Here is a 182,551-nt window from a genome sequence, read left to right as displayed (position 1 = left end):
GATCGGGAACATTCACCGCTTCCCGACACCGCAAAAGCTGGCCATGTACGCCGGAATCGCTCCGGTGATGCGCGCTTCTGGCAACAAGTTCGCCATGCGGAAGAATCACTTCGGCAATCGGGAGCTACACGACTTGTTCCACAAGCTGGCGATCAAGCAAATCACCGTGCCGAAGAACCGAAAGCAAGCCACGAATCCGCATCTTCATGCCTACTTCGAAAGCAAGATGCGGCAAGGAAAGACACGTCAGCAGGCTTATGTATGCGTGATGCGGAAGCTGGTGAACATCGTGTATTACCTGATGACCACGAAGCAAGCCTATGTGATGCCAGAAGAACCGCTACCACAAGCACAGTGAGCCGTAAAACAAACAATCCTATGGGAGTTTATGTTAAAATGGAGGGGTGAGCGAGACTCATCCCTTGTTTTATGGCCGTGAAAGGTATTATAGATAGAATGGTCATGGCGATGTAGTTAATCTCATGGATGCAACGGGTACGACGAAGCTTAATTCGTACCAGTATGACATCTTTGGAAATATTGTTAGTCAGCAGGAGAACCTGCCACAGCCGTTTAAGTATAGCGGTGAAATGATGGATGATAAGGTTGGGCTGCAATATTTAAGGGCTCGATGGTATGACCCGAGTATGGGGCGGTTTGTTGGGGAGGATACGTATGCTGGGCAAATCAGCAATCCTTTGAGTCAGAATAGGTTTTCTTATGTAAAGAATAATCCACTTATTTATACTGATCCTAGTGGTCATGATATACTTTCTTTAATTTCAGCACTAGAAGGTATTTTGGCAGGTTCTGCTGCTCTTAGTGCAACTCCAGTAAAAAGTAGTGGTTATACACCTGCACAAGCTGGGTATGACGCTATGCGTGCTAGCGTAATTGTTGGATTTAGTATGGTTTGGGGAAAAGTAAAAGCTGCTTTTAATAGCGATAGCAGTGAGGGTAAAAAAGAAGATAGCCATGAAGAAGAACGAACTCCAGAAGATGAAGGTAAACTTACAGATTCACAGGCAGCTTCGCTTAAAAGGGCTGCTGCGAATCTCCCCCATTTAGATGATAGACATTTAGAAGCATATGAAAGGGATCTGAATGGAGATCCCATACTCGATGAAGACGGTGAGCCATGGGATCACAAAACTGAGGTTGAGAATGCTGCTGCGGGATTAAGGAAAGCCGTACGTGGTCTGGAAGGTAGTTTAAATAATCCTAAATTAAATCCGGAAATAAGAAAGAAATTTGAAGAAGCGGTTAGTCAAGGAAAAGAGATACTTGATAGAGTCGATAAAATAAAGGAAAAGTACCCTCAAAAATAGTAAGGGAGTTGGATATTCAATGATTGATAGAGGACTAACTATCTCGGCAATTAGAAAAATTGAGGGGCTAACTTTCCATGTGAAAACAATTGAATCAGCTCCTTTATCAGAATGGTATCAAAGTATTCTTGATTTCTCACTAGAAAAACTTCCCGATGGTGATCTTGCAAGACTTATCAGACAAAAAAAACATCTTAACTTTGTACTCTGGGAGGCACTGATCAGAATCTCTAATAATCCTATTGTAGGTGAATTATATGATGGTGAAGTTATCAATTCTTTAAATAAAGTGACATCAGAATATTGGAATGATAATATCAGATTGCTCGATGATTTTTTGGTAACTCTTAGTAGAGCTTATATAGCAAGGAAAGAAAATTCATTCACTTTTAATGAAAAAATCGATGAAGAAGAGTATTATTCTATGTTGGATGTAACAATAAGTTATTTACAAGAAATACGAAATAGAAACTAACCGTCTACCGCCTTGCGACTATCGCTTGGCGGTTTTCTTTTTCTGCCGCTGTATCGCTAACAACATAATAACCGCTCAGAGAGTTATGAGAGGGATAATGATTGCTTAAATCTCCAATTTCATGTGAAGCATAGAATAGCAAATATAATGAAATCAGACGCTCTAAGATCACTTTTAAGCGTTTTTTTGTGTAAGCGGATAGTCCAAAGCTGTACATATCATGGCGACGATTCAAGCTGATGGTCATACTGAATCTGATTTCCAAGCAAAGCGTAACGAAATGGTACGTTCGTTAGTACGCAATATTCGCCACTACCAACAGGAAGTTAAAGGTATGGAAAGGGAACTAAAAAAGCTGGTAAAAACACTGGGCTCTCAGCTTGAAACCATGACAGGCATGGAATTCCTTACTGCATGTGCATTCATCAGTGAAATTGTGACATTAACCGCTTCACTACGGCTGATAGTGTTTGCTATGTATGCTGGGCATTGCTCCAATTGTTCGTGGAACAGGTGGCAAGTACGAAATGAAGAAGAATCTTTATGGGAATAGAATTTTGCATGATCTATTCTATAGGCTTGCAATAAAGCAGATTACCGTACCTAAGAACAGGAAAGAAGCCACGAATCCAGTTTTATACGCTTACTTTGAGAGCAAACAGAAACAAGGTAAGACCAAACATCAAGCCTATGTATGCGTCATGCGTAAATTGGCTAATGTCGTACAGTGGATGATGAGAATAAAGCAAGCGTATCTGATGCCAGCGCAGACAGAAGTTAATTGATGTAGTAAGATGGAATTATCTCACTATTATTGGAAGGGACGAACGTAATTGAAACTATTCTCATTTTGGGGGCTAGTTGTAGTGGCAGTTGCTTCGTTATTCATCTACCGCTATCTTAGAGGATTCAGGAACGCTGTTCTATGGGCTATCTATTATTTTAGACGATCCAGAAAATAGCCGTTCTTTCTTTTTATCCATTCAAGGTACCATAGATAAAACGGACACGGTGACGACGAAGCTTAGCATTGAGATGATGGATAATAAGATTGGGCTGCAATATTTAAGGGCTAGATGGTATGATCCGTCGATGTGAAGGTTTGTTGGAGAGGATAGTTACGAAGGGCAGATTGATAATCCGCTGAGTCAGAATAGGTTTACTTATGTTGAGAATAATCCATTGACGAATGTTGATCCTACGGGTAATTGGTGCGAATCAACAGTGAATGGAGTTAATTATTCACATTCAGGAGCTTGTGACTATGGTGGGGGCAGTGCCCAAACAAATACGCATTATGAGAGTGACTTAGCTCATTATGCAAAAGGTGTAGGCGAAAAAATATCCAAGACACTAAAAGAAATCTTAAATCCTACTCCAAGCACACCACAACCTGTAGGTGGTAAATCAGCAAATTTAGGTGCTATTTCCTTACCCCAATCTGGTAGTAGTATTAATTGGGGCGGTGTAGGAGAATCCCTAGGAAATCTTGGGAATGCTCTGGTATTTGGATTAAGATATTCTCCTTTTGTTCTGTTGTTGGGAATGGAAGGTGATACTCCGCAAGAAGGACCAGTAAAAGAAAAACAAGAGAAATTTAAGAAAAACTTAGAAGATATCGAGAATAATCCAGATGATTGGGAAGAAACTGCTGAAACAACTTCACCAACAACTGGTATGAGAAATAAAGGCGGTCAAAGTATTGAAAAGGAATTTACAAATAAGAATACTGGAGAAAAAATCTACGAGCATATTTTGAAGAAAAAAGATGGTAGTAATTATGAAGCACCTCATTACAGACCTTACCCAAAACAAAAGTAGGTGAAATATGATCAATCTAAATATTAAGCATGGACTGTTATTAGATTCTTTAGCTGATGATGGTGAAAGTATTGTTCAAATAGAACATTATTTTATTACTGAGAATGAAATAATAACTTTAGATGAATTAAAGCAGTTGATTATCGAATTAGTAACGCTTAAATACATGTTTATTGCTTATCCAGAGGAGGCAACTATGGACGATTTAGTCGCTTCATATGATGATAATTTTGATGGATTCTGGTTTGAACAAACAAAAGAAGGTCGTGCTTACTGGCAGAAAATTGTGCTATAAGCTAATGTACTCTCAACCGCCTTGCGACTATCGCTGGGCGTAGTAGGAAGAGGTGTATTTAAATGGATTTAATAATAGAAAACAGCTTTCCAGCAATCACTTCGGATCATCTTGATGCTGTAGAGAAACGGTATGGGATCAAACTACCTGAGGATTATAAACAATTCTTGTTAAAACAAAATGGGGGAAGTCCATCAATAAGTAAGTTCTCCACAAAAGATGGTAAGGTAACAAGCTTTTCAATGAATTTTTTGCCCTTAATTGATAAAGGGCCGAGCTTGGTTGCTAACTATTTAGTATTCAATAGGGACGGTAAACTCCCCTCAAATATAATCGCAATTGGTGAAGATCCTATTAAAAATTTGGTTTGTATTTCAGTAGACGGTAGTGATCGTGGTTCTATTTACTATTGGGACTTTTTACATGATGAAGAAATAAAACCATCATATAATTATTTGCTTCGAATTTCAGATAGTTTTACTGATTTCATCGAAGGACTTCAACCGGATTAAGTATTAAACTGACCGCCTTGCGACTATCGCTTGGCGGTTCATCTTTTTCTGCTGCTGTATCGATAGTTGGTATAGGCGGAACAACGGTTGGAACCCCATGCCCAAGCCACTCCCATGCGCAATCGAATGGGTCTATGTACGCACTTGCGTATTGTCTGGTTTTTCCTAATTTGTAGAGATGCGGGTTGACGAATAACCATAATCATCATATGGTAATTATAGGACAGAACTCGACAGATACGGACAACAAGGAGAACTCTCCCTATGATACATAAAAAACTCATCTTTGTTCTCTTGCTCATGCTCGTTCTAACAGGCTGCGCTTTGCAAACAGAGGATGTTGGGGCAAGTTTACAGGCAAAAAACGGTATTTTGGATGTGTCGCAACCGCAAAGCATAAATCAACTGGTGAAGGTAAACGGAGATTGGGAATTTTTCTGGAATCAGCTCATAACGCCCGAGGAATTTAAAAAGGGGAACCCGCCGTTAACGGGCTTTATCCGTCTTCCTGATAATTGGGATGCCTTCAAGGTGGATGGCAAGGAACTTCCTCGTACCGGGTATGCCACATTCAGGGTTACGCTTATATTGGACGACCCGGAAGAACTGAAGGGGCTATTGGTTCCGGTTATGTATTCCAATTATAAGCTCTGGGTAGACGGCAAGCTCTTGGCTGCCAGCGGCAAAGTGGGTACAGATCCCCTGAGCAGCGTTCCACAGAAGCTTTCGCAAGTCGTTTACTTCCAGCCTAAGTCCGATCAGATGCAAATGGTCCTTCAAATATCCAATTATCATAATTTTAAAGGTGGGATGTGGGAGCCTATCCTGTATGGGCCTTCTTCCGCGATTCAAGCCAGCCATGACCGCAATATGGTCTTTGAAGCTATTCTCTTGGGCGTATTGAGCATGGCAGGAATCTATCATGTGGGTCTCAGCTTTTATCGCAAAAAGGACATGTCTACTTTATACTTTGGGTTGTTTTGCCTCATTGTTGCATTGAGGGATCTCATGGTTGGGAACGTTTTCCTAACCAAGATTGCGCCTGACATTCCCTGGGAACCCGCCATGAAGCTAGAATACATATGTATGTATCTTACAGTTCCGATAATGGCAGCCTTTCTAAGTAAGCTGTTTCCAACCGAGATCTCATCTTATTTCGTTAAGATAAGCGTAAGCCTTTCTTCTCTCTATATCATATTTACCTTACTATTTAAGGCGAATGTGTATTTTCAGATTTTGTTGGTTTTCCAGATTTTCATGGTGCTGTCATTGGCCTATGCGCTAATAAGTTTAATCGTGGCAACCTTTCGTAAGAAAGAAGGGGGCCTGTTCGCCTTGATCGGCTTTTTGATATTAATAATCGCTGTGTTGTTTGATATTTTCGGCTTTGTTCTAAGTTATTCCGAATTTAACCTGAATTCGTTAGGTGTAACGGCTTTTACGATTTGTTTCTCGCTTGTATTGTCTAAGAAGCTGTCCACTGCCTTCCATACAACCGAAAATTTAGCCGCACAATTGGCTGAAATGAATGACAGCCTGGAAGCAAAAGTAGGGGAGCGGACCGCAGAACTGGCCCAAACTAATGGCATGCTGGAGGCGTTGAATGGGCAGCTTAGAGAATGGTCTATTACAGACGGACTGACAAATATTTATAATCGCAGACACCTGGATAACGAATTAATCCAACAGTTTGCCAAATGCCAAGCAGAGAAAGCACCTATTGCGCTGCTGCTGATCGATATCGATTATTTCAAGCTGTATAACGATACTTATGGTCATCAGCAAGGGGATCAATGCCTCCGAGAAGTAGCGCGGGCGCTGACTTCCACCTTACTTACGTCAAGGGGGCTTTTAGCCCGATATGGCGGAGAAGAATTCGGGGTGCTGCTGTTCGGGTCGCATGAGACGGATTTAGTTGCCATCGCGCAAGCTTTGTGCGACGCAGTAAAGCGATTGAATATTCCGCATACCGGTTCGAAAGCGGCTGACTGCGTAACCGTAAGTATTGGGGGGGATTCCGTTATCCCTGAACAAGGCATGAAGGCTGACGAACTAGTTGCTTTAGCCGATAAGCATTTGTACGAGGCGAAAACCAGAGGGCGGAATCAAGTTTATTGTGGTTGAATAGTAAACGATTCATGAGCAGGGTATATTCTTCTTCGGTGATGTTGAGATCCGGAGGGGCCCTGCTCTTTTTTTTCAACTTTCAAGTTTTTGAAGGTATGCTAGGGGATCGTTTCTAAATCTTCTCCGAAGTACACTTTCGTTAAGTCTTCCTGTTCAAATGCATCATCAACAAGTACTACATACTCTCCATTGCGAAGTATATATTCATCCCAACTGCGACGGCCTATCATACGCCGGTGGCGGGTCTTCGTCTGCCTGAAATTTTAGGCGTTTATCTCCTTGACGCAAAGGGGCGCGCACCTTCCATTTCATTCGTCGATAGGCAAGATACGAGGCTAAATCCAGAGGGAGGGATCAAGTTTACCATGGCTGATTGGTCATTTTGTAGACGACGAATCAGAAACTGGTTTTTTTGACATTTTATTCTGTAAATTGTTAGCTTGGAATACTAACAAATAAATATCTTTTCGAAAAAAATGCAAATATATTTCATTTTTCGTCAAAAAATACTGTACAATTTAATTTAGAGCGCTTACAATTTAAATATGCGAAATTATTTGTTATTTTTTAGTGCTAACAAAATTGAATGATTGGAGGTAGGAGTATTAAAAAAGTTAGAATGTGTGTTTATAAATCTAGTCCGTAATTTTTCATCCATCGACAAAAATCGATAGCAATTTATCAGAGGGGGATATGCAATGATAGCAAGGAAATGGAAAAAGGGATTTGCCACATGGCTCAGCGTACTTCTTGTGCTGACTTTAGTGCCATTTGGTCTTGTTCCCGCCAATGTTGCTCACGCAGCGGCAGCAAGCATTAATTATGACTTTGAAGATGGAACGGTTCAAGGATGGGGTCCTGCATGGGGCGGTGCGTCGAATCCGGTAGCGGTAAACGAGGATATGTCGGTAACAGGAAACACCTATTCATTGGCGATCCCGGTGGTCTTCAATGGAGGAAACTGGCAGGATGCTGTGGTTGGCATAAATGTAAACGGTTCCTCCGCGATCGATTTAAGCCAGTACAGCAAGCTTGATCTGGATGTATATGTTCCGACATCGTTAACAGGCAAGTTTGCCGTTGAGTTAGCGATGAATGATCCGAGTTGGGAAAAGTTTGCAGCGAATTACAATATTACAATCAACCAAAGCCCTGTCTACAAGCAGGTCAACGGCGTTGATTATCAAAAACTTCATGTAACGACAGATTTCTCGACCATTTCGGCCGCCAAGCTAGCTATATTCAAGCAGCTTGTTGTGAAGCTGGCGGGACAATCTGCTACTTTCACCGGCAATTTGTATATCGACAACATCAAGTTAACTTCCAAAAGCGACATCTCCTATGACTTTGAAGCCGGAGCGGTTCAAGGATGGGGACCTGCATGGGGCGGTGCGTCGAATCCGGTAGCGGTAAACGAGGATATGTCGGTAACAGGAAACACCTATTCATTGGCGGTTCCGGTGGACTTCAATGGAGGAAGCTGGCAGGAGGCCGCGGTTGGCATAAATGTAAACGGTTCCTCCGCCATCGATTTAAGCCAGTATAGCAAGCTTGATCTGGATGTATATGTTCCGACATCGTTAACAGGCAAGTTTGCCCTTCAGTTGGGGATGAACGATCCAAGTTGGCAACAATTTAAAGATAGCTATAATATTACAATCAACCAAAGCCCGGTCTACAAGCAGGTTAACGGCGTTGATTATCAGAAGCTTCATGTATCGACTGATTTCTCGGGCATTCCGACCGCCAAGCTAGCTACATTCAAGCAGCTTGTTGTGAAGCTGGCGGGACAATCCGCTACTTTCAGCGGCAATTTGTATATGGACAACATTACTTTGGCATCCAACGGTTCGAATACGGAACCGACTACGCCGAAACCTCCTTCGCAGAAGGAAGCGCCTGCAACCGATTATACCAAACCGGTACCTGGCAGTGATTATACTTATACATTCGATACGAACAACAACGGTTGGTTTGATGCATGGGGAGGCGCGTTTCAAACCAATTATCCTGTAAAATACAGCAATGATCTGACGGATGGCGCACTACAAGTTAATGTCGATTTTACAGGCGGAAACTTTGATGAAACGAACATCGGAACTTGGATATCCGGAGAAGCTAACTCGAAATTTGATTTATCGACTTATGAGAAAGTTGAATACGACGTCTTTTTACCAATCGAAATCAAAGCAAAATCTCCAAACGGCATTGCCAAGATCGGAACTGTATTGGATAAGAATTATTATGAATTTCAGGCTCACCGAGACTACAAGTTGTCGGAGCTGACACCTATTACGATAGGTGATAAGCAATATCTAAAGACACACGTAACAGCTCCACTGAATAGTACCAAACGCAATGACAGTGGTCAGCTCATTATCCGATTGGCCGGATACTTCATCACATATTCAGGCCCTATATATGTGGACAACGTACAACTGATTACCTATAAGACATTCCAATCCAATATCACTGCCCCAGCCGCCAACGATAAGGTGTCCGGCACCGTGAATCTGGAAGCGAACCTGCTAGTGCCTCCGGGTCAGCAGGTGGAATCTGCAATGATCGTAACACCGACAGGCAACGTGCCGCTGACGTTGACAAACGGCAAATATGTTGGTCAGTGGGACAGCACAGCAGTTCAAGACGGCTTTTACAAACTGACACTGCAAGCAGCCTCCAGTACTGGTGCAACAACCAGCCAGGAACTGGAAGTTCAAGTTAAAAACAGTGCGACGAATATCGCCTTTGTCAATCCAGAAGCATATTCAGTTATTTCAAGTGTATATGACGTTACGGCTGACATCGTGAACCCGGCCGGCATCCATTCAGCGACTCTTGAAGTGAATGGCACTAAATATCCAATGACATTATCGTCTGGCAACCGATACAGCGCTTCATTCGATACAACTTCGCTGGCTGATGGCGTCTATACACTTATCATTGACGTCAAGGACAACCAAGGCCAGTTAACGACCGAATTTATCGACGTTATTGTACACAATGGCACGAGCGATGCTCCTATGGTTACGCGAAACGGATCGGATTTTATGCTTGGACAGAAGAAATTTGATTTTGTCGGATATAATACTTACAATCTTCCGTTCTTCTATCCGAGTACGACTGGCAGCAACCAAAAAGTCGTCGAATTTACGACGGATGGCCGCAAACTAGAGAAAGTGATTCCTACAGGTACTAGCATCACTTTTGAACAACTTGTCAATATGAACTTTTCCGAAGCTCAAAAACTGGGCATGACAGTCGTAAGAACCTGGCTGTTCAACACGAATCTTTCTGACAAATATACTTTCTATAATGGAGATTACAGCACTTTTAACGAAGATCAGTTCAAACGTTTTGACTATATTTTAAACACGGCCAAACGTTATAATTTGAAGGTGATTCCAACACTTTCCAATTATTGGGGAGACTATGGCGGCATGCGCGCTATTGCCAAATCGCTCAATATTGACGTATTGAACTTCTACTCAAACGAGGCAGCTCAAACGATTTTCAAAAATTACATCGACTATGTAACGAACCGTACGAATACTGCGAATAATTTGAAGTACAAGGATGATCCGACGATCTTTGCTTGGGACATCATGAATGAACCGAGAATGGATCGAAGCGACGATAAGTCATCTGATCTGTCCCAATGGGACCCGACTGGCGAGAAGATGGGATCATGGCTTAACTCCATCGCTGGTTATATTAAATCCAAAGATAGCAACCATCTTGTGATCGCAGGCGCCGAAGGCCAGGGCTATCAAGGTTTTGCAGGGCTTACATCAGGCTTCGGCCAAAACCCTGTGCTGACGCAAATCCAGGACAATCTGGATAGCGTTTCATTTCACCCGTATCCGAATGAACATTGGGCAACCGTAAATGACATTATGTCTTACTTCAAAATGGACGACTTTGTTACGAACTTTGCGCAAGAAGCCAAGAAAAACAATCGTCCTGTCCTGTTACAGGAGTTCGGGCTGAGAGCGACAAATGCAATCCGTGATTTGACAGGCCATGAAGTAGAACCAAGCGATGCACATTATCAAGCGATCAAGGACGTATGGTACAAAATGATGCTTGCACAGTTCCGCAGAGCAGGCGGCAACGGCAGCAACATCTGGATGTTTCAGGCATTCCAGCAACAAGATACGGCATTCGCCGTGAGTGCTCTTATGGAAGATAAAATCGTTGATAAGGATTATCGGATTCTGAAAATCATGAAAGACGAGTCTAAACTTCTGGAAGCGATCAGCGGGAAGGTATTGTTTGCCGATACTGCAAACGATTCTCGACTCAGCTACATCAATGAAGCTGTGCATCTCGGCTATATGAGCGGAGTAGACAGCGATCATTTCAAACCGGCAGACACCATGTCCGCAATGGAATTTGCTGCGGTATTGAGTAATGCCAAGATCGGTGGCAGCATCACAGCAAATACCGGCAACCTCACTGCCAATACCGCGTTGAAAATGCTGGGAAGCGCGCTTGGCGTGGATGTCAGCGCCGTATCCAACACGCTTTATGATGCTAATAAACTGCTGACAAGAGCGGAAGCAGCCGAATTGGTTATCAGAATGGCTGACGTGGTGAATCCGGCAGGTCAAGGAAGCTACGACCGCGTGAACTTGGACAGCGTAAGTCTGAACAACGTGGTAACAAAAACGCTTGTGAAAGGAAGCGTCCTTACTGAAGTTTCTTATCCTGTAAAGGATGTTTCTGTAACCAATCAGCTTTCGATCGAATTCACTGCACAATCCGGTGCACAGGTGCAAGTATTTAATGACAACGTAAAACTATATGAGACCGTGGCGTCCGGAAGCCAGCAAACCATCAACATTTCATTGCCGAGTGGAGTTTACGCCGCCAATCAGTTGGCGCTCGTGGTGAAGAACACCCTTGGACAGTTCGAGAAAGTTTACTTGCCGACAGTTACGGTCAGCACTTCCAGTTCATCTTCAAGAAATGAATCGTCAACAACGATTAATGCTGCTCTTGGATCGAACAACAACAATGATACCAAGGTAATTGTAGACGAGGCTGCGTTAAAAACAGCTTCAAATGGTAGAGTCTTGATTACGGTAGATCAAGGGAAAAAGGAGATTCTTCTGCCAGTGAATGCGGCACAGATCGTAGGCGACAACAAGCTAACGATTCAACATCAGAATGTCTCCATTGACCTGCCAAAGCAAACGCTTGAAGCTCTGCGGAAATTGGCGGCTGGCAAGGGCATTACTGACGGAAATATCCAATTGTTGATAACCAGCGTCTCTGGGCAGGATCAAACCACGTTATTAGGCAAATCCAGCGAGAAGGCCCGTGCAGTGTTAACGGCCCCAGGTGAGGTTCTAGAGTTTACTTTGGCGATTGTGGGCAAAGACGGCTCACAGACAAAGCTGAGCCAATTTGACACCCCTGTTACTCTACGGTTTAAGGTAAAAGAGGGAGTCTCCAAAGACCTCTTGGGCGTGTACTATATTGCAGATGACGGAACGCTGGAATATGTGCCTAGCCGTTTCGAAGACGGATATCTTGTCGTTGAAGTCTCCCACTTCAGCAAGTATGCCGTTCTGGAGTATAAAAAGTCGTTCTCAGACGTTGCTTCTACTAGTTGGGCAGCGAATGCTATCCTCAAGATGGCGGCAAAGCATGTCATTGAAGGCGTATCAGACGATACCTTCGAACCAAACAGAAACGTAACACGCGCAGAGTTTGCCAGCATGATCGTTCGTGCACTTGAGATAAAAGCTAAATCCCAGCATGAATTCAAAGATGTTGCTGCAGGAGCCTGGTATGCATCTGCATTGTCCGCCGCATATGAATCCGGATTGATTCAAGGCTACGACAGTGACACTTTTGCTCCAAACGCAGCGATCAGCCGTGAAGAAATGGCAGTTATCCTCGTGCGAGCGTATGAGATGAAAACCGGTACGAAGCTGTCCTCGGACACTCCAGCAGAATATACCGATCAAGCATCCATCAGTCCATGGGCTATTCATCAAGTGAGTGCAGCATTCGCAAAAGGACTTCTTCAGGGTAGAGATCAAGGACTATTCGCTCCATCGAGCAACCTTTCCCGCGCTGAAGCGGCGCAAGCATTAACCAACATTCTAGAAAAATAAAGTAGATACCACCTACGGCCTTTCGCTTGCTCTAGCATGCGAAAAGGCTGTTTTTTCTAATAGAGGTTGCGAGTTGATGAACAGGCTAACAATCGAACAGCCCTTGGATGCAAATCTTGCATCCAAGGGTTGTTCGGTGTCTGCCTCCAAACCATCCGAAACGGAAGAGACGGTTGTTCCAACCAAACTGCCGGAGCCGAAAATCGGAGAAGTTATCGACAATGTTCACGTATTTTCTCTCAACAATGAATTTCTGAAATCAGTCCGTGGTGCTTTGCGATGTTAATAGCTTCTACCCTAGACCGGACATTTAATTTACTGAATATTTGAGTCAAATGGTATTCAACTGCTCTTTGGCTCATTAATAAGGTGGATGCTACTTCTTTGTTGCTCTTGCCTTTAATGACTTCTTGAAGGATTGCTTGTTCCTTTTCGTTGATAGATATTTCTTCCGCGGCAGTCCCTTCTCCTGAGAGCATGACTCGAATATCGGTTCTTCTTAGTTGCTTGAAAAGCAAGGTAGGAATGACGGTCTCCCCGTGATGCGCACATCGGATAGCGGTAATAAGTTGTTCCCTGGTAGATTTTTTGCTTAAAAAACCCGATATGCCTGATTCGACAAGAAGATTATAATATGGGCTTAAATCAAAGCCGGAATAAATGAGAATGGGGGTTTTATCATATAGGGCATGAACCTGACGAGTGGATTCGATCTCATGAATAATCGATTTTTTGACATCAATCAAAATGACATCAATCGTTCTTTTTCGCATATGTTCCAAAGTTTCCAGTATGGAAGATACTACCGTAACGCCCATGTCATCCTCTTGTTCAATTAAGGTTTTCAAACCCTCGCCAACTAATGAGTAGTCATCAACGATCATAATTTGAACCATGCTTATCTCCTCGCAACAGTTATTTTTCTACATACTTTGAAAAACGAAGCTGTGAAAGTCGAGCAGTCCTGTTCGAACAGGTCCATTTCTAATTTTTCAAGGAGAATGGCTGAATATGCTGAGATAACGATAAAAGAACCTATTTGTTTGTTATGAATACCCCCTTTAACCTATCTTTTATCATAATTAATCATCCCCTTCATCCAGAAATTGTCGATTACAATACGCAAATTTTGATACAAAACGTATCTATTTGTAGGTGGAGATGCTAATTATCTGACGCTGCAATGTAAGGAAAATTGCGTTACACTAGTAAATCCGCATGGCATAAATAGAATCTATGATAATTAGAAAAAAATGTCAATACAATTAACGATAATTTAGCGTGGAAATTTAACTATTATTTACCATGGAATTTATTGACACGTAATTCCTGATTATGCATAATATAAATAGCAATATTTTGATTGACTGATCGATCAATCTGAATATTTTGAAGGAGGTGAATTTGTTATGGGCCAAGAAGATCACAAATATGAGAAAAAACATGAAATTAATCATAGGAGCAGTAAATTGACAGAAATCACAGAAGATAATCAATCAAGCAAGTTGCTTGTTATCCAGCGTAATAAAATACTCGGTTCCGCCTTAAGCAATTTCGTCCACACAGGTTATTTAGGCACAAAAATATCTAGCATTGCAGCAGAAGCCGGAGTTAGTTATGGGTTGGTTCACCACTACTACGGTTCCAAGGCGCAGTTGTTTACGGCCACCGTTGAATCGGGATTTACTTATCTGCAGCAGGTGCGTTGCCTTGCTCTTTCAAGCAGCGATAATCCTGAAGATCAGCTTCGTGGCTGGGTATTTACGATCACCAATATTCTTGCCCAGACCGATATTTATCATCTCTACAATCGTTTGGTCATGCAATTATTAGGTTCTCCGGCGAGACATCCGCCCGAAAGTATTGAAGTGTTAAACCGCTATACACAGACTGAAGTTGAGACCTTGACTAACGTATTAATCCAAGCTGGCCGATCGCATACCGAAGCGCTCAAGATGAGTTGCATTGCCTTTAACACGCTGCTTGGCAGCCAGATGATAGGCGCTTGGCGTCCAGAGTACTTGGAAGTTTTATATGAAATAGGCTGCAACATTCTCAATATCTCCAAAGATCCGCGTCCCGCACCTCATGTTTTGCCACCGATTCCATGGCTTGCCGAAATTGAAAAGGATAACCGTTTCAGTAGTAACTAGCACGCTTTAGTTCAATAGGAAAGGGTGGTTTCCGTGTCCAGCGTCGCTTATAAAATTAACAATCTCGTTAAGTATTACCAGTCCAATAAATCGCCGGCTAATGATAACCTCAGCTTTACGATTAATCAAGGGCAAGTCTTTGGTCTGCTTGGACCGAACGGCGCAGGGAAGTCCACATTAGTTCGTCAACTGGCGGGTTTGATCAAACCATCAAGCGGAAGTATTGAGTTATTCAATATTGATCTGATTCAAAATGCCAAACAGGCCAGCAATTGGGTTGTTATGCAACCGCAAAGCGTATGGCTGCCGATGCAGACCAAGCCTCACGAGATTATTTCAACGACCGGACGATTGCGCGGACTTTCCTGGGCCAAAGCTCGCCAGGATGCTGATCGATTTATGGAGGATTTCAATCTAATTCCTCATGCAGATAAAAAAATACAATTTCTCTCAGGTGGCTTGCGAAGACTTGTCGCCATTGCCATTACGCTAATTGGAGACCGCCCGATCGTGATTCTGGATGAACCGACGAATGATCTCGATCCGGAAATCCGGCGTGTTGTGTGGAAACGTATCCGGGAAGCAGCCAATTCTGGAAGAACTGTTATTCTCGTTACGCATAATGTTGTAGAAGCAGAACAAACGCTCGATCAGGTAGCGATTATGCAAAATGGCCGAATCATTGTTCAAGGAACGCCATCTGAATTAAAAGCGGAGACAGATCAACAGATACGGCTGGAGCTGATATCTCGCTCCGATTCGGAGAAAAAGGTGGCAGATTTGCTGCACAAATGGCCAAATGTGCTGCATTCCAGCCAAAATCGCCATATTATCATGCTTCCGCAGGCTAAAGTAGAAGAAGCAATCACTTACCTGCTCCCTAATCTGAGTGCACTGGAAGACTTCAGGATTATTACGCCAAATCTAGAGGATATTTATTTTGAAATAAGCGGGAGGGAGAAAATTGGAAGCTAAAGCTTTGTCTTACACGGCGTCTGTATCTTCGGTCCAAACGAGGTTATCCTGGTTTCACCAATTCGGTTTATTGTTAAGGGTGCTGGTTACAGATATTCGTTCGGCGGCTCCATTCTTATTGTTAATGGGGATCGTACTCCCGCTGGGGTTATTCTGGATCATGAACAAGTATGTTGGCGTTGGCCCTGAATCCCATTGGCTGCTTGCCGGGAATATTGTCATGACGGTCAGTTTTGGAAGTGTGAGCTTCTCCATTCAACGAACGGCTCTGATGAAAATTGAAGGAGAGCTCGACTATTATGGCAGCTTATCTGTTCATAAAGGCGCATTTATGGCCGCCGTTTTTGTTGAATCTATTATTTTTGCGATACCTGCACTACTGAGCAGCTTAGTCATTGGATATGTGTTTCTTGGCGTACCTTTGGCTACGCTGCTCATCGTCGCACCGATCGCGATGCTCGCTGCCAGCAGTATGACGATAGTGGGAAATACGTTAGGAAGCCATGCGAAGCATATGGGGCATTTCGCCATATTTTCATACCTGCCTTATCTGGCTGTAACATTCCTCAGTCCTGTGCTTCTGCCATTGGAGCAATTGCCGGTGTTCTTGAAAATAACCTCCTACCTCCTCCCGACCGGGGAAGCAGCTCTTGTCTTGACGGAAGTCCTTAACAACACATTCGAAATGAAATTTTGGATATTTCTTGGGGCGTTGCTTCTCTGGTTATTCATTGCAATATTCATCGCTTCGCGCAAACTAGATTGGCGTTCAAATTAAATCAAGATAAGGAAGTGGATCTAATAAAAAAGGAGGATTTAATCAGAAAATTCGATAAGCAAGCCGGCATGTACGAAGAGAACCGGAAAAAAATGATTTTGTCGCATTGGAGGAGTCAATTACTTCAAGATGTTAAAGGGGATGTACTCGAGGTAGGGGTCGGTGCAGGAGCCAATTTCCCTTACTACGATCCGTCTCTAACGAGGATAAATGCTGTCGATTTTAGCCCGGAGATGCTTATAAGAGCCAAAAGGGCAGCCGAAGAGTTTGGGTTATGTGCTGCTTTTTTGCAAAGTGACATAGAGACGCTTGAATGTCATGAAAACTCGTTCGACACCATTGTCTCCACACTTTCCTTATGCAGTTATTCAAACCCGGAGCTAGTTCTACGCAAATTCCAAGGCTGGTGCCGAAAAGATGGTCGTATATTGCTCATGGAACATGGAATCGGCGCGAATCCGATCCTTGGCACTCTCCAAAAAATATCAAATCCGGTTGTAAGCAAATTTTCCGGATGCCGTATTGACAGAGACATGATGAAGATCATTGAACAATCAGGCATGATTGTTGAGCGAGCGGAGCATTACTTTTTCGGCACGATCCATTTGGTCTGGGCTAGACCTGGTGTGCCTAACTCGTAAGATCATCTCAGTATGAAGCATCCCTGTTCATAGCTCAACCAGCAGCTAAAGTCTGCCCTTTTTTGGGGCAGACTTTTTGGCGTGGGCGGAGCGCATCATGGAACTGACGGGGAAACGGTCAAGTACATAGGTGTGAATTGCGCCCTGAAAGCAGAACAGAGGAGGGGATGGATATAGGGCGGATACCACAAAAAATGATTCGGGTAACAGGAGTTTCAACAGCGCCTGGAGCCCTGTATCCGGTTTAGACAATGACCTGGCCGCAGGCTAGGTTGTTCTTAAGGCAGGCAAGAGATTCCGCACGCATCGTGTGGCGCGGGCATTTGGCAGGATGGACGTCGAAGATCCAGAAGTGCCACTGCGGTTTGGAGTATTGAAATACCGCCTCGACTGCGATGGATCGTCTTTTGGCATGGGTGAGCGGAACGTAGATGCGTTATGCGGCGGTATTTTCGGTTGTATGGACATTTCGCGGAACTACAGTGCGTTATGAGCAGGAAATGCTGGGTTTCAGGCATGTTTTCGCTCATTTAACGCACCACAGTTCCTCTTCAGGGGGAGAAAAGGGACGTTATCGTGGAATAAGGCACCGTAGTTCCATCGATATCGCTGTGCATGAGGAATTGGCGGTCCGGCAGTACCTCCTCGGCTTTCCTGCGAAGCTTACGGAGGCGAAATGTACCCGGAATCTTACTCTTACAGGGGAGTTCATGGATATGAATACCGGATTGAAGACAGGTTAGGGGAAAGAGAAGTGGAAGTTAGCACAAAGTAGAACAGAAGTGGGAATGGGTGTGGGGTGAAAAAGCGATAGCGGCCGCCTTTAAAGTCGTGTTCGCACCACCTTGTCCAATCAAGGAACACGACTTTAACAGCGGTTGGAACCCCATACTTAAGTTCCCTCCATTTGCGCAAACGTAACGCATAGCACAGTAAAGCAAAGGACCTAGCGGTGATTTTCTGCTAGGTTTTTCCTGCGTCTCTAATTGACATGCATACGCGGGCATTAGCCGAATAAAGTGGGTTCATCTGCGGAAACCTGCAAATAATATGCGGTCTTGTTCACTACAATTTTCGGTGAGAAAGGACGAAATCCTTGTTATTCTAAACATAGAACAAAGCATTATTTTGTTGAAATTAGAAATATTTACAAGAAATTAATAAAAGATTAAGGGAGAGAACTGAATGGGACAAATGCCTTTGCAACAAGGATTTGCAGGGAATCAACGGAATCTTGCGGTCGACGAATTTCATCCATTAAGCTTCGGTCAACGAGCGCTTTGGTTTATTTACCAGTTGTCTCCGGAGAGCTCGTCGTACAATATGCATTTCGCTGCGAGAACGACATCCGAAGTGAATACAGCTGCTTTACAGAGCGCATTTGCTGCGTTGATGGCCCGGCATCCCGCCCTTCGAACGACTTATGCCATTCAACATGGCACACCCATGCAAAAAGTTCACGAACGTATGCCGGTTCCTTTTGAACAAATTAATGCCGCTGATCAGGAGGAAGAGACGTTCAGACAAAGTCTGACTGATGAACTGCACGCTCCTTTCGATCTTGAAAAGGGTCCAGTATTCAGAGTCAAACTATTTAACCGACCCGGCGAGCAGGTTATCTTGGCAAATTTTCATCATATCGCGATTGACTTCTGGTCATTGGCCGTCATTCTGGATGAACTGTGCGTGCTCTATGCAGCAAAGGAGTTCGGAATGGACGCTGCTTTACCCCCTCTTACCGCAACATATATCGATTTCATTCAATGGCAAAATGAGCTGCTGTCCGGACCGCAAGCCAAACGCTCTTGGGATTATTGGCAAGTCCAATTAGGCGGAGAATTACCGAAATTAAATTTTCCTCCTGTAAGGTCGAAACGGAAAGATTTGGCCGCTACGTATAAATTTCAAATAAACCCGGCGCTGGGACGGGAATTAGAGATCCTTGGGAAAAAGCTGGGCATTACACTTAACACGATTTTGTTGAGTGCTTATCAAATCCTGCTCAGCCGTTATACAGGCCAACACGATGTCATTGTGGGAACCCCGGTCGCAGGAAGAAGCAGAAGCGATTTTCGAGGTGTAGTGGGCTATTTTGTCAATCCAATCGTTGTGCGTTCAGACCTCGGCAGCGATCCTGTTTGCAACCAATACCTAGGTCAGGTTTGGAACAAACTGTTAGCTTCCATCGAGCATCAAGACTATCCTTTTCCGCTTTTGGTTGAGAAGCTGCAACCTGAGCGTGACTCCAATCATTCTCCGATTATTCAATCGCTTTTTGTTTATCAGAGAGCTCCCAGACTTGAAGCGAATGAGCTAACTTCTTTTATTATAGGCGATCCTAATGCGCGACTGGCATGGGGAGGGCTTACGCTGGAGCCTCTGGATCTCCCGCAACTGGAAGGTCAATTTGATTTAACTTTACAAGTCGATGCCACCTCGCTACTCGCAGGCTTTCAATACAAAACGGATTTATTTGACGAAACAACGGTGGCGCGTATGGCCGAACATTATCTGAACTTGTTGAAAGGCATTGCGGTCCAGCCGGATCGGAAGCTCTCGGAATTGCCAATGCTCGGCGAACAAGAGCGCCGCCAACTGCTTGCCGAATGGAACGACACCGCCAAGGAGTACACAAGAGACGAGAAAATGCACCGGATATTCGAGGAGCAAGCGGAGCGAAATCCGGGTGCGCTGGCTGTGCTGTGGGGAGAGAAACGCTGGAGCTACATGGAGTTGAACGAACAGGCCAACCAATTGGCCCATTACTTGCGCAGCAAGGGAGTCAGCTCCGACACACGGGTCGCTATATGCATGGAACGATCCTGGGAAATGGTCGTAGGCCTGCTGGCGATACTGAAAGCGGGAGGCGCTTATGTGCCTCTTGATCCGGCATATCCTGCGGAACGGCTTGCTTATATTGTGGAGAATGCGGAAGCAACCGTTCTGCTGACGCAATCTGGATTAACGGCGCGATTGCAGTCATATGGAGGCCAACGTGTCTGCGTGGATCTAGAGACAACTGCGATTCGCGAGGAAAGCGTCCATAATCTGGAAGGGGCAGGCGAGCTTGCGTATATCATCTACACGTCGGGATCGACCGGAACGCCCAAAGGCGTGATGGTGCGCCATCAACCGGTGATTAATTTGATCGAGTGGGTCAACAAGACCTTCGAGGTCGGGGAAAGCGACCGCGTTCTCTGGACGACCTCGTACGGATTCGATTTATCGGTGTATGATCTCTTCGGCCTGTTGGCTGCGGGCGGCTCTATCCGCATCGCCAATGAAGATGAGGTGAGAGACCCGGAACGGCTGCTGGATGAGTTATGCAACGGCGGGATTACGTTCTGGGATTCGGCGCCGGCGGCTCTGCAGCAACTAGTGCCGTTCCTGGACGAACAGGCGGAAAGAACGATGCAAAGCCAGCTGAGGCTTGTCTTTCTGAGCGGAGACTGGATTCCGGTCAAACTTCCGGACGTGTTGAAGTCACATTTCCCGAAAGTTGAGGTTGTGGGTCTGGGCGGCGGAACGGAGGCGACGGTATGGTCCAACTTCTACCGGATCGGAGTGGTGGAACCGGAGCAGAATAGTATCCCTTACGGGAAGCCGATTCAGAACGCCAGGTACTACATTCTGGATTCGAATTTGAACCCGTGTCCGATCGGCGTTGCGGGAGATCTGTATATCGGAGGGGAATGCTTGGCAGAAGGATATGCGGGCTCGCCTGAATTGACATCCGATCGCTTTATAGCGGATCCATACGGAATCAGCAAAGGAGCAAGAATGTACCGGACGGGAGATAGCGCCCGATTCTGGGAAGATGGAAACATCGAGTTTCTGGGACGTGTGGATAACCAGGTAAAGGTTCGCGGGTTCCGTGTGGAATTGGGCGAGATAGAAGCCGTGCTCACTCAACATCCGGACGTCGAAGAAGCGTTGATTATAGCGAAAGACAAACCGGCTTTAGGTGACAGAGATCGATCCAAGGAACTTGTAGCGTACATCGTACCACAACCGGAGCAATCCATTCCTGTCGAAGAATTGCGCAGATATTTAAAGGAGAAGTTGCCCGAGTACATGGTACCGGCTTTATTCGTGGAACTGCCAAGGATGCCAGTGACAGCGAATGGAAAAATTGATCGCCGTGCGCTGCCTGAGCCGAATCGAAGCAGAAGAGAGGGAGATCTGGCGTATGTGGCACCTCGAACACCAATCGAAGAAACGTTGGTTGGGATCTGGAACGAGGTGCTCGATCTGGAGCAAATCGGTGTGTACGATAACTTTTTCGAATTTGGCGGTCATTCGCTGTTGTTGATTCAAGTGACTTCCAGGATCGCTGAGGCGTTTGACGTTGAATTGCCGTTAAAAACAATGTTTGATAACCCAACGATCGAACTTTTGTCGGTATCGATTGAGAATAAGATATTGGCAGAGATCCGGGAGATGGATGAGGTAGAAGTACAGGAACAATTGGAAGGAAGCAAATAGGAGGTGAACATTGATGAAAAACGACTTGGCGGCCCGATCAGTGGATCTTTCCCCAGCCCAAATAGCTTTGCTTGAAAGACGTCTACAAGGGAAACCAGGCAATAGCACGCTTTCTCGCAGGATTCCAAGAAGAACGGATCGAGCGGTTGCTCCCCTTTCCTTTGGACAAGAAAGGTTGTGGTTTGTCGATCAATTTAATCAAGAAAGTGCGGTTTACAATATGCCAGCAGCTATGCGCCTTGAGGGGAAACTGGACATAGCGGCTTTGGAAAAAAGCTTGCATGAAATCATCAGACGCCATGAAGTGCTGCGCACCTCTTTTCAAATGATCAACGGTCAGCTGTTGCAGATTGTACATGAAGAACTTGCGCCGGAGCTGGCGGTGATCGATTTGGAACACATGCATAGAGATGAAGCGGAAGAGGAAATAAGCAGGCAGGCTGCTGCGGGAGCACGCCATCTTTTTGATTTGAGTCATGGCTCTCTTGTTTGGTATCGGCTTCTGAAGTTGGCCAAGGATGAGCATGTGTTGTTGTTTAACGTGCACCATATCATTTTTGACGGCTGGTCAATGGGTGTTTTTTTTCAAGAAATGGATGTTCTGTATGAGGCTTTTCTACATGGAGAATCTTCGCCGCTGCCCGAGCTCCCTATTCAATTTGGTGATTTCGCCAGGTGGCAGAAGGAGACGCTTCAAGATGAGCGTCTTGATAAGCTGTTGGCGTATTGGAATGATCGGCTTAGTGGCGTGCCGACAGTGCTCGATTTGCCAACCGATCGCCCCCGAAAAGCGATTCAAAGCTTCAATGGAGCGATATGTACGTTTACTTGGCCCGATTCATTGCTTGAGCAGGTCGAAGCCTTCAGTCAGAGGAAAGGCGTTACGCTGTTCATTACGCTGATTTCGGTGTTCAAAACGCTCCTGCATCGATACACGGAACAGGAAGATATTGTCGTCGGCACGCCGGTGGCTGGCCGCACCCTGATTGAGATTGAACCCTTAATAGGCCACTTGCTCAACACATTGGCTTTGCATGTCAACCTATCGGGAGAGCTGAGTTTTCAGGAACTGCTGATCCAGGTGCGGGAGGCGATGTTGGGCGCCATGGCCCATCAAGAACTTCCTTTTGAGCGATTGGTGGAGGAATTGCAGCTGGAGCGGGACTTGAGCCGTCACCCACTTTTCCAAGTGATGTTTGTTCTGCAAAATGCTCCTTTGACCTTGAACCTGTCCGGGCTTGATGTGCGTTTGGAAGAATTAAGCAGCGGAAAGGCCAAATTCGATCTCAATGTGCAGTTCGCCGAGACGAGCGATGGTTTATTCAGCAGTTGGGAGTACAACACGGATTTATTCGATGAAGATACCATTGTGCGCATGGCCGAGCATTTCCGGAATTTGTTGGAGTGTGTTATTGCTCAGCCGGGGATGAAACTAGCGAAACTGCCGTTAATGACAGAACAAGAAAAGAAGTTGTTGTTGGAGGATTGGGCGCAAGGGCCATCAGTAGAAATTCCGGAAACGACTATTCATGAACTCATTGAAGCGCAGGCTGTGAAAACGCCGGATCATATTGCGGTGATCTTCGAAGAAGAAAAACTGACCTATAGGGAACTGAATGAGAGAGCGAATCAACTGGCCTGGTACTTGCGGCGTCAAGGTGTAGGCGCCAATTACCCGGTGGGGGTATTCATGGAACGTTCCCTGGAGATGATGGTTGCACTGCTCGGCATTATCAAATCTGGAGGGGCTTACGTTCCTATCGATCCGAATTATCCCGCAAAACGGATTGACGATATGCTGGAAGATTCGGGCGTATCGATTGTGCTTACACAGGAACACTTGCAGCTACGGTTGCCTCAAAAAATTTCGTCTTTGCACCTAGACGGTGATTGGCAGCTGTGGCTGACGGGAGAGACTGCGAATCCAGAGCTTTTGGCCGCACCTGAGGACATGATGTATATCATATACACTTCTGGTTCCACCGGTAAGCCTAAAGGCGTGATGAATACGCATCGGGGGGTATGCAATCGACTGCATTGGATGCAATCCGCTTACGAATTAACGGAAGAAGATCGTGTCATGCAAAAAACGCCGTTTAGCTTCGATGTATCGGTTTGGGAATTTTTCTGGCCTTTGATGAGCGGTGCATGCCTCGTAATTGCGAGGCCGGAGGGGCACAAGGATACCAGTTATTTGGCCAGATTGATTCAGGAGCAGCGGATTACGACCATGCATTTCGTTCCTTCCATGCTGCGCATCTTTCTGGAAAATCCGGAATCGGCGAATTGTCGAACACTCACCAGGGTGATATGCAGCGGAGAGGCTTTGCCACACGATATCATGACTACTGCTTTGCATCGCTTGAATGCGAACCTGTACAACTTATACGGCCCGACGGAAGCGGCCATCGATGTAAGCGCTTGGATCTGTAGGCCGGAAAAAGATGAAATCTCGGTACCTATAGGGAAACCAATCGCCAATACAGAGCTATATGTGCTGGATGCTAACATGGAGCCCGTTCCGGTTGGCATACCGGGAGAGCTGTACATAGGCGGCGTACAGGTGGCCAAAGGGTATTGGAACAAACCGGAGCTGACGGCAAAAAGCTTTGTGCCGCATCCGTTCCGTTCCGATCCAGAAGCCAGGTTGTATAAAACGGGAGATCTGGTGCGTTATCGCCGAGATGGAAATCTGGCGTATTTAAAACGGAAGGATCACCAAATCAAGCTTCGTGGATTCCGCATTGAACTGGGCGAAGTGGAGCACGCGCTGCTGCAGCATCCATCTATCAGTCAGGCAGTAGCCACTTTGCATGAGCACATTGCAGAAGACAAGCGTTTAGTGGCGTATATCGTCATGCAGCAGGAATCTTCCCCGACTATGGAAAGCTTAAGGCTCTATATGCAAGCATGTTTACCAGATTATATGGTGCCTTCCGTCTTCGTATGTGTGGATCAAATTCCTTTGACGCCGAATGGAAAAGTTGACCGTAATGCGCTGCCCAAGCCTGAATTCAGCAATCAGTTCACGTACGTGGCTCCTCAGACGCCTATTGAAAAAGTTTTGGCAGAAGTTTGGAGTCAAGTGTTAGGCATAGACAAAGTGGGCGTGCACGATCATTTTTTTGAGATCGGAGGCCATTCTTTGCTGGCATCGCAAATAACGGCGCGCATCGGTGAACATCTTCAAGTGGAGTTGCCTCTTATGCAATTTTTTAAAGCACCAACGATTACTGGCATTATAGCCTATTGGTCTCAGAATGCGCTTCATATGCAACGGTTGGAAAAAGTATGTGAAATGTACATGATATTATCCGGCATTTCCGAAGAGGAGGCGGCTGCATTGCTCATCGAACAGTCACAGTTATCGGAACGAGGGGGCGAGTGAGTATGTCTGACACCCTACTGAGCTTATCGGAAACAAAGCGGAACTTGCTTCAGCGGCTGCTGCAGACGGAAGGTGTGGAAGCATCAGATTTTGAAAAAATTCCGAAGCGAGATCATCCTGGCGGGGCTCCGCTCTCGTTCGGGCAAGAGCGATTATGGTTCATGAGCCAGCTAAATCCGGAGAGTCCGGTATACAACATGCCTGCCTCTGTGCGACTTGAGGGTACCTTGGATATCAAGGTTTTGGAAAACAGCTTATATGCTATCATCCGGCGTCATGATGTGCTTCGCACTACTTTTCAAATGATTAACGGCGAGATGCTGCAAGCCGTACATGACGAGCTCATGCCGGAACTGACAGTGATCGACTTGCAACATATGGCTGAACATGCACAGGAAGAGGAAGTAAGCAGGCAGGCGGCTGATGGAGCTCAGCATCGGTTTGAATTAAACTTGGGTCCTCTGGTCTGGATGAGGTTGTTACAGTTGGATTCGAAAAAGCATGTTCTGCTGTTCAATGTGCATCATATGGTTTTCGATGGTTGGTCGATGGGGATTTTCTTTCAGGAGCTGGCGGTGCTATATGAGGCGTTTATACATGGCAAACCTTCTCTGCTGCCTGAACTTTCGATTCAATACGGTGACTTTGCCCAGTGGCAAAAGGAACGGCTTCAAGGAGAACGTATGAACCAGCTGTTGTCTTATTGGAAGGAACAGTTAAGTGGAGTTTCTACGGTACTTGATTTGCCTACGGATCGGCCTCGGAAGCCCATTCAAAGCTTCAACGGAGCTGCTTGTTATTTCATATGGCCTAACTCGCTGCTGGAGCAGATTGAGGCATTCAGTCAGAGGGAAGGCGTAACGCTGTTCATGACCTTGATATCGGTATTAAAAACGCTGCTGTATCGCTACACGGAACAGGAAAATATTGTGGTCGGCACGCCGGTAGCAGGCCGCAGCCGGTTGGAGATGGAACCGCTGATCGGCCTTATGCTAAACACATTGGCGCTGCATGTAGAAGTTTCGGGAGATTTAAGTTATCGTGAGCTGCTGGCCCGGGTTCGCGAGGCGACACTTGGCGCATTTGCCCATCAGGAGCTGCCTTTTGAGAAATTAGTGGAGGAATTGCAGCCGGAGCGGGATTTCAGCCGCCATCCTCTGTTTCAAGTGATGCTTGTGCTGCAAAACGCACCTTTCAAGTTGGAATTATCGGGCGTAGACATGCGATTGGAAGAATTGAACAGCGGCACTGCCAAATTTGATCTCAATGTGCAGTTCACGGTAACAAATGAAGGATTATGCAGCAGCTGGGAATACAACACCGATCTATTTAATGAAGAAACGGTGCTGCGGATAGCTGACCACTTTTGGCATTTATTGGAAGAAGCTATTGCCGGGCCGGAACGGAAGCTGTCAGAATTTACGCTCTTGACGGTAGAGGAACGGCATCAAATGCTGACGGAGTGGAACGATACCGCAGCGGAGTACGCAAGCGAGCAGCACATTCACCGCTTGTTCGAGGAGCAAGCGGCCAAGCAGCCGGAGGCCCCCGCCGTGCTGTGGGGGACAGGCAGCTGGAGTTACCGGGAATTGAATGAGCAGGCTAACCGATTGGCCCGTTATTTGCGCCGTCATGGCGTCATCCCCGGCACCCGGGTCGCGATATGCATGGAGCGCTCGTGGGAGATGGTGGTCGGGCTGCTCGGCATTATGAAAGCGGGGGGCGTCTATGTGCCTCTGGATCCGACGCATCCTGAGGAGCGGCTCGCCTACATTACGGAGAATGCGGAGGCAGCGGTGCTGCTGACGCAGACGGCACTGACGGAGCGGTTGTCCGGTTACGGCGGGCAGCGGATCTGTATGGACCAAGTGCAAGCGGCGATTCGCGCGGAGCTTGCGGACAACCTGGAGGAAGCCGGCGAGCTGGCGTACATTATCTACACGTCAGGATCGACGGGAACACCCAAAGGCGTGATGGTTCGGCATCAGCCGGTCATCAATTTGATCGAGTGGGTTAACCGAACGTTCGAAATGGGGGCCAGTGACCGGGTGTTGTGGATCACCTCGTACGGATTCGATTTATCGGTGTACGATCTCTTCGGCCTGTTGGCGGCAGGGGGATCGATCCGGATTGCGAATGATGATGAGGTGAGAGACCCGGAGCGGCTGCTGCATTATGTATGCCACGACGGCATTACATTCTGGGATTCGGCGCCGGCGGCTTTGCAGCAAGTGGTGCCGTTCCTGGGCGGACAAGCGGAAATGGCGAAACGGAGCCAGCTCCGGCTCGTGTTTTTGAGCGGAGACTGGATTCCGGTAAAGTTGCCGGACGCGCTGCGCACGCATTTCCCCCAAGCGGAAGTGGTGGGCTTGGGAGGCGGAACAGAAGCGACGGTATGGTCGAACTTCTATCGGATCGGCGAGGTGGATCCGGAGCAGAAGAGCATCCCGTACGGGAAACCGATCCAGAATGCCCGGTACTATATTGCGGACCGGAATCTGAACCTCTGTCCGGTCGGGGTAGCCGGTGAGCTGTACATTGGCGGAGAATGCCTGGCAGAAGGCTATGCGGGCGCGCCGGAATTGACGGCCGAGCGATTTGTCGTAGACCTCTTCGGAGCAAGGGAAGGGGCCAAGATGTACCGGACGGGCGACAGAGCCCGGTTCATGGCAGACGGGAACATCGAGTTTCTGGGACGGGTGGATAATCAGGTGAAAGTTCGCGGGTTCCGTGTGGAATTGGGCGAGATCGAAGCCGTGCTCCATCAGCATCCGGATGTGGAAGAAGCGCTTGTTGCCGTCCACAATAAACCAGTATCCGGCGATAAGGAATTAGCCGTGTATATTGTGCCTGCAGCGGATCGCTCGATACCTATGGGAGAACTGCGCACTTTTCTGAAAGAACGGCTGCCTGAGTATATGATACCGGCTGCATTCGTGGAGCTCAAGGCGATGCCGGTGACCGCGAACGGGAAAATAGACCGCCGTGCGCTGCCCGAACCGGATAAGAGCAGGATGGGTGCCGACCATGAGTATGTAACGCCTCGAACTCCCAATGAGGAGGCGCTTGCCAAGGTCTGGAGCGAAGTGTTGAATCTGGAGAAGGTCGGCGTGCAGGATAATTTCTTCGAGTTAGGCGGAGACTCTATCCTTGCTATTCGCGTCATGGCCAAAGTCAAAGAGAAAGGCCTGAACTTTACACCGAAGGATCTATTCCAGCACCGAACAATCGCCGAATTGGCGAGGGTTGTTAAGAAGGATGCATGCGTAGAGGCGGAACAAGGCATTGTAACGGGAGCAGTGCCGTTAACGCCGATTCAGCGCTGGTTCTTTGAGCAAGAATTGGAGGAAGCGCATCATTTCAATCTCTCTATCGTTGTAGAAGCGAAAGAAGCTGTGAATTTGGAGCTTTTGGAGCAGGCGCTGCAGTGCGTCGTGCTTCATCACGATGCGCTGCGGTTGCGTTTCACTCCTTCTGGTGAGGGTTGGAAGCAAGAAAACAGAGGGAGTGTAGAGCCTATATCGATCGCGCACATCGATCTCTCTTCTTACCCGGAAAGCGAGCAATCCGCTGCATTTCATACTCTCGCCTGCGAACTGCAGGGAAGCCTGCATGTGACGGATGGCCCGCTGCTGCGGGTAGCGCATTTCTGTATGGGAGCCGACAGGCGAAGCCAATTGCTGATCGCCATCCATCATTTAGTGGCGGACGGAGTCTCCTTGCAAATCATTATGGAAGATTTGCAAACCGCATATGAGCAGCTGCGGCAAGGCGAAGAGGTCAGACTTCCAGCCAAAACGACATCCTTTAAACAATGGGCCGAGCAATTGGCGGATTATGCCCAGTCCGGGGCATTGAACAAGGAGCTCAGCTTCTGGAAGAATCAGGATTTAGCTCACAACGGCCACCTGCCTGTCGATGATCCCGGCGGCTTGAATAGGGCCGGGACGATGCAAACGGTGTCTGCAACTCTTCCAGTCAAAGAAACAACAGCTTTATTGCAAGATGTGCCTAGAGCGTATCACACTCAGCTGCGGGAAGTGCTGCTCGCCGCACTGGCAAGGGCCTTCGAGCAATGGCTCGGCAAACGTTCGCTGCTCGTCGATTTGGAAGGCCACGGGCGAGAGCCAATATTCGAGCAGATCGATGTATCCCGGACGGTAGGATGGTTTACGAGTCTCTATAGACTGCGCCTGGATTTGGGCAACGCCGAAAAACCCGGAGATGTGTTGAAAACGATGAAGGAACAAGTGCGCAAAGTACCGTATGGCGGACTCGGTTTCGGCTTGCTGCGATATCTGGGGGATCAGGAAGCAAGAGAATCGCTGCGAGCGCTTGAACAAGCGGATGTTGTATTCAATTATCTCGGCCAGTTCGACAATGTGTTGGCTGAGGTTAAATCATTCGAGCTGGTGGCTGAAAACAGCGATTCCGACCGCAGTTCTCGAGGGCTAAGGCCTTATCTGCTCGAGATTAATGCCAGGATTATGGAAGGACAACTGCGGATCGATTGGAATTACAGCGAAAGCATCCATCGCAGGTCGACGATTGAGCGTGTGGCAAATGACTTTATGGATGCGCTGAAATGGCTGATGGAACACTGTTTGTCATCCCATGCGGGCGGGTATACCCCATCGGATTTTGAAGGCGTTAATTTGAACCAGGAAGAGCTGGATAGGTTGCTTTTTAGGGCAACCCGAACCAGAGAAGGAGGACAATAATCATGGTGTCGACCGCAAAGGATTTGGAAAGAAACATCCAGGATATTTACCCGCTGTCTTTTACGCAAAAAGGGATTCTCTTTCATGCGCTATACGATGCTGCTTTCGAGGTGTACGTTGAACAAATGTCGTATCGTTTAATCGGCCAATTCGATTTATCGGCCTTTCAGCGCGCATGGCAGGAAGCTGTGAATCGGCATGATATATTGAGAACTTCTTTTTTCTGGGAAGAAACGTCGGAACCGATGCAAGTTGTTTATCGGAACGTTCAGCCCGATTGGGAGGAGCAAGATTGGAGGCATATGTCTCCGGAAGAACAAGATCAAGAGATTGAAGTATGTCTGGAAAGAGATCGGCGTAACGGCTTCCCATCGCTGCAGACTCCGCTCATGCGGTTCATCGTTATTCGACTTTCAGATCATGTCTATCATTTCACTTGGAGTTTCCATCATTTGTTGCTGGATGGCTGGTCTTCATCCTTGATCCTGCAAGAAATTTTCGCTTTTTATGAGTCATTCAGCCAAGGAACGGAGGTGTATCTTGATCGGCCCCGTAGGTATCGGGACTATATTATGTGGTTGAACGAGCAAGACCTGTCTCAGGCTGAAATCTACTGGAGGAAAAACCTTGCCGGTTTCACGGTTCCGACGGAACTCACTGTGGCAAAGGGGATTTCCCGGAACGGAGAGCGGCATGGCAGCTTCGGCGAGCATGTCAGGAAGTTGTCAGAGGATACGACCAAAGCGCTTCAAAAGCTGGTTCGTCATCATCAATTAACGCTAAACAACGTTGTGCAAGGGGCGTGGGCGCTGCTGTTGAGCCGATACAGCGGAGAGGAAGATGTGGTGTTCGGTGCGGTGCTATCCGGCCGTTCGGGGGATTTGCCCGGGATGGAGAGCATGGTGGGGCTCTTCATTAACACTTTGCCCATGCGAGTCAACATCCCTCAACAATCCGAAATGCTTACCTGGCTGAAAGACATTCAATCCTGCTATATGGAATTGCAGCAGTATGAATATAGTCCGCTTGTTGAGGTTCAGAAATGGAGCGAAGCGCCGAAGGATCAACCCTTGTTCGAAAGTGTGCTGGTCTATGAAAATTATCCGATGGATCCATTGCTGCAAGGAAGCCTGCGCGACTTGAAAGTCGAAGTGGCCCGTTTCTCCGAGCAGACGAATTACCCGCTCAATGTCATCGTGACCCCTGGCGCTGAATTACGTTTTCAAATACTCTATGATACTTCCCGCTTTGATCACGAAACGATATCCCAAATGATGGAGCATTTGTTGACCTTGCTGGGAGAAATGGCGGCTGGGGGCGAGCGCAAGATTTGCGATCTGCCGATTCTCACGGAGCGGGAGCGCAGGCAGCTGCTGGTGGAGTGGAATGATACGGCAACCGATTACCCGAGGGAGTCGGGCATTCATCCATTGTTTGAGGAGCAAGTGGCGCAAGGCCCCGACCGGGTAGCGATCGTGTTCAAGGAAGAGCAAATTACTTATCGGGAATTGAATGAGCGGGCCAATCGATTAGCCCATCGCCTGCGCCATCTTGGCGTACAGCCTGGACAAAAGGTGGGCTTAGGTTTGGAACGTTCACCAGACATGGTGGTAGGCATGCTCGCCGTGCTCAAAGCGGGTTGCGCTTATGTGCCTATGGATGCGAATGATCCGCAGGAACGGCTCCGGTATATGTTGGAGGATACGCAAGTTCAGGTGGTGGTGGTCAAGGAAGGCGCACTTGGCAAGTTTGGCGAGTTGGAAGTAGAACCGCTAGTTCTGGACTCCTTAATAGAAGAGGAGCGTATCGAGAACTTGCCGCATGCTTCCGCAGCCGGGCACTTGGCGTACATCATGTACACTTCTGGCTCTACCGGAAAGCCAAAGGGTGTGATGGTGACGCATCAAGGCGTAGTGCGTCTGGTCAAAGGAACAGACTACGTGCCATTTACGCAGGATGAGGTGTACCTGCAACTGGCTCCCGTAACTTTCGATGCGGCTACTTTTGAAATATGGGCTCCGCTGCTGAATGGCGGAAAAGTCGTCATATTTCCATCCAGGGAAGTATCGCTCGAGGAAATCGGAGATACCATTCGCTTGCATGGGGTTACTACGCTTTTTATGACAACCGGCCTTTTCCATCAAATGGTGGAGCATCATTTGGAAGGATTGCGTGGGATCCGCCATTTGTTGACCGGGGGTGAGGCCGTGTCGCAGTTGCATGCCAAAAAGGTACTGCAGCAATTGGACTGTCAGTTAATAGATGTTTACGGCCCAACCGAGAATACCACGTATTCAACTTGCTTTCCAATCCGGGATGAAAGCGAGATTCAGACGAATATTCCAATCGGCCGACCGTTAAAAAATAACACGGCTTATATTCTGGATCGCAACTTGCAACTGGTGCCTATCGGCGTGCCGGGCGAGCTGTATCTTGGCGGGGACGGCTTGGCACTCGGTTATTTGAACAGGCCAGAGCTTAGCGAAGAAACCTTCATCGATCATCCATTTGGCCCGGGCAAGCTATATAAAACGGGGGATCGGGTGCGATTCCGTTCGGACGGCAATATCGAGTTTCTGGGACGGATCGATCGGCTAGTGAAAATCCGGGGATATCGCATCGAATTAGGCGAGATCGAAGCGGCGCTGTTCCAATGTCCCGATGTAAGCGAAGCCATTGTGATCGAACAGCAGGATACGTCAGGAAGCAAGCGATTGGTCGCTTATGTGTCGCCGCAAGCGGACGGATCGATTCATCTCAGTCAATTGCGGACCAAGCTTAGAGAGAAACTACCCGACTATATGATACCGGCAGCTTTTGTGATACTGAAAGAAATGCCCTTGACGCCAAATGGGAAAATAGATCGACGAGCACTGCCTGAACCGGATAGAAACAGAATAGCTGTTGACAAGCCATTTTCTGCACCACGTACGCCTGTAGAAGAAACGTTGGCGCAGATTTGGGCTGAGGTGCTGAATCTGGAGCAGATTGGCGTGCATGACAACTTTTTTGAGTCGGGGGGAGACTCGATTCTCGCCATTCGGCTGATTGCCAAAGCCAAGCAAAAGGGGTTGAGCTTTACGCCCAAAGAGCTCTTTCACCATCTTACGATTGCGGAATTGGCCAAGGTTGCCAAGACGGATGTAATTGTTGAGGCGGAGCAAGGTTCTATTGAAGGAAATGTGCCGCTGACCCCGATTCAGATTTGGTTTTTCGAACAGGGCTTGGAGGATGCGCATCACTTCAATCTTTCGATGATCTTGGAGGTGAAGGAAGCGGTCGATCTGGACGTGTTGGAGCAGGCGCTGCAACGTGTGGTGAGGCAACATGATGTTCTTCGACTACGATTTACACCTTCGGGGGAAGGCTGGGAACAAGAGCATTTTAGTGGAACAGAGCAAGTATCGATCCATCAGATCGACCTTTCGGACTATTCGGAAAGCGAGCAGAGCGCAGCGTTTTATGAAATTATCGAGGAGTTGCAAGGGAGCCTGCATGTGGCAGATGGCCCTTTGCTGCGGGCTGCACATTTTCAATTGGGAGCAGATAAACGAAGCCGCTTTCTGATTGCCGTCCATCATTTAGTTGTTGATGGGATTTCATGGCAAATTTTACTGGAAGATTTACAGACCGCCTATTTGCAGCTGCGGCAAGGAGAGGAGATCCGTCTTCCGTCGAAAACGACTTCATTCAAGCAGTGGGCAGGGCAATTGGTGGAATTTGCTCACTCCGGTGACGTTAGGAATGAACTCAATTATTGGAAAAAACAGATCCTTGAAAAAGAAGATCGTCTGCCGGTTGATGGTCCGGACGGCTGCAATAAGGTCCAGAACGTGCGAAGCGTCTCAGTCGCTCTTAGCGAGGAAGAAACGCTGGATTTCATGCAGAAGGTGCCGAAAGCTTACCAGACCCAGACACAGGAAGTGCTGCTGAGCGCACTTTTGCTAGCCTTCGAGCGGTGGACGGGAAAACGTTCGGCTGTTATCGATGTGGAAGGCCACGGGCGGGAAGCGCTGTTCGAGCATTTGGATGTATCCCGGACGGTAGGATGGTTTACGTGCATCTATAGACTGCGGTTGGATATGGGAACAGCGGAAGGACTGGGTGACGTTCTCAAAAGCATCAAGGAACAGGTGAGGAAGGTGCCGAGAGGCGGAATCGGATTCGGTCTGCTGCGGTATTTGGCGGATGAAGACACAAGAAGAATGTTCCGGGATGTGGGACGCGCTGAAGTGCTGTTCAATTATTTGGGACAATTCGATCAGGTTCTGGATGGCGTCAGTTTGTTTGGGATTGCTCCGGAAAGCAGCGATTCCGAACGAAGCGCCAGGGGGGTGAGGCCTTATTTGCTTGAGATCAACGCCAGAGTTTTCGAGGGCCAACTGCGGGTGGACTGGAACTATAGTGAAGGCATCCATAATCGCTCCACGATTGAGCGTTTGGCAGGCGGCTTCATAGATGCGCTGAGAGCAATAGGGGAACATTGTTTATCGTCCGGGGCGGGAGGATATACGCCTTCCGATTTTCCTGAGGCGGCTCTGGATCAGAATGACCTCGACGCACTCATGAATGATCTGAAAGAATTCCAAGTATAGGAAAGAGAGGATCACACGGGATGTCTAAAAATATCGAGACGATTTATCCGCTTTCACCTGTGCAAGAAGGCATGTTGTTCCATAGCATGCTGGATGCCGAATCTGGCGTTTACAGCGTCCAGTTCACCTGTGTGTTTCATGGCGAAAAGTTTGACAGTTTCTGTTTTCAATCAGCATGGGAGACGGTGCTGGAACGACATCCTATTTTACGGACATTCGTATGGGAACGGCGTAAAAAATTGCTTCAGATCGTTAAGCAGTCCGTCGAGCTTCCTTGGGATCAGCGCGATTGGAGCCATTTGAGCCAAGATGATCAGGAGCTCCAGCTGGGCGCTTTTCTTGAGCAAGACCGATTCAAAGGCTTCCCTCTGACTAAAGCGCCGTTGATGCGCCTGACCTTAATCCGCATGTCGGAGGATTCGCATCAATTCATATGGAGCTTCCACCACTTGCTGCTTGACGGTTGGTCGTTATCTTTGATCATTAGGGAAATTTTCACTTATTATGAAGCTTTGCGCGAAAAGAAGCATATGGATGTGGAGCTGCCGCAGCCTTATCAGGATTATATTGCATGGCTGCAGCAGCAGGATATGTCGAAAGCGGAGCAATACTGGCGAGAGCACTTGCAAGGCTTCAGGGCGCCGACCTCATTTGGGGTGGATAAGCTGGAAAAAATGGCTGAGCGTGGTAAGGATGAATACCATGAACAACTGTTCAGACTTTCTGCTGAAAGCACGACGGCAATTCAGTCATTGGCACGAAATCATCAGCTTACGCTGAATACGCTGATTCAAGGCGCATGGGCCCTGCTGCTAAGCAAATACAGCGGTGAGGAAGATGTTGTTTTCGGAACTGTCGTTTCCGGGCGCTCCGGTAATTTGTATGGCGTAGAGTCTATGATAGGGTTGTTTATCAATACTTTGCCGATGCGTGTGAACGCTAGTGCAGCGGAGGAACTTCTGCCGTGGTTAAAGCGGCTTCAAGAGCAGCAAATTGAACTGCGTCAATATGAATACAGCGCTCTGGTGCAGATTCAAGGCTGGAGCGAAGTGCCGAGAGGACGACCGTTATTTGAAAGTGTTCTTGTCTTTGAGAACTATCCTGTAGACAATTCCACTGTGAAATCCAGCGAGGGCATTACGATCAGCGACGTTGTTTCCCATACATGGGTGAATTATCCGCTGAGCTTAATGATTGTGCCGGGAACTGAACTCATGTTCAAGGCATTGTACAACGGACGATTTGAAGATGACACGATTGCCCGAATGATGACTCATCTGCAAACGTTGCTGGAAGCGATGGCGGCCGAGCCGGAACGGAAGCTGTCGGAACTTACGCTCTTGACGGTGGAGGAACGGCATCAAATGCTTACGGAGTGGAACGATACCGCAGCGGAGTACGCAAGCGAGCAGCACATTCACCGCTTGTTCGAGGAGCAAGCGGCCAAGCAGCCGGAGGCCCCCGCCGTGCTGTGGGGGACAGGCAGCTGGAGTTACCGGGAATTGAATGAGCAGGCTAACCGATTGGCCCGTTATTTGCGCCGTCATGGCGTCATCCCCGGCACCCGGGTTGCGATATGCATGGAGCGCTCGTGGGAGATGGTGGTCGGGCTGATCGGCATTATGAAAGCGGGGGGCGCGTATGTGCCGCTGGATCCGACGCATCCGGAGGAGCGGCTCGCCTACATTGCGGAGAATGCGGAGGCAGCGGTGCTGCTGAAGCAGACGGCACTGACGGAGCGGTTGCCCGGTTACGGCGGGCAGCGGATCTGCATGGATCGCGAGCAAGCGGCGATTCGCGCGGAACGCACGGACAACCTGGAAGAAGCCAGCGAGCTTGCGTACATTATCTACACGTCAGGATCGACGGGAACACCCAAAGGCGTGATGGTGCGGCACCAACCGGTCATCAATTTAATCGAGTGGGTTAACCGAACGTTTGAAATGGGGGCTAGCGACCGGGTGTTGTGGATCACCTCGTACGGATTCGATTTATCGGTGTACGATCTCTTCGGCCTGTTGGCGGCGGGGGGATCGATCCGGATTGCGAATGATGATGAGGTGAGAGACCCGGAGCGGTTGCTGCATTATGTATGCCACGACGGCATCACATTCTGGGATTCGGCGCCGGCGGCTTTGCAGCAAGTGGTACCGTTCCTGGGCGGACAAGCGGAAATGGCGAAACGGAGCCAGCTCCGGCTCGTGTTTCTGAGCGGAGACTGGATTCCGGTAAAGTTGCCGGATGCGCTGCGCACGTATTTCCCCCAAGCGGAAGTGGTGGGCTTGGGAGGCGGAACGGAAGCGACGGTATGGTCGAACTTTTATCGGATTGGCGATGTGGATCCGGAGCAGAAGAGCATCCCGTACGGGAAACCAATCCAGAATGCCCGGTATTATATTGCGGACCGGAATCTGAACCTCTGTCCGGTCGGGGTAGCCGGTGAGCTGTACATTGGCGGAGAATGCCTGGCAGAAGGCTATGCGGGCGCGCCGGAATTGACGGCCGAGCGATTTGTCGTAGACCTCTTCGGAGCAAGGGAAGGGGCCAAGATGTACCGGACGGGCGACAGAGCCCGGTTCATGGCAGACGGGAACATCGAGTTTCTGGGGCGCGTGGATAATCAGGTGAAAGTTCGCGGGTTCCGTGTGGAATTGGGCGAAATCGAAGCCGTGCTCCATCAACATCCGGATGTGGAAGAAGCGCTTGTCATCGTAAGGGAAGATACATCTGGCGATCAACGAATTACCGCTTACGTCGTCCCCGATCTCAAAGAGAATGAAGACGAAGAGGCTCAGAAGCTGATCCGTCATGAGAAAGTTTCCGAGTGGGAGCAGGTATTTAATGAAATTTATGAGCAGTCAAGCTCCCCCGAGACGTCCGCTTTCAACATAGCAGGGTGGAACAGCAGCTATACGGATTCGCCGATTCCCGCAGAAGAGATGCGGGAGTGGGCAAACGAAACAGTCGAAAGAATCCTTTCGCTGAAACCGAAACGGGTGCTGGAGATCGGCTGTGGAACAGGTCTTCTGATGTTCCAGATTTCGCCGCATTGCAGCGAGTATGTAGGAACAGACTTCTCACAATCTGTCATCCACTATCTTCATGATCGGATAAAAGAAGAAAAGCGGGAGCAGATTCGTCTGACATGCCGGACGGCAGATGACTTCAGCGGAATCGAACAGGATGCATTCGATATGGTCATCATCAATTCCGTCGCGCAGTATTTTCCGAACATTTATTATCTCAAACGCGTTCTGGAGGGGGCGATGCGGGCGGTCAGACAGGGAGGAGCCGTTTTCGTGGGAGATGTCAGAATGCTTCCACTGCTGCGAACTTTCCATGCATCAATTGAATTATCCAAGTCGGAGGAGGCCTTCACGCTCGATCAACTACACAAACGTTTCAAAAAACGAACGGCTCAAGAGAAGGAATTGGTCGTTGATCCGTCATTTTTTAGCGCATTAAAGCGCGTTATACCGCAATTGTCCCACACACAGGTGCTGCTTAAGAAAGGCAAATATAAGAACGAGTTGACCAAATTCCGTTACGATGTTTTTCTCCATCGAGGATTATTCATGAAGGATCCGCCACATATGCCTTGCATCGAGTGGGGGAAAGAGCAGTTTGATCTGGCTCGCTTAACGCGTTTATTGCGCCAGTTAGCTCCGCAGAACTTGCTTGTGAAAGGCGTGCCTAACGCACGCGTCATTCATGACGTACAAGCGCTGGAGATGCTGGAGCAGCCATCGGATTGGCGGACCGTCAAAGATCTGAGAATAGGCATGGAATTATCACCAATGCTTGGCGTAGACCCGCAGCACTTTTGGGAGGCTTGCGAAGAAATCGGCTTTTCTGTGCAAATGACGTGGTCGGATGAATGCGGACCGGGTTGTTTTGACGCGGTGATCTGCCAGACGCAGACGGCGAATATGCCGGGTGGAATTATGTTGTATGAACCGTCTATCAAAGATCTGTCCGTGAAGGAGTGGAGCCACTATGCGAATAATCCGCTTCAGGAAAAAATGAACAGCCAGCTTCTTCCGCAGTTAACAAAGCTGTTAAAAAATAAATTGCCGGCCTATATGGTTCCCTCGGCGATTCTATTCTTGAATGCCATGCCGATGACGGCGAACGGCAAGATCGATCGCAAAGCCTTGCCTTCCGCAGAAATGATCGGCAGCGATACGGAAATGGCTTTTGTGCCTCCACGCGATGTTATCGAGCTGCAAATTGCGAAAATCTGGGAGGATGTTTTGGAAATAAGCCCGGTAGGCGTTACGGATAACTTCTTTGCAATCGGCGGACACTCGCTTATTGCCGTACGCATCATGGCACAATTGAAAGAGAAGTTCGGCCAGACTCTTCCTATGTCCACGCTTTTTGAGGGGACTACTGTGGAGCATTTAGCCGCCATCATTAGGCAAAATAAGGAGCAGATCCTGCATTCGCCTCTTGTTGCCATTCGTTCGGACGGCACCAAGCCGCCGTTGTTTATGATTCATCCGACAGGCGGCAATGTTCTCTGTTACGCTGACCTCTCGCGTCATATGGCAGAAGATCGACCCTTTTATGCCTTGCAGTCACCGGCCTTATACGGAGACTGGTCGCATTGCGAACGGATCGAAGCCATGGCGTCGCACTATGTTGACGCGATACGAACCGTGCAAGAAAAGGGGCCGTATCATGTAGGCGGATGGTCCTTCGGCGGAACCGTTGCTTTCGAAATTGCCAGGCAGTTAATGAATTCAGGCCAGGAAGTTGCCATGCTCGCGGTTATTGACACGCCGGCGCCAAGCTTCACACGACAAATTCCCGAGATGGGCAACGCGGAGTTTCTCAACATTATGATCCGCGAGATGGAACGGCTTTATGGCCGATCGGTGGAGTTGTCTTACGACCACCTTCAGACGCTTGAAGCGGATGAGCAATTGAAATATGTCCTAGAGCGGGTGCAAGGCATGAATTTCGCTTTACCTCATGCGGACATTGAACAAGTTCGCGATCTGCTCAACCTGTTCCGCATTCATCTGAATGCGATTCGCAAGTACGAGCCGAACTCTCGTTTCTCCGGCAAGCTGGCCTTGTTTCAATCCGAGCAGAAAGGACAGGAAGATGTGCTGAAGCAAATGATCGATGAGGAGGATGCAACGGCGGGATGGAGCGAGTTTTGCACCCAGGCGGTTGAATCGTACACGATTCCTGGCGATCACGTGACGATCATGACCGAACCGAATGTCGAAGTTTTGAGCGCAAAGTTGAATGAATGCCTGGAACAAGCATCGCTGAGTATGGTCTAGGCCCTAATAGTAAACGTGTAAGGATCACTGCCATTTAAATAAACCAATTCTGGAGGTTCATGCTATGAACTTGGAAATTGCCGATATGAATTTGACCACTTTTATCATCTATGCGCTGGGTGCGTTTCGCATCACTCACCTTATTATTTCAGATGTCATTACAGCGCCTCTGCGTTGGATGTTTCTGGAAGAAATTGAGGAGCCGGATGCTCTCGGCCGAATGAATAAGCTGACTATTCCGAAATTGCCACAGTGGCGGGCGTTTTTGGGTATGCTCTTCGCTTGTCCTTGGTGCATGAGCTTCTGGGTAAGCGTCCTGATGGTTGCAGGCTGGTACTGGATTCCACAGCTTACTTTTGGCATTGCATTGATTTTTGCCCTGTCCGCCGTCGCCGGAACACTGGAAACCGTCATTCGTTACTGGCAGGTTCACACCTACAGTCCAACTCAACAGCAGTTGCAAAAATTTGAAGATTTGAAGCAGCAGTTTTTTGAGAGCAAACCCAATAAATCGGCGTAACAAGTGCATTTGGCAGGAATTGCCGTACTCGGATCTTAAAGTAAAGTGGGGGATATGCATGCCGCTCTCTTTGGAAGAAAGAAGTGAAATAGCGACGGATCTGTATGCGATTGCGGTAAACTTGGACAACCTTTCCATTCAGATTTCGAGGCATGAGTTGGAAAATAAGATCAGGTTGCTGATTCAAGACATCTATGCTCTTTTTTTTCCGGATCGAGCCTCTATGCTTTCAAGGAATCAGACCGAATGGTTTGCCAAACAATTAGACGAGGTGGAGCAGAGAATCATTTCCGTTATTCATGCTGTGGTTTGCGGCATTTCTTCGGATACTTGCGACAAGTCAGGCGAATGCCTGCAGCATGCGGCCGAGCTGATGCGCAAAATGCCGGAAATCCGCTGGGCATTGAGCTGCGATGTCAAGGCGGCCTTTGAAGGAGATCCCGCAGCTAACAGCATGGAAGAGGTTGTTGTGGCCTATCCCGGGCTTCTGGCCGTAACCGTGTACCGTATTGCCCATCAAATGCATACACAGGGAGTTCCGCTTATTCCACGCAAGATGTCGGCGTATATCCATGAAAAAACAGGGATCGATATCCACCCTGGCGCTCAGATCGGCAAAGGATTCTTTATTGATCATGGGACGGGAGTCGTTATTGGCGAAACCTGCCAGATCAAAGATGATGTCAAGCTTTATCAGGGCGTGACCTTAGGGGCGCTTAGTGTGCCGATGAATGCCAAGAACCCAGGCGCGACGAAAACTAAACGGCATCCGACGATTGAAGATCATGTCACTATTTATGCTGGCGCTACGATTTTGGGTGGGGATACGGTGATCGGGAGCGGTTCAGTCATCGGCGGTAATGTCTGGTGTACCTCCAGCGTTCCTCCGGGCAGCAAAGTAATCCATCGCCCCGTTGTCGATCTGCAACACTCGAAAATGACGACCAGGTAATCATCGCGATCAGGAGGTTGATACAGTGAACAATTCACGAAAGAAATTGGATGGAGGAAATCATATGAAAACAAACGATGAGCGGGACATGATTGCAATTATCGGCATCGGATGCAGATTTGCTGGCGGTGTTACGAGCCCCGCGGGGTTCTGGGAGCTGCTTAAGAACGGTGTGGATGCGATTCAGGAAGTGCCTGGCGATCGCTGGGGCATGCATCATTTTGACAAGAATCGCTCGAAGCCGGGAAAAACATATGCACGGTGGGGCGGATTCCTGGATCGGGTGGATCAATTCGATGCTTCGTTTTTCGGCATCTCGCCACGCGAAGCGTCCATTCTCGATCCGCAGCAACGCCTGTTACTAGAAACCAGTTACGAAGCGATAGAGGATGCGGGGCTAGTCGCAGAGAAGCTAAGCGGCTCAAAGACAGGCGTGTTTATCGGGGGCTTTACCCTTGACTACATGAATTTGCAATTCGACAGTCAAAACAAGCAAAATATCGATTCGCATACGGCAACGGGTGTAACCATGACCCTCCTAGCTAATCGGTTATCCTACGTCTTCAATTTCAATGGCCCCTCTGTCGCCTTGGATACCGCCTGCTCCTCCTCTCTTGTTGCGGTGCATTTGGCCTGTCAAAGCCTGTGGAGCGGCGAATCGACGCTCGCGCTCGCTGGCGGCGTCAATGTGATGCTGACGCCGAGTATTGTGATCGCCGAATCCAAGGCGGGCATGCTTTCGCCAACAGGCCGATCGAAAACGTTCGATGCCAGCGCTGATGGATACGTGCGCGGTGAAGGCGCAGGTGTCGTTATTCTTAAGCCTTACCAGGAGGCGCTGGCAGACGGCGATCCCATCTATGCCCTTATTCGGGCAACAGCCTGCAATCAGGATGGAAGCAGTCCGGGCATTACGGTTCCGCGCGGAGAGATTCAGCAAAGCCTGTTGAAAGAAGTTTATGCGAAAGCGGGAATCGAACCGCATGAGATTCAGTATGTGGAAGCTCATGGAACCGGAACGCCGGTGGGAGACCCGATCGAAGCGAATGCAATCGGAGCGGTCGTTTCGCTGGGGCGCTCCGGAGATGATCCATGCTATATCGGTTCGGTAAAAACGAACATAGGCCATACGGAAGCGGCTGCAGGGGTAGCCGGTTTGATCAAGGCGGCGCTGTCGCTGAAATATGGGGAGATTCCCGCTCACCTCCATTTGAAAAACCCGAATCCGCATATTGAATTCGATCGCTTGAAATTGCGAGTTCCCTTAACGCATACGCAATGGCCAAAGACGAATGGACCGCGACTTGCCGGGGTAAACAGTTTCGGTTTCGGCGGAACCAACGCCCATGTCGTGTTGCAAGGAGCTCCGATCGTAGAGGATACCCCGATTCCTACTGTTCGGGAAGACCAGCTTTTCGAATCGGAAAATATGGAAAGAGCATGCCTCGTGCCGTTCTCGGCATCCAATGAGCGGGCTCTTGGCGAATTTGTACATCACTATCAGAATCACCTTGCGGAAGCAAGTGATTCGACGATTGTAGACATCGGTTATACGATGGGGCGCCATCGTTCCCACTACATGCACCGTTTAGCCATTGTAGCGACTTCAAGAACGCATTTGTTGGAACAAATGAGCGCTTTCGAGAACATTTCTTCCAGGCTGATGGCCGGACAGAAGCAATCTCATGATCAATCGTCGGGAATCGTCTTTGTATTTACCGGAATGGGTCCGCAATGGTGGGCAATGGGCCGTCAATTGTATCAGGAGGAGCCGCTTTTCCGCGCGCTTGCAGAGGAGATCGACGGTAAATTTATCGCTTGCGCAGGGTGGTCATTAGTTGCGGAGATGATGGCAAACGAGGCGGAATCGCGCATGGAGGAGACTGCAATCGCCCAACCGGCTAACTTTCTCCTTCAGGTCGGACTTGCCGCATTGTGGCGTTCGTGGGGCATCTGTCCAACAGCCATTGTCGGGCACAGCGCAGGGGAGGTAGCCGCCGCCTATGAAGCGGGTGCAATGAGCTTGGAAGATGCGGTTCGCGTTATTTACCACAGGAGTCGTTTGCAACAGAAAACGACAGGTCAGGGCAGGCTTGTGGCTATAGGTTTGCCGCTTCATGAAGTGCTCCCGATTCTGGAAACGTATTCGGATCGCGTCTCCCTGGCGGCAATCAACAGCCCGAATTCAGTCGCTTTGGCTGGAGAAACTGCGGTTCTTGAGGAAATTGAAGCCTATTACAAAGAGCTAGGGATATTCTGCCGTTTTGTACACGGCAATGTTCCGTATCACAGCCATTTTATGGAGCCTCAAAAAGAAGAACTTTTGCATGTTTTGCAAGATATTAAGCTGGAAAATGAGCGAATACCGTTGTATTCCACAGTAGCTGGCAAAAAAATCAAAGGCACTGAGCTTGACAACGAGTATTGGTGGAGGAATGTTCGTGATTCGGTTCATTTTGCCGGAGCTATGGAGCAATTAATCGAAGAGGGAAACAGCGTCTTTTTGGAAATCGGGCCGCATCCGGTTCTAGGCACCTCCATCAACGAATGCCTGATGCATGCGGACAAGCAAGGTTTCACTTTCTCTTCATTGCGCCGTAAAGAAGGTGAGCGTGCACATATGTTGAGCTCGCTCGGCATGCTGTATGCGCTTGGCTTCACTGTGGATTGGGAAACACTGTATCCGCAAGGACGACGGATCAAGTTCTCTTCTTATCCATGGCAGCGCGAGAGTTACTGGCATGAGACGGAACGATCTCGCAAGTCTCGTCTCGGCGAAGCGTCGCATCCCCTGCTAGGGCACTCGCTGCAGGCTGCGCACCCGATCTGGGAGTCGGAAATCGATGTTAAACAGCTTCCCTATTTGGACGACCATCGTATCCAAAACACAATTGTGTATCCTGGCGTAGCTTACGCGGAGATGATGATGGCTGCCTGCCAAGCTGAATTTGGCAGAGGAAATCAAGGCTTTGAAGTAACGGATCTTGAATTCCGCAAGGCGCTCTTTTTATATGAAGAGGAATCAACGAAGCTTCAGGTGCATCTGAGCCGAACGGACGGAAGATGCGGCGTTTATCGGGAATCCGGGGAGCAGGAATGGACGCTGCATGCAGCTTGCAAGGTACGCCCGCTGTATCAATTCCCGTCCAATGTTCCCAAGCTGGCAGATCTGCAAAGACGCTGCACGCAAGAGATCGATAAGGAGAGATGTTACCGTCAATTCCGCAATTTAGGTCTTGAATACGGCGCAACCTTTCAGGGTATCAAGCAGCTCTGGCAAGGAGACGGACAAGGATTGGCGTTGGTCGAAATTCCGGAGCAGCTTGATCCAGGTTTTGATCAGTATATTATGCACCCTGCTGTCCTTGATGTATGCTTCCAGGTTCTGGCTTCTGCTATGCCTTTCAGCGACGGGGAGAAATCGGTCTATATGCCAGTTGCTGCAAAACGCGGTCTAGTGAGGGGACGTATGACCAGAAACCTGTGGATTCACGCCCAGATCGAAGAGCAGACCGAAGATACCCTTCGGGGGGGAATTCGAATGTACGATTCCGAGGGAGCGCTGCTGATCGATATTCAGGGTTGCGAAGCGCGTTCGCTTCGCGATGAGGCCAAGGGCAGTGCCGGCGCTGTCGGATACGCTGAATTAAGTTGGTTGAAGCAGGATCGAATCGAGGCTGGCATCAAGCAGGAGGCTTCGGGCAAATGGGTAATTTTCAAGGATAAGACGGGGGTCGCTGGGAAGCTGGCCAAACAATTAGCTGCACGAGGCGATCAAGTGATTTGCGTCGAGCGGGGTGAAACGTTTGCAGCGAGGGACGGGCATGTCCAATTCGACCCGGCCGATCAAGAGTCCTACCGTAAGTTGATGGAAATAGCGGGCAATGAGGGAATGTGCAAGGGCATTGTGCATTTGTGGGGCCTCGATGCGGAGTTTGGAGAGAGTTCGACCTTATCTGATCTGGCAAAAGCGGAAGAAATCGGCACAATCAGCGTATTCATGCTCGTGAAGGCTTTGGCTCATGCCGAATGGCAAAAGAGCCCGAAATTGTGGTTAGTGACTCGCGGGGCTCAACAAGTGTTGGAAACGCCTGAGCTTTTACAATTGACGCAGTCGCCGCTTTGGGGTCTGGCGCGTGCGATTGGCCATCAGGAGCATATGGATCTCTGGGGCGGTATCATCGATCTGGATGCGGCAGGCGAAGGCGGATCTGCCCCTTGGTTGGATGAGGCCGCAGCGCTTGCGGATGAAATGACGGCCTCAACGTCAGAAGACCAGATCGCTTACCGCCAAGGACAGCGATATGTGCTGCGTATTGTGGACAGTGGTGATGTCGCGCTGCCATTACCGCCTTCTCTTCGTACGGATGCAGGCTACTTGATCACGGGCGGTTTCGGGGGAATTGGTTTACAGGTTGCAAAATGGGCTGTTCATCACGGCGCGCGCCATCTTGTTCTGATGGGTCGGGAGACATTGCCGCCTCGCGCAAAATGGAATGAATATGAGAATGACAGCCGAATCGGGGGGCGAATTGCGGCCGTGAGCGAGTTGGAGAAGATAGGCGCAACCGTATGGATGTTAGGGTGCGACATTGCCGATGAGGAACAAGTATTTGGCGCCTTGGCTGAATTCGAGGCGGAATCGCGCTTGTCCATTCGAGGCGTTATCCATTCTGCCGGAGTGGCGCGTCCGCAATTGCTCATGCAGATGGAACCGGAAGATTTCAGATCCGTGCTGCGTCCGAAAGTATATGGAGCATGGAATCTGCATCGTTACTTTGCCGGGCGCGAGCTGGACTTCTTCGTCCTATATTCCTCTAGTGCGGCCCTTATTGTGTCTCCCGGACAGGCGAACTATACGGCTGGCAACACGTTCCTGGATGCGCTGGCCCGTTACCGCCAAGCTCAGGGATTGCCGGGTTTAAGCGTAAATTGGGGCCCGTGGGGCGAAGTCGGCATGGCGACTCAACTCGATCTGCTCAAGTTCTTTACGAATCGCGGTTATTATCCTCTAGATCCGGACAAGGCTCTGGAGGGGTTCGGGCATATTTTGCAACTGGATAAGCCTCAGGTCATGGTAAGTGTTACGGATTGGGGAGTCGTCGCCCAAAATAATTACCCAATGGGCGCCTCGCCGATGATGGTAGCTGATATATCGGCAGGTATCGAGGGTTCGACGGCTGAAGAGTTGGTGGACGACACTGGAATCAATGCGCTTGAGAAATGGAAGAGTCTGACGTACGCGACCGAACAAATGGCTTTCATGGAATCCTATTTGACGGATGTCATCGCTTACGTTTTGCGGATGAATAAGGAGAAGCTGTCGACCGATATCTCGTTGAACGAACTCGGCCTGGATTCGATGCTGGCCATTGAGCTCAGGCTGCGCATCGAAAAAGAATTCGATGTCAATCTCCCGGTTGTCGAATTGCTGAAAGGCCCGACGATTTCAGATCTGAGCAGCATCCTGCAGCACCAGTTGTCAGGACAGCAAGTTATCGCGGGATGAAGCTTACATTGACTTTCTTGATGATACATTGTGTTGGAGGTCATAGCTATGGACAATGTTAATAAAGACTATGATGTAATTATCATCGGAACGGGGCTTGCCGGATTGACAGCCGGCGCTTTGCTTGCTGAAGCCGGAGCAAATGTTCTGATGCTTGAGCAGCATTATGTCGTTGGCGGATGCGCCAGTTCCTTCAGAAGAAATCAATTCCTCTTCGATGCGGCCATTCATCTCGTTGGCGGATGCGAAAAGGGCGGAGAACTCCATTTGATCTACGAGAAGCTTGGTTTATCGGATAAAATCGAATTTATGGAAGTCGATCCGATGTATCGGGTGCAGGTGGCAAATGACCATTACGATATTCCAGCGAATGCAGATTTATTAGCAGATCGTATGCAGCGATGGTTTCCGGAAGACAGGCAGTCCATTCGGACAATATTGGCGGAAATCAAGCAGATCGGTGACATCCTGCTTAAAGGTGACTTCAACGTAGATTCGAAAACACTAATGAGACTGATGGAAATTGAGAAAATGTCTTTTGCTCAATATTTGCATGGAAAGTTCAAGCATCCCCATACTTCCAAAATTTTATGCTCCTTAATTGGTTATGCGGGAGTTCCGGCAAGCCAAGTTTCTGCCCTTTACATGATGAGTCTAATCATGAGCTACAGAGGCGGCGCCTTTTATCCACGCGGCAGCTCGCAGCAAATGGCCGACGTGTTGAAGGCGTATATTATCTCCAAAGGCGGCGAGATCAAAGTCAAGCGAAGAGTGGAAAGTATTATCCACAATGGCCAAGAGGCACAAGGCGTGATCGATCACAAAGGAAATAAATACTATGCTCCTATTACAATTTCTAACGCGGATATGATGAAAACGTACCGGGAGATGCTAGGAGAGGCGTATCTCCCTGATTCTTATCAGAAACGGTTGCGAGAGTTGACCCCCTCCAAATCTGCGGTGGTGCTCTATGGGGCCGTCAGGGATTCAGATCCGCATAACAAAGATTTTATGCATGAACTGTTTATGATTCCGGACGGCGATATGAATGACGAAAATTATTTTTTCTATGATCCGCTTAAGGAAAAATACGAACCATGGATATCCGTTTGCTGCCCCTCGGTCGCAGAATCGACGCTGGCGCCGGAAGGTTATTCGGTAGTAACGTTTATGTCCATGTGCGATGCGGACCACATCGAGAAAATTAGGGAAGAAAAGGGAAAGACTTTTTTACAAGAACATTACGTCGATTTATTGGAAAGGAAATTGCCCGGCATCAAAAATAAGCTCGTACTCCAGGAATTTGCCACCCCTCGAACGATTGAACGGTATACGCTCAACAGTAAGGGCGCCATTTACGGCTGGATGAAATCATTTAATCAACCATGGATGAACGACATGGGACCGGAGACTCCGATGAAAGGTTTATATTTGGCCGGGCATTGGACACGGAATGTTCATGGCGCTTATGGCGTCATGCGGTCCGGCAGACAGACAGCAGAACATATTCTGAGCAAACATGCTTATCCAACCGTAAATTACTCGATTGAGGCCATTCAATAATTGAGATTCGTTGTTGCCAGAACCGTAAGGGACTTTGCGAATCGGAGTTTCTTACGGTTTCTTTGTTCCCATTATCTAATCGTAGTAAAGAGGTGATTCTATTGAAGCCAAACGTAGTATACTGTTTAGCGCACGCTGGCGGGTCCTCCTCAACATTTAACAGTTGGAAAGCATATTTGGACGAATCGATTGAATGCATACCTATTGAATATCCCGGTCGAGGGAAAAGGTTTAATGAATCGCCTTACAGAGATATACAGGAAGCGGCAGAAGATGTGGTTATGCAAATTCATAGCACCGTGAAGTGCAGGAATTATGTCATTTTCGGTCACAGCATGGGTGGATTGGTTACGTATGAGACGATTCGAAAAATAACAGAGCGCCAATTTATCCAACCGATGCATGTATTCATCTCAGGGAAAAGCGCTCCTTTTCACGCGAAACCGCCTGCGCAATGTGAACATATTCTTTCAGACGAGAATTTTTTGAATCGCATTATACGTTTAGGCGGTACGACAAAGGAGGTTTTGGCTGACAAAGAATTGCTTCGTTATTTCCTTCCGATGATGAGAGCCGATTTTCGGATTGTCGAGACCTATCAATATCGCCGCCAATCCGAACCTTTGGATAACAAAGTTACCGTTTTATATGGAAACCATGACCAATCGCTTCTGGGAAACATTAGAGATTGGAATGCCGTTTTCAGTAAGGAGGTAAACTACGTCGAGTTTAACGGAGGGCACTTTTTTAATCAAGTGCACGAGAAGGAAATTGTTGGGCGGATAAATGCTGTATTTCACACTTATTGATGTTTAAAGTCTTTCTCCATGTTCGGCAGCACGTCAATGAAAGCGCGTAAGGCGCTGCTCACGAAGGAATCCTTGCGCGTGATGAATTCCGTTTTCATGAAGCTAAACGAATCCGGAAGGGCGTGCGCGCGGATAGTGCCTTCCTCCACTTGTCTAAGAATCACTTTTTTGGACAGGAGTGAAATGCCTAAACCTGCCGATACGCAGCCGATGATCGCCTCAAGCGTACCGAATTCCATGATGATCGATTGCGTCAAACCGCTTGCTCGCAGCCACTGTTCAAGGGTGTCCCGATAGGAGCATCCTGAACTAAAAACGAGAATGGGCTTCATGACGGCTTCTTTGAGATCGGCAACTGACGCTGCAGATGCAATAACAAGCTCATCCTCGTAAGCCGGAATCGATTGAAGCTCCGGATGATCGCATTTGCATCCGATGAAGGCGCCATCGAGCTCGTAGTGAAGTACCTTTTCTATCAATACTTGTGTGTGCCCGGTTGTGAGGGACAACAGCACATTCGGATTTCGATCATAGTAGGAGGTCAGCAATCTGGGCAGCCGGACTGCCGCAGCAGTCTGCGTCGACCCGATCTTCAGCGGTCCGCTTGGTTCAGCTTCAGAAGAGAGAGCCTTCGTCGCTTCATCCAATAGGCCTATGATTTTATCTGCATATTCGAGCAGCATGTTGCCGCTTGATGAAAGCGTCATGCCTCGATTGTGGCGTACGAAGAGCACGGTGCCGAGTTCCGCTTCCAACAGTTGAATCCTCGCGGTCACATTGGATTGCACGTATCCCAGCCGCATGGCGGCTTTCGTGATGGAGCCTTCGCGGGCAACCGCCTGAAAAACGCGTAATTCTGAGCTATCCATGTAATAACCTCCATTTATATGGGATGAGGGAATGTTTCGTTCTTATCATCATTATTTATGATATATACTATCTATAACAATCATTATACATAAAACCGTTCCTCGCTTACAATAACATCATCACTTACAAAAGAGTGACGGGGAGGGAATCGGAATGAACAAATTCAAGTATATCGGTCTTGTGGTATTGACCACATTGATTATGGGCATTGCCTTTCCAGTTGGTAAAATGGGTCTAGCCTATGCACCGCCTTTTTTTCTGATGGGTATCCGCTTCGTGTTGGCAGGCGGATTGCTGGCAATCATCGTCGTGAAGAAAGCCAGGCCTCGCGGTGCGAAGATGTGGTTGCAGGCTGCGGTAATCGGGCTATTCCAATCCGCAGGCGTGATGGGCTGCGCTTACTACAGCATGCGATGGATTACTTCAGGCGAATCCTCTATTATCACCTGCACGAATCCGCTGCTTGTCATCGTCCTCGGGAAGCTGCTGACCGGAGCTGTGTATCGCGGCAGCCAATGGTGGGGCGTCGCTGTCGGCTTTGTCGGCGTCGTCATTACGTTCGGCCTCCATATGGACATCAACCCGGGCACCTTCATTTCCTTCGCAGGCGCACTTTGCTTCGCTACGGCGACACTGCTCATTAAACGGTGGGGTCAAGCGTTCGATATGACCGTTCTCGCCGCGTACCAAATGCTTGCCGGCGGCAGCGCACTGCTCATTCTCAGCCTGCTCACCGAGCGGCCCACGTTTATGATCACAAGCGCATCCATAACGGTTGTATTATGGCTGGCGATTGTTTGCTCCATTGTTCAGTTCTCGGTCTGGTTCTATTTGCTGCGAAATGGAGATCCAGCCAAAACGAGCTCCTTTCTCTTTCTAGTCCCATTGTTCGGCGTTCTCTCCTCCTGGCTGCTGCTTGGCGAGAAGGTGGAATGGTATGTAGGATTAGGCGGAGCCTTTATCTGCGCCGGCATTTTTCTGGTCAACTGGGAGAAGAAGAGAGTGGCTGCAAGGCTGGCAGTTGGGCACTGATATAATCATTTTTGGGAACCAAGGGCCAAAATTGTCCTGACATCTAATAATGAATGATATAATGAACGTAACCATCCTGTTTACGATCAGCGGATAACGGTATCTTGAAGAAAGGAAGGACTCGTTTATGAAGTGGATATTTTTTGTTGCGATCCTTTTTCTTGCACTCGTATGCGGTTATAGCGTGGTTTCGAGGATGAAAAAGAAGCGTAATTCCAATAAGGTGATTCGCCTGCCCAAACGCAGAAGTGCATCATCCGATACAAGCAAGGGCAAGCAACCTTGTTCGTTTTGTCGGAAAAAGATATCGGATCTTTCCTTCTACGCGGATGAGAATGGAAGCGTGGTTGGCGTCTGCAAGCTGTGCAAGCCGCACGCGGAACGCAGGGCGTTAATGAGATTGTAGAGCATGAACCTAACCTTTCCTGACGGTTATTGTCGGGGAAGGTTTTCTTTACATTTACCGCTTCGATCTGTGATAGATCGTCTTTTTGCACGGGTGAGCGGAACGTGGGTGCGTTAAGCGGTGGAATTTATGGTTGTAGGGATATTTCGCGGAACTACCGTGCGTTATGAGCAGGAAATGCTGGGTTGTAGGCACGTTTTCGCTCATTTAACGCACCCTAGTTCCGCTTCAGGGGGAGAAAAGGGACGTTACCGTGGATTAAGGCATCGTAGTTCCGTGGATATCGCTGTGCATGGGGCATGGGAGATCCGGCAGTACCTCCTCGGTTTTCATGCGAAGCTTGCGGAGGCGACATGTACCCGGAATCTTACAGGGGTGTTCATGGATAGGAATACCGAATCGAGGATCGGTTAGGGAAAAGAGAAGTGGACGGCAGCACAGAGCAGAACAAATGGGAATGGATGTGGGGTGGGAAAGCGATAGCGGTTGGAATCCCATACCCAATAACATACCCAATAACATACCCAATAACATACCCAATAACATACCCAATAACATACCCAATAACATACCCAATTCCCTCCCCATGCCTGGACGTATGGGTATAGAAAGGGTTTTATGTCGCTGCTACTCCCCATTATTGGGAATATGTTACAATTGACAAGGGAACATTCGCATACGTATAAACTGAATAAAGCTTAGGAGGCGATCCTAGTGCAGGAGTTAGTTGGTCATTGTCAAACATGCAGGAAGCCGATTTATTGTCAATCCGGTTTTCTTAACGGTGTAGTATTGGAAGATAACTCCCTGTTATGTATGGATTGTGCGGAGAAGAAGCAATCTTCAACTTAAAAAGCTGTTCCAGAAATTTTAAATTTAACTCAGAAGAATTCCTCATGTATCGAATAATGATCGTGGAAGACGATCCGAAAATTGCAGATTTGCTACAATTTTATATCCGGAAGTATGGGGGTGAGGGGATTGTGGTTAACGATTTTTGAGCGCGTTCTAGCTTATTGGTTGGGCTTGTGTTCTTTACGTTCGCGGCAAGCTTTATTTACTTCCGCCTGTATGCCGATAGAGAGCGGGACGAGAAGCAGTATCATATGATATCGAAGACTGGATTAAGCAGGGGAGAACTCGGGGAAATAGTGAACGGGCAGTTGTCGCTCATGTTTTTCTGCCCAATTCGATAGCGATGATACCGTATAATTGTGTAGGTTCCGCATAGGCACATACCCAAATATTCACCTGGCATTGACAAATCTAACTGTAAATATTATTATTACAGTATACAAAAGATTTTAATATCTGATGACAGGTGGTGTAGAAAAATGACTTTTGAGATAAGCGACTGGGTGAAAGGCAAAACGGAAATTGGCGAGCTTATACAGGGTTATATTGAATCGATTCATGATGTGAAGGTGAACGTGAACGTTCTTCAATCAGATAACGAAGAGATTATTGGAACCATCATAAGTGTGCCTAAGCATCGATTAAAAAAGCAGACAGTAATTTCATTGCAAGATGAAGGGCTTATTAAAGCGTTAATTGATATTGCTTTAACGGCGCGAGACGAGGCTTGGTTTCTGGAACTTTCGGAGAGATTACGACTCATTGAGCAACCTGCGAGTCCCATTGAGACCATTTCTACCGCCTTCTTGCCTTCCACAAATCGCTTGGGCTCCCCCGGCATGAAATAAAGCTTTGCATAAAGATTTCGTTTTTCAAATGGTAAAGAAGAACTCAATCCGACATCGGGTTGAGTTTTTTTCGAAATACCGCCTCGATCTGAGGTAAATCGTCTTTTTGCACGAGTGAGCGGAACGTGGGTGCGTTAAGAGGTGATATTTTCGGTTGTAGGGACATTTCGCGGAACTACCGTGCGTTATGAGCAGGAAATGCTGGGTTTCAGGCACGTTTTCGCTCATTTAACGCACCCTAGTTCCGCTTCAGGGGGGAGAAAAGGGACGTTACCGTGGAATAAGGCACCGTAGTTCCGTCGATATCGCTGTGCATGGTCCAGCAGTATCTCCTCCTCGGGCGCGCGTTGTGCGCCGCCGCATCGTGTTAGCCACAATTTTGGCCTTTTATTCCCAATTTGGCTGCCTCCCCCCACAAATCGGCAAGAAAGAAAGAATACTATACATACGTGTACTCCACCTCCAGACTATGATTAGACACTTGAATGAGGAGGAAATGTGTAATGTTCAAGCAATTTGACAAATTATATGGGATAGATTTAGGAACGTCGAACACGGTTATTTTCGAAAAGGGGAAGGGGATCGTGCTCAATGAGCCATCTGTCATCGCGATGAATCAACATACAGGCGAGCTGCTCGCCGCAGGCACGGAAGCGCGAGCGATGATTGGCCGGGCCCCTGCTCATGTGGATATCACGTATCCGTTAACGAATGGCGTTATCGCCAGCTTTGACAAAACAAGCAGCATGCTTCAATATTTTATAAAAAAAATTCAAGGCCGGGGATCTTTCCTGAGAAGCTCTCAAATTTACATTTCGGTGCCTTGCGGAATTACGAATGTGCAAAAACGGGCCATTGAAGAAACTGTCGTGCACAAAGGCGCTAAAAAGGCGATAACGGTTGAGGAGCCTTTGGCAGCAGCATTGGGCGCGGGACTTCGGCTTGACGAGCCGATGGGGCATTTGGTGCTCGACATTGGCGGCGGTACCTGCCAAGTGGCGATTTTATCGCTCGGAGGCGTCGTTGCCAGCCATACGATCAACCGGGCAGGCATGTCGATTGATCGTGACATTAAGGATTATGTGAAACGGCAGTATAATCTGGAGATTGGGGAACGGACCGCAGAGGCCATCAAGCAGCAAATTGGTACGGCCAGCACGAATTGCGTAGAGCGTACGCTCGATATTCGGGGACGGGATTTGATTGATGGATTGCCGCGATCGATCCGGTTAACCTCCGGGGAAATATTCACGGTTATGAATGATTTCCTGGGTATACTGATCGAGGCGATTCGCGCGACCTTGGAGCTATGCCCGCCTGAACTGGCAGGAGATGTGATGGAGCAGGGGATTTTGCTGTGCGGAGGAGGTGCCCTGCTGGAAGGCATTGATGAGCGGATCCGCGCAGAGACAGGGGTTCCCGTCCATATTGCAGATTTCCCGCTTGAATGTACAGCGCTCGGCACGGGGATGATGCTGGGCGTACAGGGAAGTAAGAGGCGGCCCGCATCGCAGAAGGAGATGCCTGAAGAAACGACAGTCGTTCAATCGTAATCAAGTAAGCTTAGTCTGAGTTTCGCGGACTAAGCTTATTTTTTTGCATATGATAGAAGAGGAAGTGAGTCTAACGGAGGCGATCGTATGGAAACGATGCTGAGAACCATGTTTCAGGCATTAGGCAAAAGCCGCTCCGCGAATCGATTAGCCAAAAGATTCGGCCTTCGGTTTGGCGCTGCCCGTTTTGTAGCCGGTGAGAGCCTCATGCAAGCGGTCGACGCTGTGCGCGCACTCAATCAGGATGGCCGGCTCGCGACACTGGATCATCTCGGAGAATTCATCTTCTCTGAAGAAGAAGCGAAGCAGGCAGCGGATATGTGCATCGACACGTTAGCGGCGATCGCAAGCTCGGAGGTGAGGTCCAACCTCTCTTTGAAAATGACCTCGCTCGGGCTGGATATCAGCAAGGAAATTTGCTTAAGCCATATGAAGCGGATCCTGGAGGAAGCCCGACAGCGCGGAAACTTTGTGCGAATCGATATGGAGGACTATGCGCACTGCCAAGTCTCGCTTGATATCTACCGCGAGCTGCGGGAGCATTACGACAATGTGGGGATCGTTCTTCAAGCGTATTTGTTCCGTACTGAGCAGGATATCAAGGATTTGCACGCGCTTGGAGCTAACCTGCGTCTTGTCAAAGGCGCTTATAAGGAAACAGCCGAAGTAGCTTTTGCACAAAAAAAGGACGTGGACGACAATTACAGAAAAATAATTCGCATGCATCTGCTGCAAGGTCATTACACGGCGATTGCCAGCCATGATGAAGCGATCATCCATTTTACGAAACAGCTTGTAAGCGAGAACGGGATTTCCCGGGATCAGTTTGAATTTCAAATGCTGTATGGCATTCGCGAAGATTTGCAAAACCAACTGGTTAAAGAAGGATTCCGGGTTCGCGTTTATGTGCCGTATGGGGTTGATTGGTTTGGCTATTTGATGAGGCGTTTGGCGGAACGGCCAGCTAATGGCTGGTTTGTTCTTAAAAATTTGTTTAAATAAGCCCGAAAGGGGAAGGAGCCGCACCCATGAGCCGATTTGCTAAGATACCCGCTTATGCGAATGAACCGTTTACCGACTTTACTTCCGATGAAAATAAGCAAGCGATAAGAGCCGCTATTGCCAACGTGAAAAAGGAGCTAGGCCAAGATTACCCGCTCCATATCGGGTCTGAGAAGGTAATGACCGAAGCGAAAATCGAGTCCCTGAACCCGGGAAATGTGGATGAAGTTATTGGCTACGTCAGCAAAGCCGATCAGGCATTGGCGGAAAAAGCGATGGGAGCCGCGCTCGCCTTGTTCGAATCGTGGAAAAGGGTGCCTGTACGCGAACGTGCGGAATATTTGATCCAGGCTGCAAAACGTATGCGTGAGCGGAAGCATGAATTTTCGGCGCTCCTGATTCTGGAAGCAGGCAAAAACTATGCAGAGGCGGACGTAGAAGTCGCAGAAGCTATAGATTTCCTGGAGTTCTATGCACGCGAAAGCATCCGATGGAGCGAAATCAATGACACGCAGCCCTTAGCGAAAATTGCGGGTGAAGATAACAGCATCGCCTATATCCCGCTTGGCGTTGGCGTCATCATTCCGCCTTGGAACTTCCCGCTTGCGATATGTGCGGGGATGACAGTTGCAGCGGTAGTGGCGGGCAATACGGTTCTGTTGAAGCCTGCGTCTGCAACCCCGGTGATTGCCTATAAATTTGTTCAATTAATGGAGGAAGTCGGCCTTCCTGCCGGTGTCATATCTTATATCCCGGGCAGCGGCGCGGAAATCGGCGATTATTTGACGATGCATCCGAAGACGCGCTTCATCAGCTTCACCGGCTCCAAAGAGGTGGGACTGCGCATCAACAAGCTGGCTGCTGACACCGCTCCGGGCCAAATCTGGATCAAACGCGTCATTGCAGAAATGGGCGGGAAAGACGGCGTTATCGTCGATGAAACGGCTGATCTGGATGCGGCAGCCGCAGCGATTGTCGCCTCCGCGTTCGGGTTCCAAGGGCAAAAATGCTCCTCTGGCTCAAGAGCAATCATCGTAGAATCCGTCTATGATGCCGTTGCCCATAAAGTAGTTGCTTTGACGAAAGGGCTGGGGATCGGTCTGCCGGAGGATAATTTCCCCGCGGGCCCGGTCATCGATAAGATTTCATACGAAAGGATCCTGAATTATATCGAGGTTGGCAATCAGGAAGGCAATTTGCTAGCCGGCGGCGGGAAAGCGGAAGGCAACGGTTATTATATTCAGCCGACCGTCTTCGGTGACGTGACCGGCAAAGCGCGGATTATGCAGGAAGAGATCTTTGGGCCTGTATTGGCGCTTGCCAAAGCGAAAGATTGGCAGGATGCGATTTCGCTCTATAACGATACCGAGTTCGGTTTGACAGGATCCTACTTTTCTGCGAATGAGGATCGTATCGCGGCGGCTATGGAAACTGTCCATTGCGGAAACTTGTATATTAACCGCAAATGCACAGGCGCGTTGGTCGGCGTACACCCATTCGGAGGCTTCAATATGTCAGGGACAGATTCCAAAGCCGGCGGTTATGATTACCTGCTGCTCTTCATGCAGGCGAAAATAACGTCTCGCAAGAGATAAGGATCAGAGTGATAAACATCACAGCCCTTGAAGCGGAATTCGTTTACGATGTTCGTATCCAAAACAAAGAGGTGATCGAACATGCTGTACGCTCAAATATTAGTTGCTTATGATGGTTCCGAAGCTTCGGTGAAGGCGCTGGATTCCGCTTTGAAATTAGCCAAACTTAACCATTTCTCGAAATTGGAAATTATCCATGTGTTTAATCTACCTACGTATGTTGTCGGTACGTCTATCGTTATTCCTCCTATCTCCATCGAGAACAATTACGTGGACTTTTCGGACCAGATTATTGCGGAGTTGAAAGAGAAAATCGTCGATTTCACGCACACGCATATCGAAATTAAACAAGGGCCAATCGCTAAAACTATTATCGAGTATGCGGATGAAATTGATGCTGATCTCATTGTTGTCGGTAGCAGGGGACTGAGCAGTTTTGGTGAATTCGTGCTGGGCAGCGTCAGCCATAATGTGGTTCACCATGCGAAGAAGCCGGTTCTTGTTGTGAAATAAGCGATTGGATAGAGGAACGAAAAAAAGCGACCGTTGAGGTCGCTTTTTTGTTGAGTAACCTTTGCCAACCCTTTATGGGTTTCAGGTGCGTTTTGACCTAATCAGCGGAGTTCCGCTGAGCGGATGAAAAGTGGATTTTGCAGGGGGACAGCACACTGTAGTTCCGCGAGCTGGGCATGAATAGAGCGTGAGCTGGGCGTGAATAGAGCGCAATCAGCGCTCGGACCTTCCTAGCTGAAGCCTGAGTCACGATTACGCAACTCACTGAGCGACAGCGTCGCTTACGCAAGATGCTCTTTATACGGGTCGAGCGGAACGTGAGTGCGCTATGGATCGCCATTTGGGCTTATTGGATGGATTCGCGGAACGTCAGTTCGCTATTTGTAGGAAATTACAGGTTTTAAGGGGTTTTAAGCTCGTATTAACCTGATTAGCGCACCGTAGTTCCGCTGAGCGGATGAAAAGTGGATTTTGCAGGGTGATAGCACACTGTAGTTCCGCGAGCTGGGCGTGAACAGAGTGCGAGCTAGACGTGAATAGAGTGCTAACTGGGCATGAATAGAGCGCGATCAGCGCTAGGACTGTTCCTAGTTGAAGCCTGAGTCACGATTACGTATCTCGCTGAGCGACAGCGTCGCTTACGTAAGATGCTCTTTATACGGGTCGAGCGGAACGTGAGTGCGCTATGGATAGCCATTTGGGCTCATTGGATGGATTCGTGGAACGTCAGTTCGCTATTTGTAGGAAATTACAGGTTTTAAGGGGTTTTAAGCTCATATTAACCTGATTAGCGCACCGTAGTTCCGTTGAACGGATGAAAGGTGGATTTTGCAGGGTGATAGCGTACTGTAGTTCCGCGAGCTGGGCATGAATAGAGCGTGAGCTGGGCAAGCTGGGCGTAAATAGAGCGCAATCAGCGCTCGGACCTTCCTAGCTGAAACCTGAGTCACGATTACGTATCTCGCTGAGCGACAGCGTCGCTTACGCAAGATGCTCTTTATACGGATCGAGCGGAACGTGAGTGCGTTATGGATCGCCATTTGGGCTCATTGATGAATTTGCGGAACGTCAGTTCGCTATTTGTAGGAAACTAGAGGTCTTAAGCTCATATTAACCTAATTAGCGCACCGTAGTTCCGTTGAACGGATGAAAGGTGGATTTTGCAGGGTGATAGCGTACTGTAGTTCCGCGAGCTGGGCATGAATAGAGCGTGAGCTAGGCGTAAATAGAGCGCAATCAGCGCTCGAACTGTTCCTAGCTGAAGCCTGAGTCACGATTACGCATTTCATAGCGCTCTTCGGCACCGTAACATCCCCACAGCTCAGACTCCAGCAGTTTAGTGCTCCGGCACGGCAACTCAATCCCGCAACAGTACCCCTGACGTGCCCTGACGTGCCCTGACGTGCCCTGACGTGCCGGACGTGCCCCGACGTGCCCTGACGTGCCCTGACGTGCCCTGGCGTGCCCCGACGTGCCTCCCCCCAGCAACTCCGAGTTCATCCCGTGGAGGCCTGCAGAAGCGCTTCGTCGCTAGGGTTATTCTTATCGTCTTGGCCGTCAGCAAAAGCCAGCACCTTCCAAGCTTCGCTTACAAGGTTCAAGATTCTTCTGTCGATGTGATTAAAATCATAGTGGATCTCTGCTTAACATTGTACGCTTATCTCATAAGGAAACCTTAATTCAACGGGTCGTGAAAATAGCGAGGGAGTGACATCAACATGGCAATTACAAATACAATCGTAGAAGCAAAATTCGGCATATAAGGAAGTCGACTATTGAGCATAGGAAGGAACTGAACTAAGGGTATCTTTTAGGAGGGATGGAACCATGCTGTATACAGCGACAGGTTACAAGCTGGGAATGGCTGCTGCTAATCCTATACAATTGTCAAAAGCAGTAGAACGTTGGGAGGAAGAGCATGCCAGCTTGAGAAGCAAAATAAGAAATTTAGAATTGCATACCAAGGAAATTTGGCTGCTGGAAGACCCGCTTAAAGCGTATCACGCCCTACGAGCTCTTCAACATGCAACCGCTGATTTCGTCATGGAATTAGAGCGGCACGCAAACTGGGAGGAACAGGAACTTTTCGCCTTCCTCCAAGCCTATTTCGGGTTTGAGACGGGGCCAACCATATTGCCATCCTTTTGGGTACTTGAGAAGGACCATGAGCTGGCCGATTCGTTCATACAGTCGTTTAACGAGGCAATGCATGCACTCACACCGGATCTCGCTTCTAAAAAAAACGTAGAGGAAGCGGCCTCGCATCTGCTGCAAGCTTGTTTCATTTTAAATGATCATATTACGATGGAAGAACATCTGGTTTTTCCGCTGACAGAGCAAGTTTTTACGGCATTTGAATATTTCTTCTCCTAGGATGGGCCTGGTTTGAGCTTCACATTCTGCAAATATCCACAGGACAATTCTCGCAATGACAAATATCGCGCAAATAGACCAGGTCCTTAATGACAATATGTCCGCTTTGGAATTCAACAACGTCTGCCTTTTTCATCTCGCTGAGCATACGGTTTACACTCTCACGCGTAGCGCCAATCATATCGGCGATTTCGGTATGATTGATTTTATAGTCGATCCATGTTTGCTCTCCTTGCTTTTTTCCATAGGAATTGCTTAACCGGATAAGCAGGGAACAGAGGGCGCCAGGCTTCCCGAACATCATCAAATCGCGCAATTTCGTTTCCGTCATCCGGTGAACAAGCCCCATCCATTTCATAAATTCGATAGCCAGGTCGCCATGCTGCCACAACAACACTTCGAGATCCTTCCTCAGCATTACGCCAATTTCACTATCTTCTGTCACTTCGGCGCTTATACTTTGGACCGAGTCATGAAAAGGATCGACTTGGCCGAACATATCTCCCGATTGATAGAGGTACAAAATAAAGTTTTTACCCGTCTCCGAAACTTTCGTGCTGCGGACGCCTCCTTTATGCACAAAATACAATTTGTCGGCCGGATCGCCCTCCCAGAAGAGGTAATCCCCTTTATTCGCATGTTTTGTATACATGATGCTTTGCAATCGATTGAAATTTTCGGCTGAGAAATAATTGGAAATCCCCTTGCTGGTTGTGGTCATCATTGGCCAACAGCTCCTTCGGTTTCGTTGTTAATCTCATTATAAATGAGTTGGAAACAACGGGTTATCGGGAGTTCCACTGATTTTTTGATGCTCCAAATTCTTCGTAAACCCTGATGCGGAAATCAGGAGTTTCCCTGACTTACAACCGCCTGCGGAAAGATTACAATGAAATATAAACGACAGTGACGAGGTGGTCAGTCGCAACGTTGGAGGTGATCAACATGACTGATGCAGGTATACAACTCATGCAGGCATTAGAAGGCCTGCGCGCTTTGACGTCCAGCGATTTTGCTGCGCTGGCTCGGCTTCATGATCCTCAGCAGCGATTCCGCTGGACCTATGTAACCGGGAATCAAAATGATCGAAACAAACATATGACGATCAAAGTAGGGCAAGGCTTGTCGGGTTCCGTGCTGCGATTCGGCAGGTGGGCGAAACTCGATGACGGGAGCTCGGATCGGGATTGGGCCCGGCTTGAATGCCCTCTGATGCTTGCGGAACAATTAAAGACAGCAGCCGCATTTCCTATTTATCTGGAATCCGCCATTACGGGAATTTTGTTCCTCGGCAAACGTACTCAATCCGTCTATCAACCAGATGAGATCGATCACGCTCAAGAAGCGATACCGACATTCGCTATGTTTCTGGGGCAGCTCATTCATGAACATGTACAATGAATGATAGGTGAGAAGTCGATTTTTTGATATGATAGGGGAAAGAGGTTCGTTTAGGAGGAAAAACATGATTAAAGTGCTTATTGTCGATGATCACGCTGTAGTGAGATCCGGGCTCATGCATCTGCTTCATGGCAAGCATCAAATTGAAGTCGCCGGCGAAGCGGCAGATGGGAAAGAAGGCATTGATTGCGCGAAGCAGCTCAGACCGGATGTCGTGCTGATGGATATCAATATGCCGCAGGGGATGGATGGACTCACTGCGACAGCAGAATTAAAAGAGCAAATCCCCGATATAGCCATTTTGATTCTAACTATGCACGATGACGATGAGTATCTGTTTCGAGCGATCCATGCCGGAGCTTCCGGGTATATTTTGAAAAGCGCTCCGCACGAAGAACTCGTAACGGCCATTCAATGCGTTGCTACCGGCAATGCGTATTTGTATCCAACCGCAACGAAACGACTCATGAAGGAATACTTGGAAAAGCTTAAGCACGGAGAGCATGCGGGAACCTATGAATCCCTTACAGAACGGGAAAGAGAAGTTCTTGCGTTCATCGCGAAAGGGTTTTCGAATAAGGAGATTGCCGAGCAGCTCATTATTAGCGTGAAGACGGTAGAAACGCACAAAAGCAATGTCATGGAAAAGCTGGGACTGCGAACAAGGCCTGAATTAGTCCGATATGCAGCGAAGAAGGGACTGTTGAACTTTGAATAAGGAAATTCCCTACGACGAAGTTCTGAAGCAGTCTCTTAAACAGTTGGCTGATGTTAAATTTGCGCTGGACGAGTCTTCGATCGTTGCAACAACTGATCACAAGGGCAAAATTAGTTATGTAAACGATAAGTTTTGTGAAATTTCCAAGTACAGCCGGGAGGAGCTTTTGGGGCAGGATCATCGGATTATTAACTCCGGCTTTCATAGCAAAGAGTTCATGTCAGATCTGTGGCATACGATAGCAGCAGGTAAAGTGTGGCATGGGGACATTAAAAATAAAGCAAAAGACGGTTCGTATTACTGGGTGAATACGACGATTGTGCCATTTTTGAATGAATCAGGCACTCCTTATCAATACATGGCTATACGCAACGAGGTCACGCAGCTGAAAAAAGTCGAAGAAGAGCTACAGCAGTTGATGGCACGGGTGATGCAGATTCAAGAGGAGGAACGGAGCCGGTTTTCCCGCGAGCTGCACGACGGAATCGGACAAAGCTTGTTTTCTTTGATCATCCAGATGGATCGGTTGATGGGGGAAGAGCGGAACCCGGAACTCATGAATCTGAGGCAGGGAATTTCGTCCGTTATCGAAGAAGTTCGCGGTCTGGCTTGGGAGCTTCGTCCCTCCGTGTTGGACGATCTTGGCGTCGTTCCGGCGATCCGCACATACATTGAAAATTATGCGGAGCATTACGGGATTCGCGTTAGTTTGGACAATAATTTGCGAAAACGTCTGGATCCGTTGGTGGAAACGACAATCTATCGGGTGATCCAAGAGGCGCTGAAAAATATTGCCAAATACGCGGACGTCTCCGAGGCAGGTGTGTATGTGCATGAAGGCGAATCCGATGTAGAGGTTACGATCTCAGATAAGGGCAAGGGATTTATTAGGAACAGAAACGCCAAAGGCGTCGGCCTGCTCAGCATGGAGGAACGCGCCAAAAGCGTGGGCGGACAGTTCGTCCTGCAATCGGAACCAGGCAAAGGAACGACTGTTTCGTTGCTTGTGCCGAAACAGACGCAATGAAGAACCGGGCTAGCTGCCGGGAAAGCGCAGCAGTGCGGTGGAGCGCTCAGCGTGTTCTGGCTTGAGCAAGCGAGCCGTGCAATGGCGATTGCTCGTTGTGCTCGGCCAGCGGAATGTGAGTACGCTATTGACCGGCTTTTGCGCTTGCTGCTTGATTTCGCGGAACGTGAGTGCGCTATTCGCACCAAATGTGGGATCTATGCCCCACAAATCCTTGAATAGCGTACCCCCGTTCCGCTTTATTGTTAAAAATGGGACTTTCCCGGGGAATAGCGTCTCATTGTTCCACGCAAAGCGATCCGCTCAGTCTTATCGGACAGATACAACGCAGTACGGAAAATGACAGAAACCGCCGTAACCCGAACGGTATATACGGCGGCGCGAGGTCGGAGAGGTCGGAGACTAACTGTCTCCGACTTTTTTCACAAGGACGAGCCTTTCAGCAAGTCCTTCGTTTTTTGATCTAGCGTTTGGGCGTCAAGAGCACCTAACATGGCATCGACAATAACACCATTTTTATCGAGGAAAAAAGTCGAGGGAATGGGCTGGATACGGTAGTTGGCGGCAGTTTCACCTGTTTTGTCCAGTACTACGGGGAAGCGGAAATTGTATCGCTGCACGAATGCCTGCACTTTTTCGAGAGAATCGAGCGTTGTCAGGTTAACCGCCACGATGTGGATGTCCGAACCATGTGTCTCATAGAGCTTGGCAAAGTTAGGCGCCTCATCGACGCAAGGACCGCACCAGGAAGCCCAGAAATTCACGATGGTGGGCTTTCCTTGGAAAGAGGCTAGCGAATAGGTTTGTCCGTCAAGCCCTTCAAGCGCAAAGCCGGGAGCTTTCAGACCGATCTCTACGCCTTCTCCCGGCGGCAGAGCGGATTTGGACGCCGAGGGGTGCTGGTAGAAGACAAAGCCCAGACAAATAAGAATGGCCGCAAGAATGGCCCATTGCGTTGTTTTTTTCATTGTCGTCGACCTCCGCGCGCCAGTTTATTTCGCTTCACTGACTTCAAATTTGGCGGAAATCATCTGATGGGCATCTGAGGTGGTGGCATGAACGAGCACATAGTAAACGCCAGTCTCAACGAAGGAGCCTTTCAGCACATAGCCGCTCGCGGCATCATACTTGGCTTCCTGCTGATAATGAGCGCCGTCATCTTGATCCGCTTTCCAAATCTCAAGGATAACATTGGCGTCTTTGACCGTCTTGGTTCCTTTGGTCAGCACAGCTGTCAGATTCACAGGAGTTCCTGTGGTAATGGTTTGCGGACTCGTCGAAAAAGCAATCTTCAGCTCCTGACCGGGTGAATTCACGCCTGACGCCTCCGCTGTAGCCGTTCCAGCCGAGCCGCAGGCCGGGAGAACGCTAAGCAGGACGGGCAGTGCGAGGAGAGGGAGCAGCGAGCGAAATCTCATAAGTGATCCTCATTTCTACATGCAGGTTGGCGTTAAATTTTCTCCGGAACAAGGTGGAGAATTTCAAGAATCTCTGAACGATATTTGAAAAATTCGGGACTGTTGCGCGCCCGCGGCTTAAGCAGGCGAATATCGATAATTTCCTTAATCTCCGCAGGCCGCGGCGTCATAACGATCACGCGATCGCTAAGGTAGACGGCTTCGTCTATGTCATGAGTGACGAGCACCATGGTCGTTCCGCGTTCGCGCCAGATGCGTAAAATTTCATCTTGCAAATTCATGCGCGTGAAGGCATCCAAAGCGCCAAGCGGCTCATCCAGCAGCAGCACCTTCGGGTGGTTGACCAAAGCTCGCGCTAACGCAGCGCGCTGAGCCATACCCCCTGACAGCATATGTGGATAAACCTTCTCGAAGCCTTTTAGGCCTACCAGGTTGATGTAGGCGTCAACCTCATGGCTTTGCTGCTTGAGGATGCCGCGGGCTTCCAGCCCGCTGGCTACGTTATCCCACACATTTTTCCATGGAAACAGCGTAGGGTCCTGGAAAACGAGTCCCCGCGAGTAATGAGCACCCTCAATAACTTCCCCATCCAGGGAAACGGTTCCTGAGGTCGGTTGGTCAAGGCCGGCGATCAAGCGCAGCAGTGTGGACTTGCCACAACCGCTGGGGCCGATTAACGATACGAATTCGCCGGCCTTAATATCCAAATTGACATCGCTGAGCGCGACGAGGTCTGCTCCATCCGTATTCTGAAAGACACGGCCGACCTTGCGGACGGAGATGCTTCCTCTTTCTGGCGAGGCTACCATTTGATCAGCCCCTTTTGCCAAATTAACACTTTATCTTTCACTTTAAAGAGCAGCGTGATGATCCCAGAGAAGAGCAGTGCCATAATGAATAGAGCAGCATACACCTTGTAGTATTCGCCCCAACCCTGCGCCCACGTGATATAAAAGCCGAGACCGGCTTTCACGCCCAGCATTTCGGCGACAATCAAAGTGACGAATGAGGTTCCCGTGCCCATAAATAAGCCGATAAAAATTTGCGGGAAAGCGGCAGGAATCGCGATTTTTCGAATCAAATATTGCTCATTGGCTCCCAAGGTTTTAGCAACTTCGAAAAAAGATTTATTCACATTCGAAATTCCCGTCCATGTCATGACGGTGACAGGGAACCAGGCGGCGAGGACAAGCAGGAAGACGCTGGCAGAGAAACTTGTCGGGAATACGACCAGTACGATGGGAATCCAAGCGGTCGAAGGAATGGGGCCTAGAATACGGATAAACGGATTGACCCAATAGCGAAATTGGTGGTACCAACCCATCAGAATGCCTGTAGCGAGACCCAGGATGGTTCCGATTGTGTACCCGAGGACGAGCAGTCTAAGCGAATAAGCCGTACTTACGGCCAGACTGTCGAATTCGTGGATGATCGCATCCAGCACTTTGATTTGCGAGGGGAAATAAGGCATTGGCAGCAGGCCCCATTTCTGCGTGAGAAGCTCCCAGAGAACGAAAAGAAATAAACTAAGCGAAGCTAGCGGCGCATGCTCTGACAGGTTGCTCTTCACGTTCGGTTTCCACACCGCTAAGAACGACCATCCCGCATAAAATACGGCCAGAAGCAACAGAATTCCGGTATAAGCGGAATTAGAAGCTACGACTTGCCGGTTTGGCACCAACAGGTGCGCGAGAAGCGAAAACAAGATGACAACGACAGGCAGCGATCGTTTTGAAAAGACGGATTGAATCCAGTGGTGCGAACGCACACCTTGGTTAATAATAAGATGCTCGGCAGATTCCATAACAGCTGCTAACCTCCTTCATGTTTGTGCCAGACATTTGGCTTCGAGAGCATTCACTTCATATAAAAAAACACAAATCGCCCGCAGCGATTTGTGTTTCCAGTGAACTAGTGAACACAATACATTTAAATACAATAATTCCCATTCGTTTAATATGAATTTATCACCCTGCCCACGCGCTGTCAATCCAATCTTTTTAAAATTTTTAGTATTGACATCAAGCGAATGAATACATAGAATAGATACCAGATATTGGTATTATTAAGTCAATTGGATTACTAGGTATTAGTTGACCGGTTCGCTGGAAACTAAATTCTTTCCTCTCAAGCGGGGGAAATGGATTTAGTTTTTTTTGTTTGCATATCAATTTCGGGAGATGAGGCTTATACGCAAAGAAGGGTAGTTTACATAAGTTAGCGTGTATCTAAACATGGAAAGGTTGGAACGAGATCAGATGAAAAATTTAATGATGGCTAAGAAAACCATTTTTGGCGCATCCTCCGCTTTTATCCTATTGAATCTTCTGACCGCTTGTGCGACGAATTCGGCCGCTCCGACAACGGCCACGCCGCAGGCGAACAAAGCGCCTGAAACGGCAGCTGGCGCAGCGGCTACAACGGCGCCTGCCGGCTTACAAACCGCGAGCTTTAAGACAGGCAAAAAAATTACTGTTGCCTATTCAAGCAGCACGTGCGAAGCGCCGACGTTTGCGGCGTGGAAGAAAGGTTTTTTCGAAGCGGAAGGCTTGGAGCCTGTGATGGAAAAAATGGACTTCAACACGCTGAAGAACGGCATTGCCACAGGGAAAGTCGATGCCACACAAGGGAACTTCTCCTGGTTCAAGCCTGCTGAGCAAGGGCTGGATGTCAAGCTGACCGGCGGTTTGCATGCCGGCTGTATTCAAGCTGTAGCGCCAGCGGGCTCAGGCATTACGGCGGTTAAAGATCTGAAAGGCAAAACGATCGGCGTTGATGCGATCGGCGGAGGCCCGATGATCACACTTTCCATCGAGCTGAAAAAGCTGGGCATTGATCCGAAGAAGGATGTTCAGTGGAGAGTGTACCCGTCCGACCAACTCGTTACCGCTGCAGAGAAGAAAGAAATCGACGCTTTCATCGTCTGGGATCCGGCAGCTCAAAAGTCGATCGACGAGAATAAGTATGTCCGTATTCTTAGCAATGCGCATGACGAACCGTACAAATCCGGCTATTGCTGCTACTCTTTTGTGAGCGGAGAGCTTGCCAAGAAAGATCCGGAAAAGGCAGCTGCCTATACGCGGGCTATTCTTAAAGCGGCGGAGTGGGTAGGCACACATCAAACCGAAGCCGCTCAGCTGGAAGTAGACAATAAGCTGGTTGGCGCCGATTTGGCGACCAATGAGAAACTGTTGAAAGATTACTACTGGAGACCAAGTGTCAACACGGCCGTTGAAAATGCGAAATTCTTTATCGGAGCTCAGAAGGAGCAAGGGGTATTAGATGCTTCGACGGATGAAAAAGCGCTTGCTGACCGTTTAGTCTTTAAAGCGATTCCTGATTTTAACGGAAGATGATCAGCGGTTGGGATCGCGAGTTTCTAGTCGCTAAGGCCTATGAAGCGGGTTTTCCGGATGGAAAAGGAGGAGCAAGGATGAAGCGCTACAAAATCATAATCGCGGTTGCGGCTTTACTAACGATCGGCGTTATATATCGGTACATTCCGCATTCCGTGTTCGCGAAGGAACCGGCAATTGCTTCCTCTCAGGGAACTGCAGGCGAACTTCCCTCGTGCCACATCCCCGACGATGGGGGCCCTATTGTTGTTCCTGAACAAAAGAAATAAGCAGTCATTTAAATCTAACTTGGAGTGTGACTTCCTACATGGCAACACTTAATGAGTATTTGGTGCAAAAGAAAGAGGCAGCTCAGCTGCGGCAAGAAAAGGCGCTTAAGCAGCCTGAGCAGGCAGGCGTGAAACTTCAGGCGAAGGTACGCGCGTTAGGGCGCAGCGGCGTTCGGGAGATTCGCATCCGCGATTATCAAATCATTAGCGACAGCCCTCCGGATTTTGCAGGGTATGATCTGGGCCCCTCTTCACCGGAGCTGCAGCTTGGCGTGCTCGGCAGCTGCCTGACGCACATTACGCTGATCCAGGCCGCTTTGCGAGGCGTCTCGCTCGACTCCGTGGATGTGGAAGTGAGTGGAGAATTGCATGCCTTAGCTGGCAAGGCCGGATTTGAGCATATTCCCGTCCATCCGCATAATATCAGCTATAAGCTTCATATCGGCAGCAAGGAATCGGCTGAAACGATAGCAGCCCTCCATGAGGCTGTTGAGCTGGCTTGCCCGATCCTGAATTTGCTTGCTAATCCGCAGCACATTCAAGGCGAAGTCATTATCCACAGCAGCTAGAAGTTAGGGCTGCGCTGGTGTAGAGAGGTGCCCGCTTGCTGAACCGTCAGCATGCCGGGCATTTCTTTTTTACAAATGGATCTGCGTGATCGTTGTTTACGGTCTTAAAAACAACTTGTTTGCATACATATATATGAAAATGAAAACGCTTCAGGTTCAACAGCTAAATCTATCAATGAGGTGAAACAATTATGAGTACAGGCAAGAACAAGCTTACGACCAGCTGGGGGGCGCCGGTGGGGGATAACCAGAACTCCCTAACAGCCGGTTCGCGGGGACCCACGTTAATTCAAGACGTCCACCTCCTGGAGAAGCTGGCGCATTTCAACCGGGAGCGCGTACCTGAGCGGGTGGTCCATGCGAAAGGCGCAGGCGCACATGGCTATTTCGAAGTCACGAACGATTTGACGGCGTACACGAAAGCGAGCTTTCTCTCCGAAATCGGGAAGCGAACGCCGCTGTTCGTGCGCTTTTCTACGGTAGCCGGCGAAAATGGCTCAGCGGATACCGTTCGCGATCCGCGCGGATTCGCGGTGAAATTTTATACGGATGAAGGGAACTATGACTTGGTGGGCAACAATACGCCGGTGTTTTTTATCCGGGATGCGATCAAATTTCCTGACTTTATTCATACACAAAAACGCCACCCGCAAACCCATTTGAAAAATCCGAATGCGATATGGGATTTCTGGTCGTTATCGCCAGAATCTCTGCATCAAGTGACCATTCTGATGTCAGACCGGGGGATTCCGGCGACGCTGAGACATATGCACGGCTTCGGCAGCCATACATTTAAATGGGTGAATGCGGAAGGCCAGGGAGTTTGGGTGAAGTATCATTTCAAAACGGAGCAGGGCATTCAAAATCTGGCTGCTGAAGTTGCGGCGCAAATCGCCGGCGACAATCCGGATTATCATACGGAGGATCTCTTCAATGCCATTGAGCAGGGAGATTACCCGGCGTGGCGCCTTTGCGTGCAAATCATGCCGTTAGAGGACGCAAATACGTACCGCTTCGACCCTTTTGATGTGACCAAAGTCTGGTCTCAGAAGGATTACCCGTTGATTGAAGTCGGACGCATGGTTCTCGACCGGAACCCGGCGAATTATTTTGCTGAAGTCGAGCAGGCGACGTTCTCCCCTGGCACGTTAGTTCCCGGAATTGAGGTTTCGCCGGATAAAATGCTCCAAGGCCGCTTATTTGCCTATAGCGACGCGCATCGATACCGCGTAGGCGCCAACCATCAAGCGCTGCCGATCAATCGCCCGCATCATGAAGTGAACAATTATCAGCGGGACGGTCAAATGCGGTTCGATGCCAATGGCGGGGGCTCCGTTTATTATGAACCGAATAGCGCAGGCGGGCCTGCCGAAACACCGGAGAACAAGATAGCCGCATACGAAGTCACGGGCGAAGCCGACAGCGTGGCTTACGATCGCGATGATCATTATACGCAAGCTGGCGACCTGTACCGGTTATTAAGTGAAGAAGAGCGCACCCGCCTTGTGCAAACGATCGTTGGCGCGATGCAGCCTGTTGAGCAAGATGAGATCAAACTTCGGCAAATCGCCCACTTTTCCCAAGCAGATCCGGAATACGGCAGACGTATCGCCGAAGGGCTAGGTTTAGCTTAACTGCTAATAAACACGGTTGCTCATCTGCGAAAGACCTTGAAAAAGGTTATCCCATACAACGAGGTGATCATCATGGGAACCCGTTTATTATCGGAGCAGCGAATTAAAGACCGTTTTCCGCAAATCAGATATATTCGCATTCATACGCATGGCAAATATTCAGCTACGATCTATGCGTGGAACGAAAATCTGCAATTGCCTGACGCCGAGATGCGCAGCATCAGGCAATTTGCTTCAGATTACTTACAGCCTTATATTTGCTTTCAAGTGAAGGCTTACAACATGATACAAGCGGATAACGTGCCGCAAATCAGGGAGCTTCCGGAAGCGATTAAGAAAACGGCGTTGAGCAGAAATCTCAATCAACACGGTATTACCGCAGCGATCAACCGGTTATTCCCGCTCGGCCGGCTGTCTTTCGAAGGGTATGATGCAAGTAACGGAATTATTCATTTTGTTTTTCACGCCATCACGGTCATTGATCATAAGGACAAAGAACGGATTATCCATTATGCTTCTGAAATGATACCAATCGGATCGAGCTGTGATGTGACCTTTATGTAAGCATACTTACTACTACGAATGTAATGAATGAATGAATGTATGTTGTCCAATGACACAAATGTGCCTACATTAACTTTTCAGCAAAAGCTTGAGAAATCAGGCTTTTCTATTTTTATGTAGGGAAAAATGTAATCATGCTCCTCCAATTTGCATTGCACAAAACGGGATGTGGCGGCTAACAATAAGGAAGGAAAGGGTTAATAAAAAGCTTATGTCTCCATATCGGAAACATAAGCTTTTACTTGTTTAATGGTTTATAAAACGCTCAAACAATCGTGACTCTAAAACTTCGGGAAGTGGGAGGAAGTAACCTGCTTCAGCGGAGGACTTACACCATTCAAACAAAGTCTCATAATCATTTTGTTCGGTCATGCCACCGAACCAATGTTGTTTAGTTGGAGTTAGGATACTAACCACATTCGTTACATCACAAGGTCCTAAACACCCCGTAAATGAGAGTTGTATTTTTTTTGAAAGCTTATCATTTTTCCAATTACTTTTTAACCATTCAACGGGAACTTCAGAAGCCCCCAATTTCGTTTGACCGCAACAACATCCATTAGCACAAATTAAAACCTGTCCTAAAACTTGAAATTTTGTATCCAGATTCTGCAATTATTTCCCGTCCCTTCTTAAGCAAAGGATGGTTTTCTTTTTGTGCCAAAGAACCCCAAAACAAAACCCAATATCAAAACAATTAGCATTAATGTCCCTGCTCTTAATTGCGCAAAAACGTTAGGCTGCACAGGTGGAACTTCAAAAGAAAAGAAGCCATCAAGAGGTTCAGTCAGCGTTGATTTTTGTGAATTGGGTGAAGAATGAAAGATAAGGTGGTAATTAGCTGTATCTGGAAAAGCATAGTCAAAATCTAACTTTCCGTCTTGAATCTGTGTCCGATTTGAAAACATATTTATGTTATCGTCATCGTGATAAAGCGATAGGGAAGTATCCATTCCTTGTATGTACTGACCTGTCTTTGAATCTTGGAAAGTAACAGTAAAATGAGCAGGCTCTCCCTTTTGAACAGGCTCCATTGGATTTAACATTAATTCGGCTTTAACTCCATTTTTTTCAACTACCATAATATGATTGTCAGAAGTTGCTTCGTGTGCCAATGCAGTTGAGGAAAGAGAACCACTAACGAATAAACTTGCAATTAAGAGTAAGGATGCAACAGACGTTGAATAACGATTATTATATTGTGATTGTTTTTTAAATGGATTTTCCAGTCGTTTAGCAAAAATTCCACTGACCATTGCTAACAAAAAGATTGCCATGAACAAGACGATTGTTCGTATGATTTGACCAAGAGGCACATTGACTTTAATGGGTAAGGTAATTTCAATTGGTTTTTCTATTTCATTTGAAGTTGCTTTAATTTTGGCTTCGTATGAACCAGCGTCCCAAAGAATAGACTCCATTTCAATTTTTCCGTCATACAAAATCGAATCCATTTTATAAACAAGCCCAGTGCCTTCAGTGTCCTCACGTAAGTAACCCACATTGAACCAAGGATTTGTCGCCTTTGTTTTAACGATTTCTAACTGGACATTAGCGTTCTTTAACGGTTCTTTTGTTACAGGATTGGTTAATTGGTAAGAGAATTTGGCTGGTTCGTGGGCAACTGGATTTTGTGGTATTAAATAGTCCCCTTTTTCTCCGTAACTTTCGTAAATTGCTACTCCAAATATAAAAGTGCCTATAATCATTACAGGCAAAATGAGTAGCAAAAGAAAACGTAAAAGATTGAACTTCATTATTGTCCTCCTTGAAATAATAATATCTGTGAAAAACTTAGCCACACGGGGGAAGAGGTGATTACGTTAGTGACAAGGAACTATGGTGACGCTATGGCGAGCTGGATGAACTGCATCATGTAACGACATAATCGGTGTAAAGAATAATCCATACAAAGTCAAAGGAATCCAGGAAAGAAGCAAAATCCATTGTAATACAAACATGATTTTGGCGACATTTTGTCCAACGGATATGGAAGCAAGTCTTTGAATTGCGATATTCATTGTTTCACCTCCTCTAAGCGATTTTTTAAAACATATCCCCCGTATGGCTAAATTTTTCATAGAAAAATGAAAACCCCAACCAAATAGGTTGGGGTAAGAAATTACGAGAAATTAAGCCTGTTGAATTTAACAGGGGTCTCTTCTTACACCGAACCTTATTCCACGAAGGCTATGTATGCTGGTGTTCAAAACTAGGTAGGTCTCCTGGCTTACAGATTAACGCTCTCTTTCGCCTTCCCCAAAAGTATTAATGAGTGGCGTTATGAAAGAGAACTCTGTTTTACAGTGGCGGGTCCGCTCGGGATTTTCACCCGATTCCCTGTTACCCCATGCTCACACAAGGGCACCTAGAATGTTTATGATATGATGTTCTAACTAAGATGAATTAAAACTTATTTATGAGATTAAGTCAATAGTACAATCAATGCTTGCCACATTTAATCTTATTCAGCGATATATCTAATAGAACGTCTAAATAATTAAGCATATTTGTGTTGTGTTGACGCGACAAAAAAGTGCTTAAACAACGCGCGTGATACTTGCCCCTGCATCTTTCTTGGATAGGGATTAAGCAAGCTCCTTAATCGAAAATCGTTTCCTTCTGTACCACAAAAATAACCCTGCTCTGAGCGCATTATCCGCTGCAACCGACAACCATACGGCAGGCAGACCGTAACCTAGTTTCCAGGCAAACACATAGACGCCGAGTGTACGAACTCCCCATATTCCGATGATCGTCACGATCATCGGAAAGCTGCTGTTGCCTCCGGATTGTACGGTGGACGTATCTACTAACACAGATGCTAAAAAGGGCTGCGAGACGGTATCAATCAGCAAGACAATGAACAGCAAATGCAATACTGTCGCATTCTGTGTAAAGAGCTGACCAATCCACGGACTGAAAATTGCTAACAATATCGTAACTAACGTCATGGTGCCGGCCGATAGAATGTAGCACCATTTCCGATACTCTATCAAATCGGACAGATTTTTTTCACCAATCGCTCGCCCGATTAACGAACTGGCTGCAACCGAAAATCCGCTGCCGATCGTATAGGCAAAAGTTGTTAACCGCGATTGCATCGATACTTTGCGCCTTAAGCCACAGCCTAAGGAAGCCGTATATTCGGGCAAGAATCATGGCAAACGCCGCTCCGGCCAAACCTAAACCTTCAAAAGGTCCTAAGCCGAAAATCAACATATAATCCAATACAACATGGACGGCATTCATCTCAATTCCTACAACAAATGGTGTTCGTGTATCCCCGATCGCACGGAATGAAGCAGACTGTGCCGTAAATAATGCGACGAATGGCGTTAACCCTAGGACCACGGTGAAATAAAGCAATGCCGTTTCTGTAAGCTCCGCATCAGTCCCCACTACATGCAGCAACGGGGTAGCCCAAACAATGGAAAGGATTGAAAAGAGCAGCCCAACTATAAATGAAAGAAATAACCCATGAACGATTATGGATTTGCTTCGGTCAACATCCTTTGCACCGAATGCCCGGGACAAAAAAACTGCTATTGTTGTAGAAAGCGCGGTAAAAACACCTACATAGGTCATGCTGTAGATATTGGTTACACCTACCGCATTAATCGCCAAAAGACCTAATTTTGCGATAAAAAATGAATCAACAACGCCAAGCAAACTCTGTAAATAGGATTCGCCAATCGCAGGAATTGCAACTTTATACACTCTTTTGGCGTGGTAAGGAATATCCATTTGTCTTTCCACCTCAGTATAGGTTTGGGTCTGAGTTGCAATTAGCGGATATAATGATCCAGTGCCTTGTTGAGATCATTCAATATCTTCGCGCGATCTTCACCCGGGCCTGCATCCAAAACGCAGCTCTCCAAATGATCTTTTAATAACAGCTTGGCCGCGTTGTCCAGAGCTTTCCGAACTGCTGCGATTTGTAGCAGAATCTCTGAGCAGTCCCGTCCATCAACAGTCATTTCCTTTACCGCGCGCAGATGCCCCTCGATTCTTGACAACCGATTTACGATTTGTTTGCGATGTTTATGTTCATGGTCATGACCATGATGATGGTCGCTATGAGTATGGTCCATCATTTCCACCTCCACGGTCAGTCCTAAAAGATACAATCTAGGGAGATTTGTGTCATTAAGCGCAACCACGCAGTGGAGAAAATGAAATAAGCTTAGTCTTATGACCGTCAAGGTACATGGACTAAGCTTTTTGTATGGAACTCATATGGATGAAAAGATGTGGCTCAGGTAAACACGTAGCGAATAAGCTTAGCAGTTGTTTTACCGCCTGGGATTCGAAGAAACAATACAGACCGACGACTAAGTTTTTGCGGCCGATCCATGAATTGTCCAAGCGTCATTGTTTCATTCACCATGTGATCACCTCTTGGATTAGTTGTTTATAAGTCTATGCGCGAAAGAATTTGTCCTATGCGTAAAAAGCTTGCCGGCAAGTGTTATAATAGTGCTATTATTTTACAAATTTTAGGGCGCTGAGGTGTAATGATGAAAGCGAATTCAATCTTTCCGAGAAGCTTACCCGAAAGCCAAGGGATTGCAGCAGAAGCGATTGCACGTTGTTTGCAAGACATGGAACGTCGTGGCTTGGAGCTTCACAGCTTTATGCTTGTTCGTCATGGACATGTGATCTCGGAAGGCTGGTGGGCACCCTATGCGCCGGAACGGCCTCATATGCTGTTTTCACTCAGCAAAAGCTTTACGTCAACTGCGATCGGCTTGTTAGTACAAGAGGGTAGGATCTCTGTACAGGATCGGGTCGTATCGTTTTTTCCGGAGGATGCGCCTGCTGAGATTTCATCCCATTTGGCCTCTATGACGATTCGCGATTTGCTCGTCATGGGCACTGGGCACGCTGAGGATACAAGCGCCAAGATGCAGCAATCGGACAACTATGTTCGCAATCTTCTAGAGCTTCCGGTCGAGCATGAGCCTGGCACGCATTTCGCGTATAACAGCGGGGCGACCTATTTGCTTTCGGCCATTTTGCAGAAAGTAACGGGGATGACATTGCTTGAGTACCTCCAGCCACGGCTCCTTGAGCCTCTAGGGATCGAGGGAGCGACTTGGGGAAGCTGCCCGCGGGGCATCACCATGGGCGGCTGGGGGATGAAGATCACGACCGAGGACATTGCCAAATTCGGGCAGCTCTATTTGCAAAAAGGGCAGTGGCAAGGCATGCAAATCGTTCCTTCCTCGTGGATCGAAGAAGCGACATCGAAGCAAATTGAAAATGGCGTTGAAGCGGACAACGACTGGCAACAAGGATATGGCTATCAATTTTGGCGCTGCCAGCATGGCGCTTACCGGGGAGATGGCGCTTTCGGGCAATACTGCATCGTCATGCCGGAGCAGGACGCTGTCATCGCGATCACCTCTGGCGTGAACGATACGGGGGCGATCCTTAAGGTCATATGGGAGCAATTGCTGCCTGCGATGAAATCGGAGGAGCTGCCGCCAGACCGTGAAGCGGCTGAGTCGCTCGGCCATCAACTGCGCGGACTTCACCTCGATCCGCCCAAAGCGCATGCAGCCTCTCTACTGGAAAATGACATTTCAGGCATACAGTACGAGCTGGCGGACAATGATAGTAAGCTACGTACAAGTTTCTTTCAATTTACCGAAGAGTACGTGATTCTTACGCTGGACTATGAGGATAGCAAACATACCGTCATCTTCGGAAGAAATCAATGGCACTCAGGCATGTGCTCCATAGGCATGAAAGCGGAAGAACCAGCCTTGGGTTCAGCCACTTGGCAGGATACGAATACGCTTGAGCTGACATTAAGATATGTGGAGACGCCATTTTGCATTACGATGGTGTGCACGTTTGATCAAGGAGGCGTTGAGCTTCTGGTGCGTCCTAACGTTTCGTTCGGCGGCGAGGAGCCTTCCGTGATTGTGGGGAAAGCGCTGACGAGGTGAGCGGGGAATTGGATTTTTGATTGCAGGTGTACGGATCAATGAGTTTCAGCTCTGGGCAAAATGTGGTCGCCTTGTGGTACAATGATCACAGAAACAAATAGGAGATGACAACGAATGAGCGAGCAACTCAATGAACAAGAGCTTTTGCAGTATATTGCCGATAAAACCAAAGTGGATGCGAAAAGCATCGCCCTCGTATTAAAACATGAACAAGCCTTTATTAATAAGGCTCCGACGGATGCGAAAGGTGAAGTCGACATCGATAGCGACGAGCTTCTGGACTATATCCTGAGCAGGCCCGATGTGAAATTGGACGAGCTTACGGTCGATACTATTCTGGAAACAGAGATGGACTATCTGATGAAAAACGGTTTAGCGGGTTATATGGATTAGAAAGATCAGAAAGATCAGGGTACCCGTCGTGGGTATCCTTTTTCATATTCCACGGCATATGCCGCCATACACGCCACCCCTAATGAATAACAATTATCAGAAAGGGATAAATTACAAAATGATCCTTTTTTTAATAGTTCGCAATTCATGAATGCAAATGGGGAAACCGATATGGATGAAACAAAAGGTAAAATCAGCATGCTGCAAATCATTATGGTGATGATGCTGTTCAATGGTTTGACCAGCCATGTGATTGTGAATCCTCTCATTCTGGATGCATCCGGCAGAGATGCGTGGATATCTGTTCTTATTACGGCTGTCCTATATATGCCTTGGTGCGCGCTTCTTTTCTATATTATGAAAAAATCAGGCCAACAAAAGCTGCATACATGGCTGGCCAACCAAACGAGCCCCATTGTGGCTTGGCTGATCCTTGTGCCGATCTGCCTGGAATTGTATTTGATTGGCGGCATGACGGTCGTTCATACGGCGATCTGGACGGTTACGAACTATTTGCCTGCGACCCCGCAATACGTATTGATTATTACGCTGGTCATTATTTGCTATTACTCGGCCCGAAAAGGACTGCATACCATTACAATTGGTGCGGGCATCCTGCTTCCCGCCGTTGTTTGCCTCGGCTTTTTTGCCTCGATTTCAAATATGCCGGAGAAAGACTATGCGCTTCTTAAACCCTTTCTTGAATCCGGATGGAAGCCGGCCTTGAATGGTATCGTTTATGCAGGTGGAGCTTTTGTAGAAATTACGCTGATGCTGCTCATGCAGCATAGGTTGAAATCGAAAGTTCGGGTATGGCAAATGATGCTGCTAGGCATGATTCTGGTGTACATTACACTAGGCCCGCTTATCGGAGCGATCACGGAATTCGGACCCAAAGAAGCGGCCAAACAGATGGTGTCTCCCTACGAGCAATGGCGTCTTGTGAAAATCGGCTCCTATATCGAGCATGTCGACTTCTTGTCGGTTTTTCAATGGTTGTCCGGAGCAACGATTCGAATCTCTCTTGCTCAGTTTTTATTAGCCGAGCTGTTGCCATTTAAGGAAGTAAAATGGCGAGGCCGGTTCGTTCTGATGATTACACTAAGCTACATTGTGTTAGCCATCATTTTTACGGATCAGAATACGTTTTATTTGTGGATGTATAAAGTTTATTTTCCCGTTTCCTTGATTACCACCTTGATCCTGACAGGTGTTTTGGCTGTAATTGCTTTCTTTGCCAAACCCGCCAAGGAGGGAGCAGCATGAATGAAACCCGGATTGTATCTGGCAACATAACGACGGAGGAAATGCTGCGGCATTTATTCGCGGATTGCTCCGATGTGCAAATTCAGCTGTATTACTTTGATGAAGATGATCCGTCGTCGAAGGTTCTGATGGTCTATGCAGAAGGTCTATGCGATACGATTCAAATAGGGCGACTCGTCCTCCCGGAGCTGAATACCGTCTATCGGGAGACTGGTTTCGAATATTTGCAGAACGGGTATGTGCTTGGTGCGTTACCGCTCATTTCTTTAGAAGGCGCAGTAGCGGAGGAAGAAATGACGGACGCCGTCTTTCAAGGGGATCTTCTTCTCGTTTTCCTGGAGTCGGATGCGATGTATAAGCTGAACATCTGCAATCGGCCGCAGCGCTCGCCAGAGGAATCAAGCATTGAGATTTCTATTAAAGGTCCAAAGGATGGATTCGTAGAAGATTTGGCGACGAACATTGCCTTGATCCGCAAACGAATTCGCAGCAATTCGTTATGCTGCGAAACGACCATTCTCGGGCGTAGAACGAGGACGAAAGTCGGACTCATGTATATCCGGGACATTCTGGCTCCTGATATCTTGGCTGATGTTCGTGCTCGACTGGACAAAATCGATGTCGATGGCATCTACAGCATCAGCCAGTTGGAGGAAGCGCTAGCCGACTCGAAATATGCGCTTTTTCCCTTAATTGACTTCTCAGGCCGTCCCGATTATGCAGTCAATTGCTTACTTTCCGGGAGATTTATTATTCTGGTGGATGGCAATCCGCTCATACTAATGGCGCCGGCAACTTTCTCGCTTATTTTGAAATCGCCTGAAGACATCCATTTCGGTTTTCAATACGTTTCGTTCGCACGTTTGATCCGTTTCTTCAGTTTTTGGTGTTCCATTCTCCTGCCAGGCTTCTGGGTGGCCCTCACCGCGTTCCATCAGGATGAAATTCCATTTCGGCTCATGGCGACGATATCGGTGGCGCGTATTGGCCTGCCATTATCCGCTCAAATGGAAATGTTTACTTTGCTGTTGCTGCTGGAAATTTTCCGGGAAGCAGGGGTCCGCTTGCCGAGCTCAATCGGCCAAACCTTAACGGTCATTGGCGGGTTGGTCATTGGGGACGCCTCTATACGCGCGGGGTTGGTTTCGCCTTCTGTCGTCGTGGTCGGAGCGATTACTGCAGTGATGGGCGTTACGCTTGTCAATCAGACCTTGGGCACTGTCGTCAGTGTGATCCGGTTGCTTATTTTTCTTGCCTCCTCGGTCGTTGGTATGTACGGGCTCATTTTAGGGTTGATTTTGTTGATTTTCCATATGTCCAGACTCAAATCATTTGGCATTCCTTATTTGTCCCCGTTGTCTCCGCCTATTTACAAAGACTTGCTAAGGAGCTTTTTAAGGTTCCCCTGGAGTAAAATGCAAAATCGTCCGGAAGTTCTGCATACGGGCGATCCAGATCATGCAGGGAAAGATGCCGAATGAGGAAAGCCAGTCTTATAATTGTTACTGCCTGCCTCTTTCTGCTAAGCGGGTGTTGGAACTCCAAAGATATCCAAACGATGGCGTATGTCACCGCGGTCGGACTAGACTATGAGAACGGGAAATATATCAGCTATGTGCAGATTCTTAACTTTGTGAATGTAGCCAAAAGCGAGTCGTCGCAAATAGGGAAAAATGTCCCCGCATGGATTGGGAAAGGGGAAGGCATCACGGTTACGGAATCGTTTAATGCGATTTACTCCACCTCTCAGCTGCGCGTGTTTTGGGGGCACGTGAAAGCGGTCGTTTGCAGTGAACGATTTCTGAAAAATGGTCAAAGAGTCAAAGAAGCTTACGATATGATGAACCGTTATCGTGAAATTCGGTATAATGTCTTGTTGTTTGGCACAAAAGAGCCGCTGCGTGACTTATTTGTACAGAAATCCATTCTAAATTTCTCGCCGTTAGATTCCCTTTTGGACAATCCTTCGCAGATTTATTCCCAACGCTCGTACATCATGCCGCTTTACGGCTTCAAACTGATTGCACAATCGAATGAAGCAGGGCAGTCCGCTATGCTTCCTTCGATTTCCTTTGATAAGGAGTCATGGACCGAAGATAAACAAGCGAAATCAATGTTCAGGATCGACGGAGCTTATTATTTTCATAACGACAAGTTTCTGGGATGGATGTCAGAGAAAGAGCTTGAAGGATTCCGGTGGCTGCAAGAAAAATTGCAGCGTTCCCCTATCCACATTCCAGACACGAGAGCACCAGTCGCAGCAATTGTCATGCTCAAACCGAAATCGCGTATATTGCCGATCATTAGGGATGGTCAAGTGTACTACAATATTACCTTACACATTAACTCCTATTTGGATGAACTGGTTAGCGACATCACGAAGGAAGATATGGAGAAGCAAGCAGCTCAAGTGATTGAGGATCAGATTAGAAGCACTTTCGAAATAGGGCTGGGCAAGCATATCGACGTGCTGCAATTGTGTGAACGGCTGTACCGTAAATATCCCCAAAAGTGGCATGAACTGCACGGTCGCGATGATTTCATCTTGAATGCCGAGTCGCTCGATCGTGTTGACGTCAAAGTGAATTTACGCCACACCGGCAAATACAAAGGAAGAGCAAATTGAACTAACCTATCTGTGGTTGGGTATGGATCCAAGCCTAATCAGACAGCATCGCTGCTGCCTGATTAGGCTTTTTTGATCCAGTGGAATCAGATCTGATCCTGTGCGGCAGATGAGACAAGCAGATGGACTAGTCCTTGCTATGCTCCTCATTTTGGATACAATGATAAGTAGAACAAATAACAACTAAAAGGTGAAAGTAATGAGAATAGCTTTTTTTGATTCTGGGATAGGCGGCATTACGGTATTAGCTGAAGCGATGAAACAATTGCCCAATGAGGATTTTATATATTTCGCGGATACGCTCCATGTTCCTTATGGTTCAAAATCGAAGGAAGATGTTTTTACCTATGTGAACCAATCCGTTGAACGCATTATTAAGGAAGAGGTAAAAGCGCTTGTTATTGCCTGTAATACAGCAACGAGCATAGCGGTATCAGAACTAAGAAACAAGTATGACATCCCCATTGTCGGCATGGAGCCCGCTGTGAAGCCAGCACTTGAGATGAATCGCTCCACGGGGAAAAGAGTGCTGGTGCTTGCCACGCCGCTAACCTTGAAACAGTCTAAATATACGGAGCTAGTCTCGCGAATTGACGATCATTATCTCGTTGACTCTTTGCCTCTCCCGGAACTAGTTGAGTTCTGCGAGCATTTAGACTTTGACGGACCGGCGATCATCGATTATTTTCATGGCAAATTAGCCAAGTATGATTTGAGCGCATATGGCACCATTGTGCTTGGATGCACGCACTACCCTTTCTATAAAAGCTTGCTGAGAAGGATTCTGCCGAGTCATATGCATATCGTGGATGGAAGCGTCGGAACCGTCAATCGATTAATTCAACTATTAAGCAGCAAAGACGAAGGATTCAGTGCAAAGGGGCGAGGAAGCATTACATTTCTTTGTTCTAATGATGACCAGGCCTACATAAATAAGATGGAAACGGCACTTCAGAGGTTTCTGGAGATATAATCGGCAAGCGCAACCTTTTTCTCCCAGTTTCGTAAGATAGGGGGACAGGAGGCGATGGGATGAGGTTATATTTTCGTGATCATTTTTTCAATGCGGGGCAGACAGACATCTTAAACGAAAGTAACGAACGGGTTGGAGAGGTCGATTTGCGGAGCGCGTTCGGCTCAGCGCTTGACGTGTTCGACAGAAATGGAAGCCACCTGTATGGCGGGAAATTTCCGATGCTATCGAACAAGTGGATTGTGACTGGGCCTGATGGAGAAGAATGCGGTCAGCTCCGATACAGGACGTCATTCCTGTCCAAACGATTTGAGTACGATGCATACAGAAGAGGCGTATTTGAAATCACCTCGCCTGCGTTTTCGCGTGAATATGAGATCTGCGATGAGCAAGAGAACGTAACGGCTTCATTTGAAAAAGTGAGTGGTTGGTTCGCTGCATCAGCCTATTGTCTAGAAAATCGCACCAGCAGATTGGACAGCTATGAGTGGATTGCCGTTATTCTGGGCATGCATGAAATTCAGAAAAGGCAGCGGAGTTAATGTATGTTTACAGTGTTAGGGAGGGGCGGTTATCGGAATGTGGACACGTAGGGAGTTAAAAGCAAGAGCAAAGCATGTGCTGAGAACGTCGTACTGGAAGGCGTTGGTCGTTAGTTTGCTGCTCGCGTTTATTAGCGGGGAGTTGCCGACGGGCCCGTTCAATTTTGGAGGAGGAGGACGAGGCGGAAACCATATCGATTCGTCGACGTCGATATCTAATTTTACAGATGGATTCGGTGACATACCGACTGGAGCGCTTATAACTATTATTGCTTTTGGAATTGTGATCGCGGTTATAGTCGCGCTGGTCGTAATTGCTTTTCGCGTTTTTGTGTGCGCCCCGCTTGAGGTAGGTATAAGACAATATTTCAAACAGGCTGCGCAATCCGATGTGAGAATGGATTACTTGGGGTATGCTTTTATCCAAGGCAGGTATTTGGCGAATGTGAAAGCCATGCTGTGGAAGGACTTTCTGAACTTCTTATGGTATCTGCTCTTCCTTGTTCCAGGTATTGTGAAGTCCTATGCCTACAGTTTGGTGCCCTACATTCTGGCTGATAATCCGGGCATTGGCACGTATCGCGCTGTCGAGTTAAGCAACCGGATGACTCGAGGCCATAAGTGGAAAATGTTCGTACTGGATCTTTCCTTTATCGGCTGGTATTTGCTTGGAAGCATCGCGCTGCTCGTGGGTGTCTTGTTCGTCTTGCCTTATGTCAATTCAACCAAGGCTGAGCTTTATCTGGCTATTCGCGGGCAAGCGCTGAGTGAAGGGATATGCTCCAGTTCAGAGCTGAATTTGCCTGAATGGGTGTAGGATGCAATGAAAAACCGCCATTTGAATGTGGCGGTTTTTCCGTTCTTAGCAGGAAATTATAGCGTCGAGGACGCCTGGCTTAGCAGACTCGACAGTTGATCCGTGTCAACCGGTTGGCCTTGTCGTAACTTAATCGTCTTCCTTTCGGGAGGACCGTCGAACAATCCCTCCGGAAGTGCAAGTTCACTTGTGTTAAAGATTGTAAAGCTAACGGCGTCTTTGGACGTTGAAATGACGGCGGCGTATTTTCCATTTTTCAAAAAATGGGGTTTCTTATACTGCACTCGCTCCTGTATATCTGGAATCGCCTGGTGGACGACCGCGCGAAGGCGCGTGCAGAGCTCTCCTTGCCAAGGTTCTTTTACCGCTTCGATAAAAACCGTTACTTCAGGATTCATCGGGAAATCTTCCTTTCTGTCAGTGGTTAGTTTACTGCTTGACAATCTGCCGCGTAATGCCAATATGGTCTCTCGCCTCGGCACTGTGGCCGACTTTAACCAGCAGGCCGCGGCGAACCGAGTGAGCTCATGTATGCATTCGCCATCTACCAGAAAATTCCTGCGGACTAGTTTACTGCAAATTCTTCGCGCAGATAATCAAATACACGTTTGAAAATCCCAAGAGTTTCCGCTTTCTGCGCATGCAGAGCCGTTTTGTCGAACTTAATCTGCTCGAGATCCTGTTCGATCAGCAAGAGAAGCCAGAGCGAGTATAAAGCGCAATAGAGATGATAGTCGTTAATGAAGGATGGCGTTGTTGATCTGTGCTGTGCATGCCGTGCCGAGATGTAAGCCTGCAAAATGTCGACACGGACGGCCTGTTCCAGCACCGGTCTTCTGTACATCGGGCTTGTGATATCCATAAGGCAGTAGAGATCCCAGAATACGCTGTTCTTATGCAGGTATTCCCAATCCAAAATAATGAGCTTGCCTCCTTCTCTCGCGAGATTTAGCGGATAATAATCTCCGTGACAGACGACGCGTTCGCCAGCGATGTTAGGGCGACGCAGAATTTCACGTTGAATATAATCGAAGTCGCTTGAATCAAAGCCATTTGCCAGCAAGTATGCCCGCATGATATCGGCTTTCGCTAATAAATCAGCTTGAATCTGGGAAGCTAGTGGCATGTGCCCTTCAAATTCATCAGGGACGATATCCGGCACCAATAAGTGCCATTGGGGAATTGCCGCTGCCGCTTCGTTTAACACATCTTGGTCAAAACTATGCGTTAATACGCCCATGTCTTCATAGATGATCCAGTACAATTTCGGATTATTTGCCTTCGAGGACAAGTGAATGCGGGGAGTGAGCACTTCCGGCAGACGCGGAGCGAGATGTTGTTGAACCCATACTTCTTTACCCATACTTGAATCGTTCGTGAGGGGCTTGAAAATATAGCTGCTCGGACTCTGAGGATGGTTAACTCGTACTCGTTCTACGGCATTGCCGTTGCGGCCTATATAAATGGTTTCTCGATGGTGGGGAACAGAAGTAAGCAATTCGCCAGAATCGGAGATGTCTAAATCGAAGGGCTTCATCTTAGTCGCCTCGCTATCCATGGGGTTGGGACCCATTTGGGAAATATGATATATTGTGATTATATCTCAAAATATTGTTGAATACATCCCGGAAGGAAGGTCTTTATGCTGCACGTGCTCGTAGACGAGAAAGATGAGACAGCGTGGTACCCTAATTATTTGCGGCTTGAGAAAAGGGCTGGAGGCCGCAAACGTGCCTTTTGTCTATTCGCCTTCATTGCCCGAAGATCCATCTACTCCTGTGTTAATTACGCGATATACCCTTTTTGACCTCTTCAAGCAGGCGGAGGTAATGCAACTCTGCAAGAAACGGAGATATCGCCTGCGAAGGAGAAGCTCGTTGTGTTTCCTGGCAGGATGAATGAATTTTATCAGCCGTATTTGTCCGTACGCTTGGCTTTTGAGTTCATGGAAAGAGGCTATCGGGTTGTCGTGGCTTCTCCTGTGAACCCTTTGTCCCATTATCCCGTCCCCTTGTGGCGTGAACTCGGCATTGAAGTTGGGCGGCTTCCCCATGCTGAATACTACAAATTGCTAGCCAAAGCCAAAGCGGCCGTTTCAGTTACGATTGGCGGAAGTTTGACCTTAGCGTTATATGAAGCGCAGCTGTTAGGCGCTACGCCGATCGCCCCGATGGGACGAGCGGATCTTCCGCCGTTTACGGAAATGTATCACCCCAGATACGACCTTCTGAATCCTCGGCAAGCGATTGACATGGTTGAAAATAATGTCCGTGTTGAGATTGAGTCCAGATGGTTCAGTATCGATGCTTATGTGCAGACAATTATGGATGTCATTGAGGACCGCTAACGGAAATTGCATAGATGATCCCATAAGGAACGATTAACAGAGGCATTAAATTTGAAATGACGGACAGGAGATTAGATACGATGATAAAAGGTTTCGGAGGAATATTTTGGAGAACTAAGAATCTTGAAGTTATAAAAAAATGGTACAGTGAAGTGTTGAAGATTGAAATAGAAAATTGGAATGGGACTGTGATAAAACCCGAATTAGGAAATGAGACCATCTTTTCTTTCTTTACTGAGAATGACAGTTATTTTCCAACAGAACAACAAGTGATGTTAAATTTCCAAGTACATAATCTAGACGAGACGATTAAGCATCTTGAACAAATTGGTGTACCTCTTGCAAAGAAAAAAGAGAGTAGTGAATTTGGAAAGTTTATTTGGATTGAAGATCCTGATGGTCGACTGGTTGAGCTTTGGGAGAAATAACGAGTTAGTTGAACAAGAATGGGGAACCTCGACAAATGAAGGTTCCCCTAATTACTATATAAAAATTAACATTTAAATTTAACGGAGCATTGTCTCATATAATTCGATATATGATTTGGCTGAATGCTCCCAGCCTAGCGACTGCGTCATGCATCTGGTGACGAGGGTCTGCCACACGGGTTTGTTGTCGCGATACAGATCGGCCGCTCGGCGGATGGCATCCAACATGACCCATTGATTCGCATATTTGAAGGAGAAGCCTGTTCCTTCGCCGGTTGCTTCATCATAAGGCTGGACAGTATCGCGTAGACCCCCGGTTTCCCGAACCAAAGGCACCGTTCCGTATCGCATGCCGATCAGCTGAGAGATGCCGCAAGCTTCCGTATAGGATGGCATGAGGAAGATGTCGGCTCCGGCATAGGTTTGATAAGCGATATCTTCATTGTAAGCGACATAGCGCATTTTATCAGGGAAAGCTTTCATGATGTTCGTGAACAAATAGTCGTAATAGGGGATGCCGTCACCTACAATGATAAACTGCAAATCATCTTTGAGCAGCTCATGATACGATTTTTCGATGAGGTAGAGCCCTTTCGTAATCTCCAATCTGGATATGATGGCCACGACAGGCACATCTTCCCGAACGGGGAGGCCGAAGGCTTCCTGAAGCTTGCTTTTATTTTGCCGTTTACCGGATAAGTCGTTGGCATCGTAATTCGCATAGAGCCTAGGATCAGTCGCAGGATTGTTCTCGTCCAGATCGATCCCGTTTAATATGCCGTACAAATTTTTCCGGCGTTTGTTGAGAACGGGCGTGAGCGGCTCCATATGGAGCGGGGAGATTTTGCTGATCTCAGCCGCATAGCTGGGACTTACCGTACTCACGGCGTCGGCGAGTTTGATGCCAATTTTCATACAATTGATTTGATTATAGAAGTCGAGACCATGTTCAAGGAAATAGGCCCAATCCATATGCAGAACTTTGGAAGCGTTATCTTTGTGAAATACGCCTTGATAGAGGAGTGCGTGAATCGTGAACAGGGATTTCATCCCACTGTAGAAATCACGAGTGCTATATTCGTTTTTCAGGAAAAACGGAATAAAGGCGGTCAGCCAATCGTTGCAGTGCAGCACGTCGGGTTGAAAGCCAAGGAAGGGAAGGGCCTCCAAGACAGCCTTGCAAAAGAAAACAAAACGCTCCATCTCATCCTCGTAATCATACAGACGGTCCCTGTCGAAATAATGCGGGCAGTCGATAAAATAGACGATATTCCCATTGTATTCAATCATCTCTACAACAGCTTGAGAGGTTCTGTCGGCGATCTGAATATCGATGGCAGCGACAAATTTAAGTTGATCGTTGTAATGGTCTTTCACGTTTCGGAATTTCGGCATCATGATTCGTACATCGTATCCATGCGCTCTTAGGGACTTCGGAAGAAATGCCGATACATCGGCAAGTCCGCCTGTTTTGGCAAACGGGTACACTTCGGTGGAAATATAGAGGGTTTTCACATTGTTGGTCATTGTACATCCTCCGTCCCGATTAGGGGAGTATCCGAGTTGGCGGTTAGTTCCATACGCCGGAATGCCTCTTCCGGGCCTTGCTCCTGTAAGATTTCTATGCCCGCGCTCATCGCTTTCCAAGTCGTAATAATGGCTGGATGAATGGGCATCGGCCTGCTGGTTGGCAGCAGCGATAAGATCGCTTGGGTATTGGGCGAGCTTTTCGTAAGCAAATCTTGTTGAACCCTCGTATTCGCCGGAATGCGCTGGACGCGGTTCACCCATTTCAACTGGCATTCCTCGCTCAGCATGAAGCTTGTAAAGGAGAGGATCTGTTCACGAGCATCGGAATCGAGCGAACCGTTAGGATAAACAAAGCCGATGGATGAGGTCATGGAAATGGAAGGGTTTCCTCCAATATCGGGAAGTTTGGAAACGGTCAATTTGTCTTGCAGATTCCGGCTAAGATGGGTATAAATCCATTCCCCGCAAAGAATAGCCCCCAGCTTGCCGTTAATGAAGTCATCCAACAAAGCAGTAGACCCGTCCAAACTTGCTACAATTCCTTGTTCGAATGCATCGCTGACGAAAGCTAAGGCTTGCTTCATTTCTTCATTATCAAGATGAGGCTTGCCGTCCCTCATCGGCCATCCGCCGAAAGCAGAGAGGAGAGGGACGAACCAATAGGATTGTTTCAAATCTGCCCCTATGGGTGTGATTCCTTTATCGAGCAGCATACTTGCTGTTCGTGCAATTTCTTCCCATGATGCGGGGGGAACCGGATAGATATCTTTATTCGAATAAAGTACGAGATGATTGCCAGTTAATATCGGGATGCCTAATTGCTTTCCGTTCATGGTCATAGAAGCTAGCGAATCCTGGCCCACGAGATCGAGGAAAGGCTCGGCAGGCACTTCCGCGTATTTCGCTTGCTCAGCGAATACGAGCATGTCCGCAGGAACGAAGGCAATATGCGGCCCTGCTCCCGTGTTGGCGATATCCACTAAACGGCGCCCCAAATCGTGAATACTCATCACTTCAGGGATCACCTTGACACCATAGCGCTCCGTATATAATTCGCAAATCTCCTCTAAAACTTCAATGGATGTGTCTCCAGGTCCGTCAAACTCGTGCCAAATGACGATGGGCTTGCCGCTATCCACTTTACTTGTCATCATTGTTCCCCTTTGCGAGTGTAGTTGTTTGAATGAAACGCGCTTTGGTTTTCATGCCAAATGTGCGTTAGTGAAGTCTTAAAGATGAATTGCGCAAACGTTTGCGCAAGTTCGCATGCAAGAAATATATCATGACCTTCATGTCGAAGTAAGGAAAATTATGTCGAACCCCAGATGTTTTCATTTTGTTCATATTTGATTGTATCTGCCATAGATCGTGTTTTTGCGTGGGTGAGCGGAACGTGGGTGCGTTATGAGGCGGTATTTTCGGTTGCAGGGGCTTTTCGCGGAACTACCGTACCTTATGAGCAGGAAAAGCTGGGATTTAGGCACAGTTTCGCTCATTTAACGCACCCTAGTTCCTCTTCAGGGGGAGAAAAGGGACGCTACCGTGGAATAAGGCATCGTAGTTCCGTCGTCGATATCGCTGTGCATGGGAAATAGGCGGTCCGGCAGTACCTTCCCCCGTTTTCTTGCGAAGCTTGCGGAGGCGGGATGTATCCGGAATCTTACAACCCCATACCCAGTTCCTTCCCCATGCCAGGACGTAGGGATTTAGACATTTTCTCAGCATGCTTGGAGCATTACAACGATATTTCGAATAAGTATAAGACAATTTCGACATCTTCAAAACCGACTTCACAAATAGGAATTAGTAGTTGTAAGATGATTGGCAAGACGCCCAGCGGTCCACCGAGGGAACGAACAATCCAGCGCGCGGATATGAAAATAAAGGTGGAGATAAGATGATTCGCTTTGTTGTGAAATACGTGCCTGTCATGATTGGCATGTTATTGATTGTGAGTGGTTGCACCTCAAGTGGAAGCGGCGTTACGGCAAGCATAAAGCCAACTGCACAAGCATCAGCGGCACCAAATGGAAAGCCAGGCGGGGAATTGACGTTTGCTTTTGCCGGTCCGTTGCAAGGCGATGTGCTGGATCCGCAGATGACTTCGAACAATAAAAATTTCAGGGTGCTGAGGGCTATTTTCGACAGCTTGGTCGTAGAGCTGCCTGATCATACGTTTAAACCATGGCTGGCTACCTCGTGGACAATCGACTCCAATCAAAAGAGTTATATCTTTAAACTTAGGCAGGATGTCAAATTTCATGACGGAACTCCTTTTAACGCAGAAGCCGTCAAGTTTACCTTTGATCGGATCAAAGATCCTTCGACAAAAGCAGGTTTGGGGGAAGCGGCGAGTTTAGTCGGTCCCTATACGTCTTCGGAGGTCATTGATGATTATACAATCAAGTTGAACTTCAGTAAGCCTTACGTTCCTTTTCTCAGTAATCTGGCCAAAGTGTCGTTAGCTATTGTATCGCCGACAGCCGTGAAGACGTACGGTGACAAGTTCGCGCAGAATCCGGTAGGAACCGGCCCGTTCAAATTCTCGAAGCTTGTTCCAGGCGCTGATGTGTATCTCGATAAATATCCGGATTACAATTGGGCTCCGCCTACAGCCAAACATTCCGGTCCGGCATTACTGGATAAATTGATTATCAAAAGTGTGCCTGAGGAAGCAAGCAGAATTGCCGCTTTGCAAAGTAAACAGGCGCAGGTGGCTGACGGGATTCCACCGCAGAATGTTGTCTCTCTTGGATCAGATCCTAACTTTACCGTGCTGAAAACGGATTTGGCGGGAATTAACTATTCGCTGTGGTTTAATACCAAAAAAGCGCCATTCGACGATGTTCAAGTACGCGAAGCCGTCAAACTAGGCATTGATGTAGATAGCATTGTAAAAACGCTATACCTCGGGACGTATACGAGAGCATGGGGGCCTCTGTCCCCGAATTTATTCGGTTATGATAAGTCGTTGGAAAACACATGGAAACCGGATGTAGCGAAAGCGGGCCAAATTCTCGACGAACGAGGATGGAAGAAGGGGGCGGACGGCATTCGGGAGAAAGAGGGCAAACGGTTTACGATCGAAGATGTGGAATTAATTGGCAATCGGGATAAGCATCAGGATGTTGTCGTCATGGCACAAAATCAACTAAAAGAGCTGGGCATAGAGTTGAAGATTAATGTACTGGCTTCAGGAGGGTATGTCGAAACCGTTCAAAACGGAAAGTATGATTTGGCCGGAGGCAGCTGGGCAGGCACGGATCCAGACGTACTTCGGTTTAAATACAGCTCCGAAAATGCCAACCCTTTGTATAATACGGCACAGGTTAGCGACCCTCAATTGGATCAATGGATGGCCGATGGTTACGCGGAGGCAGATCCGAAGAAGCGCGAGGAGATTTACAAAAAGATTCAGCAATACACCGCTGCCCAAGTTTATTCCGTTCCTTTGCACTTGCTTCCATATACGTTGGCTATCGGTAAAGAAGTTCAGGATATTCGGTTTGACAGCTCTGGGTTGCCTGTTTTTTATGACGCTTGGTTCAAAAAGTAATCGGGCGGGGAAAGGGATTGCATGAGGGAGTTGCTCTACAGAGTCGTTGCATCATTCGTTGTCATTTTAGGAAATTTGACCTTGGTGTTTGTTATCCTTCATTTTTTGCCTGGGGATGCGGTAACTATTATGATGGGCGAATCGGGCGCTACGCCTCTAACAGAAAGTTTGAGCAGCATGCTGATAGGCGCATTACCTTTACTGGGACTGTCCATTTTGCGGGAATATCCCATCATGCTCGATGAGCGGAACGTAGGTGCCTTATGGATCGTCATATTTGCTTTTATTGGCATTTCGCGGAACGTGGGTGCGCTAAGCGTAAGAAATAAGGTGGGGGATGCTCAAATTTGCCTGAATAACGCATCGTAGTTCCTCTTGACGATGATGGTTAACAATAGCGGTTTTCAGTGAAATAACGCTTCGCAGTTCCGCAGAGCGAGCTAAATCGAGTCTTGTCGAGCCAAGCTTTCATGCCGATGCCGATTGTTCACCTGTTTTACACGCTCTAATTCTAGCCTTTTCGAGTCTTTAATGATGGAGATTCGCTGTTATTCAGAGATGAAGTGCCTCTGGATGAAGGCGTTTTTTTGTTGAACGTACAACCATAGAGTGAAATTGTCGAAATACATCGAAAATATAGATTTAATGTCGATAATCTTTTATAATAGTTGAACAATTAGCAAAAACTAGCAATGAATAACTAGATTCAGAGAATGAAGCAGAGGAGAGCCGTTTGGACATGATGTGGAAGCCATTAAGGTTAGGGATGGCGGCCCTGACACTAGCAGTCGCTACCATATGTATGGGGGACATTAACGTCCATGCAGAGGAGAAGACGAACGCGGTTAATCAAAACATTGTTAACCCCTATCAAACCTATACGTATGACCTCATGTCAGCTGATGTGAAAAAGCTGGCAGCCGCCTATCCGGAATTGATTCAGGTAAAGTCGATTGGAAAGACAGCATACGGCAAGGAACTGACAGCTGTGAAATTAGGCAAAGGAGAAGCCACTGTCCTGATTGACGGTTCTCAGCATGCCAGAGAATGGATGGGTACGAACCTTATTCTCTACATGATTGACCGTTATGCTTATGCCTACGAGCACAATATGAAATACAATGACTACATTGTCCGCGATCTGCTGGATCACTGCTCCATTTGGTTCGTGCCTATGGTCAATCCGGATGGCGTTACGCTGCAGCAATCCGGACTTAACGCTTACCCTGAGGCGCAGCAAGGGCAACTGCTTAGCATGAACGGCGGGAGCTCTGATTTCAGCCACTGGAAGGCGAACGCGGACGGGATTGATATTAACCGGCAATATCCTGCCGATTGGACAGGGATTCGCAATTCTCCCCCGTTTCCGTCTTTTAAAAATTATAAGGGATCGGAGCCGGCGGAAACCGCAGAAGCGGGAAGCATGATCCGGTTCACATACGAAACAGATCCGGAAATCGCGTTATCCTATCACACGTCCGGGCGAGTACTGTACTGGCATTTCCATACGGACCCCGATAACGTTGAGCGCGACAGGAAAATGGCGGCCACGATAAGCGGGATGACAGGCTACAGGTTGGTGAAGCCAGAGCAAAACCCTTCCGGGGGCGGTTTCACGGATTGGTTTATCGCACAGTTCGGCCGTCCCGGTTTTACGGCTGAGATAGGACCGTACGTCGAGGAGGATGAGCTGCCCCTCTGGACCTTTACCGACATTTGGGCGGAGAACGAGACGATGGGACTGTATTTGGCATCCGAAGGCTACAAATTGTGGCAGCAGCGTTATCCGGTTGAGATGGTGACCAATCCATTGCAACTGCTGCAAAATGTAAAGCTGTATAATCGACCCAGCGAATCATTCCCAACAGGGGGAGAACTATCCGCAGGTCAAGTTGAGTCCGATGCCCGCATGGGGGACTGGTACCGGGTAACTTCATGGATGGGCACGAAATGGGTTCATCTGAGTGACGCGTCCTATTTGCAGGGGCATAGTGAAAAATTCCTTCAGTCCATTGAATTGAAGGAGAAGACTGCCTTATACAAATATCCTTCAGCAGAGAGTCAGAAATCTGTTGGGGAAATTAATCCACAGAAAGTAAACGCATTGGAACGGTGGAAAGACTGGGTCCTGATTCATACCTGGATGGGTGATGTCTGGATTCCGTATAAGAAATAGGCGGACAAATTTTGATAGCGGATGTTAAAAGCATGAAGGGGAGTCAAGCCATGGTACTTATGCGTCGAAGCGGACTTGTTATTGCAATTTTAGTTGTTTTTTTTGCCGGTATATGCAGTTCAGCGGCGTTTGCAAACGCCCAACATGCGCAGACCATTTGCCTGGACCCGGGTCATCAGCGCTACGGAAACAATGGGCTTGAACCGTTAGGGCCGAACTCGAAGGAAATGAAAGAGAAGGTATCTTCAGGCACGAGAGGCGTGAAAACGAGAAAGCCGGAATATGTCTTGAGCCTGGAAGCGTCCGTGCGGATTAAAGAAAAACTGGAATCGTTTGGTTATCAAGTCGTGATGACACGCGACAACCATGATGTGAATCTCTCTAACAAAGAGAGAGCAACCATTTGCAACCAAGCGAACGCAGATCTCGCCGTCCGTATCCATGCGGATGGGGATGCTTCTGCCAGCACCGAGGGCATTTCGTTACTGTATCCTGCGGCGAGTGTGCAAAGCCAGAGCGTCTTTGCCAAAAGCAAGGAAGCTGCGCAAGTGATATTGCAAGAGGCCTTAAGCGCAACAGGGGCCGCATCCAGAGGCACTGTGCAGCGTGCAGACCTAAGCGGTTTTAATTGGTCCGAGGTTCCGACCATTTTGGTGGAAATGGGCTTCATGACGAATCCGCAAGAAGATGAAAAATTATCGGATGCGGCTTATTTGGATGCATTGGCGCAAGGGATTGCGAATGGAATTAACGCAACAGAAGCTGTGCAGGCGGAAGGCAAAGAAACAGAAGGCGAAACCAATCTCTATGTAGCTGAAACGACCCGGTTGTATGAGCTTTCGAACGGTAAAATGATTCGGACAACCTTGTCACTGTCACCTCAGATCGTGCGAGCGTCATCCGCTTGGGGGAATTGGCGTAAAATCCACACCTGGGTCGGAGATCGTTGGGTAAATGGCGGTTCAACCCCAATTGAAGTTGAGCTGCAGGAGAAACAGCTGGAGCTTAAGAGCAACACATCCATGTACCGGAGTCCCTTAGATCCAACGCCAATTGGAGGCCTAACCCCCCAGAACGTCCAAGCTTTAGGGAAGTGGAAGGAATGGTATTTCATCGACACGTGGATGGGGAAGTTGTGGATTTCACTTGATATCCCCTCTAGGTAATGTTTTAATACAGAGATAAGCGATTTATAGATGGAGGAGTTATTCATAATGGGAGTAGTCAACGCTGTAGAGGCAATCGTCGGCAATATGTTTGAAGAATTTCGAAAAAGTTACGATTTGAAATGCGACTGCGATCAATGTCATGAAGATATTATTGCAATCGTCTTAAACAACATTCCTCCCAAATACGTTTCCAGTCAAAAAGGGCAGCTATTTGTGAAAAGCCTATATTTAAATACACAGCTTCAATCGGACGTTATGCAAGAGTTAATGCGAGCTGCTCTCATCGTAGAGCATAACCAGAACCATGCTATTGAAGACGGTATAAATGAATAACCTGAATGAATAACCTGTTCGCCCTGCCTGGGTGAGCAGGTTTTTTTTGGTGATATATCAGGGCCCCCCTACCGTCTCGATTGCAATAGATCGTCTTTTTGCCTGGGTGAGCGGAACGTAGGTGCGTTATGCGGTGGTATTTTCGGTTGTAGGGACGTATCGCGGAACTACCGTGCGTTATGAGCAGGAAATGCTGGGTTGTAGGCACGTTTTCGCTCATTTAACGCACCCTAGTTCCGCTTTAGGGGGAGAAAAGGGACGTTGCCGTGGAATAAGGCATCGTAGTTCCGCCGATATCGCTGTGTATGGGGAATAGGCGGTCCGGCAGTACCTCCTCGGGGGCACGTTGTGTCGCCGCCGAATGGCGGCTGTCACACGTTTTCTTGCGAAGCTTGCGGAGGCGGCGTGTGCCATTTTCAGCTTTTTTGCTTCCGATAATCTTTGGGCGCAAGGCCCTTCGATTCGCGGAAAATGCGGGAGAATGTCTTGTACGATCCGTACCCGACATCAAGGGCGATCTCGGTCACACTCATTTCAGTCGAGACGAGCAGACTGCATGCATGCCTCAGGCGCAAATCATGGAGGAAATGGACGAAAGTTTGCCCTGTCGTCTGCTTGATCACTTCGCTGATCCGGGACACACTCATTGTAAACTGGGCGGCCAGATCTGCTAAACTGATATCCTCTTGATAATTTCGGTGAATATAGTGAATGATCGGCCAGACGGAGGGGCTTGGCTTCGATTGGCTGGGCGCTTCATATTGTCCGCATGCTCCGTTTCTTCGGCAGCGATCGAAGAGAACCAGAATCTCTTTCAATCGGACTTGCAGGAGGGTTCTCCGCCAAAGGTCATCGCCTTTATATTCGTTGAACATATCTTCCAGCAGCTGAAGCATGCGATTTTGTTTGGCTCCCTGGAAATTCGCGTAGGGCGGAAGCAAGTTCATGTCGTTAATAAGCTCCGACAGTCTGTCATGCTGGCCAGGCTCCATAAGCAGGTCCATGCTGAACATGCAGTTGTATAAGACGAGCGTGCTTCCGGGATCGGTAAAAATTTCATGTACCTGATAGGGCAGCACAAAGGTGAAGGTACCAGGCGCCATCGGATGGCGGGCATCGTTGATCGTTTCTGAACCGCTGCCCTCTACGACATAGGAAAACTCCAGAAAATCGTGACGATGCGCCCGGAAGCCATTCGCCAATCGATTTTGGCTGAGATGCAGCGGAGAAGTCGTGTTCATGTTCGGATATGTTTTAAAATAATCGGGAAAATAGGTCATCGTTTATTCCTCCGAAAATGTGGGACGTTTTTCGAAATATGGGGAGCGCTTTCAGTCGCTATTTATTTTACCATAAAAGTCGAGATATCCGATATTCTGAAGGAGGAGAAAGTATGGCATCGTTAAACAAAATTAGATTAGGTCTTATTGGCGCGGGCAATATTGGCGGCGTTCATATCAAGGAATTTGGGGAATTGGCCGATCGATGTGAAATCACGACTATAACGGATGCTTATTTGCCGCTCGCAGAGGCGAAAGCGAAGGAACACGGTATCGCCAAAGTCGCGGCTACGCCTGAGGAATTGATTCAAAGTGCGGATGTGGATGCGGTCATTATCGGCGTGCCGAACCAATTTCACGCGCCATATGCCGTACAAGCTATTGAAGCGGGCAAACATGTGCTGCTCGAAAAGCCAATGGGCATTAACTCGGACGCAGCCCGGCAGATTTTGAGAGCCAGTGAAGCATCGGATAACATTGTGATGGTCGGCCATCAAATGCGTTTTGAGTCGGTTCCGATGCAAATCAAAGAGCAAATCGAGCGAGGCGAGCTCGGTCATATTTATACAGCGAAAACCGGTTGGTTCCGCCGCAAAGGGATTCCCGGCTGGGGAACCTGGTTTACCCGGATGGATCAATCCGGCGGCGGCCCGCTCATCGACATTGGCGTGCATATGCTGGATCTTGCCCTGTATTTGATGGGCAATCCCAAACCGGTGTCCGTCTATGGCGCAACTTATGCGGAATTCGGCCCGCACAAGAAAGGGATCGGCAATTGGGGAAAGCCCGATTGGAATGGCATTTACGATGTCGAAGATTTGGCTACGGCTCTGATCAAAATGGACAATGGCAGCACCTTGTCCCTTGAAGTCAGCTGGGCGGTCCATATGGATACGGACAATACGCCGTTTATTCATCTGATGGGAGCTGAGGGAGGAGCCAGCTACCGGGGAGCGACAGGAAAGCTGCTCACCGAGAAGTTCGACCGTCCGTTCGAGATAGAACTAAGCAAGCCGGACAACGACGAGGGCGAACGCTTGCGCTTAAGCCGTCACTTCCTGGATTGCATCAGCGAGAAGAAACAGCCGATTTCTTCGGCGATCACCGGATTTACGAACAATCTGGTGCTGGATGCCATTTACGAATCATCGCGAACCGGACATGAAGTCAAGTTGAACTGGAACTAATATAGATTCGTATCAAGATAAGCATAGTCCACGCAGCGAGAGCTGTTGAGGCTATGCTTATTTTTTGGCACGCCAGAAAGCATATGACGTCAGGTATGTGTGTTTGGCGAGCTCTTGGAGTGGAGGAGATACCACACGCATCGTGTGGTACGCGCATTTGACAGGATGGATGTAGATGTCCGGAAGCACCATAGCGGTTCGGAGCATTGGAAAACCACTTCGATCTGCGAGAGATCGTCTTTTTGCAGGGGTGAGCGGAACGTAGATGCGTTGAGAGGTGGTAATTTCGGTTGTAGGCACATTTCGCGGAACGACAGTGCCTTATGAGCAGGAAATGCGGGGGTTAGTCACGTTTTCACTCATTTAACGCACCCTAGTTCCGCTTCAGGGGGAGAAAAGGGACGTTGCCGTGGAATAAGGCCTCGTAGTTCCATCGGTATCGCTGTGCATGGGGAATAGGCGGTCCGGCAGCACCTCCTCGATTTTCTTGCGAAGCTTGCGGTGATCTTCCGCCCATAAACATATAAAAAATGAGCACAAGCAACCTTAAAAATGAGCATTACATGGGAAACCAAAACCATTTATGATAGAAACACCATTAGCCGCATCGAAAATGTAAGGCATTATTGGGAGGAGACAGCGACATGCCAGCACGCTCAGAAACGCTAGAAAGGAAGGGGACCATCTCAAAAAGCGGAAAAAGCAGAAGAGGCGGACTGCCGAATAAATATAAATTATTTTTCATGGCTCTGCCTTTTCTGCTGTTGACCTTCGTGTTCTCGTACTTGCCGTTAAGCGGATGGATCTATGCGTTCTACGATTATTTCCCGGGAATCCCGCTTTCCAAAACGCCATTCGTCGGGTTGAAATGGTTCAAATCGATGGCAGCCAGTCCGACCCAAACAGCCGAAGTGCTGCGTGTGCTGAAAAATACGCTGGCGATGAGCGCATTAGGCATGGTTGTCTCTTTTTTGCCTGCGGTCTATGCGATCCTATTGTCCGAAGTGAAATCGGCCCGATACCGTAAAGTGGTGCAAACGCTCACAACAATCCCTAATTTTATTAGCTGGATTCTCGTCTATTCCTTGGCTTTTGCGCTGTTGTCGGTGGACAACGGACTCGTTAATCATCTGCTCGTTCAGCTTGGCATCATGGATAAAGGCGTTAACTTTCTGGCGTCCAACCAAAATGTATGGGGACCGATGATTCTCTGGTATTTATGGAAGAGCCTCGGATGGGGCGCTATTCTCTATCTGGCGGCGATCACCGGTATCGACCAGGAGCTTTACGAAGCGGCGGAAGTGGATGGCGCCGGGAGGTTTAAAAAGATTTGGCACATTACCGTGCCGGGCATCCTGCCAACGTATTTCGTGCTGCTGCTGCTTTCCATCGGAAACTTTATCAACAATGGCATCGAACAGTACTTCGCCTTTCAAAACCCGATGAATAAGGACACCATCGAAGTGTTGGATCTGTACGTTTACAACATCGCCTTCAGTAACAACTATCCTTTTGCAACCGCTGTCTCGATGCTGAAATCGATTGTATTAGCCGAACGGTGATTGGCACCATGTTAACCGTCGGGGCTTCTGCCTTTCTGGGTTATGTGCTCCCCACGATCATTGCGCCCTTTAACATTATTCTGGTCAAAACATTCATCGAATCACTTTCGCCATCGCTGGAGGAATCAGCAGCCATGGACGGAGCGGGCTATCTGAGATTGTTTAGAAGCATTGTTTTTCCGCTCATCACGCCGATTTTGGCGACCATTACGATTTTCTCTGCGGTGACGCATTGAAACTCACTTATTGCACTGGAGAAGAGGAACAAATTCTCCAGTGCATATTTTCGTGAACTGGACGAATCTTACATTTTTTACTATAATTTAACTGATAACGTTTTCACCTGTGAATCGAAGAAATCCGGGAGGAGGGAACGGATGAACAGCCGGAAAAGAAGAACATTTGTGGGTGTACTTGTCCTCTTCCAGCTAGTTTCGCTTAGTGCAGTATGCGATAGTTCCGAGCTGCAGCTTGCCGGCATGGCACGCATCCATTGCCTCCCGCCAGACCAGGACAAAGCGATCCCGTAGAAATGAGCATGCTCGTTGATGATTTCCCATGGTGGCCTATGACGGATTGGAGTGGAACGACTCCGGAGGAGATCACGCGCAGAACTGGCGTGAAATTAAACATTACAATTTCATCCGATGAACGAGAATTGCCGTTTCGGATTGCTTCCAACAATTTGCCTGAGCTGGTTTTCACGGATAAGGAATTGTCCCGGCTCTCGACTAACAAAATGAGCTATGACTGGAACAGTCTGATTGCGCAGTATGCGCCGGACTTTACGATAGATAAACGAAAAATAGCGCTTCACACCCAGGCCAATGGCAAATTTTACAATGAAGGCGGATTCGGTATTTATAATGTGCATGAACGGATAAAAGCCTACTATGGCACGGGTTCGGGCTTATACCTGGAAAGCCGGGAGGGGTATGGAACGACGTGTACCATGAAACTAAAAAAGCAGGAGAGGCAAGCGTCGTAAGGAGGCGAAACGTGTGAACATTCTAATCGTCGATGACGAACCGTTAATTTTAAAAGGCTTGACGAACATCATCAAGCAAGAATACCCTTACATGACCGACATCCGAAGCTCGCTGGACGGTATGGATGCTCTCGAGCAGCTGGAATCCTTTCAGCCGGATCTGATCATCACCGACATTTATATGCCTGAGATGAATGGCTTTGAATTGATTGCGTCTGTGCAAAACAAAGGGCTGTGCAAAAGGCTCGTCATTTTAACGGGGTATGATGATTTCGAATTAGCGCGTAAAGCGATTCGTCTTCAAACAATCGACTATTTATTGAAGCCGGTGAATAAGGAAGAACTGATGGCGATTTTGGGCAAAGTCTCCAAGGATATGGAGCTGGAGAAGCTCAAAGCGCGCGAACAAGAATTGGCCAAAGTGCGGGAAATGATTTTATACAACATTCCTTACGAGGAAGCGATGTTCCAGGGGAGCACAGCCCAAACCTTATTTCCTTACCCTTGCAATTTAATGATTATTTTACAGGTCATGGATGCGGCTCAAGCGGATGCCGTTCGGGAGTTAGCTAGAGAGTCATTGCCGGAGAATGGGGTTTTCTATGATTTCGTAACCTCTTACAAAAAGCAGTGCATATTCTTATGTAATCTGCCTGCCCTATTGCGGGATGATGAGTTCGTGGATTTGAGCGAGAGCCTCCTCGTTGCCCTGGTTGGCGACATGCGCTGTGACATCGGTCTATATCAAGATATGGTTGATCTGCAGCAATTGAACGAGCTGTACGGCAAGGCGGAGAGAAACTTGTTCTATAATAAACATGTACCCAGCGATGTCCTTCCACAGCCCGCCGTTAGCGGGAAGCCTAAGGATGACGACAATTGGCGCAAGGGAATGGATGCGTTGCTGAATGCAAACCATGCGTCGGAAGCCAGCGTTTATATACAGTCCTACGTTCATAAGCAGATTGCCGGAAGTAAGAATGATGCTGAAACATTGAAAAGTGTGTATGCAGAAATATTATCAGAAATGAGCATCTATATGCAGAATTTAGGAATAAGCGCTGAAACGTTGATAGGCAGGCAAGCTGCCAAATTGCATCAAATCTCAAATGAAGAGGCCTTGTATCATCGAATGGATGCGGTCATTTCAGCGGTCTCTCATGATCTTGGCAAGGCAAGGAGCAAGGCGAATTATTCGGATAGCATCACGAAAATATTGAATTATATTTCCAATTACTACGCGACGGATATTTCCCTTGAACGGATAGCTGATGTTGTTTACTTACATCCCAATTATGTGAGCATTTTATTTAAAAAAGAGATGGGAGTTACATTTATTCGCTATCTGCATACTTACCGGACGAACAAAGCGAAGGCAATCATAGATTTGGATTCGGATATCGCTTTCAGTAAAGTGGCGAGCATGGTTGGCTACGAGAATCCGGGCCATTTTTTTAAAATATTTAAGAAGTTCACCGGCGTTACGCCAGGGCAATATCGGGATTCTCATCCGAAGGAAAATTGTCGTTGAAGTTTAAGACAAAAAAATAAAAGGGGGACCGATGGGTCCACCCTCTCACTGCCAAGATGCTTATTTATAATCACCAAGCAAATAATTGTAGAACGGTTCATCCACCCAGAACTTGTACGATTCCACGTCGAGTGCCGGGTTTATTTTTTTGATGCCATTCACAACGTCGGCCGATTTGTCACTGAGCGAGAAGGATTGGGCGTAATAGTGACCTTTGGTAATTTTGTTGTTGGCAATTTCTTTGTAGTCCGGAATGGTGGTTAAGGAATAATAAAGAGGCTGCCACCAAGCGGCGTAAATGAGGCCTGTCTGATCTTTGCTGTCTTTTTTGGCATACTTGAAAATAACTTGTTGGAATCGGTTCTTCTGCTGCGCATTGTCAAATTCGAATTCGATATCGTATTCCTTCGCGTAAGCAATGTAGTTGCCGTTCTCGATTTGGACAACTTGGTAATCATCGGTTTGTGTAGGCTCTCCCCACTCCTTCAAATAAATGAATGCGGACGTTTTCGGTTCAAGCTGCACCTTCGCCTGAATGCCCTCGCTGCGCAGCAGCCCGATTAATTGGATTGCATGCGTAATGTCGGAATGACCATAGGTCAGTGACAGCTTTTTATCGAAATTCGCATCAAACCGCGTATCCTTCAAATTGTACCCCGTCACTAAATTCTTTTTCAGCGCTTCGTCAAAGACAGCCCGCAACTCGCTTGCTGCAATGAGGTCTTCCGTTTGCCAAGCTTCATTAACTTTCCGGAAAATATCCGCGTCGGCCGTGGTTCCGATGTAATGTTTATACTGACCTTGAAAAGTAAGAATTTGAACTAACAAATTATTGGCGAAACGATCCGTCGCAGCGGCATCCGGTTTAAAGGCTGATTGCTGTTCGGATGTCAGGAGACCTGTGTCTATTGCCGCTGCAAGCTCTTGGGCAGCTTGGAGGGACAGTTGGCTCTCACTATCGTAATTAATTCCGATCTTAGCTAATGCGGTTTTAATCTTATCGCTCGGATATGTATACGCGAGCTCTTTCAGGCCGGCTGCCTTCACCGCAATGAACGTGGCTTGCAGCTCGGATAAGGGCTGGTCCGCCTGCAGCTTGCTGTCGGTCAGAATGCCCTTTTCAAGAAGTGCAGTTGCTGCCTTATAGTAGGGGCTGTCTTTCTGCAAGTCGGTGAACTTGTTCTCTCCGTTTTTGGCTTCCAATTTAAGGATTCGGTCCACGGCGTTCACGAAATCGCCTTTGGATAAAGATTTGGACAAGCTGACATGATAGTTGTCCTGCAAGAATTGTTGATAGGCGCTAGAGGAACCGCCAGCGTTCGAGTCAGCAGCCAAAGCAGATGGGCCAAATGCAGAAACAGAGGATAAAAGAACGGCGGATAAAGCGACTGCGCGCGCAGTTTTAAGAACATGTAATTGTTTCATAAGATGAGCACCTCCGGTTTTTTAATTCACATAGGAATAGTATGATTTATTGCACTATATCAGGTATCCCACAACGTGTCAATGCAGGAATGTCACCGTATGTTCCTTGACATGCGCCTTGTAATTGTCTACTATACAACTTAATCGAAATTAGTCGTTTTATGTCGAACATAAATAAACGGCAATAGGAAAAAAATGCCTTTGACTATATCCGAGTTATTTAGTAGGATATTAAAAGGAGATGGCATCATCTACATAACAATCGCATATAGAGGAGAGAAACCAATCATGAAAAAAGCACTTTTTTCCATTTTCGCTGTGACTTTATTAGTAACGGGGTGCGGCACAGCAACGAAAACAGAAACAACGACCCCTGCGCCAAGCAAGGCGGCTGAGGCTACGAAAGCGCCGGAAACGAAATCCGCTAAAAAAATCGTTCTGATTACACCGGAAAAAATCGGCGTTAACCCTTTCTTCGCACAAGAGGATGAAGGCGTTAAGAAAGCCGGAAAAGAGTTCGGCGTTGACGTGAAAACCATCGAATCCACGGATGCAAGCGCGATTGAACAAAATCTGCGCGCAGCCGTTGCGGATAACTATGATCTCATTATTACCAGCTCTTTCGAGTCGGAAGATGCGCTCAAAAAAGTAGCTGCTGAAAATCCGAAGAAATCTTTCGCCATTATCGATACTGTCGTTGATCTGCCGAACGTAAGAAGCGTTGTCTTCCGTGAGCACGAGGCTGCTTATCTGCTTGGCGCTGCGGCTGGTCTGGCAACGAAGAAAAATGTGGTCGGTATGGTCGCTGCAGTCGATATCCCGCTGATCAAGAAGTACACCGTCGGGTTTCAAGAAGGCTTGAAAGCCACGAATCCGAATGCCAAATTCATCGTTAACTATGTAGGAAGCTTTACGGATCCTGCCAAAGCCAAAGAGCTAGCCTTGACGCAATTCTCCCAAGGCGCTGACTTTATTGCCGGAGCGTCCGCAGTTGGCGATCTGGGCGTTTTCGAAGCTGCCAAGGAAAAAGGCTTCTATACATCCGGACAAGATATTGACCGTACGGTAACGGATCCTGAGCATATCGTGCTTTCCCAATTGAAAGGAACAGACGCGGTTGCTTATCAAACCGTTAAAGATTTCGTAAACGGCACATTCAAATTCGGAGCTGTCGACTATGGTTTGAAAGAAGACGGCGTTGGCCTTACGTTCGTTACCAAAGAAAGTAAATCCGCGCTGAGCCCGTTTATCGGCCCGGACGTTGTGAGTAAAGTAAAGGCTATCCGAGACGATATTGTTTCCGGTAAAGTAACAGTCAAAGATCCGCTGAAATAGTACGCACGCTAATCGCATAATGAACCCGGAAACTGTTTACGGTGACGTAGGCAGTTTCCTCATGTCTAGGTAGAGGAGCGCGAAACGGTCATGCTGCTTCAAATGAACGGAATTACAAAAAGTTATGGAAGCTTAACGGCCAATGCCAGTGTGGATTTTTCTCTGCGCGAAGGCGAGATTCATGCGTTGGTTGGCGAGAATGGGGCAGGGAAAACGACGCTGATGCGGATCCTCTACGGGATGGAACAGCCAACAGCGGGCAGCATTCATTTGCTAGGCAAAGAGGCTCATTTTGCAAATCCGACGGATGCGATTCGGAGTGGAATTGGCATGGTGCATCAGCATTTCATGTTGTTTCCATCGTTCACCGTCGCTGAAAATATCGTCATCGGCAACGAACCGAAGTCTGGCGTGAAGTTTGATCGCAAGAAGGCTGTGCGGCAAGTCGAATCCTTGTGCGCCAAGTATCGTCTGCCTATCGATCCGCATAAGAAGGTAGCGGATTGTCCGCTGGGCTTGCAGCAGCGAGTGGAGATTTTGAAGGTGCTGTATCAAGGCGCGGACATCATTATTCTCGATGAGCCGACAGGCGTCCTGACTCCTTTGGAGGCCAAAGAGCTGCTCGTGATCATGAAAAGCCTGGCGAGCCAAGGCAAAAGCTTCATTATCATCACGCACAAATTGCACGAAGTGATGGAAGTGGCCGATCGGGTAACTGTACTTCGCGACGGCAAAGTGACCGGAACACTCGATGCCGGGGCGACGAACGTGGAACATTTGTCAAAGCTTATGGTCGGCAGAGAGCTGGCGAACGCAACTCGCAATCAGGTGAAGCTCGGCGAAACTGTTCTCGAGGTGAAAGAGGTCTCCATGCAAGGCGAGAAAGGTAAACCGGTGCTGGATCGTGTCAGCCTTCAAGTAAGGGCGGGCGAAATCGTCGGCATTGCTGGCATTTCAGGAAATGGACAGTCCGAACTCATTCAAAGCATTACGGGATTACAAACTATTGATGGCGGACAAATTAGGTTATTGGGTAAAGATGTAACAGGCCGCTCCGTTCGCGAAATTCGTGATAGCGGTCTCTCTCATATCCCTGAGGATCGTTATCAATGGGGAGCTGCGAAAGAAGGCACCGTGCTCGAGAACGGGACGATGGGACATCACCGATTCTATCGTCGTGGCGGCGTTCTCAAAGGGCAATCACTTCGGACGCTGGTCGGAGGTTTCATTCGGCAATTCCAGATCAAAGCGGGCTCGCAGGAATCTAAAGTGAAATTTCTTTCTGGCGGTAATCTTCAGAAGCTTATTGTCGCCAGGGAAATTGCGCAGAATCAGCCGCTTCTTATCGCAGCAGAGCCGACCCGAGGGGTGGATATTGGCGCTATGGAACTGATTCATGATGAAATTTTGAAGAAACGCGATGCACAGGGAGCTATTCTTTTAGTTTCTTCGGAGTTAACCGAGATTCTTAAGCTCTCGGATCGCATTCTTGTCATGTATGAAGGTCGAATTGCCGGAGAATTATCTGCGCAGGATGCGACTGAAGAACAAATCAGTCTATGGATGGCGGGAGGCGATGCTCATGCTTAACTGGAAAGCGAATCTAAGCGCTTGGCTGCAGCCGCTCATTGCGATTTGCATCGGGTTAATCGGCGGCGCTATTGCGATTGCATGGATTGGCGGATCGATTACGGACACCTATGCGCAAATGTGGAAAGGGGCCTTTGGCAATTTTTACTTCTTCACAAACACATTGACCCGGGCGACGCCGCTCATTTTGGTTGGATTAGGCGTGTCTATTGCGTTTAGGGCCGGGTTTTTCAATATGGGTTCGGAAGGACAAATGATTCTGGGCGCTTTATCCGCTGCGTTGATTGCCCTATATTTGCCCGGCCCTCCAGCGCTTAAATCGCTAGCGGCGATACTTGGAGGCATTGCGGCAGGCGGCGTCTGGTCGGCTTTTGCCGGTTATTTGGATGCCAAGTTCAAAATGAACCTCATCATCACAACGCTGCTGCTCAACTATATCGCTGCTTTATTTGCCGGCTATCTGGTCGCATATCCGCTGAAAGATAAAACAGGCTCCGCGGCGCTCGCACAGACCATGATGGTGGACAAAAGCGTATGGCTGCCGAAGCTATTCCAAGGCATGAGCATCCATGCGGGCTTTCTTATTGCGATTGTTCTGGCTGTGCTCTTATTTCTGTTTATTAAATACACCGTTTCCGGTTATGAAATCCGGATGCTCGGTTATAATCCGCTGTTCGCTGCCTATGGCGGCGTAAACAGAGGGAAAGTGATGCTGGCGAGCATGTTTGCCAGCGGCGGGTTTGCGGGACTAGCCGGAGCTGTCGAAGTGCTGGGCATGCAGTATCGGTATACCGACGGCATGGTGACGAACCCAGGCTATGCCTGGTCGGGCATTATGGCGACACTGCTCTCGGGCGCCCATCCGCTGGGCACTGCGGTGGCCGCGGTACTCCTGGCGGCTTTGCAGACAGGCGGTATGGGGGTTGAGCGCAACACGAGCATTCCGCTGGAAATTTCGAGTGTGATTCAGTCGCTGCTGATCCTGTTCGTCACCGCGAAGTTCAGCTATACCATCTGGAAGCGGAGAAAAGGAGGGAAAAGCGATGCAGCATCTTCTTGATGTTTCCTTATTCAATTCCATGTTTCGGATGGTTGCTCCCATTCTGCTTGCAGCCTTAGGCGGAGCTATATGTTCGAGAGTCGGGCTGTTTAATGTCGGTTTGGAAGGCTTCGTGCTCGTCGGCGCGTTCTCCGCCATCGTCGGGAACCATTATACAGGCAATGTCTTCCTGGCTGTTCTCATTGCTGTTGCGGTCACGATGCTGTTTTCACTCATATTCGCCTATATTAGCATTCATTTGCAGGCGAATGTCATCGTTGTCGGGATCTCCTTTAATTTTCTGGCACTAGGCTTGACGGCCTTCTGCCTAAAAGCGATTTTCCATGTAAAAGGCGCATTTTACGATAAAAATATGATTGGCCTCCCGAAATGGAACATTCCGTTCATAGAGGATATTCCCTTTGTAGGAGGCATCATCTCCGGGCATTCTCCGCTCGTTTATCTCGCTTTCGTCCTTGTGATCGGTCTGCAATACTTCTTGTTCAAGTCGGTGCCAGGCTTCCGCTTGCTGGCTGTTGGCGAGAATCCGGTTGCGGCGAAAAGCATCGGCATTCAAGTAAACATCATGCAATATGTAGCCGTGCTCCTATGCGGGGTGCTGTGCGGACTGGCCGGCGCTCAGCTGTCGCTCGGCCAGGTGACGATGTTTACAGAAGGGATGACCGCGGGCAGAGGATTCATCGCGCTGGTCGCGACCATGCTCGGTCAAGCGAACCCACTTGGCGTCATGGCCTCGAGCCTGTTGTTCGGACTCATGGATGCACTCAGCATCAGGCTGCAGGGCTTTTCGCTGCCAACTCATTTTACACAAATGCTTCCTTATCTCGTAACACTGCTCGCTATGCTTTTCTTTAGAAAAAGCAGCTATTTGGCAGATGCTCAAAAAGCCAACGGCAGCTCGCGGTAGACATCTTTGGTTACTCATACGAAAGAAGGTTCCAATATGAAAAATGATAGCAAAGCGGAGCGCCTCAAGCGGATGAAAATTCCCACTGTTTCCGTTGCCCCTGAGCTGGCAGACCGCGTTCCGCCTGGGCAGACTGTAACGGATCGATTTCCGATTCTGCACGAAGGCGAAGTGCCGAGCTACGATATGAATACGTGGTCTCTGCGCGTATTTGGCGAAGTGGCGGAAGAGAAAACGTTTCGCTATGAAGAGCTGCTTGCGCTGCCGCAAACGCAGGTTGTCTGCGATATTCACTGCGTAACCCGCTGGACCAAGCTGGATACGGTATGGGAAGGGATACGGTTCCGCGATTTTCTTCAAATGATGGATATTAAGCCCCAAGGGAACTATGTCATGCTGCATGCCGACGAAGATTATGAAACGAATGTCCCGCTCGCAGATCTGATGGGAGACAACATCCTATTAGCGGTCAAATACGATGGACAGCCGCTAACGCTGAAGCATGGTTGGCCGCTTCGATTCGTCGTTCCGCATCTGTATTTCTGGAAAAGCGCCAAATGGATTCGGGGCATTGAGTTTATGAAGGAAGACCGGGAGGGATTTTGGGAGCAGAATGGCTTCCATAATGTCGCAGACCCGTTCAAGGAGGAGCGTTTCTCCGGGGAAGCGATCCCGATTCCGGAAGACGAATGGGTAAGGAAGGAGTTTGATTGATATGCGACTGCCAATTTTACAAGTGAATTCGGAGGAACTCACCCCGTATGCGATCGTTTGCGGCGATCCGTTCCGCGCGGAAACCATCGCTCAGAGCCTGGACCATGCCAGGGAGCTTGCATTCAGCCGTGAATACCGGACCTTCGTCGGTGAATCGCAGGGCGTCCCGATTACTGTCGTTAGCCATGGCGTAGGATCGCCGGGAGCGGCCGTATGCTTTGAGGAGCTGATTAAAGGCGGCGTGAAAACGCTGATTCGCGTCGGCACTGCCGGCTCCTATTCGGCTGATGTGCCTCCAGGCAGCTTGGTCGTTAGTACGGCTGCTGTTCGGGAGGATGGCTTGACTCGGCAGCTGGTTCCGCACGGCTTCCCGGCTGTTGCCGATATGGATGTAACCAGTGCTTTGTACGAAACTGCCTGCGAGACTGGCAGCTTGGTTCGGAAAGGGATTACAGTCACATTGGATGCTTTCTTCCAAGGTGTTGAGGAATTCCCGCACCGCAAATACAAACAAGCTGGAGCGCTAGCCGTTGAGATGGAAATCGCCGCGCTTTATGTCATAGCTTCCTTGCGGGGCGTTCGTGCAGGGGCGATTGTTGCGCTGGATGGCTATGCCGACGCGGATCTCGCGGAAGTGTATAATCCGCATACGGATGTTGTAGCCAATGCCGTTGAGAGGGAAATTCAAGCGGCGATCCGGGCAATTGTGAAGCTGGATGCAAGCAAATAGAGGGGATTAAAGGAAGCAACTCGTTAAACCTTCGGATGAGGCGAGCTGCTTCCTTTTCCATTATTTTTCTCGTGTAGGGTTAAAGCGCTTGACTTCTTGTATTTCATCTATTATGATTTATTTATCAATAAATAAATATGTGAAGGGGGATTATGGTGGTTGTCCGCGAAGATCGGAAAGAACAAATCATGGAAAAAGCCGTAGGGATATTCGCGGAACTGGGATATTACAAGGCGACAACAGCGCTTGTGGCTAAAGCAGCAGGCGTTACGCAGCCCTATGTGTTTCATTTTTTTAAGAACAAGGAAGAGCTTTTCAATGCGGTCATTGACCGGGCTGTTGCCCGAATTTATGAAACTTTCTCTGAGATTGAAGCACCCGCCGATCAATTATTGGTTACAATGGGGAACGCGTTCATGCACATCATGCAAGTGCATAGAGCTGAGATCACCATGGTCATGCAGGCTCATGCGATTTCCGAGCCGGTAATCCGGGAGCACGTCAGTGAGAATTTCCGTGTTATTTATAAGTCCATCGTTGAGAAATTCCAAAAAGCTGGAATTGATGACGCAGAAGAGGCCGCAAGCCAATTTATGGGCATGGGCTTACTGATTACGGTATCAGAAGCATTGGATCTACCTGAATTACTTTGTTTTAAAAAATGACAGAAGTCCCGATCAGTCAAAAGGCAGTTACGAGAACTGCCATTTTTATTGCTCTAGTATTTATTTATCAATAAATAAATTGTCCCATAAGGAAAATATGGGAATAACTTTTCGGGAGGGAATGATCGTTTATGAAAGATACGAACTACATCGCGGCTGAAGTGCCGAAACTGAAATTATTTGAAGGAGAAAGATTGCTGGTTATCATTAGCTTGATCGGTTTTGCGCTAGCAGCCGGAATCGCCATCTACATCGCCATGTTTGGGGCGATTATTTCTCCGGAAGGCAACGTAGAACGGGCGTTTTCGTTTGATGCAGCCATCGCGATATTCATTTTGTCCTTAGCCACGCTTTTGCCGGTTTCGGGGTTAAGTTCCCGCAAAAGAACGAGAATTCGCTGGTTTTTCATACCCGCTACCCTATTCGCTTATGGGGTCGAAACCTTGCAGCAATTCCGCGGCATTAATCCCCGGTTTCCACACGCAGGCACCTCCCTGGATACGATCGTGGGCATAAGCTTTGGGGTGGATTCACTTTTGATTGTCATCGTGACTGTTCTGCTTGCGATTCCTTTTTTTCGAAAAAAACCGATGAATGAACGTCCGCACCTGGTACTCGGCATCCGCTATGCGTTTCTGTCAACCATGCTTGCTTTCGCCGCGGGACTGTGGATGATTGCGATTAGTTCCCGCTATACGGGAGTAGGCGGTAATATTATCGTCTTTCACGGGCTCGGGTTCCATGCGCTGCAGGCGCTGCCCTTGCTCGGATGGCTGCTGGAGCGGGCCTCTGTCGAAGCCATTCGTGCCCGGAGACGGGTCCATGCAGGGGGCATCGCTTGGATGATTGCCATTGTTTTGATTGGATGGCAAACGGTTCTCGGACGCACCGTTTTCGAGATGAGCATACTGCCGATCCTTGCGGGAGCGATGCTGCTCATCTCGGTAGCCACCATAGTTATCTCCCTATTAGATCTTTTGAAATCACAGTCAGTATCTAAAGTTCATGCTTCATCCCGCCCATAAACCAATAGATTTCGGAGAGGAGAATTTCGCCTATGTTTGTACAATTGTTTGCTCTTGCCAGTATCGCAACGCCGTTCTGGTTGCTTATGATCCTGCTGCCCAAGTGGCGGTTGACGCAATTCCTGGCTAACACGGCGATATTCCCGATATTCCTCGCGGTGCTTTATGCAGTTGGAATCATCACGGCGATAGCAGGCTCGGGGTTTGGTTTTGTCCAAGATTTTGGATCGGCGGCGGGGGTCATTCGGCTGTTGGCCAGTCCGGACTTTGCCCTGCTTGTCTGGCTGCATATCCTCTGCTTCGACCAAGCGATTGGTCATTACGTCTACCGAGATAATATGCAGCATCGATACGTCCCCCTGCCCGTGCAGTCGGTGCTCTTATTTTTCATCCTCATGTTTGGTCCGCTTGGGTTCCTGTGCTATCTTGGGCTGCGAGCGATTAGGAAAGATTCCAAAGCGGTTCCCCCTATTGGGACTAAACGTTGAGTTATCTAAAAGTAAAAAAATGAGCCGAGAGGCTCATTTTTTTTAATACGTATTGAAAATATTTTCACATTCTTTGGAAGTTGGCTGATAGAAGCAATGCAGCTTATAACGCGCGACTAAAGGTTGATTATACCAAGTAGGCGGACAGTCGCCCTTTGGTCTAAAATACCACAAGCTAAATTCTGCAGGCCAATAACGTTCCCCATTAACAGCCTTGCGTGCTAATCGTCTTTCCCTCTCTCTTGCGTTTTGATAATAAGGCGCATGCAGCAGCGCTTCAAAGGCATGTGGTTGGTTGATCATTTGCGGAATCGTACGAATGCCCTTGAAGTCTGAGCAGTTGGCTCTAATTCGATTGATCCCTACATTGCCGACAAGCTGCATGCCTCTTTCCCCTTCGCCTTCTGCTTCCGCTCGAAGCAAACGGGCTAGCATATTAATATCCTGCTCCCTTGCTTTTACAACAGCCATATTTTCACCTCAGTTAGATGTGTACTATCAACAATATATTTGGATTACAGCATTAGGTGATTGTCTATTTGAAAAATGTCGTAGCCATTCCTGTTTCGTTCTCCTCTGACAATGATCTCCAACGTGAGTAAAGAAAAAAGGTTGAAAAATGTTCAACCTTATAAAGTCTGAAAATTATAAATACAATAGAATCATCTTCACGATAACTTTACATAGCAGCCAGGAGGTACGAATTATGAGAATGATTTACTTGGATATCGATTCGCTTCGCCCGGACCATATGAGCTGTTACGGCTATAACCGGAAAACAACGCCGAATATCGATAAGATTGCATCCAGCGGAATGAGATTTAACAGCTGCTATACAGCTTCGTCTCCTTGTGTGCCATCAAGAGCGAGCTTTATGTCTGGCCGCTTTGGCATTCATCATGGCGCATTGACACATTGGGGGCCCGGCGGTGAGTTTCAATATCCGGATGGAGACGGACACAGCGAAGAAGTTCCTTTCTTTACGAGACATTTACGCAATGCGGGCTATAAAACGGTTACCTTCTCCACATTCGGTGACAGGCACCATGCCTGGTGGTATTTCGCCGGCTGGAATGAGGTACATACACATACGTTGAAGGAAGGCAATGAAAATGCCGATGAAGTAAACGCTTCCGTCATTCCTTGGCTGAAGCAGCACGGCAAGGATGAGAACTATTTCCTGCACATTCAATACTGGGACCCGCATACGTTCTACACTTACCCAATCGAATACATGGAGCAGTGGAAAGACGAGCCTGTTAAGGCATTCCCGGATGAGGCGATGATTGCCAGCCAACAGAAGGACAGCTTCCCGCGTTCGGCAACATTCCTTCATTGGGGAAATAAGTATCCAGCCACCATGCCGGGGCAAATCGCGAATCGCGACGATTTCAAGCATGCAGTTGACGGCTACGACGGCGGCATCAGCTACATGGACAAGCATGTGGGCGAACTTCTAGATACGCTGCGCGAGCTTGGTATTGAAGATGAGGTATGCTTCATCATCAGTGCTGACCATGCAGAATCGCTAGGAGAGCAGGGCATCTATATTGAGCATGCAAGCGCGACGGAGGCCGTTCATCATATCCCGCTCATCATGAAAGTTCCCGGCGTCACACAGCCTGGTGAAGTCGTAGATGGATTTGTTTACAATGTCGATGTCATTGCGACAATTACCGATATGGTCGGATTGAAGGTTCCATCCGGTTGGGACGGTCAATCGTTCCTGCCAGCACTGAAGGGTGAACATTGGCAAGGCCGGGATTACCTGGTCATGGATCATGCGCTGTATGTGTGCCAGCGTGCTGTGCGTGACGAGGATTGGTATTTTATCCGTACCTATCACCCAGGCTTGTACTTGCACTTTGATGAAGTGACTTTGTACGACATGAAGAACGATCCGAACCAAACGCGTAATGTGGCGGCCGACTATCCGGACATCGTCAAGGAGATGGATCACCGTCTCGCAGCTTGGCAGCATGAACAAGCGCGTAAGCCGGGCTATAAAGTAGATCCGATGCAAAAAGTGCTGGAAACCGGGCCATGGAAATATTTGAAAGCCGAAGATTGGGTGCTCCGACTGGAGAAGGCCGGTTGGAACGAAGAAGCGGGCATCATCAGAAGCAAGTATAAAAGTGAAGCGCTGCAGCCCGCATACGACGGTTAGGGGAACTGAAATAAACGAAGAAGGAGCCTGATCACATGAAAAAAGTCCCTAGCTGGTTGCTGACGGTGATCTCGATCGTCCTCGGACTTATCGTATGGTACCTGCTCTCTGCCATCCCGGCAGTCGGAGCGATTATTGCATCACCCATCAAGGTGTTAAAAGCGTTGCAGGTCGAAGCCTTCAGCGGCCGTATGTTAACCAATGTTTGGGCAAGCTTGCTGCGTGTCATTGGCGGTTTCTCGCTCGGCTTGATTGTAGCGATCCCGGTCGCCTTTTTGATGGCTTGGTATGCCATTGTTCGTGCGATTGTTGATCCATGGATTCAATTTTTTCGTACCATTCCACCGATTGCCTTAATCCCTCTTGTTATTGTCTCACAGGGTGTAGGGGAATCTGCTAAAATCAGCGTCATTTTCGTGGCAACGTTTCTCGTCATGGTGATCTCGATTTTCCAAGGGGTTCGCAACGTTGATCCTACACTAATCCGCGCTGCGCGAGTGCTTGGCGCCAAGGATAAACATATTTTCATGGAAGTTATTGTTCCTGCTTCCTTTCCCTATATTCTCGTTGGTGTCAGACTTGGACTTGCCGCAGCATGGACGACACTGGTTGCCGCTGAGCTGACAGGGGCGAACAAAGGTCTTGGCAATATGATTATGGAAGCAAGTTTGTATTTCCGGATGGATGTTGTTATTCTCGGTATTATCATCATTGGGGTCATCGGACTTGCAATGGATAAATTCGTTCTATTTCTGGAGAGGAGGCTGACAGGATGGCAGGAACTGCGGCAAGGGTAGAAGGTACGCGGATGCAGCGTGGAGCGGCTTCCAGCAAGATAGAAATTCGCGGGCTTTCTAAGGTGTACAAAGGACGTAATGGCGACACCATCGCCCTTCAGAACACCGACCTCTCCATTATGCAAAATGAATTCGTCTGCGTCGTCGGTCCCAGTGGCTGTGGCAAAACGACGCTGCTGAACATTATCGGCGGTTTAGAGGAAGCGACTTCCGGCTCTGTTCAGGTCGATGGTGTGGAAGTGAAGGGCCCTGGTAAGGAACGTGGTGTCGTGTTCCAGCAGTATGCGTTGTTCCCTTGGAAAACCGTCTTGAAGAACATCGAGTTCGGGTTGAAGCTCCGCGGCTTGAGCAAGCAGGAACGCAAGTCGAAGGCCGAACACTATTTGGAGCTGGTCGGCTTGAAGGATTTTGCTCATGCGTATCCGAAGGAGCTGTCCGGCGGGATGAAGCAGCGTGTCGCAATCGCCAGAGCGTATGCAGTAGAGCCGGAAGTGCTGCTCATGGATGAACCATTCGGTGCTTTAGACGCGCAGACAAGAGCGCAGCTCCAGGAAGAACTGCTCAAGACATGGCAGAAAGAAAAGAAAACATGCTTCTTCATCACCCATGATGTGGAGGAAGCGGTTATTCTGGCGCAGCGCGTCATTATTATGAGTGCGAGGCCAGGCCGGATTAAAGAAATCATTGATGTAGACATCCCTTACCCACGCGATCAGTCAACCAAGCTGGATGAACGATTCATTAGCATTAAGAATGAAATTTGGTCCAAAGTGTATCGTGAATATCTCGAAGTATCGAAATAACAGGTTCATCCGGCGAAAGCCTGGAGATATATAATTAGATATAGGGAGGGTTTTATCTATGATTACTAGCTTCAAATCGTTTCCTAAGCTTACTGTATCAGCGGCACTAGTCAGCGTGACACTTCTTCTAGGCGCTTGCGGTTCAGGCGGCCCCAGCGCTGGCTCCGCTGCATCATCGCCAGCTGCTCAAGCTTCCTCTGCGGTCAGCACGCCGGCACCAACGAAGACGGAAGAGAAAGTGCAAACCATTAATTTCGCTTATATGCCGAATATGGGTGGAGCAGCTCCGATTACTGTCGGAGAAGAGAAAGGATTTTTCAAAGAAGCAGGCGTCAAATTAAACGCGGTGAAATTTCTCAGCGGCCCTCCTGAGTTTCAAGCGATGGCTTCCGGGGATGTAGATATTGCGTACATCGGGCCTGGAGCCACATTCCTTTCCGCGCAAGGTCAAGGCAACATTATTGGTCTTGTTTCTCTTGGCAAATCCGATATGGTTTACGCAACGAAGAAATCCGGCATTAAAGAATGGAAAGACCTCAAAGGTAAAATCGTTGGGGTTCCAAAAGGAACTTCCGGAGAAATGGTGCTTAATTTGGGTCTCGAGAAAGCGGGTCTGAAAGCAAGCGACGTGAATATCGTCAATATGGATGTTGCTGGCGCTGTAACTGCTTATGTTGCAGGCAAAGTTGACGCTGTTGCGATCTGGTCTCCTTACACAGCAGAGATTGAAAAGCAGGTCGGCAAAGAGAACATGATCAAATTGGGGGATAACAGCAGCTTCTTCCCTGAATACAGCTTTCCGTCCAGTTGGGTTGTGAGCGCTAAGTTCCTGAAAGAAAAGCCTGAGCTAGTTGAGAAATTCATGAAAGCTATGAATAAAACGACGGACTATAAAATCGCTCATCTGGATGAAGCTGTTAAACTGACGGCCGCTTATACGCAAGTGCCCGAAGACAGTCTGAAAGAGGAGTTAACCTCCATTGACTGGATCGATAGCAAGAAGCAAGCGGAAGTGTTCAAGGATGGCTCCGCGAAGAAATGGTTCGACAATTTGCAAAAGCTGTTCGTTGCTAACGGCAAAATGCAAAGCGCTGTGCCTTCAGAAAACTTCATGACAACAGAACCGGCGATCAAAGCTGTTCAACCGTAACCATTCATCGATAAAAAGCAAGAGGAGGGCTTATAGCCCTCCTCTTGCTTTTTGTAGAAATGGCGTCACATTCAGCTCGCGCAGCAGTGCGGTGACTTCTTTGGTTCGCTTCTTGTTGAATTTTTTCAAAATGACATTGATTTGCGATTTGATGGTGGATAGCTCAACTTGCCGCTGTTTGGCGATTTCTGTTATTTTCAATTCTTTGAGCAGCAGATCGAGAATGGCAAGCTCAGATGGCGTCATTTGTGAAAGAATGAGGGTAGCCTTCAGCAGCGTTTCCTGATTACGCCGGATACGTGAGAATTCATTTTTGATTTTGTAGGCGAACTCAGGCCAAACCTGCACATTTCCTTTGTACGCTGAACGAATACTGCCAATAATCGCTTCACTGGAGCTCGTCTTTAGCACATAATCAACGGCGCCAGTTTCGAAAGCGCTGAACACGGTTTCGTCATCCTCATGTACCGTCAAGAAGATAATACGCGTATTTGGATACAATTCCAGCACTTTTTGCGCCGTAATAATGCCATCATGCTTCATGTCCATTTCAATATCCATTAAGATGATGTCGGGAGCCCCCAGCTCAGCTATAAGCCGCAGCACATCCTTGCCGCTGGAAGCCTGTCCGATCATCGTCAGATCATCTTCGTCATCAATGAGGGTACAGAAGTGTTCCCTCAGAACGTCCAAATCCTCAGCCACAATAATGCGAATGCGCGAAGTCATGCCACTCAACCTTTCTTTGTTTCCGTTTTTAACACATAAAGGGGGATAATCAGTTGGAACGTGCTGCCTTTCCCTGGTTTACTCTCCAAATGGATGCGTCCATAATGCCCCAGCACAATGTGCTTCACATATGATAAGCCAACGCCCCAATTTTTAGTTGTATTCTTATTCGTGTAAAAAGGATCAAAGATCTGTTCCTGCAGATGCTCTGGAATTCCTTGGCCAGTATCGGTGATTTTAATAATGACCCAATTGTCCTCTACGTACACCTTAAGGTCAATGAAGCCTGCCCTGTCATCTTCAATAGCTTCAACTGCATTAATCAACAGGTTGTAAAGCACTTCTGACATGTGGTCATGGTCAGCCAGAATCATCGTCTCTTCCTGAGGCCATTCAGCTCCGATTGTGATGTGTGCCGGGACTGACGGCATCCTTTCGAGCGTGTGAGAAATAAGCTTCTGAACCGAATGGGGCTTCAACTGAAGATGGCTTGTTTTGAACGATTTGTACAGCTGATCCAGCCTTCCCAATGTTTGATTCACGATATCATCGGCTTTGGTCAGAGGCATTTCAATCGCTTGTCCATCCATGGCATGAATAAGCTGTGCTTGGTGATGGGCTTGCTTAATGAGCAGTTGGATCATGATTAACTGATTCTTCACAGCATGAGTGAACACCTGAGCTCCCATATTGGCGGTATTGAGCTTTCGGTCCAGCATCAAATCCTCTTTGCCCATCTTCATTTCGATCTCAGTGTATCGCCAGATCGCTAGGATGCTGATTAAAGACAAGATGCCTGTAAAGCCGATGCTCGCATACCATTCGACAAGAGTTAGCGGCGGGTTGAAATTGGAGAAATCTGAGTACAGCACGTAGAACGTCCGCACATCAAAAACCTGCAAGGGTCCCATAAAGCCGAGGTAAAAATAAAACAAAACAAGTGAGAAGACACCCATCATCGTAAACTGACTTTGCCGTTTCACCCATGGAATCGTAACGCGTTTATATTTCCAAATCAGAATGTAAATAGCCGCTAAAGCAGCTAGTACAAGCCAACCGCGAGTTACCCAACCAATCACATAGGTATGTTGACGATCCATCACCGTCAGCATCCATTTATAAATGACCGGATCGTAGAAAATGAGATTAGCCAGAGCTGGCAGGAAACTGAGCGCATGAATGTTCCATATCCGTTTGGTCGGTTTATAGGACATGAAAGAGACGGACAGTCCGATCAAGGAGAAAATAAAAAGGGATCTTCCCGCTGTAATCATCCGGGAGATGCCTTCGATTTTGATCGGCGCATTCAACAGCAGATTGCGAATGGCATCGTTGAAAAACAGAACAATATTCACGCGGTAGTAGAAACCGCCGTATTTGGCAATAAACAAAATCAACCCTGACATGCTCAAAAACCAGCCTACCAGAACGAAGCCCATCCAATAGGCGGAAGGGTTTCGCGCCTTGGCAATAAAGAGTGTGATGGCGGCAATCATAAGTAAAATTAGAAGGATCGTCATGGGTGTCACCCTATCATAAAGTGTTCAATTATTATACCATAGTAAGGTCATTCTATGGGACGATTCATCCAATCGCCTATAGATGATCATCGATGATTGCTAGACCCGTTATTTCTAGTCCAAAAGAAGGATTTTTTGTCTATAATGTCGAAAGTGGTCGAATACATTTTACGGTTAAAGGGGATTTCCGATGTTTCGTTGGGTATTAGGAATAAGAAAAAGACTTGCAGCCCGTATTGTCGTTACTGTGATGATCGTCATTCTTGCCTTGTCAGCGGGCTATATTGTGATGGAAGTAAGCGGCTCCAAAAAGGCGGCGTCAGAAGCGATTTCCAGCTATGGGATCAGGCTGTCGCAAAGCTATGTTGATCAGCTTGATGTAAGTAAGGTGACACAATTCCTAAAAGATGAGAAAGAGAATGAACTCTACTGGAGCATTCGGAAGGAATTAGATCAATTCCGTACGCAAATTGGCGCGCTATATGTGTATTTGGTTCGTATTGACGAGACGGGAAAGCCGCTTATTATGATTGATGGGCAGCCCAAAGGCTCGGATTCCGCTTCACCGATTAATGAGGTGACCGATATCCCGGAGAATGCGGTGCAAGCGCTGCTCAAGGGAGAGACAGCTAGTTCGCCGCTCATTGAGAACCCGAAATACGGTAAGTATATTTCGACGTATGCCCCTGTGAAAAATGCCGATGGGAAGACGATCGCTGTTCTAGGTATTGATACAGCGGCAGGAGTGACCGAGAGCATCTCAGGCAACGTGATCAAGGGCAATATGCCGCTTTACATGCTGATGCTGATTTTGACGCTGGTCGGACTTGGCGTGGTTACGATTTTGGTCTCACGAGCGATTCGTCCACTACAGTGGATTGTCTCCAGCGCAGAAAGTATGGCAAAAGGAGATTTGCTTGCAGCCAATCGACAATTAGCTGAACATCCTGTCCGTTCCAATGATGAGATTGGTTCCGTATATGAGGCTATGAAAACGATGTCCGGTAATATCAACGGCATCCTCAAAGCCATCGTTTCCAAGGTTTCACATACGTCTGATCTCTTCGTCGAATCGACAGATCGATTTACCAAAGAGGCGCATCACTTGCTTGAAATGAATGCCAACGTAAATGAATCGGTTCAGGCTGTAGCTGAAGGGGCGAGCGCACAGCAATCGAGCACGAATGAAAGCGCACGCTCCATGGAAGAGATGGCAACGACGATTCAACGGATTACGGAAGCCGTGTTTACCGTGTCGGATGCGTCCGGAAGTGCGCTGCAAAGCGCCGAATCCGGCAAGGCGATTGTGGAGAACATGAACGGCCAGATTGCGATGATCTCCTCAGCCACAGATGAGGCGATCTCCCGAGCCGCATTATTGCGCAGTCATTCTGATGAAATCGGCGTCGCCATTCATGCGATCTCCGATATCGCGGAGCAGACGAAGCTGCTTGCGCTCAATGCCTCGATTGAAGCGGCGCGTGCCGGCGAGCATGGCTCAGGCTTTGCTGTTGTCGCAGGTGAAGTTCGCAAGCTTGCGGATAACGCTTCAGGCTCTGCGCATCAAATTGCCTCGCTGCTCCAAAACATCCACAAGGAGTCCCTGCGCATCAATGACGCGATGGACAAAGGGATGAAGGAAATTCATACCGGCGCCGCGCTATCCAAGCAAGCGGAGGAATTTTTTATTCATATCGTGGATCAGTTCCGTTTTGTATCCGAGCAAATTCATGATATTTCGTCATCCACTGAACAATTGTCGGCAGGAGCCGAAGAAGTAGCCGCCTCAGTCATTGGCATTGCAGATATTGCCGTATCCTCCTCAGCAGGAACGCACAATATTTCCAAACTGACACATGAGCAGTTGAAGATCGCTCAGGCCATTGCTGATTCAGCAGCCGCGCTAAGCGGCCTTACCGATGAGATGCGGAAGTCTATTCAACAAATCATTGTGTAAAATAACACGGCCGAGAAAGCCGAATGCCCGTTAGTTAGCGGGTGTTCGGCTTTTTTTGCGATGAATAGAACTCTTCTATTTATGAATAGAAAACATCAATTAGACGCTGCTAAGGGCATGGTGTACAGTTATAACATTAAATCCTATATATCTTATAGGAATTATAGTAGTTTGAAATTATGAAGGACAGGAGGCGCGAATCATGACTACACAAAACGAGATTCACATCCGTGACGCTCGTGTTGAAGATCGCGATGACATTGAACGGCTCATGGTAGCAGCCTACGAACAGTATGCAGACGTGTTGCCGGCTCCGAGGTGGGAACAATACGAAGCCAACATTCGCGCATCCGTGGATAAAGAGGGGCCTGTAGCCCGAATTGTGGCCGAACTGGATGGACGGATCGTAGGCAGCGTGCTCCTGTTCGTATCGTCTGAGGATGCATACGGACGGTCCGATTTAAACATTCATACACCGATCATCCGGCTTTTATCGGTTTCGCCAAGCGTGCGCGGCAAAGGGATTGCCACCGCTTTAATTAAAGAAAGCGTGCGGCGTTCGCTTGAATTAGGAGCTGAGCTCCTTCACCTGCACACTTCGGATATGATGGCATCTGCAGTTCGGTTGTATGAGCGTTTAGGATTTGAACGCGCGGTGGATAAGGATATGTACAATGGAGAAACGCTGGTGAAGAGTTACAAGCTGCATCTGAAACAAACAGCTATTTTATAACATATAGAGAAAATAGAAAAGATAGAATGAGGAGAGAAGTCCTATGACAAAAGGTAAAAAGAGACAAGTTAAGTTCGGTGCTATTATCCATGGGGTGGGCGGGAATATTTCTGGATGGCGGCATCCGGATGCGCTTGTGGATGCGAGCGTGAATATTGAATTTTATAAGCAGCAAGCACAGAAAGCGGAATCGGGCAAATTTGACCTCGTTTTTATTGCTGACGGACTGTATATTACGGAGAAGTCGATTCCTCATTTTCTGAATAGGTTCGAGCCGCTCACAATTCTTTCGGCCTTGGGCGCCGTGACTTCGAAAATCGGCCTTGTGGGGACACTGTCTACGTCGTATAGCGAGCCGTTTACGGTTGCCAGACAATTCTCTTCATTGGATCACATTAGCGGCGGACGCGCGGGATGGAACGTTGTTACATCTCCGCTGGAAGGCTCGTCGAAAAATTTCAACAAAGGCGCTCATCCTACGCATCCAGAGCGTTACCGCATTGCGGAAGAGCATTTGGAAGTAGTCAAAGGGCTATGGGATTCGTGGGAAGATGATGCATTTGTGCGCAATAAGGAGAGTGGCGTCTTTTTCGATCCTGAGAAATTGCATCGTTTAGACCATAAAGGAGAGTTTTTCTCCGTGCAAGGACCGCTCAATATTGCCCGCTCGAAGCAAGGGCAGCCGGTCGTCTTCCAAGCGGGATCGTCAGAGGCTGGTAAAAATTTGGCGGCAAAAACGGCAGACGCCGTATTTACGCATCATGAAACGATTGAGGAAGCAAAGAGCTTCTATGCGGATGTGAAGCAAAGAGCTGCCGCATATGGCCGCTCCGAAGATGATATCGTTATTTTGCCGGGCATTGGGCCAATTGTCGGACGAACCGAGGAAGAAGCAGAGCGCAAGTACCAGGAATTAGCCAGTTTGGTGACGATTGATCGTGCGCTCGACTACTTGGGACGCTTTTTCGAGCACTATGACTTTTCGCAGCATCCGCTGGATGAGCCATTCCCTGACTTGGGCGATTTCGGCAGCAACAGTTTCCAAAGCGGGACGAACAAAATCAAGCAAACAGCGAAGGAGCAAAACCTGACGCTTCGCCAAGTCGCTCTCCAATCCGCTACGCCAAAAGGGGAATTCATCGGCACGCCAGAAAAAGTGGCCGATCTTATTCAGCAATGGGTTGAAGAAAAAGCGTCGGACGGCTTTATCATTCATTCTGCTTTACCGGGCGGTTTGGACGATTTCGTGGATCTTGTCGTGCCCATCCTGCAAGCTCGCGGCATCTACCGCGAGGAGTATGAGCATGACACGCTGCGTGAGAATCTCGGCCTGCGCATTCCGGCAAACCGTTATAGCAAGGTGCTCCAGCCGTAAGCACGGTAGAAAACGAAAAACTCTGTTCCGCTCAATCAGCGGGACAGAGTTTTTTTGCGATTTTTTCTTTTGTTTTTCCATACATCTGAACATGGTTTTAAGCGCGCTGATCCATCGCTCTGCATTTATGTACGCACTATTCGCTTCCTTTGCTAACCCAAAAAGTTACGCTGTCGCCTTGCAGTCCCTTCGTTCCGGCAGCGGGGTCTTGCCTGGTCACTGTCCCTTTGGCTTGTTCATTCGCTTCCAAATGGTATTCATAGTGGAGCCCAGCAGCTAAAGCTGCCTTCTCTGCATCTTCCTGGGCCATACCGACTAGGCTCGGAACAGCAGTTTCTTTGAGCTCCTCCTGGTCGGTGTCCGACTTCTTGGGCGCACTTGTTACCTGTGCAGGAGTTTGCTTAGGAACGGTAGATTCAGCGACTTTAGTGGATTGGCTTGGTGTCACCGTTACATGGCGATCTGCCTTGGAGGAAGGCCAGAGAAGCCAGATAACGATAATTGCCGCTAGCACGATAGTGATGGCTGCAACGGCTTTTCGATTGAAAGATCTACTCTTTAGCGTGACCTCGTTTGGAGCGGATACCGCCATATGAGCAGATTGTGAAACGGGTGCTTGCTCGGCATGAACCTCATCCGCCTCATAGGTTGAAGTCAATTGATTCAATCCGAAAATAAAGGTAGATAAGGACGATTGCCCCTGTCCAACGAGTTTGACCAGTTTCACGAACGCATCTTTTTGTTCATTTGATGCCGTTGGGATTGCAGCCCTTTCCAGGTGAGTATGCAAGGCTTCGAAAGGACCCGGCAAATCAGACTCTCCGGTGAGCAGTTTGATTGCTAGCCGGCAAAGCCCGAGGGCCCCTTGCGCCTGTGTTTCTCCTTGTTCCCAGTAGTTGATGACCGAGAGCCGGCCATTCTCCCCGAGCCACAAATTATCGACGTCTACGGAAAACCCTGTAATCTGTTCTTCTAACGCATCTAATAAGGATACCCCCAACTCGGCAACGAGGCTGATGACACGATCGAATGTCCAATTCCTGATTAACAAGCCCTCTCTCATAAGCTTGCCGGGCTTCAATTGCAGAATGATAAGCACAGCATGCTCCTCAATCGAGGTATCGAGAATATGAAGGAAGCCTTCATGGTTGAAAGAGGCGGATTGTCGGAGACGAAGCAGATAGTCTTTGCCCGATTGCCCATTTTCAAGCTCTGTGGTATAGAAAATGACATTCCTATTTAAAAATAAATCCTCACCGTGGTGCATAGTTCCGTTATGAAAAGAGAAGATTTGCGATTTGGGCACATAGCGTCTACCTAATCTTTGATCCATCCGAAGTCGACCCTCTCTTTATTTCATATAGTCACATCTTTATATGATTCGGAGATACGATGTGTTTTAAGTACAACAGGCTTTATGAATAGTATATAAGAAATTTCAAGTTTTCAAAATCTTTTTGCAAGACTATGCGACAAACGACCTAGATGCTATGATGGTTTTAAATTGAATTTTACATATTGGAGCAAAATGGGGAGAGAAATTTGATGAAAAAAGTCGTTGTTTTGGGTGGCGGTGTAGCAGGTTTAAGTGCTGCTCATGAGTTGATTGAACGAGGTTACGAAGTTGCCGTTTATGAGTTCAAATCGATTCCGGGAGGTAAAGCCAGAAGCATGCCTTTTGAAGGAAGCGGTACAGATGGGAGAAAAGACCTACCGGGCGAGCATGGGTTCCGGCTGTTTCCTCGTTTTTACCGGCATGTCATCGACACCCTTCAGCGCATCCCTTACGGTGACGCCACGGTTTATGATAATCTGATGGAAGTCACGCGCCTGGATATAGCAACCTTTACGGCACCGCTCCTGCCGCTGCTGGCCAAGATTGAATTCTCTGTTGAAAATCTTAAAATCGTCTTGAAGGATCTGTTTGACAGCAGACTGGGCCTAAGTCTTGCGGATATGGAACAATATGCCGATAAGCTCTGGCAAGTGATGACGAGTTGTGATCAGCGCATTCAAGATGAGTATAATCTCATTGATTGGTGGACGTTTATTGAAGCGGAGGAACAGTCAGAGGCATTCCAAAAAATATTTGCCGGCTTTACGAAAACGCTCGTTGCCTGTCAATCCAAGATTGCCAATACACAGACTGTTGGTCCTGTCGCTGTTCAGATGACGCTGGATATTACAACGCCAGGCACAAGCTTCGTCCGCCTGCTTAATGGCCCGACCAATGACAAATGGATTCATCCATGGCTGACCTATTTGCGGGGCAAAGGGGTCGATTATCATTTGTCTGCCAAGGTGGAGAGTATAGATTGCGCAGACGGCGTTATCCGCAGTGCTACCATTACGGAAGATGGGCGCACGTTTAAAGTAGAAGGCGATTATTTCATCGCTGCATTCCCTGTTGAAGTGATGGCAACCAAAGTGACGCCGTCTATGTTGGAAGCCGACCCATCGCTGGCTGGGGTCGTGAAGCTGAAAGATTCCGTTGCCTGGATGAACGGTATTCAATATTATTTAAAAGAGGATGTCACGATTACGAATGGTCATGTCATTTATTTGGATGCGCCTTGGTCGCTCACATCGGTCTCTCAGAAGCAGTTCTGGCCGGACGTCAATCTGAGCGAGTATGGAGATGGCACTGTAAAAGGCGTACTATCCGTAGATATTTCGGACTGGGAGTCTCCAGGTATTTTATATGGCAAACCTGCCATGAACTGCACGGCGGAAGAAATTAAAACAGAAGTTTGGGAACAAATGAAGAAAAGCTTGAATGTGGATGGCGCTGTGATTCTGGAAGACGAAGTTCTACATTCCTGGTTCCTTGATTCCGACATTCATTTTGAAAATCCACATACAATCGTTAATATGGAACCTCTGCTTATTAATAAAGTCGGCACATGGGAGGATCGCCCGAACGCTTACACGGCTATTCCTAATTTGTTCCTGGCAGCGGACTACGTGAGGACGAATACGAATTTGGCGACAATGGAAGGCGCTAATGAAGCGGCAAGGCGCGCCGTTAACGCCATTCTTGAAAAAGATCAATCCAAAGAGCCGCTCTGTGAAATTTGGGAAATGTACACGTTTGATTTAAAAGGAATAGATGTGCTGTGGCCTTGGCGTCACCATGACAAACGCCGCTTCGATCAAGGGCTTCCTTGGGACGGCAAGCCGCTATAGAGGATCTTAGGAGGAATACCATGTTTACTTTGCCCGAATACGATGTGATTAGACAAATATATCAGGGCGACCGTACCGTGCTGTACCGTGCTTCCCATCGTGAGACGATGGAGAAAGTCATACTCAAGATTCTCAGATCCGACTTCCCGACACCGCCGGAAATTTCCAGAATGAAGCGGGAGTATGAGATTGGCAAATCGCTTGATATCCCCGGGGTTGTGAGACCTCTTGCGCTCCTCAAGCACCGGAACAGCTTGATGCTTGTTCTTGAGGACTTCGATGGTGAAACGCTTTCCGGATATTTTCCCGTTTTTCGCCAATCGCTGCCAACTTTCTTAACCTCAGCGATCCAACTGGTCAAAATTGTTGGAGCTATTCATCAACGTTACGTCATCCATAAGGATATTAAACCAAGCAATATTATTATTAATCCCGAAAAGCAAATTATGAAGCTGGGGGACTTCAGCATCTCCTCGTTATCAAGAGAAAGACAGGAAATGCTGGATCCATCTATGCTTGAAGGTACGCTGAGCTACATGTCGCCCGAGCAAACTGGCCGTATGAACCGGCTTATCGATTATCGTTCCGACTATTATTCGTTAGGGGTTACGTTCTACGAAATGCTGACGGGGCGGCTACCTTTTCAGACGGAGGATCCGGTGGAGCTTATTCATTGCCATTTTGCCGTCTCTCCGACACCGCCGGCAAGTCTTCGCCTGTGCATACCCGGACCACTGTCGGATATCGTTATGAAGTTGCTTGCCAAAAATGCCGAGGAACGGTACCAGAGTGCGTACGGGATTATTCAGGATTTGGAACGCTGCTTAGCGATGTACGAAGATCAAGGCGAGATTGGGCCATTTGAGGTAGGACAAGCAGACCGGACAGACATGTTCCAAATCCCTCAAGGCTTGTATGGTCGTGAAGAGGAAAAGGACAAATTGCTGCAAGTGTACCAGCGGACTGTGCAGGGATCGCTCGAAGCCGTCTGGGTTTCAGGGGAATCCGGCTTCGGCAAGTCCTTTTTGATCGCTGAGACGATGAAGACGGTCATGAAGGATAACGGCTGGTTCTTGTCCGGGCGATTTGAGCCGAATAAGCAGCATATTTCTTATCATGGATTGTCCAAGGCGCTGCGCCAGCTAGTGCGACAACTGCTTACAGAGAAGGATAAGCAGATTGAAGGCTATCGGCAGCGGCTGCTTGCTGTGCTGGGTACAAGCGGCAGCGTGCTGACTGATTTAATTCCGGAGCTGAGGCTCCTGATCGGCGATCAACCGGAAGCCAAACAACTGCCTCCGCAAGAAACACAAAATCGGCTGCATTTTTTGCTGCAGCAATTTCTGCTCGTGTTTTCCGTGAAAGACCGGCCTATTGTACTGTTTCTTGATGATTTGCAGTGGGCTGATGCAGGATCGCTGCAATTCCTGGAATTGTTACTCAATGATTGGCAGAATCAGCATCTGCTTTTTATTGGTTCTTATCGCAATGAGTTTGAGTGTGCAAGGCTCACTTCGACAAGCGAGCATCTGATGGAGAAATTGCCAGCTCGTTTGGTGGCGGAGACGGTTGCTCTGAAGCCGCTTAACATTTGGGCTGTTCAGCAGTTGATTGCCGGGGCAATGAAGTACGAGCCTCAGCAGGTGAAGGAACTGGCGGAGCTGGTGCTGCAGAAAACCGGGGGCAATCCATTTTTCGTTAAGCAGTTTCTCGTTGCCCTGCACGAGCAAAGCTTGCTGAGGTTCGATTATGCAGCCAATCGATGGACGTGGGATATGGATGAGATTCAAATGTTAAGAATCACTGATAACCTCATGTACCTTTTGGCGGAGAAGCTTCACCGTATGCCGGAGAGAACGCAATATTTACTGCGTTTGGCTGCTTGCATAGGCGTAACATTTGACCTTGAAACGCTTGGCATCGTAACAGAGACGCCGTTTACGAGTATTTTGAGCGAGCTGGAAGGTGCCATTCAAACGGGATTGATTATCCCGGAAGGTTTGGATTATAAATTTTACAGCGACATGCAGGATGAAACCGCTGCGCACGACATTCGTTTTAGCTTTGTGCACGATTCCATTCAAGAAGCTGTATATGGTTCTATGGATAGCGCTGTCATACCTTGCATGCATTTAGATATTGGTCAGAAGCTGCTCCAGCGTTTAACAGCAGATCAGATCGAACTGCGATTGTTCGATATTGTGAATCAGATGAATATTGGCTCTGATCTTCTCGTCGAGCGGGAGGCCTTTATTCATTTGATGGAATTGAATCTGGCAGCAGGCAGAAAAGCGAAGGCATCGAATGCGTATCGCTCGGCACTGCAATATTATAATAAGGCATTGGCACTGCTTCAGCGTGATGAAAGGGAAGAACTGAGTGATCTGAGTTTCACGATCTGCTTAGAGAAATCAGAGGTTCTTTACTTAAACGGGCAAGCAGACGAAGCGGAAATCTCGTATTCAAGATTGTTGAAGGACGCAAAGACAGATGAACTTAGGCTGGAGATTTATAATTTACAGGTCGTTTTATACACGAATGTGGGCAAGCAGCAGAAAAGCGTGGAAGTTGGTTTAGAAGCGTTAGCAAAGCTAGGAATTCGAATCCCTAGCGAGCCTTCGAATCTTCATTTATTCCAGGAATACCTCAAGTTGAAAGTAATGATCGGGCGTAAGAACACGGACCAGCTCTATAACTTGCCGATTTTGGAAGACGAGTACCAGCTCAAACTAAGCTCTTTGATGATGAGCATAGCGATATCAGCTTATTTTACGAATACAAATTTATTCGTTTTTTTCATGCTCGTTATGACCAAGCGCGCGTTAAAACATGGCAATTCGGCTGTCATGGCTTATGTTTACGGCACTTATGGCCTAATTCTAGGTTCTGGATTTGGTGATTATCAGCTCGGCTATCAGTATGGTCTGCTTGGAGTGAGAATGAATGAAAAGTTCCAATCCCATCAGTTCCGCAGCAAAAGCCACTTTTCGTTCGGTTTATTTGTCTCTACTTGGGTAAAACCGATGCAAGTTTGCTTGGACCATCTGCAGGATTCATTCCGAAGCGGGATCGAGGACGGCGATCTGGTTTTCACTGGGTATGCGCTGACGTATCAAGTGCTTGTAAAGGATTTTCAAGGTGTATCCCTGCCGGAAGTTTATGAGGATTTAGGAAAGCACTACCGCATCTTGGAGCAAACCAATCATCATGATACCCTTTTAATGCTGGAAATGCTGCGTATGGTTATTCATAATTTGGAGGGACAATCCTCGAATCCCCTAGTTATTGGCAAAGATCAAGCGGAGGAAGACCGTTTCGTCAAGAAATTGGAAGTCCATCCGAATCAAGTGATTCTGCATGTATACTCTATCAAAAAGATGATGCTCTATTATTTGTTCGGGCAATATAAAGATGCGATGATTATGGGGGCGCAAGCAGAATCCATGCAGTCCGTTTCTTTCGGATTGTTCCACATTCCGGAAAATTACTATTACTATGTGTTGTCAATGACGGCAGTGTATAAGGAAGCCTCGAACTCCGAGCAGAAAAAGTACAACAAGCAGATCGCGAAGATGATAGGCAAGATGGATAAATGGGCCAACCATGGCTCAGAAAATTACAAGCATCTAAGTTTACTGATGCATGCGGAATGGAACCGCGTGCTAGGTCATTTTGCAAAAGCGGAGCATGATTATGAAGCGGCCATCCGGCAAGCGCGGGCAAATGGATTTATTCAACATGAAGCTATTGCCTGCGAGCTTGCGGGGAGGCTATACAGAGAGGCTTTACGTGAGAAGATAGCGAAGACGTATTTGACCGATGCTTATTACGGGTATCTGAGCTGGGGAGCAAAAGCGAAAGCGGATGAGTTAAAAATGCGTTATCCTCACTACTTGACTTCACTGAAGGAATACCAAGACTGGAGCACGACGAAGATCAGCGATTATTCCCTTCAAGCGCTCGATTTCGTGACGATCATGAATACCTCGCGATCTTTATCCAGTGAAGTCAATCTGGAGCAACTTTTGAAACGATTGCTGGAGATTGTTACTTATTCCTCTGGAGCGGAACGGTGCATCCTTATTCTTAAGGATAAGGACAGTCTCTACGTTGAGGCCGAGATGCGAACGGAAACGCTTGCCCGTGAAGGCAGGGATTCATACACAGTAAGCTCCACCCCTCTTGAAACTAGGGAGGATCTTTCCATTTCCGTGATCCAATATGTCGCACGGACCAAAGATGGCGTCGTGCTGGACGATGCTGCGAATAAAGGTTTTTTCACGCATGACCCTTACATTCGCGCGCACGAAAGCAAATCCATCTTTTGCGAGCCGATCCTGCATCAAGGTAATCTTGTTGGCGTCCTCTATCTCGAAAATAATCTTATTCGTAACGCGTTCACCTCGGATCGGCTTGATATCATTAAACTGTTGTCTGCACAGGCAGCGATTTCTATTGAGAACGCTCGATTATATAATGATTTGGAGGCCAAAGTCAGAGAAAGAACGAATGAACTGACTCTCATGGAAACTTCCCGCAGAGATTTGTTATCGAATATTTCGCATGACTTGGGCACGCCGCTTACCTCTATCCAAGGGTATGTAGAAGCTATACTGGATGGAGTCATTCTGGATCCGGACGAACAGCGAAAATATCTTTCTGTTGTTCATATGCGCATCGTAGGCATCCAGCGTTTAATTACAGACCTGTATCAGCTCAGTAGACTGGAGACCAAGCAATTTCATTTTCAGTTGACTCCTACAAGCTGCATGGCTATGGTCCGGCAGTTGTTTGAGCAGTATGAATTGGATACGGCAAACGCTGGCATCAGCTACAAACTGGATATGCTTCTCCCGGATGGCGATGAATTGTTGCTGACCGTCGATACCGATCGGATTGAGCAAGTTTATGCGAATATTTTGTACAATGCGCTTAAATTTACGGCAAAAGGCGGGCATATCGGCGTTAAAGCAGAAATTGCAGGAGAACCGAGCGAACTCATTATCCAAGTTTCCGATACGGGTGTCGGAATAAGTGAAGAAGATCTACCGCATATTTTCGAACGTTTCTATAAAGCTTCCAAGTCCCGCAGCACAACGGGGGGAAGCGGTCTAGGACTAGCAATTGCCAAAGAAATTGTCCAGTATCACGGAGGACAGATCTGGGCGGAAAGCCGGTTAGGCAGAGGGTGCAGCATTTCATTCTCCTTGCCTGTGCATCGCATATAATTAGTGAAGAGAGGCCTTTAGTGTCTCTCTTTTTTATTGGCCCACCACGACTTCTATGGGAACGGAATCACTTGCAGCAGGTTAAGGGGCCGTTATATTGTTGTGCCGCACGCTATGGACACTATCCCGTTGGCTCAGAAATGGAACAGTTGGATGAGTCCATGGGATAGTGGCTATATGTTACGCAGCCGCCCGAACCCAGCCGAAGATCGGCGGCGATTTCTGATCATTTGAAAAAACACCCCTTTTCTTAAAAGCTGTGCAAAGACCTGCTTTTGAGAAAAGGGGCTATCGATTATTTATAGAAGAACAGACTATGAATGTTCAAATTATCGAACGGTTGATTATCTTTGCGGGCAACGAGGCCTTGATACAGGATCCGCCCCGTACCGAGCTCAGCGACGACTAGAATTGGCGGCTTCGGGTAGGATTCGTTGCCGTCATGCAAAGCATTCAACAGTGTGAAGAAGCGGCCGTTGACAATTCGCGAGTTCGCGGCTTCCGTCGCATTTGCTTGTAGCTCCGCTATGTTGAGGGCGGTTTCGCCTACGACTTTGCTGTCCCTCAAATTGTAATGAAGCGTTCTTGGACCTTTTGGGTCAGCCCAGGATGTTAGATACAGCATATCCCCCTCAAGACTTAAGGCGAGCGAGGCTGGTTCATTTGACAGGCGGTTGATCGCTTCGTTGGTTAATGTTGACGCTTTATCGTTCCAGAGGTCGTAGACGAATAATTCACTTTTTTCGATGACAGGCTCCTGTGAAGGTGTATTATCGCCGGTGCGGTCCTTCTCATCCTGCTGCCTCGTGTGCGCGATTCGTCGAACGATAAAGTTGGAAGGCAGCGAATGATCGGCCTCGTAGACATCCATGATGTCGATATGCTGATTTTTGTCAGTTACGGCAGTATTGAGGATAGTTTGATCCCCGATAACCGTTTGCTTCACAAGATCAATGCTATATACATGTTGGGAACGAGTTGCACGTACCGTTCGATCGCTTTGATTAGAGGTGACCAGCTTTATCAGGGACTCCTTGATCTGCACATTGGAAACTACGATGATGTCGGTCACGCGTTCTCTGGGCAGCATGACTTGGAAGGATCGGTCTGTACGACGCTCCTTATCATATAGCGAGATGGTAACTTTGCCAGATTGATTCTCATAGTAGTCGTTCGGCGTATCGATCTCCGCATAGCCGAGTATATGAGCGTCTTCATAGATACCGGCGAGATTTCGTTTGCCGCGCATGAAGGACCGGTTCTCTTTGATGAGTCTTTCCAATTCTGGAGTAAGGTAATTGTCCGATTCCAGGGACTCCAGGAAGGAGTTGCCGCCAACATATCGGCTGCCGCCCGTTTGGATTTGAAGCTGATTATTATCATAGGCTTGAAGGGATACGTGAGCGGCTTCCTTCTCGTCGCCTGCGATGGTTTTTATGTAATATGGCGGAATATCGTCTGATGCTGTCAGGTAGTAGGTGCCGAAGACCAGCATGATCAGCGGGACGATCACAATCAATTTCCAGTAACGCAACATGGTTAATGCCTCCTCAAACGGATACCTTTTTTTGAAGCAAACGTGCGCTGAGCCACAGCGAAAAGCCGCAGATCAACAACCCCAGAACAACGAACATGCCGAGAATTTCGCTAGGGTAGAAATAGTTCCGGAGCCAGTTCTCTGTCAGGGCCAATGGAGAAATGATTACAGCACCAGCTGCGCAGACGTAAACAACGCCGGCGATAATCCCTTTGACGCGATAACTGCGTTCCAGCAAGATCGCTGTAAAGATGACAAGCAAACCCATAATTCCAGCCCCGTAATAGAGGATGAATTGAACGAAATACCGGGGAGCGAGCAAATTCAGGTAAGGGTGATTTCTGATGATTTGCGAGAACTGATACGCTTTTCTGAGATCTTCAGGGATGATCGATTGAAAGATGAGGGCTTGCAGCGGGATCAGGAGCAACTGAACCGCAACAAGTCCGAGCACAAATAAAAGAATCGAAACCGCTTTGGCCAAATAGATCTGCATCCGCGGCACAGGAAGCATGAACAGCCGGTAGGCGAACGTATTTTTACCGAACCATTCGCGATACCAAGTCAGAAACACATACAGCACCAAAATACCAGCGCATAAGGCGATTGGGCCTACAAACCAAAGGGATTGCTGGGTGTAATTATCGAAATTAGCCAGAGGCGTCATTTTCGTCACAGCGGCTATCGCGACCGATTCTCTCTCCATGATTTGGCGGACCGAGGCCATATAATTATTGGCAAATAACGAAACGCCAGCCATTTGAAATAGTGCCGTGATTAGCAGCAGCACGGCGTAAAACTTGCCAAACCGATTGATCTCCCATTGGAGAAGCTTTAGGTAACTTTTCATGCTTGATACACCTCTCTCATGACATCCACGACGGATTTGCCTTCTTGCAGCCTTACATCCTCCACATTGAATTGCCTTTGCACCCGTCCGGAATCCAGCAGCACGACCTGATCAATCAGATGCTCGATATCATGAATCTCATGTGTCGTGATAATAACCCCGCGATCCTCGATCAGATGAGAGGTGAAAACTTTGGTAATTTGCTCCCTGCTGAAAATGTCGATACCGGAAAAAGGTTCATCCATAAGCACGTAGTCGGCATCCAGGGACAAGCCAAGCAATAAATTCGCTTTGGCGGCATTTCCTTTGGACAGTTCGCCTATACGATCCTCAGCTTTCAGCTTAAAGAAGCTTAACAGTTCCACGGCACGTTGTGAGTTCCAGTTGCTATAGAAATCCTGCATAAACTGCATGCAGTCTTGAATGCGCATCGAGACCGGCATGGTCAGCGTATCCGGAATAAAGACAACTTTCTCATATAGCGGCTTGCCAATCGGCTTGCCGTCGATTCGAATTTCGCCGCCCGATATCGGGGTGAGTCCCATGATCGCTTTCATGACGGTGGACTTACCCACGCCGTTGATCCCGACGAGGCAAGTAATTTGCCCTTTTTCCGCGGTGAACGAGACCTCGTCCAGTACGCGCTTTCTTCCATATTTTTTGGTCACTTGCTTGACTTCAATCATACAGGCACGCTCCTCCTATTCTTTCGCTTGTTCCGCCTCATACTTTTCTTTGACGATGTGCAGCAGCTCGTCTACGGGCACGGCGATTTTCTTCACAGAATCCACGAAGACATGAACGGCCTCCTGAATAAGTTCTTCTCTGATTGACTTTAGGACACGTTCGTCCGTTGTAATGCGGCTAGGGGAATTACCCTCGGTCGTGATCAATCGTTGTTCCTCCATTTCCTTGTAAGCGCGTTGTGCCGTATTCGGGTTAATCTGCATCAATCCGGCTAGTTCCCTGCGAGAAGGAATCACTTGTCCGGCCACCATGTTGCCGGTTGCAATTTCTTCCTTGAAATGCCGAATAACTTGCAAATATACCGGATCACGGTTGTTATACGTCACGTTCATCGGCCCATCTCCTGATTTAATGATTTGTTCTACCTTTTTCATTCTTCTCTAAAGTGTGTGTACTAAGTAGTTCATACACTATGTGTGTACTATATACCTAATACACTAAATGTGTCAATAGCTTCCATCGATTTTTCGTTAAATCTAATCGCAGGGGGTTGGGAGATTAAGCATAGAAAAAGGCCAACCAGCAATGTCTGGTTGACCTGAAAATACGATGTTTCATGCGCTGGCTTTACACGCGTTTCGCGGAAATGTAATGGCTTGTCCAGTAAGAGCTGTTAAGGTCTGAGACGATGACCCCTTTGTTCGGTAAGTTGTTGATGAACTTGCCGTTACCCATATAAATGCCAACGTGGTTGACTTGACCTGGCGTACTAACGCTAAAGAAAACGAGGTCACCAGGTTGCAGTTGGCTTTTCGGAATGGAAGTGCCTACTTGCGATTGCGCTTTCGATCCCCAAGGTATGGACTTTCCATTAAGCTTAAATATGTATTGCGTGAAAGAGGAACAGTCCATAATGAGATGCTGGACATCTCTAGCCCCGAAGACATAGGTTACTTTGCCTTGGAAGGACTGAGCGGTACTTATGATTTTGCTGGCAGTGGATGAATCTGGAACTGGTTGCGGGTTAGGATTGGGTGCAGGATTATTTTGGTTAACCGTTACATATGAACGGGACACATAACCTTGTTTGCCGTTGTAATCAACCAGTACCCAGTAATTATTTGCGGCTTCTACCGGGAGAATGGTTCCGGCTTTAACAAATCCTAAGATCGGAGCGCTCGTGCTTTGATCCGCACGGAAGTTCACCCCTTTGTTTACCGTAGCTGTTGCTACAGGTGCTGCATAGGCAGAAGTGGAAAATCCAGCAAACATCGAGAGAGCTAGGCTTAAAGAGACGACAGTCGATTTGCCAAGGTGTAGTTTCTTGAGTTTCATCGTTGATTTCCTCCTTATGGATCGCGGTATGTGATGTTCAACCTGTCTTTACTTTAGCACAGATGAAATCTCCTAAAATTTACCGATCGAGGCGGAAAGTCAAGCCAGACCTAGAAAAAACAGACTTTATGAGAAGTTCGTTAAAAATGGGTGAGAAATAATTCCTTGACAGGTAAATTGAACGAAGTGTGGCATAAAAAGCGTTTGCATAGGCTTGTCCAGCTGTTCCCAAACCAGTCCATTTAGCAGGAAGTGGCTGCTATGTGGAAGGTTTATGACCGGATATTCACAGGGGTATGAAGGGGGACGAGCGCCGCAAGTTCGAGCACATCGTCATTATACATGCGAATGCAGCCGTGAGAAGTTTGTCTGCCGACGGACGAGGGGTCATTGGTGCCATGAATGCCGTAATGAGGCTTGCTTAATCCCATCCAAAATGCTCCGTAAGGACCCCCTGGATTAGGTTCTTTATTAATAATATAAAAATTGCCTGTCGGCGTTTTGGTCACCATCTTGCCTATCCCGACAGGGAAACCGCGGACAACGCGATTGTTATCCAATAGATACAACATGAAATCAGTCAGATCGACAATGATGCGATATTTTGGCACAGGAGCCTCACCTCAATGTATACTATGTGCATTTACGAAAAGGTGCAGGGGCATATGTCTTGTGTTATCACTCATGTGAGCAATGATGTGTCCTGTGTTATACTACAACAGAACTACCTGTATCTGGAAAGGAAAAATCGAATGAATAAGCCTCGAATTGTAGTTATAGGAAGCTTAAATATGGATATCGTCGTGGAAGCGCCGCGGTTTCCGCGCGTTGGTGAAACACTGTCAGGCGATCGAGTCCATTTCATACCAGGAGGTAAGGGCGCGAACCAGGCGGTTGCTGCTGCAAGGCTGGGAGGCCAAACGACGATGATCGGGTCTGTTGGAGACGATATGTTCGGGCAATCGCTGATTGAATCGCTTCAGAAGGATGCCATTTCCACCGATTATGTGAAGCGCATTGCCGGAGCGTCAACAGGTGTCGCGGCGATCACGCTAGCTGAATCTGACAACCAGATTGTGGTTGTCCCGGGCGCGAACGCTTCTTGTTTGCCAGAACACATCCTTGCTTTGGAGAGTGTCATCGCCAATCATGACATCGTGCTCGTCCAGTTGGAAATTCCGCTTGAAACGGTAGCGGCTGCGTGCGAAAGAGCTAAGAAATTGGGGAAGACGGTGATATTAAATCCAGCGCCTGCACGTAAACTGCCGGAGTCACTGCTGAATTGCGTAGATTACATAACACCGAACCGGCTTGAGTTAACGGCGCTTACAGGAATTGACGCCAGCGGTGATCGTCTGCAAGTGGCGATGGAAGCGCTGCTCGGCATGGGGCCGGGATGTGTCATCACGACACTCGGCGAGGAAGGCTCGGCTTGTTTGCGCAAAGACGGAGAGCTTATGTTTGTTCCGGCTCACCGCGTTTCCGTTGTCGATACAACGGGGGCCGGGGATGCCTATAATGGGGGACTTGCCTATGCGCTGGCATCGGGCAGTTCGTTGTCTGAAGCGATCTTTTTCGCTAGTAAGGTATCGGCGATAGCCGTTACAAAGTTTGGAGCGCAAGCCGGCATGCCGACTTGCGATGAGGTGGAATTGCTTTGAGGCGGCATCATGACATACATCCTGTGCATTTTCCCGCGAATGGATCCATGCAATGAGGAACTGCTGCCGAGGGCGCTTCTCTTGGCGCTCTTCGACGTGGTCATTCCGCCGCTGTTTTTCGCTATCGGTGTGCTGGAGGTTGGTGGCGGAATGGCAACGATCCCGAGCGCAGCTGAAGAATGGCCGATGGCTGTTGTGATGCCGTATTAAAGGGGAGGGAAGCCGATGAAAGTTTCCGCGATCGTGCTTGATTTAGACGGAACACTGCTTGATTCCAATAAACATATCTCGGAACGAAATATGAACGCTATTGATAAAATGCTTCATCAGAATGTGAGAATCATCTTTGCCACGGCTCGTCCACCTAGGGCGGTCAAGTCATTATTGCCGGAAAACCTTTTGCTGGCAGGATCATTTGTCTATTACAATGGTGCGCAAGTGTCTTGTCGTTTATCAGGATTGGACACCCATGAAGCTGTAGAAGCAGCTTTGTCCGCAGAGGTCATCGATTTCCTCCTGAACATGAACCCAGATATTGAGCTAGGCGTGGAAGTTAGGGATGAATGGTTTAGTCTGAATGAAATTGATTATACGGTTAGAATGAATGTCAAAGGCAATCCAATTGTCAAATCTGTAGAGACGCTCAAAACATACGATGCGAGCAAAATTCTTGTTACAGGTCTTCATCATCATGAACAACTGAAGGAGCGATTTGCTTCTCGTTTGCACATCTTACTTACCGATCATGGGGAATTGGTGCAAATTTCATCGTTGAAGGCTTCTAAGGAAAGAGCGGTAAGTGAATTATGCCAAGCTCTCCGTATATCATTGGATGAAGTCATTGTATTTGGCGATGACTATAATGATTTGGGGTTATTCAAGATCTGCGGCTGGTCAGTTGCTATGGGAAATGCAATCGATGAATTGAAATGGCTCGCCAGCGAGGTAACGGATTCAAACGATGAGGACGGCGTTGCAAAGGTACTGGAACGCTACCGGTAGACCCGACTTTTACCCAGCCTTGAGTGAAGTCAGATTTTTGACAGAGCGCATATGTCGTCAGTTATGTGTGTGACGAGCTCGCAGAGCGGAGAGATTCCGTACGCATCGTGTGGTACGAGCATGTGACAGGTGGACGAAGGAGGAAGTGTCACAGGCTGTTTGGATCACTCGATACCGCCTCGATCTGCGATAGATCGTCTTTTTACGCAGGTGAGCGGAACGTAGATGCTTTATAAGGCGGTATTCTCGGTTGTAGGAACATTTCGCGGAACTACCGTGCGTTATGAGCAGAGAATGCTGGGTTTCAGGCACGTTTTCGCTCATTTAACGCACCCTAGTTCCTCTTCAGGGGGAGAAAAGGAACGCTGCCGTGGAATAAGGCAGCGTAGTTCCGTGGATATCGCTGTGCACGGAGAATAGGCGGTCCGGATTTAAAATTGCCGAAGCACACAGGTATCGACAAGGGACATAAAAAAGGAAATGTGGTCATCACGGTGGAACACGGCAACCGAAACTAACATAGCATTTCATTCATGGGCTTCGAAGAAACGTTATGCATGTAAGCCTCAAACAGCCCTCACCTCGAAGCTCTATTCAAAAACAATTAATATTCTGAAAAAAACATTGACAATAGGGTGAGTTGATTCTATGATTAAACCAATAGATGAAACGTTACACCAATTAATTTGATGAATTAGAAAATGTGAATTTTAAGAAAATAACAGTTTTATATGATTATTGATGAAACGTTACATCAACGAAGGAGAAATCATGAGCAGAATTACAATAAGAGACGTGGCAAGGATGGCGAATGTATCGGTAACGACGGTCTCTAATGTGCTGAACAAAACGGGACGGACCTCACCGGACACCATACGCAAGGTGGAGCAGGTGATGGAGGAGCTTCAATTTTTCGCCAGTGCTTCAGCGCGTAATCTTAGGGACAAGAAATCCCATCTCATCGGCGTTATCGTTCCTTTTCTAGAGAAGGGAAGATTGAAGGATAACCCCTTCTATTGGCAGCTGCTCTCAGCCATCGAAGAAGGGACGCGCAATCATCAATTCCATATTATTTTGTTCGGGGCAAACGATAACGAATCGTTTTCATTTGTTCATGAGCGTCATATGGACGGTCTAATTGTGATAGGAACCTTCGATGATTCTCCAGTGCTTGAGCGGTTATTACAGCTGAATGTGCCTTGTGTCTTCATGGACAGCTACTTATCTGACCCGAAGCTTGCACAGGTGAACGTTGACGATCAGGCGGGAGGACAGCTTGGCACAAAGCATCTCCTGGGTCAAGGACACCGAAGAATAGCTATTTTATCAGGCGTCCTGCAGAGCACAGGGGTGAGTTATGAGCGCTGGCTCGGATACCGGCGTGCTTTGGAGGAAGCTGGAATAAACTACGATCCGAGTTTGGTTCTTGAAGAGCCTGTATCACTTGAAGGAGGCTATCATGCCGGGCTCAGGGCAGGTACGCTGCCGCCGGAAGATCGATTCAGTGCGGTATTCGCTTTCTCGGATGTAGGCGCGATCGGATTCATCAAAGCGATGTATGACCTGGGGATTAGTGTACCCGATCAGATATCGGTTGTAGGATTCGATGATATTTTCTTGAGTCCGTATATACCGGTCTCAATTACTACGGTGAAGCAGGATTTGGTTGAGAAGGGCCAAGCTGCTGTGAACATGCTGCTAAGTCAAATCCAGGGAGAACCTATAGAGAATTGCAAGATTGTACTCCCGGTAAGTCTTAGTGTAAGGAACAGCACCAAAGCGTTATAATCGCTACGGTCCACATGAATGGTCAGGAAGCAACCCATGAGGGTAATATATGCGCTTCAAGCTAAAGACGAAAGGATGAATAGAGTATGGGTCGCAAAAAAATGGTTACGTTTACAGTATTATTAGCTTTCGCCGTTTCGGGTTGTTCACAGACTGCCAATCCCGGGATTACCATGGAGCCTAGTCCTAAATCAGGCAGCGAGGCCACCAAAGGAACCGCTGCAGCATACCCGGCCGGTCTGAAACCGGAGCAGGGCGCTGAGTTGAAGGTTTGGGAGGGAGCGGGTGTCAACGGACAATGGATCAAGTATGTGACGGCGGAATTTACCAAGAAATATAATATTCCCGTCAAAATTGAGGTTGTCGAGAACGGGGACGCTCCGAAGAAGCTCCAGACGGATGGCCCGGCCGGACTAGCCGCAGACGTATTTGTCGCGCCGCATGACCATTTGGGCAATATGGCATCCGCAGGCTTGATCCTGCCAAATGATGAGTTTAAGGATCTGTTGAAGAATGATTTTATGGACAGTGCATTGAAAGGGGTTACACTCGGAAATACCTTGTACGGTTTCCCTACCGGTGTTGAGACATATGCGCTTTACTACAATAAAAAGCTCGTGCCTGAGCCGCCGAAGACCTTTGATGAGCTGATTGAAATAGCTGGCAAAATCAATAACCCAGCGCAGAAAACCTATGGACTAATGTGGGAGATGGGTAATCTGTATTATGACAGCGCCTTCATCCAAGGCTTTGGAGGGTATGTATTCGGCAAGAACGGCAGCGATGTGCAGGACATTGGCCTTAATAACGAAGCTTCTGTGCAAGCGCTTGATTATATAAGGAAAATTAAGACCGTAGTTCCATTCAAGAAAGAGGATGTCTCTTACGATATTAAAGAAGGACTATTTAAGGAAGGGAAGCTCGCTTTCAATATCAACGGTCAGGCGGGTGCAGCATCGCTCAAAGGAGCTGTCGACTTCGGTATCGTTCCGCTGCCTAAGCTGCCGAACGGTCAGACACCGAAGAGCTTTCTCGGCGTTCGGGCATTATATGTCAATTCTTATACGAAGTATCCTCAGGCGGCGAAGCTGCTCGCATATTTCGCTTCCTCGAAAGAGATGTTGGCCAAGCGTTTCGAGATTTCAGGACAGCTGCCTCCGAGAAACGATCTAATGAACGATCCTGCCATTACCCAAGCTCCTTACGCAGCTCCATTCTTGCAGCAGGCAGCCTCGGCTGTAGCTATGCCGTCCGTACCGCAAATGGTTAATGTATGGGGACCAATGGGGACTGCTGTGACGCAAGCCTGGAATAAAGGCGGAGATAGCAAACTGTTGCTCGACGAGGCAGTAAAGCAAATTCGCGAATCCATTTTAGTTAATAAATAGCTTTTGTGCAATCGTTTGCGTCAATTAATGGGATTATGTCGGCTGATTTGTCGTGTAATTCCCAGATCGGAGGGATTCATCATTGCGTACTCGTTCTAAGGCGGCAACCTTGTCACTGCTCAGCATGGGCATTGGACAGCTTTACAACAAACAGTGGATGAAAGGGCTACTCTTGCTGCTGGCGGAAGGGGGAGGGCTGGCAGCTCTCCCGGAGTGGAAGAAAGGTCTGCTCATGTTGATATATCTCGGAGAGCAGCCTTCGCGCCTGGTTGATGGTAATTTCGTGCCGGGAGACCATTCCATTTTTATGATGGTTCAAGGGCTTTTGACTGTATTCGCATTCCTGCTCTTCGCAGCGCTGTATGGTTGGAATGTCCGAGATGCCTATCGGATTGGTAAATTGAGGGAGAGCGGAGCCCGTGCTCCGCGATTCGCAGAGAGCTTGAAGAGACTAGGTGAGGAAGGCTATCCCTTCATTCTGATGTCGCCGGCGTTTTTGCTTACTTTGCTGTTTACCATCCTGCCGATTGTTTTCGGTGTTCTGATCGCATTTACAAACTATTCAGGCCCGAATCATCTGCCTCCGCGGCATTTAGTCGATTGGGTAGGTCTGCAAACGTTCAAGGATTTACTTACGCTCGGCAATTGGAGCGGCACATTTGTGAAAGTAGGCTTGTGGACGGTGGTGTGGGCCGTTCTAGCCACGGTGAGCACCTTTTTCTTTGGCTTATTCGTTGCTGTCTTGGTGCAGTACCCAACGGTTCGCTACAAGAAGCTGTGGAGGACGATCTTCATTGTGCCCTATGCGGTGCCCGGCTTTGTCTCGATTCTGATTATGCGCAATTTCTTCAATGGCTCCTTCGGCCCGCTGAACCAATACCTTAAGGCAGTCGGACTCCCGGCCATGGAATGGCTGTCCGATCCCAATCTAGCAAAGGTCACGGTACTGTTGGTCAACTTGTGGCTCGCGTTCCCTTATTTCATGTTTATGATGACGGGGGTTATGAGCGGAATTTCCAAGGATCTGTACGAAGCTGCCGAAGTGGACGGCGCAAGCCGCGCTTTGCAATTTTTCAGCATTACCCTGCCTATGGTGCTTTATAGTACGGCACCGCTGCTGATTATGAATTTTGCGTTCAATTTCACCAACTTTAATCTGATTTATTTGCTGACGGAAGGCAATCCGGTTAATAATGTGCTGAAATTTGCCGGTGAAACGGATATTCTGCTTTCATGGATCTTTAAGCTGACGCTTGAGCAAAATCAGTTCAATTTGGCTTCTGCTGTATCTATTCTGGTATTTATTGTGATCGCAACATTCTCTGTCATCCAATTCAGGTTTACGAAAGCGCAAAAAGAGAGGGATCTCGTCCAATGAAATCGATGCGGCAGGAAAGTAAAGCGATTACCGCACTCATCTACCTATTTTTGCTTGTGCTGTCCGTCATTTGTTTGTTTCCCGTCCTGTGGATTGTCATGGCCTCGTTCAATACGGGAGATGCCTTGTACAGCTCCAGTCTAATTCCGAAACAACTGACATTCAAGCACTATCAGTATCTGTTTGAAAATACGAATTATGGCCTCTGGTTCTGGAATACCTTCAAAATCGCTTGCATGAACATGGCTGCTTCCCTAATTGTGGTCACAGCAGCGGCTTATGCGGTATCCCGCTTTCGTTTTGCCGGCAGGGACGGTGTGCTGACTACTCTTTTGGTGCTGCAAATGTTCCCCTCCTTCATGGCGATGATTTCCGTATACATTCTTCTGCTACAGGCAGGTATGCTGGATACGCATCTCGGGTTGGTACTTGTCTACGTTGCTGGCGGTACGCCCGTCGGGATCTGGCTTGTTAAAGGGTATATGGATGGAATTCCCAAGAGTCTGGAAGAAACCGCGAGGATCGACGGCGCAAATCATACAACGGTATTTGTTCGCATCATCGCACCGCTCTGTGTACCTATACTTACATTCGTATCCCTTACGAGCTTTATAGCGCCATGGATGGATTTCATACTCCCTCGGCTGCTGCTCCGTTCAAGCGAGAAGAAGACACTTGCAATCGGATTATTTGAGATGGTCATGGACAAGTCACAGATGCTGTTTACGACTTTCGCAGCGGGTTCGGTGCTTGTGGCCATTCCGATCACACTGCTGTTCTTCTTCCTGCAGCGGTACGTGATTGACGGTTTGACGGCAGGCGCTTCCAAGGGTTGATTTTTAACAATTAGAAGGGATGAGGGTGTATGCAGCAAGCAGCTATTACGCATCGGTCAGCTCTGCCATTCCGGTATGCAATTGATGACCATACAGTTCGGATTCGCCTGAAAGCGGCATGTAGCGATCTAACGGGTTGCACCTTGCTGTATGGTGATAAATTTAACTGGGGCAGTCGCCGAAAAATCCATATGCGCGTTATCGCTTCTGACGGGCAGCACGATTACTGGCAGGCGGATGTTGCGCCGGAAGACCTTCGGCTCTGTTATGCCTTTTACCTTGAATCAGGGAATGAGGGGCTGTGGTATACGGAGATGGGATTCTCCGCAGTTCATTCGGAGGAGGCGCATCCGCTGCATTATTTCGAATTTCCATTCCTGCATGCCAAGGAACGCATTGTCCCTCCGGCATGGGCGTGCGAAGCCGTGATCTATCAAGTATTTCCCGATCGGTATCATAATGGGGATCCCGGTAATGATCCTCCTAATACGGCTGCATGGCATTCGGAGCCTACTCATCGGAATACATTTGGCGGGGACCTTCAAGGGATTATCGATAAACTGGATCATATCCAAGCAGTTGGCGCCAATGTCTTGTATCTGACCCCAATATTCGAATCTCCCAGCTCCCATAAGTATGATACCAGCAACTATTATCGGATAGATCCGGCCTTCGGGACGGCAGATACGCTTAAGGCTTTGGTGGATCGATGTCACAGTAGAGGCATTCGAGTTGTGCTGGATGCGGTGTTCAATCATAGTGGAAACGGCTTTGCTCCATTTGTGGAGGCGAAGGAAAAAGGCGCTGCTTCTCCGTATTATGGCTGGTTTCATTTTATTGATCCGCAGTCTGAAGTCGGGAATCCGCTGTCCTATCGCGCCTTCGGCTTCGAACCGAATATGCCGAAGCTGAACACGGGTCATCCTATGGCAGCTAATTATTTGATCGAAGCTGCTCTTTATTGGACGAAGGAAGCGGGAATTGACGGCTGGAGACTGGATGTAGCGAACGAAGTGGACCACGAATTCTGGCGAGCTTTTAGAAGGCGATTAAAGGCTGTCCGTCCAGACATTTGGATGATTGGCGAGGTATGGCATGATGCGCTTCCCTGGCTCGGAGGAGATCAATTCGATTCGGTTATGAACTATCCGTTGCGTACGCTGGCGCTGGATTTTTTCGTCAACCGCCAAATCGACAAATCATCATTCACCAAGGCGCTGATCCGGCTGTTGATGCAGTATCCGGACCCGATTAATGCGAATCTGTTCAACATGCTTGGGAGCCACGATACAGCCAGGCTGATTACGGAATGCAATGGCTGTAAGGATGTCTTAAAGAGGCTGCTCGTGTTTCAATATACATTTCCGGGGGTTCCGAGTATCTACTACGGCGATGAAATTGGAATGGCAGGGGGAGGGGACCCGGAGTGCCGCAGAACCATGGTCTGGGACATGGACGTCTGGGATGCCGACATCCTTCAACATGTTCAGAAGCTGGCCGCTATACGAAAGCATGAAAAGGCGCTGCACAATGCTGTTATACGTTTTGTAGAAACACAATCGGAGGATCTGCTCTTCTACATAAGGCATATGGATGATACGGCGGTTCTAGTTGTCATGAATCTGTCCGACAGTATAACGGTTGAGGAATTTTCACTTTCTCGTTCAGGTATGACATTCGCTCCGGGGACCTATCAAGACTGGCTGACCGGAAGGGGGGTGAGTGCTGAGCACTGTTTAATCAAACTGTGCCTACCGCCAGGAGAAAGTGTCGTCGTGCCAATGAGGTCGGAATGAATCGTAAGGAATGGAAGTAGGGTACCCAAAAATTGTTGAAACAAGAAGGGATGTTCATTGATGAAACGTTACATCAGTAAAAAGTTCTTAGTTACAGTAACCGCATCACTTACTCTGACATTTTCTTTTAGTTCTGCTATTATCACTCCCACTGCTCACGCTCTGACAGCATCGGGAGCACTTGGTCCAGTTACACCAAAAGACACGGTTTACCAGATCATCACAGACCGTTTCGTTGACGGGGATACTACGAACAATAAACCCGCAGGCTTTGATCCAACGTTGTTCAACGATTCAAACGGAGACGGGCGAGGCGATGGCGCCGACCTGAAATTATTTCAGGGAGGAGACTGGCAGGGCATTATTAACAAAATTCAATACCTGAAAGATATGGGTGTTACCGCAGTGTGGATTTCGGCCCCTTATGAGAATCGGGATACCGTCATTGAGGATCAGCAGGCTAATGGCTCTATAAATCGGTGGACCAGCTTTCACGGATACCATGTCCGGAATTATTTTGCGACTAACAAGCATTTTGGGACTTTGCAGCAGTTCGAAGGGCTTCGGGATGCTCTACATGCGAATGGGATGAAGCTGGTTATTGATTTCGTTACCAACCACACGAGCCGCTGGCAAAATCCGACTAAAAACTTCATACCGGAGGACGGCAAACTCTACGAGCCTGATAAGAATGCAAGCGGACAGTATGTATTCAATACTGCCGGCGAACCGATTGATGCGAACGGCGATGGTAAAGTGGAGAACCTGCTGGCAGACCCGCACAACGATACGCTGGGATTTTTCCATGGCATCGGAGACCGGGGCACTGACACCAGCAAGTTTGGCTTCAGGCATAAGGATTTGGGATCACTTGCCGATTTCTCTCACGAAAATGCTGCGGTTGTCGAACATTTGGAAAAAGCGGCGGCATTCTGGAAGTCAAAAGGCATTGACGGGTTCCGCCACGATGCCACCCTGCATATGGGGCCGGCTTTTGCAAAAGGGTTAAAAGATGCAGTGGATTCCGCAGCAGGTGGCCCTGTATCTCACTTTGGTGAATTCTTTATTGGAAGACCTGATCCGAAGTACGATGAATACCGTACATTTCCTGATCGTACCGGAATCAACAATTTGGATTTTGAGTATTACCGCGCAGCGACGAATGCTTTCGGCAACTTCTCGGAGACGATGGCGAATTTCGGGACTATGCTGACGAAAACAAGCAATGACTATGTGTATGAAAACCAAGCTGTCACCTTCCTTGACAACCATGATGTTACGCGTTTCCGCTTCATCCAGCCGAATAATAAACCCTACCATGCGGCAATCGCGGCATTACTGACAAGCAGAGGAACGCCGAATATTTACTATGGGACGGAGCAATATGTCAATCCGGTGGATTCTAGCGACATCGCAGGCCGAGTGTTCATGGAAAAGTCTTCGACCTTCGACCAGACGACAACAGCTTATCAGCTCATCAAGAAGCTGTCTGAGCTGAGAAAGACGAATGACGCCATTGCGTATGGCGAGACGGAAGTGCTTTATAGCTCCAACGATGTGCTGGTGTATAAAAGACAGTTCTTCGACAAACAGGTTATCGTTGCGATCAATAGGCAGCCTGACCTGCCTTCCACAGTCCCGGCTTTGACTACGACACTTCCAGTAGGAACTTATACGGATGTGCTTACCGGACTCTTGGGTGGAAGCTCGGCTACTGTTACAAATGTATCGGGCACAAATAATATACCAAGCTTTACACTGAATGGCGGGCAAGTAAATGTATGGTCTTATAATCCTGCTTCAAATACACAGAATCCGAGAATCGGCGACGTTGTGTCCACGATGGGCCGGCCAGGCAATCAAGTCTATATTTATGGTACGGGCCTAAGCGGAAATGTAACTGTTAAGTTCGGAACTACAGTGACAGCTGTCACTTATAATTCCGATACGATGATCGAAGCGACCGTTCCTGCTGTCAGCGGTGGGACCCAGAATATTACAGTAACCAAAGGCGCGACAGTTAGCAATGGATTCTTATATGAAGTTCTCTCTGATGATCAGGTACAAGTCATTCTCAAGGTAAACGCCCCGACCAGTTATGGCCAGAATATTCATGTTGTCGGCAGCATTCCGGAACTGGGGAATTGGAATGCAAGTAAATCAAGCGAAGCGTTCATGAATCCGAATTATCCAGAATGGTTCCTGCCAGTTAGCGTGCCAAAGGGGGTCACCTTCCAATACAAATTTATCAAGAAAGACAGTGTTGGTAACGTAATTTGGGAGGGTGGAACGAATCGTTCGTTCACTGCGCCGTCAAGTGCTACAGGAACAGCGAGTACATCTGTACTAACCTGGCAGCCATAATATTTCGCAGCGGTCAGGAACGGTGCTAATAAGGGAACGGTATTAATCCTTGTTTCGAACGAAGGATGGTTGAGCAGAAGTCTATGCTCAATCATTCTTTTTATTTTTTAAAGTTTGGGCTATGAGTGGGAGGAGCGAATCGGTGGTGTATACAATACCTCTACCGTGTGCAAAATAATGGCAATCGATTTACATGAAGCGAGACCCTTAGGAGGAATGAAATGCTAGGAAGAGATGCTATTCACGGAGGGATTGTTGTTCTGCTTTCATCACTCATCGTTCTGGCCATTTCGGATACTGTTTATGCGGAAACGTCGACGATGCTGAAGCCATCGAATGATTTTTACGCGCATCAAAGTCGTGTTGCAACGCAACCGGACACAGTCGATCCGCCTAGTTGCGACAACGCCCTGAGATCAACTGCGGCCATTCAAGAAGCGATGAAAAGCGCAGAACCAGGCACCGAAATCACCATTGCCCCGGGCACCTATATGGGGGATCGATCGGCAAGCGGAGATCCAAGCCATCAAGGCTTGTTTTATGCGGACAAAAGCGGTTCGGCTTCGAACCCCATCGTTCTCAAAAGCTGCGATGCAACTAAACCGGCTGTGTTCACAGGAAACGCGGTAAATGACGGTTCTTATGGCATTCATTTGACAGGTGACTATTGGCAAATCCGCGACATCGAAATGAATACGGCGCAAAAGGGGATTGTCATCGATCATGGCAATTATAATGTGCTGAACCATGTGATCGTGCACAATATTGGGGATGAAGGCGTGCATTTTCGGGATGGCAGCTCTTTTAACACGCTAGCGTATTCGAAAATATACAACACGGGGAGATATCAAGCGGGCTTCGGTGAAGGGGTTTATGTCGGTTCGGATTCTCATGCGAAATTCGAGCACGTTGTGTCAGGCAACGTTATCAGCCATACCCTATTCGATGGCGGTATTACAGCTGAACATATCGATGTAAAAGAGGGAGCCGACCATACGTTAATCGAGTATAATACGTTCAATGGAACCGGAATCAGCGGTGCTAACAGTGCAGACAGCTTCGTGGATATTAAGGGCGTAAACACGATTACCCGTTACAATCAAGGCTACCGTAATGGTAACCCGAGAGTGCTGGATGCTTTCCAGGTACGAACGCACGGAACAGCCTATGCGACAGGAAAAAACAATTCATTTGATCATAACACCGTGAATTTGGATCGATCGCCTGGATATGTGGTGTTTGCAACGAAGTTGGCTACAGGAACAACGGCACATGACGATGTTCGCATAGGCGGCGGCAATTTGTACAACCAATATGTGAATAAATAGCTAATTCATGTAAGGGGAAGGGCTCGCTTGACTGGGGCTCTTCTTTTTTTGTTCCTTTCCGTGAGTGTCGACACGCAGGGCGTTCGTATGCCATTATGGTTAAACAAGCATAGTTAAGAGGGGGCAGCGAGGATGAACGATGGACAATCCGTCGCCATGGTAACAGGCGCTTCGAGCGGTTTTGGTTTGTTGACGTCGATTGCGTTGGCAAAAAAGGGATATCGGGTTATAGCGACGATGCGCGATACGGGCAAAAGCGGACGTTTGCTTGAGCTCGCTGAAGAAGCGGGCGTTCGCTCCGCCATTGACGTCGTGCAAGTCGATGTAACGCTGCATGAAACGGTTGAAGCAGCGATTTCCTATACCATTGATAGGTATGGACGCATAGATGTATTAATTAACAATGCTGGCTTTGCGACCGGCGGCTACGTGGAAGATGTGTCGATGGAAGCGTGGAGAGCGCAGTTGGAGACGAACGTGTTTGGCGTCATCAGTGCAACGAAAGCGGTGCTCCCGCACATGCGGCGGCAAGGGTCAGGATGCATTGTGAATGTAAGCAGCGTAAGTGGATTGTCTGCATATCCGGGCTATGCGCCTTACAGCACTTCGAAATTCGCCGTCGAAGGTTTCTCCGAATCGCTTCGGCTGGAGATGAAGCCCTACGGTGTGCGGGTCGTCCTCGTCGAGCCGGGCGCTTATCGGACGGAGATTTGGCGCAAAGGCTTCGATGCCATTCATACATCGGATGCGTCGCCGTATGGGAACACATTCAATAAAATTCTCCGTTATTCCAAGCAGGCGGCGAGCTCCGCACCGGATCCACAGGAAGTGGCGGACAAAATTGCACGCATTGTCGTAACAGCGAGCCCGAAGCTGCGTTATCCATTGGGACGCGGGGTCAGGCTGGGGGTATGGGGGAGAAGCGCCCTGCCATGGACATGGTATGAGGCTATATTGCTGCGATTGTTAAGATAAGGGCGATCGCAGCTATTTGCCTCATACCAACGCGCGTGTTGAAGCTCGGATGATCAGTTCGGACGGGAGAATGGTTTTCTGGGGCTTCGGGACGCGCTCATTTTCAATCCGCTCAATGAGCGAGTTATGTGGACCCGGCGTTAAAGTGAATCCACAGCATTTCCCAAGGCTCCTACCGCTCGGTGAAATACGAAAACATAATTTCATTAAGGGAAGCAATAGTATTATATTCATATAGTTTCCCAAAAGTAATTTATGCAGTATACTTGGAAAAATAGCACAAATCTTACTGAGGAGGATGCTCGAATGAATGTGTTAGAACCCATTCGTCTAAATAAAGGATTGCCAGGTGAACCCTGTCCGATCGGCAAAGCGATCGATATCATTGGAACGAAATGGACCTTTCTCATTATCCGGGATCTGCTTATTGATGGCACACTGCGATTCAGCGATCTATTGAAATCGATGGACGGCATCTCTCCGAAGACGCTTTCGCTGCGATTAAGAGAGCTGGAGGATCAAGGGATCGTCACTCGCAAAGTATATCCGGAGGTCCCGCCGCGCGTGGAATATACAATTACAGAAAAGGGCAAAAAACTTGAAGGCATCTTCATTGAATTGAAACGATTCGGGCTCACCTTGTAAAAAGAGAAGACCAACCCCCGTTTGAAAAGGGAGGTTGGTCTTTTTTGTCAGGAAGCCTATGTCGTCAGGTATGTGTGTGTGAAGAACTCGCTGAGCGGAGGGATTCCGCATGCATCGTGTGGTACGAGCTTTTGACATGATGGACGTGGAAGATCCGTATGTGCCACAGGGGTTTTGCCACAGCGGTTTGGATCACCCCATACCGCCTCGACTGCGATAGATCGTCTTTTTGCACGAGTGAGCGGAACGTAGGTGCGTTAAGAGGGGGGATTTTCGGTTGTAGGGACATTTCGCGGAACTACCGTACCTTATGAGCAGGAAATGCTGGGTTGTAGGCACGTTTTCGCACATTTAACGCACCCTAGTTCCGCTTCAGGGGGAGAAAAGGGACGTTACCTTGGAATAAGGCACCGTAGTTCCGTCGAAATCGCTGTGCATAGTGATTTGGCGGTCCGGCAGTACCTCCTTCGTTCTCATGCGATGATGCGGAGGCGAAATGTACCCGGAATCTTGCAGGGGTTCTCATGTATATGAATACCGGATGGAAGGCAGCACAAGTAGAACAGAGGGAATGGGTAGGGGATGGAAAAGCGATAGCGGTTGGCTCAGATGTATGGGTTTAGATAAGGACCAGATGCACGGCCTCAGGTTTTTCTTACTTTAATACCGCAAGCAATTCGCCTGAATTTCCAACTGGAATAAGAAGAACAGCGGAACTACGTTACACGTAATGGGATGTCGACGATGGAGAATCGCAACAAGCCGGAATACCAGCAGATCGTTGTGAGTTCCATCTAACCGGATTCTTTCCAATACAGCACCAAAAGTAACATTATTGTAACTATATGAAAATAATATCACTACTTCCCAAACGGAATTTATGGAGCTACACTATGTTCAGCAAGGGAATCCAAATTAATCTGGAGGTAGTGAAGATGAGCATGAACACGTTACAAGATCAGAGAGTTGTTATCATAGGCGGCAGTTCAGGCATCGGTTTTGAAACAGCGAAACAACTGGTGGAGCAAGGAGCGGAGGTGATCATAGCTAGCCGGTCTGAGGATAAGCTGCATAAAGCCAAAGCGGAATTAGGCGCTAGCACGCAGGCTTTCCTGCTAGATGTAACGCAGGAACATCAAGTTCAATCATTTTTTGAGCAAATGGGGTCATTCGATCATCTGGTGGTAAGCGCAGCGGAGACAACGGGGGGTTCCTTCCTTGAAACAGAAACGGAGAAGGCCAGAAGCTTGTTTGATAATAAATTTTGGGGTCAGTACTATGCGGTTAAATACGGAGCGCCCCATCTAACTCCGCACGGCTCGATTACGTTATTCTCTGGAGTAGTCGCATATAAATCGATGATCGGCTCGTCTACGTTAGGCGCAGTGAACGCTGCGGTTTCCAATCTGGGTCAAACCTTGGCGCTGGAGCTGGCTCCACTCCGAGTTAACGTCGTTTCACCGGGGATTATTGATACGCCTTCACGCAGTAAAATGCCGGAAGAAGCGCGTAATCAATTTTACGGGACGGTAGCGGCTAAATTGCCGGTCAAACGCGTAGGGAAAGCTGCCGATGTTGCGCAAAGCGTGCTCTATCTGATCCAAAATGGTTTTGTCACCGGTACTGTACTTCACGTCGAAGGCGGACACATTCTCGTTTAAGGTGCAAAAAATGCCAATTCGTTCCCTTAACGGAACGGATTGGCGTTTTTTTGCACCGCAGCATCCCGATGCGGCTGCTCCGATGGTTGTGCCGTTTTTGTTCTTGTAGCGGTATTTTGTGACAGTCGTGATGGCCGGTTCCTTAAAAGGGTAAAGGTTTAGTGAAGCAAGGACAGCATAGTCCCGCCTGCGGCGGAGAAAATGACGACGACCCAGGGCGGCAGCTTCCAGAGCATCATAAGCGCGAAAGCAGCCAGAGCAAGGCAGAAGTCAAGCGAAGAATGAATGGCGCTTGTCCAAACCGGATGAAACAAAGCGGCTACCAATAGGCCAACGACGGCTGCGTTAATGCCTTGAAGCGCTGCTTGCGCATGCGGCCGGCGACGGATAGCGCCCCACAACGGCAAGGAGCCAGCAACGAGCAGATAAGAAGGTAAAAACATCGCAATTAAAGCGATCAATGCCCCTTGCCAACCGTTAGCAACGGCTCCAAGGAACGCTGAGAAGGTAAACAAGGGACCAGGTACAGCTTGCGCTGCGCCGTAGCCAGCGAGAAACTGGGCGTCTGTAACCCATCCGGCTGGCACGACTTCAGCCTGCAGCAGGGGCAACACAACATGGCCGCCCCCGAAAACAAGCGAGCCGACACGGAAGAAGCTGTCGAACATCGCCAGCCAAGGGACAGGGAAAGCTTGTCTAAGAAGGGGAAGTCCCAACAGGAGCATGAATAAAATAGCCCACGAAGTTAGTGCGACTCGTTTACCAAGGTTTATGCGGCTCTCGGCAGGCAGCTTAGCCAGCTCAGCCTTGTCGGCACTCGTCGGCAGGAAAAAACGGCCGAAACAGCCTGCGGCTGCGATAAGAAGAAACTGACCGTATGGAGTCGGCCATAACAGCGTGATGATGGCTGTCAGGATAGCGATTGTTCCTCGCGTGCGATCGGGAGCCAGCGTTCGTGCCATTCCCCAAACGGCCCCGGCTACTACAGCGACTGCTGCAATGATTAAGCCGTGCAGCCAGCCAGCCTCAGTGACATCGTAATGACGGATGAGAACGGCAAAGGCCATGAGCGCTGCTGCTGAAGGCAGCGTAAACCCCATCCATGAAGCAAGGCCGCCGAGCAGTCCGGCTCGCATCATGCCTATAGATATGCCAACCTGACTGCTTGCTGGGCCTGGAAGTAATTGGCATAGCGCAACGAGCTCGGCATAGGTTTTATCATCGAACCATTTTCTGCGATTGACATATTCGTCCCGGAAATACCCCAGATGCGCGATGGGCCCGCCAAATGAGGTGAGGCCTAACCTCAGAGATACGGCAAAGACCTCCCAGATGGAACCTTTTCTTTCTTCTGCTTGTCCAGCCATTGCCAGCCTCCTCCTCGAAATTTTCTTTTAGAATACCATAACCCCAATCACCTGTGCGTGTAGCAAATATAAATATTTAATCGTTGACAGATGCCTGTTCAACCACCTATAATCTAATTACAAGTAAATTCATCGGAATTATTTGAATAAAATCAACCAGTCAACTGGAGATGCAGCACCCTTACACGGGATGGTTGTGTCTCTTTTTATAATTTCGCGAAGGATGGGAGGCTTAACGATGAAAATTGAATGGACATTTACGGTGAATGAACCATGGACGCTAGACCGTGTTTTGAATTTTGTGACGATTGCGAACCGGTATACATGTAATATTTATGTCGGGAAAAGCGGTAGAATGCTGAACGCTAAAGGGTTATTAGGTATCGTATCTTTCAGTTTGTCGCTGGGCGATCACGGGGCGATAGTCCTTCAACTGGATGGCTCGGATGCCGAGGCAGCTTTCGAGCAGGTAGCGGTGTATCTGCAAACCACGAATGAGACTGTGCGCAGCCTCTATCCGAAAAGTTCATAATTGCAAGGCAAGTGGGAAAGGAAGTGACCGGCATGAATATCGAAAATATCGAAGCCTTCGTCTATGTGATACATTTTAACAGCTTTAATAAGGCGGCTGACGCATTATTCTTGTCTCAGCCGTCGGTAACCGCCCGCATTCAATCCTTGGAGAGAGAGCTCAATACGCTGCTTTTCGAACGGGAAGGCAGGAACTTCACACTAACGGAAAAAGGGAAGCAATTTCTTCCCTACGCGCAGCAGATTCTTCAAACGTTTAAAAAAGGAAAGCAGCAGCTTCAGAACTTATCTGCGGCACCGAACGAGCTGCGGATTGGCTGTACCATTTCGGTATCCAATTATGTAATTCCAGAGGTATTGCCGCTCATAAAAAAAAAGTACCGGCATCTGCAAATCAAGCTGAGTACGGCTCCTACTGAATCCATCTTGGAGAAGCTGCTCAACAAGGAGCTGGATATTGGCTTCGTCCGTAATGTGACGCACCCTCATGTGGATAGTACGGGGTATTATGAAGATCCGATTCGGCTCTTCGTCCATCCCCGTCACCCTTTCGCCGAAAGATCGGATATCTCGATCGAGGATGTCAGCCGGGAATCACTCGTCTTTTTCGAATGCGGGTCGCTCGATTGGATGAAAATTCATCGTTTGTTTGCAACTTTGGATCAGCCGCCGCAGATCGAATATCAAATCGACAATTTGGAAACGGCCAAAAAGCTTGTCGCCAAAGGATTGGGTGTTTCCTTTCTCCCCGAGCTATGCGTGCGCCAAGAAATCAAAGACGGACTTCTGGTGCCAATTACGATGCCTGCGCTAAACGGACTCTCCCTGAGGACGAGTTTAATTACACTGAAAGAAGCCAGTACGGATTTTGCCCGTATTTTCCTGGAGGCGGCTAAGGAAGTCGAACTGCGAACACATGCTTCATAGAAACATTCTATTTCTCGATAGAACATCTTTATACAAAATTGACCGCACATAGAGGCAATGATACATTGTTTGTAACCTTAATACCGACAAAACCAATTGGAATTATAGTTTATACAAAAGAAGCTACTTATTAGGAGGAGACAGCATGGCAATTAAATTAAGCTTGTTAGACCAAAGTCCGATCAATGAACATACTACAGCTGTAGAGGCGTTCCAGCAGACGCTGGAGTTGGCTCAGAAAGCGGAAACGCTCGGCTATCATCGTTTCTGGGTATCAGAGCATCACGACTCTGACGGTGTGGTAGGTTCGTCTCCGGAAGTGCTTATTTCCTATTTGCTCGCCAAAACGGAGCGCATTCGCATTGGCTCGGGAGGCGTTATGCTGCAGCACTACAGCCCCTTTAAAGTGGCGGAGAATTTCAACGTCTTAGCCTCGCTGGCTCCGGGACGCGTGGATCTCGGCATCGGAAGAGCGCCGGGCGGACTTCCAAGATCGACGAGAGCCCTTCAGCAGGAATCCGCAGGGCAAGGGGCTTCTTTAGAGGATAAGCTCATCCTGCTGGATCAATACATTCATGATACCCTCGATGCCGAGCATGAGCTGCATGGGATCAAAGCCGTTCCGGTTCCGGCGCAGCCGGCTGAACTATTTTTACTCGGCGGAGGGGGAACGAGCACGGCATTGGCAGCTAGATTAGGTATTCCTTACGTGTTCGCCCAGTTCATCAACGGAGACGAATCGGTCTCCAAGCAGGCGTTCGAAGCATATCGCGAGCAGTTCAAGCCGGTTAATGGTTCGAAACCGCAAGCTATACTTGCCGTTTCTGTTATTTTGACGGATACGGATGAAGAAGCGAAGGCACTTGCCGCTGATATCAAAAACGTGAAAGTTCATTTGGAAAGCGGCCGTACGCTTACGGTGAAAACAGTTGAGCAAGCCGAGGAATTCGGCAAGCAGTCCAATGAGAACTACACGGTGGAAGTGAAAGATGCGAACATCATTCATGGATCAAAGGAAACCGTAAGGGTGAAGCTGCTGGAGCTGCAAAAAGCATTCCAACTAGATGAAATTATAATTGTGATCGCATTGAAAGAATTCAAACAGCGCCTTCGCGCGATTGTTCTTTTACAGGAAGCATTTTCCGAATTGACCGTTTAATCATATACAGGGGAGGAATTACAATGACTCAAAAAAAACAATTAAAACTCGGAGCCATCATTCACGGAGTGGGCGGCAACATGTCTGGCTGGAGACATCCCGATGCCATCGTTGACGCAAGCGTCAATTTCCCGTACTACAAGCAGCAGGCCCAAAAAGCGGAAGCTGGCAAATTTGATTTGCTATTCATTGCGGACGGGTTGTTCATTAATGAGAAATCGATTCCTCACTTTCTGAACCGCTTCGAACCGATTACCATTCTTTCCGCGCTGGCGGCGGTTACTTCCAAAATCGGCCTTGTCGGTACGCTCTCTACGTCGTATAGCGAACCGTTTACGGTGGCACGGCAATTTGCGTCGCTCGACCATATCAGTAGTGGCCGGGCGGGCTGGAACGTTGTGACTTCGCCGCTTGAAGGCTCGGCGCTAAACTACAACAAGAAGCTGGAGGATCATCCTTCCCATCCGAAGCGGTACCGCATTGCCACTGAATATTTGCAGGTGGCGAAAGGCTTGTGGGATTCCTGGGAGGATGACGCGTTCGTTCGAAACAAGGAAACCGGGGTTTTCTTCGACCCGGAGAAACTGCATACACTGAATCACAAAGGCGAGTTTTTCTCCGTGCAGGGGCCGCTTAACATCGCCAGATCCAAGCAGGGACAGCCGGTCATTTTCCAAGCGGGGTCATCGGAAGACGGCAAAAACTTGGCCGCCAAGGAAGCGGACGCGATCTTCACGGGTCAACCGACGATTGAAGATGCGCAAAATTTCTATGCGGATGTGAAAAGCCGGGCAGCAGGTTTTGGCAGATCGCAAGATGACATTGTCATCCTGCCGGGTATCGGTCCGATTATCGGTCAGACGGAGGAAGAAGCGGAGCGGAAGTACCAGGAAGTAGCTAGCCTCGTAACAGTGAAAGAGGCGCTGGACTACTTGGGCCGATTTTTCGACCATCACGATTTCAGCCAATATGAGCTGGATGCGCCGTTCCCGGAGTTGGGCGATTTGGGCCAAAACAGCTTCCGCAGCACGACCGACCGCATTAAGCAGAATGCCAAAGAAAACGGCTTGACGCTGCGTCAGGTTGCGCTCCAGGCAGCGACACCTCGTCCGCTCTTTATCGGGACGCCGACGCAGGTGGCGGATCGGATTCAAGCTTGGTACGAAAATGGCGCAGCAGACGGATTCATCGTCGGTTCCGGAGTGCCGAATGGCTTGAATGACTTCGTGGATCTCGTCATTCCGATTTTGCAGGAACGCGGCATCTACCGTACAGAGTATGAATCGGATACGCTGCGCGGCAATCTGGGTCTGGCTATTCCGACGAACCGGTATGCGAAAGAAAAAGTAACGCATTGATGTTGAATTTAAACCAACTTTGACAATGGGGATAATGAGAGAAAGCGGGGGTAACGATGGCAAAGACGAGAACATTAAAGCTCGGAGCGAACATCCAAGGTGTCGGCAATAGTGTGTCAATCTGGAAGCATCCCGACGTTGCACCCGATGCGAGTGTGAGTCTGGACTATTACAAGCAGCAAGCGTTGAAGGCGGAATCGGGTCTGTTCGATTTTGCGTTCATCGCGGACGGTCTCTATATTAATGAGAAATCGAATCCGCATTTTTTAAACCGTTTCGAGCCTATCACGATTTTATCGGCGCTCGGAGCGGTCACCACGCATCTTGGCCTCGTTGCCACGCTTTCGACTTCGTACAGCGAGCCCTTCACCGTGGCTCGGCAATTCGCCTCATTAGACCATATTAGCGGCGGCCGGGCAGGTTGGAATGTTGTCACGTCGCCGCTGGAAGGATCAGCCAAAAATTTCGGCAAGGGCGAGCATCCTGAACATGGCGAGCGGTACCGGATCGCTCAAGAGTATGTTGAAATCGTTAAAGGTTTGTGGGATTCCTGGGAAGATGACGCATTTGTGCGGAACAAGGAAACGGGGGTTTTTTTCGATCCCGGCAAGCTGCACACTCTAAACCATAAGGGGGAATTTTTCTCCATTCAGGGGCCGCTCAATATTGCTCGTTCCCGCCAAGGCTATCCGGTTGTTTTTCAAGCGGGAACATCGAACTCAGGCAGGGAATTAGCAGCAAAAACGGCCGATGCCGTGTATACCGCGCATGACACGCTCGAAGAGGCGCAGCTCTTCTATTTAGATATTAAAAATCGCGCTGCGGCTAACGGCCGTAGTCCGGAAGAGATTCTCATTATTCCGGGCATTAATCCGATCATCGGAAAAACGATCGAAGAAGCGGAAGGCAAGTATGAAGAGATCGCGAATCTCGTCGCCATTGACGATGCGCTTGCTTACTTGGGCCGTTATTTCGAACATCACGATTTCAGTCAATACCCGCTGGATGCGCCGTTCCCTGACCTGGGCGATTTCGGCAGCAACAGTTTCCGGGGCACTACGGATAAAATTAAAGAGGAAGCAAAGACGCTGCAATTGACGCTTCGACAAGTGGCGCTCAGGGCATCGACACCAAGAAGCACATTTATTGGGACGCCGGAATCGATTGCCGATCTTGTGCAGCAATGGTTCGAAGGCGGGGCTGCGGACGGCTTTGTAATCCGCACTTCCGTGCCGCGCGCGCTCGACGATTTCGTCGATCTGGTGGTTCCAATTTTACAGGAGCGCGGCATTTATCGCACGACATATGAGACAGACACTTTGCGAGGCCATCTGGGCATTTCCGTTCCGGTGAATCGTTACGTGAAACAAACGGCTACGACATAGATAGGGGAGAAGAATCATGAAGAAATGGTCAGGATGGATAAAATACAGCGCGTTAACGATGGCGTTGCTCTTGGCGGTAACGGGCTGCAGCTCTGCGAAAAATACGTCAGGCCAATCGTCCAAAGGCGCGCAGGAAACGAAAGAAACAGCCGTGACCGGAGGCGAGCTTACCTATGGATTGGCGACGTCGCCAGATACGCTGGATCCCCACCGCAGCGGTCTCGCCGTAGCGGTCAGGGTCATCAGAACGATATATGACAGCCTGGTTGTTCAACTGCCCGACGGCAGCATCAAACCATGGCTGGCTACGGAATGGACCGTATCGCCTGACGGCAAGAGCTACACGTTCAAGCTGCGCAAAGACGTCAAGTTCCAGGACGGAACGCCTTTCAACGCGGAAGCCGTGAAGTTCAGCTACGACCGGATTCTTGACCCGGCAACGAAAGCGGCCAACTCTGCGGCGCTGCTTAAGCCTTACAAATCCGCGGAGGTCATTGATGAATTCACGGTGAAGCTGAACCTCGAAACGCCGTCGCGTGCATTTTTAGGCAATTTAAGCCAAGCGCTGCTAGGCATCGTGTCGCCGACAGCCGCCAAGAAGGACGGCGATCAATTCGGCAAACACCCGGTAGGATCGGGACCGTTCTCCTTCGTGAAGTGGGATGAGAACGCAGCTATTCAAGTGAAGCGCAACCCGGATTATAACTGGGCTCCGGAGATCGTCGCCAACAAAGGGAAATCCTATTTGGATCAAATTACGTTCAAAATTATACCTGAAGAAGCAACGCGCATCGGCAGTGTGCAAAGCAAGCAAGTGCTGGCTGCCGAAACAATACCGCCTCAGAACATTATTTCGCTCAAAAACGACAAAAATGTGCAGGTGCTTCAAGTCAATACAGTCGGCTTGCCGTATACGTTATTTTTCAATATCAAACATGCGCCTTGGAACGATGCGAAGCTCAGGCAAGCCGTGCAAGCCGCAATCGACGTGGATGCAATCGTCAAGACGCTATATTTGGGCACGTATCAACGGGCATGGTCGCCGCTTACCCCCGGCATTCTCGGGTATGATGCCTCTCTGGAAAATGGCTTGAAGGCCGATGCGGCCAAAGCCAACAAATTGCTGGATGAGTTGGGCTGGACGAAGGGAGCCGACGGCATCCGCGAAAAAGAAGGCAAAAAGCTGAGCATTCATTATGTGGATGGATCGCCGAATCGCGAAAAACGCAATGACATTGCCGTGATCGTTCAACAGCAATTAAAGCAGGTGGGCATCGCAGTAGATGTCGAGATTACGAAAGATATAGCAAATGTGGTAAATACGAAAGGCGCTTATGATTTATACGGGAATAGTCAAGTGAATTCCGATCCGACTGCGTTGTATTCGTTCTATCATACGTCTGATCCGAAAGGTCGCAATTCGTTATCCGGATTGTCCGATCCGCAGGTCGACAAGTTGCTGGAGCAAGGTCTGGTAGAACAGGACGACAAGCAAAGAATAGAAATTTATAAGCAAGTTCAGCACTATATCATCGATAACGCAGTGGTCATTCCGATCTATGTATTCCCTTATACGGTAGCGGCATCGAGCTCGGTTAAAGGACTTAAGTTCGATTCCCTGGGCTATCCGCTCTTCAATGACGCGTTTCTTCAAAAATAATGGATCGAGGAGCTTATGCCCATGAGCAGAACAATAGTTGAGCGATTTCTGGTTTCCTTGTTGGTCATTCTGGGCTCCCTCATTCTCGTCTTTTGTATTCTGTATGTGCTCCCAGGGGACCCCGTGCTCTCCATGATCGACCCGACCACCATGACGCCGGAGGCGATCGACAATTTGCGGCATCAGCTAGGGCTCAACGAGCCCTTCTATGTCCAGTTTGGCAAGTATCTCAGCGGCATCCTTCATGGCGATTTCGGAAAATCATTAGTCAACAGCGATCCCGTATTGCCTAAAATTTTGAGGCAATTGCCGGCGACATTGGCGCTGACTTTTGCCAGCTCGATGGTCTCTATTGTTCTGGGTGTAGTTTTGGGCGTATTGTCTGCGATTCACAAAAACCGCTGGATTGATGTGGTGGCCCGTATTGTCGGACTGTTCGGCATCTCGATGCCGACCTTCTGGTCCGGTATTCTCCTTATTCTCATCTTCTCCGTGTCTTTGGGCTGGTTCCCTGCGCTCGGATCGGATGGATTTGAAACGCTCGTTCTGCCTGCTCTCGCACTAGGTTTCGTCGGCGCAGGATTTATCGTCCGGATGGTGCGCAACAGCATGCTGGAGGTCATCCACGAGCATTTCATCGTTACCTTGCGATCCAAAGGGTTATCGGAACGGATGGTCATGTACCAGCACGCGCTCCGCAATGCGTTGATTCCGGCGATTACGATTATCGGCATTCAAATGGGTGAGCTGATGGCAGGCACCGTCATTATCGAAACCGTATTTTCCCGGCAAGGCATCGGCAGAGTGCTGGCTGACGCCATTATGTCAAAAGATTTGCCGGTCGTCCAAGGCGTCGTCTTTTTCTCCGCGATCGTGTATGTCGTCGTGAATCTGCTGGTTGATATCTCGTATGCTTTCATTGATCCTCGGGTGCGTAGAACGCAATAGAAGAAAGGAGAACGGCTTATGAAGGAAGTGGTTTCCGCGGAAGCGATTTGGCAGGGGAAGAAGCAGCGTGCGCCGATTGTTGTCCGCAAATCCCATCAAGTGAATATCACGGAGGTTTCTGTCTATACAGCGGCGATTGTGATGCTTTTCATTTTGGTTTGTGCATTCGTTCCGCAGTGGATTGCACCTTATGTGCCAACAGCGATGCTTACAGATGCTATTCTGAGTCCGCCAAGCGCTGCGCACTTGTTCGGCACGGATTATTTCGGACGGGATGTATTCAGTCTTGTCGTGTATGGCAGCCGGGACTCCTTGCTTATCGGATTTGCTTCTGTGGTGGCAGGCGGCTTGATTGGCGCTTCCATCGGTGCAATTTCCGGCTATATCGGAGGGATCGCGGATAAGATTTTTATGAGGCTCATCGATATCCTGATGACGATTCCGGGCATTTTGCTTGCTTTAGCGATTGCTGCAGCCCTGGGCCCGACTTTGTATAACATCATTTTTGCCGTGGCTGCATCTTTAATTCCGAGATATGCAAGAGTGATGCGCGGTCAAGTCATGAGTGTAAAAGGCCGAGCTTTCGTCACGGCATCGAGGTCTATCGGCGCTTCCAATGTCCGGATCTTCTTTCGGCATGTGTTGTCGAATTCCTGGTCTCCGCTTTTGGTTATGGCGACCATCGGCTTAGGATCGTCCATTTTGGTCGGATCGGGGCTAAGTTTTCTGGGCTTGGGCGTTATGAAAGAAGTTCCTGATTGGGGAACACTCCTCTCGCAAGGAAGAGGCTACTTAACGGTAGGCTGGTGGATATGCACATTCCCTGGTCTGGCCATTACACTATTCGTGCTTTCTGTCAATTTGATCGGCGATCACTTGCGCGACACCTTGGATCCGAAGAAAAGCAGGGCATAACAGAAGGGGGGTCCACATGATGAGTCAACTGCTGGCTATCGAAAATTTAAGCGTCTCGTTCGCAACGAAGAAAGGATCGGTAACGGCGATCAACGACATCTCCCTTCACATCAAAGCCGGTGAAACCGTATGTCTGGTTGGCGAGTCAGGGAGCGGGAAATCCGTCACCTCGAAGTCCGTCATGCGGTTAATCGATTACGAAAACGGCTTAATTTCCGGAGGGCGCATCGTTCTCGACGGTGAGGATCTGACAACAAAATCGCAGAAGGAGCTGCGAGCCTGGCGCGGGAAAAAAATGGCGATGGTGTTCCAGGAGCCGATGGCCGCCTTTGATCCGGTCTTTACAATCGGCAGTCAAATTGTTGAAGTGATCACCGGGCATAAGCAGGCGAGCAAAGCGCAGGCATGGCAGCGAGCTGTCGAACTGCTGCGGCGTGTGGGCATTCCAGAGCCTGAGCTTCGGATGAAGCAGTATCCGGGTGAACTATCAGGCGGGATGCTGCAACGGGCCATGATTGCGATGGCACTCTCTTGTGATCCCCAGCTGTTGATCGCCGATGAGCCGACAACCGCCCTGGATGTGACGATTCAGGCACAAATTTTGCATCTCTTGCAGGAGCTGAAAGCGGAATTCGGCATGTCGATCCTGCTCATCACGCATGATATGGGCATTGCCGCCGAAATGGCGGACCGCATCATTGTCATGTATGCAGGACAAATCGTGGAACAGGCGACGGTCCGGCAGTTATTCGAAAAGCCGCATCACCCTTATACGCGCGGATTGCTTCGATCCATTACAACGATGGAGAGCGATCGCAATGCAAAGCTGTTTTCGATTGAAGGATCCATCCCCAGCTTGTCTGAATTGCCGGACGGCTGCAGTTTTCATCCGCGTTGCCCTTATGCGACGGAACGGTGCCGGAAAGACAGCCCCCCGCTTCAGTATGTGAATGGGCGCCAGACGGCTTGCTGGTATGCCGAGGAGCTCGTGGAGCTAGCGGATTGGAAGCAGCAAAGAGTTTCTGACGAAGTTGTAAGTGTTCGTGAAGCCAACGCTGAGCCCTCTGCTAGCCCAGCAGATCGCGCAAAAATATTTGAAGTGATTGGCGTCAGCAAATATTATCCGGTTAGCAAAGGGCTGCTGCATCGCGCTCAATCGCCGATTCGCGCGGTGGATAATGTTTCCTTTTCGATCGAGAAGGGTGAAACGTTCGGGCTGGTCGGGGAATCCGGAAGCGGCAAGTCCACCTTGGGCAGGGTTCTGTTGCAGCTTGAGAAAGCGACAAGCGGGCAGGTGCTGTTTCAAGGTCAGGATCTGGCAAAGCTGCCGACCAAGGAGCTGCAAGAAGCGCGCCGCAATATGCAGGTGATTTTCCAAGATCCATACGGATCGGTGAATCCGCGTTGGAGCGTTGGCCGCATTATTGGCGAACCGTTGGAAGTCCATGAGTCGCTAAGCGCCAAGGAGCGAAGATCAAGGGTAGAGGAACTGTTGGAGCTTGTCGGTTTAAATCGCGCAGTCTATGACCGGTTCCCACATGAATTTTCCGGCGGACAGCGGCAACGAATCGGGATTGCCAGAGCGATCGCGCTCAACCCGCAATTTATTTTAGCGGATGAGGCTGTATCTGCCCTGGATGTATCCGTCCAGGCGCAAATCGTTAATCTGATGCAGGATTTACAGAAGAAATTGGGATTAACGTATGTATTTATCGCGCATGGCTTAAATATCGTCCGTCATTTATCGGATCGGATTGGCGTGATGTACTTAGGCAAGCTGGTTGAAATTGCGCCCAGCGAAGAGCTGTTCCTGCATCCTGCCCATCATTACACGAAGGGGCTGCTTTCCTCGATTCCTGCGGCTGATCCCACACAGAAACGGGAATGGTTCGCCATTGAAGGCGAGATTCCATCGCCGGCGAACCCGCCTAGCGGCTGCCGCTTTCATACGCGCTGCCCGGCCGCGACTGCGCTCTGCAAGCAGCAAGAGCCGGATTTGCTCCAAATTAGCCAGGGTCACTGGACAGCTTGTCACTATCCTTTGTAGGTGCAGAAATTATTTTTTTGATTAAATTCTTAGTTAAACGATGGGAATAATATTATAACTATATATATTTTAATGGAGGCTCACTACTATGAAAAAATTAACTGTTCTTTCCACCATCTTACTTACGACCGTTTTTGCTGCTGGCTGCGGCAATCAAGCGAAAACGGCAGGGAGCTCCCCTGCGGCAGCAGCGACTGCGGCGGCAACCGCCCAAGCGGCAGCTACGAGCGCACCGGCTGCTGCCAAAGCAGTGAAGAAAATCGTCGTTGGCACAAGCGGAACTTTTCCGAACGTTACCTTTTTTGACGATAAGAACAACTTGACTGGCTATGATGTGGAGCTAGTGAAAGAAATTGACAAGCGGCTTCCTGAATACGAATTTGAGCTGAAAACAATGGATTTCAAAGCGCTGCTGCTCAGCTTGGAAACGAACAAAATCGATTTTATTGCGAATCAAATGGAAGTGAACGATGAAAGAAAAGCGAAATTCCTCTTTAACGATGAGGCGTACAACATTTTCCCCAATAAAATTATCGTTCATAAAGATAACAACACCGTTAAATCCATTGACGACTTGAAAGGGAAGAAGCTTCTAGTTACGGCTACCAGCAATGCGGCAGTTCTGGCTGAGAAATACAACAAGGAGCATAACTCCGGCATTAATATCGTCTACACAGGCTCCGGCGAAGATGCCAAAGCGACCATAAAAGCCGGACGCGCAGACGCCTCCATCAGCACCCAGTTTGCTGTTGATTTTCTAAACAAATCGGCAGACGCGCAATTGAAAACGGTTGGAGAACCATTGTCGAATTCAAAGGTTTACTTCCTATTACGCAAGGATGAATCGGAACTGAAAACGAAAATCGATGAAGCGCTGAAAACGATCAAAGCGGACGGGACATTGGCGAAGCTAAGCACGCAATGGCTCGGAGCTGACTACTCACAAGGTCAATAGATGGGGAAGTCATTCGACATTACCCTCGTCGCGACGTTTCTCCCTAAGCTCCTCTACTATTTGCCTCTGACGCTGCTCATACTGGTAGCGTCTCTGGCGCTAGGGTTTGCGCTTGGTCTGCTCATTGCATTAACGCGATTATATCGGATTCCGGTGCTCAATCAAATTTCTATCGTATATATTTCATTCATTCGAGGGACTCCGATTCTCATCCAGTTGTTTCTAGTTTTTTACGGTTTGCCGGCATTATTTCAAATCGTTCATGTGGATATCTCGCGTATGGATCCAATTTATTTCGTTATCATTACGTACGGTTTGAGTATAGCTGCTTTCAAGTCCGAGAATATCCGGGCGGCCGTGAACTCGGTCGATAGGGGGCAGATGGAAGCAGCTTACGCCGTTGGCATGACAGGTACACAATCCTTTTCGCGTATTGTCGCACCGCAAGCGCTGTTGATTGCTTTTCCTAACTTTGCGAATTCCGTCATAGGCTTTCTCAAGGATACGTCGCTCGCTTTCATGATTGGCGTTATGGATATGGTGGGGCGAGGTCAAGCGCTGATTGTCGCAACGGCGCACGCGTTGGAAGTGTATATGAGTTTAACAATCATTTATTACGTGGTGGTACTAATTTTGGAGAAAGTATTCAAGGTTACTGAGTTCAAGCTGCAAAGGCATGAGCGTCCGTTAGCCGGGTGAGGTGAGGAAGATGAGCATTGATGTTGTGTTTATTTATACCGCATTCTTTGAAATATTAAAGGCTTTGCCGTTAACGCTCGTGCTGACGTTCGTTCCTCTCCTTATCGGCTTCGTGATTGGTGTGGTAACCGCATTTGCCAGAATCTATAAAGTGAAGTACATTCACCGGCTTCTTGATTTTTATGTATCCTTTCTAAGGGGCACGCCGATCCTGATGCATATTTTTCTCGTTTTTTGGGGATTGCCGCTCACCATCGATCGGTTGTCCGCCCATTTCGGTTGGGGCTTTAAATCGGCTTCGATTCCATCGCTGCTTATTGTCCTGACGGCATTTTCGATTACAGCAGGCGCCTACATGTCGGAGATTATACGCTCAGGCATTCTGTCGGTAAACCGGGGGCAGATTGAGGCCGCTTATTCCGTAGGAATGAGCACGACACAAGCCCTATGGCGAATCGTCATGCCGCAGGCGATCGGCGTGATTTTGCCCAATTTGTGCAATATTTTTGTCGGATTTCTGCATACGTCCTCGCTGGCATTTAACGTTTCGCAAATGGAATTGCTCGGCAAGGCGAATGTCGTTGCTTCAGTTAGCCTAAAGTTTCTAGAAGCGTTCATCGCTGCCGCATTCATCTACTGGGGTCTTACCCTGCTGGTTGAAAGACTTACCGCTTTCCTGGAGAAAAAAGTAAATGCCTATAATCGAGGAGGAGTCGTATGATCCAGTTAACGAACATTCATAAGTCCTTTGGCAAAAACAAAGTGTTGAACGGCATCAATCTAACGGTTGAAAAAGGTGATGTCGTCGCCATTCTGGGCCCGAGCGGTTCCGGTAAAACGACGCTGTTGCGCTGCGTAAATTTCCTGGAACGGCCAAACGACGGCGAGATCTCCATCGGAGATTTCAAGGTCAGCGGCAAGCATCCGAGCAAGCACGACATTATTCAGCTGCGCCGGAAAACGGCCATGGTGTTCCAGCACTATAATCTGTTCAAGCACAAAACGGTACTGGAAAACGTGATGGAAGGACTCATCATTGCGCAAAAGCAACCGAAAGAAGCGGCGAAAAGAAAAAGTCTGGATGTGCTGGAAAAGGTCGGTCTCTCCGGAAAAGTGAATGCCTATCCAAGCCAGCTTTCCGGCGGCCAGCAGCAGCGGGTAGGGATCGCTCGTGCGCTTGCCTTGAATCCGGAGGTCATCCTGTTCGACGAACCGACATCGGCTCTTGATCCGGAGCTCGTCGGCGAAGTGCTTTCCGTTATTCAAAAGATTGCGCGCGAGGGCGTCACGATGATTATTGTGACTCACGAGGTTGGTTTTGCAAGGGAAGTCTCCAGCCATGTCGTGTTCATGGATGGCGGCGTCATTGTGGAGGAAGGCCAGCCGGAGGAATTATTCGTCAGACCGAAGGAAGAGAGAACGAAACAGTTCTTGAAACGAGTTACTCCGGAGTGGAGCTACGTAATATAAAAATTGGAGGCGAAATTCTATGAGTCAAAGCATTATTGATCTTCAGAAATTTACCATTCTATATGAGCAACTGCGTCAGGCCGTTGAAGGTTTGACCGAAGAACAAGCAAAATGGAAAGAGTCCGAAACCAAATGGAGCGTAGTCGAGGTGTTGTCGCATTTAGTGGATCACAGCATTATAACTTCGTTCCGAATTCGTAAAATTGTTGCTGAAGCCAGTGATTCGGTTGTTGTTAACCTTCCGGCCTTTGATCAAGATCCTTGGGTGAGCAGTTCCAGAGCGAATGAAAGCTCATTGGAAGAAGTGTTTTCCGTTTATCAAGCGCTGCTTCTCTATAATACTGCCTTTTTCAAACGAATTTCCGCTGATAATTGGGAGAAGTCGGGCGTTTTTGAGAATGGGAAAATATATAAATTATCCGAGCTGTATGACGGATTCGTGAACCACGTTCAAAGGCATCTCGGTCAAATCGACAGGATTAAACAAGCGCTATGAGCACTGAATGGAAGGATGACATTCGGGTACAGGCGGATGCTCTATCTCCGGTCTTGATTGAAATCCGCCGGGAGCTTCATCGCCGTCCGGAGCTGTCGATGGAGGAGTTTGAGACGACTCGCAGGATTCAAGAGACTCTGCGAGCGGAAGGAATCCGGGAGCTGCCGCTTAGTTTGCCCGTCGGCGTGCTCGCCGAGGTGAGAGGGACGGCCGGGGGTGATGCCGCTGGCGGCGAAGGCCTGATCGTCGCGCTGCGCGCCGATATCGACGCGCTGCCGGTGACAGAGGAAACGGGGCTGCCGTTTGCTTCGGAAATTGCCGGCCGCATGCATGCGTGCGGCCATGATTTCCACACGGCGTCGATACTCGGCGCAGCGATTCTGCTGCAGCGAAACGCCCACCTGTTCAGGGGGACGGTTCGCTTGCTGTTCCAGCCCGCCGAGGAGAAGGGCACCGGCGCGAAGACGATGATCGCCGCCGGAGCTTTGGACGGCGTGCAGACGATCTTCGGCATGCACAACAAGCCGGAGCTGCCGGTCGGCACGATCGGCTTGTCGCCGGGACCGCTCATGGCCGCCGTTGACGGCTTCAAGATCCGCGTGAAGGGCAAGGGCGGTCATGCCGCTATCCCCGATGCGGCGATCGACCCGATCGTGGCCGCCAGCGCGCTGGTCGGCGGCATCCAAACGGCGATTTCGCGCAGCATTTCGCCCTTCGACCACGCGGTCGTCTCCGTGTGCAGCTTTCACGCAGGAACGACGTGGAACGTCATTCCTGATGAAGCCGTGCTGGACGGCACGGTTCGCACGTTCACGCCTGAAGTTCGCGCGAAGATGCCGGAGCTGCTGAAGAGGCTTGCGGAAGGCATTGCCGCTGGATATGGCGCAGAGGTCAAGTTGAACTGGTTTTCCGGTATTCCGACTGTCAATAACGACCCCGCTGCAGTCCAAGTTTTCCAAGAATCTGCAGAGGCCTTGGGGCTTACCATTATTCCCGCGCGCCTCTCAACCGGCGGTGAAGATTTTGCCCATTATCAAGAAAAAGTGCCAGGAGCCTTTATCTGGATGGGCACAAGCGGGACCGAGGAATGGCATCATCCGAAGTTTACGCTGAATGAAGAAGCGATTGCTCCGAGCAGCGCGCTGTTCGCTCTGACGGCCATTGCTGGACTTGAGAAGTTGGCTGCCGACGCTGACAAGATCGGTATCGATCTTAAGGAGGAGATTCCCCATTCCAACCTCGTATGATGTCATTATAGTCGGCGCAGGCTCTATGGGGATGAGCGCGGGTTACTTTTTAGCCAAGCAAGGCGTGAAAGCTCTGCTTATCGACAAATTCGACCCGCCTCATGTGGCGGGGAGCCATCACGGAGAGTCACGTCTCATCCGACATGCCTACACGGGCAGCCGCACCTACACGGCGATGGCGCTGCGCGCGGATCAGCTGTGGAGGGAGCTGGAGGCGGAGAGCGGGCAACCACTACTCGTACGCAGCGGTGTGCTGAATATGGGCCCGTCCGAGTCCGGCAATTTGGAGCAAAAGTGGAAAAATACCGAGGAATTTGGCCTGAAGGTGGAACGGTTGAATCCCGATGAGGTTCATAAACGGTGGCCGGGGATACGGCTTCCGGATTCGTATGTGGGACTGTACGAGCAGGAGGCAGGATTTCTGTATAGTGAAGCGTGTATTCGCGCCTACCGGCAGCAGGCTTTAGCGGAGGGCGCCAGGCTTCTGGTGAACACGCAAGTGACCCGAATCGACCTATGGAACAGCGGCGTTACTGTGCATACGATGGACGGCTCCTATCACGCGGACCAGCTCATATTGAGCGCAGGCGCTTGGTTCGGCGAGCTGGAATCCGTCATTCAGCTGCCGATTCGGTCTGTCCGTAAAGCGGTCGCTTGGTTTCAAGCGGACGAGGCGCTTTATGATGTATCTCGCTTTCCCGGTTTTACTTTCGGCGGGCCAGGCGGCGGATTTTATGGCTTTCCCAGCATTGGGGGATCCGGGGTGAAAATTGGCCAGCATGAAGCGGGCCAGCTGTGGCAGCCGGGTCAACCGTTCCAGCCTTTTGGTCATTACCCGGAAGATGAGGGCAATCTGCGGCAAGCGCTGGAAGGGTTCCTTCCGCAGGCCGCCGGACGCGTGCTTCGCGGCGCGGTCTGCAAGTACGAATTCACGCCTGACGAGCATTTCATTATCGACAGGCATCCTGCTCATAACCACGTGGTCGTGGCCGGAGGCTTCTCAGGCCATGGATTTAAATTTTCAAGCGTTGTCGGTGAAATATTGGCTGATCTTACGCAAAAGGGTCATACGAATCAGGACATTACGCCTTTTGCATTATCCAGGTTTTAAAAGCAACAGGCGAATTTGAGGTGAAGGGTCATCATTGTCGTTCGGCATCTTAGTAAAACGTATCATACGGCGAATACGCATACGAAAGCTTTGGATGACATCCATTTGGATATTCAAAAAGGGGAAATCTTCGGCATCATCGGCTTTAGCGGTGCGGGTAAATCGTCGTTAATCCGTTGTCTGAACCGATTGGAGGAGCCTGATTCGGGCCACATTATCATTGGCGACAAGGTGATTACGGATTTGAATAAGAAGGAACTGCGCGAGGCTCGACGGAAAATCGGGATGATTTTCCAACAGTTTAACTTGTTCGATGCGAGAACTGTGTTCCAGAATGTTGCATTTCCTTTGGAAGCGGCGGGTGTGCCCAAGATATTCATTAAGCCTCGTGTAGATGAAATTTTGGAGCTTGTTGGGCTGAGCGACAAAGCAGACGCCTATCCGGAACAGCTCAGCGGGGGGCAAAAGCAGCGCGTTGGCATCGCCAGGGCGTTAGCGAACGAACCTGACGTGCTGCTCTGCGATGAGGCGACGTCAGCGCTCGATCCGCAGACGACGTTTGCGATTCTTGAGCTGCTGCAAGAAATTAACCGCAAGCTGAAGCTGACCGTTGTTCTTATCACGCATGAACTGGATGTGCTTCAACACATCTGCGGCCGTATGGCGGTCATCGAGCATGGACGTATTGTGGAAACAGGCTCCGTGGATAAAATTTTTCTGCAGCCAGAGAGTGAAACGTCGCAAAGTTTCATTCGCATTATTGAGGGATATCAGCAAAAACGGGCTTTGGCGCAGAAGGTTGGTGATCTTAGGTGAATGACGATTTAATCGGCCTGTTGCTGCAAGGGCTTGGGGAAACCGTGTATATGGTGGCGCTGTCGACGGTATTCGCTTTACTGATCGGACTCCCGCTCGGCATTATTCTCGTCGTTACAGAGAAAGGGAATTTATGGCCAGCTCCGCGTTTTCACAAAGTGCTCGGTACGATTGTAAATATCATTCGTTCTTTTCCATCGATCATTTTGATTGTCGTGTTACTGCCCTTAGCGCGATTTGTCGTCGGTACGACGCTTGGGGCTACGGCGGCAGTCGTCCCATTAGCTATTGGTTCAGCCCCATATTTGGCCAGAATTATCGAGAACGGGATCCGGGAAGTCAGCTTTGGGAAGATCGAAGCTGCCCAAGCGGCAGGCGCTACGCCCTATTTTATTATTACGCGTGTGCTCATTCCGGAGGCCCTTCCTTCGCTGGTTCGCGGCATCACGCTATCCATTATTACGATCACCGGCTTTACGGCCGTGGCGGGCGCAATCGGCTCCGGCGGGTTAGGCAGCCTGGCGATTCGCTTCGGTTATATGCGGTTTAGAACCGATATTTTGTTCCTGACGGTGCTGCTGCTCGTCGTGCTGGTGCAGCTCATTCAATGGATAGGAGATTACATGGCGAAGAGGATCAATAAGAAGCGTTACAAATTTGACTAACGTCCTCACCGTACATACTGGACAATAAAGGAGAGCATCACATATGAAAAGCAAAACATTCGCAGTACCCTCTATTTTGGCAGTGACGATTGGATTATTATCCGCTTGCGGCTCAGCGAGTCCTGCAGCAACTACGGCTTCTGCATCGCCTAACGCAAGCGTTGCGCCCAGCGCGCAAGCAACGGCAGCACCCGCTGCGTCTGCGGCGGCTACGGCTCAGCCGAAAACGGAAGTGAAGCTGAAAATCGGGGCGGCCGCCGTCCCTCACGCGGAAATCCTGAATTTCGTCAAACCGAAATTGAAGGAGCAAGGCATCGACTTGAACGTCGTCGTTCTGGATGATGAAGGGCAGTTGAACCCGTCGCTGGCCGAGAAGCAAATCGATGCCAACTACTTCCAACACGTCCCTTACCTCGACTCCATCTCCAAGGAAAAAGGGTACAAATTTGCCGTCTCAACCAAGGTGCATGTGGAGCCGATTGGCTTTTACTCCAAAAAATTAAAATCGATCGATGAACTGAAGGAAGGCGCGACTATCGCGATACCGAACAATCCTTCCAACGAATACAGATCGTTAGTGCTTCTCCAGGCGAAAGGTTTGATCAAGCTGAAGGACGGCATCACGACGTATTCCGCAACACCGAAGGATATTACGGATAATCCGAAAAAGCTGAAATTCAGCGAAGTCGATTCCGCGCAGCTGCCAAGGGTCCTTCCGGATGTTGACGGTGCTATCATTAATACGAACCTTGTGCTGGAAGCGAAAATCGATCCGAATTCCGCATTATTCCGTGAAGACGCGAACTCTCCTTATGCGAACATTATCGTCGTTCGACAAGGCGACGAGAACCGTCCAGAGATTAAGAAGCTGGGTGAAGTGCTGACCTCGCCGGATGTGAAGAAATTCATCCAGGACAAGTACGGCGTTGCTGTTGTGCCGGCATTTTAATAAAGGGAGGTGAAGATGTTGAGCCATGTGTATCGGCTAGCAACTGAAGTGGATGCGGAAGCGATCTTCCAGGTGATCGACCAAGCGTATGAGAGTATCCGGGAGCTTGGCATTGCGTTTCGCGCCGCCCATGCAACGATTGAGATGGTAACAGAGAATATCGTTCACAATGCTTGCTATATCCTAGAGATTAATGGTTCAATTGCCGCGACCTTGTCTCTGAAAAGCCTGGAGGAATTGACGGATCTTCCCTTCTTATACTGGTTCGCTGTTCAGCCGGCTTACAAGAATCAAGGCATCGGCAACCTGCTTATCACTTACGTCGAAGAGGTCGTCATTCGGGATACGCTGCTGGCTACTGGCGTCGTTCTTGCGACTTCCGTGAAGCATCCATGGCTGCTTGCGATGTACGAGCGCAAGGGGTATGAGCGCTTTCATCAGCGCGCACTTGGAGACGACGATACGCTTGTGTATTTGAAAAAGGCTTTGATTCCTCAGACGCAGCTTGTCTAGTCATTTACGGAAACCCAAAACCAAGGAGTGATAGAAATGAGCCAAAAACCGTTAATTGTAATCGTAGGAGCAGGACCTGGCGTTAGTGCAGGTGTGGCGAAAAAATTCGGTGCCAATGGATTCCGTGTTGTCAACGTATCGAGAACGAAGGAATCGCTGGACACGTTCAGCAAAGAGCTTAATCTGCAGGAGATAGAAGCCTACGGCGTAGAGGCTGATGCAGCCGATCCGGATTCTCTTCGAAAAGCTTTCGAACACATCAAGTCGGAATACGGCGTGCCGGAAGTACTCGTTTACAATGCAGCGAAGATTGCTCAAGGTACGTCTGCGTCTTTGACGGATGAGCAATTGCTCAATGACTTCAAAGTGAATGTGGCAGGCGCTTTGGTTAGCGCGCAACAAGTCATTCCTGAACTTATTGAACGTAAGGAAGGAACCTTGCTGTTCACAGGCGGAGGCTTCGCGCTGTATCCTTCATCTGCGTATACTTCGTTGTCCATTGGCAAAGCCGGCGTTCGCGCGCTTGCGTTCACCTTGGCCGATGAGCTGTCGCCACATGGCATTTATGTAGGCACAGTAACGATCGCAGGCCTCGTGAAACCGGGTACCTATTACGATCCGGATCGGATTGCTGATGTGTACTGGGATTTATATGTAAACAAAAATCAGACGGAAGTGTTTTATAAAGAGGCTTAATGGCATCATCGAGTGGGCAGTCGGGAGAGATCTCGGCTGCTTTTTGCTATTCTGTGCTTAAATATGTTACAGTTATAGCGAGGTGATCAGATGATGAAATTGGGGATTTTGGACCAATCGCAAATAGGGGAAGGCCGCACAGCAGCGCAGGCGCTTGCTGAAACGACAGCTTTGGCTCAGGAAGCGGATAAGCTGGGATACAGCCGATACTGGCTGTCTGAGCATCATGCTTCGCAGGCTCTGGCACATTCGAGCCCGGAGGTGCTGATCGCGCATTTGGCCGCACAGACGTCGCGCATTCGTCTAGGCTCTGGCGGCATTATGATGCCGCATTACAGCGCGTATAAGGTGGCGGAGAACTTCCGCCTGCTGGAAGCCCTGCATCCCGGGCGCATCGATGTTGGGCTCGGCCGCGCGCCTGGGGGAATGCCGATCTCTACGCGGGCTTTGCAGGAAGGAAAATACACAAGCGTGGATCAATATCCGCAGCAAGTGGCGGATTTGACGGGCTATTTGCATGATTCGCTGCCGCATGACCATCGGTTCGCGGCACTGCATGCCTCACCGATTATTTCTACAGCGCCTGAGATTTGGCTGCTGGGCTCTTCCTACGACAGCGCGAGAATCGCTGCCCGGCAGGGTGCCGCTTTTGGTTTCGCGCAGTTTTTCGGCAATGCGGACTGTACAGAGGCGCTGCGCATCTACCGCGAGCATTTCCAGCCTTCGATCCTGAACGATAAGCCGCGCTCCTTGGCAGCTGTGCTCGTGGTTTGCGCGGATACCGAAGAAGAAGCGAACCGGCTCGCAACGAGCACGGATTTGTTCTTCCTTTCGCTGGGGCAAGGCAGGCTGCTGCCTTATTTTCCTTCTGTGGAAACCGCGATGGGCTACCCTTATACCGAAGCCGATTTTGCTCTAATCCGCGGCGGACGCCATAAGCGTATCATCGGAACGCCTCAGCAAGTAAGAGAAGAGATGCTTCGGTTGAATGAAGCGTATCAAGCTGATGAAATCATGGTTGTATCGCCGATTCATGATGTTGAAGCGCGCGTGCATTCATACCGCTTGTTGGCGCAAGCTTTTAATTTGCAGGGATAGCTTCGCGTAACGATTCGCAGGACAGCAGAGAAGGTTGCTGTCCTTTTTATTTGTCTTCCGCGTGCTCAGATGTGCCATTTGATGGATTCATAAACGCCAAATGCTGGAATCCCCAGCCACACATATTGCCTAGCACGCCGCTTAACGTTTTTCCGTGTTCGGATAACTCATATTCAACCTTCGGCGGGATTTGCTGATAAATCCGTCGCACAATAATGCCATCCTGTTCCAGTTCGCGAAGCTGATTGGTGAGCATGCCCTGCGTGACACCTGGCAGCATACGTCTTAATTCTCCGAATCGTTTGGTGCCATCCTGCAGCAAAATAAATAAAATAAGCGGCTTCCATTTTCCGCCAATGACCTGTAAGGTAGCTAAAATACCTTGTGTAGTAAAGCAATCGCGCATCGGTACGCTCATGTGACCATCCCTTTCTTCGTTCATCGCTAACGCCTATGCTGTTACTTTAGCAAAGTATTCCGATATATTATAGTACTTTTATTTTTCGTACATAGTACGTTTTTTCATACTGTTCGCCGAAACCCAAGCAACGTCAAATGTACGCAAATCCGTACTAAGTATGAATAAAGAGCGTACTTTGCAAAGGGATCAATCTCGTGAATAATAGGGTTGAACATATGTTGCCGAAAGGGTGAAGGGCATGAAAATTATGGTTATCGTTGCGCATCCGGATCTGAGTGTGTCTGGTGCCAACCAAGCTTTTGCCAGTGAATTGAAAGGGGACGCAGACATAACGGTTCGCGACCTTTATAAGGAGTACCCCAATTGGCATATTAATGTGGAGAAGGAGCACGAACTGCTGCTTGCCCATGATCGCATCGTTCTCCAGTTTCCCTTGTATTGGTACTCCTGTCCGCCTCTCTTGAAGAAGTGGTTTGACGATGTATTCACGTATGGCTGGGCGTTCGGTCCGCAGGGCGACAATCTGCAAGGAAAAGAGTTTGTTGTGGCAACGACGACGGGCGGATCGAAGAATGCGTATCGTTCAGGCGGAGAGAACTGGTTCACGATCAGTGAATTGCTGCGACCGATCCAAAGTACATTAACCAAGTGCAACGCGACTTATCTTCCAGCATTTGTCGCTTATGAGGTTACGAGAACGAACGTAGATTATGTGGCCGAGGAGGCCAAAAAGTACTCGGATTATATCCGAACACCTCAGACTGCACTTGTCCAGTAACTCCGATGAGGCCTGCGCTATTTGCGTTTTAGCTCTATTGCCTTTACACTTAAAACAAAAAATGGAGTTGTGAAATGAGCAAAGGCAGAGTTTGGAACAAAGGTAAACGCAACGGCGGCGGCGGACCGCCAGCAGGCACTGGCTATAAAGCTAAGCTTGCTGCCGAGCAGCAGGCTGCAAATAGCGGAGTGGTCAGCGAAACGATTGATCCTGCGAATCCCATTAATCAGGTGAAGCGGATGAACCGTGAGAATTGGGTGGAAGGTCCCGTCAGAATGAAGCGCGAAGTGCCAAAGCCATAAAAAAAGAGGAGGGGACATGGGTCTCCTTCTCTTTTTTATAGAATGTTAAATTCTTTATAGGACTAAAGCGTTAGGACTACTCATTCTAACACGCCAGAAAGCCTATGTCGTCACGTATGAGTGTGTGACGAGCTCGCAGAGCGGAGAGATTTCGCACGCATCGTGTGGTACGAGCTATTTGACAGGATGGGCGTAGGAGATCTGGAAGTGCCACAGCGGTTTGGATCATTGAAATACCGCCTCCGATCTGCGATAGATCGTCTTTTTGCACGGGTGAGCGGAACGTGGGTGCGTTAAGAGGCGGTATTTTCGATTGTAGGGACATTTCGCGGAACTACAGTGCGTTATGAGCAGGAAATGCTGGGGTTTGGGCACATGTTCGCTCATTTAACGCACCCTAGTTCCGCTTCATAGGGAGAAAAGGGAGGTTATCGTGGAATAAGGCATCGTAGTTCCGTGGATATCGCTGTTGCATGGGGAATAGGAGGTCTGGTAGTACCTCCACGGTTTCCTTGCGAGGCTTGCGGAGGCTTCGTAGTTCCGTCGATATCGCTGTTACATGGGGATTGACGGTTCGGCAGTATCTCCTTCGTTTTCTCGTGAAGCTTGCGGAGGCGAAATGTAGCCTGAATCGTACTCTTACAGGGGTGTTCATGGGTATAAATACCGGATGGAAGACAAGTTAGCGAAAAGAGAAGAAGGCAGCACAAAGTTGAAGAGGGAAGAGGTGTGGGGGAAAGCGATTCCATACCCCATTCCCTCCACACGCTCAAACGCATCGCACAGCAAAGCAAAGAACCTAGCGGTGATCTGTGATCTTCCGCTAGGCCTTTTACTTTGCTGTGCGCTTACTTCGTAAAAATTTTAACCTCTTTTGGTGCCAGCGTAACGGTAATCGAGCCTCCGTTAATTTGCACCGTATCCGAACCTAGCTGATTCGTAAGGGAAGTTCCATTCGAGAAATTCTCGTAGCCGCTAATAGTACGCGTTTCTGAGTTCCAGGAGTTGTTAATGAGGACAATGGCTTCATCTCCGTCTTTGGAGCGTTGGAAGCTGTAGAAGTTATTGTCGACCCATTTTTCCTTTTGGGTACCGTTTTGCAAGGCAGGGTGGCTGTTGCGTACGGCATTGACCTTCGCGATATACTTGTACAATTCATGGTTAGCGTTCGGTACGACGTCCTCGCGGTTAGCCGGATCATTACCGCCGCTGTAGCCGAGCTCTGTACCTTGGTACAAAATCGGAATACCGCGGGATGTCAGCATGAAGCCCAGAGCGGCTTTCAGCTGCGGCCATTTGTCAGAGCCGTTGCCCGGTCTGCCGGTAGCTTGGTTCAGGAAGCGCGTCACATCGTGATTATCGATGAATAGGCCGTTCAATCTGGCATCACGATAATTCGAATCCTGCGCATAACGCTCTTTGATTTTATTCATGGATTGGTCTGCACCGAAGACATCTTTAATCGTGTAGTACATCGGGAAATCAATAACGGCGTCCAAATATTTGGAGTAATCGCCGACAAAATTAGGATCTCCGTTATATACCTCACCAATCGTAAATGTGTTAGCTGCAGTGTCAAAGTCCTTCAGGAACCATTTTGGCATGTGCTTGGCTGTATCTACCCGTAACCCGTCGACTTTGGACTCGTTAATCAACCATTGAATCCAGTTTTTCAGCTCAGCCGCCGTAGCCGGATTCTCTTGATTCAGATCGTCTAGTCCGGCAACCTCACCGTTTTCATCACCGCTTCCATTATGGTGATACCAGTCGAACTTGTCAAAAGGTGCTTTGGCAAAGCCGCCAGGTTGGAAGTCGCCCGTATGGTTAGGAACGACGTCCAGCATGACGGCGATGTTTTTGTTGTGAGCCGTTGAAACCAACTCTTTAAATTTATCCATGGAGCCCAGATGACCGTCGATGGAGTAGAAGTCATAAGTATGGTAACCATGGTAAGCGTTCTGGCTCTTTTGGGCGGTTACTGGTGTAATCCAGATGGCTGTGAAGCCCATGTTTTTGATGTAATCCAGATTGTTGATAATGCCTTGGAAATCGCCGCCATGCCATTTGCCCGGATCGTTCTTGTCGGAATTAAACCCGCCGGCATTGTCATTGGAGGGGTCTCCGTTGACGAAACGGTCTGTCATAATAAAGTAAATGCTTTGCTTGCTCCAATCGGTTGCTTGAAAAGTGCCTGCAGGGTTCGTTGTTACACTAATAGCAGTGCTCGCATCAGAAAAGTTGCCTGAGGCGTCATAGGCTTTCACCGCGTAGCTGTAAGTTGTACTGGCCGTTAACCCAATGTTTGCATAACTAGTTGTTGTGCTCGTGCCCACTTTGGCGCCGTTACGCCAGATTTCATAGCCAGCCACGCCAACATTGTCTGTGGAAGCCGTCCAGCTTAGTGTAACGGTTGTGTCTGTTTTGGCAGATGCATTCACATTGGTCGGTACGGATGGAGCTATTGTGTCGCCATCGCCAGTAGGAGCTGCCGTGATTGATCCAGGTCCACCGTTGGAGCTAGGCGTGAATGTCCACGACCCGACGTTAAACAAATAATTGTTCGAATTGTTGTTATCCCAAGTGCCGCTGCCGTTGTTGAAAACAGCTTCCAATTGGGTGGCAGTGCCGATGTTGACGGTCACTTTGTTGTAGGCCGGGTATTCGGAAACGGGCATCGATACGCCAGGTGCCGTCGTCCACGTACCGCCCGTTGGGCGGTAGTGGATGAAAGGCGTTGCGTAGCCGCGTTTGTAGTACACGGTCACGCTGTTTGTTGTAACGGTATCTGTCGTTGCGCTAACAGCTGCACTTGCAGCTGAGACGTTGCCAGCAGCATCGTAGGCTTTAACTGTGTAGCTGTAAGTGGTGCCAGCAGCTAAACCAGAGCTGGTATAGCTCGTTGTGGTGCTTGTTCCTACTTTAGCGCCATCGCGCCAAATTTCGTAACCAGTCACGCCGACATTGTCGGTGGAAGCCGTCCAGCTTAAGGAAACGCTGGAACCGGTTTTACCGGAAACGGCTACATTTGTTGGTACGCTTGGAGCGATCGTATCAAGCTCGACTGGAGTCAGCGGAGTGATCGTGCCCGCTGCGCCATTAGCGCCCGGTGTGAACGCCCAAGTGCCAACGTTAAAGAGGTAGTTCTTGGAGCCGTTGTTGTCCCAAGTGCCGCTGCCATTGTTGAAAACAGCTTCTAATTGGGATGCCGTACCAATATTGATGGTGATTTTGTTGTAACCTGGATAAGCTGCTTCGGCCACAGGCATTGCTGTGCCTGGCGCTGTCGTCCAAGTGCCGCCAGCTGGGCGGTAGTGGATGAAAGGCGTTGCATAGCCGCGTTTGTAGTACACGGTCACGCTGTTTGTTGTAACGGTATCCGTCGTTGCGCTAACAGCTGCGCTTGCAGCCGAAATGTTGTTAGCTGCATCATAGGCTTTCACAGTGTAGCTGTAAGTAGTGCCTGCAGCTAGCCCCGTATTGGTGTAGCTAGTTGTGGTGCTTGTTCCTACTTTAGCGCCATCGCGCCAAATTTCGTAGCCGGTCACGTTGACATTGTCGGTGGAAGCCGTCCAGCTTAAGGAAACGCTGGAACTTGTTTTACCGGAAACGGCTACATTCGTTGGTACGCTTGGAGCGATCGTATCAAGTTCGACAGGAGTCAGCGGAGTGATCGTGCCCGCTGCGCCATTAGCGCCCGGTGTGAATGCCCAAGTGCCCACGTTAAAGAGGTAGTTCTTGGAGCCGTTGTTGTCCCAAGTGCCGCTGCCGTTGTTGAAAACAGCTTCCAATTGGGATGCCGTACCAATATTGATGGTGATTTTGTTGTAACCTGGATAAGCTGCTTCGGCTACAGGCATTGCTGTGCCTGGCGCTGTCGTCCAAGTGCCGCCAGCTGGGCGGTAGTGGATGAAAGGCGTTGCATAGCCGCGTTTGTAGTACACAGTAACGGTATTGTCTGTTGTTGAAGCTGGATTCGTTTTTACAGAAACAGCTGTGCTTGCAGCTGAAATATTGCCGGCTGCGTCGTAGGCTTTAACCGTAAAGCTGTAAGTCGTATCAGCAGTCAGACCTGAATTCGTGTAGCTGTTTGTTGTGGATGTTGCCACCTTGGCGCCATCACGATAAATTTCGTACCCGGTTACACTAACGTTATCAGTAGAAGCTGTCCAGCTCAAGGACACGCTCGTATCCGTTTTGCCGTTAGCAGCTACATTCGTTGGTACACTTGGCGCTATAGTATCCGTATTTTCCGGAGCTCCTTGTTTGATCGTACCGGCTGCTCCATTCGCGCCTGGCGTATACGTCCAAGTGCCAACGTTGAAGAAATAATTTTGCGAGTTATTGCTGTCCCAAGTGCCGCTGCCATTATTGAAGGCGGCTTCCAATTGGGTTTTGGAACCGATCTTAATCGTGATTTTGCTATAGCCGCTTACTTCAGAATCAGGAATCTGTGCCCCAGGTGCTGTAGTCCATGTGCCGCCCGCAGGACGATAATGGATGAAAGGCGTGCTGAATCCTTTTTTGTAGTAAACCGTAACTTGATTGTCGCCTGTTCCATCATCGGTATCCGGTTTGGAATGGCTGATGACGAACTGCTTGTAGCCGGACATATTGCCGCTGGCAGATCCGTCGCCATTTACAAGGTTAGCCAGACGAAGCAGGGTGAAGCCATTGTAGTTCCATCTCGTAATTTTCTCTTCAACCTTCTGGAAATTGCCGGTAGGCAGCGCGTTTTCGCCGTTTAAGCGAACGCCTTTGCTATTGGCAATGGAAGAAACTTGGTCAACCAATGAGGAAGGCATCGAGTAGCTTGGAGAGCTTCCATCATCGTTCATTTCCAATGCTGTAAACGTCAGATCGAGATTGTTGTCTTTAAACTTTTGAATAAGGGTGTTGTAATCATAATAGCCCGCTGCATTTTCGGCGCTGTGCGGAGCTGTTGGGTTGTTGTATTGCCAGTGCAGACCGGAAATCTTCGCGCCGATATGTACGCCGAACACGGAGTCGAAGTTGTTGTGGGCAGCCGTAGCAATGACGGACAGATGATTTTCAAGCACGCTTTGGTACCAGGCGAGGAAATCCTTGCCGTAAGTGGATTTGTAGCCGCCTGTCGAGTAGAACGCATCGCCGTCGCTCGGCGGGTTGATTTGGCTAACATTCGTGAGGGATAAGCCCCAAGCCGAATTCACGCCGCTAAGTGAGCCGTATTTCGTTGTCATCGCAGTACGGAACGCGTTTTTCGCAGTGTCCGTATACACTTGGAACGTGCCACGGGATGGATAGTTCCAGCCTGCGGACTTATAGTACGAAGGGTAGCGAAGCTCTCCGGAAGGCCCGGCGCTCAGGTAGATTTTCGGAATAATGGATTTATAGCTGGCAAAATTAGCCGCAAAGGAAGCATACAACTCGTTGTATTGCTGGCCGATGCCGCTCCAGAAAGGGGAAAGGGCCTCGTTGTTTACAAAGCCTGTTTCGCTTTTGTACTTC

General features: G+C 48.5%; 149 protein-coding genes, 3 pseudogenes and 1 riboswitch. Of the genes and pseudogenes, 119 read left to right on the top strand and 33 right to left on the bottom strand.

Going from position 1 to position 182,551, the window contains the following annotated elements; translation table 11 throughout:
* The 11 genes from ABRS97_RS20235 to ABRS97_RS20185 form a co-directional block, all read left to right on the top strand.
* Positions 1-358, top strand: a 358-nt coding sequence (locus ABRS97_RS20235) for a transposase (protein WP_367816963.1), incomplete at its 5' end; no start/stop codon positions are given.
* A 124-nt stretch (positions 359-482) separates the two neighbouring features.
* Positions 483-1,328 carry an RHS repeat-associated core domain-containing protein gene (locus tag ABRS97_RS20230; protein WP_367816961.1) on the top strand — a complete coding sequence of 282 codons (846 nt, stop codon included), beginning with the start codon at positions 483-485 and terminating at the stop codon, positions 1,326-1,328.
* Positions 1,329-1,347: 19 nt separating this feature from the next.
* Complete coding sequence (locus ABRS97_RS20225) at positions 1,348-1,803, top strand: contact-dependent growth inhibition system immunity protein (RefSeq protein WP_367816959.1); 456 nt, start codon at positions 1,348-1,350, stop codon at positions 1,801-1,803.
* A gap of 220 nt (positions 1,804-2,023) precedes the next feature.
* Entirely contained in the window at positions 2,024-2,356 is a 333-nt protein-coding gene (locus ABRS97_RS20220) for a hypothetical protein (protein ID WP_367816958.1), read from the top strand.
* A complete protein-coding gene (locus tag ABRS97_RS20215; RefSeq protein ID WP_367816956.1) occupies positions 2,331-2,588 on the top strand; it encodes a hypothetical protein in 258 nt (85 codons plus the stop codon). Before ABRS97_RS20220 ends, ABRS97_RS20215 begins: the two co-directional genes overlap by 26 nt.
* 88 nt (positions 2,589-2,676) lie before the next feature.
* A complete protein-coding gene (locus ABRS97_RS20210; RefSeq protein WP_367816954.1) occupies positions 2,677-2,901 on the top strand; it encodes a hypothetical protein in 225 nt (74 codons plus the stop codon).
* Positions 2,902-2,985: 84 nt separating this feature from the next.
* The gene (locus ABRS97_RS20205) at positions 2,986-3,624 is read left to right on the top strand and encodes a hypothetical protein (protein WP_367816952.1); all 639 of its coding nucleotides are present in this window, start codon (positions 2,986-2,988) and stop codon (positions 3,622-3,624) included.
* 7 nt (positions 3,625-3,631) lie between these two features.
* Entirely contained in the window at positions 3,632-3,919 is a 288-nt protein-coding gene (locus ABRS97_RS20200; RefSeq protein ID WP_367816950.1) for a hypothetical protein, read from the top strand.
* Between the two features lie 62 nt (positions 3,920-3,981).
* Complete coding sequence (locus ABRS97_RS20195; protein WP_367816948.1) at positions 3,982-4,431, top strand: SMI1/KNR4 family protein; 450 nt, start codon at positions 3,982-3,984, stop codon at positions 4,429-4,431.
* A 264-nt stretch (positions 4,432-4,695) separates the two neighbouring features.
* Complete coding sequence (locus ABRS97_RS20190) at positions 4,696-6,555, top strand: diguanylate cyclase (RefSeq protein ID WP_367816947.1); 1,860 nt, start codon at positions 4,696-4,698, stop codon at positions 6,553-6,555.
* 701 nt (positions 6,556-7,256) lie between these two features.
* Positions 7,257-12,686, top strand: coding sequence for an S-layer homology domain-containing protein (locus ABRS97_RS20185; RefSeq protein ID WP_367816945.1), 5,430 nt, complete (start codon positions 7,257-7,259; stop codon positions 12,684-12,686).
* Between the two features lie 239 nt (positions 12,687-12,925).
* On the opposite strand, the gene ABRS97_RS20180 is transcribed toward ABRS97_RS20185, so the two are convergent.
* Complete coding sequence (locus ABRS97_RS20180; protein ID WP_367816943.1) at positions 12,926-13,582, bottom strand: response regulator transcription factor; 657 nt, start codon at positions 13,580-13,582, stop codon at positions 12,926-12,928.
* Between the two features lie 513 nt (positions 13,583-14,095).
* Here ABRS97_RS20180 and ABRS97_RS20175 point away from each other — a divergent pair.
* The 14 genes from ABRS97_RS20175 to ABRS97_RS20110 all read left to right on the top strand — a co-directional run bounded on the left by ABRS97_RS20175 (position 14,096) and on the right by ABRS97_RS20110 (position 49,072).
* Positions 14,096-14,839 carry a TetR/AcrR family transcriptional regulator gene (locus ABRS97_RS20175; protein ID WP_367816941.1) on the top strand — a complete coding sequence of 248 codons (744 nt, stop codon included), beginning with the start codon at positions 14,096-14,098 and terminating at the stop codon, positions 14,837-14,839.
* Positions 14,840-14,872: 33 nt separating this feature from the next.
* On the top strand, positions 14,873-15,814 hold the full coding sequence (locus tag ABRS97_RS20170; RefSeq protein WP_367816939.1) for an ABC transporter ATP-binding protein: 942 nt from the start codon (positions 14,873-14,875) through the stop codon (positions 15,812-15,814).
* Positions 15,804-16,592, top strand: coding sequence for an ABC transporter permease (locus ABRS97_RS20165; RefSeq protein ID WP_367816937.1), 789 nt, complete (start codon positions 15,804-15,806; stop codon positions 16,590-16,592). The genes ABRS97_RS20170 and ABRS97_RS20165 overlap by 11 nt, the downstream gene beginning before the upstream one ends.
* A gap of 14 nt (positions 16,593-16,606) precedes the next feature.
* Positions 16,607-17,233 (top strand): class I SAM-dependent methyltransferase, encoded by a 627-nt coding sequence (locus ABRS97_RS20160; protein WP_367816936.1) that lies wholly within the window; start codon positions 16,607-16,609, stop codon positions 17,231-17,233.
* Between the two features lie 1,185 nt (positions 17,234-18,418).
* On the top strand, positions 18,419-21,718 hold the full coding sequence (locus ABRS97_RS20155; RefSeq protein WP_367816934.1) for a non-ribosomal peptide synthetase: 3,300 nt from the start codon (positions 18,419-18,421) through the stop codon (positions 21,716-21,718).
* Between the two features lie 13 nt (positions 21,719-21,731).
* Positions 21,732-25,106 carry a non-ribosomal peptide synthetase gene (locus ABRS97_RS20150; RefSeq protein WP_367816933.1) on the top strand — a complete coding sequence of 1,125 codons (3,375 nt, stop codon included), beginning with the start codon at positions 21,732-21,734 and terminating at the stop codon, positions 25,104-25,106.
* 2 nt (positions 25,107-25,108) lie between these two features.
* The gene (locus ABRS97_RS20145; RefSeq protein ID WP_367859129.1) at positions 25,109-29,827 is read left to right on the top strand and encodes an amino acid adenylation domain-containing protein; all 4,719 of its coding nucleotides are present in this window, start codon (positions 25,109-25,111) and stop codon (positions 29,825-29,827) included.
* Between the two features lie 2 nt (positions 29,828-29,829).
* The gene (locus ABRS97_RS20140; RefSeq protein WP_367816929.1) at positions 29,830-34,422 is read left to right on the top strand and encodes an amino acid adenylation domain-containing protein; all 4,593 of its coding nucleotides are present in this window, start codon (positions 29,830-29,832) and stop codon (positions 34,420-34,422) included.
* Positions 34,423-34,442: 20 nt separating this feature from the next.
* Entirely contained in the window at positions 34,443-39,719 is a 5,277-nt protein-coding gene (locus ABRS97_RS20135) for an amino acid adenylation domain-containing protein (protein WP_367859128.1), read from the top strand.
* 64 nt (positions 39,720-39,783) lie between these two features.
* Positions 39,784-40,239 (top strand): DUF1360 domain-containing protein, encoded by a 456-nt coding sequence (locus ABRS97_RS20130; RefSeq protein ID WP_367816926.1) that lies wholly within the window; start codon positions 39,784-39,786, stop codon positions 40,237-40,239.
* 58 nt (positions 40,240-40,297) lie between these two features.
* A complete protein-coding gene (gene epsC / locus ABRS97_RS20125) occupies positions 40,298-41,191 on the top strand; it encodes a serine O-acetyltransferase EpsC (protein ID WP_367816924.1) in 894 nt (297 codons plus the stop codon).
* 25 nt (positions 41,192-41,216) lie between these two features.
* The gene (locus tag ABRS97_RS20120) at positions 41,217-46,700 is read left to right on the top strand and encodes an SDR family oxidoreductase (RefSeq protein WP_367816922.1); all 5,484 of its coding nucleotides are present in this window, start codon (positions 41,217-41,219) and stop codon (positions 46,698-46,700) included.
* 48 nt (positions 46,701-46,748) lie between these two features.
* Positions 46,749-48,263: a phytoene desaturase family protein gene (locus ABRS97_RS20115; RefSeq protein ID WP_367816921.1), complete on the top strand. Its 1,515-nt coding sequence runs from the start codon at positions 46,749-46,751 to the stop codon at positions 48,261-48,263.
* Positions 48,264-48,364: 101 nt separating this feature from the next.
* Positions 48,365-49,072 carry a thioesterase II family protein gene (locus ABRS97_RS20110; protein ID WP_367816919.1) on the top strand — a complete coding sequence of 236 codons (708 nt, stop codon included), beginning with the start codon at positions 48,365-48,367 and terminating at the stop codon, positions 49,070-49,072.
* On the opposite strand, the gene ABRS97_RS20105 is transcribed toward ABRS97_RS20110, so the two are convergent.
* A complete protein-coding gene (locus ABRS97_RS20105) occupies positions 49,066-49,941 on the bottom strand; it encodes a LysR family transcriptional regulator (protein ID WP_367816918.1) in 876 nt (291 codons plus the stop codon). The two genes, ABRS97_RS20110 and ABRS97_RS20105, sit on opposite strands and share 7 nt — an antisense overlap.
* Before the next feature lie 154 nt (positions 49,942-50,095).
* On the opposite strand from ABRS97_RS20105, the gene ABRS97_RS20100 reads away from it, so the two are divergent.
* The 9 genes and pseudogenes from ABRS97_RS20100 (at position 50,096) to ABRS97_RS20060 (ending at position 60,119) form a co-directional block, all read left to right on the top strand.
* Positions 50,096-50,974 (top strand): DMT family transporter, encoded by an 879-nt coding sequence (locus ABRS97_RS20100; protein ID WP_367816916.1) that lies wholly within the window; start codon positions 50,096-50,098, stop codon positions 50,972-50,974.
* A gap of 1,302 nt (positions 50,975-52,276) precedes the next feature.
* Positions 52,277-52,378, top strand: a pseudogene (locus tag ABRS97_RS20095) (DNA-binding response regulator); the annotation flags it as partial.
* A 9-nt stretch (positions 52,379-52,387) separates the two neighbouring features.
* Positions 52,388-52,570, top strand: a pseudogene (locus ABRS97_RS20090) (ABC transporter permease); the annotation flags it as partial.
* Between the two features lie 144 nt (positions 52,571-52,714).
* Positions 52,715-53,083 carry a hypothetical protein gene (locus tag ABRS97_RS20085; protein ID WP_367816915.1) on the top strand — a complete coding sequence of 123 codons (369 nt, stop codon included), beginning with the start codon at positions 52,715-52,717 and terminating at the stop codon, positions 53,081-53,083.
* A 503-nt stretch (positions 53,084-53,586) separates the two neighbouring features.
* The gene (gene mreB, locus ABRS97_RS20080) at positions 53,587-54,636 is read left to right on the top strand and encodes a rod shape-determining protein (protein ID WP_367816913.1); all 1,050 of its coding nucleotides are present in this window, start codon (positions 53,587-53,589) and stop codon (positions 54,634-54,636) included.
* A gap of 87 nt (positions 54,637-54,723) precedes the next feature.
* Complete coding sequence (locus ABRS97_RS20075; protein ID WP_367816911.1) at positions 54,724-55,638, top strand: proline dehydrogenase family protein; 915 nt, start codon at positions 54,724-54,726, stop codon at positions 55,636-55,638.
* Between the two features lie 26 nt (positions 55,639-55,664).
* The gene (gene pruA / locus ABRS97_RS20070; protein WP_367816909.1) at positions 55,665-57,233 is read left to right on the top strand and encodes an L-glutamate gamma-semialdehyde dehydrogenase; all 1,569 of its coding nucleotides are present in this window, start codon (positions 55,665-55,667) and stop codon (positions 57,231-57,233) included.
* Positions 57,234-57,314: 81 nt separating this feature from the next.
* Complete coding sequence (locus tag ABRS97_RS20065; RefSeq protein WP_367816907.1) at positions 57,315-57,746, top strand: universal stress protein; 432 nt, start codon at positions 57,315-57,317, stop codon at positions 57,744-57,746.
* A 1,827-nt stretch (positions 57,747-59,573) separates the two neighbouring features.
* Positions 59,574-60,119 carry a hemerythrin domain-containing protein gene (locus ABRS97_RS20060; RefSeq protein ID WP_367816906.1) on the top strand — a complete coding sequence of 182 codons (546 nt, stop codon included), beginning with the start codon at positions 59,574-59,576 and terminating at the stop codon, positions 60,117-60,119.
* A 19-nt stretch (positions 60,120-60,138) separates the two neighbouring features.
* Here the strand turns inward: ABRS97_RS20060 and ABRS97_RS20055 are convergent, their stop codons facing one another.
* Complete coding sequence (locus ABRS97_RS20055; RefSeq protein WP_367816905.1) at positions 60,139-60,843, bottom strand: Crp/Fnr family transcriptional regulator; 705 nt, start codon at positions 60,841-60,843, stop codon at positions 60,139-60,141.
* Between the two features lie 221 nt (positions 60,844-61,064).
* On the opposite strand from ABRS97_RS20055, the gene ABRS97_RS20050 reads away from it, so the two are divergent.
* From ABRS97_RS20050 to ABRS97_RS20040, 3 genes are all read left to right on the top strand, one after another.
* Complete coding sequence (locus tag ABRS97_RS20050; RefSeq protein ID WP_367816904.1) at positions 61,065-61,520, top strand: GAF domain-containing protein; 456 nt, start codon at positions 61,065-61,067, stop codon at positions 61,518-61,520.
* A gap of 64 nt (positions 61,521-61,584) precedes the next feature.
* Positions 61,585-62,238, top strand: a complete 654-nt coding sequence (locus tag ABRS97_RS20045) for a response regulator (RefSeq protein ID WP_367816902.1) — start codon at positions 61,585-61,587, stop codon at positions 62,236-62,238.
* Positions 62,231-63,265, top strand: coding sequence for a PAS domain-containing sensor histidine kinase (locus ABRS97_RS20040; RefSeq protein WP_367816900.1), 1,035 nt, complete (start codon positions 62,231-62,233; stop codon positions 63,263-63,265). The genes ABRS97_RS20045 and ABRS97_RS20040 overlap by 8 nt, the downstream gene beginning before the upstream one ends.
* Before the next feature lie 422 nt (positions 63,266-63,687).
* Here the strand turns inward: ABRS97_RS20040 and ABRS97_RS20035 are convergent, their stop codons facing one another.
* Genes ABRS97_RS20035 through ABRS97_RS20020 form a run of 4 tightly spaced genes read right to left on the bottom strand, consistent with a single transcriptional unit; the run spans position 63,688 to position 66,487 of the window.
* Positions 63,688-64,233, bottom strand: a complete 546-nt coding sequence (locus ABRS97_RS20035) for a TlpA family protein disulfide reductase (RefSeq protein ID WP_367816898.1) — start codon at positions 64,231-64,233, stop codon at positions 63,688-63,690.
* A 24-nt stretch (positions 64,234-64,257) separates the two neighbouring features.
* Complete coding sequence (locus tag ABRS97_RS20030) at positions 64,258-64,683, bottom strand: FixH family protein (RefSeq protein ID WP_367816896.1); 426 nt, start codon at positions 64,681-64,683, stop codon at positions 64,258-64,260.
* 32 nt (positions 64,684-64,715) lie between these two features.
* Entirely contained in the window at positions 64,716-65,492 is a 777-nt protein-coding gene (locus ABRS97_RS20025; protein WP_367816895.1) for an ABC transporter ATP-binding protein, read from the bottom strand.
* The gene (locus ABRS97_RS20020; RefSeq protein ID WP_367816893.1) at positions 65,486-66,487 is read right to left on the bottom strand and encodes an ABC transporter permease; all 1,002 of its coding nucleotides are present in this window, start codon (positions 66,485-66,487) and stop codon (positions 65,486-65,488) included. The genes ABRS97_RS20025 and ABRS97_RS20020 overlap by 7 nt, the downstream gene beginning before the upstream one ends.
* Before the next feature lie 454 nt (positions 66,488-66,941).
* Here ABRS97_RS20020 and ABRS97_RS20015 point away from each other — a divergent pair, with 454 nt between their 5' ends.
* The 5 genes from ABRS97_RS20015 to ABRS97_RS19995 all read left to right on the top strand — a co-directional run bounded on the left by ABRS97_RS20015 (position 66,942) and on the right by ABRS97_RS19995 (position 71,075).
* Entirely contained in the window at positions 66,942-68,039 is a 1,098-nt protein-coding gene (locus tag ABRS97_RS20015; RefSeq protein ID WP_367816891.1) for an ABC transporter substrate-binding protein, read from the top strand.
* A 77-nt stretch (positions 68,040-68,116) separates the two neighbouring features.
* Positions 68,117-68,308: a hypothetical protein gene (locus ABRS97_RS20010; RefSeq protein WP_367816890.1), complete on the top strand. Its 192-nt coding sequence runs from the start codon at positions 68,117-68,119 to the stop codon at positions 68,306-68,308.
* Between the two features lie 38 nt (positions 68,309-68,346).
* The gene (locus ABRS97_RS20005; RefSeq protein WP_367816888.1) at positions 68,347-68,877 is read left to right on the top strand and encodes an OsmC family protein; all 531 of its coding nucleotides are present in this window, start codon (positions 68,347-68,349) and stop codon (positions 68,875-68,877) included.
* A gap of 191 nt (positions 68,878-69,068) precedes the next feature.
* A complete protein-coding gene (gene katA / locus ABRS97_RS20000; protein WP_367816887.1) occupies positions 69,069-70,511 on the top strand; it encodes a catalase KatA in 1,443 nt (480 codons plus the stop codon).
* A gap of 72 nt (positions 70,512-70,583) precedes the next feature.
* On the top strand, positions 70,584-71,075 hold the full coding sequence (locus ABRS97_RS19995) for a hypothetical protein (RefSeq protein WP_367816885.1): 492 nt from the start codon (positions 70,584-70,586) through the stop codon (positions 71,073-71,075).
* A gap of 246 nt (positions 71,076-71,321) precedes the next feature.
* On the opposite strand, the gene ABRS97_RS19990 is transcribed toward ABRS97_RS19995, so the two are convergent.
* The 7 genes from ABRS97_RS19990 to ABRS97_RS19960 form a co-directional block, all read right to left on the bottom strand.
* Complete coding sequence (locus ABRS97_RS19990; RefSeq protein ID WP_367816884.1) at positions 71,322-71,690, bottom strand: (2Fe-2S) ferredoxin domain-containing protein; 369 nt, start codon at positions 71,688-71,690, stop codon at positions 71,322-71,324.
* 17 nt (positions 71,691-71,707) lie between these two features.
* Positions 71,708-72,832, bottom strand: a complete 1,125-nt coding sequence (locus ABRS97_RS19985) for a hypothetical protein (protein ID WP_367816882.1) — start codon at positions 72,830-72,832, stop codon at positions 71,708-71,710.
* Between the two features lie 66 nt (positions 72,833-72,898).
* On the bottom strand, positions 72,899-73,096 hold the full coding sequence (locus ABRS97_RS19980) for a CbtB-domain containing protein (RefSeq protein WP_367816881.1): 198 nt from the start codon (positions 73,094-73,096) through the stop codon (positions 72,899-72,901).
* A gap of 177 nt (positions 73,097-73,273) precedes the next feature.
* Positions 73,274-73,461, bottom strand: a riboswitch (cobalamin riboswitch).
* Between the two features lie 202 nt (positions 73,462-73,663).
* Positions 73,664-74,179, bottom strand: a complete 516-nt coding sequence (locus ABRS97_RS19975; protein ID WP_367816879.1) for an MATE family efflux transporter — start codon at positions 74,177-74,179, stop codon at positions 73,664-73,666.
* Positions 74,091-74,822, bottom strand: a complete 732-nt coding sequence (locus ABRS97_RS19970; RefSeq protein ID WP_367816878.1) for an MATE family efflux transporter — start codon at positions 74,820-74,822, stop codon at positions 74,091-74,093. Before ABRS97_RS19970 ends, ABRS97_RS19975 begins: the two co-directional genes overlap by 89 nt.
* A 41-nt stretch (positions 74,823-74,863) precedes the next feature.
* Positions 74,864-75,172, bottom strand: a complete 309-nt coding sequence (locus ABRS97_RS19965; protein ID WP_367816876.1) for a metal-sensing transcriptional repressor — start codon at positions 75,170-75,172, stop codon at positions 74,864-74,866.
* A gap of 161 nt (positions 75,173-75,333) precedes the next feature.
* Positions 75,334-75,465: a hypothetical protein gene (locus ABRS97_RS19960; RefSeq protein WP_367816874.1), complete on the bottom strand. Its 132-nt coding sequence runs from the start codon at positions 75,463-75,465 to the stop codon at positions 75,334-75,336.
* A gap of 127 nt (positions 75,466-75,592) precedes the next feature.
* Between ABRS97_RS19960 and ABRS97_RS19955 the strand changes: the two genes are divergently transcribed.
* The 8 genes from ABRS97_RS19955 (at position 75,593) to ABRS97_RS19920 (ending at position 83,649) form a co-directional block, all read left to right on the top strand.
* Complete coding sequence (locus ABRS97_RS19955) at positions 75,593-77,032, top strand: serine hydrolase domain-containing protein (RefSeq protein WP_367816872.1); 1,440 nt, start codon at positions 75,593-75,595, stop codon at positions 77,030-77,032.
* Positions 77,033-77,146: 114 nt separating this feature from the next.
* Positions 77,147-77,425, top strand: a complete 279-nt coding sequence (locus ABRS97_RS19950; protein ID WP_367816870.1) for a hypothetical protein — start codon at positions 77,147-77,149, stop codon at positions 77,423-77,425.
* A gap of 171 nt (positions 77,426-77,596) precedes the next feature.
* Positions 77,597-78,691 carry a GerAB/ArcD/ProY family transporter gene (locus ABRS97_RS19945; RefSeq protein WP_367816867.1) on the top strand — a complete coding sequence of 365 codons (1,095 nt, stop codon included), beginning with the start codon at positions 77,597-77,599 and terminating at the stop codon, positions 78,689-78,691.
* Complete coding sequence (locus ABRS97_RS19940) at positions 78,688-80,172, top strand: spore germination protein (protein ID WP_367816865.1); 1,485 nt, start codon at positions 78,688-78,690, stop codon at positions 80,170-80,172. The genes ABRS97_RS19945 and ABRS97_RS19940 overlap by 4 nt, the downstream gene beginning before the upstream one ends.
* Complete coding sequence (locus ABRS97_RS19935) at positions 80,169-81,317, top strand: Ger(x)C family spore germination protein (protein ID WP_367816863.1); 1,149 nt, start codon at positions 80,169-80,171, stop codon at positions 81,315-81,317. Before ABRS97_RS19940 ends, ABRS97_RS19935 begins: the two co-directional genes overlap by 4 nt.
* 199 nt (positions 81,318-81,516) lie before the next feature.
* Positions 81,517-82,290, top strand: coding sequence for a glutamate racemase (gene murI, locus ABRS97_RS19930; protein WP_367816861.1), 774 nt, complete (start codon positions 81,517-81,519; stop codon positions 82,288-82,290).
* Positions 82,291-82,349: 59 nt separating this feature from the next.
* Positions 82,350-82,832, top strand: coding sequence for an LURP-one-related/scramblase family protein (locus ABRS97_RS19925; RefSeq protein ID WP_367816859.1), 483 nt, complete (start codon positions 82,350-82,352; stop codon positions 82,830-82,832).
* A gap of 37 nt (positions 82,833-82,869) precedes the next feature.
* On the top strand, positions 82,870-83,649 hold the full coding sequence (locus ABRS97_RS19920) for a DUF975 family protein (RefSeq protein WP_367816857.1): 780 nt from the start codon (positions 82,870-82,872) through the stop codon (positions 83,647-83,649).
* Positions 83,650-83,705: 56 nt separating this feature from the next.
* On the opposite strand, the gene ABRS97_RS19915 is transcribed toward ABRS97_RS19920, so the two are convergent.
* Together ABRS97_RS19915 and ABRS97_RS19910 are read right to left on the bottom strand one after the other, a co-directional pair.
* On the bottom strand, positions 83,706-84,047 hold the full coding sequence (locus ABRS97_RS19915) for a DUF1801 domain-containing protein (RefSeq protein WP_367816855.1): 342 nt from the start codon (positions 84,045-84,047) through the stop codon (positions 83,706-83,708).
* Between the two features lie 167 nt (positions 84,048-84,214).
* A complete protein-coding gene (locus tag ABRS97_RS19910; RefSeq protein WP_367816853.1) occupies positions 84,215-85,186 on the bottom strand; it encodes a phosphotransferase in 972 nt (323 codons plus the stop codon).
* A gap of 342 nt (positions 85,187-85,528) precedes the next feature.
* Here ABRS97_RS19910 and ABRS97_RS19905 point away from each other — a divergent pair, with 342 nt between their 5' ends.
* Positions 85,529-85,996, top strand: a complete 468-nt coding sequence (locus tag ABRS97_RS19905; protein ID WP_367816852.1) for a hypothetical protein — start codon at positions 85,529-85,531, stop codon at positions 85,994-85,996.
* 80 nt (positions 85,997-86,076) lie between these two features.
* The gene (locus ABRS97_RS19900; RefSeq protein ID WP_367816850.1) at positions 86,077-86,424 is read left to right on the top strand and encodes a VOC family protein; all 348 of its coding nucleotides are present in this window, start codon (positions 86,077-86,079) and stop codon (positions 86,422-86,424) included.
* A gap of 78 nt (positions 86,425-86,502) precedes the next feature.
* On the opposite strand, the gene ABRS97_RS19895 is transcribed toward ABRS97_RS19900, so the two are convergent.
* Together ABRS97_RS19895 and ABRS97_RS19890 are read right to left on the bottom strand one after the other, a co-directional pair.
* Complete coding sequence (locus tag ABRS97_RS19895) at positions 86,503-87,951, bottom strand: glycogen synthase (RefSeq protein WP_367816848.1); 1,449 nt, start codon at positions 87,949-87,951, stop codon at positions 86,503-86,505.
* Positions 87,948-89,108 carry a sugar ABC transporter substrate-binding protein gene (locus ABRS97_RS19890; RefSeq protein ID WP_367816846.1) on the bottom strand — a complete coding sequence of 387 codons (1,161 nt, stop codon included), beginning with the start codon at positions 89,106-89,108 and terminating at the stop codon, positions 87,948-87,950. The genes ABRS97_RS19895 and ABRS97_RS19890 overlap by 4 nt, the downstream gene beginning before the upstream one ends.
* 743 nt (positions 89,109-89,851) lie before the next feature.
* Here ABRS97_RS19890 and ABRS97_RS19885 point away from each other — a divergent pair.
* The 5 genes from ABRS97_RS19885 (at position 89,852) to ABRS97_RS19865 (ending at position 95,188) form a co-directional block, all read left to right on the top strand.
* Positions 89,852-91,510: an ABC transporter substrate-binding protein gene (locus ABRS97_RS19885; RefSeq protein ID WP_367816844.1), complete on the top strand. Its 1,659-nt coding sequence runs from the start codon at positions 89,852-89,854 to the stop codon at positions 91,508-91,510.
* Positions 91,511-91,531: 21 nt separating this feature from the next.
* Positions 91,532-91,879 carry a hypothetical protein gene (locus tag ABRS97_RS19880; protein ID WP_367816842.1) on the top strand — a complete coding sequence of 116 codons (348 nt, stop codon included), beginning with the start codon at positions 91,532-91,534 and terminating at the stop codon, positions 91,877-91,879.
* Positions 91,880-92,249: 370 nt separating this feature from the next.
* On the top strand, positions 92,250-93,686 hold the full coding sequence (locus tag ABRS97_RS19875; RefSeq protein WP_367816840.1) for a M14 family zinc carboxypeptidase: 1,437 nt from the start codon (positions 92,250-92,252) through the stop codon (positions 93,684-93,686).
* A 50-nt stretch (positions 93,687-93,736) separates the two neighbouring features.
* The gene (locus ABRS97_RS19870; protein WP_367816838.1) at positions 93,737-94,852 is read left to right on the top strand and encodes an N-acetylmuramoyl-L-alanine amidase; all 1,116 of its coding nucleotides are present in this window, start codon (positions 93,737-93,739) and stop codon (positions 94,850-94,852) included.
* A gap of 48 nt (positions 94,853-94,900) precedes the next feature.
* A complete protein-coding gene (locus ABRS97_RS19865) occupies positions 94,901-95,188 on the top strand; it encodes a late competence development ComFB family protein (RefSeq protein WP_367816836.1) in 288 nt (95 codons plus the stop codon).
* Between the two features lie 416 nt (positions 95,189-95,604).
* Here ABRS97_RS19865 and ABRS97_RS19860 read toward each other — a convergent pair whose 3' ends face one another.
* Positions 95,605-96,468 carry a helix-turn-helix domain-containing protein gene (locus tag ABRS97_RS19860; protein ID WP_367816834.1) on the bottom strand — a complete coding sequence of 288 codons (864 nt, stop codon included), beginning with the start codon at positions 96,466-96,468 and terminating at the stop codon, positions 95,605-95,607.
* A gap of 113 nt (positions 96,469-96,581) precedes the next feature.
* On the opposite strand from ABRS97_RS19860, the gene ABRS97_RS19855 reads away from it, so the two are divergent.
* The 6 genes from ABRS97_RS19855 (at position 96,582) to ABRS97_RS19830 (ending at position 101,736) form a co-directional block, all read left to right on the top strand.
* Positions 96,582-97,655: a Gfo/Idh/MocA family protein gene (locus ABRS97_RS19855; RefSeq protein WP_367816832.1), complete on the top strand. Its 1,074-nt coding sequence runs from the start codon at positions 96,582-96,584 to the stop codon at positions 97,653-97,655.
* Positions 97,656-98,299: 644 nt separating this feature from the next.
* Positions 98,300-99,217, top strand: coding sequence for an ABC transporter permease (locus ABRS97_RS19850; RefSeq protein WP_367816830.1), 918 nt, complete (start codon positions 98,300-98,302; stop codon positions 99,215-99,217).
* 8 nt (positions 99,218-99,225) lie between these two features.
* Positions 99,226-99,453 carry an ABC transporter permease subunit gene (locus ABRS97_RS19845; protein WP_367816828.1) on the top strand — a complete coding sequence of 76 codons (228 nt, stop codon included), beginning with the start codon at positions 99,226-99,228 and terminating at the stop codon, positions 99,451-99,453.
* Between the two features lie 141 nt (positions 99,454-99,594).
* Positions 99,595-99,747 carry a hypothetical protein gene (locus ABRS97_RS19840; RefSeq protein WP_367816826.1) on the top strand — a complete coding sequence of 51 codons (153 nt, stop codon included), beginning with the start codon at positions 99,595-99,597 and terminating at the stop codon, positions 99,745-99,747.
* A 2-nt stretch (positions 99,748-99,749) separates the two neighbouring features.
* Positions 99,750-100,205 carry a hypothetical protein gene (locus ABRS97_RS19835; RefSeq protein ID WP_367816824.1) on the top strand — a complete coding sequence of 152 codons (456 nt, stop codon included), beginning with the start codon at positions 99,750-99,752 and terminating at the stop codon, positions 100,203-100,205.
* Positions 100,206-100,218: 13 nt separating this feature from the next.
* Positions 100,219-101,736, top strand: coding sequence for a response regulator transcription factor (locus ABRS97_RS19830; protein WP_367816822.1), 1,518 nt, complete (start codon positions 100,219-100,221; stop codon positions 101,734-101,736).
* A 60-nt stretch (positions 101,737-101,796) separates the two neighbouring features.
* On the opposite strand, the gene ABRS97_RS19825 is transcribed toward ABRS97_RS19830, so the two are convergent.
* A complete protein-coding gene (locus ABRS97_RS19825) occupies positions 101,797-103,161 on the bottom strand; it encodes a hypothetical protein (protein ID WP_367816820.1) in 1,365 nt (454 codons plus the stop codon).
* Positions 103,162-103,449: 288 nt separating this feature from the next.
* On the opposite strand from ABRS97_RS19825, the gene ABRS97_RS19820 reads away from it, so the two are divergent.
* The 9 genes from ABRS97_RS19820 to ABRS97_RS19780 all read left to right on the top strand — a co-directional run bounded on the left by ABRS97_RS19820 (position 103,450) and on the right by ABRS97_RS19780 (position 111,675).
* Positions 103,450-104,496, top strand: a complete 1,047-nt coding sequence (locus ABRS97_RS19820) for a BMP family lipoprotein (protein ID WP_367816818.1) — start codon at positions 103,450-103,452, stop codon at positions 104,494-104,496.
* Positions 104,497-104,586: 90 nt separating this feature from the next.
* Entirely contained in the window at positions 104,587-106,086 is a 1,500-nt protein-coding gene (locus ABRS97_RS19815; protein ID WP_367816817.1) for an ABC transporter ATP-binding protein, read from the top strand.
* Positions 106,079-107,146: an ABC transporter permease gene (locus ABRS97_RS19810; RefSeq protein ID WP_367816816.1), complete on the top strand. Its 1,068-nt coding sequence runs from the start codon at positions 106,079-106,081 to the stop codon at positions 107,144-107,146. The genes ABRS97_RS19815 and ABRS97_RS19810 overlap by 8 nt, the downstream gene beginning before the upstream one ends.
* The gene (locus tag ABRS97_RS19805) at positions 107,130-108,053 is read left to right on the top strand and encodes an ABC transporter permease (protein ID WP_367816814.1); all 924 of its coding nucleotides are present in this window, start codon (positions 107,130-107,132) and stop codon (positions 108,051-108,053) included. Before ABRS97_RS19810 ends, ABRS97_RS19805 begins: the two co-directional genes overlap by 17 nt.
* 36 nt (positions 108,054-108,089) lie before the next feature.
* Complete coding sequence (locus tag ABRS97_RS19800; RefSeq protein ID WP_367816812.1) at positions 108,090-108,767, top strand: sulfite oxidase-like oxidoreductase; 678 nt, start codon at positions 108,090-108,092, stop codon at positions 108,765-108,767.
* Between the two features lies 1 nt (position 108,768).
* Positions 108,769-109,497, top strand: a complete 729-nt coding sequence (locus tag ABRS97_RS19795) for a nucleoside phosphorylase (RefSeq protein WP_367816810.1) — start codon at positions 108,769-108,771, stop codon at positions 109,495-109,497.
* 152 nt (positions 109,498-109,649) lie between these two features.
* On the top strand, positions 109,650-110,162 hold the full coding sequence (locus ABRS97_RS19790) for a TetR/AcrR family transcriptional regulator (RefSeq protein WP_367816808.1): 513 nt from the start codon (positions 109,650-109,652) through the stop codon (positions 110,160-110,162).
* Positions 110,163-110,293: 131 nt separating this feature from the next.
* On the top strand, positions 110,294-111,187 hold the full coding sequence (locus tag ABRS97_RS19785; RefSeq protein WP_367816806.1) for a hypothetical protein: 894 nt from the start codon (positions 110,294-110,296) through the stop codon (positions 111,185-111,187).
* Positions 111,188-111,219: 32 nt separating this feature from the next.
* The gene (locus ABRS97_RS19780; RefSeq protein ID WP_367816805.1) at positions 111,220-111,675 is read left to right on the top strand and encodes an ABA4-like family protein; all 456 of its coding nucleotides are present in this window, start codon (positions 111,220-111,222) and stop codon (positions 111,673-111,675) included.
* A 42-nt stretch (positions 111,676-111,717) separates the two neighbouring features.
* Here the strand turns inward: ABRS97_RS19780 and ABRS97_RS19775 are convergent, their stop codons facing one another.
* Entirely contained in the window at positions 111,718-112,146 is a 429-nt protein-coding gene (locus tag ABRS97_RS19775; protein WP_367816803.1) for a cell wall hydrolase, read from the bottom strand.
* Positions 112,147-112,381: 235 nt separating this feature from the next.
* Between ABRS97_RS19775 and ABRS97_RS19770 the strand changes: the two genes are divergently transcribed.
* Genes ABRS97_RS19770 through ABRS97_RS19755 form a run of 4 tightly spaced genes read left to right on the top strand, consistent with a single transcriptional unit; the run spans position 112,382 to position 116,592 of the window.
* Positions 112,382-113,842, top strand: a complete 1,461-nt coding sequence (locus ABRS97_RS19770) for a sulfatase family protein (RefSeq protein ID WP_367816801.1) — start codon at positions 112,382-112,384, stop codon at positions 113,840-113,842.
* A gap of 35 nt (positions 113,843-113,877) precedes the next feature.
* Positions 113,878-114,639: an ABC transporter permease gene (locus ABRS97_RS19765; protein WP_367816799.1), complete on the top strand. Its 762-nt coding sequence runs from the start codon at positions 113,878-113,880 to the stop codon at positions 114,637-114,639.
* Positions 114,615-115,442, top strand: a complete 828-nt coding sequence (locus ABRS97_RS19760) for an ABC transporter ATP-binding protein (RefSeq protein WP_367816797.1) — start codon at positions 114,615-114,617, stop codon at positions 115,440-115,442. Before ABRS97_RS19765 ends, ABRS97_RS19760 begins: the two co-directional genes overlap by 25 nt.
* A 58-nt stretch (positions 115,443-115,500) precedes the next feature.
* Positions 115,501-116,592, top strand: coding sequence for an ABC transporter substrate-binding protein (locus tag ABRS97_RS19755; RefSeq protein ID WP_367816795.1), 1,092 nt, complete (start codon positions 115,501-115,503; stop codon positions 116,590-116,592).
* Positions 116,593-116,622: 30 nt separating this feature from the next.
* On the opposite strand, the gene ABRS97_RS19750 is transcribed toward ABRS97_RS19755, so the two are convergent.
* Positions 116,623-117,321: a response regulator gene (locus ABRS97_RS19750; RefSeq protein ID WP_367816793.1), complete on the bottom strand. Its 699-nt coding sequence runs from the start codon at positions 117,319-117,321 to the stop codon at positions 116,623-116,625.
* Between the two features lie 5 nt (positions 117,322-117,326).
* The gene (locus tag ABRS97_RS19745; RefSeq protein ID WP_367816791.1) at positions 117,327-118,841 is read right to left on the bottom strand and encodes a sensor histidine kinase; all 1,515 of its coding nucleotides are present in this window, start codon (positions 118,839-118,841) and stop codon (positions 117,327-117,329) included.
* A 190-nt stretch (positions 118,842-119,031) separates the two neighbouring features.
* Between ABRS97_RS19745 and ABRS97_RS19740 the strand changes: the two genes are divergently transcribed.
* From ABRS97_RS19740 to ABRS97_RS19730, 3 genes are all read left to right on the top strand, one after another.
* Positions 119,032-120,798: a methyl-accepting chemotaxis protein gene (locus ABRS97_RS19740; protein ID WP_367816789.1), complete on the top strand. Its 1,767-nt coding sequence runs from the start codon at positions 119,032-119,034 to the stop codon at positions 120,796-120,798.
* A 202-nt stretch (positions 120,799-121,000) separates the two neighbouring features.
* Positions 121,001-121,531: a GNAT family N-acetyltransferase gene (locus ABRS97_RS19735; RefSeq protein WP_367816787.1), complete on the top strand. Its 531-nt coding sequence runs from the start codon at positions 121,001-121,003 to the stop codon at positions 121,529-121,531.
* 43 nt (positions 121,532-121,574) lie between these two features.
* Positions 121,575-122,906 carry an LLM class flavin-dependent oxidoreductase gene (locus ABRS97_RS19730; protein WP_367816786.1) on the top strand — a complete coding sequence of 444 codons (1,332 nt, stop codon included), beginning with the start codon at positions 121,575-121,577 and terminating at the stop codon, positions 122,904-122,906.
* A gap of 136 nt (positions 122,907-123,042) precedes the next feature.
* Here ABRS97_RS19730 and ABRS97_RS19725 read toward each other — a convergent pair whose 3' ends face one another.
* Positions 123,043-124,239: a PASTA domain-containing protein gene (locus tag ABRS97_RS19725; protein ID WP_367816784.1), complete on the bottom strand. Its 1,197-nt coding sequence runs from the start codon at positions 124,237-124,239 to the stop codon at positions 123,043-123,045.
* Positions 124,240-124,451: 212 nt separating this feature from the next.
* Here ABRS97_RS19725 and ABRS97_RS19720 point away from each other — a divergent pair, with 212 nt between their 5' ends.
* The 3 genes and pseudogenes from ABRS97_RS19720 (at position 124,452) to ABRS97_RS28225 (ending at position 131,320) form a co-directional block, all read left to right on the top strand.
* The gene (locus ABRS97_RS19720; RefSeq protein WP_367816782.1) at positions 124,452-126,092 is read left to right on the top strand and encodes a hydroxysqualene dehydroxylase; all 1,641 of its coding nucleotides are present in this window, start codon (positions 124,452-124,454) and stop codon (positions 126,090-126,092) included.
* A 20-nt stretch (positions 126,093-126,112) separates the two neighbouring features.
* A pseudogene (locus ABRS97_RS19715) lies at positions 126,113-130,813 on the top strand (AAA family ATPase); the annotation flags it as partial.
* 48 nt (positions 130,814-130,861) lie between these two features.
* Positions 130,862-131,320, top strand: a complete 459-nt coding sequence (locus ABRS97_RS28225) for a sensor histidine kinase (RefSeq protein ID WP_483312481.1) — start codon at positions 130,862-130,864, stop codon at positions 131,318-131,320.
* Between the two features lie 295 nt (positions 131,321-131,615).
* Here the strand turns inward: ABRS97_RS28225 and ABRS97_RS19710 are convergent, their stop codons facing one another.
* The 6 genes from ABRS97_RS19710 to ABRS97_RS19680 all read right to left on the bottom strand — a co-directional run bounded on the left by ABRS97_RS19710 (position 131,616) and on the right by ABRS97_RS19680 (position 136,340).
* Positions 131,616-132,857, bottom strand: a complete 1,242-nt coding sequence (locus tag ABRS97_RS19710; RefSeq protein ID WP_367816778.1) for a hypothetical protein — start codon at positions 132,855-132,857, stop codon at positions 131,616-131,618.
* Positions 132,858-132,870: 13 nt separating this feature from the next.
* Complete coding sequence (locus ABRS97_RS19705; protein ID WP_367816777.1) at positions 132,871-133,707, bottom strand: hypothetical protein; 837 nt, start codon at positions 133,705-133,707, stop codon at positions 132,871-132,873.
* Positions 133,704-134,393: an ABC transporter ATP-binding protein gene (locus ABRS97_RS19700; protein ID WP_367816775.1), complete on the bottom strand. Its 690-nt coding sequence runs from the start codon at positions 134,391-134,393 to the stop codon at positions 133,704-133,706. The genes ABRS97_RS19705 and ABRS97_RS19700 overlap by 4 nt, the downstream gene beginning before the upstream one ends.
* A gap of 15 nt (positions 134,394-134,408) precedes the next feature.
* Positions 134,409-134,786, bottom strand: a complete 378-nt coding sequence (locus ABRS97_RS19695) for a GntR family transcriptional regulator (protein WP_367816773.1) — start codon at positions 134,784-134,786, stop codon at positions 134,409-134,411.
* Between the two features lie 235 nt (positions 134,787-135,021).
* Positions 135,022-135,729 (bottom strand): C40 family peptidase, encoded by a 708-nt coding sequence (locus ABRS97_RS19690; RefSeq protein ID WP_483312480.1) that lies wholly within the window; start codon positions 135,727-135,729, stop codon positions 135,022-135,024.
* Between the two features lie 272 nt (positions 135,730-136,001).
* Complete coding sequence (locus ABRS97_RS19680) at positions 136,002-136,340, bottom strand: L,D-transpeptidase (RefSeq protein WP_367816767.1); 339 nt, start codon at positions 136,338-136,340, stop codon at positions 136,002-136,004.
* A gap of 141 nt (positions 136,341-136,481) precedes the next feature.
* Here ABRS97_RS19680 and rbsK point away from each other — a divergent pair, with 141 nt between their 5' ends.
* The 13 genes from rbsK (at position 136,482) to ABRS97_RS19615 (ending at position 152,551) form a co-directional block, all read left to right on the top strand.
* Positions 136,482-137,390, top strand: coding sequence for a ribokinase (rbsK, locus tag ABRS97_RS19675; protein ID WP_367816765.1), 909 nt, complete (start codon positions 136,482-136,484; stop codon positions 137,388-137,390).
* Positions 137,391-137,399: 9 nt separating this feature from the next.
* The gene (locus ABRS97_RS19670; RefSeq protein ID WP_367816764.1) at positions 137,400-137,600 is read left to right on the top strand and encodes a hypothetical protein; all 201 of its coding nucleotides are present in this window, start codon (positions 137,400-137,402) and stop codon (positions 137,598-137,600) included.
* Between the two features lie 15 nt (positions 137,601-137,615).
* Complete coding sequence (locus ABRS97_RS19665; protein WP_367816762.1) at positions 137,616-138,392, top strand: Cof-type HAD-IIB family hydrolase; 777 nt, start codon at positions 137,616-137,618, stop codon at positions 138,390-138,392.
* A gap of 771 nt (positions 138,393-139,163) precedes the next feature.
* Positions 139,164-140,180 (top strand): LacI family DNA-binding transcriptional regulator, encoded by a 1,017-nt coding sequence (locus ABRS97_RS19660; RefSeq protein WP_367816761.1) that lies wholly within the window; start codon positions 139,164-139,166, stop codon positions 140,178-140,180.
* Between the two features lie 86 nt (positions 140,181-140,266).
* On the top strand, positions 140,267-141,568 hold the full coding sequence (locus tag ABRS97_RS19655; protein WP_367816759.1) for a sugar ABC transporter substrate-binding protein: 1,302 nt from the start codon (positions 140,267-140,269) through the stop codon (positions 141,566-141,568).
* 82 nt (positions 141,569-141,650) lie between these two features.
* Positions 141,651-142,946, top strand: a complete 1,296-nt coding sequence (locus ABRS97_RS19650) for a carbohydrate ABC transporter permease (protein WP_367816757.1) — start codon at positions 141,651-141,653, stop codon at positions 142,944-142,946.
* Positions 142,943-143,782 carry a sugar ABC transporter permease gene (locus ABRS97_RS19645; RefSeq protein WP_367816755.1) on the top strand — a complete coding sequence of 280 codons (840 nt, stop codon included), beginning with the start codon at positions 142,943-142,945 and terminating at the stop codon, positions 143,780-143,782. Before ABRS97_RS19650 ends, ABRS97_RS19645 begins: the two co-directional genes overlap by 4 nt.
* A 29-nt stretch (positions 143,783-143,811) precedes the next feature.
* On the top strand, positions 143,812-145,578 hold the full coding sequence (locus ABRS97_RS19640) for a glycoside hydrolase family 13 protein (RefSeq protein WP_367816754.1): 1,767 nt from the start codon (positions 143,812-143,814) through the stop codon (positions 145,576-145,578).
* Positions 145,579-145,638: 60 nt separating this feature from the next.
* Positions 145,639-147,942: an alpha-amylase family glycosyl hydrolase gene (locus ABRS97_RS19635; protein WP_367816752.1), complete on the top strand. Its 2,304-nt coding sequence runs from the start codon at positions 145,639-145,641 to the stop codon at positions 147,940-147,942.
* A gap of 221 nt (positions 147,943-148,163) precedes the next feature.
* On the top strand, positions 148,164-149,270 hold the full coding sequence (locus ABRS97_RS19630; RefSeq protein ID WP_367816751.1) for a right-handed parallel beta-helix repeat-containing protein: 1,107 nt from the start codon (positions 148,164-148,166) through the stop codon (positions 149,268-149,270).
* Positions 149,271-149,402: 132 nt separating this feature from the next.
* Entirely contained in the window at positions 149,403-150,245 is an 843-nt protein-coding gene (locus ABRS97_RS19625) for an SDR family oxidoreductase (protein WP_367816750.1), read from the top strand.
* Between the two features lie 306 nt (positions 150,246-150,551).
* Entirely contained in the window at positions 150,552-150,890 is a 339-nt protein-coding gene (locus ABRS97_RS19620; RefSeq protein WP_367816749.1) for a winged helix-turn-helix transcriptional regulator, read from the top strand.
* A gap of 941 nt (positions 150,891-151,831) precedes the next feature.
* Positions 151,832-152,551 (top strand): SDR family oxidoreductase, encoded by a 720-nt coding sequence (locus ABRS97_RS19615; protein WP_367816971.1) that lies wholly within the window; start codon positions 151,832-151,834, stop codon positions 152,549-152,551.
* A 158-nt stretch (positions 152,552-152,709) separates the two neighbouring features.
* Here ABRS97_RS19615 and ABRS97_RS19610 read toward each other — a convergent pair whose 3' ends face one another.
* Positions 152,710-153,918 (bottom strand): chromate transporter, encoded by a 1,209-nt coding sequence (locus tag ABRS97_RS19610; RefSeq protein ID WP_367816747.1) that lies wholly within the window; start codon positions 153,916-153,918, stop codon positions 152,710-152,712.
* Positions 153,919-154,156: 238 nt separating this feature from the next.
* Here ABRS97_RS19610 and ABRS97_RS19605 point away from each other — a divergent pair, with 238 nt between their 5' ends.
* The 22 genes from ABRS97_RS19605 (at position 154,157) to ABRS97_RS19500 (ending at position 175,563) form a co-directional block, all read left to right on the top strand.
* Positions 154,157-154,450, top strand: coding sequence for an HPr family phosphocarrier protein (locus ABRS97_RS19605; protein WP_367816746.1), 294 nt, complete (start codon positions 154,157-154,159; stop codon positions 154,448-154,450).
* 32 nt (positions 154,451-154,482) lie between these two features.
* Positions 154,483-155,376 carry a LysR family transcriptional regulator gene (locus ABRS97_RS19600; protein ID WP_367816744.1) on the top strand — a complete coding sequence of 298 codons (894 nt, stop codon included), beginning with the start codon at positions 154,483-154,485 and terminating at the stop codon, positions 155,374-155,376.
* A 145-nt stretch (positions 155,377-155,521) separates the two neighbouring features.
* Entirely contained in the window at positions 155,522-156,535 is a 1,014-nt protein-coding gene (locus ABRS97_RS19595; RefSeq protein ID WP_367816742.1) for an LLM class flavin-dependent oxidoreductase, read from the top strand.
* Between the two features lie 23 nt (positions 156,536-156,558).
* The gene (locus ABRS97_RS19590; protein ID WP_367816740.1) at positions 156,559-157,893 is read left to right on the top strand and encodes an LLM class flavin-dependent oxidoreductase; all 1,335 of its coding nucleotides are present in this window, start codon (positions 156,559-156,561) and stop codon (positions 157,891-157,893) included.
* Between the two features lie 56 nt (positions 157,894-157,949).
* Positions 157,950-159,278 carry an LLM class flavin-dependent oxidoreductase gene (locus ABRS97_RS19585; protein ID WP_367816738.1) on the top strand — a complete coding sequence of 443 codons (1,329 nt, stop codon included), beginning with the start codon at positions 157,950-157,952 and terminating at the stop codon, positions 159,276-159,278.
* 16 nt (positions 159,279-159,294) lie between these two features.
* Positions 159,295-160,938: an ABC transporter substrate-binding protein gene (locus ABRS97_RS19580; RefSeq protein ID WP_367816736.1), complete on the top strand. Its 1,644-nt coding sequence runs from the start codon at positions 159,295-159,297 to the stop codon at positions 160,936-160,938.
* Between the two features lie 21 nt (positions 160,939-160,959).
* Positions 160,960-161,886 carry an ABC transporter permease gene (locus ABRS97_RS19575; RefSeq protein ID WP_367816735.1) on the top strand — a complete coding sequence of 309 codons (927 nt, stop codon included), beginning with the start codon at positions 160,960-160,962 and terminating at the stop codon, positions 161,884-161,886.
* Between the two features lie 18 nt (positions 161,887-161,904).
* Positions 161,905-162,801, top strand: a complete 897-nt coding sequence (locus ABRS97_RS19570) for an ABC transporter permease (RefSeq protein ID WP_367816733.1) — start codon at positions 161,905-161,907, stop codon at positions 162,799-162,801.
* Positions 162,802-162,820: 19 nt separating this feature from the next.
* Positions 162,821-164,848 (top strand): ABC transporter ATP-binding protein, encoded by a 2,028-nt coding sequence (locus ABRS97_RS19565; RefSeq protein WP_367816969.1) that lies wholly within the window; start codon positions 162,821-162,823, stop codon positions 164,846-164,848.
* A gap of 88 nt (positions 164,849-164,936) precedes the next feature.
* Positions 164,937-165,803, top strand: a complete 867-nt coding sequence (locus ABRS97_RS19560; RefSeq protein WP_367816732.1) for a transporter substrate-binding domain-containing protein — start codon at positions 164,937-164,939, stop codon at positions 165,801-165,803.
* A complete protein-coding gene (locus ABRS97_RS19555) occupies positions 165,804-166,502 on the top strand; it encodes an amino acid ABC transporter permease (protein ID WP_367816730.1) in 699 nt (232 codons plus the stop codon). It abuts the gene before it with no gap.
* Positions 166,503-166,512: 10 nt separating this feature from the next.
* Positions 166,513-167,223: an amino acid ABC transporter permease gene (locus ABRS97_RS19550; protein WP_367816728.1), complete on the top strand. Its 711-nt coding sequence runs from the start codon at positions 166,513-166,515 to the stop codon at positions 167,221-167,223.
* Positions 167,220-167,972, top strand: coding sequence for an amino acid ABC transporter ATP-binding protein (locus tag ABRS97_RS19545; RefSeq protein ID WP_367816727.1), 753 nt, complete (start codon positions 167,220-167,222; stop codon positions 167,970-167,972). The genes ABRS97_RS19550 and ABRS97_RS19545 overlap by 4 nt, the downstream gene beginning before the upstream one ends.
* A gap of 19 nt (positions 167,973-167,991) precedes the next feature.
* Positions 167,992-168,468, top strand: a complete 477-nt coding sequence (locus tag ABRS97_RS19540) for a DinB family protein (RefSeq protein WP_367816725.1) — start codon at positions 167,992-167,994, stop codon at positions 168,466-168,468.
* Positions 168,465-169,715, top strand: a complete 1,251-nt coding sequence (locus ABRS97_RS19535) for an amidohydrolase (RefSeq protein WP_367816723.1) — start codon at positions 168,465-168,467, stop codon at positions 169,713-169,715. The genes ABRS97_RS19540 and ABRS97_RS19535 overlap by 4 nt, the downstream gene beginning before the upstream one ends.
* Positions 169,699-170,826, top strand: coding sequence for an N-methyl-L-tryptophan oxidase (gene solA, locus ABRS97_RS19530; protein ID WP_367816967.1), 1,128 nt, complete (start codon positions 169,699-169,701; stop codon positions 170,824-170,826). The genes ABRS97_RS19535 and solA overlap by 17 nt, the downstream gene beginning before the upstream one ends.
* Before the next feature lie 30 nt (positions 170,827-170,856).
* Positions 170,857-171,642 carry a methionine ABC transporter ATP-binding protein gene (locus tag ABRS97_RS19525; protein ID WP_367816965.1) on the top strand — a complete coding sequence of 262 codons (786 nt, stop codon included), beginning with the start codon at positions 170,857-170,859 and terminating at the stop codon, positions 171,640-171,642.
* Positions 171,639-172,307 (top strand): methionine ABC transporter permease, encoded by a 669-nt coding sequence (locus ABRS97_RS19520; protein WP_367816721.1) that lies wholly within the window; start codon positions 171,639-171,641, stop codon positions 172,305-172,307. The genes ABRS97_RS19525 and ABRS97_RS19520 overlap by 4 nt, the downstream gene beginning before the upstream one ends.
* A 43-nt stretch (positions 172,308-172,350) precedes the next feature.
* A complete protein-coding gene (locus ABRS97_RS19515) occupies positions 172,351-173,256 on the top strand; it encodes a MetQ/NlpA family ABC transporter substrate-binding protein (protein ID WP_367816719.1) in 906 nt (301 codons plus the stop codon).
* 15 nt (positions 173,257-173,271) lie between these two features.
* Entirely contained in the window at positions 173,272-173,769 is a 498-nt protein-coding gene (locus ABRS97_RS19510; protein ID WP_367816717.1) for a GNAT family N-acetyltransferase, read from the top strand.
* 36 nt (positions 173,770-173,805) lie between these two features.
* Complete coding sequence (locus ABRS97_RS19505; RefSeq protein WP_367816715.1) at positions 173,806-174,465, top strand: SDR family NAD(P)-dependent oxidoreductase; 660 nt, start codon at positions 173,806-173,808, stop codon at positions 174,463-174,465.
* 90 nt (positions 174,466-174,555) lie between these two features.
* Entirely contained in the window at positions 174,556-175,563 is a 1,008-nt protein-coding gene (locus ABRS97_RS19500; protein WP_367816713.1) for an LLM class flavin-dependent oxidoreductase, read from the top strand.
* 46 nt (positions 175,564-175,609) lie between these two features.
* On the opposite strand, the gene ABRS97_RS19495 is transcribed toward ABRS97_RS19500, so the two are convergent.
* Complete coding sequence (locus ABRS97_RS19495; protein ID WP_367816712.1) at positions 175,610-175,981, bottom strand: winged helix-turn-helix transcriptional regulator; 372 nt, start codon at positions 175,979-175,981, stop codon at positions 175,610-175,612.
* Positions 175,982-176,222: 241 nt separating this feature from the next.
* Between ABRS97_RS19495 and ABRS97_RS19490 the strand changes: the two genes are divergently transcribed.
* Both ABRS97_RS19490 and ABRS97_RS19485 read left to right on the top strand, forming a co-directional pair.
* A complete protein-coding gene (locus ABRS97_RS19490; protein ID WP_367816710.1) occupies positions 176,223-176,762 on the top strand; it encodes an NAD(P)H-dependent oxidoreductase in 540 nt (179 codons plus the stop codon).
* 74 nt (positions 176,763-176,836) lie between these two features.
* Positions 176,837-177,064 (top strand): hypothetical protein, encoded by a 228-nt coding sequence (locus tag ABRS97_RS19485; RefSeq protein WP_367816708.1) that lies wholly within the window; start codon positions 176,837-176,839, stop codon positions 177,062-177,064.
* Positions 177,065-177,912: 848 nt separating this feature from the next.
* Here the strand turns inward: ABRS97_RS19485 and ABRS97_RS19480 are convergent.
* The coding region (locus tag ABRS97_RS19480) for a family 14 glycosylhydrolase (protein ID WP_367859127.1) at positions 177,913-182,551 on the bottom strand (4,639 nt) is incomplete at its 5' end.

This window comes from Paenibacillus tabacirhizosphaerae, assembly GCF_040812395.1.
GTDB lineage: Bacteria > Bacillota > Bacilli > Paenibacillales > NBRC-103111 > Paenibacillus_E.
This window is presented reverse-complemented; position numbering and strand designations above follow the sequence as displayed.

Coding starts and splice junctions, on each gene's coding strand:
- ABRS97_RS19805 (WP_367816814.1), top strand. CDS start 107,130: ATGCAGCATCTTCTTGATGTTTCCTTATTCAATTCCATGTTTCGGATG.
- ABRS97_RS19565 (WP_367816969.1), top strand. CDS start 162,821: ATGAGTCAACTGCTGGCTATCGAAAATTTAAGCGTCTCGTTCGCAACG.
- ABRS97_RS20145 (WP_367859129.1), top strand. CDS start 25,109: ATGTCTGACACCCTACTGAGCTTATCGGAAACAAAGCGGAACTTGCTT.
- ABRS97_RS19820 (WP_367816818.1), top strand. CDS start 103,450: ATGAAAAAAGCACTTTTTTCCATTTTCGCTGTGACTTTATTAGTAACG.
- ABRS97_RS19860 (WP_367816834.1), bottom strand. CDS start 96,468: ATGACCTATTTTCCCGATTATTTTAAAACATATCCGAACATGAACACG.
- ABRS97_RS19545 (WP_367816727.1), top strand. CDS start 167,220: ATGATCCAGTTAACGAACATTCATAAGTCCTTTGGCAAAAACAAAGTG.
- ABRS97_RS19910 (WP_367816853.1), bottom strand. CDS start 85,186: ATGAAGCCCTTCGATTTAGACATCTCCGATTCTGGCGAATTGCTTACT.
- ABRS97_RS20220 (WP_367816958.1), top strand. CDS start 2,024: ATGGCGACGATTCAAGCTGATGGTCATACTGAATCTGATTTCCAAGCA.
- ABRS97_RS19580 (WP_367816736.1), top strand. CDS start 159,295: ATGAAGAAATGGTCAGGATGGATAAAATACAGCGCGTTAACGATGGCG.
- ABRS97_RS19795 (WP_367816810.1), top strand. CDS start 108,769: ATGCGACTGCCAATTTTACAAGTGAATTCGGAGGAACTCACCCCGTAT.
- ABRS97_RS19605 (WP_367816746.1), top strand. CDS start 154,157: ATGAAAATTGAATGGACATTTACGGTGAATGAACCATGGACGCTAGAC.
- ABRS97_RS19925 (WP_367816859.1), top strand. CDS start 82,350: ATGAGGTTATATTTTCGTGATCATTTTTTCAATGCGGGGCAGACAGAC.
- ABRS97_RS19660 (WP_367816761.1), top strand. CDS start 139,164: ATGAGCAGAATTACAATAAGAGACGTGGCAAGGATGGCGAATGTATCG.
- ABRS97_RS19630 (WP_367816751.1), top strand. CDS start 148,164: ATGCTAGGAAGAGATGCTATTCACGGAGGGATTGTTGTTCTGCTTTCA.
- ABRS97_RS19510 (WP_367816717.1), top strand. CDS start 173,272: ATGTTGAGCCATGTGTATCGGCTAGCAACTGAAGTGGATGCGGAAGCG.
- ABRS97_RS20215 (WP_367816956.1), top strand. CDS start 2,331: ATGAAGAAGAATCTTTATGGGAATAGAATTTTGCATGATCTATTCTAT.
- ABRS97_RS19690 (WP_483312480.1), bottom strand. CDS start 135,729: ATGAAACTCAAGAAACTACACCTTGGCAAATCGACTGTCGTCTCTTTA.
- ABRS97_RS19995 (WP_367816885.1), top strand. CDS start 70,584: ATGGGAACCCGTTTATTATCGGAGCAGCGAATTAAAGACCGTTTTCCG.
- katA (WP_367816887.1), top strand. CDS start 69,069: ATGAGTACAGGCAAGAACAAGCTTACGACCAGCTGGGGGGCGCCGGTG.
- ABRS97_RS19625 (WP_367816750.1), top strand. CDS start 149,403: ATGAACGATGGACAATCCGTCGCCATGGTAACAGGCGCTTCGAGCGGT.
- ABRS97_RS19945 (WP_367816867.1), top strand. CDS start 77,597: ATGGATGAAACAAAAGGTAAAATCAGCATGCTGCAAATCATTATGGTG.
- ABRS97_RS19780 (WP_367816805.1), top strand. CDS start 111,220: ATGTTTGTACAATTGTTTGCTCTTGCCAGTATCGCAACGCCGTTCTGG.
- ABRS97_RS20010 (WP_367816890.1), top strand. CDS start 68,117: ATGAAGCGCTACAAAATCATAATCGCGGTTGCGGCTTTACTAACGATC.
- ABRS97_RS19730 (WP_367816786.1), top strand. CDS start 121,575: ATGACAAAAGGTAAAAAGAGACAAGTTAAGTTCGGTGCTATTATCCAT.
- murI (WP_367816861.1), top strand. CDS start 81,517: ATGAGAATAGCTTTTTTTGATTCTGGGATAGGCGGCATTACGGTATTA.
- ABRS97_RS19515 (WP_367816719.1), top strand. CDS start 172,351: ATGAAAAGCAAAACATTCGCAGTACCCTCTATTTTGGCAGTGACGATT.
- ABRS97_RS20130 (WP_367816926.1), top strand. CDS start 39,784: ATGAACTTGGAAATTGCCGATATGAATTTGACCACTTTTATCATCTAT.
- ABRS97_RS20045 (WP_367816902.1), top strand. CDS start 61,585: ATGATTAAAGTGCTTATTGTCGATGATCACGCTGTAGTGAGATCCGGG.
- ABRS97_RS19920 (WP_367816857.1), top strand. CDS start 82,870: ATGTGGACACGTAGGGAGTTAAAAGCAAGAGCAAAGCATGTGCTGAGA.
- ABRS97_RS20105 (WP_367816918.1), bottom strand. CDS start 49,941: ATGGATAGCTCAGAATTACGCGTTTTTCAGGCGGTTGCCCGCGAAGGC.
- ABRS97_RS20230 (WP_367816961.1), top strand. CDS start 483: ATGGATGCAACGGGTACGACGAAGCTTAATTCGTACCAGTATGACATC.
- ABRS97_RS19770 (WP_367816801.1), top strand. CDS start 112,382: ATGAGAATGATTTACTTGGATATCGATTCGCTTCGCCCGGACCATATG.
- ABRS97_RS19950 (WP_367816870.1), top strand. CDS start 77,147: ATGAGCGAGCAACTCAATGAACAAGAGCTTTTGCAGTATATTGCCGAT.
- mreB (WP_367816913.1), top strand. CDS start 53,587: ATGTTCAAGCAATTTGACAAATTATATGGGATAGATTTAGGAACGTCG.
- ABRS97_RS19495 (WP_367816712.1), bottom strand. CDS start 175,981: ATGAGCGTACCGATGCGCGATTGCTTTACTACACAAGGTATTTTAGCT.
- ABRS97_RS20015 (WP_367816891.1), top strand. CDS start 66,942: ATGAAAAATTTAATGATGGCTAAGAAAACCATTTTTGGCGCATCCTCC.
- ABRS97_RS19735 (WP_367816787.1), top strand. CDS start 121,001: ATGACTACACAAAACGAGATTCACATCCGTGACGCTCGTGTTGAAGAT.
- ABRS97_RS19620 (WP_367816749.1), top strand. CDS start 150,552: ATGAATGTGTTAGAACCCATTCGTCTAAATAAAGGATTGCCAGGTGAA.
- ABRS97_RS19600 (WP_367816744.1), top strand. CDS start 154,483: ATGAATATCGAAAATATCGAAGCCTTCGTCTATGTGATACATTTTAAC.
- ABRS97_RS19645 (WP_367816755.1), top strand. CDS start 142,943: ATGAAATCGATGCGGCAGGAAAGTAAAGCGATTACCGCACTCATCTAC.
- ABRS97_RS19595 (WP_367816742.1), top strand. CDS start 155,522: ATGGCAATTAAATTAAGCTTGTTAGACCAAAGTCCGATCAATGAACAT.
- ABRS97_RS19575 (WP_367816735.1), top strand. CDS start 160,960: ATGAGCAGAACAATAGTTGAGCGATTTCTGGTTTCCTTGTTGGTCATT.
- ABRS97_RS19810 (WP_367816816.1), top strand. CDS start 106,079: ATGCTTAACTGGAAAGCGAATCTAAGCGCTTGGCTGCAGCCGCTCATT.
- ABRS97_RS19855 (WP_367816832.1), top strand. CDS start 96,582: ATGGCATCGTTAAACAAAATTAGATTAGGTCTTATTGGCGCGGGCAAT.
- ABRS97_RS20185 (WP_367816945.1), top strand. CDS start 7,257: ATGATAGCAAGGAAATGGAAAAAGGGATTTGCCACATGGCTCAGCGTA.
- ABRS97_RS19700 (WP_367816775.1), bottom strand. CDS start 134,393: ATGATTGAAGTCAAGCAAGTGACCAAAAAATATGGAAGAAAGCGCGTA.
- ABRS97_RS20005 (WP_367816888.1), top strand. CDS start 68,347: ATGGCAACACTTAATGAGTATTTGGTGCAAAAGAAAGAGGCAGCTCAG.
- ABRS97_RS19885 (WP_367816844.1), top strand. CDS start 89,852: ATGATTCGCTTTGTTGTGAAATACGTGCCTGTCATGATTGGCATGTTA.
- ABRS97_RS20030 (WP_367816896.1), bottom strand. CDS start 64,683: ATGAGATTTCGCTCGCTGCTCCCTCTCCTCGCACTGCCCGTCCTGCTT.
- ABRS97_RS20035 (WP_367816898.1), bottom strand. CDS start 64,233: ATGAAAAAAACAACGCAATGGGCCATTCTTGCGGCCATTCTTATTTGT.
- ABRS97_RS20060 (WP_367816906.1), top strand. CDS start 59,574: ATGCTGTATACAGCGACAGGTTACAAGCTGGGAATGGCTGCTGCTAAT.
- ABRS97_RS19940 (WP_367816865.1), top strand. CDS start 78,688: ATGAATGAAACCCGGATTGTATCTGGCAACATAACGACGGAGGAAATG.
- ABRS97_RS19955 (WP_367816872.1), top strand. CDS start 75,593: ATGATGAAAGCGAATTCAATCTTTCCGAGAAGCTTACCCGAAAGCCAA.
- ABRS97_RS19590 (WP_367816740.1), top strand. CDS start 156,559: ATGACTCAAAAAAAACAATTAAAACTCGGAGCCATCATTCACGGAGTG.
- ABRS97_RS19960 (WP_367816874.1), bottom strand. CDS start 75,465: ATGGTGAATGAAACAATGACGCTTGGACAATTCATGGATCGGCCGCAA.
- ABRS97_RS19775 (WP_367816803.1), bottom strand. CDS start 112,146: ATGGCTGTTGTAAAAGCAAGGGAGCAGGATATTAATATGCTAGCCCGT.
- ABRS97_RS19970 (WP_367816878.1), bottom strand. CDS start 74,822: ATGGATATTCCTTACCACGCCAAAAGAGTGTATAAAGTTGCAATTCCT.
- ABRS97_RS19800 (WP_367816812.1), top strand. CDS start 108,090: ATGAAAAATGATAGCAAAGCGGAGCGCCTCAAGCGGATGAAAATTCCC.
- ABRS97_RS19655 (WP_367816759.1), top strand. CDS start 140,267: ATGGGTCGCAAAAAAATGGTTACGTTTACAGTATTATTAGCTTTCGCC.
- ABRS97_RS28225 (WP_483312481.1), top strand. CDS start 130,862: ATGGCTATGGTCCGGCAGTTGTTTGAGCAGTATGAATTGGATACGGCA.
- ABRS97_RS19835 (WP_367816824.1), top strand. CDS start 99,750: ATGAGCATGCTCGTTGATGATTTCCCATGGTGGCCTATGACGGATTGG.
- ABRS97_RS19895 (WP_367816848.1), bottom strand. CDS start 87,951: ATGACCAACAATGTGAAAACCCTCTATATTTCCACCGAAGTGTACCCG.
- ABRS97_RS20115 (WP_367816921.1), top strand. CDS start 46,749: ATGGACAATGTTAATAAAGACTATGATGTAATTATCATCGGAACGGGG.
- ABRS97_RS19870 (WP_367816838.1), top strand. CDS start 93,737: ATGGTACTTATGCGTCGAAGCGGACTTGTTATTGCAATTTTAGTTGTT.
- ABRS97_RS19635 (WP_367816752.1), top strand. CDS start 145,639: ATGAAACGTTACATCAGTAAAAAGTTCTTAGTTACAGTAACCGCATCA.
- ABRS97_RS19745 (WP_367816791.1), bottom strand. CDS start 118,841: ATGACGATCCTTCTAATTTTACTTATGATTGCCGCCATCACACTCTTT.
- ABRS97_RS19535 (WP_367816723.1), top strand. CDS start 168,465: ATGAGCACTGAATGGAAGGATGACATTCGGGTACAGGCGGATGCTCTA.
- ABRS97_RS19790 (WP_367816808.1), top strand. CDS start 109,650: ATGGTGGTTGTCCGCGAAGATCGGAAAGAACAAATCATGGAAAAAGCC.
- ABRS97_RS19840 (WP_367816826.1), top strand. CDS start 99,595: ATGAACAGCCGGAAAAGAAGAACATTTGTGGGTGTACTTGTCCTCTTC.
- ABRS97_RS19485 (WP_367816708.1), top strand. CDS start 176,837: ATGAGCAAAGGCAGAGTTTGGAACAAAGGTAAACGCAACGGCGGCGGC.
- ABRS97_RS19880 (WP_367816842.1), top strand. CDS start 91,532: ATGAGGGAGTTGCTCTACAGAGTCGTTGCATCATTCGTTGTCATTTTA.
- ABRS97_RS20150 (WP_367816933.1), top strand. CDS start 21,732: ATGAAAAACGACTTGGCGGCCCGATCAGTGGATCTTTCCCCAGCCCAA.
- ABRS97_RS19705 (WP_367816777.1), bottom strand. CDS start 133,707: ATGAAAAGTTACCTAAAGCTTCTCCAATGGGAGATCAATCGGTTTGGC.
- ABRS97_RS19850 (WP_367816830.1), top strand. CDS start 98,300: ATGCCAGCACGCTCAGAAACGCTAGAAAGGAAGGGGACCATCTCAAAA.
- ABRS97_RS19585 (WP_367816738.1), top strand. CDS start 157,950: ATGGCAAAGACGAGAACATTAAAGCTCGGAGCGAACATCCAAGGTGTC.
- ABRS97_RS20195 (WP_367816948.1), top strand. CDS start 3,982: ATGGATTTAATAATAGAAAACAGCTTTCCAGCAATCACTTCGGATCAT.
- ABRS97_RS19710 (WP_367816778.1), bottom strand. CDS start 132,857: ATGTTGCGTTACTGGAAATTGATTGTGATCGTCCCGCTGATCATGCTG.
- ABRS97_RS19640 (WP_367816754.1), top strand. CDS start 143,812: ATGCAGCAAGCAGCTATTACGCATCGGTCAGCTCTGCCATTCCGGTAT.
- ABRS97_RS20085 (WP_367816915.1), top strand. CDS start 52,715: ATGACTTTTGAGATAAGCGACTGGGTGAAAGGCAAAACGGAAATTGGC.
- ABRS97_RS20225 (WP_367816959.1), top strand. CDS start 1,348: ATGATTGATAGAGGACTAACTATCTCGGCAATTAGAAAAATTGAGGGG.
- rbsK (WP_367816765.1), top strand. CDS start 136,482: ATGAATAAGCCTCGAATTGTAGTTATAGGAAGCTTAAATATGGATATC.
- ABRS97_RS20190 (WP_367816947.1), top strand. CDS start 4,696: ATGATACATAAAAAACTCATCTTTGTTCTCTTGCTCATGCTCGTTCTA.
- ABRS97_RS19725 (WP_367816784.1), bottom strand. CDS start 124,239: ATGGATCAAAGATTAGGTAGACGCTATGTGCCCAAATCGCAAATCTTC.
- ABRS97_RS19720 (WP_367816782.1), top strand. CDS start 124,452: ATGAAAAAAGTCGTTGTTTTGGGTGGCGGTGTAGCAGGTTTAAGTGCT.
- ABRS97_RS20055 (WP_367816905.1), bottom strand. CDS start 60,843: ATGATGACCACAACCAGCAAGGGGATTTCCAATTATTTCTCAGCCGAA.
- ABRS97_RS19980 (WP_367816881.1), bottom strand. CDS start 73,096: ATGAATATCGCAATTCAAAGACTTGCTTCCATATCCGTTGGACAAAAT.
- ABRS97_RS19890 (WP_367816846.1), bottom strand. CDS start 89,108: ATGATGACAAGTAAAGTGGATAGCGGCAAGCCCATCGTCATTTGGCAC.
- ABRS97_RS19500 (WP_367816713.1), top strand. CDS start 174,556: ATGATGAAATTGGGGATTTTGGACCAATCGCAAATAGGGGAAGGCCGC.
- ABRS97_RS19550 (WP_367816728.1), top strand. CDS start 166,513: ATGAGCATTGATGTTGTGTTTATTTATACCGCATTCTTTGAAATATTA.
- ABRS97_RS19975 (WP_367816879.1), bottom strand. CDS start 74,179: ATGCAATCGCGGTTAACAACTTTTGCCTATACGATCGGCAGCGGATTT.
- ABRS97_RS20025 (WP_367816895.1), bottom strand. CDS start 65,492: ATGGTAGCCTCGCCAGAAAGAGGAAGCATCTCCGTCCGCAAGGTCGGC.
- ABRS97_RS19695 (WP_367816773.1), bottom strand. CDS start 134,786: ATGAACGTGACGTATAACAACCGTGATCCGGTATATTTGCAAGTTATT.
- ABRS97_RS20065 (WP_367816907.1), top strand. CDS start 57,315: ATGCTGTACGCTCAAATATTAGTTGCTTATGATGGTTCCGAAGCTTCG.
- ABRS97_RS20135 (WP_367859128.1), top strand. CDS start 34,443: ATGTCTAAAAATATCGAGACGATTTATCCGCTTTCACCTGTGCAAGAA.
- ABRS97_RS19815 (WP_367816817.1), top strand. CDS start 104,587: ATGCTGCTTCAAATGAACGGAATTACAAAAAGTTATGGAAGCTTAACG.
- ABRS97_RS19665 (WP_367816762.1), top strand. CDS start 137,616: ATGAAAGTTTCCGCGATCGTGCTTGATTTAGACGGAACACTGCTTGAT.
- ABRS97_RS19865 (WP_367816836.1), top strand. CDS start 94,901: ATGGGAGTAGTCAACGCTGTAGAGGCAATCGTCGGCAATATGTTTGAA.
- ABRS97_RS20140 (WP_367816929.1), top strand. CDS start 29,830: ATGGTGTCGACCGCAAAGGATTTGGAAAGAAACATCCAGGATATTTAC.
- ABRS97_RS19825 (WP_367816820.1), bottom strand. CDS start 103,161: ATGAAACAATTACATGTTCTTAAAACTGCGCGCGCAGTCGCTTTATCC.
- ABRS97_RS19765 (WP_367816799.1), top strand. CDS start 113,878: ATGAAAAAAGTCCCTAGCTGGTTGCTGACGGTGATCTCGATCGTCCTC.
- ABRS97_RS19560 (WP_367816732.1), top strand. CDS start 164,937: ATGAAAAAATTAACTGTTCTTTCCACCATCTTACTTACGACCGTTTTT.
- ABRS97_RS19985 (WP_367816882.1), bottom strand. CDS start 72,832: ATGAAGTTCAATCTTTTACGTTTTCTTTTGCTACTCATTTTGCCTGTA.
- ABRS97_RS20180 (WP_367816943.1), bottom strand. CDS start 13,582: ATGGTTCAAATTATGATCGTTGATGACTACTCATTAGTTGGCGAGGGT.
- ABRS97_RS19570 (WP_367816733.1), top strand. CDS start 161,905: ATGAAGGAAGTGGTTTCCGCGGAAGCGATTTGGCAGGGGAAGAAGCAG.
- ABRS97_RS19760 (WP_367816797.1), top strand. CDS start 114,615: ATGGCAGGAACTGCGGCAAGGGTAGAAGGTACGCGGATGCAGCGTGGA.
- ABRS97_RS19935 (WP_367816863.1), top strand. CDS start 80,169: ATGAGGAAAGCCAGTCTTATAATTGTTACTGCCTGCCTCTTTCTGCTA.
- ABRS97_RS20020 (WP_367816893.1), bottom strand. CDS start 66,487: ATGGAATCTGCCGAGCATCTTATTATTAACCAAGGTGTGCGTTCGCAC.
- ABRS97_RS19740 (WP_367816789.1), top strand. CDS start 119,032: ATGTTTCGTTGGGTATTAGGAATAAGAAAAAGACTTGCAGCCCGTATT.
- ABRS97_RS20075 (WP_367816911.1), top strand. CDS start 54,724: ATGGAAACGATGCTGAGAACCATGTTTCAGGCATTAGGCAAAAGCCGC.
- ABRS97_RS19505 (WP_367816715.1), top strand. CDS start 173,806: ATGAGCCAAAAACCGTTAATTGTAATCGTAGGAGCAGGACCTGGCGTT.
- ABRS97_RS20200 (WP_367816950.1), top strand. CDS start 3,632: ATGATCAATCTAAATATTAAGCATGGACTGTTATTAGATTCTTTAGCT.
- ABRS97_RS19845 (WP_367816828.1), top strand. CDS start 99,226: ATGTTAACCGTCGGGGCTTCTGCCTTTCTGGGTTATGTGCTCCCCACG.
- ABRS97_RS19750 (WP_367816793.1), bottom strand. CDS start 117,321: ATGACTTCGCGCATTCGCATTATTGTGGCTGAGGATTTGGACGTTCTG.
- ABRS97_RS20155 (WP_367816934.1), top strand. CDS start 18,419: ATGGGACAAATGCCTTTGCAACAAGGATTTGCAGGGAATCAACGGAAT.
- ABRS97_RS19490 (WP_367816710.1), top strand. CDS start 176,223: ATGAAAATTATGGTTATCGTTGCGCATCCGGATCTGAGTGTGTCTGGT.
- ABRS97_RS20100 (WP_367816916.1), top strand. CDS start 50,096: ATGAACAAATTCAAGTATATCGGTCTTGTGGTATTGACCACATTGATT.
- ABRS97_RS19555 (WP_367816730.1), top strand. CDS start 165,804: ATGGGGAAGTCATTCGACATTACCCTCGTCGCGACGTTTCTCCCTAAG.
- ABRS97_RS19615 (WP_367816971.1), top strand. CDS start 151,832: ATGAACACGTTACAAGATCAGAGAGTTGTTATCATAGGCGGCAGTTCA.
- ABRS97_RS19610 (WP_367816747.1), bottom strand. CDS start 153,918: ATGGCTGGACAAGCAGAAGAAAGAAAAGGTTCCATCTGGGAGGTCTTT.
- ABRS97_RS19965 (WP_367816876.1), bottom strand. CDS start 75,172: ATGATGGACCATACTCATAGCGACCATCATCATGGTCATGACCATGAA.
- ABRS97_RS19540 (WP_367816725.1), top strand. CDS start 167,992: ATGAGTCAAAGCATTATTGATCTTCAGAAATTTACCATTCTATATGAG.
- ABRS97_RS19915 (WP_367816855.1), bottom strand. CDS start 84,047: ATGAATCCTGAAGTAACGGTTTTTATCGAAGCGGTAAAAGAACCTTGG.
- ABRS97_RS19755 (WP_367816795.1), top strand. CDS start 115,501: ATGATTACTAGCTTCAAATCGTTTCCTAAGCTTACTGTATCAGCGGCA.
- ABRS97_RS19900 (WP_367816850.1), top strand. CDS start 86,077: ATGATAAAAGGTTTCGGAGGAATATTTTGGAGAACTAAGAATCTTGAA.
- ABRS97_RS20175 (WP_367816941.1), top strand. CDS start 14,096: ATGGGCCAAGAAGATCACAAATATGAGAAAAAACATGAAATTAATCAT.
- epsC (WP_367816924.1), top strand. CDS start 40,298: ATGCCGCTCTCTTTGGAAGAAAGAAGTGAAATAGCGACGGATCTGTAT.
- ABRS97_RS20050 (WP_367816904.1), top strand. CDS start 61,065: ATGACTGATGCAGGTATACAACTCATGCAGGCATTAGAAGGCCTGCGC.
- ABRS97_RS19785 (WP_367816806.1), top strand. CDS start 110,294: ATGAAAGATACGAACTACATCGCGGCTGAAGTGCCGAAACTGAAATTA.
- pruA (WP_367816909.1), top strand. CDS start 55,665: ATGAGCCGATTTGCTAAGATACCCGCTTATGCGAATGAACCGTTTACC.
- ABRS97_RS19875 (WP_367816840.1), top strand. CDS start 92,250: ATGATGTGGAAGCCATTAAGGTTAGGGATGGCGGCCCTGACACTAGCA.
- ABRS97_RS19670 (WP_367816764.1), top strand. CDS start 137,400: ATGACATACATCCTGTGCATTTTCCCGCGAATGGATCCATGCAATGAG.